The following is a 226,980-nucleotide window of genomic DNA, read 5'->3' as shown; positions in this document are numbered from 1 at the left end:
GCCTGCAACTCCTGCGCGCTCATGCGCCGCGCGGCAAGGCGGCTGCACATCGCCTCGAGCTCGGCCATCACCTCGAACATCTCGATCAGTCTGTGCAGGCTGATCTTCGCGACCACGGCGCCGTGCCGCGGCCGCATCTCCACCATGCCCGCCGCGGCCAGTTGCAGCAACGCTTCCCGCACGGGCGTTCTGGACACCTCGAAGCGCGCGATCAATTCCGCCTCATCCAGCCGTGCGCCCGGCGGAAGATCGCCGGTCGCAATGGCTTCCTCGATGGATTCCCGCAGCCGGTCTGCGAGCGTGAGCTTGTTTGTCATGTTTGGACTCCACACGGAATCGAGTTGACCACAACGAGCATGCTGCCACTGTACGCGTAAACGATAGTTGAGAACGGTGTCGGGCGAATTATAAATATCTACGAACGTTATAAATATAAATATAGACCCTTACAAAATATTGACAGGCCTTTTGGGCATATCGGCGGTTTTCGCCCGATGACGGTCCGTCCGTTCCATACGCACACTCCTTTTCCCTGACCGTGTTCGGAGGCCTGACCATGAAGGTGCAGTCGCTAGCTGTATCGCTGGGAGTCGGTGTCGGAATCGCGTTGCTAGGTGGATGCGGGCACGACAACGTGTCGCCGTCGTCGCCGCCCGTCACGGCGAAGGGCGCTGGCTTTATCCAGAGCTTCCAGATCCTGTCGAGCGCACCGGCGTTCGGCGGCGCGACGCCGGCCGGCGCGGCGGGTCCCTACCAGGTGATCACCGCGGTCGTGCACGGCGAACTCGATCCGAACAATCCGCTCAATGCGGGCATCGTGAACATCAAGAACGCGCCGGTCGGCAGCGACGGTTACGTCGCCTATACGACCGACGTGGTGATCCTGCGCCCGCAAAGCGCGGCGGCCGCCAAGCGCGTGCTGTTCTATGACGTCGTGAATCGCGGCAGCAAGATCGGCGCGGCGTCGTTCGTGGGCGGCGGCGCGCTCGATACCGGCGTGGCGCCCTCGTCCAGCTTCCCGTCGCTGCTGCGTAACGGCTATACGATCCTGTGGAGCGGCTGGCAAGGCGACGTTCCGGTCACCGGCAACAGCAGCACCGCCGGCGCGGGCCTGCTCGGCGCCAGCTTCCCCGTGGCGACCAACAAGGACGGCACGCCGATGACCGGCTTGAGCCGCGAGGAATTCATTCCGGACTATGCGGGCGGCCCGCCTACCACCATTCCGCTGACTTACCCGCCGGCCAATCTGTCCGACAAGAGCTCGGTCACCTTCACCGCGCGCCAGTCGTGGCTCACGGCATACGGCAGCATTCCGGGCGGCCTCGAAACCTATACCGCGCCTTCCCAGCCGGTGACGACATGGAGCTACGTCAGTACGCCGAACAATGTCTACGAAGGCAACTATTCCGTCACCTTTACGCCGCCCGCGACCGTGCCGGGCCCGAACGGCACGCAGGTTGCGCCTGACGCCGGGACCATTTACAGCTTCGTCTATCAGGCCGCCGCGCCGACCGTCGACGGCATCGGCTTCGCCGCCTTGCGCGATCTGGTGTCGTTCCTGCGCTACGACGCGGCCGACGCGCAAGGCGTCGCCAATCCGCTCAACGATCTGAAGAACGCGGGATGCGTCGCGTCGACATGCTCGACCAGCACGAACTTCGATATCGCGATCGGCGAAGGTATTTCGCAGTCGGGCCGCTTCATGAAGGACTTTCTGTACGAGGGCTTCAACGCCGACAAGAACGGCAAGATCGTGTTCGACGGCATGTTCCCGATCATCTCGGCCGCTCGCCGCACGTGGACCAATGCCGCGTTCGCGCAGCCCGGCCGCTGGTCGAAGCAGCATGAAGATCACTTCATGCCGGGCTTCCAGTTCCCGTTCACTTACGCGACGACGACCGACCCCGTGAGCGGCGCCACTGACGGCATCCTCAAGCAGTGCACGGCCACCAACACCTGTCCGAAGATCATGCAGCTCGACGGCGCGTTTGAATGGTGGGGCGGCGCGGCGTCGCTGGTCGTGACCGACGGACGCGGCAACGACATCCAGTTGCCGGCGAACGTGCGCTACTACCTGGTGGCGGGCACGCAGCACGGCGGCGGCAATGGCGTAACGACCGGCAACATGACAGTTCCGGCCGCGGGCAGCCAATGCCAGTTGCCGGGCTCGCCGGTCGAAGAAACGCCGGTCGAACGCGCGCTGATTCCGGCGCTCGTCAACTGGGTCGGCAAGGGCACGCCGCCGCCCGCCTCGCAATATCCGACGGTCGCCGCGGGCACGCTGGTCGCGCCGACTCAGACCGCGCTGGGCTTCCCGTCGCTCACCAACGTAATGGTGCCAAGCGGTGCGGCCGCGACGCCCACGTCTGTGCAATTGACCTTCAATGGCGAGTACAACCAGCTGTTCGTGACCGACTATAGCAATGCGGTTCCCGTGGTGAACACGGCACAGGCGTACACGATTCTCGTGCCGAAAGTGGATGCCAACGGCAACGAAACGTCCGGCGTGCTGGTGCCCGACGTCGCCGCCCCGCTCGCCACCTATACCGGTTGGAATTATCGCGGCGCGGGGCACGCGATCGGCGACGGCTGCATTTCGAACGGCGCTGCGATTCCGTTCGCGGTGAGCGCCGCCGCGCAGGCCGGCGGCACCGATACGCGCACCACGCTTGCCACGCTTTATGGCGGCAGCCGGTCAAAGTATCAGACCGCGGTCGCGGCTGCGGCGAACGCGTTGGTCAGCCAGGGCTATCTGTTGCAGGACGACGCCACCAACGTCTTCATTGCAAACGCGAGCGCCGTGTCCGCGACTTTGCTGCCGCAACCTTGAGACGCAACGCACCGGGGGCGACGACATGATGCACAGAGCAGGATGCACCGCCGCCGCGTTCGCCGCCGCGCTGCTTGCCGCATGTGGAGGGGGCGGCGGAGGCGGTGGCAGCGGCGGCAGCGCACCGCCCGCTCCGTCTTCGAATGCCTCGGTCTATCAGAACAGCACGACGCTCGGCAGTGTCGGGGCGGTTTCGTTGTCGCTCATCGCGGCGACCACGACCGCCAATGCAATGCTCGTGAGCCCTGTCGCCGCGCCGCTGCTGACGGCGGGGAACAATACGCTCGTGTCGACGCATCTGGCCACCAACGTGACGGGCGCCGGCACGGCATGCGTTTCGGCGCCCACGAACAGCATCGGCACGGTGACCGGGGTCAACGCGGGCGTCAATATCAAGAGCGTGGCCGCGCTGCTGGACAATGGCTGGACTGTGTCGGCCACGCCGTCCGCGAACTGGACGACGCTCGGCGCGAGCAGCGCCGTGTTCGACGGCTGGGAAAACTGCGGGGCCAAGGCCGAGGGCGCGCCGTCGCCGTCGTCCACGTTGACGGTCAACGCGGACGGCAGTTTCTCCGACAACGTGTTCGACGGCAATCCGTCCACTACCGTCACGACAGTCAACCAGAGCTTCACCGCGGCGCAGGCTGCCTCGTTATTGTCCGATGCCGGCTACCTCGACAGCAGCCAGCCCGCCAATCCACAGACCATCCGGTTGAAGATTTACCACAACGCCGCACAGCAGACCGTGCTGGTCGAACAGGGCATTCCGGTGAGCGGCCCGACAAGTCAGAATCCTGGGTTTGTCGCGATCTATTTCCCGCGTTAATTGGGTGCTTGCTGGCGCGACATGCCCGTACGACTTCGGCCCCGCGATCGTCGGCGTGAATTACAGCAACGTGCAATACCGCTCGGGCGCCGACTCGCTGTTCAAGGGACACGCTACGTTCAACATCGCGGGCGTGTTCGGACAATGGACCATCCGTCCGTGCAACTGTTCGCGGGCTACAGCTACACGCGCGGCGGCGAAGTGGATGACGTGGATGAACGCGCGCAATATCACAACGTGACACTCGGCGCGCAGTATGCGTTGTCCAAACGTTCGACGTTGTATCTGATGGGCGGCTATCAGCACGCGTCGGGCGACACGCTGAATGCGCTCGGCAATCCGGTCGCGGCGACTGCATCGGTCAGCGACAAGGGCAATGGCCACTCGTCGGCGACACAGTCGCAGGCGATTGTCAGCATCGGCGTGCGGCACAAGTTCTGATGCTTCCGTGCGACGCTGGAATGCGTCGCCGTGGTTCAGGAGCGACGGCGGCCAGCCGCCGATTGATCTAGCGGTGCGATTGCGGCGCCGCGTCGAGCATCTCCAGATGACGCGCTTCCGTTTCGTCGTCCGCGGGAAACATGCATTCCAGGCGCAGTTCCTGCGCCGCGATCGTTTGCGGCGTGCCCACGCTCGCGACCATCGAAAAATACTTCATGACGTGGCCGTTCCTGACGAAGCCAATGGGGATCACCGGCATGGCCGCCGCCGATGCATCCGCAACCGACGGATGGCCCGGCTCGAAGCCCGTTTGCATATTCGGGTAGGCACGCAACGCATCGAGCAACTCGCGCGTTCTGTCATCGATTACGCGCCCCACCGACTCGCGGTAGACGCGCTGGATAAGACTGTCCGCCACGGTCTGCCAGTCGGCCACGAACGGGCGCATGCCATCCGGATCGAACACCAGATGCAGCATGTTGCGCGGCCCCTTGCGCGCCGCCATGTCGATGAAGCAATTGAAGAAGCGCGGCGCGGCGTCGTTGGTCATCAGCACATTCCAGTAGCGGTCCATCACGAGCGCCGGAAACGGCTCATGCTGACGCAGCATGCGTCCTAGTGCATTCGTGACACTTTGCATCTCTTGCGCATTCCACGCGGCGTCGGCATACATCGGCGCGTAGCCCGCGGCCAGCAGCAGCGTGTTGCGTTCGCGCAGCGGGATATCGAGTGCCTGCGCGATATCCATCAGCATCTGACGGCTCGGCACGCTGCGCCCGCTTTCGATAAAGCTGATATGACGCTGCGAGACGCCGGCATTGAACGAGAGGTCCAATTGACTGATGCCGCGTACGTCTCGCCAATGACGCAGCAAGACGCCGAGATCGTTCGGTGGGGCTTTCTTGACTGGGTTCGCAGGATTCATCGCGCTCTTGTCCGCAAGTCGCTACAGATAAAAGGTTCGGTGAACGGCGAGCGCCGTTCAACCGAACCTCGCCGGTCAGCATACTCGCTTGTGCTGACCGAGCCCATCCCTCACGAAACTCAAGCCGTCCAGGCGTGAACCTGGAACTGTTCTTCCAGCGGCGGCTGCGTGATGCTGCCCACGTAGTTCGTGATCGTCGAAGCCGCCGCCACCGCGAGCACTTCGAGTACCTGATCGCGACGGAAACCGGCTTCGAGAAATGCGCCCACCTCACGCTCGTCGAGATGTCCGCGCTTCTGGATCGCGGTCTTCGTCAACGTGGAGAGCGCGGCGTGTTTGCGGTCCGCAGGCGTGCGGCCTGCGCGAATCGCATCCACATCGGCGGGCGTGAGTCCTTCGTTCAGCGCCAATGCGGTGTGAAACGCGACCGCCCACGTACATGCATTGGTGACGGCGTTCGTCAACAGCAGCGTCTGGATCTGCGCTTCCGTGAATGTGCCCGAGTGGACCTTCTGGAACAGTTGAATGAAGGCGCTGATCAGCACGGGCGATTCGGCCATGGTCCCCGCGATGTTGGGGATGAAGCCGAAAGTTTGCTGGATCTGCCGCAAGACCGGTTTGGATTGTTCCGGCGCGGAGTCGATGGTGTAGACCTGAAACGTCGACATGTTGTGTCCTCGATAGTGAACGCGGTTCGGAGTGAATTGCGCGACAACCGAAGATTAGGCGTGAGCGTGAGGCTCGCCAATTACCTCGCATGTAATAGGAACGGCGCGCAGCGAGAGCACACGCGCCAATAAAAAGGCCGGGTGCGATAGTCGCAACCCGGCCCGCGTCATCACCGAGGCTTCAAATCAGAACCGATGAATAATCCCCACCCCCACCGCCACCTGACTGCCTGACGAAGACGGCGTGGAGTTGTATCCATCGCCGAGCGTCGCCGTGGCGTCGATGATCTGCCCCGCGCCATTGGTGCCCAGCGTCTTGCCCTTCGCCTTCTGATACGCCTCAAGTGCATACAAGCCCGTGCGCTTGGACAACGAGTAGTACTGGGACAGGTTGAACTGGTGATACTGCGCGTTGTCGTCGATGCCGTTCGCGCGCGTCGCACGCGTGTAGCTGTAGCCCGCGCCGAAATCCCAGGCAACCGCCGGCTTCCAGTGCAGGACCAGACCGCCGGTGTTCCAGATCTCCGTGTCGTGGAACTTGGAGCCCGTGCCTGGAATGTACTGGACGTTCGAATACGTGGCCGTGACATCCCACGCGCTATTGAACGTGTAACCACCGCCAACCGCAAAACGCTGCTGTGCCTGCGCGGTCTGATAGCCGTTCGTCAACGCGGACACGCCAATCTGCGAGCCGCCGTTGGTGGTGGTCGAATCCGCGCCCCACGCACCGCCGCCCGACGTCGAATTGTTGATCCGCGAGAAGCCGACCGCGAGGCCCACCGGTCCCATTGCATACTGCACTGCCGTCGACCACGTCGAGCCACGGTTCGTGCTGCCCGCGACACCGCCCAGCGAATACGAGCCGCTCGCCGTCAAACCATAGAACTTCGGCGACGTGTACTCCAGCGTGTTGTTCGCACGGTAAATCGTGTCGAGGCCGTCGATATCGCCCGGGTGCGCGCCGTAGTATCCGGTGATCCAGGTGGTCGGGCTGTAAGGAGAGAGCAACTGGTAGTACGACGCGTATTGGCGACCCGCCGTGAATGTACCGTACACCGGGTTGGTCAAGCCGACCCACGCCTGGCGGCCGAACATCGCATTGGTGTATTGCTGGCCGCCCGTCGCCGAATTGAAACCGGATTCGAGCTGGAAGATCGCCTTCGTGCCGCCGCCCAGGTCCTCGCCGCCCTTCAGGCCGAAGCGGCTGCCGGCCCATACGCCAGGCGTCATCTTGACGGCCGATTTGCCGCCACTGGTGGAGCCGAGGGTCGACTGATTGTTGGTATACGACAGGCCGTTATCGACAATACCGTACAAGGTCACGCTGCTTTGAGCAAAAGCCGGCATGGCGGCTGCGATCGCCGCGCCGAACAGCACGGCGTCGACACGTCTGATACTTTTTTTCATGCTCCAGATCTCCAATTGCTACATCTCTTGTTGAAATACTTTTTTGCTAGTACCTGGGCGACGGGCATTCACGCGGCAGCACTATTGCCCCTCGTTTTGCAGCCGCCGTTTCACCGTCAGGGCCAACGGCACGGTGAAGAAGATGTGCGACATGAATCCGCCGATGATCACAGCGGGGTCGTAATAGTTCGGGTGGTTGTCGGAGGCGATCATGATCGCCACATGCATGGCGATCCACGCCAGCACCGCGTAGAACAACGCCACCAGCGTCGCTTCATATCCGCGTCGGGAGAAGTACGGCCAGATCGCTGCAAACAGCACGCCCCAGGCGCTCGCGAACACGAAGTGGATCGCCGTGCCCACCACATACGCCCAGATCCCGAGCGACGCCTGCACCTCTTTGCCGAACACGAGGCCGGTCGCGTTACGGGGAATGCCCGCGAGCGGCATCATGTGTTGCGCGGCCACCCACACGAGCGCCTCATAAATCCAGATGACCACCGCGCCGATCAATCCGCCGGTCACGCCGGCGCGAATCATCGCCGCGCGGTTCGGCCATGCTGGTTGCGATGCAGCCGAACCGCCCGCGAGTTCCGTTCCGCTCACGCTGAAATTGCCGCCCATGTCTCTCTCCTTGTAACGCGTCTCACATCAGTGATGTCATACGGGCAGCAGCGCGCGAGGTCTCGCGCGACGCTGCCGCTCTTTCTCGTATCGAATTGAAAACCGCTGCAGAGACGGCGCAGGTCACGTGCGCTTACTCGGCTTCGGACTCGGGCAACTCGACATGTTTCATCGCGGCAAGACGCTGTGGTTCATGCACACACGGGACCTCCCGATGCCACCCATGATCCTTGCCATATCGTCGTCTTCCGTTGCTTGCTGCTGCGCGAGAGCCGCTTGCCGATCGGATACGCGGTCGTTTCCGGCGAGGCGGCCTTCGCAGCCTTCTTGGGATACGAAGATAAGAATCGCGCAGGCTCTCAGAAAGTGCGGGTAAACCTCATGCGAGCCGGGAAATACAGTTCAAAGCGGCTTGGGTTACCGCTTTAGGGCATTCGCAGGACTGCTGCAACCCGCGCGGCGTATGGCTTTGTCGGGATCCCGAGCAGGCACATTGGGCTTTAGCGGACACTCTCGCTCAACCGTGCGCGATAAACAAAACAGATGACCCTGAAACGAAGACGCAAGCCTCTCGAGAAGCGTGGTGTACCGCTGCGCGCATGGCTATACTGACGGCGTCCAACGAGTCGATATCCATGAACGAGACCACCCAACAGGCGATTGTCCAGACCTTACGCGAGAAGATTCTGGCGGGCGAACTGTCGCCCGGCCAGCGGCTCGTGGAAGCGCAGCTCGCGCAATGGCTCGGCGTTTCGCGCACGCCGCTGCGCTATGCGCTGAGCGTGTTGTCCTCGGAGGGTCTGCTGGACCGTTCCGGCGGGCGCGGTTATGTCGTGCGCCGCTTCAGCGTCAGAGACGTGCTCAACGGCATCGACGTGCGCGGCGTGCTCGAAGGACTGGCCGCGCGTTCAGTCGCGGAGAGCGGCGTGGGCCCGGCGCTGGCTGCATCGCTCGACGAGTGCCTGCGCGAAGGCGACGAGATCTTCAGCAAGGGCCATCTGAACCAGGGCGACGACGTGCGCTACGCCGCCATGAACGGGCGCTTTCATGCGCTCATCATCGAGGCTGCGCAAAACACGGCCGTGAGCGCGGCGTTGAGCCTGAACGACAAGATCCCGTTCGTCTCGCCCGCCACGGTCGCCTTCGACGAATCCGCCAGGGAGCGCCAGTTCTTGATGCTCATGTACGCGCATCGCCAGCATCATGCGATTGCGGATGCACTGAACAAGGGCGAAGGCGCGCGTGTGGAAGCGTTGATGAAGGAACACACGCACATCTCGAAGGAAAGCCTGAACCTGTCGCTGCCCACGCTGCATCTGATCGCGGGCGCGGCATGACGAGTGCCGCTACTTCCTCCGTCAGCAACGCGGCGTCGACGAGGACGGCGTCATCCGCAAGTGGCAAAGAATTGCTCAACCTCGCGCAGTTGCGCGCGTTTCGACTCGTCGCCGACATGGGCAGCGCGACGCGCGCCGCCGCCGCGCTGTTTCGCGCGCAGTCGGCCGTCACGCGTTCCGTACAGGAACTGGAGGCCGCACTCGGCGAGCCGCTGTTCGATCGCGGCCCTTCCGGCATGCTGCCGACCGCTGTGGGACGTGCCGTGTTGCAGCGCTGCGAACGGATTTTCGCGGAACTGGAAGAGCTCGCGCAATGGTGCGGCGCGCGGCAGGCGCGTCGCCGGCCCGCGGCGGAAGGCGCACTGCCGGCGTATCTGCTCAACACGCGGCGATTGCAACTGTTCGTGGCGCTCGCGCGGCATCGGCACATGCCGAGTGCCGCGAAGACCTTCGGCATCAGTCAGCCCGCCGTGAGCACCGCGATTCGCGTGCTGGAAAGCGGTTCGGGCCTGAGTCTTTTTCATCGAAGCCCGCGCGGCATTCTGCTCACCACCGAAGGCGAAACGTTCCTGCTGCACGTGCGCCGCGCATTGAACGAACTACGGCACGTACCCGACGACATCGCCGCATTGCACGGCAAGATTCAGGGCTCGGTGACGGTCGGCGCGCTACCGCTCGGCCGCACGCTGCTCCTGCCCAAAGCGATCGCGCGCATGACCTCGCAAAATCCGGGCGTACGGGTCGTCACCGACGAAAGCAATTACGAGGCGCTCGTCGCGGGTCTGCGTGCCGGCGACATCGATTTCATTCTCGGCGCGCTGCGCGACAACGACGCCAGCAGCGGCCTGAAGAACGAGCGCTTGATGTCGGAAGACATGGTGGTGCTGGTGCGCCGCGATCATCCGCTTGCGCAGGCGCGCAACCTGACCATCATGGACTTGCGCGACGCGCAGTGGATCGTGCCGCGCAGCCACGCGCCGGCGCGCGCGCTGTTCGAAGCGCAATTCAGGCGCATGAAAGTGAAACCGCCCATGCCCACAGTCGAAACCGCGGACCTCGCGGTGATTCGCGGCCTGCTGTTCGGCACGGACATGGCGGCCGCGCTATCGGCGCAGCAGTTGCATCACGAGGTGCAGTCCGGGCAGCTGGTGGTGCTCGACGTGCAGTTGCACAACACCCGCCGCGAGATCGGCCTGACGGTGCGCGCAACGGGCACGCCCTCGCCTGCCGCGCGCGCGTTGATCGACGCGATTCGCCTCTCGGTAGTCGATGTGACGCGTACGATCAACATCGCCGCGAACTAGTCGCGGTGGACGCGTGTGGCCGGAGAAACGCTATTCCGGCAGTCCGTCGAAGAAGGCACGCCAGTCAAATGGCGTGGCTAACGAGCCGTAGTCGATGCCGCCTTCCTGCATCGCATCCACGATGTTGTCCTGCAAACGCGCACACGCGTCGCTCATGAACGGCACGATGCCGGCCTCTTCCAGCGTCTGCGAGACTTCGCGCATTTCCGCCGCGCGCCGCCGCCCATGCTCCGCGACGCGGCTGATCAGGTAGCCAGGCACGTCCGCGTCATCGCGCATCTTCGTGAACGTTTCGGCCAGCGAGGCCAGTACGATCGACTCGGCGTCGTAGTGCCGTGCGGCGCGCAGACACTCCACCGTCAATGCTTCGATGCCTTTGATCATGACGCTGCGGCACATCTTCGCGGCCGACGCCACGCCGATCTTCTCCGACACGGCACGCGCGTTGAGGCCCAGCGGCGTGAGCAGAGCCGCGACGCGCGCGGCCTCGGCGCCGCCCAGCAGCATCGGCACCGCGAGACCATAAGGCGGCACGGGCGCCATGACGGCGGACTCCACGTACCGCGCACCGGCGTCTTCGATGCAAGCCTGCGCGTGCTGCTTGGTGTGCGGCGAAACCGAGTTGATGTCGAGGTAGATTTGATCCGGCGCGATGCAGCTTGCGACCGCTTGCGCCACTTCGAGGTCGGCTTGCGCGGTCACCGCGGAGACGATGATCTGCGCATGCTCGATGGCACTTGCCAGCGTATCGCCGACACGAACGCGCGCGGCCTGCGCCTTCTCACGCAGCGCGTCGCGCCGCAGGTCGAACATCGATACCTGTACGCCTTTCGCGGCCAGCGCCGAACCGAGTATTCCGCCGGCCTCACCGAAGCCGACGAATGCAATGCGAGAAAGATCGTTCATGAGCGCGCTTCCTGCGCCGATACATCGCGCGAACTCATTGCAATGCACCCGACCTTCGCGCGATATGCATTGTGTTTGCGCGCAGCGATTGCGCTTCCTGCCCGCCGCAAGAAACCGGTGCGTTGCGTGCTCATCACCAGCATTGCCTTGTCCGCCATTTCCACCTCGCCAATGTTCGCCATGTGAAAATGATCATTGTAGGATCCGATAGCGCGATGGGAAGGATCTAAAAGTGCGCACATTGCCATCCAATCTGTTTATCGACGCCGCGAAGCCGCGTTGGGCCTCCGATTTCCTCATCAACCTGCGAAGAACCGTGCGAGTTTCAACGTCGTAACAGCGGCGCTCCCGCTTGCGACATGGACTTATGAAATCAACGCGATATATAAAGCGTGGCCGTGACACAGTCGGCGCCAATTGCCCGACAATAGGGGCCGCGACGGTCTGGCCGAGGCCGTCGCCCATCACATCGCCCAGAGACCACGCAATGAATAAACGCCACTTCCTGACCAGCGCCGCGCTACTGAGCGCGGCGGCTGCGCCTGCATTCGGGAGCCAGCGCGTCCGGAAAGAAGCCTGTGCGGCATCGCCCGTCGTTCTGACGATCACCGGCGCGATCAAGCGGCACAATCGCGGCGCGCTCGATCCCGCATTCGACCAGTTGCTCGCCAAGCATCAGGTGAAGTTCTCCGAAGCGTATGGCGTCGATTTCGCTACGCTCGCCGGCATGCCGGCCGTGACGATCAAGCCCACCACCGAATACGATTCCCGTCAGCACACCTTGAGCGGCCCGCTGCTCACCCAGGTACTCGAACACGTCGGCGCACCCAGCGCGGGCAGCACGCAAATCGTCATGCATGCGGTGGACGGCTACGCGGTCGCGACGACGCTCGACAAAGTGCGCGCCTACAAATTCATCGTGGCGACACAAATGGACGGCAAGCCACTGCCGCTCGGTGGCGTCGGTCCGCTGTGGGCCATCTACGACGCGGATAACATCCCCGAGTTGTCGAGCAAGCCGCTCAAGGACCGCTTCGAGCTGTCACCTTGGGGCCTGTATCACCTGCAGGTGACTGAGGCTTGAGGGTTAAGGGCACGTCGACGCAATCGCCCCACAAGCGCACCACGCGAGTCAACTGAGCGTGCGCCCCGCCGCGCCAAACCGTTCGACGCACGCCTGCCGCACCCGCTCGACCGGCATCGACCAATCCTCATCCGGCGCGCGGCGGAACAGGCGCAGCGTGTGCGGATACCACGGCGAATCGCTGCGATCGTGCAGCCAGCGCCAATCGATATCTATTTCCGGCAGCATCACCCAGCACGGCTTACCGAGCGATGCGGTCAGATGCGCGATGGACGTGTCCACGCAAATCACCAGATCGAGTTGCGCGATGATCGCGGCGCTGTCCGCGAAATCCGTCACGCGCGAGCCGAGGTCGAGCAGCGGTTGATCGGCTGGCGGATGGCGCGCCTCGTCCTCGCCGCGCCCTTTTTGCAGACTCACGAAGCTCAGTCCGGGCACGCTCCAGAGCGGCGCCAACATGGCGAGCGAAGGTATCGACCGGTTCGCGTCGTTATGATGATTCGCGTTGCCCTTCCACACGAGGCCAATCTTGCGACCCGGCGGCAGCGCGTCCAACACCGGACGCCACCGCTCGACCAACTCCGGCTCGGTCGCTAGACGCACGGCGCGCGGAATCGTGTCCATGCTAGTGCGCAGATGCAGCGGCGCGCTCAGCAGGCTCGTCCAGCAGTCGTAGTCAGACGACTGGGCGCGCGCGGTGTCGTGATCGAGCACGGCGTCGACACCGTCGACGCATGCCATCAGCCGGTGCAGCGACGGTGCGCAAGCAAAAGCGATATGCGAGGCGCCCTGCGCTTTCAGCAAGGCGAAATAGCGGCTGAACTGGATCATGTCGCCGAGGCCGTCTTCCTGCCACACCAGCAGGGACTTGTCGGCGAGCGTGTCGCCTTGCCACTGCGGGCAACCCAACATCGACGTGGTCTTGTGATGGACGAAACCGGGCTGCTCGTAGCGGTACTCGTACAGACGCCAGCCCTCTTCGAAGCGTCCCATGCCGAGCAGCAGCACAGCCAGGCCGAATTTCGCGTCGCCGTAATCGGCACGTAAAACGAGCGCCCGGCGATACGCGGTTTCTGCCTCGGGCAGTTGCATGAGTTGCGCCCGCGCCGCGCCGAGGTTGTAATGCGCCTCCGCCATCTCGGGACACACTCTCAATGCCTGCTCGAAAGCGTCGACGGCCGCCGGTAGACGGTCGAGCCGGCGGAGCACGCACCCCAGGTTGTTGTGCGCATGCACGAGATCGGGCCGCAGGCGAATCGCTTCACGGTAAGCCGATTCGGCCTCGAACAAATGCTCGAGTTTGCACAGCGCCACGCCGAGGTTGTAGTGCGCTTCGGCGTAGTCAGGGCGTCGCGCGATGGCTTCGCGATAAGTCGCTTCTGCTTCGGTTAAACGTTCGAGATCGGCGAGCACGGTGCCGAGATTCAGGAGAGCTTCCGCGTAATCCGGGCGAATGGCGAGGGCAAGGCGAAAAGCCAGTTCGGCTTCGGTGAGACGGAACATCGCCTTCAGCACGCCACCGAGATTGTTGAGCGCCTCCGGATACTGCGGCCGGATGGTCAGCGCCTCGCGGTAGGCGGCGTCCGCTTCGGCGAGACGGCCGAGCTCCATCAGCACGTTGCCCAGATTGTTATGGGCCTCCGCATGAGCCGGCAGTCCAGGCAGCGCCTGGCGGAACGCCGCTTCCGCTTCTGGCAGGCGGCGCAGTTCGTGCAGCACGATGCCGCGGTTATAGTGGGCTTCGGCGTAGTCGGGGCGAATCGCCAGCGCCTCGCGATACGACGCCTCCGCCTCCTCCTTGTAGCCGAGCCCGTAGAGCACGGCGCCGAGATGATTGCGGGCGTCGGCGTGGCCAGGCCGCAGCACGACCAGTTGCCGGTAGATTGCCTTGGCCGCCGACAGACGGCCGAGCGACTTGAGCAGCATGCCGAGACTGCCGTACACCTCGGCATAGGCGGGTTTGATTTGCAGGCAGCGGCGCCAATGGCTTTCCGCATCAGCGGGCCGCTGCAAAGCAAACGAGCAGGCCCCGGCGATATTCAACGCGTCGGCGAGGGCGTCATCCGGCATCGCATCGCCGTCGACGAGCGGCGTCACCATCGACAAAGCCTCGGTGAATTGTCCGGCCGAGAACAACGAGACGGCCTGCTGGTTGATATCGTCGATCGAGGATGCGAGCTGCGTGTGGTTCATGAGTCGTGGTAACTGGGGTCGGCGATGATCCGGCCGGGTCGATCGCATGTGCCGCGCCTAACCGGCGCTTCAGCAGCCGGATCTGGCGTGCCGAAGCCTCGGTGCGGCCGGGAAAGCGGAACATGTACCACGCAGCTTACGTGAATCGGCGCCCCTGTAACGCGGCGAAATGAGCGGATTTCGGCCTTCTAATCTCACGCTATAACCGGCATTACGCGAGAAAAGACGGCGCGGCAATGTTAGAATCGCCCGCGTCCCTTACGCCCACCATCATGATTCCACGCTCTCGCAACCGCATGACCGCATGGCTTGGCCTGTTCGCCATGTGGCTCGTCGTGTTCGCGCCGGTCGTGAGTCAGATGCTGGTGTCGAACAGCGCGCACGAGCCCTTCGCCGCGCTCTGTTCGGCGCTGCAGCCGCGCGATTTCAGCGTGGCAGGCGTGGTAAGCACGGCGAGCGTGACGACCCAGGCCGCCCCCGCGCCGGTCCATCTGAGCCATGACGACGCGTTCGGCGCGTGCGGCTACTGTCATCTGCTCCAGCACCACGTCGCCATGCCGACGGTCGCCGCGGCCGAGCCGCCCGCCGCCCTCGCGCTTGCCGGCACCGCGCCGCCCACGCTGTCCACCCGCTTCACGCCGCTCGGCGCCTTTCCGTCCGGCCGTCCTAGAGCTCCGCCCGTCGTTTCCTGATCGCTATCGGTCCTGATCGCGCATTCGTCGCACCCGTCGAGGGGGCGCGCGATCGCCTGTTCATGCATCAAGGAAACGTTCATGCTCAACTTCGCCCTGCGAAGGCTGCCCTTTTGCGCCCGCCGTGGCGCGCACGGCTTCTCGCGTCAACCGCTATCCCGGCCGTTTTTGTCCGGCTATCTGCCAGCCATTGTTCCGGCGTTCGTGCCGGCTTTCGTCGCCTCGCACGCTCATGCGCAGAGCGCGAGCGCCGAGGCCGCGCTGCCCGCCATCAGCGTCAGCGCGAATGCGAGCGCCGCACCCCGCGCCGTCGACCCCAACCTGCCGGCTTCAGTCGAGACCGTCGCCCGCGAGCAGTTCGACAACTGGAACGTCGTCAACACCGAAGACGTCCTGAAGTACATGCCGAACCTCGCCGTGCGCAAGCGCTTTATCGGCGATCTGAATTCGATCATCGCCGTGCGCGGCACCAGCAATACGCAAAGCGCGCGAGGTCTCGTCTACGCGGACGGTCTGCTGCTCAGCAATTTGCTCGGCAACAGCTACTCGTTTCCGCCGCGCTGGTCGATGGTGTTTCCCGACGAGATCCAACAAGTGGATGTGATCTATGGGCCATTTTCCGCGCTCTATCCGGGCAATTCGCTCGGCGCGACCGTGCTCATCAGCACACGCATGCCGAAACAGTTCGAAGCGACCGCCGACGTCAAGGGCTTCACCCAGCACTTCAGCCTGTTCGGCGTGAATCAGAATTTCAACGGCAGCGAAGCCAGCGCGACGCTCGGTGACCGCATCGGCAAATTTTCGTTTCTGCTCGGCGTGAATCATCTGGAAAACACCAGCCAGCCGCTGCAATTCGCCACGCTCGCCAAGTCCAGCACACCCGCCAAAGCCGGCGATACGCCGGTCACCGGCGCCCACTTCTACAACAACCAGACCAACACCCCGACGGCGGTACTCGGCGTGAACGGCGAAGGCATCGAACACACGGTGCAGGACCAGTTCAAGCTGAAGATGCAGTACGACTTTACGCCGACGCTGCAGGCCGGCTTCACGCTCGGCTACTGGCATCAGACTTACAACAGCCAGACCTCGAGCTTTCTGCGCGATGCAAACGGCAATCCAGTCTATAGCGGCAAGGTGGCGATCGACGGTTACGAATACACCATTCCCGCCGCCGCATTCGCGCCGAGCCTGGGCCATAGCGAGAACTGGCTCTATGGCCTGTCGCTAAAAACGCGCAATGCCACCGGCTGGAATGGCGAAGCGATCGCTTCGTACTACGACGTCGGCAATAGCGTGGCGCGCACCGCGAATTCCGGCGCGCCGGGCAACGGTCCAGGCACGGTGATCTTCGGCGACGGCGCCGGCTGGAAAACGCTCGATCTGCGCAGCACCTATACGCCCGCGACGCAACAGGCGGGGCTCGCGAATCATGCGCTCAGCTTCGGCTATCACTACGACAACTACTTCCTCGACAACGAGAGTTACAACACGCTGAACTGGCGCGACGGCGCGGCGACGTCGTTCGCCAATGCGTTTGCCGGCAAGACGCAGACCCAGGCGCTCTACGCGCAGGACGCGTGGCGCTTTCTGCCGCGCTGGAAGCTCGTCTACGGCGTGCGCTACGAAGACTGGCAGGCGTATGGCGGCTCGCAGTCGCTGGGCGGTACGACCCTGCCGTACAGCGACGCGAGCCAGCAGCACTTCTCGCCGAAAGCCTCCTTGTCGTTCGACGTCACCGACGATCTGATCGTGCGCGCGTCCATCGGCCGCGCCTATCGCTTTCCGACGGTCAGCGAGTTGTTTCAAGGGCAGATCAACGGCTCCACGATCGTCAACAACAATCCGAACCTGAAGCCCGAAGACGATCTCTCGAAGGAACTGACCGCCGAATGGGCGCACTGGAACGGCGTGTTCCGCTTCTCGCTGTTTCAGGACGACGTGAAGAACACGATCTTCAGCCAGACCGATACGACCGTGATTCCCAACGTGACGAACTTCCAGAACATCGGCAAGGTCCGCTCGCGCGGCGTGGAAACGAGCTACTCGGGAGAGAACGTGCTGCTGCGCGGCCTGGACCTGCTGGCGAGCGTGGCCTACACGCAGTCGAAGATCATCGCCAACGCGCAGAACCCGGCCACGGTCGGCAAATACTTCTACCGGATTCCACTGTGGCGCGCGGATCTCGCCGCGACGTATCACTTCGACGAACGCGCGGCCCTCACGCTTGCCGCGCGCTATTCGGGCCGTCAGTACAACACGCTCACCAACACCGACACGAATCCGGACGTGTTCGGCGGCACGAGTTCGTACACGGTGGCCGACGCGAAATTCACCTACAAGCCGACCAGGCTGAGTGAAGTCGGCATCGGCGTCGACAACCTGTTCGATGCCCGCTACTTCGTCTACCACCCATATCCCGGCCGCACGTTCTACGTGGAAGCGAAACTGCGCATGTAAGAGCGCTGAACGTGCCGCAGTCGAGTGCACAGCCACGCTGCTCGAACCGATCGATTCATTTTTTGCTTCAGGAGGATTTCATGTCCACCACCGCTCCCACCGACGCTCGGAGAATCACACCAGCGACCACCGCGGTCCATCCGGGCTACCGGACGCTTTGGCGCTGGCATTTTTATGCGGGCCTCTTCGTGATGCCGTTTCTGGTCGTGCTGGCGATCACCGGCACGCTGTATTGCTTCCAGCCGCAAATCGAGCCGCTGCTTTATCCGCAGCGCCTGATCGTCGCACCGCAAGCCGTACCGAGGCTGCCCGAAGACGCGCTGCTGGCGAGAGCGCGTGCGGCCATGCCGCCGGATGCTGTCGCAGTGACCGCGGTCGTCGCGAGCGCGCCGGAGCGCAGCGCCGAATTCATCTTCCGTCTCGCGGACGGCGATAAGCAGAGCGTCTATGTGAATCCCTACACCGGCGCGGTGCTGGGCACGCTGAGCGTCGAGCGGCGCTTCATGCAGGTGGACCGGATGCTTCATCGCAAACTGCTGCTCGGCAAACCCGGCGAGTTGCTGATGGAACTCGCCGCGTGCTGGACGCTCGTGATGATCGGCACCGGCGTCGCGTTGTGGTGGCCGCGCGAGAAAACCACCGCACGTGCGGCGCTGTTGCCGCGCTTCACGCTGAAGGGGCGCGCGCTGTGGAAGAACGTCCACGCCGTGATGGGCATCTGGCTCGCGCTCGGTGCGCTCGCGTTCGTATTGACGGGACTGCCGTGGACGGGTTCATGGGGCAAGCAGTTCAAGGCGCTCGCGACCGCCGCGAATCTCGGCGCGCCGCCGGGTTCGTGGGGCGGTTTGCCGTTGCAATCCGCCATGCCTGGAAAGAGCGGCATGCAGCCCTCCGCGGCGGACACGCGCGCAGCGGATGCGGCGCAAGATGAGCACGCCGAACACAACGGCCACGGCATCCATGCCGCTAACACGGACTCGATGCCCGGCATGGTCATGGACGACCTGCCTCTGCCGCTCACGCCCTGGGCCGTCGGCAACACACGCGTGCCAAACTCCGACGCCAACACCAACTCCGGCTCCGATGAGGCAACCGCGATACACCCGCTGCCGCTCGGCCGTGTCGTCGCACTGGCGGCCTCGCTCGGCGTGACGGACGGCTACAACATCGTGCTGCCTGCTTCCTCGACCGGCGTCTACACCGTCTCGTACTTCCCGGACGATCCCAAAGGCGAACGCACGCTGTACATCGACCAATACAGCGGCGCAATCCTGAAGGACATCCGCTATGCCGATTACGGCGCGGTGTCGAAGGCCGTGTCGTACGGCACGTCGCTGCATATGGGCCGCTATTTCGGCGTCGCCAACCAGATTCTCTGCGCCGCGATTTCGTTAGGGCTGGCGGCGATGGCCGTCACCGGCTGTGTGATGTGGTGGAAGCGGCGGCCGCAACGCACGCTCGGCGCACCGTCGCGCGAACGTGCCGCGCCGCCGATGCGCGGCTGGAAAACCGGCCTCGTGCTGCTCGGCATCGTGTTCCCGTTGATGGGCGCCACGCTGCTCGCGGTGTGGCTCGCCGACCGCGCGATTTTCGGCCGTGGTTCGCGCCGCGCCGGTGTCGTCCAGACGGAGGCTGCGCAACAGTGAGCCGGCCCGTGTTTCCGCGGAAACGGACCTTGGCTTGCACAAACACGTTGCAGTCTATGAACGTTTACGCTACATTTTGCTCGATTATGATCGTTTCATAGACCGAGCAAGGTGAAGACATGCAACGAACGCGACAGGAAGCCATCGACGGGCTGCTGCCCGAGCAGCGCGAACAGCTCATTCTGGAGCGGCTGCGGGCGCACGGGCGCGTGCTGGCGTCGGCACTCGCGGCGGAACTCCAGACTTCGGAGCACACGGTGCGACGCCATCTGCGTGATCTCGCCGATCAGGGCCATTGCAAACGCGTCTATGGCGGCGCCCTGCTGATCTCGCCGGCCGACAAACCCGCGTCGGTGCGCATGGGCGAAGCTGTGGATCGCAAGGCCTGCCTCGCCGCCGCCGCGGTGTCGATCGTCCGCTCGAAGCAGATCATCCTGCTGGATGCGGGTTCGACGAACGTCGCGATTGCCGACGCGCTGCCCGACAATGCGGACCTGACCGTCGTGACGAATTCACCCGAGGCCGCCGCCCGTCTGCTGAACCGGCCGGGATTCGAGGTAATTCTCGTCGGCGGACGGATCGCGCGCGGCGCGGCGGGCTCGCTCGGCGCAACTGCCTTGCTGCAGATCCAGCAGATCCGCGCCGATCTCTGCTTCCTCGGCGCCTGCGCGCTCGATGCGGACGAAGGTGTCGCCGCCTTCGACGCCGAAGATGCCGAACTCAAACGGGCGATGCTAAAGGCAAGCGGCCAGATCGCCATCGCCATGACTTCGGAAAAGCTGATGACGGCGGCGCCGTTCTCGGTGGCGCCCGCTTCCGCCGTCGACTACCTGTTCGTCGAAGCCGACGTGAGCGCCGCACGCCTCGCCAGCCTCGAAGCCGTCTGCGACAACGTGATGGTGGCCCGCTCATGACATCGTCCGCTGCTGCCCCTATCAAGCCCGTCAAGGAACGCATCGCGACCTTGGGCGTGTTTCTCGCCAACGGGTTCGGCATCGGCGCGTGGGCCGTCGAAGTCCCGCGCATCAAGGAAAGCCTGGCGCTGGGCGACGCCTCGCTCGGGATCGCGCTGTTCGCCTTCGCGCTCGGCGCCATTGTCGCGATGCCGCTGGCGGGACAACTGGCGCCGCGCTTCGGCAGTGGCCGCGCCACCGCGCTGCTCGGCGCGGCATTCGTCATCGCGCTGCCGCTACCCGCCCTGGCACCGGGCATGGCGGCGCTGTGCGTCGTGCTGTTTCTGCTCGGCGCGGCGAACGGCGCGCTCGACGTCTCCATGAACGGCCACGCCAGCACGATCGAAACGCAGTGGCACGCGCCGATCATGTCGTCGTTTCATGCGGCCTGGAGCGCGGGCGGCCTGCTCGGCGCCGCCACGGGCGCAATGCTGCAAAAAGGCGGTGCCGGCGTGATCGGCGGCCTGTTGATACCGGACCTGTTCATCGCTGTCCTGGTCGTCGCTGCCGCGGTGCTCGCGTTGCGTGATCTCGGTCCGAGAGCCGCTGCCGCGTCGAGCGGCCTGGCGTGGCCTTCGTCAGCCGTGATGAAGCTCGCGATGCTCGCGTTCCTTTGCATGCTGGTGGAAGGCGCGGTCGCCGACTGGAGCGCCGTGTATCTGCGCTCGGCATTGAACCGCGAGGCCAGCGTCGCCGCGATCGGCTACTCCGCGTTCGCCTTCTCGATGGCGGCGTGCCGCATCGTCGGCGATGTGTCCGTGCGCCGTTTCGGCTCGAGCAAGGTCGTTGCGCTGGGCGGTCTGATCGCGGTGGCCGGCCTTGCGCTCGTGCTGAGCTGGCCGACGGTCTTCACCGCTTGCGTGGGCTTCGCGATGGTCGGTGTCGGCCTCGCGAATATCGTTCCGGTGATTTTCAGCGCGGCGGGCCGCTCGACGCTCACGCCGGCGACCGGCGTGTCGATGGCCGCCACCTTCGGTTATGCGGGCTTCCTGGTCGGGCCGCCGTTGATCGGCCTCGGCGCGGGCCTGCTCGGCCTGCGCCTTGCGTTGTGCGTGCTCGTCATGGCGACGTTGGTCGTCTGCCTGGTCGGCGGCAAGGCGGTGCGCAGCGCACGGCTTGCTTAGAACACGCCTAGAACAGGCCCGGAATCACGCGGTAACGCACGCGGGCCTTGTAGGTACGATAGCCTTCGTCCGCCGAGAGAAGCTGCTCCTCGCGCACGATGCGCCCGACCTGCAACGCGAACTGACAACCGTACACCAGCAGGTTTTGCAGACCGAAGTTCACCAGCAGAAAACCGATGTCGGTGATGAAGTAACCGAGGTACATCGGATGCCGAACGAAGCGATAGGCGCCACGCGATACGACGCCGCGATTGGCCGGCAAGATGCCGAACGAGCGGCGCAGCGAGGCCTTGGCGAACATCTGCCAGCAAATCCCCAAAAGTTGCAGCGCCGCGCCGATGGTCTCCGGCACGAGCTGCGCGCCGGGCGCGAGACGCACGGCGAGAAAGTAGTACGTACCGCCCATCGAGCAAATGAAGGCGAACGGCCGCCAGTCGCGTTTCATCGGCACCCGCGTGAAGAGCGACAAGCCCACCGTGAAGCAAGCGGCGACCACCAGCAATAACAGCGTGATCCGCGACGGCGCCGCGCGCCATTGCGTGATCGCAGCGTAGGCAAACAGACTCAGCATGAGCGCGGCGCCCGCGCGCGCAACCACCTCCACCAGCGCGTGGCGCAGGCCGACCGCGCTGCCCGAATCGGCGGACATGGTGCTCGATGCCGAAGCGCCTTGCGCGCTGACGGCGAGTGGCAGGTCTTGCAAAGGTGTCGTCGGGGTCATGGCGCGCTCACTTGGAAATACGAAGGATTTGCGAAGCCAGTTGCGAAAAGCACGGCTTCAGATCGGCTGGCGTCGCGGCGTAGCAGTACACGCCGACGGGCTGTTTTGAGTTGTAGCAACGCGAGGGCGAATCGGCGGTGTTCGCCATGCACTTGAGCACGTCCTGGCCGATTTCGTTGTCCGGACCGGCGGGCTGCACCAGTTCGGGTCCGTAACCGAGCGTGAACACGTAGGTGCCTTCGGCGCGCGCCGCCGCGGCCATCGCTTCGAGCAGATTGCGCGACGCGCGGTTGACGTTCACATACGTGATGTCGCCGTTCGGCACGGCACGCGGCGCGGCCACGGGCCAGATCGGGAAGACCTGTTCGTTCTTGTCGTGCGCGTTGTACCAGTTCGGCATGGCCGTCACGAGCTTGGTCACGTTGCTCTGGTAGCACGGCGAACCGAGCTGCTGGCTGAGCGAATTCATGTTGTACAGCCCGGACATCGTGCCCGCGCTGTCCGGGCTCGCGATCGTGCCGGCGGTATTGTTGCAACCGCTCTGATTGGTCGTGAAGAAAGAGGAGAAACTGTTCGGCGCGCCGTCCGAGAAGAACACGATCACCCGCAAGCTGGACGGCTGCGTGATCACCGTATTCAACTGGTTGCGCGCGTTCCAGATCGCTTCGGCCGAATTGGTGCTGCCATTGAACGAGTATTTTTTGATGTCGGCGGTCATCGTCGCGCGATCGAAACCGCGCGTATTGCCTTTGAACGGCACGTCGACCACGGTGCCGTAAGCGAAGTGCATCAGCGCCACACGGTCGTTGGTCACATCGAAATTATTGAGGAAGGCCACCGCATTCGAGCGCACCGCGGCCGGCACGCCGGAAGTGTTCAGCGAGCCCGTGGTATCGATCACGAACGCCATATCCAACGTCTTGCGAATCGCCTGCGAGGACGAACTCACGTTCAGCACCTTGAATCCAAGTACCTTCGTGAAACTGACCGGCACGCTCGCCTGCGCGGTCATGCCGATCGTCACCGTGCCGCCGGTGTTGAACACGATCGAGGGTGTGCCCGCCGTCACGCTGGAGCCGAGAAAACCCGCGGGATAGTTCGCCGCGAAAAAGGCCGTCGCCGCCTGCTGTGCGTTATTGGTCTGCTCCGTCTGGTTGCTGCCGCGCGTGACCGCCTCGCCGGCCGCGATCACCGCGCCGTCGGTGGCGGCATCCAGACGTGCCTTGATCATGTAGCCGAAACCGGAATCCACCGCGAGACCGAGGATGCCTAGCAACGCGATCAGCGACACCGCCACGATGATGCTGACCGATCCCCTCTGCCGTCTTCTGAACGCCGCTGTTGTTTTCATTACTACCCCCGGTCCTGCGTTTTTTTTATTTGGCTCGGCTGTTCGCCCGGTCAGAACACCGTCATTGCGTAGAGATTCGGCGAGAGCGCAGGTGTCGTGAAGCCGCCGCCGAGATCCAGCGAACCGATCAGTGGCGTCTGCAGATAGAACGCCTCGACCACGTAAGCGATCTGGCCGTCGGAGAGCTTGCCTTGCAGCAGGTTTACCACCGGCGACGTCTTCCCCGCGGCTGGAATGCCACTGCAACTGCCGGTGCCGTCCGTCGCCCAGCGCGTGCCGGCGTTGCCGCAATTCCATAACTGGCTCGCCGGATAGTAATTGCCGCCGTTCCAGCGATACTGCGCGACCACCACGCCCGTGCAATTGTTGCCGCTGCTGTCGCAGTTGTTGTTACCCATGATCTCGGTGATGTAGATCATGCCGTTGGCGTTCATGTTCAGCGGCGGTGTGGTCGATGTGAGCGAGGACATGATGGTCTGCATCGGAAACGTGAGCGACGCGCGCGAAGACAGGCTCGCGCCTTCGCGGCTCACGTTGATCAGAATCATCTGTGCCTGGACGTTGCGCGCAATGTCATACACCGGCAGCGCGAGCGCCACCAGCATCGGCAGCAACAACGCCATTTCCACGCTGACGATGCCTTTGGACGCGCGGCGGCTCCGCAAGGAACGTGTACGCATGTCAGAAGCCCTCGTTGCGCATCGTCGCCGCGACGCTGAAGCTGAAATTGCCGCTGGCGAAGAACGGCTTGACCAGCGGCGTGAGAAGCGGCCAGATGCAGTTGATCTGCAACACCACGATATCGCCGGGATTACCGAACATGCCGGTGCTGTAACTCGTCTGCGTGTTGTAGGTCTGGCTCGCGCCATTGATGGTGATCACGTAACTCGGCGAGACGAGTGAATAGAGACCCATCGAGCTGTCCTTGATCTCCTGCACGACGGCCAGGTAACGCTGCTGGTTGGTCGCGTTCGGGTCGAGGTTGGTTTGCCCCGTTACCGAATAACGCGCGCCTTCCCTCACCGCGTATTGCATGGTCAGATTGACCCACAGCGCGACGCCGAGATCCATGGCGATGCACAGCAGCAGAAACAGCAGCGGCGCGACCAGCGCGAACTCGATCGTGGCGGCGCCGCGCTGCTTGCGCGCAGGTCCGCGCCTGCCCGCGCGCGCCACTGCGCTAAAGGTGGACTTCTGGCGAGCGGCTTTCATTTCGTCTCCTTGTCCAGCAGCGGCACCGGCTTGCCGCCGAGCCCCGTGCCGCGCTCGGCGTGCAGGCGCAGCGGCCAGCAGAATGCTTCCAGCAGCGAACGCGGTTGCGCGCCGTCGTCGAGACCGGTAGCCGGCCACTCCTCTCGGGCCGGCACCCACTGCGTGTCGAACAGGTGATCCCACAGCGGCAGCAGTTGCGTGAAGTTATGGTCGAAATGCTCAGTGCGGTTCGAATGATGCAGGCGGTGATATTGCGGATTGTTAACCCACGTGATGTAGCGGCCGAGGTCCACGCGCAGATTCAGATGCGCGAAATAATTGCCGAACATGAATACGATCGAAGTCAAACCGACAATCCACGGTTCGACCTTGAACAGCACGCCGACGAGCGGATAGAGCAGACAGCCCTTGATGAGCGATTCGATCCAGTGGTGCCGCCACGTGACCGTGACATTGAACTCGACCGCGCTATGGTGCAGCGAATGCAGCTTCCACAGCATGGGCCACGTGTGCTGCAGGCGGTGAAACGCGTATTCGAGCACGTCGATGGTCAACAGCACGATCACGAACGAGGCCAACGCGCCGAACCCGTGCGAGTTCAAGACCACCATGCCGCCGCCGAGCGCATTCACGATCGCAATGCTCGCCGCCGCAGTCAACGGCCTCATCGCTTCCGCCATCGCCAGATACACGCCCGCGTAGGCCACGTTGAAACGCTGCCCGGCGCGCGATTGCAGCATCACGGCAGGCCAGCGCCGTTCCAGCGCCGCGCCCGCGGCCATCACCACCAGCCCGAGCGCGTACGCGCGCAGCCAGATGCTTGCGTGATTCATCAGATCAGGAAACGGGCTGGATGCAAACATGTGATTCTCCAGTGAATGCCTGGCGTTCAACCACCCGAGATGCCGTTGATGGCCGGGAACAGCTGACGCATGACCTGGATCGCTGACGGACCGACCAGCACAGCCAGCAGCGTTGGGAAAATAAAAAACATCAGCGGAAACAGGAGTTTCAAAGCGATCTTCGCAGCCTGCTCTTCCGCGCGCAAGCGCCGTTTGGTGCGCAAGTTGTCGGTATAAACACGGAGCGAGTCGCCCACGCTGGTGCCGAAGCGGTCAGCCTGAATCAGCATCGCGGCGAGCGTGTCGATATCTTCCACGCCGGTGCGCAGCGACAGGTTGCGCAAGGCCTTGTCGCGGCCCGAGCCGGCACGCAGCTCCAGCAGCACCATGTCGAATTCATCTTTCAGCGTGTGGCTCTTCACGCCGATTTCCTGGGTGACGCGCATCATCGCCGCGTCGAGGCCGAGGCCCGCTTCCACGCACACGGTCATCAGATCGAGCGCGTCGGGCAAATCTTCGAACAGCTTGCGCTGCCGGCTTTCGACGAGGCGCGTCATCACGAGGTTCGGCAGGTAGAAGCCGAGCGCCGACGCGGCCAGCACCGTCAGCAGCAGATAGATGCGCTGACCAGCTTCGAAGGCGTTGCCGAAACAGATCAGCGCGATGGCCGGCAGCGCGAGCGCCAGCACGGTCTTGGCGGCGAAATAGATCGCCGGCGCAGACGGTGTGCGGATGCCCGCATTCGCGAAGCGCAGACGCAGCGCCGATTTGTCCCAGTCCTCTTTCGGCAGCGACAGTTTGGCGACCCGCTCGGACATCTTCGTGACCGTCTCGACCCAGTTCTTCTGTGCGCCGGCGTCCCTTTCGCTGGCGACGTCGGGCTGCCCGAGTTCCTCGATGCGCCGTTGCACAGGATCGGGGCGCAGCAGTGACATCGCCTTCAGCGCCGCGCCGAACACGATCAGGAACATCACCCCCAGCAGCACGATCTGTTCTATTTTCATGATCTGCGGGCAGGGCCCGCGCTCCTCGTGTCGAAAGCAGTGGTCTAGATATGGATGCGCACGACTTTGCGCATCCACAGGATGCCGAACAGCATCATCGTTATCGCCACGCCGGCGAGTTGCACGCCGGCCGGGTCCGTCCAGAACACACTGATGTAGCCCGGATTGAGCACCGTCAGCAGCCCAAGAATGGCGAACGGCAACACGCCGAGCACCCAGGCCGACAGGCGTCCTTCCGCCGACAACACGCGCACCTTGCCGAGCAGCTTGAGCCGCTCGCGAATGATGCCGGCGATGGAACCCAGAATCTCCGCCAGATTGCCGCCCGCCTCACGCTGGATCAGCACGGCGATCACGAAGTAGCGCAGGTCCTCGACCGGTACGCGGCTCACCATGTTCAGGAGCGCGTCGTTCATCGAAACGCCGTAGTTGATCTCGTCGAACACCAGCGCGAATTCGCCGCCGAGCGGTTCGGGCAACTCCTCGCCGACCATGCCGAGCGCGGCGGGAAAGGAATGCCCGGCGCGCAGTGCGCGAGCGATCAGATCGGCCGCATCGGGCAACTGGCGCTCGAGTTGCAGCACGCGTTTGGTGCGGTTGCGGCGCAGAATCGTGACGGGCAGCAGGCAGGCCACGACGGCGAGCACGCTCATGACCGGCGCTGGCACGTGCAACACGAAGCCGGCAAAAGCGCCCGCGAGTCCGCACAGCAACGTGTAAGTGATGAAGCGCGCCACCGACCACTTCAGCCCCGACTGCTGCAACTGCCGGTCGAGCGCATGCACCCGCGGCATGCGCAGTAGCAGGTTCGTGACGAACGGCGACTCGCTCAGCATGCGCTGCTTGAGAATCGAGAGCTGTTGGCTGCTCACGTTGCCACCCGCGGAGAGCGCGCGAATGCGCTCGTCCATGCGTTTGACGTCCTTGCCGTGATGGCTGCTCCAGAACAGATAGACGGCCTCGATGGCGAGCACGACCGCGAGAAACGCGAGCACCGCAAAACCGATAAACGACGTGTTCATGTCCCTCTCCTCAAACCCGTGGCGCGTTCATACTTCGAAACGCCGTGCCGGATCGAACATCTGGTCCGGCAGCACGATGCCGAAGCCCGCCAGCCGCTCGCAGAATTTCGGCCGCACGCCGCTCGCGCAAAAATAGCCTTTGATCATGCCGTTTTCGTCGACGCCGGTGCGCTTGAACGTGAAGATCTCCTGCATGTTGATGATGTCGCCTTCCATGCCGGTGATTTCCTGAATGCTCATCAGCTTGCGGCGCCCGTCGGTCAGACGCGAGGCCTGCACCACCACCGTGATCGCCGAAGCGATCTGCTGACGGATCGCCTTGATCGGCATCGGCAGACCCGCCATGCCGACCATGTTCTCGAGACGCGTGAGCGCGTCGCGCGGCGTGTTCGCGTGCAGCGTCGCCATCGATCCTTCGTGGCCGGTGTTCATGGCGTGCAGCATGTCGAGCGCTTCGGCGCCGCGCACTTCGCCGAGCACGATACGGTCGGGGCGCATCCGCAGCGCGTTGCGCACCAGCGAGCGCTGCGAGATTTCGCCCTTGCCTTCGATATTCGGCGGCCGCGTTTCGAGCCGCAGCACGTGCTGCTGGCGCATCTGCAATTCGGCTGCGTCTTCGATCGTCACGACCCGCTCGTCCTCGGGAATGAAGCCGGAGAGCAGATTGAGCAGCGTGGTTTTGCCGCTGCCCGTGCCGCCGGAAATCAGCACGTTCAGCTTCGACTTGATCAGCGCTTCGAGCAGTTGCGCCATCGCGGGCGTGAAGCTCTGGTTGTTCACCATGTCGGTGACCGTGAGCGGATTCACCGCGAAGCGGCGAATCGACACCAGCGGGCCGTCGATCGCGGACGGCGGAATGATCGCGTTGACACGCGAGCCGTCGGGCAGGCGCGCGTCGACCATCGGCGTGGATTCGTCGATCCGGCGACCCACGCGCGAAACGATGCGCTCGATGATCTTCATCAGATGCGCGTCGTCGTAGAAGGTCACGTCCGTATGTTCGAGGCGGCCGCGCCGTTCCACATACACGTGCTGCGACGTGTTGACCAGAATGTCGGAGATGGTCGGGTCGTTGAGCAGCGGTTCGAGCGGGCCGAGGCCGACCATTTCGTCGTGCACGTCCTGGGCAAGACGGCGGCGCTCGAGTTCGTTCATCGGGATCTTGTCTTCGTCGACGATCCGCTCCACCAGTTGCGCCAGTTCGCGCTTGATCTGCTCGGGCGACAAGCGTTGCAGCTTGTCGAGCTCCACCCGGTCGATAATCGCCTGATGAATGTTCATCTTGAGCTGCTGATACGCGCGCCGCGCCGCGAGGCTGTCGGCGGCCGCGCCGGCGGCCGCCGTCGCGGGACTGGCGCTGTCGAACGACAACGTGCCGCTCTGGATCATCAACTGTTCGCGCAATGACATGGTGCTCTCCGCATTCTTTTCGATGGCAACCGGGCTTGAACGGATTCAGGCGGCTCAGTGTCCGGGCTTCAACTGCGGCGGCGAATTCGGCCGGCTGGCGAACAGACGCCCGAGCACGCTCTTGCGCTCCGCAACCGGCAACGGCCACAGCAACGCGGCCAGTTGCGAGATGCCCTGGGCGAGCGCGCCGCCCTTCGCGCCGGTGACGAGCGGCACGCCGTGATTCAACGCCTCGGTGGCCTGCTTCTCATCGCGCGGCAAGTGATGCGCGACTTTCGCGCCGAACGTTTCTTCGAGCGTCGCAAGGTTGATGCGCGCATTCTTGTCGTACTGGTTGACGATCACTTTCACCTTGCTCGCCGGATAGCCGAGCTCCTTGAAAATGTCGAGTATGCGGCGGCCCGCATGCAGGTACAGAATGTTCTGCCGCACCACCATGCAGATCGAGTCGCTGTGATCGAGCGCGTGGATCGCGAGCGGATTGATGTTCTGGCCGACGTCGATCAGCACCGCGTCGTATTGCTCGCGCACTAACGTAAGAATGCGTTCGAGATGCGCGGCGCGCAATTCGCCCGATTTGACCGGATCGCCCGCGCCGGCCAGCACGTCGAGATTCGCGTGCACGTGCATCACGCAAGATTCAAAGAAAGCGGCGTCGAGCCGGTCGATCTGCGAGCACAGGTCCGCGAGCGTGGCAGGCGGCGCTTTGTCGGCGACCAGCAGGCTCGCGTCGGCGAATTGCTGGTTCAGGTCGATCAACAGCACGCGCTTGTCGCGCAAGGCGGCCAGCGCGTAAGCGAGATTCACGGCGATCAGGGTGGTGCCGCTGCCGCCCTTGCAGGACGTGAACGACACCACGCGGCCGTCGCGGCGCACGCCGGCGTGTTTCTTCGCCGAGACGTGGGCGAGCGCGTCGGCGATCTCGCGGTCGTCGAGCGGCCAGGACAGCACGTGCCGCACGCCGACGCGCATCGCCGCCATCAGCAGCGTGGTCGACGGCGCCGGGGTCACCAGCATGCAATGCAGATGCGGGAGGTGGGACAGCACCTCCTCGACGCCGCTCAGATCACGCGGCGTCAGGTCGGCGTCGTCGACGATCAGCAGATCGGCGCTCTTGATCGCCGCGGCGTGCACGCGCAACTGCTTCGCTGTACCGTGCAGCGTACGCAGACGAAACGCGATGCTGCTTGCCTCGAGACGCGCCGCGATCTGCGGCGCGCGCTCGGCGCTGGACGAAATCAGAAGGGTGTCGATCATGGTAAGTCTCCGCTGGCGCTAAACCGAGCCGCCTGGTTGTGTCGCTTCAATACCCGTTCGATGAGCCGACGCCGATCGTAAAGGCATTGGTCGGCGGGGGCGGCGCGGTAAACGATTTGGCGTAGCTCTTCTGCGCCGCGGCCGCTGCCGTGCCGTCGATACCCGCAACCGGATCGTTATTGGCCGAGGCATTGGGATTGAGCGTCTGCATTTCCTTGATCTGGTTGACCGAGTCGCCGAACGTCGCGTCCCAGTGCGGCGTCGAGCTCAGGCAGCCGGCGAGCGCGGCGCTCAAGCCGGCGCACAGCGCCGTGCGGATCAGTGTCTTGGTGTTTGTCATGTCGATCTCCGGTAGGCCGCGCGTTACTGCGAGGCGTGTGAGTCGCTGGTTTCCGGCGCGGCCGGGATCACAGCCACCGACGCAGCCGCGCTCGGTGCGGGTGCGGGAACCGGCACGGGTGCCGGCGCCGGTGCCGGTGCCGCTGCGGGTGCCGAAGCCCCCGCAGCCGGCGCGGCGCGCTTCTCGCCTTCCATGTGGCCGGTCAGGTACACGTTCGCTTCGCTGGCGTCGCCGAAGTGGTCGGTCGGCAGCGGATAGTGCTCCGGCAGCGGTTTGGCGAGACGCGGCGTCACGACGAACACCAGTTCGGTCTTGTCCTGCTCGTAGCTGGTGCTGCGGAACAGCGCGCCGAGCACGGGCAATTCCGCGGCGCCGGGCAAGCCCTTGATTGTGCCGGTCACGTTGCTCTTCAGCAGGCCGCCGATCGCGAAGCTCTGGCCGTCGAACACCTGCAGCGTGGTGGAGGCGCGCCGCGTCGTGATCAGCGGCAGGATCGAGGTCGTGTTCGAGTTGCCGGCGCTGACCACCACGCCGGTGGACGACAGTTCGGACACTTCCGGCGCCACTTTCAGGTTGATGCGGCCGCCTTCGAGCACGGTCGGCGTGAAGGTCAGGCCGACACCGTACTGTTCTTCCTGCAGCACGATGGTCGTGCCGCCCGCGCCGTTGCTTTGCGGCACCGGAATATAGACTTTGCCGCCCGCGAGGAAACTCGCTTCCTGGCCGCTGATCGCGATCAGGTTCGGCTCGGCGAGGATCTTCACGAGCTGATCGGTTTTCTGCGCGTCGATGGCCATCTTGAGCGGCGAGTTGTTCGCTTTCGATGCGGTCAGCGCGCTGAGTCCGCCCGACAGGTAATTGGCCAGCAAGCCGAAGCTCCAGCTGCCGATGCCGCCGTTGATGTTGGCCGCCATACCGAGCTGGTCGATCAGCGTCTTCGAGACTTCGGCGACCTTCACTTCGAGCATGACCTGCTGCGGCGCAGCCACATGCATCATGTTGATGATGCGTTCGCCGCCCGCGCTGCCGAGCGACGGCGCCGGCATGCCCATCGCGCGCGGCGCGGCGCCGACCGGCAAGGGGCCGTTGCCCATCGGCGCGGCGCCTTGCAAGGCGGTGGTGGGACGGGACACGAAGGCGCGCGCCAGTTCGAGCACGCGTTCGGCCTTGACCGCATCGGTGACCGTGCCGGTCAGCACGAGCGTATCGGCGGCGGCCTTCACCTGAATGCCGGTTTCCTCGGGCATCAGCGCGGCGAGAGTTTGTTGCAACCCGCCCGGGTCCGCGCCGACGCTCACGTCGATGATCGTGCAGGAGCCGCTGCGGCCTTGCACGATCATGTTGGTGGTGCCGACGTCGGAGCCGAGCAGATAAAGTGTTTGCGGGGAAACGAGCATGGCCTGCACGACCGACGGATTGCCGACGGTCCGGCTCTTCACCGGTTCGCGCACATCGACCATCGCGGATTTGCCGACCGGGATCGTCACCGAGCTATGTTCTGCGACCGGGCCGCTGCAATTCGGTCCGCGGCTGCCTTGCTGCGCGCCGCCTGACGAAGCGCCCGCGCCCATGCCGCTCGCGGCGATGGTCAGACGCACCGAACCATTCGACGCCAACGTGAGCGGCACGTCCGGCAGGCCCGGCACGCCCGCGGCGGCGTTCTGGCCGGCCGCTTGCGCCACCGGCAGCATCGTCAGGTACATGCCCAGCAGCAAACAGGTGCAGGCTTCGGCGATCCGCGTGCGGCCGCGCGGCGAGCGCGGATTCGCTTCGCGCTCGCCGCGCGGGTGCTGCGGCGCGCTAGCGCGCTGAGTCGTTATGGCGTTCATGTCCTACCCCCGTTATTTGCCGCATTTTTTTGCGTGCTGGTCTGGATGTCAGTCACGCGTCGGTCGCGGCTTGCAGGCTCGAGCCTGTCAAAAGCATTCTTGTCTTGCGTCGGCGCCGTCGAGCACTCGCACGCAGTTGGCCGGCGCATGCGCCGCCACCTTGCGCACGATGCGCACCGGCTTCGGCTCAGGTGCGGGCACCACGGCGACCGGCGTTTGCAGCAGGCTGGCCTTGGTGGCGCCGGCGGTGTCGATCGCTTTCGGATCGATCTGGTTGCGCAACACCAGCGACAGCGTGCCGATGCTGCGTGCAAGGTCGATCTTCTCGGCCTGTTCCGGCGATACTTCGAGCGTCACCGCGTCGACCACCTTCGGCTTGGTTTCGTCGCGACCCACTTCCTGCGCGACGGCCAGCACGAGAATCTTTTCGAGCACGATCTTCGAGATGTTCTGGTCACGCGTTGCACCAGGGTCGCGGCCATCCTTCTGCGTGTTGACGATGATGTCGACGTAATTGCCCGGCAGCGCGAAGCCCGCGACGCCGATCACGTCGTTCACCCGCACCGTGATGGCGCGCTTGCCTTCGCCGATCACCGCCGAGAGGCCGCCGAGCGTGCCGACCGGCGTGAGCTTCGCCTCGAGAATCGGTTCGCCGTGCAGCAGGCTTTCCTTCAGCACGCGGCCGTCGAGTTTCTGGATGTCGGTGAAGGAACCGGGCGGCACGCTATTGGACGGCCAGTCGGTGAGCTTGAGGAAGTCCGGGCCGATCCGCTGACCGAGATTGATATCGGATGCCGCCACCACGACCTTGGTCGTGGCATTCGACGACTGCGAGACCATCCAGCGCGAGGCGAACACCACCGCGGTGAGGCCCGCCAGCGTCGCGATCAGCAGCATCGTTACAGCGCGCGCGTTTTTCATTTTCAACCCCCGATTTTGTCCTGCCCCGGCACCCGTCACACGCTGGCGAACAACACGCATGCGCTGCCTATTGCTATCGCGACGCCGTAGGGCATGGTCCCCGTCGCACTGCTTTCAGCCACACTGCCCGACCTTCGCAGCGCGCCGTTTCCCGGCGTCGCGCAGCTGATCACCAACGCCGCCACCCCGCTTAGTCCGGCGCGCATCTGGCGACGCCGAAGCCATATTGCGAGCGACCCGATCCCACCGATCACGCAGGTCGCCAAACCTATTTCGAGTGCGCCGTAAGCGCCGCAGAAAGCGCCGATCGCCGCCATCAGCTTCACGTCGCCCGCGCCCAGCAGCCGCATCGCGTAGCCCGGCAGGAAAATCGCGCCGCCGGCCAGCAGGCCGCCCAACCACATCGTCATTCCGTCGACACCGCCGTGCGTGAACCACTGCACCGGTATCGCCACGATCAATCCTGTCGCCACCAACCAGTTAGGAATCCGGCGCGTTTGCATGTCCCACAGTGCGGCGACGAGTACCAGTGTCATCACGCACGGTCCAACCGGAAAGGGAACCCCGTTCATTGCCTGCTCCGTTTCAAGGATCGAATTGCCCTTCTGGAGTCGTTTCTTTTGAGCGCTGGGCCGTCGCTACCCTGTCTCGAAGGACCGTCGAGGCAGGGCGGGCGATCGGCTTTGCGCTTCTTGCCTCGCAGTACGTCAGGTAGCTTTGGAGGCTCCGCTCAACTTGGTCGAAATAGTGCTGAACACAGCTTTCAGGTTGGTGCCCAGCGTCGTCACCGTCACAATGATCGCCACTGCGATCAGGCCGGCCAGCAGGCCGTATTCGATTGCTGCCACACCATCTTCTTCGCGCAGAAATTGTTGGATCGTGTTCTTCATGCTAACCCCCGTAGAGTGAAAGTTGACTTCGGTTTTTTGCCGTCTTAAGCCGCCTGAAAAACAGGCGTATCGAGCGGCGTTCAAGCCCGTCACGAGGACGGAAAAAAGGGGCGAGGCCAACGCTTTGCTTCGTCACGATCACAAGTGGCCGATACCCCGTATCGATCACCGTGTCGTTGTTTATCGACATCTGTTTTCGTTGACCCCGCCGCACCCCGTAAAACGCGTGGACTTCCCCGAACGCGGTTCACGAAGACTGTTGTTGCTGCCGGAATCTTTTTGCTGCGTCCCGGTTGCAACGTGTTTTTTCGTTTTGTGACTCTCTATTTGCAACGGGTATGCCAGCAGGCCTCAAACCCTTGCTGGGCAAGGATTGGCGATTCGGCGGGGAGTGCTGGAGCAAGTTCGCAACACGCGATGACTCGAATTTGAGACGCAGGAAAGGGCCTGGGCGGAGCCCGCCTGCCATGCTTCGCGCACTATTTCCGGCGTGTGGAAAACCCGTAGGACCATTGGCTGGCAATGGTTCGACAAATGCTTCGGTCAAATATGCTGCCATTGAGCGGACAAAAGTACGTTTTACTGGGCGCGTCCGGAATGTTGCAAGCGTGAGACGGACAGCCTGAGAGCGGTGCGCTGGCACGGCAGCGAAAAGCGATGTCCGCACACTTCGCTATGTGGGGTAGCGCGCATTGCGCGATTGACGGTCGATCGCCTCATTGTTCTCGCGCGCGATGAAACGCTTGGGACCGACGCCGCGGCGAAAAATTTTTGGGTTTGCGCAAGGAAAGCATCGGTTGCCCTCGGATGATGCGCGGCACCTTGCTAGTGGCGCTTATCAGCGCGATTTGGGTCGCATTCGGCATCGCGGTTTGGCAAGCGCATCGATAAAACCATCGTTCGTGGCGCGCGCCATGGCCACCTGGACAGCGAAGAAGGGCGACGCGTCCGGTTTCGTTCAGCCCTGCGAGCCGGCCGAGTCAATGGACGCGCCCACAACGGTTGGTCGTCGAGGACATCGGCTATGAACTGCGGGCGCCTTCACGCGCCACTTGTAACCGAGCGTAAAAGAGACTGCTCGCGCCACCCGACTAATGCGACGATGTCGCCGCTCCGCCCGCACCCCACCAAGGCCCCGTTCGTCCTGAAGCTCGATCCGGACGATGGAAACGGCATGCTCGTCCCAACACCTCGTTACAAATCGACACTGAAAGCGCCCAATCGGCGGTCAACACTGAGTGACGCGTTGCGACTGCGCGCGAAATCCGGCCAGCGAGGACACGTTCGAGGTCGAAACCATAGGGGCTTCGCGCAGCAACCGTTCAGAAGTCTTTCGTCGTTTCACGTCAACCTCATTGCGGTGAAAACATGCAGCAGACTTTCATACCCGTGCGACGCTTCAAAAAGAACACGGCCGGTCGCGACTTCGTCGTAGGCGATCTGCATGGCTGTTTTAGCCGGCTTCGAAGAGAACTGGAACTGCGCCGGTACGACCCGTCTCGCGACAGGCTTTTCGCCGTCGGCGACCTGGTCGATCGGGGCATCGAATCGCCGGCCGTGCTCGAATTCGTGAATCGATATCGGATTCAATCGGTGCGCGGCAATCATGAGGACACGATCGTGCGGTGGCACCATCACGGCGGCAAGAACGCGTCGATTCGCTCCAACGGCGGAGAGTGGCTGTTCGACATGGCTTACGACAAAGCGGCGCTGGACGACATCGTGACGTATATGGCGGCCCTTCCCTACGCGATCGAAATCGAAACGGACGACGGCCTTGTGGGAATCGTGCACGCCAACGTGCCCATGCAATCGTGGCCGAAGATGGTTCAGGCGCTCGAACAGGAGGACCGCAACGGACCGGTGCGCCGAAAGGCCATCTGGGATCGCTCGCGCTGGATTCCGGGCAAGGCGGCAGGTTTTGTTTCGATGCGGCGGGCCTTCGCGCAACTGTGCCAACGGTTTGCTTCGGGATGGCGCGACCCGGGCGGCCGCATCGACGGCGTGGCCGCGGTCATCGTCGGACACACGCCGGTGCGCGAGCCGAGGGTTCGCGGCAACGTCATCAACGTCGATACGGGACTGGTGTATGGCGGAGCGCTGACGCTACTGCGTCTGGACGAGATACCCATGCTGCTCAATCGCACCGCTCGTGAACAACCCGCGTTCGGCCGGTCGAAAGGATATCCGGCGGGTTCGGGCGTGTGATCGGGCGGGCGATTGCGCGCTCGCCGACCGCCATTCCATCCGCCCACGCCAACCGTCTCGCCGGCATCACAGCCTGTACACCCGCTCCGCGTTGTCATGAAACAGCGCAGCCCTTTCCTGCGCAGAGAAGTCCCGGGTAATCTCCTTGAACGCGTTGAACACGTCGTCGTAACTGCTGAACAGTTTGTCGACCGGAAAGTTGCTCGCGAACATGCAGCGTTCCACGCCGAATGCTTCGATCGCATGCAGGACGAACGGACGGATGCTGTCCACTGTCCACTTCCAGTCGCCCATGCCCAGACCGGAGATCTTGCAGAAAACGTTGTCCGCTGAAGCAAGCAAGGTCATGCTCTTTTTCCACGCCTCGATCTCTTCGGGAGCGCGATCGACTGGCATGCCGGTGTGGTTGAGCACCATGGGCGTATCGGGGAAGTCGCGCGCTAGTGCGAGCGCCTCTTCCATCTGCGTGTAATAGAGTTGTAGATCGAACGACAAACCGTACTCCTTGAGCAGCGCATAACCGCGCCGCCATTGCGGATCGCTCATCAGATGCGGGCTGTCGATAAACGTCTTCACCAGATCGCGGTGAAAATTCAGGCATTGGCGAATGCCTCGCACGTTCTTGTACTGACAGTGCTCTTCGATCACGGCCTGTGCGTTCGGCGATGACAGATCGGCAAAACCGACAATGCCATGCGGATAGCCGTGGTTGTCCGCGACACTCTGAAGCCATCGTGTTTCGGCCACCGGATCGTTGTGGTCGTATTCGACCTGAAGATGAACCGTCTTCACCACGTTCTGATTCTTGATGTCGGCAAGAAAATCGTCGATCAGATAGTCCTTGCGAATGGCCGAATAGTCTCCGAACACGCGTTTGAGCATCGGCCCTTGCAACCACGGATAGTTGCCGGTCTTCAGATCGTACAGGTGATGATGCGGGTCGATGATAGGCAGATTGTCCACAGTGCCTCCTTATAGGGTTATACGACGCGCCGCTCGGCTCGCGACAAAACGTAATGCAACGAAACGAGCGGCCGCGCAATCAGCTCAACATCGACTCCTCAGTACTTGCCCGCTGAAGGCGGATAGACACGCTTGACGGTGGCCTGCGCGTCCGGCTGATCGATCGTCTCCTTCGTCACGAGCGGCTCCTTGAGCGCGAGTTCCTGGGTGGTCGGCTTGTGGTTCAGCGCATTGAACACCTGCGTGGTCGCGTCGATCCCTTGCCCCACCGCCTCTTGCAGGAAGATGCCCTGGATCGTGCCGTCGCGCAGCAGCTTGATCGTCGTCGGGCTGCCATCGGCGGTGACGACCGCCACCTTGCCGACAGCACCACGCGTTTGCAGCGCCTTGGCGGCGCCGGTCGCGGCTTCGTCGTACATGCCGTAAATCGCCTTGACGTCCGGATGAGCGGTCAACACGTCGTTGGCCTGCTGCACCGCTTCATTGACCGTGAGCCCGTGCGTTTCGAGCACCTGCACGAGATCGCAGCCATCGGCCTTGAACGACTCCTGCGCGCCCTTCATATACTTCTGCGCATTCTCGCGATCCTGCGGCAGCGACAGCATCGCCACCTTGTTGCTGCCGCGTTCTTTTGCGAGCTTGCAGACATACGTGCCCTGAGCCTTGCCCGTATCGTAGTTATTCGCGGTCACGGCCGACGTATAGTCCGTCTGTCCCGCTTGCGGCCCGATACCCGTAAAAGCCACCGGCACGGACTTCGACTTCAGAAGACGCAATACGGGCGGCGTGCTGGTGGAACTGACCGGCCCGATCACAATCGCGTTGACGCCGCGCGTCATGGCCGTGCGCACGTTGTCCATCTGCTTGGCCGGCGAGTTCTCCGAGGTGAACTCGACATAGTCCATGCCGAGTTCCTGCGCCCGTTGCTTGACGCCATACGCGACCCACTGCCAGTACGAAATATCCAGCGACGGCGCGATATACGCGACCGTCTGCTTGTCCGCCGCCACCGCCACCTGCGAGGCGAACGCCGCGGCGAGCGCGACTATAGATGCCGCCACCGATGCCGCCGCGACCCGTGCGACCGGCCGGCCCGAGAATCCGCCGGCTGATTTGAACGTGCGCTTGTTCATGATGTGTCTCCTTCCTGATAGTTTTAGCGAACCCGTGCTCAACGCCGGGCTTTGGTAATGCGGTCCACGAGAACCGCGATGAGAATGACGACACCGGTCACGGTGCCTTGCCAGAAACTGTTCACGCCGATCAGATTGGCGCCGTTCTGAATGATCGTGATCATCAGCGCACCGAGCAGCGCGCCGATCGCCGAACCGGTCCCGCCGAACAGGCTCGCGCCGCCGATCACCACGGCCGCGATGGCCTGCAGCATCAGGCTCGATCCTGCGGTGGCTTCCGCATTGCTGATGTACGAGACGCTGACGATGCTTGCAAACGAAGCCAGCAAGCCCGAAAGCAGATACGCGCCGAGCCGCACGCGATTGACAGGAATCCCGATCACACGCGCCGACGAACTGCTGCTGCCGATCGCATACAGCCAGCGGCCCGCCACCACCTTGCGCAAGCAGAATTCGATTGCGACGAGCAGCAGCACGCACCACAGCGCATAGTTCGGCAGGCCGGGAATCAGCGTCCCCGAATCGAGCAGCCAGTAGTCGGAGTTGGAGATCGGCAGCGAATGGCCGTCTGTCACGATGAACGAGAGGCTGCCCGCAATCGCATACGTGCTCAGCGTCACGACGAACGGCGCGAGTCCGACGAACGTCACGAGCGCACCGTTTAGCGCGCCGATTACGATGCCGACCGAGAGTCCCGCGACACTGCTCGCGACCGCGCCGTAGCCGTGCGCCATCGCAAGGCCGGTGACCATGCCGGTCAGCGAGAACACCGAACCGACGGACAGATCGATGCCGCCGGTGATGATCACGAGCAACACGCCGAACGCCATGATGACGAGCGGCGCAGCCGCCTGCGTCACGTTGGAAATATTGCCGCCCGACAGCGCGGCCGGCACGATCATGCCGACCGCGAGTTCGATCACGATGATCGCAATGGCAATCGCGATTTCGGTGCGGTAGGCGGATAGCAGGCGGCGCCCCGCGCCACTGCGTTTGGGCTGCCCCTCCACGATCGGATGAGTGGCTGATTTCATGACTGTCTCCAGATTGATGATGTTTTGTGCGAAGCGGCGTTAGCCTTCGCTAGGCGGCCATGCCCGTTGCGGCGGCGAGTTGCGTTTCGTTGACGTCGGCGTGGCGCAAGACTTCGGTGGGCTTGCCGTCCAGATCGAACGCGAGCACGGTGTCGCACAGTTCGACCAGCTCGATGTATTCGGTCGACCACCAGACGATCGTCGTGCCCTGCTGCGCCATCTTGCGAATCAACGCGTAGATTTCGCGCTTCGTGCGAATGTCCACGCCGCGGGTCGGCTCTTCGAGCACCAGCAGTCTTGGACGGAGTAATAGCCAGCGGGCGATCAGCAATTTCTGCTGCGTGCCGCCGCTCAGTGTGGCCGGCAGATCCCACAGCGAGCCCGCGCGAATCTTCAGTGCGTCGAGCAGCCGTGTGCTCTGCTCGATCTCCTCGCGCTTCACTACACTGCGCCGGTTGACGACACGCGCGGCCGCGACGAGGTTGTCGACGATAGGCAGCGTGGCGAGCACACCCTTGTTCGAGCGATCGCCCGAGACGAAGCCGACGCCATCGCGCGCACCGGCCGAAGGATGCCCATAGCTGACGCGAGCGCCGTCGCGTGTGATGGCCCACGAACCGGCGGGCGCGATGCCGGTCAGCGCATCGATCAGCGAAGACGGACCGACCGGCGCACCCGCTAGACCGATGATCGCGCCCGCCGGCACCTCGATCGCCACGCCGTCGCGTTCAATCCGCAATGCGCCGGCATGAATGCGCGCACCGTTACCGCCGGTGTCCTGCTCCGCCAACTCCGCCGACTCCGCGACGCTTGCCGCCGCCTCGTCGACCACGATGCTCTGCCCCATGCATTCGATGATCTCGCGATCCGTGATCGCATCGAGCGCGACGCGATCGACGGCCGTCTTGCCGTCGCGAATGATCGTGCAGACGTCGGCGATCTGGCGAATCTCACGCATGCGGTGCGAGACGAACAGCACCGCGAGCCCCGTATCGGCGATCAGTCGCCGTAACACCGCAAAGAGCCGAATCGTTTCCGCGGCGGTCAGATTGGCGGTCGGTTCGTCGAGCAACAACAGCTTGGCGCCCGAGCCGAGCGCGCGGGCGATCTCCACGAGTTGACGCTCGTGCAAGGTCAAATCGCCGACCAGCCGTCCCGACGATTCACGCGCGAATTGCGGATCGATCAGCGACAGCGCTTCGACGGCGATCTCCATCGACGCGCGTTCGCTATATTTCGCCGTACCGCGCCGCAGCCGCGGCATCGCGATGTTCTCGGCCACGGACAGATGCGGCAGCAGCGCCAGTTCCTGATTGACGACCGCGATAGTGCCGGCGGCAACGTGCCCGCCTACGGATGCGCCGATCGCTTGCCCGTCGAATTCGAGCGTGCCGCCGTCGCGTTCGAACTGACCGGAGATGATCTTGATCAGCGTCGATTTGCCCGCGCCGTTGCCACCCAGAAAAGCGTGCACTTCACCGGGTGCGATCGAAAGATCGAATCCCTTCAGCACGCTCGTCGGTCCAAAGCTCTTGACGATCGAACGCGCCGTCAGCAAGAAGCGGTGTTCAGTCATGTCCTGTCCCCTTCCGCGTTTTTCCGCACGCTGCGTATGTTCTGCGAGCGCGTGGTATGAAGCCCACCGGTACACCGCATCGGCGTAGACCGGCGAGTGCTTTCACTGGATAGGGGAACGAACGGGATGAAATGGCTGCGCATGAGCGTCGGCTAATCGCGCGCTCACCGGGAAAGTCGGATAATCCATTACTGTCTCCTGCACAGTTGTTGCACTGCGCAACCTATGTTTATGATTAGCCGCTCTGCGGCAGTGAAACTGCCGGATCAGTATCGAGAGGACTTCATGCATCCCTGGCTGCGCGGCTTGTCGACAGAATGGCAGTGCGAATGGCGTGCGAACAAGGCGGTTTCATTCAACTGCATCTGAAAAAAATTTCACTATGCGCATTCCACCGGTCAAAGCCATCGTTGCGTTCGAGAGCGTGGCCAGAACGAAAAGCGTCAACCGGGCCTCCGAAGAGCTCGGCTTGACCGCGTCGGCCGTCAGTCATCAGATCAGCAATCTCGAGTCGGTGATCGGCCAGCCGCTCTTTTATCGCTCGGGCCGTGGGCTCGTCCTCACGCCGACCGGCGAGCGTTATCTGTCCGATGTGACGGGATCGCTGGCGGATCTGAGCCGCGCCACTGAACGCGCGTCGAGTCGCACCGACGTCGATATCCTGCGGGTGCACTCCAGTCCCAGCTTCGGGCTCATGTGGCTGCTGCCGCGGCTCGCGTCGTTTCAGGAAGCCAATGGCGATATCCAGTTGAATCTCGCCTGCTCATATGAGGACGTCTCGTTTACCAGCGGTTATTACGACATCGACCTGCGCCACGGTTACGCGAATTGGCGCGACCTCGAAGTCAGAACGCTGCGCGGCGAATTCATCACACCGCTCGCGTCGCCGACCTATCTGGAGAACCATCCGGTAAAAACGCCTGAAGACCTGCTGCAACATCGCCTGATCTATTCGGAGACGCCGCTCGTGCAGTGGAAGCAGTGGTTCGGGCGCACCGGTGTGTCGGCCGCCCATAAGACCTTCGACTTCTCCTTCGACCGCTCGTACATGTCGTTGGAGACAGCAGCGCTCGGCCTCGGCATCGCGCTGGAAAGCGTGATGCTCGCCTCGGTTCGGATCAGGGAGGGCAAGCTCGTGCCGGTATTCGACGAGACGCACGCCGTGGAGGTCGGCGCGCATCATCTGGTCTATCCGCCGCAAAACGCCGAGCTTCCACGTGTCACGCGCTTTATCGCGTGGATCGAGCGCGAGGTCGGGCGCATGGAGCGCAAAGCCTGAGTCCGCGTCGATCTTTGCCAGGGTTTTCCAGCATCACATGCGCTGAGAGTGCGAATGCGGCGTCGCAACATACAACGCCCGCTTCGAAGCAGCACGTCACCTGAAAATTTCTCAAACATAGTTGAGCAGTACGTCGTTGATGCGACCGGCCGCGCAGTAGACACTTCGGCCATCACATCAACACTCAGGAGACAATCATGCTGTTGGAGAACAAAGTCGTCATCGTGACCGGCGCCGCCTCACCGCGCGGAATCGGCAAGGCAACCGCTAAAGCACTCGCCGCTCAGGGCGCACGCATCGTCATTCTCGATCTGCGCGAAGAAGACGCGCAGCGCGCCGCCGCCGATCTCGGCGACGCGCATCTGGGCCTCGCCTGCGACGTTACCGACAAAGACGCGTGCGTCTCGGCCGCCAAAGCCACGCTCGAGCGCTACGGCCGCATCGACGGCCTCATCAACAATGCCGGCATCACGCAACCGGTGCGCACGCTGGACATCACGTCCGAAAACTTCAACGCGATCGTCGACGTCAATCTGCGCGGCACGCTCTACATGTCGCAAGCCGTGCTGCCGGCGATGAAAGAGCAGAAGAGCGGCAGCATAGTCTGCATGTCGTCGGTCTCCGCGCAACGCGGCGGCGGCATTTTCGGCGGCCCGCACTACAGCGCGGCGAAAGCCGGCGTGCTCGGTCTTTCGCGTGCAATGGCCCGCGAGTTCGGCGGCGACAGCATTCGCGTGAACTCGATCACGCCCGGTCTGATCCAGACCGACATCACCGGCGACAAGCTCACTACGGACATGCGCGCCGACATCATCAAGGGCATTCCACTCGGCCGTCTCGGCGACGCGAGCGACGTGGCGAACGCGTGCCTGTTCCTCGTCAGCGACCTGTCGACCTATCTCACGGGCATCACGCTCGACGTGAACGGCGGCATGCTCATTCATTGACGCGTTGCCGCTTGCAGAGAGCGGCAACGTGCCCGGCACCCAGGCCATCCCGGGGCCATGGAAGGAGACACATATGAAAACGAAATACCCCGCGGCATCCCTTGCCGCCGACCTACCGAACCAGGCGGACTCGACGAGCTTCGAGTCGAAAACCTACGCGAAAGTCAGCCGCCGCCTGATCCCGTTCCTGATGCTGTGCTATCTCGGCGCCTATCTCGACCGTGTCAACGTCGGCTTCGCGAAGCTGCAGATGCTCAACGACCTGCGCTTCAGCGAAACCGTGTACGGCATGGGCGCAGGGATTTTCTTTCTCGGCTATTTCCTCTTCGAGGTGCCGAGCAACCTGGTGCTGCATCGTGTCGGCGCACGCAAGTGGCTCGCGCGGATCATGTTGACGTGGGCGGTGATCTCCGCGTGCTTCATCTTCGTGAAATCGCCTACAGCCTTCTACGTGCTGCGTTTTATGCTCGGCGTCGCCGAGGCCGGCTTCGCGCCCGGTGTGATTCTCTATCTGACCTACTGGTTTCCGGCCGCGCGCCGCGCCAAAGCGTTGTCGCTGTTCTTCATGGCGATACCGCTGGCCGGCATTGTCGGCGGCCCGCTGTCGGGCTGGATCATGCACTCGCTGCAAGGCGCGATGGACATGGCCGGCTGGAAGTGGCTGTTCCTACTGGAAGCACTGCCCTCGCTCGTGCTCGGCGTCGCGATCCTGCTCTATCTCGACGATGGCATCGCGAAAGCGAAGTGGCTGACGGATTCCGAAAAGACGCTGCTCGCCCGCAATGTGGCCGGCGACAACGCGCATAAGATCGCCCACGTCTCGGTCAAGTCGTTCATCGGCGACCGCCGCTTGTGGCTGATGGCTGCGATCTACTTCTGCGTGGTGCTCGGCCAGTACGGCCTGACGTTCTGGCTGCCGACCATCATCCGCAAATCGGGCGTCGCTGATCCGCTGTGGATCGGCGTGTTCACCGCGATTCCTTATCTGTGCGCCATCATCGCACTGCCGTTGGTCGGCATGAGCGCGGACCGTCATCGCGAACGCCGGCTGCATCTGGCGATTCCGATGCTGATCGCCGCGGCGGGCTTCATCCTGCTGCCCACAATCGGCAGTGTGCCGGCCTCTATCGTCTGTCTGAGCGTCGCTGCCGCCGGCATTCTCGCGTCCTCGTCGCAGTTCTGGTCGCTGCCGACCGCGTTGCTCGGCGGCATGTCGGCCGCAGCCGGGATCGCCGCGGTGAACTGCATCGCCAATCTCGCGGGCTTCTTCTCGCCGGCGATCGTGGGCTGGCTCAACGATCTGACTGGCAAGTCGACAGCTGGACTGATCTTTATCTCGGTGGCCGTCACGCTCGGCGCTTGCCTCGTGTTTCTGGTGCCCGCGAAGTCCGTGAACCGCTGAACCCTTCTTACTCTTTACGACTGATCACAGGAGACAACATGAACAGTCCAGAACGCGTGCCGACGGCAAGCCTTGCCGAACACGCATACCGTATCCGTAGAAACGCACTGTTGATGGGTGAAGTGCAGGGCCAGGGTTATATCGGCCAGGCGCTCGACATCGCCGATGTTCTCGCTGTCGCTTACTTCGGCGCCATGCGCTACCGGCCGGAAGATCCCGAATGGGAGGAGCGCGACCGCTTCCTGCTGTCGAACGGACACTACGCGATCGCACTGTATGCGGCGCTTTTCGAAGCCGGCATTCTGCCCGCGGAAGAACTCGAAACCTACGGCAGCGACGACAGCCGCTTGCCCATGTCGGGCATGGCGAGCTACACGCCCGGCATGGAGATGTCCGGCGGCTCGCTCGGCCAGGGCTTGACCATCGCGGTGGGCCGCTGCCTCGGCCTGAAGCGCAAAGGTTCGAAGTCGTTCGTGTACACGCTGTTCTCCGACGGTGAACTGGACGAAGGCGCGATCTGGGAAGGCCTGATGTCCGCGAGTCACTGGAAGCTCGACAACCTGATCGCCGTGGTCGACGTGAACAACCAGCAGGCCGACGGTCCGTCGACGCAGATCATGGCGTTCGAACCGCTCGTCGAGAAACTGGAGTCGTTCGGCTGGTTCACGCAGCGCGTGGACGGTAACGATATCGCCGCCGTGGCCGCCGCGTTCGACGCGGCCCGCCAGCATCCGGTTGCGCAACCACGCATCATCATCGCCGATACGCGCATGGGTTGCGGCGTGCCGTTCCTCGAACAACGCGAGAAAAACCACTTTATCCGCGTCGATGCCCATGAATGGCAATTGGCGCTCCAGGCACTCGAAGTAGGGAGACAAGCATGAGCAACGCAACCGCGAGCAAACCGCGCCTGAAGACCTCCGCGATGATCGCGTCGATCGCGAGCGAAGGACAGGTCACACGTTCCGCGCCCTTCGGCCACGCGCTGGTGGAACTGGCGCGGCAAAAGCAGAACGTGATCGGCATGACCGCCGACCTCGGCAAATATACGGACCTGCATATCTTCGCCAAGGAATTTCCGGAGCGCTTCTACCAGATGGGCATGGCCGAGCAATTACTGATGGGCGCGGCATCGGGATTCGCGCATGAAGGCGCGCAACCGTTCGTCACGACCTACGCGGTTTTCGCCACGCGCCGCGCGTACGACTTCATGCATCAAACGATCGCCGAAGACAATCTCGACGTGAAGATCATCTGCGCGCTGCCGGGCCTGACGACCGGCTACGGTCCCAGCCACCAGGCCGCGGAAGATCTCGCCCTGATGCGCGCGATGCCGAACATGACCGTGATCGATCCGTGCGACGCGCTCGACATCGAGCAGATGGTGCCCGCGATCGCCGCGCATCAGGGCCCTGTCTATGCGCGCCTGCTGCGCGGCAACGTGCCTGCAGTGCTCGACGAATACGACTACACGTTCGAACTCGGCAAAGCCAAGCTGTTGCGCGACGGCGCGGAAGTGCTGGTCATCTCGTCCGGCATCATGACGATGCGCGCGCTCGAAGTGGCGAAGGCATTGGAGAACGACCGGATCGGCGTAGCCGTGCTGCATGTGCCGACTATCAAGCCGCTCGACACCGAAACGATCGTGCGCGAAGCGAAGCGCTCGGGGCGGCTCGTGGTGGTCGCCGAAAATCATACGGTGATCGGTGGTCTGGGCGAAGCGGTCGCCGCGGAACTGATGCGCGCGGGCGTGGCGTGTCACTTCCGGCAAGTGGGTCTGCCCGATGCGTTCCTCGATGCCGGCGCGTTGCCGACATTGCACGACCGCTATGGCATTTCGACTGCCACGATGTCCGAGGCGATCAAGGGCTGGTTGAACTGAACGTGTGTTGATCGGCGACGCCGGCATGCAGCCGGCGTCGTCTTATCCGACCAACGCAGCCTTGCGGATCGACTCGCCTGCCCGCGCCACGCTGATGACAATCAACTCATTTCAGCCAGCACCCACCAAGTCGATCCGCAACGCTTCGCCACCCGCCGCGATCGCGAGCAGGATGTCGACGTTCGGGTGCGCACCCGGCCGATTGCGCGCATCGGCCGTATGCTCGGCGAACACCACGAGGCCGTGCTCGGCCGCTTTGGCGTCGAGCGTGCCGAACGCTTGCCGCAGATAGTTGTACACCGCAAGCGAGCCCTGCTTGCCCGGCTTGTTCTCGATGCTGGCCACCACGGCGCCCTTGCCGTCCAGCAGATCGATACGCGCGATACCGTCGATAGCCGGCATCTGCGCGAGGTTGTCCTTGAATACGTTGCCCGGTTGAATCATTGAAACCACTCCTTGTGTTCGGAAAATTGCGGCGCGGGCCGTATCTTATCCGATAGGGTGTGTCATAGCCGAGCGCACCGTCGTCATGGCGTCCAGCGATACACCACCATGCTCGAACCGTTGTAGTTGTCTTTCGTGATCACATACTCGCCCGCGGCTCTGAGATACGCACGCAGGCCGTACATCGAATCGACGTCGTTGCCGACATCCACGGTTGCCGGACTCGAATTGATCAGCGTGGTGACGAGCTGACCCGTAGTGAGATTGAAGACGTCGATATTCGGCACTGTGTGCACATACCCGACGAACAGATAATTGCCCGCCGCCGTGATCGACTTGGGATTGGCGCTGGTGAGAGTAATCACGGGGTCGGGCCGCGTGGTGTTGCCCGCGCTCCAGCCGTGATAGACCTCGATGCGCGACTGCATGGCCGTCCAGTCCCAGCTTCCCGCAATGCCCTGCGCGAGGATCATGGTGTCGCTCTCCGCGAGGTAGAGGATGCGCGTGAGCGGCCGGATGCTCTGCGGAATGGAGATCGTGACCGCCGGGCCCCAAGTCGGTTTGCCGTTGCCGTCGAAGCCGCTCAGCGGATAGTGGTAGATGTGATTCGTCCGGTCCAGACCGGCCCACACGTCGCCCCTGCTATCGATGCTGAAGCCGCCCGTGACCTGCAGATTCGTATTGAACGCCGTTCCCGGAATCGACGCGTCCGGTATCGCTATGTAGCCGCTCGCCGGATTGAAATGGAAAAAATAGAAGACGCCGGGGTTCTGTCCGGACGCCACCAGAATCCGGTTGCCGCCGACCGTGACGAGCTGGCCGAAGTGCTCGTCGCGCTGCGTGTCGTTCATGTTCAGGCGCGGATCGGACGGATACGTGAACGGGTCGACCGTGTTCGCGACGAAGGTGCCGCCCGCCGTGCCGGTGTAAATGTGCGTGCCGCTGTAGAAGTAGGCGCCGTCCGTCGACGGGTCCGGGGCCGCAACCGCTTCGAAATTGAGCGACTGCAGCTTCCATTCGAGGTTGCCGGCGCTGTCGTAGGCGTGAAGGTCGGTGGCGCCGTTGCGCCCGAGGTCCCAGCCGCCGCCCCACGGGTTGTTGAGCACGTACAGGTTGCCGGCGGCGTCCTTGCCGATGCCGACCACGCGTGTGAAGCGCTTGTCGCCCACCTGCCCTTTGATGCCGCTGGTGGTGTCGAGATACCCGCCCTGAATGCCGAACGTGCCGATGAGCGTCGGCGTGCCCGCGATCGTGTAGCGCTTGATGTTCATGTCCGGCCCCTGGTCGCCGACCATGAGTTGCGCGGACGCGGCATCGAAATACAGCGCCGAAGGCCGCGACGTCGCCGGCATCTGGATGGTGTTCAGCAGCGCGCCGGCCGGACTGAATTCGACGATCGTGGCCGCGCTCTGCTGCGCGACCCACAGATTGCCGGCGCTATCCAGCGCCAGCGCCCCGGGACCCGATACCTTGATGTCCTGCTGCCAGACGCCGTCGGTCGTGAAGACGCGCACGCGATTGCCGTAGAAGTCGCTCGCATACAGCAATGAGCCCACGGTCGCGAGACCGGTGATGACATCGGCATGCGGTATCGCGGTCCACACGCTGACGGGGATGATCAGGTCACGCGTCTGGGTGGCGCGGTTGTAGCGCCCCACCGAGCCGCTGCCGAACGACCTGTTGTATTGCAACGCTGCGAAGATCGACGTGGCATTGCCGGTAATGGCGCTGCCCTGAAAGTCGGCGTGCGTGCCGATCGAGCCGAGGCTCTGGCCGTTCTGATAGATCGCGACGCCGCCCTCGTTCTCGTCCCACAACGAAGCCGTGTAGATCACGCCTTCCGGCGCGACCCATAGCGAGCGCGCGGTGTTGCCCACGTGCGCGGCGAGTGTGCCGAACGTATTGCCCAGCCAGTCGGTGGTGTATTGCGCGTAACAGGTCTGCGCGAACAAGATCGCCGCGCACAGGAGCGCGGCACGGATATGGTGCTTGACCATGAGTAATGCTCTCCGAACAATCATTTCTCGACAATGTAACTCGCCAGATATGAAAAGTCGGTGATTCGTATGAAGATATGTTCAAGGCGCAGCAATTAAACCATGCAGCGTGCATGTAAATGGAAATGGGCCGCCCGCGAGCAAGCGGGACACCCCTCTTTTTCGCACTTTACCTACGCCTGGTCTCAGGCGCACAATCTCTGCGGATAGGACGGTCCGCCGTCGTCTCCGGTCCATGCAGACCGTTCGCGCCGATGCGGCATCCGGCAGCAAGCTCACCACGGCGCGCAGCACGCGCCCTCCATTCGGAACGCCCCATGAGCAATAAGTCGTCAAGCAGACGTGAAGACCTGGTGCCCGGCGGCAGCCGCCACCATCAGATTTTTCCAACGCTCGATGAACGTCAGTTTGCGGTGCTGGAACGATACGGCGAACGGCGCCGGCTGAAGGCAGGCGACATCCTGTTCACCGAAGGCGACCGGCACATTCCCATGTTCACCGTCGTCTCCGGCGCGATCGAGGCGACCCGAGGCGCCGGCGACAAGCGCCACGTTCTGGGCACGCACGGTCCCGGCTGCTTCACCGGCGAGGTAGGCACGCTCGCGGGCCGCGGCGCGGTCGCGACGGCCCACGCCATCAGCGATTGCGAAGTGATCGTGATCGACGAGGAATCGCTGCGGGCGCTCGTCGTCGCGGAAGCGGAGTTGAGCGAAACGATCATGCGCGCGTTCATCCTGCGGCGCGTCGCGTTCATTCAGGATCAGCACGGCGGTCTGCTGGTGATCGGCAGTTCGGCTTCGTGGAACACGCTCGTGCTGCGGCATTTCCTGAGCCGGAATGCGCAGCCTTTCGCCTACTTCGATATCGTCGAACACGAGGAAGCCAAGGGGTTGCTCGAGCGTTATGACGCAACCGAAGCCGATATTCCCGTGATCGTCACCCTGCAAGGCAATGTGCTCAAGCAGCCGACCAACCGGGCGGTGGCCGATGCGATCGGCCTGAGCCCCGACCGGCTGAACGGCGAACGGTTCGACGTGGTCGTGGTCGGCGCGGGACCGGGAGGTCTTGCGGCCGCGGTGTACGCGGCCTCCGAAGGACTGAGGGTCGCGGTGCTCGACACCAAGGCGCCCGGTGGCCAGGCCGGCACCAGCTCGAAGATTGAAAATTACTTTGGATTCCCGACCGGCATCTCGGGACAAGCGCTTGCCGGCCGGGGCCTGTCCCAATGCCGCAAATTCGGTGCGGAAGTCGGCGTGCCCATCGAAGTGCTCGGCATCGAATGTGAGAACGCGCCGCCCTTTCACCTGCGCCTCAATTACAACGAGCACGTGTATGCCAGCGCGGTGGTCATCGCGACCGGCGCGCGCTATCGAAAGCCACTCCTGCCGCGCCTCGAAGAGTTCGAGGGAAGCGGCATCTATTACAGCGCGACCTATATGGAAGCCGCGTTCTGCAACAACCAGGAACTGGTCATAGTCGGTGGCGGGAATTCGGCTGGGCAGGCCGCGGTGTTCCTGTCGGGATTCGCGCGTCACGTGCATATCGTGATTCGCGGCGACGGACTCAGCGCGAGCATGTCGAACTATCTGATCCGACGGATCGAAGCGGCGGCGAACATCAGCGTTCATATGCGCACGCAGATCGTCGAACTGAACGGCGAGGCCCAACTCGAATCGATCAAGTGGGACAGTCAAGGCCGCATCGAGGAGAAACCGATCCGCCATGTGTTCCTGTTTCTCGGCGCACAGCCGAGTACTGGTTGGCTAGGCGATTGCGTCGCGCTCGACAAACACGGCTTCGTCCTCACGGGTCCCGATGCGGTTCCGCAGTGGTCGTCGGACCGCCCGCCTCATTATCTGGAGACGAGCCGGCCCGGCATCTTTGCGGTAGGCGACGTGCGCAGCGGCTCGGTGAAGCGGGTTGCGGCCGCCGTCGGCGAGGGAGCGGCCGCGATCCAGTCGCTGCATCAATATCTGGCGCTGAACAGGTGAGACCGGGCGCTGCGTGCGCCTGGCGGCCAGCGACAAGCGCTACTACGCCTTGCGCAGATTCCTCAGCGTCAAGCGCGCGTCCAGGCCGCCGCCGGGACGGTTGTGCAGCGTGAGTGTCGCATCCATCGCCATCGCAAGTTGCCGCGCGATGGCGAGGCCCAATCCCGTGCCGCCCGTATCGCGATTGCGTGAGGCTTCGAGCCGGTAGAACGGTTCGAACACCGCCTCCAGCGACTCATCCGGTATGCCGGGGCCGCGGTCGAGCACGGCGATCGCTGTTTCTCCGCTGGGCAAAGTGGCCGCCGTGATCTCAGCCGCGCCGCTGAACTTCAGCGCGTTGTCCACCAGGTTGCCGAGTATGCGGCGCAATGCCTGCGGACGCGTCACCAGCGAATCGCCGAGCCGCCCTTCCAGGCTGACCGCCTGGCCGGCGTCCACATAGTCGCAGACGAGACTGTCGAGCAGCGCGTCGGGATCGACGCGGCAAGGCACTTCCGTCGCGCCGTGCAGCGTGCGCGCGTACGTCACGCCCTCCTTCACCAGGCTTTCCATTTCCTGCAGATCCTGGCGCAGCTTCGCGCCCTGCGCGTCGTCGTCCATCACGTCGACGCGCAGGCGCATGCGCGTGATCGGCGTTTGCAGATCGTGTGAAATCGCCGCCAGAATCTGCATGCGTTCGGTCATGTAGGTGGCAATGCGGTCCTGCATCGCGTTGAAGGCGCGCGCGGCGCGCGACACTTCCGACGGCCCGTCCTCCGGCAGGCGCGCCGCCTTCAGGTCGGGGCCGAGCGTATCCGCGGCGAGCGCCAGCTGATGCAACGGGCGCGTGGCGAGCCGCACCGCCAGCCAGCAGCACGCGACCAGCACCGCCAGTTGCAACGCGAGCACGAGCGGCAGCCAGCGCGACAGCGGCGCGCCCGACATGGGGCGCATATCGATCGTCAGCGGCGTGCCGTCGCTCAGTTGCAGGTGAACCTGCAGGCGCTCCTTGTCGCCGGGGACGGCATTCACCGTCAGCGGATAGTGCCTGCCGATGCCGTCCGCGATGGATTGCGCCACACGCTCGGACAGATGCGCATCGATCGGGCTGCCGGCAATGCCCGGCCCCAGAATGAACTCGTAGCTGCGCCGCGCGAGCCGGGGCAGCCACTGCGCGCGTTCGTTCGGCGGCAGATGATCGAGCAGCGCCACCGAGCTGCTCACTTCGCGCTCGATGTAGCCCATCATCACGTTGGTCATGGTCTGGTCGCGCTCGGTCAGTGTGAGCCAGAACGACAAGGTCTGCGCCAGCGCGAGGCCGACGAAAAGAATTAGTGCAAGCCGCGCGAACAGCGTGCGCGGCCAGTGCAGCCAGGACCAGCGGTTCATTGCGGATCCTCGATGGCAGTCACCGTAGCGGAAAAGACATACCCCTCGCTGCGCAGCGTCTTGATGTAGCGCGGCTCGCGCGCAACGTCGCGCAACCGTTGACGCAGACGGCTCACCATCAGATCGATCGAACGGTCGAACTGGTCGGCCTGACGGCCCTGCGTGAGGTTGAGGAGTTGATCGCGCGTCAGTACCCGCTGCGGATTGTCGAGAAACACGCGCAGCAAGCGATACTCGGCGCCGCTCAGTGCCACCATGGTGCCTTCGGCGTCGAGCAGATGCCGCGCGGTGGTGTCGAGTCGCCAGTCGCCGAAGGCCAGCATCGGCGCGGATTCCGTCACCTGCATGCCGGGCGGCAGCATGCGGGCGCGGCGCAGCACGGCGCGAATGCGCGCGAGCAATTCACGCACGGCGAAGGGCTTGGGCAGGTAGTCGTCGGCGCCCATCTCCAGGCCGACGATACGATCGGCTTCCTCGTTGCGCGCCGTCAGCATCAATACCGGCACCGAACGGAATTTGCCGGCACGCAGTTCGCGGCACAGCACCAGACCGTCCTCGCCGGGCATCATCAGATCCAGCACGATCAGATCGGGCGCGCCCTGCTCCAGCGCCGCGCGCATCTGGCGCCCATTCGCCGCGAGCGACACGCGCATGCCGTTCTTCTCGAGATAACCGGCCAGCAATTCGCGGATGCCGCGGTCGTCGTCGACAATCAGTACGTGATCGATAGTTTCCATCAATGCATCATCTCTTTTGGCGTTTCAACTGCACCCGGCTCGCATACATCAATGAACACTGCACCGGATGCGCCAGTTCGGCGGCAAGGCCGCCCGTCACGAAGACGACGATAGCCAGCAGGCGTTTCATGCGTCCTCCAGCACGGAGAGGCTCGCGCCGTCCGCGACTCCCGCTTCCAGACTATACGGATCGACGCCTTCCAGGCAACCGATGTTGACTCGCCACTGCTGCGGGTCTTTACGCGTCTGATGAAACGGATAGACACCGCAGTGTTTGCAAAAATAGTGCCGGGCCACCCGCGTGTTGAACTGATAGAGCGTCAGTGAATCTTCGCCGCTCAGGATCTTCAACTGGCTTGCCGGGAACAGCGGCGTCATCAATGCGCCCTTGCGGCGGCACAGGCTGCAGTTGCAGCGCCCGGCCGGGACGATCGGGGTATGCACTTCGAATTTGACGGCCCCGCAGTGGCAGGCCCCTTGCAGCAAGTCGGCGCTCATGGTGCTCTCCGTGATTGGCAATGCCTGCTTTATAGCCTGGCTCACACGGCGAATTGTGTCGCAGTGTATCTGGACCCCGTACAGATACACAACATTGCACCCAGGAGGTCTGGACGACACATGCCAGATACCTGCGGAGGCTTCAATACAGTCATTCGCGGCTGATACGCGAACTGCCGTTTTTAGCCTCATCCTGAAAGGACACTGACATGCTCCCCGCATCCAAGATCAAAACATTCGCCGTCGCAACCGTGATCGCCGCCGCAGCCGCGAGCGGTATTGCCGCCTTCGCGGGGTCGCCCGAACCGAGCGCGCCCGCCCTCGCAGCCAACGCCCCGGCCCCCGAATTCGCCGGCATTTCGCAATGGCTCAACAGCGATCCGCTGACGTTGCAGCAACTGCGCGGCAAGGTGGTGCTGGTCGATTTCTGGACCTACACCTGCGGCAACTGCATCAACACGCTGCCCTACGTGAAAAGCTGGAATCAGAAATACAAGGACCAGGGGCTGACGGTTATCGGCGTGCACACGCCCGAGTATCCGTTCGAGCGCGACACCGACAATGTGAAGACCGCCATCAAGCGCTTCGGCATCACTTATCCGGTCGCGCAGGACAATCGCTATGCGACCTGGAACGCGTACAACAATCAGTACTGGCCGGCTTTCTACCTGCTCGACAAGCAAGGCCGGATCGTCTACACGCATTTCGGCGAAGGCGACTATGCGAAGACGGAAGCGAAGATTCAAGCCCTGCTCGCGCAGCAAGGATGAACGCGGGTTCGTATCGGAATGTATCCGCGGTTTCCGGCGATACACAACATTGCAATTCGCCGCTTTCTCGACACATGCCCGATACACCCGCGCGGTTCAATACATCAACGCCGTGACTCTGAGAAGAAGCGCATCACAGCAAGTCCAGGTCGACCTCTGCTCGTGCTTTCTGATCCGCGGACGTCTCTTATCCAACCGTTCAAGGAGAACGATATGAAAGTTTCCATGATTGCTTTGACTCTTGCTGCGAGCGTGATCGGAAGTGTTGCTCACGCTGCGGTACCGACGCCCTCGACCGGCACTGTGGATTCTTCGCAGATCGCTCAGGCTGCGCAGCCGCAATGGTCCGCGAGCACGGCCAGCGTTGCCGGGAAAACGCGCGCACAGGTCCGTCAGGAACTCGTGCAAGCGGAGAAGGATGGTCAACTCGCCAACCTGAATCGTTCGCTTTATATGGGTAGCTGAGTGGCGGTTTGGCGTTGACGTCGCGAGGAGTGCTCCGGGCGCTCCGCGTGATGTCGGGTGCCCGGCGCTCGTGATGAAGCTGACGATCGACGCGGGTCAACTTTATTCCGGCGACGTATCAGGTTCTTCCGTGCCGACGCTTTCGTTCAAATTCATGCCTGCGAAGACGTCTTGAAGCGGCTTTGAACTGAACCGCGTTCGTCACGCGGCTTGAGTGGTTCGCGCGATGAGCGCTTGCACGGCGCGCAGATCTGCCGCCGAGGCCGGCGAAAACACGACCATGCTCAAGCCGTCTCCACCATCCACCGCGAAGGCCGAATACTCGAGCGTGATCGGCCCGGCCTGCGAGTGGCGCAGACGTTTTGTTCCAATCCAATGACTGCGCACGTCGTTCTCCGCCCACAGGCGGCGAAAGTCCGCGCTGCTCGCCTGCAATTCCGCCGCAAGCGCCGCGGCTTGCGCCGACCCGCCGATGCGCGCGATATCGATGCGAAAGACGGCGAGTGCGGCACGCGCGCTTTCCTCCCAATCCGGCTGGCTTTCTCGCACTGCCGGGTCTCCGAACAGACGCCTTAGCACGTTGCGTTCGCGCGCCGGTACAGCCGAGTAGTCGCCCAGCACCGCGACCGCGGCCGCGTTCCATGCCACGACATCCCACGTCGGCGTCTTCACGATGGCGGGACTGCCGGGCATGCCGTCCAGTACGCGCTGCAAGGCAGGCGTGACTTGCGGCGGCGCAAACGGGCTGAGCGGCGGCGGCCGTTGCTGGGCCAACAGGAACAGCATCTCGCGGCCCGCGGCGTCGAGTTCCAGTGCGCGGGCGAGCCGCTCCAGCACTTCGTTCGACGGCAGGCCGCCACGCCCCTGCTCCAGCCACGTGTACCACGCGACGCTGACGTTCGCCCGCGCCGCCACTTCTTCGCGCCGCAAACCCGGCGTACGACGGCGGCTCGGTGCGTCCGGCCCCGGTTGCAAACGCGAGCGGCGATCGCGCAGGAAGCCGCCCAATGAATTGCAGACGGCGCCGAGCGGATCAGGCAGAGTGTTGACGGGCATAGAGGATCTCGACAATTCGCGGGTTCGGCGGAATGCGTGGAATCGCGGCGGGGCCGCTGTCGATACTCTAGCGCGAATGGGTACCTGGATGCTGCGGGTCGTGCGTTAGCCTATTCTCGACCCGCAGCAATTCAGTACTCGACGAGAATAGTCACGCGACGATTCGCGGCGCGCGCCGCCGCGTCATCGCCGATGATCAAGGGGAAATTGTCGGCCCGCCCGATCGCGGCCATTCTGTGCGCTTCGATGCCTTTGTCCGCGAAGAAGCGAACCACCGCGCCGGCTCGTGCGGAAGACAGCTCCCAATTAGACTCGTATTTCGCCGTCGAGATCGGCGCGTTGTCCGTATGTCCTTCCACGAGAATGTTGTTCTTCGACTTGTCACGCAGCACGCCGGCAATCTGATTCAACACGCCAAATGATTCCGGCAATAAACGCGCGTCGCCCGAATTGAACAGAACCTTTGCGTTGATGGCGATTTCCACGCCGTGAGCCGCGTTCGTAATCGTAATCTGGCGATTGTCCTGAAGTGGCTCCAACAGAGAAAGAAGCCGCTTCTTCGAGGCATCCGGCGTAGCGGACGTCGCCTCTGTCACCGCATGGCGCTCCAGCGCGTTGATTTCGAGTTCCCTCGTCTTTGCCAACTGCAGCACATAGAGCGCGAGGAACAACACCATCAGCGTCGTGATGAGATCGGCGTAGGAGATCAGCCAGCGCCCCGACTGCTCCTCGCCTTCGTCGGCGGCGTCATAGCCGGTCTTATCCGCCGTGAGGCGCTTGTTACCCGAGGAGGTGTTCATACCCGAAAAGCCCGCGTCCGAAATTACGTGTGATGGGTTCCGGCTCGCTTGTCATATGCGCGAGCCGGACCCGGCTAGCCCAGCAACTCGGCCGATCTTTCCCGCACGTCACCCGCGAGCCGCGTCTCGATGGTGTGAGGCGACTCCTTGCGCGAGATCGCGAGCAAGCCGTCGAGATATAAACGCCGGAAGCGCAATTCACTATCCACCTGCGCCCTGATCTTTCCGTACAACGGCAGAAAGACCAGATTAGCGAGAGCGAGGCCATATAGCGTCGCGACGAAAGCCACCGCGATACCTTGCCCGAGTTGCGCGGGCTCGAGCATATGGCCGGTCACCTGAATCAGACCAAGCACGGCGCCCAGAATGCCGAACGTCGGCGCGTAACCGCCCGCCTGTTGCCAGATCCGCGCGGCCGCCATGTGATTGCGCTCGTATGCATCCAGTTCCCGTTGCAAGGCGTCTTCGAGCACAGCCGTCGAAACACCGTTTGCCAGCAGTTCCAAACCTCGTTTGGCAAACGGATTGATGCCGCCCGCCTCGATCGACTCGAACACCAGCATGCCGTTCAGCTTCGCCTGATCGCCCCATTCGAGCAGGACCGACAGGCTCTCGCGATCGACCTGCCGCGCCTTCACAAAAGCCAGGCGCAGTTGCTTGATGCCGTCGTAAAACCTCGCCCAGGTGTTCTGAATCATCACCGCACCGAAGGTGCCGCCCAGAACGATGACGAATGCCTCCAACTGAAACAGCGAAGTGAAGTGCCCGCCCTCGAGTGAAAAGCCCGCGACGATCGCGGTCACGCCGAACACCGCGCCAAATAGCGTCAAAAGATCCATACGTCCTCTCGAATGGCCGCCCGCGCCTTCGAAGCTCGAAGTCGACAGTGCGTGCCGTTTGCGTGTTGCGCGTCAGGCATCCAGATTGGACAGCGGCGCAGGCGCGGCCGCCGGAGCTTTGATCGCCCGCACGGTTTCGAGAAAGCGTTCTTCGATCTCGGCAATTTCGAGCGGATCGATCCTGATCTCACGACGCATGACCCACGAGACTTCTTTCTTTCTCGCCTCGGTCATCACCGAGAGCAGGCGCTCGGCGATCGGCTGGCCCGTCACGGCGGAAAGCAGTTTCGCGAGGTCGTATGTGTCGAATGCGCTCACCGCTTCGAACAAGGTTCGTTGGTCGACAAACTCCAGATCGTCGAGCGACTTCAGTTCGCTCAGATCACGAGTATTGCGGCGCGAGAAATAGCTGATGCCCTTTTCTTCGACATAGTTCAGCACCCTGGTCTTGCGAAAAGCGAAGATGTCTTCCGCGATTTCAGCGTGGGACAGCTTGTTGAGAATCACCTTCTTCTCGACGCCGATCAAGGCTTCCAGGTCGTCCAGTTCGATCAGTTCCAACTCGCTGCTGATGGAGAGATCGAGATCGTGGTCCGCCACCTGTTGCGCGCGCTCGGTGATTCGCAGCGGATCGAACGTGACCAGTTGCCGGCTCGTCGCGCCGTCCTGCGCGGAATAGCGCGCCGACGTGTTGGTCGAGCGATCGGAGCGGCCCGGTTCGAGCGAAACGAGATTGAGCTTCTCCATCCGTTTGAGCATGGCCATCACATGCGGACGCGAATGACCGGCAATCGCATGGCACTTCCTGATCACGTCGGGCAGTGGTACCGAGAATTCCTCGCCTTGCGCTCGGCGCATGCGGCCGTCCGGCCTGTCGGCGTTCTCGCCGCCCGCCATCAACGAAAGGACATGCGCGTACGACACGACGCCCGGCAGAAAATCAGCGTGCGTATTGGTGGCGAGAACGTCGTCCTTCTTTTTCACTCGCCGGATCAGCGTGCGTACGATATGGCGAAGCAACGGCGAGACGCGCTCGAGTTCGTCCTCCACCACGTTGGCCGCGATGACGGTCAATTGGCAGAAGCTCAGCGCTTTCGCGGTATGTGCCCGTGGTTCGGGCGGCAACAAAGCCGCCTCGCCGAAAAACTCGCCTTTGCCTAGTGTCGCGAGAATCACTTTCTTCTCGTCGCACTGGGTGGAGATTTCGACTTTGCCATCCGCAATGACGTAGACGACGGCGTCGCCCGCGAAGCCTTCGGAATAGATGACTTCGCCCGGAGCCGCTGTACGCGACCATGGCGATCGTTGGTGATTCAAGATGATTCCCCCGAAGAGCTATTTCCTCGTCCAGCGCCAGCCGTGCTGAAGGCTCGCGCGTGTCCGATGGTCCACATTATTGGACTGGATAACGACATGCAAAACGCAAAGCTTTAATAAACGTAATCCTCAGACTTAACAGCGCAAACGTTTGGGAGCCTTACTGGACAAGGCTTGGCGCGATGCAGCTTTTTTCGACGGATGACAGAAAGGTCCGCCGTCGACGCACCGGACGTTCATGAAAATGTAAGACTCAATTTTTTCGTCACACTCGCGAAAAAATTTGGAATAAGCGGAAACCCGAGGTGTTTGCCCCTACATGACAGCGACGAACGCTGCACGATAGTGACGAAAGAGGCATGTACGCGCTGCTCTCGTTGCAAGCAGGTCATGTCAGTGGACGAGTAAAGACGTAGCTTCACTTAATTCGCAAGGCATCTTCAATCTTTTACTAGTTAGGTATCCAAATGAAAAGTAAACTTTCCATCATTCTCTCGCTGATCGTTCTCGCTTCGGCAGGTTTCGCTACCCAAGCCTCGGCGAAGGAACATATGCACACGAACACGCAGCAGTGTGTCGGCCCCGCAGGTTTCTGCACCCCGTACTTCGGCAGCTAATTCAGCACGCTTTACAGGCAATCGTTACCACCCAACTCATCGCATTTACGAAGGAATTTTTATCATGAAAAAAGCTCTTGTTTGTTTCGCTCTCGCCGTCGGCACGTTGGCCGCTCCTGTTCTGAGCTTCGCACAATCAAATGCCCCCGTCACACGCGCCGAAGTGCGTGCCGATCTGGTGCGCCTCGAACAGGCGGGCTACAACCCTTCGCTCGGGGACGATGCTAATTACCCCGCCGCCATTCAAGCCGCCGAAGCGAAGGTCGCCGCGCAGAACGCTCCGCAAACGACGCAGTCGTCGTACGGCGGCGTGGCGCAGGACGGCAGCTCTTCGTCCGGCATGCACAAGCACGCGTCGACGGATTCCAGTTGCGTCGGCCCCGTCAGCTTCTGCAACGTCTTTTTCGGCAGCTGAATGACACGTATCGGGAATCCTGTTCCGCCTTCGATATCAACAGGATTCCTACTTTTCACAAGAAATTCGGAATATTTTTAAAGAAGATCTCTCACTTGTAAACCGGAGTTTGTCATGAAAGTTTTGCCTCTCGTCGCCACGGCCTTGTCGTTGTCCGCCGCCCTTTTCGCCTCGACTGGCGCGATGGCGCAAGATGCCAAACCGCAGAATGCGCCGGTCCACAACATCGTTCTCGTACACGGCGCATGGGTGGACGGCTCGGGTTGGAAACCGGTCTATGACAGACTGACCAAAGACGGTTATCACGTCACCATCGTGCAGGAACCGCTGACCTCGCTCGACGACGACGTCGCCGCGACCAAACGCGTGCTCGATCAGCAGAACGGTCCGACGATTCTCGTGGCTCACAGCTACGGCGGTTCGGTCATTACCGAAGCCGGCGTGAACCCGAACGTGGTGGGCCTGGTGTACGTGGCCGCGCACGCACCGGCAGTCGGCGAAGACGAAAGCGACCTTGGCAAGGGCATGCCGAGCTACACGTCGAAGCAGCCGGGCGCGATCATGAAGACTAGCGACGGATACACCTATCTGAATCCCGCGGACTTCCCCAAGGATTTCGCTGCCGATTTGCCGCTCAAGCAAGCGCAGTTCGAATCGCACGCGCAAATCCTGACAGCCGCAAAAGTGTTCTCGGCGCCGATGACAGTCGCCGCGTGGACGACCAAGCCGAGCTGGGGCATCGTAGCGGCCGACGACAAGATCATCAACCCCGATCTCGAACGCTGGTATTACGCACGCGCACATAGCCATACGACGGTGATCCCGGGCGCAAGCCACTCGGTCTACGAATCACGGCCGAAGGAAGTGACCGCTGTCATCGAGGACGCGGCGAAGCATGCGCAGTCTTGAACTGGCGTATCGACAATCCACAGCGATTCGAAGAGCCTCATTTCGCCAAGCAATCGCTCTCTGCCCGCCACGCTGCTCTAAGCGTGGCGATGCTCGTGCATCTGCAACAAGCCATCCTCTGAACTTTAGCGCCCACGGCTGCAACTTCGTCGCAGCCGGATGAGCCACGTCGTCTGCGACGGCAACAATTGCCTGGTCGGCTCGACAAAACCGCTCGACACGCGATCAAAACCGCCCTTCCGCCGCCTCAGCCGGCGCGCGACACGCACAACCGATAAGACGCGCCGAACGACGACTGTCCGAAACCGGGCAGCCGCGTGCCTGCGAATGACGCTCGCCATCTCATCCCGCGCCTCAAAACCAACGCGCCATCAACTTGTTATTGTTTTCCATGAATGTAATGATATAACATTCCGTCGACGTTTCAAAAGACTGCCGCAGTTGAAAGGAGATCCGCACCGCTATCCAGCGCCGCGCACGTTCAGCCCCAGGAAATCCGTCGACCAAGACAGAAAAAACGCATCGACCCAGTCGCCAACACACTCGAATACATAACGATGAAAAACCGCACGCGCGTCTCCTCTGCAGCCTTGATGCTGTTCGCAATCGCCGCCCACGCCTACGCCGCAATCGACGAAAGTTCAGTAACCGGCGCAGTGACAGATGCCACTGGCCGCCCCGTCAACAACGCCACAGTGATCGTGCAGAACGCGAGCGGCGCCGCTATCAGCGAGGCAAAAACGAACGCCGAAGGCCGCTTTGCCATCGCGCACGTGACACCGGGCACCTACGCGGTCGTCGTCACCGCAGCGGGCTTTGAGAGCGGCAACAGCATCACGACCACGAGCGCCGGCACGGAAAGCACCGTCAGTGTCAGTCTCGCGAAGAGCGGCACACTCGACGTTCAGGTGAACGCGAAACGACTGGACAGAGCACGCAATGGGTTGTTGCCGGAGACCGGTAGCAGCGTGTACCGCTTCAGCCAGGCCGATATCGATGCGCTACCCGCGGGCCAGGACACGCCACTGAATCAGGTGCTGCTGCAGGCGCCCGGCGTAGCCGGCGATTCGTACGGTCAATTGCATGTGCGCGGAGACCACGCCAATCTGCAGTACCGTATCAACGGCATCATGATTCCCGAGCCGATCAGCGGTTTTGGGCAGGCGCTCGACACGCGCATCATCGACCAGGTCAATCTGCTTACCGGCGCGTTGCCGGCACAGTACGGCTACCGCACGGCCGGTGTCGTGGACATCCGCACGAAGACGGGCGATGCGGGCAACGGCGGCACGATCGACGTGTTCGGCGGCAGCCACCAGACCCTCAAGACCAGCGCGGACGTGTTCGGCACGCAAGGTCCGTTCAGCTACTACTTCAGCGGCTCGCTCGGCGTCAACAACCTCGGCATCGAGAATCCCACTGCAAGCGCAAACGCCATTCACGACCACACCCGTCAGGGCGACGCGTTCGGTTATATGTCGTACATCATCAATCCACTCACGCGGGTGAGCCTGATGTTCGGCACCACGAGCAACCAGTTCGAAATCCCGAACACGCCCGGTCTGCCGACCAATTTCACGCTCAACGGCAACAGCACGTTCGATTCGAGTCAGTTGAACGAAACGCAATCGGAGTTGAACAATTTTGCCGTGGTGGCGCTTCAGGGTACCAATGGCGGCGCACTGGACTACCAGGTCGCGCTATTTACCCGCTATACGCGAACGCAATTCAATCCCGATCCGGTGGGCGACCTGCTGTTCAACGGCGTAGCATCCCAGGACTTTCACAGCAACTCGGCCAACGGCGCGCAAGTTGACACCACGTGGCGACTCAACGCCAAGCATACGATTCGCGCCGGCCTGTTCTTCCAGCAGGAGCACGCCGTATTCGACGACAGCGTCAACGTCTTCCCAACGGACGCCGACGGCAATCAGCTGTCCGACCAGCCATTCAATATCCACGACTCGAGCAGCAAAACCGGCTACCTGTACAGCGCTTATGTGCAGGACGAATGGAAAATCACCGACAAGCTCACACTCAACTACGGGCTACGTTACGACAAGATGGACGAATACGTCAGCGCGAGCCAGCTGAGTCCTCGCATTGGGCTTGTCTATGCGCTGACGCCGACCACCACCTTTCACGCCGGGTACGCGCGCTACTTCACGCCGCCCGCGTTCGAACTGGTGTCGGGCTCGACCATTAGCCGCTTCAACGGCACGACAAACCAGAGTCCGTCGAGCCTGAACGATCAGGTACAACCCGAACGCAGCCACTATTTCGATCTTGGCGTCACGCAGCGGCTCGGTTCGAACGTGACAGTCGGCATCGACGCTTACTACAAGAAATCCACCAACCTGCTCGACGAAGGACAGTTCGGCTCCGCCCTCATCTTCACGCCGTTCAACTATCAGTACGGACGCGTGTACGGACTCGAGTTCACCGCGAACTACAAGCAGGACAACGTGTCCGCCTATCTGAACCTAGCCTACAGCCGGGCGCAGGGCAAACAGATCGATTCCGCCCAATTCAATTTCGAAGCGGACGAACTCGCCTTCATCAACGACCATTGGGTGTATCTGGATCACGACCAGCGCGTGACCGCGTCATTCGGCGGAACGTACGACCTCGGCAGAACGACGTTCACCTTCGACGGCCTCGTGGGCAGCGGCTTGAGAAGCGGTTTTGCCAATACCGATCGCCTACCCGTCTATGCACAGATCAATCTCGGCGTGATCCAGCACTTCAACCAGCCTCTCGTCGGCAAGTTCGATGCACGCTTGCTGGTCGTCAATGCGTTCAATCGGGTCTATGAGTTACGCGACGGCTCGGGCATCGGGGTGGGCGCGCCGCAATACGGCCCGCATTTCGCCGTCTATGCCGGTATCACCAAGCACTTTTAAATCTGTCACACGGCAACGAGGTCGGTTATGCAGGATTGGACGAATATTCTGGCGGCGGTGCGTGTGGGCGGATGGGTTATCTATCCGCTCACGGTACTCGCTGTTTTGGCGGTTGCGATCGTCCTCGATCGCGCCTATGTGTTTTTGCGTTTTGGCCGCTTGCCGCCAGGCATTCAGGCCGCACACGATATTCACAAGGTTGGATCAACCGTTGAGGTGAACAACGGATTGAATCACGCCGCGAGTCAGAACGCATTCAGGCGGATGAACGCACCGTGGCTGCCCGACCCGTCCATTCCGCTGTGGCTGCGCGAAGCCAATGCGCAGTCGGTCGCTTCGCAAATCGAGCGCGATATGAGCAGGGGTTTCTGGGTGCTGGAGACGATCGTCACGGCCGCGCCGCTGCTGGGCCTGCTCGGCACCATCGTCGGCATGATGCATTCGTTTCAGTTGTTCGGCGGCACGGGGCTCGTCGATCCGGCCGGCGTCACCGGCGGGGTGGCACAGTCGTTGGTGGCGACTGCGATCGGTCTCGTCGTCGCGCTGTTCGCACTCTTCGCGTTCAACTACTTTTCACGGCGGCTTGAACGTCTGATGGATGAACTCGAATCGTTCGCGAATGCGCGGCTCGGTGAAATCCGCCTTGCCGCTGCCGCTGCCGGAGCGCACTCGTGAAGTTCAAACGCTCGCGCGCGACCAGGCGCGGCCGCATCGAAATCATTCCGATGATCGACGTGATGTTCTTTCTGCTGGCGACGTTCATGCTCGCTTCGCTCGCCATGCAGCGGCTCGATGCCGTCAAGCTGACCTTGCCCGCGGGCCGCGCGCAGCAGATGGACGCGCACGAACCGTTGACCATTTCGGTCGATCGCCGCAATGAGATCTTCGTGAACCATCTGCCCGTGCGTCCCGATCAGATCGAGCCGACGATAAAGCGCCTGTTGCAGCCCGACGCAAATGTCGTCATTGCCGCCGACGACGCAGCGGGCCACGGCACGGTCGTGCAAGCCATGCTCGCCGCACGCCGCGCCGGCGCGGCGCATTTTCTGATCGCCGTGCATCGTGAATAGCGCGATGCGTCTGACCACCACCGTCGATGGTTCGCCGAAGCTTAGGATCGGGCTGGCGATTTTTATCGCGCTCGTGCTCTGGCTCGTGTTTCTGTTCGCGCTCGGACATTGGCTCGACGCAACGACATCCGAGCCGGCACCAGACAAGCCGCTGGAGGTGCGCGTGGTGGAACTCGATCCACCGCCGGCAATACATACCGAGCCAACGCCTGTGGTCAAGCCACCGCGGCCGGTTGAGCCACGCCCGCACGTCGTGCCTAGACACACTGAAGCACCCGCTCCACGGATGCCGACGCCGGATAGGCACCCAGCCCAGATCGCTGCTCCCAATGAAACCAGCGCGCCCGCCGACTCGCCCGTGCATTCAACCAACTCGTCGGAGGAAAGACAAAGCACATCTCAGCCCGCCATGTCTGCCGGTGATGCAGCCGCGCGCGCCATCGCGCAACCGTTGCCTGAGTTGCCCGACGACCTACGCGAGCAGGCGTATCAAACCGTCGCGACCGCGCGCTTCGTAATTCACGCCGATGGCTCGGTCGATGTCGAACTGCTCAAGCCGACTCCCAATCCACGCCTCAACCAGCTTCTCCTCGAAGCCCTTCGCAAATGGCGCTTCTTTCCGGCGTTGCAGAGCGGCCGTCCGGTCGAAAGCCGGCAGGACGTCCGCGTGCATTTCAACGTGAACTAGCGCGCCGAGGCGTCGTGCCCACCGACGCGCCATCACCGCCGGCAACTACTGTGCACTAGCAGTCGTCGCGTTCGCAACGGACTCTCCCTTCATCTTCCGAACCGCATCGGCCGCCGAAGGCGCAAGGTTCTGCCCGGCCAGCGACGCGTCGAACGCTTCGCGGCGCGCCTGCTTCGCTTGCTCGTAGTCGGCGTCCAGTTCAGCGATACGGCGGTCGTACCAGCTCTTCACGCAAGCCTGATCGGTACAGTTGTGCTGGCGCCACAGCCATTGATGCGTGCGCGCGGCTTCAAGCGCGGCCGTGTCGAGCGTGGTGTCTTGCGCGCGCTGCCACGCCGCGGCGAGACGGTCGTCGAGTGCCGACAGTGCCGGATCTTTACAGACGATCTTTTCCGACGCGGACGACTTGCTCGTGCACTTGAAGCTTGCCGCGGACGCATCCATGGCAAGCGTGGCGCCTGCGACCAGTAAGCCGATCGACAGCAATGCGCACGGCGTCGTGAGGCGTTGAAGGGTGCGGGAGAAAACGGTGTTCAAGGTGGACATACCGGGCCTCTGTTCAGGGAATTAACCAGGCTCAGGCGCGGCGAGACTGTGTCGCGGCCTGCTGCCATGCAATCAAGGACTGCGATAGCGGTGACAGCAGGATAGCGCTCATGAAGTGGCCCGATGACGGGAGAACATGCCGTGATTCAAAAGTGCTTACACGATATTTCCACGCAGCACCGGCGGCATCGATGACGGTATCGATCAGGCAACGATTGCGAAAGTTATGCAATCCAATCTATTTTTCTTATCGGGTGGAATGACACACGCAACGGAGTCGCTCGACGCGCCACCTCGTCGAACCACCCGACACCCTGCCCTACCCCATTGTTTTTGCGGCGCTTTCTAATTAATGAAGCGCTCCAGATCGCGCCCGCAATTAGCGGCAACAACCAGAAAGATTCGGATAGCTTATTTCGATCGTCTTTCTGGCAGCCGCGCCACGCCTTCTTTCCCCTATCACGCCCGCCTATATTGAACCCGCGCACCGAGGTCGATTGCGGTGTGATTCAAGCGGTCCCCATTCCGACGGTCGCGGACAATGTCCGCCCCGCGTCAATCGACGACAACGACAGGAGACAAAGATGCCTGGTCTTTTCAAAACAGGATGTGCAACACGAGGCTGGCCGCTAGCAGTACGGACCTGGCTTCTTCAACAGACCGTCGGCGGCAGATCATTTGCCGCGCTAATGGGCGCCGCGCTGATTGCGATGCTCGGCATGCCGATCAACGCAAGCGCTGCCACCACTGGTTTAGCCAACCTCCCCGCCGTCATGCCGGCCATGAACTGCGCCGCCGTGATGAGCATGGACCTCAGCGGCGTCACCGATGGCACGGTCACCATTACGTCCGCGACGGTGCTCCCTGCAGGCACCGTCGTGGGGCAGAACACACTACCGGCAGCCGTGTGCGATGTGAAGGGGACGATCGGACCGGGCGCCTCGCTATTCGAGTTGCAATTGCCTACGCAAGGCTGGACGCAGCGCTACTTGCAGGCCGGTTGCGGCGGCCTGTGCGGCAACCTGTCCGTCAATGCGCCGATGGCCTCGACCTGCGTACCGGTGACCAACGGACAGATCGCGATGGCCGCGACCGACATGGGCCACGAAGGTGGTAACGACGGCTCGTGGGCACTCAATCCGCAAACCAGGATCGACTTCGCGTATCGCGCGGAGCATGCCACCGCACAGGTCTCCAAGGCGATCATCAACAAGTTCTACGCGCGGCCAGCGAAGTATTCGTACTTCGATGGTTGTTCCGATGGCGGACGTGAAGCGTTGATGGAAGCACAGCGTTTCCCGGATGACTTCGACGGCATCGCGGCGGGCGCGCCAGCAAACGACCTCATCGTTCAGAACACATTCCATCACGCGTGGCCCGCGGTAATCAATCTCGATCCGAAGACCGGCAAGTACGTTCTGCTCGCCAGCAAGCTGCCGCTGATTCACGCTGCCGTGCTGCAAGCGTGCGATAGCATCGACGGTGTGACTGACGGTGTGATCGACAATCCGCAAGTGTGCCACTTCAATCCGCAGTCCATGCTGTGCGCAAAAGGCCAGGCGGCATCCACCTGTCTGTCGCAAGCCGAAGTGAATGTCGTACGCGAGATTCATGACGGTGCCACCGATGCGAACGGCGTCCATCTCGAGCAACCGGTCTCGCGTGAGTGGGGCGGAGAGTTGAACTGGAGTCTGTTCGTGCCGGCCACCGACGCCGGGCCGAGCGGGAGCATCAACTTCGTTCTGCCGTTCCTGCAGTACCTCGACTATTTCAACGGTTCGAATCCTTCCGCCACCTTGAGCAACCTCAAGTTCACGATCGAAGGCTTCCTGAAGACCGTGCCGGTGTCGAGCTATCTCGCGGCAACCGATCCGGACCTGAGCCCGTTCGCCCGCCGTGGCGGCAAGCTGATCCTGTGGCACGGCCTCGAAGATCAGCACATCACGCCGCGCGGCACGATCGAGTACTACGAGCAGATGAAGTACTACATGGGTAGCGACAAGGTCGATCAATTCACGAGGCTCTATCTGTTCCCCGGCGTCGCGCACTGCGGTGGCGGCAACGGCCCGAACACGTTCGACATCGTGACGTCGGTGATGGCGTGGGCGGAGACCGGCACCAAGCCGGGCAAGATCGTCGCCTCGATCGTGGACGCGAACGGTCAAACGACGCGGACGCGTCCGGTGTTCCCGTATCCGGCCGTAGCTCACTACACGGGCTCGGGCAGCACGGACGACGCTGCCAACTTCGTGGCCTCCACGCCGTCATCGGATCCGCACGTCGATCTGCACTGGATCGGCGAGTGGCTCTACTCACCGGGTTATGAAGCCTGGTGTCAGACCCACGGTTCGGATCTGATCTGCAAAGGCGGCAATAACTGGAGCAGCTATCGTAAGGTTCCGACTCACTGGAACAACAACTGAGGCCATTCAGGCTTTAGCGAACTGAACTGAAAAGACTACGCTCCTGCTATCCGCACCTCTTGCGAGGCAATGCGGTTAGCAGGAGTTTCAGCAACAAAAAAAGCCCGCTTTCGCGGGCAACCCTTCTCGATACGACACACAACCCCTTCAACCCTTCGTCGCCCCAAACGTCAACCCGGCCACAAAATGTTTCTGCATCGCAAAGAACATCGCCACTGACGGCAATGCCGCGAGAATCGATCCCGCCGAAACAAGATTCCACGCCGTGGTCCACTGCCCTTTCAATGCGGCCACGCCCACGGTAATCGGCGCGGCGTCGTCGCCTTGGGTCAGACACAGCGCCCAGAAGTAGTCGTTCCAGACAAACGTGAACACGAGGATCGCCAATGCCGCGAGTGCCGGCCGGATCAACGGCAGCACGATCTTGAAGAACACTGTCCACTCATTCGCGCCTTCGATGCGTGCCGCCTCGACCAGTTCGAACGGCAACTGTTTGATGAAGTTACGCAGAAACAGCGCGCAAAATCCCGTCTGAAACGACACGTGAAACAGAATCAGCGCACTGACGGTATTGAAGAGACCAAGTTGCAACGACAAATCCCGCACCGGAATCATCAGCACCTGCACCGGCACGAAATTGCCCGCCACGAACGTCGCGAACAAAGTCGAATTGCCACGGAACCGGTAGATCGCCAACGCGAAACCGGCCATCGCCGCCAATGCAATCGAGCCCACCACGGCAGGCACCGTGATCAACACACTGTTCCAGAAGTAATGCAACATCGGCGACGTGGTCAGCGCCTCGCGATAGTTTTCGAACATCGCGAAGTGCTTCGGCCAGCCCCAATAGTTGCCCTCGCTCAACTCTTCTGTCGAACGCACGGACGTGACGAGCACCGCGATCATCGGCAGCAGCCAGATCAGCAGCGCGACCGGCAACGTCAGTTTGTACATGCGGCGAGTGGCCGGCTTCCATTTGTCGATGGGAATCGGAAACATGGTCGGCTCCTTATTGCTCGGCGCGCAGCATCCGCCGCAAGTGATAAACGATGTACACCAGCATGATGGCAAACAGCACGACCGCCACCGCCGCCGAATAGCCGATGCGGTAGTACTTGATCGCCTGGTCGTACATGTAATACGCGAGCACGGTCGAGCTTTCGAACGGACCGCCGCTCGTCATCACCGAGATCAGATCGAAGCTGCGCAGCGCGCCGATGATAGTCACCACGATCGCCATGAAGGTGGTCGGCCGCAGTTGCGGCAGGATCACGTGCCACAGCATCGACCAGCCGCGCGCGCCTTCCATGCGCGCGGCCTCGATCTGTTCGGCGTTCAGCGACGTGAGGCCGGTCAGATAAAGAATCATGCAGTAGGCGGTTTGCGGCCACAGCGCCGCGAACACGATGCCGAACGTCGCATAGCGCGGGTCGCCGAGCACCGGCACGCCGTGGCCGAGAATCATCGCGAGCAGGCCGAAGGTCGGGTCGTAGAACCACGAGAAGATCAAACCGACCACCACGCCCGACAACACGAACGGCGCGAAGAAAAGCGATTTGACGATACGGATGCCGGCCACCGCCTGATTCAGATACAACGCGACGGCGAGGCCCATCGGCGGAGCGAGCAGGAACAGCAGCAGCCAGATGACGTTGTTCTTGAGCGCCGTATAGAACGTCTGCGCATGGAACAACTCCACGTAGTTCGCGAGGCCGACGAACGACGGGTCGCTCATGCCATCCCAGTTGAAAAAGCTCAGGCGGATGGTCGACAGGATCGGCCACACCACGTAAATGGCCACCATCACGCAGGCCGGCGCCAGAAACAGAAAAGCGGCGCGCCGCTGCCGGCGCGCGGTGGGCGACGGACGGCGGCGCCGTGCGGTGGCCGGCTTGCGGCCACGCAAGGCGCCGCCCGGCGTGGGCAAACCCGGACCGCCGGGTTCAGCGGGACCGCCGACAGTGTGGCGGGTGACGGAATGCGACACGATCGTTCTCTCCAGATCAGATGCAACGGAAGGCGGCCTCGCGGCCGCCGCCGCTCACTTCTTGTAGATCCGCTTGCGCGTCTGCTCGAGTTGCGCGAGCACGTCGTCGAGCTTCGTGGGATCGGAGATGAACTGCTGCATCCCCTTCATGCCTTCGTCAGCCATTTCCTTGGTCATGTCGCGATCATAGAACTGCGCGATGCCGCCCTTGGTGTTCGCAAGAATCTGGAAGCCGATCTTGGAGATCGGATCTTCCGGTTCCGGCGACTTGCTGTTCGCCGACAACGAGCCGAGCCCGGTTGCCAGCTTTGCGCCGATTTCCGGTGTCTCGACGAACGCCAGGAACGTGTGCGCGTCCGCCTTGTTCTTCGCCTTCGACGGAATATGCAGCGACTCCACCGGACCGTCTTCGGCCGTCGGCGCCTTCGCGTCGATGATCGGGAACTGGAAGTAGCCCATTTCCGGCTTCACGTTCGGCGGGAAACCAGCGGTGATGAACGTGCCCATCAGCATCATCGCGGCCTTGCCCTGGAACAGGAACGGCTGCACCGAATCGAGATCGTAGGAGAGCGAGTTGTCGATGAAATAGCCCGCGTCGATCAATTGCTTCCACGTCGTGTAGACCTTCTTCACGCGTGGATCGGTGTACGCAATCTCGCCCGCCATCAGCTTCTGATGGAACGCATTGCCGTTCAAACGCAGGTCGAGATAATCGAACCAGCCCGCAAGCGTCCATGCGTCGCGGCCCGCCACGGCGATCGGCGTGATGCCGGCCGCCTTCAGCTTCTTGCAGTCTTCGAGAAACTGATCCCACGTTTTCGGCTCGCCGCTAATGCCCGCCTTCTGAAACAGATCCTTGCGATAGAACATGCCCCACGAGTAGTACACGGTCGGGGCGGCGTACTGCTTGCCCTTATACGACGACGCTTCCTTGGTCGACGCATACATCTCGTTCCAGCCGTTCTTCGCCCAGTCGCCGCTCAGGTCTTCGAACAGGCCGCGCTGCGCGTAATAGGCCATGCGTTCGCCGTCATGCCAGTTGACGATGTCGGGCGCGACCGTTGTCAGCCAGCCGGGCAGTTGCACCTTGTACGCTTCTTCGTCGACGAACGACACCTTTACGTCGATGCCGGGATGCGCCTTCTTGAAGTCGTCGACGACCGATTGCCACACCGCGCGCTGGCTCGCGCCCTTGAACGCGATATTGGCCGTGAGCGTACCCGCCTGGGCCGTGCTGACGGCCGACGTCCCCACAGCCGCGGCGGTCAGCGCAAGTGCCAACAGAATTTTGCGTGGTTTCAGTTTCATGTTGCCTGTCTCCTTTATTCCTTGATTTTGCGTCGTTGTCTTTACTGCATGGAATTTCGTTGGACACTGCGTCGGTGCATCAGACCACTATCGGGTTCGATAGACTGCCACGCCTTGCGGTTCGATTGCATGCGAACCGATCACGAAGGCATCGTCGGCTACATCGGCGAGCGTGTGCGTCGCGTCGCCGTAGTTGAACACGTAGGTCAGCGCGCCGCGGCGGCTCACTCGCACGCTATCGCCGAGCGGCATCGTTGCCACACCCGCTTCCTGCGCGATCCGCTCGAACAGGCGCAGGGTAAGTGCATCATCGAACAGACTCGCGAGGTAGTGGAACGCGCCGCTTCGAACATACGCGGGATGGCCGTCCGCGAATCGGGCGCGCACGTCAAGCGAATAAGCCGCATCGCTCTCAACGAAATCACGCCAGTGACGCGCGAAACCGTCCGCTTCACTCGAGGCCGGATTGCCCAGTAGCCGCACTGCTTCGGTCACATTCGGCCGCATCGATTCGACACGCCATACGCGCAATGGCAGCACCGACCCCAGCGCGCCAGGTGGCAGGCTCGCGGGAATCTGCAAATCCTGAGTCTTCGAACCCGTGCGCGGCCCGAGTACGACCTGCGCGCCCGAACTCGCCAGACGCTCTGCAAAATCAGCCGGCACGACCGGCAGCGGCGGCACGACGATCAGACAGTAACCATCCAGCGGCGCGTCGACCGGCACGATATCCACGTCGAGGCCGAGCGCGCGCAGCGCCGAGTAATACTCGAAGGCAAAGCGCGGATAGTGAAAGTCCGCTCCCTGCGGATGAATCTCGAACAGCCACTTCGCCTCGTAGTCGTAGACGAGCGCGACCTTCGAACGAATCGCGGCATTGGCGTCGGCATTCGCGGCGAGCACTGTGCGAATCTCGCCGGCAACTTGCGCCGCCTCGTTGCCACCCACGTCGAGCCGGTTATCGGGCCTGTTCAGTCCCGCATGCATCTGTTCCTGCGCGAACGGCGCCTGACGCCAGCGGAAGTACGACACACAGCCCGCGCCGTGCGCGAACGCTTCCCAACTCCACAGCCGTACCATGCCCGGCAGCGGCGCCGGATTCCACTGCGCCCAGTTCACCGGACCCGGCTGCTGCTCCATCACCCAGAACGGCAGCTTCGACATGCCACGATAGACATCGTGATTGAACGACGCGAAGTCGGGATGCCCGCTGCGCAACCAGCGCGCCTTTACCTCCGGCGCGAACCATTGTTCTTCGAGCGCGCCGAGCGGATAGCTGTCCCACGTCGCCACGTCGAGATCGGCGGCGACCTTGTAGTGATCGAACTCGGTGAAGAGTTGCATGAAGTTGTGCGCGACCGGCCGTCCCGGCGAATGCGCGCGGATGATCTCGACCTGCATGCGGTTATAGCGCGCCACCTCGTCGGACGCGAACCGCCGGTAATCGAGGCGATGCGAAGGATGCGCTTCCGTCACGGTCGCCACCGGCGCGTCGATCTCGTCGAAGCTGCGGTACTCCATGCTCCAGAACACCGTGCCCCATGCGCGGTTCAATGCGTCGATGGTGTGATAGCGCGCTTTGAGCCACTCGCGAAAGCGCCCCACCGCCGCCGGCGAATAACTGACCACCGTGTGATGGCAGCCGAACTCATTGTCGGTTTGCCAGTACGCGACAGCCGGATGCTTGCCGTAGCGCTCGGCCACCGCCGTGCAAATCCGCTGCGACGCGGCGAAATACGACGGCGAAGAAAAGTCGTAATGACGACGCGAACCGAACGCACGGGGACGGCCGTCCGCACCGACCGGCAGAATGTCGGGATGGCGGTCGATCAACCACTTGGGTGGCGTCGCTGTCGGCGTGCACATCACCACTTGCAGGCCGGCTGCACCCAGCACATCGATCGAGCGGTCGAGCCAGCCCCAATCGTATTCGCCCGGCGTCGGCTCGATCCGGCTCCAGGCAAATTCGGCGATTCGCACCTGTTCGATGCCGAGGGCTTTCATCCGGCGAGCGTCGTCTTCCCACATCGACTCCGGCCAGTGTTCCGGGTAATAACAGACTCCAAGGCGCATCCGAATGTCCTCTATGCGTAGTGTTCGACGGATTCGAGCGAAGCGGCGGCAAAGCCGTCTTCGGTAAACAAATGACAGGCGGGACGGGGCACGCGCAAGCTCGCGCGCTCGCCGGGCGCAAGGCGTGTATTGCCCGGCGCTTTGGCGATCAGCGCGGCGCCGCCAGGCTGATCGAGGTGGACATAACTGTGTTCGCCGAGTTGCTCGACGAGCGACACGGTGCGCGTCAGCACGGCGTCGTCAGGCGCGACGGACGATGCGTCGACAAACTCCAGGTGTTCAGGACGCACGCCGAGCGTGACCGCTTGCGAGGTTTGCAGCCCCGCGCCGTTCACCGGCACGCGCACGGTTTCTTCCGTGTGATCGAGCGTGACGGTTACGCCTTGCGCATCGACCGTGGCCACTCTTCCCGGCAGAAAATTCATCCGCGGCGAGCCGATGAAACCCGCGACGAAACGGCTCTTCGGACGGTGGTACAACTCGAGCGGCGCGCCGATCTGCGCGATGCTGCCGTAGCGCTCGGTGTCCTTACCGGCATGCAGCAGCACGATCTTGTCGGCGAGCGTCATCGCTTCGATCTGGTCGTGCGTCACGTAGACTACGCTGGCCTTGGCGAACTGCTTGTGCAGCCGCGCGATCTCGATACGCGTCTGGCCACGCAGCGTGGCATCGAGGTTGGAAAGCGGCTCGTCGAATAGAAACACGCCGGGCTCGCGCACGATCGCACGGCCAATCGCCACCCGCTGCCGCTGACCGCCCGACAACGCCTTGGGCTTGCGATCGAGCAACGCTTCGAGTTGCAGAATGCGCGCGGCTTCCCGCACCTTGCGGTCGATTTCATCCTTCGGGGTTTTAGCGAGCTTCAGGCCGAACGCCATGTTCTCGAACACGCTCATATGCGGAAACAGCGCGTAGCTCTGGAACACCATCGCCACGCCGCGTTGCGCGGCCGGCACGTCGTTCATGAGTTGGCCGCCGATCGAGAGGTCGCCGTCGCTGAGGTCTTCGAGACCGGCGATCATGCGCAGCAAGGTCGACTTGCCGCAGCCGGACGGACCGAGAAACACGCAGAACTCGTTTTCGCCGATTTCGAGATCCACGTCGCGGATCACCAGCGCGCCGTCGCCATACGCCTTCTGCACGCCTCTTAACGAAATGCTCGCCATCGCATCGACTCCGTGATTTAATCGGCTCGAAGTCGGAGATTAAGCGCTTAATCAGCAAGGCCGAAAAAAATCGATCGCTTGGGATCGTTGGGGCCTTGCCTGTCTCCGAGATCGTTTTGTCTGTGCGACAGATGGTGCCGCGCCTTCGCTCGTGATGCAAATGTCGGGCAGGCATCCCAAATACTGAAAACATCATGCCCACACTCAGCGAAGTCGCGCGTCATGCCGGCGTCACCCCGGCCACGGTGTCCAACGTGCTGCGCAATCGCGGCCGGGTCGGCGCGAGCACGCGACAGCGCGTGCTCGCGGCCGTCGAAGCACTCGGCTACCGGCCGCATCTGGCCGCTCGCGCCCTCGCCGAAGGTCGCGCGCCGACGCTCGCGCTGATGGTGTCGAGCATCGCCAATCCGTTCTATCCGGAGTTCGCGCTCGCCGTCGAACGCGCGGCGCGCACGAGCGGCCACTTCGTGATCATCTGCAATACGAACGAAGATCCGCTGACCGGCCGCGCGTATCTCGACCAGATCGCCGGCACGCTTTCCGAAGGCGTGCTCGTGACGAATGCGAACCTCGATTTCGCCGACCTTCATACGACTGAATCGCGCGGCACGCCGGTGGTGCTATGCATGTGGGAACGGCCTAACGAGCCGCCTGGACTGCCGTGCGTCGCTGTCGATTTCCGGCGCGCCGGCGAGCTGGCCGGCGCGCATTTGCTGGAGCTCGGCCATCGACGGATCGGCGCGATTGTCGGCAGCAAAGCCTCGGGCATTCATGCGGCGCGTTACGAAGGTTTCGTCGATGCGTTGCGCGCCGGGGGCGCGCCGAAAGGCCGCGTGAAACATGGCGCCGACACGATTCAGGGCGGCTACGAAGCGGCACGCGCATTGCTCGAAAGCGATCCGAAGCTCACCGCGATCTTCGCGACCAACGACCTGCCCGCGCTCGGCGCGATGCACGCCGCCGCCGACCTCGGCCTGAACGTGCCGGCGGATTTGTCCGTGATCGGCATCACGGATATCCAGCTCGCGCGCGAATCGCGCCCCGCGTTGACGACGGTCGCCGTCCCGACGGTCGAAGTCGCCGGGCTCGCGGTATCCCTGTTGCGTGAGTTGATCGAGACATCGTACGGTCAGGCGACTCGCGGCGCGGCAAGCGTGCCGATGCGGGTCGCCTCGCCGCCCGAACTGGTCGTACGCGCATCCACCGGCGTGCCGCGTCCGCGGTGATGCGGCCATAGCAGCGTCGCGCACATTACGCGGCGAATCCTTCATTCGCGCACGCGGTCTTGCGGGCAAGCACTCGCGCCTCAGACGCCGATAAAACCTCAATAATCCTTCAATTACCTTTCAATCGAGCCAGGACTTTCCCCAACTCCGAACGCTCGATCTCGCACCGCACAACTCTATCCAAGGCCCACCACATAAGGCGCGCAGCCTTCCGACGAGTTTCTGCACGTCATCTTCCATTCCGATCATTTCCTTGACGCGCGTCGACGCGCCTGCTGTACTAAATCAACCAAAGTGATTTAGGCGGCGCGAATCAACCCGAGTCCAAGTCGTTTCGAACCACCTTCATCCTGCATCAGGCCATAAACCAGGTTGTCAGCGCGCAGCGTTCGCGCAGGCAGCCGCCAGCAGTCCACAACGTCGTTGCCAAAAACCGGAGGAGCGTCCCATGAATCTGAATTCCCGCAGGCTTCCTGTCGCCAGGAAAATCGTGTCGATGTGCGTCGCGGCATCGGCGGTATGGTGTGCGAGCGCGAGCCAGGCGGCTGACCAGCCTGTCGTCGGCCTCATCACCAAGACCGACACCAACCCGTTCTTCGTGAAGATGAAACAGGGCGCCGAAGCGGCCGCCTCGAAAGACGGCGCGAAGCTGATCACCGCCGCCGGCAAGTTCGACGGCGATAACGCGAGCCAGGTCACCGCCATCGAAAACATGATGACGGCCGGCGCGAAAGCGATTCTGATCACGCCGAGCGACACCAAGGCGATCGTGCCGAGCATCAAGAAAGCGCGCGCCGCCGGCGTGATGGTGGTCGCGCTCGACACGCCGACCGATCCGCAAGACGCCACCGACGCCCTCTTCGCCACCGACAACTTCAAGGCCGGCGTGCTGATCGGCAAATACGCGAAAGCCGCGCTGAACGGCAAGCCCGCGAAGATCGCCACGCTCGATCTCGCGCCCGGCGTCTCGGTGGGCGTGCTGCGTCATAACGGCTTTCTTGAGGGCTTCGGCGTGAAGGAAGGCGATCCCTCGGTGGTCTGCAGCCAGGACACGCGCGGCGATCAGGCCAAGGGCCAGACGGCGATGGAAAACTGCCTGCAGAAGTCGCCCGACATCAACGTGGTCTACACGATCAACGAACCGGCGGCGGCGGGCGCTTACCGCGCGCTCAAGGCGGCGGGCAAGGATAAGAGCGTGATGATCGTCTCGATCGACGGTGGCTGTGAAGGCGTGCGCAACGTCAAGGCCGGCGCCATCGCCGCGACCTCGCAGCAATATCCGCTGAAGATGGCCTCGCTCGGCGTGACGGCCGGTGTCGAGTATGCGAAGACCGGCAAGAAGGTCTCCGGCTATCAGGACACCGGCGTGACGCTGATCACCGACAAGGCGATGTCCGGCATCGACAGCAAGGACACCAAGTTCGGCCTCGACAACTGCTGGGGCAACAAGTAACGCGCACTGAACAGCGGCCCGCTTCGCCGGGCCGCCATCGGATTTGCCGCGTGGCCAGCCCGCCACGCTCATGTATCGAGGTCATCCATCATGTCGACTCCTTCCGCGCCCGCCGGCCACTCGCGTTCGTTCGCCGAGCGCATGCCATCGCTTGCCGAAGTCGGGCCACTCATCGCACTGGTACTGGCTTGCGGCTTCTTCATTTCGCAGAGCGACCGCTTCCTGTCGTTCCAGAACCTCTCGCTGATCCTGCAGCAAACCATGGTGGTCGCGGTCATCGCCATCGGCCAGACACTGATCGTGCTGACCGGCGGCATCGATCTGTCGTGCGGCATGGTGATGGCGTTCGGCTCGATCATCATGACCAAATTCGCGGTCACGCTCGGCGTGCCACCGGCGCTCGCGATTCTCTGCGGGGTTGGTGCGAGCACGCTGTTCGGCGCGCTCAACGGCGTACTGATCACGCGTATCAAACTGCCGGCCTTCATCGTTACGTTGGGTACGTTGAATATCGCGTTCGCGCTTACGCAGATCTATTCGAACGCCGAGAGCGTGTCGAACCTGCCGGACGCGATCATGTTCTTCGGCAACACGTTCAAGCTCGGCCCCGCGGATGTCACGTACGGCACCGTGCTCACCTTGCTGATGTATCTCGCCACATGGTTCGTGTTGCGCGACACCGTGCCGGGCCGGCATCTGTACGCGCTCGGCAACAATCCCGAGGCCGCGCGCCTGATGGGCTTGTCGTCGCAGAAGATCCTGCTGACCGTGTATTCGCTGGCCGGCGCGATCTACGGCATCGCTGCGCTGTTGTCCGTGTCACGGACCGGCGTGGGCGATCCGCAGGCGGGGCAAACCGAGAATCTCGACAGTATCACCGCGGTCGTGCTCGGCGGCACGAGTCTGTTCGGCGGACGCGGCTCGATTGTCGGCACGTTGCTCGGCGCGTTGATCGTCGGCGTGTTCCGCAATGGTTTGACTCTGATCGGCGTCTCTTCGGTCTACCAGGTGTTGATCACCGGCATGCTGGTGATTCTCGCGGTGGCCGCGGACAAACTTTCCCATCGTCGCGGTTAAAAACGCAATCGCACTTCGTGCATGGGGCTGGAGTAAGCGCTGAAGCGCCAACTCCGGCCGACATAGGAGCCCGTCATGTCGACACCAATTTCCGCTTCTGCCGCGATGCCCGTTCTGCAGGCGCGCGGACTCATCAAACGCTATGGCAACGTGACCGCGCTCGACGGTTGCGATTTCGAAGTGATGCCCGGCGAAATCATGGCCGTGATCGGCGATAACGGCGCGGGAAAATCGTCGTTGATCAAGGCCCTTTCCGGCGCCACGGTGCCGGACGAAGGCGAGATTCTGCTCGACGGCAAGCCCGTCAAATTCCGCAGCCCGCTGGATGCCCGCGCGCAAGGCATCGAGACGGTGTATCAGGAACTCGCGGTGGCGCCGGCCATGAGCATCGCCGAAAACCTGTTCCTCGCCCGCGAACTGCTGAAACCGGGCTGGCGCGGCTCGATCTTCAAGATGATCGACAAGCGCCGCATGCTGGACGAAGCGACCGCGCATATGAAGGACCTGCAGATCGGCATCCGCTCGATGCGCCAGGCCGTCGAAACACTCTCGGGCGGCCAGCGCCAGGGCGTGGCCGTGGCGCGCAGCGCGGCGTTCGCGCGGCACGTGGTGATTCTCGACGAACCGACCGCCGCGCTCGGTGTGAAGGAAGGCAACATGGTGCTGGAGTTGATCCGGCGCGTGCGCGATCGCGGCTTGCCGGTGATCCTGATCAGCCACAACATGCCGCACGTGTTCGAGATCGCGGACCGCATCCATATCCAGCGGCTTGGCCGGCGCGCGGCGCTGGTGAACAGGAAAGACATACATATGTCGGAAGCCGTGGCGATCATGACGGGCGCAAAGGAAGCGGACGTCAAGGCGATTGCATGATGCGTGCATCCTGCTGAGCGGGCTCTCACCATGGAAACCACCGGCACCCGCTCGCCCCTCAAACGCACGGTCGGCTCGAATCAGGTCGGCATGCGGCAGTTCAACGAGCGCATCGTGTTGCAGGCGATCCGCTTGCATGGGCCGCTGCCGAAAGCCGACGTGGGCCGTCTCACGCGTCTTTCGATGCAGACGGTGTCGATGATCGTCGAGCGTCTCATCGAGGACGGTCTGCTCGAAAAGCAGGCTCGCGTGCGCGGCAGGATCGGCCAGCCATCCGTGCCGATCGCGTTGCGCGCGCAAGGCGCGTACACCATCGGCGTCAAGGTGGGACGTCGCAGTCTCGATGTGCTCGCGATGGATTTCGCCGGCCACGTGGTGCACCGCGATGTCTTCGACTACGCCTACCCCGATCCGCGCACGCTGTTTCCCGCGCTCGAAAGCAAGCTGGCGCGCGTGAATCAGACGCTCGGCGCGAAGGCCAGCCAGGTGGTCGGCGTGGGCGTCGCGGCGCCGTTGTGGCTCGGCGGCTGGCGTGATTTTCTCGGCGCGCCGCCCGATGCGCTCGAAGCGTGGCACGAGATCGATCTGCGCTCGCGCATCGCCACCATGACGGGCCTGCCCGTGGAGTTCGCCAAAGACACCACGGCCGCCTGCGCCGCCGAACTCGTCATGGGCCAGGGCCGCGGCATCCACAACTTTCTGTATCTGTTCGTCGGCACGTTTATCGGCGGCGGTCTCGTCATCGACGGCCGTTTGCACAGCGGCCCGCACGACAACGCGGGCGCGGTCGGTTCCATTCCGCTGCGCGAAGGCGGCGCGCGCAAACCCGCGCGGCAACTGTTGCACGCGGCCTCGGGTTTCGTGCTCGAAAAACTATTGACCGATGCGGGCGCGCCGGCCGCGGCCGCGCACGATCATCGCGCGTTGTCGCCGGAATTGTGGCGGCACACCGAGCAATGGCTCGATAGCGCGTGCCCCGCCATCGCCAACGCGCTAACCAATGCGGCGGCCCTGCTCGATCTCGACGCGATCGTGATCGACGGCGAACTCGACCGGCAACTGGTGCGCGAGATCATTCGACGCACCGAGCGCGTGCTCGACCGTTTCGAATGGGAAGGCATGGTGCGTCCGCAACTGCTGGAAGGCGCGATCGGCGCCGATGCGCGTGCGATGGGCGGCGCGATTCTGCCGCTCTACGCGCATTTCGCGCCGGTGCATGAACTCTTCCTGAAGCCGGCGGCGGAGACGGCTTACTAGGCGCTCCCGATGTGGCCATCGACACCGGCACGCCTCACTTCATGCTCATTGCTCGGCGACCTTCGTGATGGAAGCCGTTTTCGCAGGCGGATTGTCGAGCAACGGTTGCAAGACCGGCGCCAGCGACTTCAACAATTGCACCGACAGCGCGCTGGTGAACTCGTAATGCGCGGCATACGGTTCATGCACCCAGGCGGTCAAGGTGCCATAGAACCGGTCCCCCATCGCGAACACGAAGGTCGCGCTGCGGTTCACCTTGCGCGACTCGATCAGCCGCGCGCCTTTGGCGAACACATTGAAGCGCTGATCGCCGGTGCCGGTCTTGCCGTACACCTGGAGCGTCTGGCCGTCGGGGAACGTCATGCCTTGCGCGAGACGCCGCGCCGTACCGCCCGTCACCACATCGCGCAACAGCACTTTTACGACGCCGGCGATTTCCGGCGACAACTGCTGTTGCGGCGCCACCGCCGCGCGCTGGAAATGCGTTTCGTAAGGCGTGTCTTTCGCGAAGTCGAGTTGCGTGAGGCTTTCGGTCGGCACCTTGTTGCCGTTGTTGGCGATCACGCCGATCAGTTGCGCGAGCGCGGCCGGCCGGTCGCCCGATGCGCCGATTGCGGCCGCATACGAAGGCGTGAGCGTCGCGAACGGATAACCAAGCGCCTGCCATGACTTGCCGATGGCATCGTAGGCACGCAGTTCGACCATCCGTTTGATGCGGCGGTCCTGCGTCGCGTGATAGCGCGTCTTGAAGAGCCACGAATACGTCGACAGACGCACGTCGCGGCTCGCGCTCTGGATCTGTTCGAGCGTGGCGTCGGGATGCGCGCGCAGATAGTTGAGCGTCCACAGTTCCAGCGGATGCACGCTCGAGATATAGCCGCGATCGTTCAGATTGAAGCGGTCGATTGCGAATTTGGCATACAGGTTAGCCAGGTCTTCGTCGTCCAGCACGGAGGCGGCGGGTGTGTTTTTCAGCGCGGCGCGCATCCTGGCGTTGAACCACGCATTCGACTCGTCAGGCGCGACGCTGCGCAACACCGTCGCCACCTTCGGCGGCGATTTGCGCACGCCGAGCAGAAGCAGCGCCAAGGCCTGATCGGGTGTCTTGCCGTGATACTTCGTGTAGAAACGGTTCATGTACACGCGGCTTTCCTGATCCGCGAAACGCGTCAGATACATCTTGCGCATCTCTGGATCACCCAGCCATTGCGCCGACGGCCCGGTCGTCTGCACCATTTCGTAATGGACGATGTCGCGCATCAGCCGCACGAACACCAGATTCACCGAATGCTGGAACGCGCGGTGCACGGTCAGGATGCGGCCGTTGTCGTCGGATTCGAAATTGTTGAAGGTTTGCGCGCCGCCGCCCGTGTAGAACGTTTCACCGGGACTAGCCGAGTATTTGCGCTCCACGGCCGCGTCGAGCATGGCCTGCAGCGAACGGTCCGAAGTGTGCGCGAGATAGTTGAGCGCCCAGCGCGTGAGCTGGTCGTTCGGATCGTACTTGACGGCTTTCAGCTCCGCTGTGCTCAGCGGTGCATAACGCTTGTGCAGATCCGAGACGATCTGCAAATACGTCACCACAGTACGCAGTTTCGCCGTCGAACCGAGGTTCAGGCGTGCGCCGGAGTTGATGTCGAACGGCTGGTTGACGCTGTCGGTTTGCACCCGCACGAGGTTGGCGCCGTCGCGCCGCTCGAACAGCGTGAAGCTATAGGCGATTCTCGACGGATCGTCCGACGCGCGCAGCATTTCGAAGCCGACCAGACCCGCCGCTTTCGCGCCGTCGCGCGTGGCGGCGGCGGCAAGCCGCTCGCTCACGGCCTGCTGAACGGCGTTGTTGAGCGTGCCCTTCGCCTGCAGATCGAGGCGGTCGAGTTCGTAAAAACTCGGAATGCCGAGCGCGGCCAGCAGATGCGAACGCATGGACGTCACCGCCTTGCGCGACACGAAGGAATCCGTGCTGGCCGTTTTGACGGGCGCGCGGTGCAGATCGACCACCGCGGACAGCGCGGCGTCGCGCAACGGAATCGAAACGATGCCGCCGTTCGCCAGCAGCCGCAGATAACTGTCGGTCAGCCGTTCGAGTTCCTTATAGCCGTGATGCAGGAAATACGACGGCGCGCGTTGCGCGATCATCAACGAGAGCACCTGCCGGAACGCCACGCCCTGCTCCGGCAGATTCTGTTCGGTCGACGGCGCCGCCAGGATGCGGTTGACATCGTTGAAATCGCGGCCATACCAGGCGGCGAGACCGTCGCCGATCCCGTTGATTTCGCCGATGCCCGGCTGCGCGGCCAACGGCACCGAGTTGAGATAGCGGACGACGATCTGCCGGCGCGCCGGCATGGTTTGCGGGCCGTTCAGATAGGCGCGCACCGAAGCCGATGCGATTTGCCGCAATTTCTCCGGCGGCGTCGCCGTGCGGCCGCCCGCGGAGTGGCGGAATTTTTCGATCTGCGTGGCAAGCGTGCTGCCGCCGGGCTGCGACTGATGGTGATTGAACACGCGCACGCCCTGGTCGGCCAATGCACGGCTGAAGCGCCCCCAGTCGATTGCCGGATTGCGGTTCGGCTGGTTCGGATCGAGCAGATAGCGGTCTTCGATAAACAGCAGCGAATTCACGACCAGCGGCGGAATCGCGTCGAAGTCGTCGTACACGCGGCCGGGAAACTGCGCGGCGAAGAGCGGCGCGCCGGTGCCGTCGAAGAGTTGCAAGCCCGCCCGATCTTTTTCTTCGTACGGCAGAAAGAGGCCGTTATCCGCCAGCGACAGCATCCGGTCGGAATCGCGCGCCTGGGCGGTGATTTCAAACCCGCGTTGCAGCAAGCGCTGCTGGATCGACGGCAGCAGCGCGTAGCCTAGGCGGCTATCGTATGGGCCGTTGTCGGCTTGGGGAAAACGGATGGAATGACTGGCACCGTCGGCGACGGAAAAGCCCACGTCGCGAGTCAATTCGGAGAGGTAGTGCGCCTGCAATCGCGAGGTTTCGATCTCGTTCTGGCAAAAGCGTACCGCCAATGCCAGCGCAAGCAAGAATGCCGCCACCAGCGCCCATTTGAACCACTTGCGCACAGACGTCGTGCCCGTCGCGCGAAACGGTAATCGAACCAGCGGCCGATTCATGGTGCTCTCCCCGAGCGGACGCCGGTTTCTTCTGGCCCGGCGCACCTTCAAGGCAGTGTAGCGCGGAACGCGAACCCAGGATCGGTTCGGATTTACCCGAGAGTGTCGCGGCTACAACACCTCTTCGCAAGACATGGCGCGGCGCCAATTGCCATGAGATATTCAACGTCTTTCGCGTGATGAAAAACCGCCGCTTCAGGCGGTTTTTTGCTTTCGAGCCGCATGCGCCGGCAAGCGGGCTTGCGCCTGCTGCGCCGGCTGCGTGCGCAGCAATTCGATGAACTGTTCCGCCGGTGGCGACAGCACCCCGCCCTTGCGCGTCACGACGCCGAAAGTTTGCGAGGGCGACTTGAGCTTCACCGGCACGAGACGCAGCATCTTTTGCCTGACGAACAGCGCGGCGATCGCCGTCGGTAATAACGAAACCAGGTTGTGACTGCTTTGCAGGAGCGCGACCGTCACGAACGTCGAGGCCGTCGAAACCGGGTTATCCGGCATCTCCAGACCGGCCAGATCCATCTCACGCTCGAGCAGCGCGTGCAACGGCATATGCGACGGATACATCACCCAGCGGTGCCCGGCCAGATCGCGCAGTTTCACCTCTTTCTTCGGCAACGGCGGATGGCCGTAGCCCACCACCACCGAGAGCGGCTCGTCGCCTAGCGGCCGATAGTGATATTTCGACGGATCGGCCGCTACCGCAGCGCGGCCGATCACCAGATCGAGCCGGCCGTCGTCGAGTTGCTGGAGCATTCGCGCGCTCGTGTCTTCCACCACTTCGACGGAAAGATTCGGCTGGCCCGCATGCAGTTGATTCAGTGCCGGCACGACGCACTCCGGAATCGCCCCCATGATCGCGCCGATCGCGAGACGCCCGCCGCGCCCGGAACGTATCTCGGCGACGTCCTGGCAGAGCGCGGTGAGATCGGTCGCCACGAGGCGCGCGTAGCGGATCACGCAGTGGCCGAGCTGGTTCGGGATCATGCCGCTTTTGGAGCGCTCGAAGAGCGGCGCTTCGAGCATCGACTCCAGTTCCTGCAAGGCCTTGCTGGCGGCCGACTGTGTCATTGACATCGCACCGGCGGCTTTGTGCAGCGACTTCAGGTCGTCGAGCGCGATCAGCAATTGCAGTTGTTTCATGCGCAGTTTCGACAGCAGGACGTTGAGGGTGTCTTTCATGGCGGCGTATCGGGGCTAAAGCGGGGGGCTAGAGCGGGGCAAAAAGCGGAGGTGAGTCGCAAAAGCGATCACAAGATGGAAACAATTCAATATACCCGCCGTGTTCAGCGCCGTATAGTCGACCGCGTTGCATGGGATCCGAGTCAGCGCCAAAGCGCCAACTCGGGTCGACACGGAGACATTCCAAACTACGACAACACCTATCATCATGACCCAGTCATCCCATCCTGCTGCATTGCGCGGCGTGTTCCCCGTCGCGCCAACCATCTTCGACGACGCCGGCCGTCTCGACCTCGAAGGCCAGAAACGCTGCATCGACTTCATGATCGACGCGGGCTCGAACGGGCTGTGCATTCTGGCGAACTTCTCCGAACAGTTCGCGTTATCCGACGACGAGCGCAATACGCTGATGCACGTGGTGCTCGACCACGTCGCGGGCCGCGTGCCAGTGATCGTCACGACCACGCATTTCAGTTCGTACCAGTGCGCCGAGCGCAGCCGCAGTGCGCAGGCCGCGGGCGCCGCAATGGTCATGGTCATGCCGCCATATCACGGCGCGACGATCCGCATCGGCGAACGCGGCATCTACGAGTTCTACCGCACTGTGTCCGACGCGATCGGCATTCCGATCATGATTCAGGATGCGCCGGTCAGCGGCACGCCGTTGTCCGCGCCGTTTCTCGCCCGCATGGCGCGCGAGATCGACAACGTGTCGTACTTCAAGATCGAAGTGCCGCAGGCGGCGAACAAGCTGCGCGAGCTCATCGAATTGGGCGCCGATGCGATCGTCGGTCCGTGGGACGGCGAAGAGGCGATCACGCTGATGGCCGATCTGGATGCGGGCGCAACCGGTTCGATGACGGGCGGCGGCTACGCCGACGGCATCCGTCTGATCATCGACGCCTATGCGTCCGGCGACACCGAGGCGGCCGCCGCGCACTATCAGCAGTGGCTGCCGCTGATCAATTACGAAAACCGCCAGGGCGGTCTCGCATCGTGCAAGGCGCTGATGAAGGAAGGCGGTGTGATCCGTTCGGACGCGGTGCGCCATCCGTTGCCGCAAATGCATCCGGCCACGCGTGAAGGTCTGTTGAAGGTTGCGCGGCGGCTCGATCCGCTGGTGCTGCGCTGGGGCCGTTAAACGCCCATTCCGGTCCAGGGCGGATGCCGATCGGTCGACAACCGCCCCGGACCTCATCAGGAATGAGCCGTGCCCCCCGTACTTCGTCATACCGCCCGCGACGCGTTTGCCGCCCCGCATCGCGTGGCTCCGTTGCCGGTCTTTCACTTTCAGCAGACCAGCGCAACGGCCCCGCCCTCGCTGCACACCACCCCGTGTCCCGGACCATCCGGCAAGCACGCCCAACGCCGGACACTGCTCCACATACGTTGACATCTCATTAACGGATGCACGTCGAAGAAAAAAACCCGCATATAAGGCAGTGGAGAAATTGAGTACCATAGGCGCGCAAGCTCACCCTATCTCCTTCCATGACCGCCCATCCTCGAGAACTAACGCCGGACACGCTTGCCGAGCTGCTCGAACGTGTCGCCAAGGAAGACGCCGCGGCATTGCGCGAACTCTACGATCTCGCCGCCCCGAAACTGTTCGGCCTCGCCCTCCGTATATTGAACAAGCATGAGTGGGCCGAAGAGGTCTTGCAGGACAGCTTCGTCAATATCTGGCGCTTTGCCGGCGACTATCGCCGCGCGCTGTCCGCCCCGATGACGTGGATGTCGGCGATCGTCCGCAACCGTGCTCTCGATCACCTGCGGCGGGTCAACACCCAGGAAACGGAATGGAGCGATGCGTTGGACGATCTCGTGGCAACCGGCGATCCAGATCCCGAAGCGCTGACCGCGGTCAGCCTGCAGGCGCGTCTGCTCGCCGGTTGCATGCAACAGCTGGAACCGGCGCAGCGCCAGGCGGTGGCCCTCGCGTACCTACGCGATCAAAGCCATAGCGAGATCGCCGACGTGCTGGCGGTGCCGCTCGGCACCATCAAGTCATGGATCCGGCGCGGCCTCGCCAAGCTGAAGACCTGTCTGGGAGGCGAGTGATGAATCTCCATCGCTATCCTCAGCTGGTCGACCTGCTGGCCGCCGAATATGTGCTCGGCACGCTGCGCGGCGGCGCACGGCGCCGCTTCGAACGCTACGCGGACCACGACACGACGATCCGCCGTGCCGTCGACGAATGGCAGCGGCGCATCTCGCCGCTGGCCGAACTCGCCGAGCCGCGCATGCCACCGTCCGCCGTATGGGACGCCATCGAACGGCGTCTCGGCCTCGCGGCCACGCGCGAGGCCGCACGTCCCCGCACCGTGGTGGCAACACCGGCGCGGCCGTCGCGCAGCGTGTTCGAGAACCTGGCGTTCTGGCGCGGCTGGGCACTCGGCGTCACGGGCCTCGCCGCAGTTGCCGTGGTGGTCGCCGTGCGCTCGCTGTTGCCGTCCACCACGGCGCCTGTCACCGCGCCGACCGTGGCTCAGCAACCCGAAACGGCGGTATCGCATGTCGCCGTGCTGAACAACAAGGACGCGCATCCGGTCATGCTGGTCGCGTGGGACGAAGCCCATTCGACCATGACGGTGCATCCGCTCGGCAAGGTCGAGCTGCCCGCGGGCCGGGCGATGGAACTGTGGGGCATTCCGGCAAGCGGCCATCCGGTCTCGCTCGGCATGCTGCCGGACAGCGCGAACGGCAAGGTTACGGCCGGCCAGCAGAAGCCGGAGAATTATGCGGCGCTGGCCGTGTCGATCGAAGCGCCGGGCGGCTCGCCGGATCACAACGCGCCGAGCGGTCCGGTGGTGTTCACCGGCAAGCTGTTGCCGGTGTCCTAGGCGTTTCATGATCAGCCGAAGAAGACCGGCATTTGCTCGACGCGGGTGCCGGCCTTTGTTTCATCCGCCCTTCGACTCGGCAATCGCGCGACGGCTGGACGCGAGCGCGCGATTGCCGCTAACCTAGCCCTTATGCAAAGCTTTTACGAAGCCACTGTCACCCGTTCGTCCGCCTATGCGCCGCTGGCTGGCCGGCGTAGCGCCAATGTCTGCGTCATCGGCGGGGGCCTAGCGGGCTTGTCCACGGCGTTGGGACTCGCCGAGCGGGGCGTCGCCGATGTCGCCGTGCTCGAAGCCCGGCAAGTGGGTTTCGGCGCATCCGGGCGCAATGGCGGGTTTGTGTTCGGCGGCTACAGCCTCGATTGCGCCGACCTGCTCAAAACCCTCGGCGCCGTGCACGCCCGCGAACTCTATACGCTGACTACCGACGCAGTCGATCTGATGAGAAAGCGCATCGCGCGCTATCACATCGACTGCGACGCGACCGACGCCGGCGTGATCCTCGCCAACTGGTTCGACGAACCGGCGCGGCTCGAGTCGCAGCGGCGCCTGATGCGCGATTCGTTCGGCGTCGAGTGGGAACCGGTGGCGGCGGAGCAACTCGCTGCGCAACTGAAAACGCGCCGTTATCACGGTGGTCTGTTCGAGCGCAACGCGTTCCACTTTCATCCGTTGAAGTACGTCCTCGGCGTGGCTAACGCCGCTGCGCATGCCGGCGTGCAGATCCACGAAGACTCGCCGGTCGTGCGTCTGCAGCGCGACGGCGCCGGCTTCGTGGTGCACACGCAGCACGGCGCGCTCGACGCGCAACACGTCGTGATGGCGGGCGGCGGCTACGCGCGCCGTGTCTACCCGCTGGTCGAACGCGCGGTGCTGCCGATCGCCACCTACGTGATGGCGACCGAACCGCTCGGCTCACGTCTGCAAGACGCAATCGACACGCGTGCCGCCGTCTATGACACCCGCTTCGCCTTCGACTACTACCGGCCGCTGCCCGACACGCGCATTCTGTGGGGTGGCCGCATCTCGGTGCGCGACCGCGCGCCCGAGGTGATCGCGCGCCTGTTGCGGCGCGATCTGCTGAAGGTCTATCCGCAGTTGCATGACGTGGGTATCGAGTACGCGTGGGGTGGCCTGATGAGCTACGCGCGGCACAAGATGCCGCAGATCGGCCGCAGCGCGGATGGCGTCTGGTACGCGGTCGGCTTCGGGGGACACGGCATGGCGCCGACCACCTTGTCCGGCGAACTGCTGGCGGCGGCGATTGCCGGTGAGCGTCCGGTGCCCGAGGCATTTGCGTCGTTCGGCCTGACACCCGCTTACGGCGCGCTCGGCCTCGCGGCCGCACAACTGACCTACACCGCCATGCAGACACGCGACGCGCTCGCGGCACGCCGGCGGCCTGCCGTTTGACGTCGACCAATACGTTGCCGCTCATGCCCGAGACCCGCTCCAGAGGCCAATTTCGCCATGCTAGAATGCGCCGTCACTGCCGCTCGAATACACAATGAAAAAGGGAAGCAAGGCCGCCGAGCCTGATACCAACGGCATCCCGTCCGACAGTCCGCGTACCGACGCCCGGCGCAAGTACGATCCCGAACAGACGAAGCGCAACATCCTCGAGGTCGCGACCCAGGAGTTCTCCGCGATGGGACTGACGGGCGCACGCGTCGACGCGATCGCGGAGCGCACGAACACCACCAAGCGCATGCTGTACTACTACTTCGGCAGCAAGGAAGGGTTGTACCAGGCGGTGCTGGAAAAGGTGTATGGAGACATTCGCGCGCTCGAACAGGATCTGCACGTCAGCGAACTCGATCCGATCGAGGGGATGCGCGCACTCGTCGAGTTTACGTTTGACTATCACGACCGGCAGCGCGATTTCGTGCGGCTCGTGACGATCGAAAATATTCACGGCGCGAAGTACGTCGAGCAGGTCAAGACGTTCAAAGGCCGCAACGTCACCGTGATTCATACGATCGAGGATCTGCTGGCGCGCGGCATCGCGGCCGGGCAGTTCCGCAGCGACATCGATCCGATCGATCTGCATCTGCTGATCAGTTCGCTGTGCTTTCACCGCGTCGGCAATCGCCATACCTTCGGCACGGCGTTCGGGCGCGACCCGTCGCATCCGCGTTTGCGTGCGCGGCATCGCGCCATGATCGTCGATGCCGTGCTGCGGTTCGTGCGCAAGGACGATTGACGCCTGTAAGCCTCAAGTAAAAAACGGGACGTGGCCTGCGCCACGTCCCGTTTTTTTGTCTGGCGCGAGGCCGCTCAATCCACCAGCACGATCCGCTTGATATCGCCGACGATGAAGATGTACGACAGCGCGCCGACCAGCGCGATCGCGCCGATGAACACCAGCGCCCCGACAAACGAGCCGGTTGCCGCGACGATGAAACCCACCACCAGCGGCGTCACGATGCCGGCCAGGTTCGCCGCGAAGTTGAAGATGCCGCCGGTCACGCCGAGCAGGCCGTCCGGCGCGATGTCGGACACCAGCGTCCAGCCGAGTGCGGCCATGCCCTGCGCGAAAAACGCCACCGACAGAATCGCGATCACCAGCAGGTTGCTCTCGACATAGTTGGCGAGAATGATGGTCGACGCGAGCAGCAGGCCGGCAATGATCGGCAGCTTGCGCGCCACGTTCGGCGACTTGCCGCGGCGCAACAGCCAGTCGGAGAAGAAGCCGCCGAACATCACGCCGATCGACGCGGCAATGAACGGCATGATCGCGAAGAAGCCGATCTTTAGCCACGCCATATGGCGTTCGGTGGCGAGATACGTCGGAAACCAGGTGAGGAAGAACACCAGCGTCGAGTTGCCGGCGAACTGGCCGAGGCAAATGCCCGTCAGTTGACGATGCTTGAGCAAGCGTCCGATGGTGCGCCATTCGAAGCCGCTCTTCGCCGATACGAGCTTGCTGGCTGCCGCCTCAGCGTCCTTCTTCCGATGCGTGAGACCGCCGCCCGCTTCGATATAGTCGAGCTCCGCCTGATTCGCCGACGGATGATCGCGCGGCTCACGATAGAACATCCACCAGATCACGCCGAACACGAGGCCCACGCCGCCCACCACGTAGAACAGCGAACGCCAGCCGAACGCGCCCATCAGCATGAACAGGAACGGGCTGAAAAAAGCGAGGCCGATATATTCGCCGACCGTGTACGTGCCGGTCGCCATCGCGCGTTCGCTCTGCGGGAACCACGTGGCCACCACGCGGCTATTGGTCGGGAAGCACGGCGCCTCCGAGACGCCGAGGCCGAGGCGGAATGCGAACAACGCGCCGATGCCATGCACCAAGCCTTGCGCTAGCGTGCACAGGGACCAGAAGGTCATCGACAGGAAATACGTGACCTTGCTGCCGAAACGGTCGAGAAACAGGCCGCCCGGAATTTGCGCGGCCACATAGCTCCAGGAAAACACGGAAAACAGCAGCCCCATCAGCGCGGCGTTGATGCCGAGCTCCTTGGTCAACTGTGGCGCCGCGATGCCGAGCACCGTACGGTCGAGATAATTGATCATCGTCCCGACCGCGAGCAGCGCCAGAATCTGAAAGCGGGCTTTCGAGCGGCGCCCGGTGCTCACCGTGACGCCTTGCGGCGTGGCGGTGTCGATGGGACTGGATTGAATCGGTTGCTGCATATGGTGTGCGTCTCCTCGATCGGGTTGTTACCGGTTGGCGCGCTGCCGGTTAGCGTTGCAACAACGACTGAAAATGGGTGTAGACCCGTTCCGCGTCCGGTTCGAGACCGGTGAAAATGCGCATGGCGTCGACCGCCTGATACACCGCCATGCCGCCGCCGCTCAGCGTGCGGCAGCCGAGCGCTTCCGCCGCTTGCAAAAGCGCGGTGCGGATCGGGAAATAGACGATGTCCGAGACCCACAGATCGCGGTGCAGCAATTCGACTGGCAACGGCAAGCCGGGCAATTTCGCCATGCCGGTCGGCGTCGCGTGAATCAGGCCATTGGCGGTCGCGAGCGATTCAGCGAGCGAACTGCCGGCGCTGACGGTGGCGGCTGGAAAGCGCTTCTGCAATTCCTCGGCGAGCGACGCGGCGCGCGTGGCGTCCACATCGAATAGCGTGAGCGATTTCGCGCCCATATTGAGCGCCGCGTGCGCGACCGCCGCGCCGGCGCCGCCCGCGCCAAGCTGCACGACGCGCTCCAGCGACACGTCCGGCAAACCGCGCTGGAATGCACGCGCGAAACCTGACCAATCCGTGTTGTGACCGATGCGTTTGCCGTCCTTGAACAGCACCGTGTTGACCGCGCCGAGTGCGCGCGCGTCGTCGGACAGTTCGTCGAGCAGAGGAATGACGGCCTGCTTGCACGGGTACGTGATGTTCAGACCGTTGTAGCCCATGCGTTCGGCGGCCATCAGCAGATCGGGCAGCGAGGCGACGTCGAGTTTCAGCGCTTCCAGATCGATACGCCGGTACACATAGTGCAGACCGAGCTTGCTGCCCTCTTCCTCGTGCATCGCGGGCGTCAGCGATCCGCTGATGCCCGCGCCGATCAGGCCGACCAGATAGGAATGAGGTGTTGCCTGTGAGTTCGTTTGTACGTTCGCTTGTGAGTTCGCTTGTGAGTTCGCTTGTGAGTTCATTTCGCCGCCCTATCCTTAAGAATGGTCGCCATCCGCTCCAAAGCCAACACATAGCCCTGCGTGCCGCAACCGATGATGATCGCGTCCGCCACGGCCGACACGTACGAGTGATGCCGGAACGCCTCGCGGCGATGCACGTTTGAAATATGCACTTCGATGACCGGCTTTTCGATTGCCGAAAGCGCGTCGGCGATGGCCACCGACGTATGCGTGTAGGCCGCCGGATTGATCACGATGCCGTCGACCTTGGTACGCGCCGCGTGCAGCCAGTCGATCAGTTGATGTTCGGCATTCGACTGGCAGAAGTCGATCGCGAGATTCAGGCGCTCTCCCGCATCGCGGCAAAGCTTCGCGACGTCGTCGAGCGTTTCCGAGCCATAGATGGTCGGCTCGCGCGTGCCGAGCAGATTGAGGTTCGGTCCGTTGAGGACCAGTACTGACGCAAAACTCATGACAACCACTCCTGCTAAGTAAGGCAAGAAGCCAGCCACGGCAAGCGCCGTGGTTTTGCAACCTGAGCGAAGTGTGCGCGCATTGAGCGCCGCCGTCATTCGGGGTTTCTACGAATTTGTACCATCTAGTTAGTTTGTATAAACTGTCGATAACTTCGGTTACAGTGGGTGATTGCGGCCTGCCTCTTGCCGATGCGTGTAACGAACTGGTCCATTTTCCGCATTGCAGCATGCCAGCCAGCGGGATCTGCGAGCGGTCGCGCGCCCCGGCCGTTGCGCGCCCTATTCAACAGCCGTTTGATTGTTTTAGCAGGAGCCGTCCATGCAACGTTCGATTGCCACCGTGTCGATCAGCGGAACCCTCGTCGAGAAGCTGACCGCGATCCAGGCGGCGGGCTTCGAAGGCGTCGAGATCTTCGAGAACGATTTGCTGTATTTCGACGGCTCGCCCGCCGACGTGCGGCGCATCGCCGAAGATCTCGGGCTGAAGATCATGCTGTTTCAGCCATTCCGCGATTTCGACGGTGTCAGCCCGGAGCGCCTCGAGCGCAATCTCGACCGCGCGAAGCGTAAGTTCGACGTCATGCATGAACTGGGCACGGACCGCATTCTGGTGTGCAGCAACGTTTCGCCCGACACCATCGGCGACGATGCGCTGATGACCGACCAACTCGGCGCGCTAGCTCGCGCGGCGGAGGCGGCCGGCGTGATTGCGGGCTATGAAGCGCTTGCGTGGGGCAAGCACGTCAAGACCTACCGGCACGCGTGGAAGCTCGTGAACGCCGTGAATCATCCCAATCTCGGGCTCGTGCTCGACAGCTTCCACACGCTGTCGCTCGACGACACGGTGGATGCGATCGCCGACATTCCAGGCGACCGCATCGCCTTCGTGCAGATCGCTGATGCGCCGAAGCTCGCCATGGACGTGCTCGAATGGAGCCGCCACTACCGCTGCTTCCCGGGCCAAGGCGATTTCGATCTGGCCAATTTCACGGCGCAGGTCGTGAAAACGGGCTACAGCGGGCCGCTTTCGCTGGAAATTTTCAACGACGGCTTTCGCGCCGCCCCCACCACCATCACAGCCGCGGACGGTCATCGCTCGCTGCTGTTCCTCGAGGAACAGACTCGCGCGCTGCTCGACAGCACGCAGCAGCCGGTTGGTGACCTCTACCGCTCGCCGGCGGCGCCCGCGCACGTCGGCTATCAGTTTCTCGAGTTTGCGGTGGACCACACCACGCGCGCGCAACTCGTCGACTGGCTCGGCAAACTGCGCTTTCGCGAGGCGGGCCGGCATCGGTCGAAAGAAGTCACGCTGTATCAGCACGGCGCGGCTTCGATCGTGCTGAACGCGGAGCCGGATTCGTTCGCCAACGCGTTTTTCCAGCAGCATGGCTTGTCGCTGTGCGCGTCGGCGTTTCGCGTGGACGACGCCAATCAGGCGTTCGAGCGCGCCGCCGGCTTCGGCTACGCGCCGTTTTCCGGGCAAATCGGCCCGAACGAGCGTGTGCTGCCCGCCGTGCAGGCGCCGGACAGCAGCCTGAACTATTTCGTCGACGAAACGCCGGATCAGCCCACCTTGTTCGAGGCCGATTTCGTCCTCACCGACATCAACGGCCCGACCGAAGTGGGGCCGCTCAGCCGCATCGACCATGTGTGCCTGTCGGTGCCGGCGAATTCGCTGGACACGTGGGTGCTGTTTCTGCGGACCGCTTTGGGGTTCCAGGCCGAGCCCGGCGTACTGGTGCCCGATCCATACGGCCTCGTGCGCAGCCGCGCGCTGCGCAGCCACGACGGCTCGGTGCGCATCGTGCTGAATGCCTCCGTGGACCATCACACGGCGGTGGCCGAGGCGCTGCATACCTATCACGGCTCAGGTCTGAACCACGTCGCCTTCAGCACCAGCGACATTTTCAGCGCGATTCCCGAGTTCGTCGCCGACGGCTTGCCGGTGCTGCGCATCCCGCGCAATTACTACGAGGATCTGGCCGCGCGCTACGCGCTGCCGGACGACACGCTCGACGCATTGCGTGCCAATAACATCCTCTACGACCGCGACGAGCGCGGCGGCGAGTTTTTCCACGCTTACACGGAGCAGCTCGACCAGCGCTTCTTCATGGAGATCGTCGAGCGGCGCGGCGGTTACGACGGCTATGGCGCGGCCAATGCTGCCGTGCGGCTCGCCGCGCAGGCTCAGCGGCGCAAATAGGCGTCCAACGCGTCACGCTGGCGAATTCGGGTCCGGCGATTCCGGCCAGGCGGGCACGGCGTGTGCGGCATCGGCGGGGGTAGCCGCGCCGCACCGATATAATGTCGCCTGATTCGCGGTCGATGCCGCGCGGCTGTGGCACGTGCGGGCGTCGCACGTATCGTCAGCCGAATGTAACGCCAGGAGAGATATGAAGAAGTTTGCCGTAGTCCTGTCAGTTCCCCTGCTCCTCAGCGCTTGCGCGTACTTCCAGAAGAATCCGGATGCCGGCGAGCCCGTCACGGACACCAACACGCAGCGCTCCGTCAACGACGTGGTCGCGTGCCTCACGCAACTGGCCACCAGCCACGACGCCGCGTTCAAATCCACGGCGATCCCGCAAGGCCAGATGCTCGACTTCGGCGACTCGAATATCGTCAAGGTGCGTAGCGACAACGGCGCGACGACTTACCGTTTCTATGCGGGCAAGCGCCACGTGAACAACCTGTGGATCGAGTCGGCGGGCAAAACCTGCGCCCCGTAAGGGTTTGCGGGCGTAAGTGTGACAATCGGTAACATGGTCAGGTGCAATCATCGTGTCACGGTGTTACAGGACAATGGTGTCTTAAGAATCGTTTAAGACTTCGTCCGCATCATCCACCCGACACTATTCCGCACAAGGTGCGACCATGAACCAGCCCGATCACAACACGAACGACGCACCGGCGCCGGCCAAGCGGCCTACCATCCTGCGCCGCCTGCTGAGCCACCACGAGCTGGCGACGTTGCTGCTGTTGCTGCACGCGCCGATCGACGCGTCCGCGAAACCCGAGATTCCGCAGCTTCACGAAGCCGGCCTGATCGAAACGATTTCCGGCGACGCCGGCGCTTCGCATATCCGTTTGACGCCTGAAGGCAACGCCGTGCTGCGCGGCCTCGGTGTGAAGTAACGCGCGCTGTTCAATTGCGTTCGAAGGCGCGCACGTACAGGTCTCGGGCCCTTTTTAACAGCCGAGCGCCGGCCGGATCCTTTGACGAACGCCACGCCGCATCACACGGCTCACGCCTGCCACACGCCGTACCCCGCTTCACGTAGTCCGATCGCCAATTCCACTTCCATGTCCTGTGCGCCGCGGTAAGGCATGGGATTGAATACCTCATACAGTTCGGGCACGAGGCGCAAGCCATAATCGCGCACATAGCGATTGGCCTGAATGCCGGCCTTATGCCGGTCGAAGCGCAGATCCGGGTCCAGTCCCGTCATTCCCACATACACGCAAGGCTTGTCGAACCGGTAGTCCGGATTCGCACGGCGAAAACGCGCCTCGTTCCAGACCTTGTCGTCCAGCGCGACGACGTAGACGTAGTAATGATGCTTGCGACGAGCCATGTGCAGCGGTTCAACTCCGCGAAGTACCGTGCAGCAGCATGCGGTATTCGGTCGGCGTCACGCCGACGGTCGCCTTGAATTGCCGTGTGAACGCGCTGTGGTCGGTGTAGCCGCACAGCGCGGCGACGTCGGTGACCTTGTCGTGCGAAACCAGCAGCGCGGTGGCGGCGTCCAGCCGGGTTTTCAGTAGCACCTGACGCGGTGTCAGATGAAACACTTTGTGAAAGTAGCGCTCCAGTTGCGCGACGGACATATCCGCCATGGCCGCAAGCTGCTTCAGATTCAACGGCTGAACGTAATTTTCCTGGATGGACTGAACGACCGCGGCGAGACGGCTGTAGGCCGGGTGACTGCTTTCGTCCGCTTTCAGATCGCGGGAAATGCCGGCGAGGCCGACCACCTTGCCGGCGGGATCGCGCAGCGGCTGCTTGCAGGTCAGACACCAGCCCGGCTGGCGGCCGGGATACAGATGCAGTTCCAACTGATCGATCATCTGATTGCCGACGTTGATGATCGCCTTGTCCTGCGCCGTGTAGATGCGCCCGAAGCGGCGCGGGAACACGTCCTCGGCGGTCCGGCCGAGCAGCGCGGACTTTTCTTTGAAGCCGCAACGCGACGCTAGCGTGCGATTGACCAGCGCGTAACGCGCCTCGGCGTCCTTGACGAAGAACACGACGTCCGGCATCGCGTCGAACACCGGCTCGAGCAGCCTGAAGTGCGACAGCATGCCGGACAGCGTTGCATCGTCCGGTTCGAGCGGATGAGCCAGCGTGTTCATCGTGCGGGTTCCGTTGGTCCGTGCGTTGATGGGGGCGGTCGGGCGAGCGTTCGGTATTTTCGGCGTTGGGTTGTTACGGTTGCTCTGTTGCCGGGTGACGGTTGCCGCCTGACGAGCGACGCTCGGGGCTTGCAGCCTCGTGCCAGCGGCCTGGTCCGTGCGGTCGATTATAGGGCCGCGCCGCCGCCGACAATATCCGCTGGCTTGTCGGCGAACGGGTCATTCAAGCTGGGGCGGCTCCGACCGCCGCCATCAACGTGCCGATTTGCGCTGGACTGAAGGGCGGGCGCGGCGCGCCGCACTGCCAGCCGAAGTACAGGTTCGCCGCCGTGCCGCAGATTCGTCCTTGGCAGGCGCCCATGCCGCAGCGGGTGTGGAGCTTGGCTTCGCGCCAGTCGGCGAAGGCACGCACCTCGCCGATGCTCACGTCCTCGCAGCGGCACAGCAGCGTGGCATCGGGCGGCGGTGTGCGCGCGGCGTCCCGCAGGGCGAAGGCGGTTTCGACGCGGCGGCCGAATCGGCGCCAGCGCGCGCGCTGCGCGTCGAGGGCGGCATGGTCCGCGGCGGCGCCACCGCTTGCCAGGAGGCCGGCAACCTCACCTTCCACGCCGGCCAGTTCAGCGCCGCCGATGCCGGTGCACTCGCCCGCCGCGAATACGCCCTCGACAGACGTCCGCTGCTCGTGGTCGACGACGATCTCGCCCGCTTCACTGATCGCGCAACCGAGCGCCTGAGCCAGCGTGCTGTTCGGCACGAGTCCGTAGCCGCAGGCGATGCGGTCGCAATCGAGCGTGACGCGTTTGCTGTCGCGGCCGCGCCGGATGGTGACACGCTCGACTCGGCCGTCGCCCTGCGCCTCTTCCACGATGCTGCCGGTCCAGTAATGCAGGCCCGCGAACCCGCGCGTCATGCCGACGGCTTGCCGCAACTTGGCCGGCGCGGCCAGTAGCGAGATGCCGAAACGCGCGACGTCAAATGCCGAAGCTTGCTCCACCACTGCCACCACCTGTGCGCCCGCCGCGCGCGCAGTGGCGAGCGCCGCGATCAGCAAAGGCCCGCTGCCGGCAATCACGATCCGCTCGCCACGCACCGGCACGCCGCCTTTGATGAGCGCCTGCAGCGCGCCCGCGCCGGTCACACCGGGCAAGGTCCAGCCGGCGAACGGCAGAAGCCGCTCACGTGCGCCGGTCGCAAGAATCAGGCGCTCATAGGTGACGCAGACGCCGCCGTGCTCCGCCGATTCGAGCAGCAAGCCGCGTAGACCCAGCGGCGCGATCACGCGAGTCGACGGCCAGTGCGTGATGGTGCTTTGCCCGCTGATCGCAGTGAGGAGGTTATGCAACGGCGCTTGCGGCGCGTGGCCCGGACCTTGACGCCAGATCTGGCCGCCCGCGCGTGGATTGTCGTCAAGGAGCGCCACAGATGCGCCCGCGCGCGCAGCGGCCGCCGCGGCGTTCAAACCAGCGGGACCGGCGCCGACTATGACAATGTCGAAGTGCTGTCTCATCGCGTGCCCGTCCCGTCCTGGGTATGAACGTTCTGGCCTTCGCGGCACAGCGTCTGACACGCCAGCGCATGCGCCCGGCCGTCGATCGTCACGCGACACTCCTGACACACGCCCATGCCGCACAGCGCGGCGCGAGGCTGGCCGCTCATCGATAGGCGCGTGCCGTGAACGCCAGCCAGGACGAGCGCCGCGGCCACGGTTGTGCCGGCTTCGACATCGATACGGTGGCCGTCGATCGTCAAGCTGACGCGTGTGGTGGCGCTCGCGCTACTCATGAATCACCTTCTCAACAAAACGAACTGGCAAATAAGGCTCGACAGGAATCGGCGCGAGGCTCCCTACAATCTGCGCGGCAAGCAGCTTCGCGGTGGCAAGCGATGTCGTCACGCCCAAACCCTCATGACCGGTGGCAAGCCACACGCCGGGAGCAAATTCGCCTGCCGGACCGATCAGCGGCAGGCCGTCCGGCGAGGCCGCGCGAAACCCGGTCCACGCGCGAATGCCGTTGAGCGTCGGCAGCACCGGCAGATAATGCGCGGCACGTTGGAGCATCTGCGCGAGCACAGGCATCTCGACGGCGGGATCCGTGGTGTCGAACTGGCGCGACGAGCCGATCAGCAACTGTCCCGTGGGCCGCGGTTGCGCGTTGAACGCCACCGAGGTGCCGACCGCGTGATGCGCGCTCTTGATGTACCCGAGCTCGAGCAGTTGATGCCGGATCAGTCCGGGATAGCGGTCCGTGATCAGCAGATGGCCTTTCTTCGGCTGCAAGGGCAGCGACGGCACCAATTGCTGCGCGCCCAAACCATTCGCCACAATGACTTGCGCCGCGCCAACACGCTCGCCGTCAGCAAGTGTCACACCGCTCGCTTCAACCGACGTCACCGTCGCGCCCAGTCGCACACGGATATTCGCGGCGCCCGGCGACCGCGTCAGCAGCCATTCAGCGACGGTCGGCGCATACACGATGCTGTCGTGCTCGATCCGCAAACCGCCCGCCATCGACGCCGCCAGCGCCGGCTCGCAAGCCCGCAACGCGGGCGCGTCGAGCAATTGCGCGGCGACGCCCTGAGCCTCGAACGCGGCATGCATTGAACGGGCGGCCTGCCACTCCTCATCGTCGGCGGCGACCCAGAGCGTGCCGCAGCGCGCGAACGCGTCGCGTAGACGCAGCTGCGGCGCGAGATCCAGCCACAAGTCTCGTGAATAGCGGCTCAGCACGAATTCCGCCGGCGAGTCGTTCATCACGACGATGTGACCCATGCCCGCCGCCGTCGCGCCGCCACCGATGCCCTGCGCGTCGAGCACCTCGACGCGCATGCCGAGCGCCGCCAGTTCCGCCGCGCACGCCGCGCCGACAATCCCCGCCCCGACGATCAGCGCGTCCGCCGTCATGCCGTGCGGATGCCCCAGGCGAAGGGATCGCGCTCGTCGAAGCACAGGCGCGCCTCTGCCGTGACGTACGCGTGACCGGTGATGGTGGGAATCACGTGAACGCCATCGCCGGCATGGCGATAGCTCGCCTCGAACATGCTGCCGATAATGCTCTCCTGCCGCCATACCGCGCCTTCAGCCAGTTTGCCGTCGGCCGCGAGGCAGGCCACCTTGGCGCTCGTGCCGGTGCCGCACGGCGAGCGGTCGTACGCACTGCCGGGACAAAGCACGAAGTTGCGGCTGTCGACGCCATCGCGCGAACCGGGTCCGAATAACTCGATGTGGTCGATCAACGCGCCATCCGCGCCGGTGATGCGCTGCGCGATCAGCGCGTCGCGAATCGCCCCGCTGAACGCCGTCAATTCGCCGATCCGCGACGCCTCCAGCGCGCGCCCATGGTCGGCGACGAGAAAGAACCAGTTGCCACCCCAGCCGATATCGCCGGTCAACACGCCGTGGCCCGGCACGTCCACCCGCACGGATTCGCGATAGCGATACGCCGGCACGTTGCGCACGGCGACACTGCCGTCGTCGTTGAGCGTCGCTTCGACAATGCCGACCGGCGTCTCGATCCGATGACGCCCCGGCCCGATCCGTCCCAGGTGCGCCAGCGAAACGACGAGGCCGATCGTGCCGTGCCCGCACATGCCGAGATAGCCGACGTTGTTGAAAAAGATCACGCCGGCCGCGCACGTCGGGTCGTCCGGCTCGCAGAGCAGCGCGCCCACCACCACGTCCGAGCCGCGCGGTTCGGTGACGACGCCCGCGCGCCAGTCGTCGAACTGGGTGCGGAACACGTCGAGCCGTTGCGCCAGTGTGCCGCCGCCGAGATCCGGGCCGCCCGACACCACGAGGCGGGTCGGTTCACCGCCGGTGTGCGAGTCGATGATGTCCAAGGTTTTCATGATGTTCATGGTAGAAACCGCGGCCGGTCGAGTCTTGGTGTGCTTGCGCGTGGATTGTGACGATTTCGGCATAGTTTCGCGATGCCGGGCGACCTCACGCCGCCGCCCAGACCGCGGCCCGTGTACCTGCGCTGGACGCACGACGGGCATGACCCCGAGCACATGCCGTCGTGCCGGTCACGCGCTCTAGACGCGCCTCGCCCGCCATCCTGAAACAGGCCATCCGCCTCGTTCCGGCGATACTACGGGCAAAGCGACTGTGCTGAAATCGTCATCCGTCGCGCGCGATTCACGCAAGACGGCGGGATTTTCCCTGCTTACACTGCGCTTGAACTCATCACACTCAGGAGAGCAGTCGTGGCGCATATCTGGGAAGGCGTATTGCCCGCAGTCACCACCAAATTCAACGCGGATTTCAGCATAGACCGTGCGTGGACCGGCAAGAATATCGAGGCGCAGATCGACGCGGGTGTGGACGGCATCATCGTGTGCGGATCGCTGGGCGAAGCGTCGACGCTCTCGCTGGATGAAAAGCTGCAAGTGCTCGACATCGCTGTCGAAGCCTCGCGCGGCCGCGTTCCGGTCCTGTTGACGATCGCCGAGAACAGCACGCTCGACGCCTGCCGTCAGGCCGAAGCGGGCAGCCGTCATGGCGCGGCCGGTTACATGGTCCTGCCGGGGCTGCGTTACCTGTCGGACCGCCGCGAGACGCTGCACCATTTCCGCAGCGTCGCCGACGCGAGCGCGCTGCCGCTGATGATCTACAACAATCCGCTCGCCTACGGCGTCGACATGACGCCCGACATGTTCGCGGAAATCGCCGACGAGAAGAAGATCGTCGCGATCAAGGAATCATGCGGCGATGTACGGCGCGTGACCGACCTGATCAACGCCGTCGGCGACCGTTTCGCGATTCTCTGCGGCGTCGACAATCTCGCGATGGAGGCGATTCTGATGGGCGCGCATGGCTGGGTGGCCGGTCTCGTGTGCGCGTTTCCGCGTGAGACGGTGGTGATCTACACGTTGCTGAAGGCGGGACGCCTCGAGGAAGCGCGGGCGATCTACCGCTGGTTTGCGCCGCTGCTCGCGCTCGACGTATCGGCGAAGCTGGTGCAGAACATCAAGCTCGCCGAAGCGATCGTCGGACTGGGCACGGAGCCGGTGCGCCCGCCCCGTCTGCCGCTGGCCGGCGACGAACGCAAGGCGGTCGAAGCATTGATTCGCAAGGCGCTCGAAACACGCCCCGCGCTGCCGCAGATTTGATCTGCCGCGGCTGGTTGACTTCAGGCCGCTTTCTTCTCGACATCGATATCCGCATCGATATCGGCGGCTGCGCCCTGACGCAAATGCAGCAGCCGGTAGCCACTTTTATACACCGGCTGCAGTCGGAATTCGTTTTGCGGCTCGATTTCGAGCAGAAGGCGCAGCCGCGAAACGTGACTGTCGATCGTGCGGGTGAATTCGCGGAACTCGCGGCCCCACACCATCGCAAAGATGTGATCGCGCGACAGCACGCGTCCGATGTTGGAGAAGAACAGCGACGCCAGACGGTACTGCGTGCCGGACAACTGGACCGGCTCGCCGCGCAGCATGACGAGTTGGCGGTGCGTGTCGAAGTGGTACGGACCGACGTCGAAGCTCGCGGAGCTGAAGCGGTCCGGATACGCCCGCCGCAGCAGCGCCGCGACCCGCTCGCGGAACTCGGCCGCGCGCAGCGGCAGCGCGACATAGTCGTCCGCGCCGGCGACGAACGCGCGCACGATGTTTTCCTCCGCCGTGTCCACCGATGCGAACATGACCGGCAGACGGTCGCCACCCACCGCGCGCGCCGCGCGCAAAACATCGGCGCCGGACAGACGCAGGCCGTGCCAGTCGAGCACCAGCAGATCCACGGTGGAACGCGCGAGCGTTCTCGACATGCTCAGGCCGTCGTCAAAGGTCGTGCAGGAATGGCCGGTGGCCGTCAGGACCTTTTCGATCGACTGACGCATGACCAGGTCGCGTTGAAGAATGGCAATACGCATGGGATGACTCGTAACTGATAGCTCGGACGCGATTCTCAGAGGCGGGCCCGATCCATCCCATAGGAGCAATCCTAATTTACATATGAATCAATCCGCTCGGACAAAGCCGCTCCGCATTCCTACATTCGCCAGGGAAAAGTCCCGAAAACACTGTCGTCGCGCTCGCTTCCGAAAAGGCACATTCCCGGGAACTTTTCTCAATCTAATTAAGCACTTCCCGAAGCATTCCGCTTTCATCCTGTAAAATCCCCGCCTGGCCTCAATCGTCATCGCGCTTGCCCTACCCGGGCCGGCGCGCCGGTGTCCCGTGCTCTACCCAGCGCTTGCCGCACTTCTCGCCCGACGACCGCCGTATTTCCACGCGCTACGTGTGGCTCCCAATTCAAGACAAGACACAAGCAATGCAAGCGACAAATCTGGGTGGAGCGCAGGCTGTCACCCCACGCCCTCTTGGGCGCAGCGATTACAAGACGCTCGGCCTCGCCGCCCTCGGCGGGGCGCTGGAGTTCTACGACTTCATCATCTTCGTATTTTTCGCGCCGGCGATCGGCCAGCTATTCTTCCCGGCGGCAATGCCGGACTGGCTGCGCCAGGTGCAAACCTTCGGCATCTTCGCCGCGGGCTATCTGGCGCGGCCGCTCGGCGGCATCATCATGGCGCATTTCGGCGACCTGTTCGGCCGCAAGCGCATGTTCACGCTGAGCGTGCTGCTCATGTCGGTGCCGACGCTGATGATGGGCCTGCTGCCCACCTACGCCAGCATCGGCGTGCTGGCGCCGGTCCTGCTGCTGCTGTTTCGCGTGATGCAAGGCGCGGCGGTCGGCGGCGAAGTGCCGGGCGCCTGGGTATTCGTCTCGGAGCACGTGCCGCAGCGGCACATCGGCTATGCGTGCGGCACGCTGACGGCCGGCCTCACGGCGGGCATCCTGCTCGGCTCGCTGATCGCCTCGGCGGTGAACCGCAACTTCGCGACGGCGGAAATCTCCGCGTACGCGTGGCGCATTCCGTTCCTGGTGGGCGGCGTGTTCGGCATGTTCTCGGTCTACCTGCGCCGCTGGCTGCATGAGACGCCGGTGTTCGCCGAACTCAAGCAGCGCAAGGCAATCGCCGCCGAAGTGCCGCTCAAGGCCGTGCTGCGCGACCACGGTCGCGCCGTGATCGTCTCGATGCTGCTCACGTGGATGCTCTCGGCCGCGATCGTCGTGGTGATTCTGATGACGCCGACGCTGCTGCAAAAGCAGTTCCATATCGCGCCGGCCACCGCGCTGCTGGCGAACTGCGTGGCGACGCTGTGCCTGACGATCGGTTGCGTGATGGCGGGCTCGATTGCCGGGCGCATCGGCGCGGGGCGCACGATTTTCATCGGCGGCCTGGCGCTGGCGGTGACGTACTACGTGATGTTTCAGCAACTCGCCGCCGACACCTCGGCGCTGGTGCCGCTGTACGCGCTGGCGGGCCTGTTCGTCGGCGTGATTGGCGCGATTCCGTTCGTGATGGTCAAGGCGTTCCCGCCAGTGGTGCGCTTCTCGGGCATCTCGTTCTCGTACAACGTGGCGTACGCCGTGTTCGGCGGCCTTACACCGATCGCCGTGTCGCTGATGATGAAGTCGAACCCGATGGCCGCGCCGATGTACGTCGGCGCGATCTGCATTCTCGGCGCACTGACCACGCTGTTCATCAAGGACGCGCCGCAGAAGCGCTGATCGGCTGCTTGTGCTTTGCAACGACGGCGCACCGCAGACGGTGCGCCGTTTTTGTTTGCATCATCGGGCTCGACGCCCTGCGCTTGCGCGTGACATCCACACTTCACGCCGCCCCGAAACATGGTGCGTTGCATCGGGCCTACGATGTATCGCATGAACTCCTCAAATTCCCCCCACTCGTCGGCACTCGGCCGTGTTCTCGCGACGGTCAGTGTCGGCTTCGTCGTCACGCAACTCGACGTGACCATCGTCAACATCGCGTTGCCGAAAATCGGCGCGGATCTGCATGCTAATGTCGCGGGCCTGCAATGGGTCGTCGACGCCTACACGCTCGCGTTCGCCGTGCTGATGCTGTCCGCCGGCGCGCTCGGCGACCGCTTCGGCGCGCGACGCCTGTACGCGGCCGGCATCGTGCTGTTCGCGCTTGCGTCGCTCGCCTGCGGCCTCGCGCTCGACGCAACCATGCTGGTCGCCGCGCGCGCAGTGCAAGGCATCGGCGCCGCCGCCATGCTGCCGAACTCGCTGGCGCTGCTCAATCAGTCGTACGGACACGATCCCAAACTGCGGGCTCGCGCAGTCGGTCTGTGGACCGCGGCGGGCGCGATTGCGATCGCGGCGGGTCCGGTGGCCGGCGGCCTGCTGATCGCGGCGTTCGGCTGGCGCAGCATCTTTCTCGTCAATCTGCCGATTTGCGCCGCCGGCTTTCTGGCCACCCTGCTTTGGGTGCCACGGCCCGAGGCCACGACGCGTCAAGGCCCGCAAGCGGCGGCGGCCGCTCGTTCCGACACGAAGCCGCGCGGCATCGATCTGAGTGGCCAGTGTCTGGCCATCGTCGCGCTGACCGCGTTCGTCGCCGCTGTGATCGAATGGCGGCCGCTAGGGCTCGGTCACCCGTTCGTGGCCGGTGGCTTCGTGCTGGCGCTCATCGCAGCGGGCGCCTTTATCGTGGTGGAATCGCGCGTCGCGGCGCCGATGCTGCCGCTCTCGCTCTTCAGCAAGCGCTCGTTCAGCGTGGCGGTGCTGTTCGGCATCTGCGTGAATCTGACCTACTACGGCATGGTGTTCGTGCTGAGCCTGTATTTGCAACGCGTGCGCGGCTATACGCCGTTGCAGGCGGGCCTTGCCTTCCTGCCGCTGACGGGCGGCTTTCTGCTGTCGAACGTGGCGAGCGGCTGGGTGGTCGGCCGCTTCGGCGTGCGCGTGCCGATGATCGCGGGCGCGATCACGGCCGGGCTCGGCTATGGCCTGCTGCATTTCGTCGACGCCGGCACGCCGCTCATCGGTCTGCTGCTGCCGTTCCTGCTGATTCCGTCCGGCATGGGCCTCGCGGTCCCGGCGATGACCACGGCCGTGCTCGCCTCGACGGATGCGGCACGTGCCGGTACGGCGTCCGCCGTGTTGAATACCGCCCGGCAGGCAGGGGGCGCGGTCGGCGTGGCGGCCTTCGGCGCGTTGGCGAGCGGCGCGGCCGCCACGCAGATCGTCTCGGGCATGCGGGCATCGACTGCCGTCTCGGTCGGCTTGCTGGCGATCGGCGGCGTGCTGAGCTGCTTCGTGCATCCGCAACCGCAGTCGTCGGACTCCGCGCGTCGCCCTGCATGTCGCGAACGGGCCGGCGAATCGCGCTGAGTGTGGCGCCTCCCGATATCGCGCGCACAAAAAATCGACCCCCGCGATGCTTGCGCATGGCGGGGGTGGTTACGGGCAGTTTGTCTGTAGCGCGCTACAACCCTGTACTGCCTGGCCTATAGCGACGCTTCCTGGATCGTGCCGGTGTCGATTGCGCGCTCGATCAGCCCTTCGTCTCGCGCTTTGGCGATGGCGTCGGCGATCAGCTTTTCCGGCTCCTCGATCTCGGCCTTGATCGTGCTGATGAATCCGGACGCATCCAGAACCACCAGTGTCTTCGCCGAATCAGCCAGGCTGATAATCACCCGATGCGGCGTGGGCCCTTCACCAAGACTCGCGCACAACTGCGTAACTTTGCCGCCAATGGTTTGCTCAAAACTTTGAATCATTATTTGCTCCCTTAGTTACAGCCAGAATCGAAAGCGACCCGCACAGACTACCTCAACTGCCGTGTCAAAGCCCGAGTCCGCCACGCGGCGCTCGCGCACCGTCGATGCTGAGACGCCCCGCGCCCGTCACGAACAGCAGCAGGAAACCGCCGGCAATGCCGATGTTCTTCCAGAAATGGATGACCATGTCGCGTTGCAAGGCGGCGTCGGTGACATTCCAGAAATCGTGGCCCAGCACCGCCGCCGCCACCGTGTACACCGCCAGGATCAGCGCGAGCGGGCGCACCTTGAAGCCGACGATCAGCAGCAGACCGCCGAGCGCCTCGACCGCCGTAGCAATCGGCGCGGCGACCTGCACGAACGGCACGCCCTTCGAATGCAGGTAGCCGACAAAGCCCGCATAGCCCAGCAGCTTCATCACACCGCCCCACAGGAACAGCACGGCAAGGGCGATACGAGCGATGAGGATAACGCCGGAATCGACGGGACGCGACATGAGGGGCTCCTGTAAATGAATAAGCAGCAGACCCCGCCGACAGCCCGCAGTTCCCGACTTTGCACCTGACAATAGGCGGTTTGGCCGCCTTTTCCTAGCTCGGACCAGAATGAGCGGCGCGGGACGCGCCGCATGTCGGGAAGGAAAAAGGTGTCCGAGCGATCCGCTCGTTAGCGTCCGCGGTGCATGCCGACGGCGGAATCGCCGCCGTGTTTATGCTTGAGGATACGTTGCGACTTCGATCAGATTGCCGTCCGGATCGCGGCAATACACTGAGGTCATCTTGCCGCGCGCGCCGTCGCGCTCCACCGGTCCGGCCTCGATTTCGACGCCTTGGGCGAGCCAATGCGCCTTGACCTCGGCCGGGCTCGTGGTCGTGACGAAACACAGATCGGCGCTGCCGGGCACCGGCTCACGGCCGGTGAACCACGCGACGGTATCGGCGGTCGCGGGACGCAGATTGATCTTCTGATTGCCGTAAAACATCGCCACCCGCGTGCCCGTGCGCGACTCGAACTCGGCGCGCCGCATGCCGAGCATACGTGCGTACCACGCCGCGCTGACTTCCACGTCGACGACGTTCAGAACGAGATGATCGAGACTGTCTATCGAGAAGCTCATGGTTTGCGTCACCGTGATGTCAGGCGATGCGCCGTGGCGGATCAGGCTGATCAGCCGACGGCGGTCAGACGAAAAGTTAGCACGTGCGCGAGATTCGCGTGCGCGGGCCGGCACGTTGCGCGCACGGCATTGCGCCGCGATGGCGCTGACGAAAGTTACGACTGAGGCGCGTCCGGCGCGAGCAGAACGCCCTTCGTGAAGACGAAGCAACCATAGCCGCGCTCTTCACCGGTCGCGATCACGCAATACGCTTTGCGCGCCCGCTCATAAAACGCAAACCGCTCGATCGACGCGAACGGCACATCGCGCCCTTCCGCTGCGTTGATCTCGACCTGTGCCTCGCGCTGCACGGCCGGAATCGTGTGCGGCTCGCCCACCACTTCCATGCGCGACGCGGGATGCTCGATGAAGGTATCCAGCGGCATCACCGACAGCACCGCGCGAATCGCGCGCGGCGCACTCACGCCGTCGAGGCGCAGCACTTTGCCGAGGACACTCTCACGCGCAACCGAGTCGCCGGGAAAATTGGCGTCGCAGATGACGAGTTCGTCACCATGGCCCATCGCGCGCAATGCATGCAGTATGTCGGCGTTCAGCAGCGGGTCCAGATTCTTCAGCACGGTGTCTCCTTGTGGTCCGATTGGCGGTTGGCCGCCGAGGTTTGGACGTTGGTTATCGGGTCGCGCGAAGCGAGCAGTTCACGCCCGCGTTCGTGTCGGGCCGAAGCAGCAGCTGCCCGGCTCGACCAAAGCGTGTCCGCGCGTCGAATCGCATTCCAGCGGACGATTGTAGCAAGCAACGTCGCGGCCATTCGTCGAGGGTGGCGCGTGGCGGCTGCACGTTGCGTTGCCGGAGCGAGTCGTCGGCCGGACGTTTCGCATCGCCGGTAGAGACTCGGCTGCGCCGCACTGCCAGCGCAGCCAGCCGACCACCGCCAGCAGCACGAGACCCGCGCCGCCCAACACCGGCTCCCGCCAGCCCAGCAGCGCGATGAACATGAAGGCACGCGCACCGGCGAGCAGCGCGAAGCCGGCGATTGCGCTGGAAAGCGAGTCGACGGCGCCCGACAGGCGCGCCAACGCGACGGCCGTTTGGGGTGCCGTGGCAGCGGCGGGCTCGTGCATGATTGTCTCCGTAAAAAAGCGGTGCTCAGGCGCCGTCCGGCACGTGGTCGAGGAAGCCGGTGACGGCCCGCAAGCGTCCATGCGGATCGACCACGCCGAAGTCGGACCCCTTCACGATCGCGTCGCCCGCGGGCGTGGTCAGTTCCCATGCGAAACGCAGCCGGTCGGCAAAGCCGTCGACCTGGCCCGTACGGCGAAACGTGTGATGCGGGAAGCGCTCGTGCACCGCGCGGATCATCGCGTCGATGCCGTCGTGGCCCGCGCCTGCCAGCAGCGGGTCGCGATAGTCGGCGTCGGCGCCCCATGTCGCGGCGATCAACTCGCGACGGCGCGCGCCGTCGGTTTCGTTCCAGGCGTCGAAATAACGGTCGATCAGATCGGTATGCGCGTTCATCTTGAGACTCCTTCGTTGGCATGACTGAGCACTACGCTCGGCAGACAGGTTGTATGCGGCGGGCTCGGAGTGAAGATTGACGGCTTGGGCGCGGTGCGTCGATTACGCGGGAGGTAAGCATTCGCGCGCGTTTCGTTGTCCGTCGAATTGGCCATCCGGCCGAGTCGTCAGCCGCGGCGGCAGCCGCTAACCTCGTGTGGCGAATGGGGCCGCGCGGCGCGGCGCGCGGCAGACGACGTACTCGACCGACACGGACACGGGGGCGCTTTTCAATATGGTTTTCACACTTGCAAAACCGTATCCACACGGATACAATTCTCAACAGATCGGTTCACCACCTGTGTACACGGTCAACCGCACCGAGGAATTCGACACCTGGCTTGCACGGCTCGCGGATTTACGAGCGAGGGCAAAGATACTCGTGCGGATCCGGCGTGCGGAACGCGGGCATTTCGGCGACGTGAAATTGCTGGAAGACGGTGTATCCGAGATGTGCATCGACTGCGGACCGGGGTATCGGGTCTACTTCGCGCGTGAAGGGCGCATGGTGTATCTGCTGCTCTGCGGTGGTGACAAGTCCACCCAGCCGGCCGATATCAAGCATGCCAAAACAATGTGGGCAGCAATCAGAGAGGAACTGTCATGAGCAAGATCAAAACCGCGCGGTTCGACGCGTCGGACTACCTCGATAGCGAGGAAGCGATTGCTGAGTATCTCAACGCAGCGCTTGAAGACGGCGACGCCGACGTCCTGCTCGCCGCTATCGCCGACATCGCCAAAGCGCGCGGTATCGCCAGAGTCGCGGCCGACGCCGGACTCGGGCGCGAAAGCCTCTACAAAACGCTCGCGCCCGGTTCGAAACCGCGCATGGACACGGTGTTCAAATTGCTGCGCGCGCTCGGCGTCAAACTCAACGCGGTGCCGGAAGGTGCGGCGGCGGCCTGAATCGCGTTTGCCGTTCTGCCGGTGCCGCAGTTCACCAGTACGTTGGATTGCTTTGCTATCAGACGCGTTTCCGGGGTTTCGTAGGCGTGGCCGGGTGTATTCCGGGGTATTCCATTACCTCCCAGGTAATGGATCGCTGGCGCGGTTTGGCTATCATCGGTGGCATGAACACACTCTCTCTTGCGCAAACCGTCCCGTCGCATGCGCCGGCGGCCAGCCGCACAGTCGGCGATCTGCTGCGTGAATGGCGTCAGCGGCGAAGAATGAGCCAGTTGCTGCTTGCGGCTGAAGCCGATATTTCGACCCGGCATTTGAGCTTCGTCGAATCGGGCCGCGCGGTGCCGAGCCGGGAAATGGTCATGCATCTTGCCGAACGGCTCGACGTGCCGCTGCGAGCACGCAACGCGCTGCTGGTGGCGGCCGGTTACGCGCCGCTGTTCCGGGAGCGTCCACTATCGGATCCGCAATTGGCCGCCGCGCGCGAGGCCGTCGACCTGGTGCTGAAGGGACACGAGCCCTACCCGGCGCTCGCCATCGACCGGCACTGGACCATCATTGCCGCGAACAACGCGCTCGCGCCTCTGCTGACCGGCGCCAGTCCGGAACTGCTGAAGCCGCCGGTCAATGCGCTGCGCCTGAGCTTGCATCCGGAGGGCATCGCGGCGTCGATCGTCAATTGGCATGCCTGGCGCGAGCACATACTGGCTCGGCTGCAGCGGCAAATCGACGTGAGCGGCGACGACACGCTGAGCGCGCTGCGCGAGGAACTGGCCACCTATCCTGCGCCGCCGGACGCGGAAGCGGCCGAGCACGACAACGCCGCCGTCAATCAGATCGCGGTGCCGCTGCGGCTGCGCACGCCGATCGGCGTGCTGTCGTTTTTCAGCACGACCACGGTGTTCGGCACACCGGTCGACGTGACACTCTCGGAGCTCGCCATTGAGGCTTTCTTTCCGGCCGATCAGCAAACCGCGGCGGCACTGCGCGAATTCGGCGAGAGCCAACGCGCCGAGGCAGCACGCCAACCGTAGCCCGACAGTAGAAGACGGGGCACACTCCTGCATCGAACCTTTGTCCTTTCACTCGCTGATTTACGCGGAGAGATGCACTTGAACGACAACGCCGTACTCGTACGCCAACTCGGTCCGAATGACCGCGACGACTACTTCCAGCTTCGCCTGCGTGGGTTGATGGCGCATCCGGATTCGTTCGGCCAGAGTTACGAGGAAGCGCTCGCCAAAGGTGCGTCACAACACGAGGCAATGCTGAAGGACTCGCGTGCGGCTGAAGGCGATTTTTTGCTCGGCGCTTACGCATCGGCTGGAACACCGTTGATCGGCGTGGTCGGCCTGATCCGCAATCCTAGCGACAAGCAGCGGCACAAGGCCGCGGTGATCGGCATGTATGTCGCCCCGGAAGCCGCAGGCCGCGGCGTTGGGCGCGCGTTGCTCAAGGAGTTGCTGGCGCGGGCCTCGCGCGTGCAAGGTCTACGGCAAATCCAGTTGCTGGTCGGCAGCCGCAACGAAGCTGCGAGAAAACTGTACGAGTCGTTTGGCTTTCGCAAATATGGCTGCGAGGTCGGCGCGCTGAATGTCGGCGGTGTGTTTCATGATGCGGATCTGATGGCGCTGTTTATCTAGTCGATACTGGGCGCGGCGTGTATCGCCCCTCGTCACTCCCATTCATCCGCCCTGCCGCAGCACGCGATCCGTGCTATCTTTTTTGACCATCTTTTCGTCCCACCCGCCCCGAAAGTGGCTATCCAGCCGTCCTCGGGCTGCCTTCGACCCGTCGCTTGTCAGTCAACTCACACATGTCCGACCTCTCCACTTCGCTCCCGCGTGTGCCACGCCGTTTCGATATCAATCCGAAACCGCTCGGCGCCGCCCTCGTTCTGATCGCGCTCGGCGCCGTTTATCTGGCGCAGACGGTTAGCGGCCGCCAGGCGGCGCTCTATCTTGTCGGCGCCCTGCTCGGCATGTCGCTTTACCATGCGGCATTCGGCTTTACGTCGGCGTGGCGGGTTTTTATCGCCGACGGCCGCGGCGCCGGCCTGCGCGCCCAAATGCTGATGCTCGCGCTCGGCGTATTGCTGTTTTTCCCCGCGCTACAGGCCGGCACGCTGTTCGGCCATCCGGTCGTCGGGCTCGTCGCGCCGGCGGGCACGTCCGTGCTGGTCGGGGCGTTCATGTTCGGTATCGGCATGCAATTGGGCGGTGGCTGCGCGTCCGGCACGTTGTACACCGTGGGTGGCGGCAGCACCCGCATGATCGTTACGCTGGCGGCATTCGTTATCGGCTCGGTTGTCGCGACCGCGCATATGCCGTTCTGGACCGCCTTGCCGTCGCTCAAGCCGCTCTCATTGGTGAGCGCGCTCGGCGCGGGCTGGGCCATCGCGCTGAACCTGGTCATGTTCGCGGCCATCGCAGCACTTACCGTTCTGATCGAACGGCGCCGTCATGGCCAACTGATCAATGAGCCGCCGCGCCAGCCGCATACGTCGCCGTGGCTGCACGGTCCGTGGCCGCTGTTCGTCGGCGCGATTGCGCTGGTGCTGCTCAACTTCGCGACGCTGGCGCTCTCCGGGCGACCGTGGGGCGTGACGTCGGCGTTCGCGCTCTGGGGCGCCAAGTTCTTTGCCGTGCTCGGCATCGACGTGGCCAACTGGCCGTATTGGGCCGCTCACGCCAACGCGGGCTCCCTCGCCGCTCCTGTTACACACGACGTCACCTCGGTGATGGATATCGGCATCGTGCTCGGCGCGATGGCGGCCGCGGCGCTGGCCGGACGTTACGCACCGGTGTGGAAAGTGCCGGCGCGCTCACTGATTGCGGCGGTCGTCGGCGGCCTGATGCTGGGCTACGGAGCCCGTCTGGCCTACGGTTGTAACATCGGCGCCTACTTCAGCGGCATCGTGTCAGGCAGCTTGCACGGCTGGCTGTGGCTGGTCGCCGCCTTTGCCGGGAATGTGCTGGGCACACGCCTGCGGCCGGCGTTCGGTCTCGAAGTCGAACGCGTGCGCGCTAACGGCTGCTAGAAGTTACGCAAGAAGTTACAAATGCGGCTCCGTTTGTAACTGGGGTCGCTCCAACCTGTTACATCTCTGTTTTGTCCCCATAGCAGCGCTTTAGAGCGGTATTTATTACTCTATATTGAGCTCGCTTTCTATTTCCTTTCTGCGCTCACCTGGAATTACCGACCGACTTGCGGGCAGCGCCGTTTGCTCATACGAATGAACGAAACGCCCGTCATACAAGGGTTTTCATGGATCAGACAAAAATCCACGATGGCGGAAAATTCGCTCGGCATCGGCTATTACAGGACCGTGAAAGAGTTACCGAAATTTGATGTATCTTTTTGAGATATTTTTTTGAGAAGGGATTGATTTCTTGTTTTACCCTTCATACAATTCGTCCCAAGCTGTTACGAAATGTAACGCGATGTATCAAAAGGTCGCTGTCTGTATCAGGCGGTGACAGTAGCCGGAGGACAACGTTTCCGGCGAGGCACAAAAGACATAACGGCAAAAAATGCCGACATAGTAATTCGGGGCTTCGGAAAACACAGAAATGGACCGTAGCAGCGAGACGCTGGATTCAATCCGCGAGATCAACTTGTCATACATCATGCTCGCGCAACGTATGTTGCGTGAGGACAAACCGGTCGGCATGTTCCGGCTGGGATTGTCGTCGGAGCTGGCTGATTTGCTTGCCGGGCTGTCGCTCGCGCAGATCGTCAAGCTGGCCGCTTCCGATCAGCTTTTGTGCTTCTTCCGCTTCAACGACCACTCGATGTTGTCGGCGTTGACGCAAACGACGAAGCACGCCGCCGTTGCACCGACTCACGCGGCGATCCTGCTTGCAGGCCAGCCGGCTGAACAGTTCGCTTAATCGAGGTGACTGCGATGCTCAAGCGTAGCCTGACGGAAGACGCACAGGAAGTATTCCGCGCCATTGCGCTGATCGAACTGGGCGCACGCATGCAAGTGCTCGAGAGTGAATTGACGCTCTCGCGCGATCGCATGATCCGCCTGTATCGTGAGGTCAAGGGCGTATCGCCGCCCAAGGGCATGCTGCCGTTCTCGGCGGACTGGTATATGACGTGGCTGGCGAACATCCACGCGTCGTTGTTCTACAACACCTACCTGTTCCTGAAGAACGAAGCGCGCTGCTCGCATCTGGATGCGCTGACCAAAGGGTATCGGCTGTATCTGGAACATTGCCAGCACAGCGAAACCGAACCCGTGCTGGACTTGACGCGTGCGTGGACGCTGGTGCGTTTCTTCGACGCCGACATTCTGCAATTGACCAAATGCTGCCGCTGCACCGGCAAGTTCGTGGCGCACAAGCACGATCTGCAACATAACGTGGTGTGTGGCGCATGCCAGCCGCCGTCGCGTGCCGGCAAGACGAAGAAAGCCGCGGCGGCTCGCCAGGAAGCGCTCGAAGCAGCGCAGATCGCGCAAGCAGCGTGATCACCTCGAAGAGGGCAGGTCCAGCCCGATTCGAACCGAAGCCTTGATTAGAAAGTCCGCCTCCGCGCGGACTTTTTTTTCGTCCCCTCTCCGCGGCGGCGGTCGGCAGCGGGCAACCAGCGGCCGGCGGCCGCACAAGGCACGCGCCGAAAGGCCGGATCAGCCGGCCAATCCCACCGTCTGCACCACCAGCCACAAATTCGCCGCACTGATCACCACGAACAGCGTCCACGCGACGAACCGCGTCAGCAGCGTGTTGGCGAATTCGCCCATCAACGAACGGTCGCTGGTCATGCGGATCAGCGGATAAAGCGCGAATGGCAATTGCAGGCTCAGCACGACCTGGCTGGCGACCAGCAGTTTGCCGACCGCGCCATTGCCCATCATCTGCACGCCGATCAGGGCGGGGATCAAGGCGAGTGCCCGCGTGATGAAGCGCCGTTGCCAGCACGGAATCTTCAGCTTCAGGAAGCCTTCCATGATGACCTGCCCCGCCACGGTGCCGGTGAAAGTCGAGCTTTGTCCCGAAGCGAGCAGGGTCACGGCGAACAACACCGCCGCGAAACCGGTGCCGACGATGGGCGCGAGCAGCTTGTAGGCGTCTTCGATTTCGGTGACCTGATTGTGGCCGGTGGCATGGAACGCCGCGGCGGCAAGAATCAGGATCGCCATGTTGATCAGCAGCGCGAGCACCAGCGCGGCGATCGTGTCGATGCGCGACATGCTGATCGCCGAGCGGATGCTGGCGGGGTCGCGCTTCACCGCGCGTGTCTGCACAATCGACGAATGCAGATAGAGGTTATGCGGCATGACGGTCGCACCGAGAATGCCGATTGCCAGATACATGGGTTCGCGCGAACTCAAAGCCTGCCACGACGGAATCAGCCCCTGCGCGACCGACGGCCAATGCGGCTGCACCAGCGCCAGCTCGATGATGTATCCCACGCCGATGGTCGCGATCAGCCCGAGCATGATTGCTTCGAGGTCGCGAAAGTTCTTGCCCTTCAGGCCGAGCACGATCAGCGTATCGAACGCGGTCAGCAGGACGCCGGTGGTCAGCGAGCATTTGAATAGCAGATGGAAGGCGAGCGCGCCGCCCAGTACTTCGGCCAGGTCGCAGGCCACGATGGACAGCTCCGCGAGCAGCCATTGAAAGCGCGCCACAGCCGGCGAATAACGCGCGCTCGACAACGCCGCGAGATCACGTCCGGTCGCGATGCCAAGGCGCATGCTCAGGCATTGCAGCGCCATCGCCGCGAGACTCGACAGCATGACGACGAACAGCAGGCTGTAGCCATAGCGCGATCCGGCCTCGATGTCGGTGGCCCAGTTGCCCGGATCCATGTAGCCGATCGAGATCAGCAGGCCGGGCCCTGCGAACTGCAGGATTTTCTTCCAGAAAGGCGCGCCTTGCGAGACGGCTACCGAGCCTTGCACTTCGGATGGGCAAAACGGCGCCGTTGCGGTGGTCGGTAATTTGAACTGCAATCCGGGAATCTCTTGAAGGGGATCAAACGCGGCGCCTCGTACAGGCCGCCGCGAACCGCCTCAAGTGTACAAAGAAACTTCCGGCAACGCGCCGGTGAGCGCGTACCGGCCGACGTCGCGCACCCGATAGTCGAGCGGATCATGCAGTGTATGCACGCGGGCGTTGCGCCAGAAACGGTCGAGGGCGAGCGGCGCGTGCGTGGCGCGGGCGCCACAGGCATCGAACAGTTTTTCGCTGACGTCGAGCGCGGCGCGATGCGCGACGATCTTCGCCTCCGACGTGGCGAGCGCGACCTGCGCGCGTATTTCAGCGCTAAGCGATGGGCCTTGCTGCCAGGCATCCTCGAGCAACCAGGCCGCACGCGTGGCCAACGCTTCGGCGCTCACTGCCTGCAGGCGCATCTCGCCGAAACGCTGGATCAGGTAGGGATCGTCGGTGGCCTTGTCGACGCCGGAATAGATCCAGGCCTTGCCGTGTTGCGTGACGTAAGCACGCGCTTCGTCGAGCGCGCCTTGCGCGATGCCCACGAACAGATTCGTCAGCACCTGCTGCGAGATCAGCGTGCGCAAACTCGCGTGCGGTGTGTCGGGCCGCACCATCACTTCATCGGGTTCGAGCTTGGCCCGCACGAAGGACACGCTGCCGCTGTCGGTCTGCCGCTGGCCGATCGGATTCCAGTCCTCGTGAACGGTGATACCTTCGCGCGTGGTCGGCACCACGCCGAAGACCGGTTTGCCGGTGAGCGGATCGTGTGCGGAAACCGTCATCATTTGCGAGCCGCGTGTGCCGGAGCAAAAGCCCTTCTGGCCGTCGAGCAGGTAGCCGCCGTCATCCGTTGCACTTGCAACGAGTCGCGTGTCGAGCGGATTGACAGCGTTGCCCCACCACCATCGGTCTTTCACAGTGCCGCCGAGATAGCGGGCACGTTGTTCTGGATTGCCCCATACATTGACGCTGACCACCTGCAAGCAGGTGAAGCCCAACAGATGCGCGAGCGCGCTGTCCACTTGCGCAATCTTGCGGATCGTCTCGTAGATGTCAGGCCAACGCGCGCCAAGGCCGCCGAATTCGCGCGGCACCGCGAGCGTGAGCAGCCCCGCGTCGGCGATCCATTGTTTCTCCTGCGCGGCATGGCCGCCATCGATATCGCGCTGCGCGGCACTGGCGTGCAATGCGTCGAGCAAACCCGTGAGATCGCGCACCGCCGGCGCAGCGAATGCCTGAGGCGTTTGCAACGCATCGGCATGACGAGGATCGTTCATGCAATTTCCACGTGAAGAGATTTTGGGCGAGCGGCGGCAAGCGGCACGCCTACCGCGGCGCTCAATGCCCTAGCTAGCATGATAGGCCTTGATGTAGGCGCCGCAAACTTGCGCGGTTATTCTTCATGCAAATAGCGGCCGCGCGGTAAATACGATCACGTCCGCTGCGCAAGCCGCCGCGCGAACCGATCGCCGACGAACTGCACGGCCGTGACGATCGCGATCAGCAGCACGATCACCGTCACCATCACAGTCGTATCGAAACGCTGATAGCCGTAGCGGATTGCCAGATCGCCAAGGCCGCCGGCGCCGACCGCGCCCGCCATCGCCGACGAACCGATCATCGCCACCACGGTAATCGTGAAGCCGCCGAGAATGCCCGGTAGCGCCTCGGGCAAGAGCACATGCCAGATGATATGCCGGCGTTGCGCGCCCATGGCCTGCGCGGCTTCGATCAAACCGCGGTCCACTTCGCGCAGGCTCACTTCAGCCACGCGCGCGAAAAACGGAATCGCCGCGATACTGAGCGGCACGATCGCGGCCCATACGCCGATCGTCGTGCCGATCAGCAAACGCGTGAGCGGCAGCAACGCAACCAGCAGAATGATGAAGGGCGTCGAGCGGAACGCGTTGACGAGCGCACCGAGCGTGCTGTTCACCGCCCGCTTCTCGAAGATGCCGCCGCGCGTCGTCGTGACCAGCACCAGCGCCAGAGGAATGCCGACCAGCGCCGCGACGAATGCGGACACGCTAACCATGACGATGGTGTCGCGAATCGCGTCGGCGAGTTCGGAAAGCCACAACTCAGACATAGCCCAATACCTCGACATGGTTGGCGTAACGGCGCGCGCCTTCGAGCAGCGTCGCGATCTGTTTCTGCACGGTGGTGCCCGCATTCGCACGCACTTGCGCCGACACGACAAGGCGCCCTTGCGCATGCCCCTGAATCCGGTCGATGCCGCCATGCACGAAACTCACGTTTCCGCCTTCGACACTCAACGCCGCGGCAAGGCCGCCGAGATCGGGCTCACGCGCATCGACACCGGTGAAACGCACGTCCAGCAGAATCTGCGCATCCACTTGCGCGATGTCGTGCAGCGGCTTGACCCGCTCCGCAAGGTCCGTCGGCAAGTCATGCACCAAGGTCCGCAACAACGCGCGCGTCGCATCATGTTGCGGGTCGCCGAACACGCGCCACACGGGGCCGGTCTCCACCACCTCGCCGCGCTCGATCACCGCAACCGTATCGCAGACCTCGCGAATCACCTGCATCTCGTGCGTGATCAATACGATAGTCAGGTTCAGGCGTTGATTGATATCGCGCAGCAGCGTAAGAATGGCTTGCGTCGTTTCCGGATCCAGTGCTGAGGTGGCCTCGTCGCAAAGCAGAATGTCCGGGTCGGTGACCAACGCGCGCGCAATGCCGACGCGCTGCTTCTGGCCGCCGGACAAACTCGCCGGATACGCGTCGCGTTTGGCGGACAGGCCCACCAGTTCCAGCAGCGCATCCACCTTTTTATCGATCGCCGCTTTCGGCACACCGGCGATTTTCAGTGGCAACGCAATGTTCTCGCGCACCGTCTTCGCCGAAAGCAGATTGAAGTGCTGAAACACCATGCCGATGCGCCGGCGCAACGCCACAAGTCCGCGCTCGTCGAGTTCGCCGACGCTCACGCCGTTCACGCGCACCGCGCCTGAACTCGGCTTCTCCAGGCCGTTGACGAGCCGCAACAATGTCGACTTGCCCGCACCACTGCGGCCAATGATGCCGAACACTTCGCCTCGCGCCACATTCAACGTGACGTTGGCGAGCGCCGCAGTCGACACGCCGCGCGCGTTGGCGAACACTTTGCCGACATCGTCGAATATCACGGCGGCTTGCGTCGCTGTCTGATCCGAACCGGAATGCACAGCGAGAGACGGCGCGTCTTCGATGAATTGCGGCACGTCGAAAAGATTGGCCATGGTTTCGCTCCCCTCTTACGCTTCCGCGGTGGCCGGCGCGGCGGCTTGCACCCGGCGACGATGCTGCGCACCCGCATGTACGTCGGGCAGCCGGGCACGCCCGCCGCCGAACAGTTTCTCGCGTAGCGTCGGCGCAGGATCGTAATCCTCCTTGTACACGCCGCGATTCTGCAATTCCGGCACCACCAGATCGACAAAGTCTTCGAACGATTCAGGCATCACGGTGCGGGTCAGATTGAAGCCGTCGACGCCCGCTTCCTCGATCCACGACACCAGTTCATCCGCGATCTGCTGCGGCGAGCCGACCACCGGCTTCGCGCGCCCGCCGAGCGTCATCTGTTCGAGCACTTTGCGTTTGGTCCACACGCCGCTCACGCTCTTCTTCGAAATCGCCTCGACGGCCGATTGCATCGACTCGGTCTTCACGTAGGAGATCGGTTCGTCCAACTCGTATTGCGAGAAGTCAATGCCGGTCGAACTGGAGAAATGCGCGATGCCGCCTTCGGCGCTCGCATACCGGCGGTATTCCTCGAATTTTTCCTGCGCGGCCCGTTCTGTTTCACCGACTACAACGGTGATGCCCGCGAAGATCTTGATGTCGTCCGGTGCGCGGCCGAAACTCACCGCACGTGCGCGGATGTCATCGACAATCGAGCGCGTCAACTGCTTGTTCTGACCGCCGACGAACACGCATTCCGCGTGACACGCCGCGAAATCGACGCCACGGCTCGACGAGCCCGCCTGATACAACACCGGCGTGCGTTGCGGCGACGGCTCGCTGAGATGAATCGCGTCGATCGAATAGTACGGACCGTCGTGCTTCACGCGATGCACCTTGTCCGGATGCGAGAAGATGCGCGCCGCGCGGTCGCGCACCACGGCGGCGTCTTCCCAGCTCTGTTCCCACAGCTTGTAGACCACGTCCATGTAATCGTCGGCGCGGTCGTAGCGGTCGTCGTGGCTGATCTGCTGCGCGAGGCCCATGCCGCGCGCCGCGCTGTCCAGATAGCCCGTCACGATATTCCAGCCCACTCGGCCTTTGGTCAGATGGTCGAGCGTCGACATGCGACGCGCGAACAGATACGGCGGCTCGTATGTCAGATTCGACGTGACGCCGAAACCGATGTGTTTCGTCACGTGCGCCATCGCGGGTACGATCAGCGACGGATCGTTGATCGGAATCTGCACTGATTCGCGCAGCGGCGTTTCCGGGCCGCCCTGATAAACGTCGTACACGCCGACGATATCCGCGAGAAAGATGCCGTCGAACTTGCCACGCTCAAGCGTTTGCGCAAGGCTAGTCCAATAGTCGAGGTCCGTGTAATGCGCCGAACGGTCGCGCGGATGTGTCCACAACCCGTGATTGATGTGGCCGACCGCATTCATGTTGAAGGCGTTCAGCAGGATCTTTTTCTTGGCCATCGTGCGGCTCCTTTGGCTTTCCGGTTTCGACTAACCGCGCGGGTTACCAGGCAACGGCGTAGAGATTGCCGAACGCCTTGTCGAGTGCGGCGCGCACTGCCGGTGAATGCTGATAGATCGAGATGAACTTGCGGATACGCGGATCGTTCGCGCTTTCCGGACGCACGACCCACTGGATCGCGTAGTTCTTGTTTTCCAGGCCGTCGAACAGCAGCGCGCTATTCGGATCGGTGGTGCCGGCGAGCTTGATGAAACTCGGGTAGCCCTGTGCGAGATCGACGTCGTCGAGCGAACGCGCCAGTTGCGATGCTTCGAGCTGCACGATCTTCAGGTGCTTCGGGTTGTCGACGATGTCGAGCGTGGTGGCGCGATAGTCGATGCCCGGTTTCAGCTTGATGAGACCGGCGCGCTGCAGCAATAACAGGCCACGTCCGCCGTTGACCGGATCGTTGGCGATCGCGACGGTGGCGCCGTCTTTCAATTCGTCGAAGCGTTTGATCTTCTTCGAATACAGGCCGATCTTCATGATCGTGCCCGGTGCGATCGCGACGAAGTTATAACCGCCTTGCTTCTTTGCATTCTCGAGAAACGGGATGTGCTGGAAGTAGTTGACGTCGATGTCCTTGTTCGCGAGCGCCGCGTTCGGCGTGTTCCAGTCGGTGAATTCGATGATCTTCACGTCGAGGCCCTGTTCTTTCGCTTCGCGCGCGGCGATTTTGAGCGCTTCGATTTGCGGACTGGTCGCGGTGCCGATTTTCAGCGTGGGCGAGTCGGCCGCTGAAGCAGGCACGGCCTGCAACGCGAGTGCGAGACCGAACGCACTGATGAGCGAGACAGCCGGCGTGTGGAAAAAGCGCTGCACGGTGGATAGAAAAATGCGCATGGTGAACTCGTGAGTTTCGGGCGTGGTTCGATTCGAGGCGAGCCGATCCAGCGGCATGCGCCGAAGCGTCTACAAAGGGAGTTCCTTCGAGGCGCAATCAGGCTTGCCGGATAGGTCGGGCAACGGAAAATCCACTACGTGCGGCTTAAACCGCGCGTGGCAGCGACAGGACGCGCAATCGGGTCAGCGCGGACAGCGGAAGGTCGGACAGGTCATCGCCTCTCTCCAGATGAGGTGCGACTCATCATAGTGGGCGGCAAAGCGGCGGTCTACGAAGGGATTTTCGGAAGGAAAGCGGGAAAAATGATTTGGGCGTGACCGTGCGTCGTGGCCAGATGCCGAAGTTATAACAACGGCAGCACGTCTGCGCTTGACAACCATGCGCTGGTTTGAACCAGACCGGCGCGTATGAGCCGATCCAGCAATTCGTTGACCGACCACGGTGGTCGGCGCTTACGCGCCCGCAAGTCTCTGAACGCAGCCAACGCGCGCTTCTCATTCAAATCGATCAGATCGAGGATGAAGATATCAGGATGCTTCACTTCAATACGCAGGCTGGACTCCAACTGTTCCGCCGCGAAATCCTTCAGGTTGAAGGTGACAATCGCATCGGTGCGCGCCGCCACCGCGGTCATGACAACATGCCGGTCCTTCTCGTCGACGCCGAAAATTTCGCCGCTCTCGGGAAGCACCTGCGTGACCAGCGCGTCGGGAAACGTGCGGTCCATTGCATTGCGAATCGCGGCGATCTTCGGCGCGGCGTCGTTAGCCGCGCTTTTGTCCGCGAAACGGGCAGCGAGACTGCGCGTCCATTCTTCGTGAATGCGCGCCGACCACTTCGGTGCATAAAACTCGTGATCGGCGAAAGTCAGCAATACGTCGCGCACCACCATCGGAAATAGCGAACACGCATCCAGCACGACGGTAAAGCGATCGACCGACAGCATTACAGATCGTACCCGCCTATTGATTCGCTGTCGGTCACGATCTCGTCCAATGCGCTCTTGCGTGTTGCACGCATGGTTTCCTTGTAGCGCATCACGTCGTCCATCAGCATGCGGCGATGCCGCCCGACCTTGCGGAAAGGCAGTTCGCCGGCTTCAAGGCGAGCAATCAGAAACGGCCGCGAGACGCCGAGCAAATCCGCCGCCTGCTTGGTGGTCAATTCGGTGTCTGCGGGATAAAGAACGAATACCTGCTCACTGGCCATCATAGCCAGCACACGCGAGAGCACCCGCAGCGTGGCGGGTGGAACCTCAACGCGGGCGAAGTCGCCGTCTGCGCCCTCCTCGACCAACGCGACGCTATGCGCGCGCGAGTGATCGAGCGCAGCGCCCATCAGGCGGCTCGCAGCGGACAGCACGGTTGCGTCGTCGTCCGACAAGATGATGCGATCGGGTGTAGCGGTGGTCATGTTCGACTCCAGATTACCTGCGAGTATAAGCCAACTCGCGAGACAAACGCAATAAACGCAACGTGTGAAATATTCGCAACGCGTTCAGCACGCCGCCTTCCCGCTTTTTCAAGCGATTCGGTCAACAAAAAACGCCGGGCCGCGCTTTCGCGCGACCCGGCGTCTACCGCTCGACTCTGACTTGAAAACTTACTGCTTCGCTACCTGCTGGGCAGAAGCGGAAGCGAGCACAGGACCAGACGCAGCCACCGGCGCAACCGCACCCACCGCCGTATCCGACGCCGTCACGTCACCCCAACCGCCGCCCAGCGCGCGAATCAGATTGACCGTCGCCACCGCTTGTGTACCAGACAGATGGCTCGCCTGCAGTTGCGAAGTCAGCACCTGCCGTTCACCATCGATCACATCCAGATAGCTCACCGCGCCCTCCGTGTACTGCGTACGCGACAAATGCGCCGCCCGTTGCGAGGCCTGAACCGCATCGTTCTGCTCGCGCATCTGATCGTCGAGCAGACGCAAATCGGCCAGGTTGTCCTCCACCTCACGGAATGCCACCAGCACCTGCTGACGATACTGCGCCACGTCCTCGTCATACTTCGAACGGGCCTGCGCGAGGTTCGCCTTGCGGCGGCCGCCGTCGAACAAAGGCAGCGTCAACGCCGTGCCGGCAAACGGCCCGAGAATGAACGCGCGGCTCGACCACTTGAACAGATCGCCGAGCGTCGCCGATTCAAAGCCTGCCGCGCCGGTGATATCGAGTTTCGGGAAGAACGCCGACTTCGCGAGACCGACACGCGCATTCGCCCCCTGCATCGCCCGCTCCGCCGCAGAAATGTCCGGCCGGCGTTCAAGCAACGCTGAAGGCAAGCCCGGCGGCACACGCACCGTCACCGGCGCGAGCGGCGCTTCCGCGAACGAAAAGTCCGCCGGCGGCTTGCCGAGCAGAATCGCGAGGCTATGTTCCGACGCCGCCCGCTGACGCGCCACACCCACGGCGTCCGCACGCGCACTGGCGAGTTCATTACGGGCCCGCGATACATCCAGCTCGCCGATATCGCCTTCCTTGAAACGCCGCTGGACCAGCTTCAGCGTGTCCTCGCGCAATGCTACGGTACGGCGGTACAGGTCCTGATCCGTATCGAGCTCACGCAACTGGAAGTAGTTCTGCGCGACGTCCGCCTGCAGCGACAGTTGCACCGAACGGAACAGCGCTTCGCTTTGCTGTTCGTCCGCACGCGACGCGTTCACGTTCGAGCCGACCCGCCCGAACAGATCCGCTTCGTACGATACCGTGGTTTGCGCGCGCCAGATCGTGCCGGTGGTGCCACCCGCGCTATCCGGCTGGAATTGCGACGCTGCCGAAGCGCGCTCGCGCGTCGGGCCAAAGCCTGCGTCGATCTTTGGGAACCAGTCAGACTTCGCCGCCTGCGTCACCGCACGCGCCTGCTGCACGCGCGCCGCGGCCGCCTTCAGGTCCTGATTCGCGGCAGCTGCCTGCTCCTCGAGCGCGTTGAGTTGCGGGTCGCCGAAAATCGCCCACCATTCGCCACGATGCGCGTCGTCGGCGGGCTGGGCCTGCTTCCACGTGCCGTTGTCCGGCACCGATGCTCCCGGCGCAGCCGACGGCGCTGAAGCAGCCGACGTTGCCGACGCCGCAGGCGTTTCCTTGAACGCAACCGGCGTATCCACCTCCGGTCGCTTATACGTAGGTTCCAGGGAGCAGGCGGCGAGCAACGCGACCAGCAAACCGCTGGCGGCCGCCCGGCCCCACCCGCTCAAAGATTCAAAGCGTTTCATTATTGTTTTCTCCTCAGGCGTCCGTCACCGGCGAGCCATAGTGCGGCGAATCTTTCTGCGCGACGTGAATCGTTCCACCCGCCAGTGTACGCAGCACCACATAGAACACAGGGGTCAGCATCAGACCGAACAGCGTGACGCCGAGCATGCCGAAGAACACCGCGATCCCCATCGCATGACGCATCTCCGAGCCAGCTCCGCTCGACAACACCAGCGGCACCACGCCCATGATGAAAGCGATCGACGTCATCAGAATCGGCCGCAAACGCAAGCGGCTCGCCTCGATTGCCGCCGACAGCGGCGTATGCCCGTCATGCTCCAGTTCGCGAGCGAACTCGACGATCAGAATCGCGTTCTTCGCCGACAAGCCCACCAGCACCATCAAACCGATCTGCGTGAAGATGTTGTTATCACCCCCCGTGAGCCACACCCCGGTCAGCGCGGACAGCACGCTCATCGGCACGATCAGGATCACCGCGAGCGGCAGCGTCAGACTTTCATACAGTGCGGCGAGCACGAGGAACACGAGCAGCACGCTGATCGGGAACACCCACAAGCCCGCATTGCCGGCCAGAATCTGCTGATACGTCAGGTCGGTCCACTCGAGCTTCACACCGCGCGGCAAGACTTCCGCCGCCACGCGTTCGGCCGCGGCTTGCGCCTGCCCCGACGAGAAGCCCGGCGCCGGTCCACCGTTGATGTCGGCAGCCGTATAGCCGTTGTAGCGCACCACCATTTCCGGACCGAACGTCGGCGTCACCGTCACCAGCGACGACAGCGGCACCATATCGCCCGCGGCATTGCGTGTCTTCAGTTGCAGGATGTCGTCGGCGCGTTGACGGAACGGCGCGTCCGCCTGCACCCGCACCTGATACACGCGGCCGAAGCGGTTGAAGTCGTTCACATACAGCGAGCCGAGATAAATCTGCATCGTGTTGAACACGTCCGTGACCGGTACGCCGAGTTGCTTGGCCTTCACGCGATCCAGGTCGACGTTCAATTGCGGCACGTTGATCTGATAGCTCGAGAAGGTCGGGCCGAGTTCAGGCGTCTGCGCCGCCTTCTTCACGAACGCCTCCGCTGCCTTGTTCAACTCCGCGTAACCGAGCGCGCCGTGATCCTCCAGCTGCATCTTGAAGCCGCCGAGCGTGCCGAGACCGAGCACGGGTGGCGGTGGGAACACCGCGACGAACGAATCCTTGATCGCACCGTATTGCTGGTTCAGCGCACCGGCAATCGCACCGGCCGAGAGTTTCTTGTTGCCACGATCCTTGAAGGGCTTGAGCGTGACGAACACGATGCCCGCGCTCGAGCTATTCGTGAAGCCATTCACCGACAGACCCGGGAACGCCACCGCGCTCTCCACGCCCGGCTGCTTCAGCGCAATCGAGCTCATGTCGCGAATCACTTTCTCCGTGCGATCCAGCGACGCACCGTTCGGCAATTGCGCGAAGGCAATCAGATACTCCTTGTCCTGCGCCGGCACGAAGCCGCCCGGCACGACGCGCGAGATCAGCACGGTCGCGCCCAGCAGAATCGCGTACACCGCGAGCATCGCGCCCTTACGGCGCAGCACGCCGGTCACGCCGCGGCCATACTCCGTCGAACCGCGATGAAAGACCTTGTTGAAACGCTTGAAGAAACCGCCCAGCAGGCGATTCATCACACGCGTCAGGAAGTCTTCCTTGGCGCCGTGGCTGCGCAACAGCATCGCGGACAACGCCGGCGACAAGGTCAGCGAATTGAACGCCGAGATCACCGTCGAAATCGCGATGGTCATCGCAAACTGCTTGTAGAACTGGCCCGTCAAACCGGTCATGAACGCGAGCGGCACGAAAACGGCGACGAGTGTCAGCGCGATGGCGATAATCGGTCCGCTCACTTCCTGCATCGCCTTATAGGTCGCGTCGCGCGCACTCAGCCCGTTTTCGATATTCCGCTCGACGTTCTCCACCACCACGATCGCATCGTCCACCACGATCCCGATGGCGAGCACCATGCCGAACAAGGACAACGCGTTGATCGAAAACCCGAACGCGAGCAGCAACGAGAACGTCCCGACGATCGACACCGGCACCGCGATCAACGGAATGATCGAAGCACGCCACGTCTGCAGGAACACGATCACGACGATCACCACCAGCGCAATCGCTTCGAGCAGCGTATGCACGACCGCCTCGATACTCGAACGCACGAACTGCGTCGGGTCGTAGACGATTTTGTATTCGACGCCCGCCGGCATGTCTTCCGCGAGTTCCTTCATCGCGGAGCGCACCTGGTCGGAAATCGCGAGCGAGTTCGCGCCCGGCGCCTGGTTGATGGCGAGCGCCACAGCCGGCTTGTTATCGAGCAGCGAACGCAGGCCGTATTCCGACGCCGCGAGTTCGATCCGCGCAATATCTTTCAGATAGGTCACGCCGCCGTCCGGCGTGGTCTTGACGATGATGTCGCCGAATTCACCCTCGGTCCTCAGACGGCCACGCGCATTCACCGACAACTGCAATTGCGTGCCCGGCACCGAAGGCGATGCGCCGATCACACCGGCCGCCACCTGAATGTTCTGCTCACGGATCGCGTTGACCACTTCGGTCGCCGTCAAACCGCGTTGCGCCACTTTCTGCGGATCGAGCCAGACGCGCATCGCGTAGTCGCCCGAACCCCACAACTGCACTTCGCCCACGCCCTGAATCCGTGCAAGGCGGTCCTTGACGTTCAGCAGCGCGTAGTTGCGCAGATACGTCATGTCGTAGCGATTGTTCGGCGAGATCAGGTGGACCACCATAGTCAGCGTGGGCGAACTCTTGATCGTCGTGACGCCGAGCCGCTGCACGTCTTCCGGCAGACGCGGCAGCGCCTGGTTGACGCGGTTCTGCACGAGCTGCGTCGCGAGGTCCGGATTGGTGCCGAGCTTGAAGGTCACCGTGAGCGTGAGATTGCCGTCGCTATTCGCCTGCGACTGCATGTACAGCATGTTCTCGACGCCGTTGATCTGCTCTTCGAGCGGCGCCGCGACCGCTTCGGCGATCACTTTCGGGTTGGCGCCCGGATATTGCGCGTGTACCACCACCGAAGGCGGGACCACTTCCGGGTACTCCGAAATCGGCAGCTTGAAGAGCGCAATGATGCCGCCCAGCAGGATCAATACCGACAACACGCCGGCAAAGATCGGCCGATCGATGAAGAATTTGGATATGTTCATGGGAAGCTCTTAACGTTGGAGCATGCGCCGCGCAGTCAGGCCGCGGCGCGCGAGGCTCACGAATTCTTGTCCGCTTTGGTGCGCGTCTGCGATTGGGCCTGCGATTGGGCCTGCGATTGCGGCTGCGTCTGCGGTTGCGTCTGCTTCTGTGCGAGCGGTGCGCTGTTCGGATCGTCATCCGTCGTCATCGGCACCATGTGTGCGCGCACCGAATCGCCCGGACGCACACGCTGGATGCCGTTCACGACGATCCGGTCAGTCGCTTTCAGGCCGCCCTTCACCACGCGCAGATTGCCCTGCATGCCGCCCACGTCGATCGAGCGATACACGACGTGATTGCCCTGATCGACCACCAGCACGAACTTCTTGTCCTGATCGGTGCCCACCGCTGCGTCGTCGATCAACAGCGCCGGATGCGGTTCGCTGCCGCCCACTTTCACGCGCGCATACAAGCCAGGAATCAGCGCGCCGTCCTGGTTATCGAAACGCGCACGCACGCGGATCGTGCCCGACGACGTGTCGAGGCGGTTGTCCACCGACTCGATCACGCCGCTGCGCGAGTAGCCGCTTTCGTCCGCGAGACCGAGTTCCACCGGCACCTTGCTGCCGTCTTTCGCGCGGCTCAGGTATTGCAGGTAGGTTTGTTCGTCCGCGTCGAACGATGCGTAGATCGGCGACACCGACACCAGCGTGGTCAGCGGCGCCGCGGTCGCGCCCGCCGAGATCACGTTGCCCACCGTGATTTCCGCGCGCGACACGCGCCCCGAAACCGGCGCGACAATCTTCGTGTAGCCGAGATTGATGCGGGCGGTTTCCAGCGCGGCTTGCGCGGCCTTCAGGTTGGCACTCGCTTCACGCGCGGCGTTCTGCTTCTCGTCGTAGTCACGCTTGGCGATGGCGTTATCGGTGATAAGACGCTGTGCGCGCTCCCAATCGCTTTGCGTGTAGCCCGTGCGCGCCTGCGCGGCGGCGAGCTGCGCTTCGGCGCGATCCACTTCGGCCGCATACGGACGTGGGTCGATCACGAACAGCGTGTCGCCTTTTTTCACGAGCGCACCGTCCTTGAAGTTGACGGACACGATCGTGCCCGGCACCTGCGAACGCACGTCCACTTTCTCGACGGCTTCGAGACGGCCCGAGTAGCTCTGCCAGTCGGTGATCGTTTTTTGCACCACCGTGGCCACATCGACTTCCGGCACGATGGTCGGCGCGGCGGGCGAGCTCGCGTCCACGCGAATCGCGCCGAACGTGCCCAGCCCGGCCACGACGATGACGGCAAGTGCGGCAATCGCCACACGGCGACGGGAAAGAGGAAGGATAGTCATGTGAAGCTCCCGAGATCGTTGATTAAAGTTCTGCTTATTTCTGTTTCAGCGATGGGCGCGTGCATCGAAGCGCCACTGAAAAAATCGCACCGCTTCCTGCAAGGCGGGCGGATGATCGGCCAGCGCGGCATGCGACACGCTCGGATAGCGGACCACCTGGGTCAGCACACCCGCGTCGATCAGACTGCTGGCGTATTTCTCCGCTTCCACATGCAGCACGTCGTTTTGCGCCGTCGCGATCAGCGTGGCCGGCAGGCCCGCGAGCCGCGACGATTCGAGCGGCGCGGCATACGGATGCATGCGCTGCGACGCTTGCGGCAGATACGCGCGATAACACGCCGCGCACTCTTTCGCCGTGATGTCCGAGCCGAGGCGCTTTTCGTCGCCCAGACGCGTGAGGCTCGGATCGAGCATCGGCCCGAACAGCGCCTGCGCGGAAATGCGCACGTCACCGCGATCCCGCGCGATGAAAGCGAGGCAATTGGCCAATTGCCCGCCCGCATCGTGGCCGGCTACGCCGACCTTCTTGCTGTTGCCGCCGAACGCACGCGCCCGCGTTTGCACCCACAGCGCCGCGCGGTGCGCGTCTTCAGGCGCGGCGGGAAACGGAAACTGCGGCGCCAGCGAGTAATCGACCGATACGACCAGGGCCGGTAAGTGTTCTGCGAAATACCGCGAGGCGAAGTCCGCCTGGTCGATCGATCCCTTCGTAAATCCACCACCGTGGAAATAAAGCAGTACCGGCAGTGCGGTTTTCTTTTCCTGCCGGTACAGACGCAACGTGATGTCCTGCGCGTGCCCTTCGATCTGCACGTCAGTGACTTCGAGTGCCGTGCTGTCGGCCTCTGCCGGGCTGCTGCCGGCGGGCACAAAGGAGTACGGCGGTTTAAATGCTTGCATGTCGAGCCGCGCAATGCGCATAGAACTTCAATGGTGCGAATTGTGGGTTCGGCAGACTCGTAAATAAATGCCTATAATCCGGCAACACAATTCGGCGCCCCTGAACAATCGAATGCGATTGTCTGCGGATTCGCGGTGGAGTCCATTCCTGCTCAGTGCGCCAGCCCCTATTGGAGGTCTGCAATGGACCGGCTTCAGGCCATGCAAGTGTTCACGCGTGTCGTCGACACCAACAGCTTTACCCGCGCAGCGGAAACGCTCGACCTGCCGCGCGCATCGGTTACCACGATTATTCAGAACCTCGAAGCGTTCCTCGGCACGCGTCTGATGCATCGGACCACGCGCCGTTTGTCGCTCACGCCGGACGGCGCGGCGTACTACGAACGCTGCGTGCGCATTCTCGCGGACGTCGAAGAGACCGAGGCCAGTTTTCAAAGCGGCAATAAAAAGCCGCACGGCAAGCTGCGCATCGACATGCCGGGGTCGATCGGCCGCTTGCTGGTGATTCCTTCGCTGTGTGAATTCCACACGCGCTATCCGGACATCGACCTGCAACTCGGCCTGACGGACCGGCCGGTTGACCTGCTGCAGGAAGGCGTGGATTGCGTGGTGCGGGTCGGCGCGCTACAGGATTCTTCACTGGTGGCGCGTCGGATCGGTTTGTTCGAGGGCGTGACCTGCGCGGCCCCCGATTACATCGAGCGCGCGGGCATGCCGACTTCGCTCGACGACCTGGAGAATCACAAAGCAGTCAATTACTTTTCGAGCCGCACGGGGCGCACGATCGATTGGGCCTTCATGGTTGATGGCAAAGAAGTCGAAGTGAAAATGAAGAGCATCGTCTCGGTGAACGACGCGGACGCTTACGTGACTTGCGGGTTGGAAGGCTTCGGCCTGATTCAGCCTGCGCTCTTCATGGTGCTGCCGCATCTGCGTTCGGGCCAACTGGTGGAAGTACTGCCGGAGCTGAAACCTTTGCCGATGCCAATTTCCGCAGTCTATCCGCACAGCCGGCATCTGTCGCCTAAAGTCCGCGTTTTCGTAGACTGGATCGCGGAGCTGTTCGACCGTTGTCCGTTATTGAGTGGACGTGGCAGTCTCGACGCAACGTGTACGAAACGCACTTTCGAAGAACGCGAGTCTGCTCCGATGCTCGACACGCCGGTGATAACGGAATGGGTCGCTTGATACCCGCGAGTTGAAGGACAGAATCTGGAACAGTGAATTCCAACCGCGGCTCTAATGCCGCGGTTTTCATTTGCGACAACGCCCGCAAGGCGTTTCACGAAGCGTTAACGCGATTGTTCCGAAATCGCGACAATTCATTTCGCGAAAGCGCGATTTATCCACACTGCCTCGAAGTCTACATTTCACCCTGTCGCAGCGCCGCTCGTGCTGCAAACGAATCGACAGGAGTGAATCATGAAACGCAATCTCTTAGCAGGTCTGGCTCTTTCGCTGCTCGTGAGCGCACCGGTGTTTGCACAAAGCAGCAGCGGCGGCATTGGCCGCGCCGGCACTTATGAAACGCTGCCGACTCCGACCACCAGCGCGAAGACGCGTGAAGAAGTGAAGGCGGAACTCGTCGCGGCCTATCGCGACGGCTCGCTGCCCGCACTGAATCGCACGACGTATCCGAACAAAGGCCTGATCGGTCAAACCCAGGCTGAACGCATCGCGCTGCAGGAAGGCACGGGCGGCGACGTCACGCGCGTGGCCAACGGACAGTAAAGCCAGCTTGCCGCAATGATTCGGTTTCCAAAAGAAATAGTCGTTGCGGCGCCATTCATGCACTCTTCAAAAAGGAGCTCATCATGACACCCTCGGAACTCGACCATTGGGATACCGACACCCCTGTGTGGACGCCGTACCGCGCGCCGCAACACTAAGTGTCGAAAGTAGCAGCAAGTGCCCGCGGACCCGGTCCGCGGGCACAGTCGCATTTGCAAAGACCTAGCGCCTCGGCACGCCGTCGCGCCACTCGCCCCAGTGTGTCGAGATATCCTGCACGAGCGGATTGCCCGAGAGGAACAGGTTCTGGATGGCGATCGTAAAGCCGCCTTGCGCGGCGTAGTTCAGCAAGTTGTCCGCACTCGTCTGCCCGTCGTAGGGCCGGTCGAAATCGGAGCCCGCCCGCAACACGGCAACGCGATTCAAATCGACTTTATGGACTGAAGCCGCGCGCTTGAGCGCCTCGTAAGTGGCGTTGTCCTCCTGCTGCGTCGTGCAGTAGACGCCCTTTCCATCGGTCAGAATCTTGGTCCAGTCGCGGGCTCTCTGCCCGAGGAGCGTGCCTGACCACCACGTATCACCGGCCAGCGTATCGCATTGAATGACAGTCGGCGGCCGATTGGCTGGTGCGTACGAGTACTTCGCCCGTGCAGCCTGAGCCTGCGGGTTATCGGAAAGCGTCACGTTGCGAGACAAGGCGAACGCCGTATGCGCGAGCCGGGGGTTCAACTGGAACACTTCGGTGCGGTAGTCGAGCGGCGGCTTGGCCGAAGGACTCGTGGTGTTGATGCCAAGGTAGCCGGTATCCCAGCCGGGCGGAATCTCGCGCCCGTCGATCTCCCATTGAATCCCGAAGTCGACCAGATAATTCGCCCACGCGGCGGAGCCCACCGTGCCCTGCTGCGGATCGATCCCGGCAATGCCGGCGACCATGAAGTACGTATGCCGCAAATCGAAACGCGGCGAGAACGTCAGCGCCATGATCGACGCAGCGGCGTTGCTATGCCCCATGCCGGTGGTCATCACGCACACGTCCTGCTTGTTGCAATGGACGGTCGGGTAGTCGGGCGACAAGCCGTCCACCGCAATCTCGCGCCAGGGTCCGAGGTTATCTAGCCATACCTGCCCCTCCGGCCCGAACATCGAAATGATCATCACCTTGACGGGCTGCCCGCGCGAGCCGCCGTCGCCGTGCGAGAAACCGTCGTTGTCGTCCGCACTGGCCGGTCCGGACGAAAAGGCCGCGCAAGCCGCGAGGGTAATGGCGCAGACGGCGCCGAGTGAGCGAGTCAGCATCGTGATCTTCCTTTTTTTGCTTGTGATGCAGGTTGGGAGAAAGTGCTGCTTTCAAGCCGGAAGAAGTATAGGTGCGAAGAAATTATTTTCCACTACACGATGCGGTATCGATCGACGTCTCTGAACGCAGTAGGGCAAAACCATGCGAATCGGTTCAGTACGCTTTCTTCGGCGTTTTCTTATAATCGATAGTCCCCAGCGCACCGCCTTTGTGCACTTCACAACAGGAGCACCACGATGGACTATGTGAAACTCGGCCGCACCGGCCTTGATGTATCGCGTCTTTGTCTCGGTTGCATGAGCTACGGCGTGCCGTCTCGCGGCACGCATCCCTGGTCGCTCGACGATGAGGCCGCGCGCCCCTTCATCAAACAGGCGCTCGATCACGGCATCAATTTCTTCGACACCGCCAACGTCTATTCCGACGGTACGAGCGAGGAAATCGTCGGCCGGGCGCTCAAGGACTTTGCGAAGCGCGACGAGATCGTGCTGGCCACCAAGGTGAATAGCCGCATGCATCCGGGCCCGAACGGCGCCGGCCTGTCGCGCAAGGCGATCATGTCCGAGATCGACCACAGCCTCAGACGCCTCGGCACGGACTACGTGGACCTGTACCAGATCCATCGCTGGGACTACGGCACGCCGATCGAAGAAACCATGGAAGCGCTGCACGATGTCGTGAAGGCCGGCAAGGCGCGCTACATCGGTGCATCGTCCATGTATGCCTGGCAGTTCGCCAAGGCGTTGCACGTGGCTGAGAAGAACGGCTGGACGCGCTTCGTGACGATGCAGAACTACGTGAATCTGCTATATCGCGAAGAAGAGCGCGAAATGCTGCCGCTGTGCGAAAGCGAAGGTATCGGCGTGATTCCGTGGAGCCCGCTCGCGCGCGGCCGCCTGACGCGCGATTGGAACACCGAAAGCGCACGCTCCGAGACCGATGAATTCGGCCGCACGCTCTATGCGCAGACGGAAGACGCGGATCGGCGGATCGTCGAACGGGTCAGCCAGATCGCCAGGGAGCGCGGCGTGCCGCATGCCCAAGTGGCGCTGGCGTGGGTGTTGCAGAAGAAGCCGATCACCGCGCCGATCGTCGGAGCGACCAAGCTGCATCATCTCGACGACGCGGTGGCCGCGCTCTCCTTGAACCTGAGCGCGGACGAAATCCGCCAGCTTGAAGAACTGTACGTGCCGCACGCGGTGGCCGGGTTCCAGTAAGCGACGCACGTGCCGCTCAAATGCGCGGCACCTCGGGTTCGAAAAACACCCAGCGGACTTGCGGGAACGTGGCCTGCAAGTCCGCTTCGATCACGTTGATCGCATCGACCATCGCGCGGCCGCTCGCGTAGTCGATCATTTCCGCCTGCACGGCCACGACCACATGACGGCCCCATTGCAGCGTAATCATATTGACGATGCTGCGAATCTCGGTGCGCCCGCGCAGATGCGCCTCGATGGCGCGCCGCACTTCGGGGCTCGCCGACTCTCCGACGATCATCGACTTCACTTCACGCGCCACCAGCCACGCAATCAGCATCAGCAGCAACCCGACACCGATGGAGCCCAACGCGTCGTAGACAGGATTGCCGGTCACCATGGTGAGCAGCACGGCCACGAAGGCCATCGCCAGGCCCGCCAGCGCGGCGATATCCTCGCCCGCTACCACCAGCAGTTCGGATTCGCGCGTCTCCCGAAACCAGTGCCACATGCTTTTGTCGGGATGCGTCTTGCGGATTTCCTTGACGGCGCCCCACAAGGAGAGCGCCTCGAGCACCACCGACACGCCGAGCACCACCAGCGCCACATAGGCATACTGCAACGGCTCGTGCACGAACAGACGATGCACGCCCTCATACACCGAGAACGCGCCGCCGACAAAGAACAGCAGAAGCGCGACCAGCAGCGAATAGAAGTTGATCTCGCGCCCGCCGCCCATGGGATGCAGCGGGCTCGCCGGCTTGCGCGCTTGACGCAGACCGAAGAGCAGCAGCAGTTGATTGCCGCAGTCGGCGGTCGAGTGGATAGCCTCGGCGAACATCGAGCCGGAACCGGTGAACGCGGCAGCCGCGAACTTGCAGATGGCGATGCCGAGGTTGGCGGCGAGCGCATAGAAAATGGCTTTCGGCGATTCTTCTTTCATCGTCGTGGAAGGCGTCCGTGAGTTTGCAAAGAGCTTTCGGTGAGCAACAGCCCGTATTATGGCCATGCCGGGCGGCATGCGTCCAACCGGGTGTTGTTTGCACCGCGCTCCGCTTGCGCTCTACCTCGCTCGCCTTCCCTCGCCCTGCGCCGTGTTATGCCCTTTCGAGCGCCGCCATTTCACGCACGATCACCAGCAGCATCGACAGACTCGCGCCGCCGGTGGCCCGCAGATCGGCCAGGAGGCGCGCGTAGCGCTCCAGTTGCGCGGTGCGCTTCTCACGCCATGCCTCGACCAGCGCCTCGGGTGTGGATGCTTCGTCAGCGTTGGCCAATGCGCTCGTCGTCAACGCGCGTTTGAGACGCGCGATGTCGGCCAGTGCCGTCGCTCGCGCCAGCATGTCCCAGTGCGTGGGCGCCGGCAACGCGGCCGCGCGTTCACTGATCCAGCCGGAATTCAGCAGCGTGCCGAGAGCGAAATAGACCCCGGCCACCAGTTCGAGACTGCGCCCGGAGGTCGACGCCACTTCGGCGATATCGAGTAACGCAGCCGAAATCTCGCCGCTCGCGATCCGCACCGCCAATTCGCTATCCACGCCAGCGTCCGCGAACACGCGCTGCCGCTCGGAGAGCGCTTCGAGATCGGCGCTCGGCAAGAGTGCAGGCCATTGCGGCGCAAGGCGTTGCGCCGCGTCGCGGCAACGCGCGAGCAGGCCGGCCACGTCGCGGTCGCTGACCGCGCCCGATTGCAGTTGCCGCAGGAACCACAGCGCGGAACGCTCGACGAGCCGCGCGACTTCGACGAACATGCGCGCCTGGATGTCGTCGGCGACGCGGTTGTCGAGCGCGTCGATACTGCGCCAGACGTCGTCGAGATCGAACACGTCGCGCGCCATGATGCAGGCCCGCACGATGTCGCCGGGCTGCGCGTCGGTTTCCTCCATCAGCCGGTGCACGAACTCGCAACCCACCCGATTCACCAACGCGTTGGTCAGATGCGTCGCGAGAATTTCGCGGCGCAGCGGGTGGCGCTGCATCGGCTCGCTGAAGCGCTGCCGCAACGGCTTCGGAAAGTATTCGACCAGCATGTCGCTGACGAGCGGGTCTTCCGGTATCGACGATTCGAGCAGCGCGTCGTACAGCCACATCTTGCTGTAGGCGAGCAGCACGGCGCGCTCCGGCGTGGTGAGCCCCTGTTTGGCGGCTTGCCGTTCGGCTACTTCTTCGTCGGTCGGCAGAAACTCGATCACGCGATTCAGACGCCCCGCACGTTCGAGGTAGCGCATCAGGCGCGCTTCCGCATCGAGCAGTTCGACGCCGTAGCGGCCCGCAATCGACAGCGCCTGCGTCTGGTAGTAGTTGTCCTGCAACACGAGCAAACCGACTTCGTCGGTCATTTCGGCGAGCAGTGCGTTGCGTTGCTTCTCCGTCATTTCGCCGTCGGAGACGACTAGCCCCAACAGAATCTTGATGTTGACCTCGTGGTCCGAGCAGTCCACACCCGCGGAGTTGTCGATCGCGTCGGTATTGATCCGGCCGCCGCGCTGCGCGAACTCGATGCGCCCGAGCTGCGTGAGGCCGAGATTGCCGCCTTCGGCCACGACCTTGCAATGCAGATCGGCGCCGTTGACACGGATCGCGTCGTTGGCGCGGTCGCCGACTTGCAGATGCGTTTCGCGGCTCGCCTTCACATAGGTGCCGATGCCGCCGTTGTACAGCAGATCGACCGGCGCCTGCAGTATCGCGCGCATCAATTCAGCGGGCGCGAGCGCCGGCGCGCTGATGCCGAGCACCGACTGCACCGCAGGCGACAGCGGAATCGTCTTGGCGCTGCGCGGAAACACGCCGCCGCCCGCCGAGATCAGCGAAGGGTCGTAGTCGGCCCAACTCGAACGATCGAGAACGAACAGGCGCCCGCGCTCGGCAAGACTGGCCGCCGGATCGGGATTCGGATCGAGAAAGATATGCCGATGGTCGAACGCGGCCACCAGCTTGATATGCGGCGACAGCAGCATGCCATTGCCGAACACGTCGCCGGACATATCGCCCACGCCGACCACCGTGAAGTCCATGGTCTGCGTATCCACGCCCATTTCGCGGAAGTGCCGCTTGACCGACTCCCACGCGCCGCGCGCGGTGATGGCCATTTTCTTGTGGTCATAGCCGACCGAGCCGCCCGATGCAAAAGCGTCGTCGAGCCAGAAACCGTATTCCTGCGAGATCGCGTTCGCGTAGTCGGAGAACGTGGCCGTGCCTTTGTCGGCGGCGACCACCAGATAGGGATCGTCGGGATCGTGGCGCACCACGTCGGGCGGCGGCACCACTCTGGTGACGGCGAGATTGTCGGTCAGGTCGAGCAGGCCGCGCAGGAAAGTCTGATAGCAGGCAATGCCTTCACGCATCCATGCGTCGCGTTCGGTTTGCGGCGGCGGATTCTTCACCACGAAGCCGCCCTTCGAACCGACCGGCACGATCACCACGTTCTTCACCATCTGCGCCTTCATCAGGCCGAGCACTTCCGTGCGGAAGTCCTCGCGCCGGTCCGACCAGCGCAGGCCGCCGCGCGCCACGCGTCCGCCGCGCAAATGCACGCCTTCCACGCGCGGCGAGTACACCCAGATTTCGAACATCGGTTTCGGCTCGGGCAAGCCGGGCACCTGCGCGGGATCGAACTTGAAGGACAGATACGGCTTTGGATGTCCGTCGGCGTCGAAGCGATAGTAGTTCGTCCGCTTGGTGGCTTTGATGACGCCGAGAAATTGCCGCAGTATGCGGTCTTCGTCGAGATTCGGCACCTGGTCGAGCGCGCTGTCGATCGAGCGCAGCCAGCCGTCGACGCGCGCCTCGCGCGTCTCGCCCAATACCGGATCGAAGCGCGCGATGAACAGTTCCACCAGCATGCGCGCTATCGCCGGATTGCCGGTCACCGCGCGTTCGATGTACGCGTCGCTGAAGGTCGAGCCCACCTGCCGCAAATACTTCGCGTACGCGCGCAGGATTGTCACCTCGCGCGCATTCAATTGCGCGCGCAACACGAGTCGATTGAAATCGTCGCTTTCAATCGCGCCGGTCCACACCTGCTCGAACGCTTCTTCGAAGAGATCCTTCACGCGCTCGATGTCGAATTCCGCGTCGTCCGCGAGTTCGAGGCCGAAGTCGTGAATCCACGCGGGCGTCGCGCCCAGCGCCTCGATAAGATAGGGCCGCTCTTCATCGACACGCACGCCGAGATGTTCGAGCATCGGCAAACTGCGCGACAAGGCGATCGGCAAACCCGCGCGATACACCTTGAAGCGAAACGCGCGCGGGCCCGATTCGATCGGGCGGTACAGGTTCATGGCGAGCCGCTCGCTGCCTTGCACGCGTTCGATCAGTTCGATATCGCGCACCGCCGTGCGGGCGGGATAATCGTCGCGATAGCCGGCGGGAAACGAATCGCCGTAGTGTTGCAGCAGACGGTTGCCCTGCTCTTCGCCGAAGGCGTCGAGCAACGCATCGGCGAGATCGTCCTGCCAGCGGCGTGAGACCTGCACGAGCCGCGCTTCCAGTTCGCGCGTATCGACGTTGGGCATGCCGCCCGGCTTCGCGTGCACGACGAAGTGAATGCGCGCCAGCGTGGACTCCGACAGCAGCGGCGTGAACTCGACACTCTCGCCGTTGAACGCGTCGGCCAGCAGATTGGCGATGCGCTGGCGCAGATCGGTGTTGTACTTGTCGCGCGGCACGAACACGAGGCACGAGACGAAACGATCGAAGCGGTCGCGCCGTACGAACAGCCGGGTGCGCTGATGCTCCTGCAAACGCAGCACGCCTAGCGCGATATCGTAGAGCTGATTCTCTTCGGCCTGAAAGAGTTCGTCGCGTGGATAGGTTTCCAGTACCGTGACCAGCGATTTCGCGAGATGACCTTTCGGCAGGAATCCGGCTCGTCTCACGATATTCGCGCATTTGCGCCGCACGATAGGAATCTCCGCGGCGGACACGAAATATGCCGTGGATGTATAGAGACCGATGAAACGCCGCTCGCCGGTCACCTTGCCGTCAGGGCCGGTCATCTTGATGCCGACATAGTCCAGATAGCCCGGCCGGTGCACGGTAGCCCGCGAATTGGCCTTGGTCAGAAAGATCGGCGACGAACCGGAAATGATCTCGGCCGCGGCCGGCGGCAAGGGTGTGATCTCGGCGGCGCCGGCGGCCCGCAATGCATCGCGCAGAATGCCCAGACCCGAACCCGGCACCGCGCGCAGGCCGTAGCCGATCTCGTGCTGCACCAGTTCGTAATCGCGCTGGCCGAGAAAGGTGAAATGATCGGCCACCATCCATTCGAGGAACGCGCGTGCTTCCAGACCTTCTGGTCCGCCCTCGCCGGCTTTCATGCCTTTGATCGTGACGCGCGCAAGTTCGACGATCTTCGGCCAGTCTTCGACGGCCGCCCGCACGTCGCGCAACACCTTGGCGATTTCGTCACGCAGCGCGTCGAGTTTTGCGGCATCGCCGCAACGGTCCACCTCGAAGTGGATGAACGAGGTCAACTGCGAGCGCGTATCGGTCGCTTCTTCGGCACCCTGGATCAGCCGCGCGATACTGCCGTCGGGCGCACGCCAGATGCGAAACACCGGATGCACGACGGAATGCAGCGCGAGGCCCTGCCGGTTGACCGCCATCGAGACGGAATCGACCAGAAACGGCATGTCGTCATTGACGATCTCGATCACCGTGTGATCGGAGTGCCAGCCGTGCTGTTCGAGAATCGGGTTATAGACGCGCAGCCGTTCGGCGCCGGGCACGAAGCGCTGCGCCGTTTGCCAGTGCGCGAGCGCCGCGCCGTAGAGATCGGCAATCGAGCGGCTTTGCAGATCGTCGGCGTCGACGAAATCGTAGTAGTGCCGCAGAAAGGTCTCGACGACCTTGAAGGTTGGCTCGGGCAGGCGCCCTCGCGCAAATTCGACGACATCGTTCAGCAAGTGCGTGACGGCTTCTTCGTTCTTTGCTTGCATGATCAACTCCCCCGGCTGGGCGGCAATGGCGGGTATCGCTTGATACTCGCTTGATTCGCATGCATCGTCTGAAGGGGAATTATGCACCTGCCGACCGGTATGCGACGGCTGACCGCACTTAGGTTATACCCGCTGCCGCTGAATGCGCCGCCACGGCGCGTCCGGCCGTTTAAAGCACGGCTCCCGGAACCGCGTGCTCCTGCGCGAGCCACGCGCGAACCTGCTCGCTGGTCCACGCCGGGTCGTCGTGCGGCAGGTCGTGGCCGGCCCACGGATGCTCGCAATGCAGGGCGCCCCACGCCGCCGCGAGCTTCGCCGAGCACACGGGGTCGACGAGTTTGTCGGCCCGCGAAGAAAGAATCAGCAACGGGCACTCCGGTCGCGCCGCGTCCGCGGTGAAGCGTGCCGCGGCCCAGAGTTGCCGTAGTGCATTGCCACGGCTCACGGGCGCGCTGCGGCGAATCCGGCTCCAGGTGTCGAGATCGTCGCCCAGCGTTTCCACGTTGTTACACGTCAGCCGATGAATGCCGTGTTCCGCGCGCGGCGCGTCGCGCCAGTGCGCGGCCACGCCGAGCAGGTCCGGCCATGCCGAAGGGCGCAAGCGCTCCTGCATCTGGCTGAACGGCCGCATGCTCGTGTTGATCAGCACCAGCCGTTCGATCTCGTAGGGATGCCGCTGCGCCCAGTCCGTCGCCACCATGCCGCCGAGCGACATCGCCAGCACGCAGTACGGCCCGGGCATGCCGCTTTGCAGAGCAGCATTTCGCACGAAGCCGACCATGTCGGCGACCGTCGACGGCGCGCGCAAGTGCGTGAATTCGCCGTTGCCCGGCAGATCGAGCAGCAGCAGACGGCCGGGCGCGCCCATGTGAAGGGCCGATTCATTGACCGCGCCATGCAGCAAGCCGGGCAAGCGGCCCCAGTGGCGGATTTCACGCGTGAGTCCGCGTAGCAGGATCCACGTACTCATACGCTTTCCGGTTTATACCAATGGTCGATCGCGCTTTGCAGCAATTGCTCGCGACGATTGCCTTGCGGCAGCCAGCGTTGCGACGAGAAGGCCGCACGCGCCAGAAAGTCGAGCAGGTTCGCATGACGCCGCAGCACCCGCGCCGTGCGATGCGCCTTCACCGGATTGAACATGCCCTGACGCGAAAACAACTGGCGCGGATTCTTCTTGATCCACAGCCAGGAGCCGAGTTCGAGGGTCATCGGCAGAAAGACGTTGGGCGCGGGCGTGCGGTCGTAAGCGAAGTCCCACAGATCGCCGTGCAACAGATATTGATGGCTCTGTGGTTCGAATGCGTAGCCATGGTGGGGATGCGCGCGTTCGAACATGGTCTTCAGCACGTACATTTCCGGCAAATGCGGCATCACTTTGCGGGTGCGTGCGTACGGAAACCAGATACTGTCGCTCCAGCCGTAGCCCGAATGGCAATCGAGTGCGATGCTCAATGGCCGCGTGGCCATTTCGGTTTCGACCACCCGCAGGAGCGCGGAGGCCTCAGGTTCCATCGGCGCGCCCTCGCGGCCGCGATACCACGGCAGCCACGCGCCCACGCGCTGGCCGCCGGCGAGCAGCGGCACGCGTTCGTCGGCGTTCTGCGGCGCGTTGCGCATCAGGTCCACGCCGTTCGGGTTGGCGCGCGTGGCCGCCCACATTCCGCCCGGATTGACGATCGGCATAAAGATCAGACGAATCGACTGCAATTGGCGCACCAGCAGTTCGTCCCATTCGAGCCGCGCAAGCAGCGCGCGCATATAGTCGAGCACAAGTTGCGAGCCGATCCGCTCGAGCCCGTGAATGCCGGCAAAAAAGCCGATTGCCGGCGCTTGTGGATCGGTCGAACCGATGCTCGCGGTCTGAACGGCGAATGGCCGGCCGCGCACCGTCGTCTCGCAGACGGTGCGGATCGCGAAGCTCGCGCTGCCCTGCTCGAGGATCGTCCTGAGATCTTCGTACTCCGCAAAACTGTCGGGAAGGAAGCTCAGAGGCTGCATGACGATGTCGCGAGCAATTGCAAGGTTAATGGGGACGGCACGCCGATTCACGCAATATAGCCTGGCCGGGCGCCAACATGCTGAAGTGGCGCGGGCCGATGCGAATCATGTCACACCCATGTCATTTTCCATTCGAACGGATGACTCCAATTTGTCTTTCCGCCGACGCAAAAAAAGACACGAGAAGATATAGTCGTCTAGACGTTGCGATGCCTTCACTCAACCGTCACAGACGCTTTCTAGAATGAGCCCCACACATGCCGGCAGCGGCCGGATGCATCAAGGGGTATTCATGGAAGCAATTCGGGAAGCAATTCGTATCGAACGGTTGAGCAAGACGTTCAGCAACGGCCGCAAGGCGCTGGACGAAATCGATCTGCGCGTCGAACCGGGCGAAATGGTTGCGTTGATCGGCGCCTCCGGCTCGGGCAAGTCGACGCTGCTGCGCCATATCGCGGGCTTCACGGCGTCCGACGCGCAGCCGTCGCAGATCGCGATTCTGGGCCGGCCGATTCAGCAGAACGGCCGCATCGTGCGGGAAGTGCGCAGCATTCGCCGCGACATCGGCTTCGTATTTCAGCAGTTCAATCTGGTGAACCGCCTCTCCGTCGAAACCAATGTGCTGATCGGCGCGCTCGCGCGGCTGCCTTGGTGGCGCCGTCTCAGCGGCCGTTTTCCGCGCGCCGAGCGGGCGTTGTCGATGGCCGCGTTGAACGAAGTCGGCATCGGCGAACATGCGCGCGAACGCGCCGCCAATCTCTCCGGCGGGCAGCAGCAACGCGCGGCGCTCGCCCGTGCGCTGGTGCAGCGCGCGCGCATCGTGCTCGCCGACGAACCGATCGCCTCGCTCGACCCCGAGTCGTCACGCCGCGTGATGGAGATGCTGCGCACGCTGAACATCGAGCATCAACTCACGGTGCTGGTGTCGCTGCATCAGGTCGATATCGCGATGCAGTACTGCCCGCGCACGATCGCGCTGCGCCGCGGCAAGGTGGTCTACGACGGCCCCTCCGCCGCGCTCACACCGGCCCTGCTCAAGAAACTCTACGGCGACGATGCCCGCGAATTACTCGATGAATCCGCTCAAAGCGCGGACGATATCGACGCAAAAAATGCCGCCGGCGGCACTCCGCTTCAGAACGCCGCATCTGCTTCGACGCGCTACGCGTTCGCTCTCAATCCGGCGCACTCGAACTGAGCGCGCCCATTCAGTCTGTCAACTCAACCGGATCTCAAACGATGAAATTCCTGCGTTCATTGATCACGCTGGCCGTCGGCGCGGCCGCTTTTGCTGCTGTCTCCACCGCGCAAGCCGAAGACCTCAACCTCGGCATCATCTCGACCGATTCCTCCTCCGTGCTGAAACAGCGCTGGGAGCCGCTGATTCAGGACATGAACAAGCAGACCGGCCTGAACGTCAAGGCGTTCTTCGCGACGGACTACGCCGGCATCATCGAAGGCATGCGCTTTAACAAGGTCCAGGTCGGCTATTTCGGCAATGCGTCGGCGATCGAGGCGGTGGACCGCGCGCAAGGCGAAGTGTTCGCGAAGATCCAGTATGCGAACGGCGATGCCGGTTACTACTCGGTGCTGATCACGAACGTGAACAGCCGCTTCAAGACGCTCGACGACGTGTTCAAGAATACGAAGGACGTCACGCTCGGTTTCGGCGATCCGAACTCCACCTCGGGCACGCTGATTCCCGGCTACTACCTGTTCGCCAAGCACAACACGCCGGTCAACACTTCGTTCAAGACCATGCTGCCGTCGAGCCACGAAGCGAATCTGCTGGCAGTGGTGAACAACAAGATCGACATCGCGACCAACAATACCGAGATGCTCGACACGCTGAAGAAAGAACACCCGGACAAGTTCGCGCAAGTGCGTGTGCTGTGGAAGTCGCCGCTGATTCCGTCGGATCCGCTGGTGTGGCGCAAGGATCTGCCGCAAGCCACCAAGGACAAGCTGCGCAACTTCTTCCTGAACTACGCGAAGACCGATCCGCACGAAAAAGCGGTGATGGCGGCCATTACCGGTTACAGCGGCTTCGCGGCATCGTCGGATGCGCAGTTGCTGCCGATCCGTCAGGTCGCCTTGTACCAGCAGAAGCAGAAGATCGAGAGCGACGCGCATCTCTCCGATGACGATCGCAAAACCCAATTGGCCGCACTCGACGCGAAGCTGAGCGCGCTGAACACCGCGCAATCGAAGCAATGAACACAGTCGATCTGATCACGTCGCCGGCGCGTGCGAGCGAAGCGCTCGACGCCCAGGCGGCGCGTCATCGCGCGCCTGCTGCCGGCAAGCGTAGCTGGCTGTCGCTGCTCGGCTGGATCGCGCTGCTTGCGGTGTTGGGCGGCGCATGGCACAGCGCCGACATGCGTCCGCTGGATCTGCTCAGCGACTCCGGCAACATGGGCCAGTTCGCCAAGGACTTCTTTCCGCCCGACTTCACCGAATGGCGCAGCTATCTGCACGAGATGGTCGTGACGCTCTCGGTGGCGGTATGGGGCACCGCTCTTTCGCTCGTGTGCGCGGTGCCGTGCGGACTGATGTCGGCTCACAACATGGCGCCGATGTGGATCGTGCAGCCCATGCGCCGCATGATGGACGCGTGCCGCGCGATCAATGAAATGGTCTTCGCCATGCTGTTCATCGTCGCGGTCGGCCTCGGTCCTTTTGCGGGCGTGCTGGCGCTGTGGGTGCACACCACCGGCGTGCTCGCCAAGCTGTTCGCCGAAGCGGTCGAGGCCATCGATCCGCGTCCGGCCGAAGGTGTGCGCGCCACCGGCGCAACCAGTCTCGACGAAATCATCTACGGCGTGCTGCCGCAAGTGCTGCCGTTGTGGATTTCGTACGCGTTGTATCGCTTCGAATCCAACGTGCGCTCGGCGATGGTGGTCGGCATGGTCGGCGCGGGCGGTATCGGCGTGGTGTTGTACGAAGCGATCCGCTCGTTCAACTATGCGCAGACGGCCGCGGTGATGATCATGGTGATCGTGGTCGTGACGGTGATCGATCTCGCGTCCGCGTGGCTGCGTGAGCGCGTGACCTGAAGTTGGCGGCCTGATTGCCCGGCGGGAAGTTTGGCGAAGCGCGGCTTCGTCTGCTTTCCGCCGCGCGCCGTTGCGCTGGCGGTTCGATTCGCATTCGCCGGTTTTCGCCCGCCTTCAGCGTCTTTTTGACGCCACAAATCGCCTCAATTTTCCAAATAAAACCCCTTCATTCGAGTCGTCCACTCCTCTATTCCGGCGTTCTGCTGGAATAATCACGGGCTCATGGCCCGGACCTGGGCCTTCGCTTCTCCTCTCCCCTGGTCTTCGATGGACACCTTTGTCGTTTTGCTGGTGCTGCTCTCCGCGCTGCTTCACGCTACGTGGAACGCGTTTCTCCATCTTTCCGAAGATCGCGTCTGGCTGCTCGGCATGATGGCGATTCCGTATCTCCTCGTGAGCGCGGTCGGCGTGGTCGTGCTGCCCATGCCGGCGCCGGCGGCGTGGCCGTACATCGTCGCATCGGTGCTGCTGGAATTCGGTTATCTGCTGGCGCTGATCCGCGCCTACAAGAGCGGCGACTTTGGGCAGATCTATCCGATTGCGCGCGGCCTTTCGCCGATGCTCGTGTTCGCCGGCGCATTGGTGTTCGCGCACGAAGCGCTCAAGCCGCTCGCGGCGATCGGTGTGGCGCTGGTGTCGATCGGCATCGTCTCGCTGGCGTTTCGCCGCGGCATGCGCTTTTCGGGCGAGAGCGTGCCTTTCGCACTTCTCACCGGCTTCTTCATCTCGGCGTATTCGGTTGTCGACGGAATCGGCGCGCGCCTGGCGGGCAATGGCCTGAGCTACGTCATGTGGGTCTATCTGATCTGGAACATCCCGCAGTTTCTGCTCGCCTGGCGTTGGCGCAGCGGCGCCAAAGGGCTGTTCATCGGCCGCGCGGTGGTGCTCAAGGGCATGGCGGCCGGCGTGCTCGCGTTGAGCGCCTACTGCCTGATCATCGAGGCCTACCGCTATCTGCCGATTGCGATGGTCTCCGCGCTGCGCGAAATGAGCTCGATCTTCGCGGTGGTGATCGGCTGGCTGTTCATGGGGGAGAAGCTGACCAGACGGCGGATCGTTGCGTGCGCGCTGGTGACGCTGGGGGCGGTTTTGATACGGGTTTGAGTCAGCCCCCTCACGCGAACTCCGGCAACGTCGCATCGATCGCATCGGCGAGCGTGTTGAAAGCCGGCGCGATCTCCTCATCCGGCACGCACGCGTAGCCGATCAGCAAACCGGAGGGCGCCAGGCCCGGTTGCGCGTAATACCCCGACAACGGCCGCACAACAATATTGCGCTCCAGCGCGGCGGCCGCCACCCGCCGGTCATCGCTGCCATCGGGCAACTGCATCACGAGATGCAAACCGGCGTCGCCGCCCACCGCCGGCAATGCGTCGCCGTAACGATGTGCCGCGGCGTCGAGCAGCGTCTGGCGGCGCTGCCCGTAGAGCGTGCGCATCTTGCGGATATGCGATGTGAAATGCCCTTCGGCGATGAACTCCGCGAGCATCGCCTGCTGCAGCAACTGCCCCTCGCGATATAGCTCGGCGCTCGCGGTGGCAAAGCTCTCCGCCAGCGCTTCCGGCACGACGAGGTAGCCGATGCGCAAACCCGGAAACAGCGTCTTGCCGAAGCTGCCCACGTAAATCACCTGCCCCGACGTATCCAGACCTTGCAGCGATGCCAGCGGCCGGCTGCCGTAGCGGTATTCGCTGTCGTAGTCGTCCTCGATGATCCAGCACTGGTTCTGCCGCGCGTATTCGAGCAACATGCGGCGCCGCGCGAGACTCATCACCATGCCGAGCGGATATTGGTGCGAAGGCGTGACGAGCATCAGCTTCGGCGGCTGCGCGAGGTCGTCGGCGGATGGATTGATGCCCTCCTCGTCGACGGCGATTGGCCGCGATTCCAGGCCGGACACGTGCAGCACGCTGCGCACGCCCCAATAACAGGGGTCTTCGGTCCAGATCACGTCGCCCGGATCGGACAGCAGGCGCACGGCAAGGTCGACCGACTGGTGAATCCCGGTCGTGATGATGATCTGCTCCGGCGTGCAGCGCACCGAGCGCGAGGTGCGCAGATAGTCGGCCAGCGCGTGCCGCAGCGAGGCCAGGCCGCCGCCCGGCGCATACGTCAGCAGGTCCGGGCGCAGCCGGCGCCAATATTTGTTGTGCAGGCGGCTCCAGACGCGCGCCGGAAACTTCGTGACGTCCGGCACGCCGGGCATGAACGCGCCCCACTGCCGCTTGGACACGCCCGCACCCGCGATCAGCCGCGCGCCGCGCGTGGAAAGCGCGCGCCGCGCCTGCAGCGGCGCCGGCTCGGGCCGCGCGGCGGGCGCTTCGGCATCGGGCACGCCGACAATCTCGTCCGGCGCACTGTCGGCGACGAACGTGCCGCGCCCGGTCGCCGAACTCACGTAGCCTTCCAGCACGAGTTGCTCATACACCTGCGTAACCGTATTGCGCCCAATGCCTAACTCCCGCGCCAGCAAACGCGACGACGGCACCTTGCTGCCCGGCGGCAATTCGCGCGACAGGATCGCCTGCTGCAACAGCCGGTGCAGTTGGCGATAGATCGGCTGCCCGTTGCCGCGATCGAGGCGCTGGGCCAGCCAGTCGGACAAAACGCTCGCGCGCATGATTGGCTCCTACATTTTTATTGAAATGGCTCTGAAGTTAAGAGCCAAATCTCATTATAGTCGCTGCATGTGCTGCGCTGAGCGCGCGGCGTCCGCAAAAAACCGAGGAGCGAAGGAGATGACCATGAAGAACGCAGAACTGAAAAGCCGCAAAGACGCCGCCACGCCGCGCGGTGTCGGGGTGATGTGCGATTTCTACGCCGAGCGCGCTGAAAACGCCGAGCTGTGGGATGTCGAAGGCCGCCGTTTCATCGACTTCGCCGCCGGTATCGCCGTGTGCAATACGGGCCACCGCCATCCGAAGATCCTCGCCGCGATCCGCGACCAGCTCGATCACTTCACCCACACGGCGTATCAGATCGTGCCGTACGCGTCGTATGTCGAACTGGCTGAGAAGCTCAACGAGCGCGCGCCGGGCGACCATCCGAAGAAAACCGCGTTCTTCACGACCGGCGCCGAAGCCGTCGAAAACGCGATCAAGATCGCCCGCGCCGCGACGGGCCGTCCGGGCGTGATCGCCTTTACCGGCGGCTTCCACGGCCGCACGCTGATGGGCATGGCGCTCACCGGCAAAGTTGCGCCGTACAAGATCGGCTTTGGCCCCTTCCCGTCGGACGTGTTCCACGCGCCGTTCCCGAATCCGCTGCACGGCGTGACCACGGCCGACTCGCTGAAGGCCATCGAATTCCTCTTCAAGGCCGATATCGATCCGAAGCGCGTGGCCGCGATCATCTTCGAACCGGTTCAGGGCGAAGGCGGCTTCTATCCGGCGCCGGCCGAATTCGTGCGCGCCTTGCGCAAGCTTTGCAACGAGCACGGCATTCTGCTGATCGCCGACGAAGTCCAGACGGGTTTTGCGCGTACCGGCAAGCTGTTCGCCATGCATCACTACGACGTGGTGCCCGATCTGATGACGGTCGCCAAGAGCCTCGCCGGCGGCATGCCGCTGTCGGGCGTGATCGGGCGTGCGGAAGTGATGGACGCCGCGGCGCCCGGCGGGCTCGGCGGCACGTATGCGGGCAATCCTTTGGCGGTTGCCGCCGCGCATGCGGTGCTCGATATCATCGACGAAGAGAAGCTCTGCGAGCGCGCCACGGTGCTGGGTGACCGCGTCAAGGCCAAGCTGATCGCGCTGCAAAGCGACGTGCCGCAAATCGCCGACGTGCGCGGCCCCGGCGGCATGGTCGCGGTCGAGTTCTGCAAGGCAGGCGGCACGGAGCCGGATGCGGAGTTCACCAAGCGCGTGCAGACGCGCGCGCTCGAACGCGGCTTGCTGCTGCTGGTGTGCGGCGTCTATTCGAACGTGGTGCGTTTCCTGTTCCCGCTCACGATTCAGGACGCGGTCTTCGACGAAGCCATGGCGATTCTCGAAGACGTGATCAAGGACAGCGTCACCGTTGCGGCCTAAGGATACATACATGACCACGTTGAGCTTGAAAGACCCATCGCTTCTGAAGACCCACACGTACATCGCGGGCGAATGGCAAGGCGCCGACGACGGCACCACCTTCGAAGTGAAGAACCCCGCCACGGGCGAAACGATCGCGACGGTGCCGCGCATGGGCACGGCGGAAACCCGCCGCGCCATCGACACGGCCAATGCGGCCTGGCCAGCCTGGCGCGCTACGACCGCGAAGCAGCGCGCCGTGATCCTGCGCAAATGGCATGACCTGATGATGGAGAACGCCGACGATCTGGCGAAGATCCTCACCACGGAACAGGGCAAGCCGCTCGCCGAAGCCAAGGGCGAAATCCAGTACGCGGCTTCCTTCCTCGAATGGTTCGCGGAAGAAGGCAAGCGTGTAAACGGCGACACCATTCCGACACCGGCCAACGACAAACGCATCGTCGTGACGAAAGAGCCGATCGGCGTCTGCGCGGCCATCACGCCGTGGAACTTCCCGGCCGCGATGATCACCCGCAAAGTCGGTCCGGCGCTCGCAGCGGGCTGCCCGATCATCGTCAAACCGGCTGAAGCCACGCCGCTCTCGGCGCTCGCACTGGCTGTGCTGGCCGAACGCGCGGGTGTGCCGCGCGGCGTGTTCAACGTCGTGACCGGCGAGCCGAAAGCCATCGGCGCGGAAATGACGGGCAATCCGATCGTGCGCAAGCTGTCGTTCACCGGCTCGACGCCGGTCGGCCGTTTGCTCATGGCGCAGTGCGCGCCGACGGTCAAGAAGGTGTCGCTCGAACTCGGCGGTAATGCGCCGTTCATCGTATTCGACGACGCGGATCTGGACGCCGCGGTGGCCGGCGCGATTGCTTCGAAGTATCGCAATAGCGGCCAGACCTGCGTGTGCACGAACCGTTTCTACGTGCATGACAAGGTCTACGACGCGTTCGCCGAGAAACTGCGCGTCGCCGTCGAACAGCTCAAAGTTGGCCGCGGCACCGAAGACGGCGTCACGCAAGGTCCGCTGATCAACGAAGCGGCCGTGCTCAAGGTCGAATCGCATATCGAAGACGCGCTCGCCAAAGGCGCGCGCATCGTCACCGGCGGCAAGCGTCATGCGCTCGGCCACGGCTTCTTCGAACCGACCGTGCTCGCCGATGTCACGCCGGCCATGAAGGTGGCGCGCGATGAAACCTTCGGGCCGCTCGCGCCGCTGTTCCGCTTCTCGTCGGATGAGGAAGTGATCCGTCTTGCCAACGACACCGAGTTCGGCCTCGCGTCGTACTTCTATAGCCGCGATATCGGCCGCGTCTGGCGTGTTGCCGAAGCGCTCGAGTACGGCATGGTCGGCATCAACACGGGCCTCATCTCCAACGAAGTCGCGCCGTTCGGCGGCGTCAAGCAATCGGGCCTGGGCCGCGAAGGCTCGCATTACGGCATCGACGATTACGTGGTCATCAAATACATGTGCGTCGGCGGAATCTGAACGCAAAGCTTGAAGTAAGAAACGGCCACGTCGGCATGTCCGGCGTGGCCGTTTTTTCGTTGGCTCGGCGGAAACAGACGCGCTGCGTGGTGACAACGCTTGCACTTCCGCCGGGAACCACGACGGATTCCTATTCTGCCGCGTCCTGTCGTTAAACTGCTGGCACAATTGCGGCAGTTGACCGCAGCGCACGCAGCCGAATAACGACCGTTAAATGAAACGCTTCGAAATGCTGGCCAACACCATGGCCGATGAAATTCGCTCGGGCAGCCGTCCGGTCGGCACCCGCATGCCATCTTTGCGGCACCTCACCACACAGCACGGCGTCAGCCAGTCCACCGTGTTTCGCGCCTACTACCTTCTCGAAGAGTGGGGTTTGATTCGAGCACGTGAACGCTCTGGCTACTATGTGGCGCCGGGCGCCGCGCTCAAGCAGCAACCGGCGGCCCGGCCTCAAGTCGCGCTGGAATCCGCCAAGGTCGAGATCAGCGATCTTGTCTTCTCGGTGCTCGAAGCCGCGAAGCATCCCAACGTGGTTCCGTTCGGTTCGGCCTTTCCGTCGCCGCAGTTGTTTCCCCTTCAGCGTCTTGCCAGATCGCTCGGGCATTCGAGCCGTCTGATCAGTCCGTGGAGCACCGTCGTCGATCTTCCGCCGGGCAATGAACCATTGCGTCGCCAGATATCGCTGCGTTACATGGGCATGGGCGTCGCTCAACCGATGGAGCAGCTTGTCGTCACCAATGGCGCGCTGGAAGCCCTGAACCTGTGTTTGATGGCCGTGACGCGTCCCGGCGACGTGGTCGCGATCGAATCGCCCGGTTTTTACGCGGCACTGCAGGCCATCGAGCGGCTTGATCTGCGAGCCGTGGAGATTCCAGTCGATCCCGTTTCGGGCATCGATTTGCAAGCGCTCTCGGATGCGCTCGACAAGCACCCGATCCGCGCATGCTGGTTCATGACCAACTATCAGAATCCGACCGGCGCGGCGATGCCGCAGGACAAAAAGAAAGCGCTGGTCGAACTGCTCGCCCGGCATGACGTGCCGCTCATCGAAGATGACGTGTACGGCGAGCTGCATCATGCGGCGACCTACCCGCTGCCCGCCATCGCCTTCGACACAAAAGGGCTGGTGATGCACTGCAGTTCATTTTCAAAGACGCTCGCACCGGGATACCGCATTGGCTGGGTCGCGGCGGGACGTTTTGCCGAGAAGGTGCAGCGCCTGAAGTTGATGACCACGTTGTCGGCGAGCATTCCCGCCCAGGCAGCCATAGCGGACTATCTTCAGCACGGCGGGTACGACAAGCATCTGCGGAAACTGCGCGGCGCGTTCCGCAATCAGCTCGCCTCGATGGACGCCGCGCTGCGCAACTGCATGCCGGCCGATTCGCATTGGACACTGCCGTCCGGCGGCTATTTTCTGTGGCTCCGGCTGCCGTTGCATGTCGACGCGATGCAGTTGCACCGCCTTGCGATAGAGAACGGCATCAGCATTGCGCCCGGTCCTATTTTCTCCGCGCGGCACGAATTCCGGAACCATATCCGGTTGAACTTCGGTCATCCGTGGAGCGACAGCACGGAAAGCGCTGTCCTAACGCTGGGTTCGCTGCTCGATCAGGCGAGCCGATAAACCACGTTCACCACGCTCTTCCCGCGAATGCACCGCAAGCCTCAATGCGCCACGTTGACCGCAAGCTTCGCGAGTGCAAACAGCGTCGCGCCGAATCCCGCGGCGAGGACTACCGCGACTAGCGGCAACAGGGGCAGCTTGACGCCCGCCATATCGGCCTGATGCGAGGCGCCACGGCGGATGCCGAAAAAACTCCACAGCACGATTCGCGTCATCTTCAAGAGGTTCATGGCATCACCTTCAAGGCAGGGTTGTTGTATCTCACGCGATAGTCTGAGCCCGTCAGGTCACGCATAACAGTAGCAGTTGCGATCAATTCTAGCGCAGCAGTCTTGCGCGACCGACCGTCCGCCGGGGCGCCGGTTCACTCACCATCTGCTAGCGTGTTTTCAGCGGCATCTGCTGCTTTTCAGCGTCCACCATTGCCTCTATCGTTCGCCAGAAGCCCTCGGGGCAAGCGCGGCACAGCAGGTGCCGCCGATGCGACCACGGCTCCTTCCACGAAACCGACGCTCAGCCAGACTGCGCCATCCAGGGCGGTAGTCGCACCGGACCATGTACCAATACACCGAGTTTGACAAATCATTCGTGCGCAGCCGCGCTGCGCAGTTTCGCGACCAGATCGAACGCTGGCAGTCCGGCAAGCTGAGTGAGGACGACTTTCGTCCGCTGCGTCTTCAGAACGGCTGGTATGTGCAACGGCATGCGCCGATGCTGCGCGTGGCGATCCCATACGGAGAGTTGTCGAGCAGGCAGTTGCGCATGCTCGCCCGGATTGCGCGCGAATACGATGAACCGGAGGCCGAGGTCTACCGGCTCGCCAGCGAAGCGCAGCGTAAGCTCGGCACCGTCCGCTTGCCCACGAACTATGCGCATTTCACGACGCGCACCAACGTGCAGTTCAACTGGATACCGCTCTCGAAGGCCGCGGACGTGATGGACTTGCTCGCCAGCGTCGACATGCATGGCATTCAGACGAGCGGCAACTGCATTCGCAACATTTCCTGCGACGAACGCGCGGGTGTCGCGCCTGATGAAATTGCCGACCCGCGTCCGTTCGCCGAAATCATGCGGCAGTGGACGACCCTGCATCCCGAGTTTGCCTTCCTGCCGCGCAAGTTCAAGATCGCGGTCACCGGTGCGAGCGAAGACCGCGCCGCGACGGACTGGCATGACGTCGGCCTTCGTCTGCTGCGTAACGAGGCGGGCGAACTGGGATTTCGCGTCACGGTGGGCGGCGGGATGGGCCGCACTCCTGTTATCGGCACCGTGCTGCGTGAGTTTTTGCCGTGGCAGCACATCATGAATTACATCGAGGCGGTGGTGCGCGTCTACAACCAGTACGGCCGCCGCGACAATAAGTACAAGGCACGCATCAAGATCCTGGTGAAGGCAGAAGGTCAGCGTTACATCGACGGCGTCGAGGAAGAGTTCCGCCAGATCGTCGAGCTCGACGGCGGCCCTCACACTATTCCGCTGGCCGAACTCGAGCGCGTCAGCGCGTGCTTCGCTCTACCCCAACTGCCTTCCGTGGATGCGCCGGTCGACCTCGAAGCGATTGCAACGTCAAACGACGTGGCTCTCGAGACGCCGCAATTCGAACGCTGGCTCGAGCGCAATGTCGCGCCGCACAGGAACCAGCGCTTGCGGATTGTCACGCTGTCGTTCAAACGCCTTCTGCAAGCGCCCGGCGACGCATCGGCGCAACAGCTCGACCGCGTAGCCGACCTGGCCGAGCGGTTCTCGGCGGGCGAAGCGCGTGTCACGCACACGCAGAATGTCGTGCTGCCGTGGGTGCATGTCAACGACCTTCTGCCGCTTTGGGAAGCCGCGCGCGAGGCAGGACTCGCGAGCGCCAACGTGAATTTGCTGACGGACATGATCGCTTGCCCGGGTGGCGATTTCTGTGCGCTCGCCAATGCCCGCTCCATTCCGGTTGCTGAGGCCATTACCGAGCGCTATCAGGATCTGGACGAACTCAACGATATCGGCGAAATCGATCTGCATATCAGCGGCTGCATCAATTCGTGCGGCCATCACCATAGCGGGCACATTGGCATCCTCGGTGTCGACAAGGATGGCAAAGAGTGGTACCAGGTGACGTTGGGCGGCTCGGACGGTTCGAGCGCCAGTGGCCGCGCGCAAGCGGGCAAGGTCATCGGCCCGTCGTTTTCCGCCGTCGAGGTGCCCGAGGTCATCGACGCGCTGCTGTCCGCTTACCTCGACATGCGAGCGACGGTTGGCGAGAGGCGCGAGTCGTTCATCGAGACGGTTCGACGGGCAGGCATCGAACCGTTCAGGACAGCCGCGGATCGCGTGCGCACGCTCATGGAGAAAACGGCATGAACGGCATGACACGTATCAGGCTGCTCACCTTGCCCGAGCATGCATCGGACCCGTCCCGGCAGGTTGTCTCTCTGGCAAACGACGATGACCCGATCGAGCAAAAAGACGCAATCGCGACTGCTGCGCGCGTGGAGTTGCACTTCCCTAGTTTCACCGACGGCCGGGCATACAGCCAGGCGTATCTCCTGCGCCGCCGCTTGGGTTTCAAAGGCGATCTGCGAGCAACAGGCGACGTGCTCGTCGATCAGTTGATTCAGATGGAGCGAACCGGCTTCTCAAGTGCGGTACTCAAAGACGGCATCGATCCAGAGGACGCGCAGCGCCAACTCGACCGCTTCCCGGCGTTTTATCAGGGCGATGTTATTCACGATGCGCCCTTTGTGCGACCAGGTGCCGGGAACAAGGATGAGTGACGGTGCAAGAGACATGCGGGTGGTATCTACAAGCACCGCAATATCTGGGGACTACTGCGTAAAGCAAGTCGTGTCGCGAGATGGTGAATCGCCGCCAGATGCCTTTTCGGGAGCTTGTCCGTCCCGACTCGCTCTCGCACGCCTCGGTCAAAAGTGGACCGTATTGGCGATGATCGCATTGCGTGAGAAGCCTCTGCGCTTTGCCGAGATCAGACGTCGATTAGACGGTGTCTCCGACAAAATGCTTTCTCAGACGCTGAGATCGATGGAAAGAGATGGGCTTGTCGAGCGATACGTCGACGACCAGCATCCGGCGCGTATCGAGTATCGCTTAAGTCCGCTCGCTCGCACCGTGCTGCCGATCGTCACCGAGTTGAAGCGATGGGCCGAATGTTCCATCGACTCCATCGAGGCCAGTAATCACGCGTATGACCGTAAGATCGGACGGTCCACGTGTGAGGCCGTTTCATAGGCGCTGGAAATATCACGGTTGGCACGCCAACCAATCCAGCGCCCTGCTACAGCAACTACACACTACGCGATCGATTAACGACCGTAATTCACAACCGGAGCCGAGTACGAACTGTTCGTCGTGTCCGAACGGCCGCCTGCCTGCGACGAACCATTGGTGGCCGAACCGTAACCGCTCGTCTGAGCAGCGCTGTTTTGTGCGGCGACACGTGCTTCAGCAGCCTGAATGTTCGCCGGATAATCTTCGTCGTTTGCGGTGCCCGGGTTGTAGCCCGCCTTCTCCAGCTGGATCAGTTCCGCACGCACCTGAGCACGCGTAACCGGCTGATTCGATTGAGCAAAAGCGGCGAGCGGAGCGGAAATGAGAGCGGCGATAACAACAGCTTCGATCAGGGATTTCATGATACCTACCTCCAGAGATTGTTTTTTGCCATGCTGCGAACCTGTGTCCGCAGCGTATGGATACAGTCTAGGAGTCAATGTATATAGGGTAAACCCCAAATCACCTAATTCACTGTTGCGGTAATCGCGCTAATTGGGGTGCGGCAGTGAGGTTTCGGGCCTGTGACGGCGCCAGTTCGCCAGCATTTCGGCCGCCTGTCGCCTGCCGGTCGCTTCTCGGACTCGCGCCGAAACGCGCGCGATACGTCCGCGAAAAATGCGAGGGCGACTCGAACCCGCACGCCACGCAAATCGACGTAATCGACATGTCGGTCTGTTGCAGCAACTCGCGCGCACGCGTGAGGCGCAACTGCAGATAGAAATGCGTCGGCGTGTCCTTCAGCGAGGCACAGAACAGCCGCTCCAGTTGCCGCCGCGTCACGCCGATTTCCTGCGCGAGTTGGTCCGGCGCGAGCGGCTCCTCCATATGCTGTTCCATCACGCCGATCACCTGAATCAGCTTGCGGTTGTGCACGCCATAACGCGCCGCGATCTCCATGCGCTGATGGTCCGAGCGCTGCCGGATACGGCTCACCACGAATTGCTCCGAGACGGCCGAGGCCAGCGCGGCGCCATGCTCGCGGCCGATCAGGTCGAGCATCATGTCGATCGATGCCGTGCCGCCCGCACACGTAATGCGGCGCGCGCCGATCTCGAACAGTTCCTGGCTCGCATCGAGCGACGGATAGCGCTCGCGGAACGCCGACAGTGCTTCCCAATGCACGGTCACACTGTCCGCGCCGCCGAGCAGCCCGGCTTCCGCGAGCACGAAACTGCCGGTGTCGATCCCACCGAGCGTCGCACCCGCGCGCTCGAGGCGCTTCAGACAATCACCCAACGCGCGCGTGTAGCAGGCGAGCGGCTCGAAGCCCGCGACGACGAAGAGCGTCCGCGCCGCGTCGATGTCGCCGATGGCGGCATCCGCGTTGATCGAAATGCCGTTGCTGGCGGCCACCGGCGCGCCGTCGAGACTCAGAATGCGCCAGCGGTACAGATCGCCGCGAAAACGGTTCGCCACGCGCAACGGCTCCACCGCCGACATGAAACCGATCGCCGAAAAGCCCGGCAGCAACAGGAACGACATATCTTCGGGCATCGTGCTCAGACTCGATCATGAGATAAAAAACGCGGGCGCGGGCGGGTTCCCGGCGAGCGTAGCAAGCAGCAGCCGGGCCGGCAAGGCACGCCAAAATTCGCGCTTGACTCGATGTTGCATCGCAAGGCGGGCGACGCAGGTTTTCCCTCATTGTCGCGTGGAAGCAAGAACGGGTCGCTGGCGGTCGCTTTGGCTGGAATATGGGGCATTAACGTTACGTCATTCGTGCAGTTCAGGCATCACACAGGCCGTATCGCATGTCCGGGGGCCGCTTCGCCTGGTTTCGTTTGCTCAGGCGAAGCGGCCCGGTTCGAAACACGCTATCACCCGTGTCAGAAGAGGGAACGTCATGAAGTTACGCATCAAAGCCCTGCTCGCCCATCTTGCATGCGTCGCGGCCGCCGCCGTTACCGCGCTACCGGCGTTCGCTCAGGATCCCGCTGCCTGCCGCGCGGTGCATTTCGCCGACATTGGCTGGACCGATATCACCTCGACCACCGCGCTCGCGTCGACCGTGTTCGAAGGACTCGGCTATCAGCCGGTGACGACGGTCGCCTCCGTGCCCATCTCGTTCGCCGGCCTGAAGAGCAAACAGCTCGACGTGTCGCTCGGCTACTGGTGGCCGGTGCAGGAAAAGGCGATCGCGCCGTTCGTCGATTCGAAATCGATCCAGGTGCTGCAGCCACCTAACCTCACCGGCGCCAAGGCCACGTTCGCCGTGCCGAGCTATGAATACGACGCGGGCCTGAAGACTTTCGCCGACATCGCCAAACACCGCGATCAGCTCGACGGCAAGATCTACGGCATCGAACCCGGCAGCAGCGCGAACGCGGCGATCCTGAAGATGATCGCCAACAATCAGTTCGGCCTCGGCGGCTTCAAGCTGATCGAATCGAGTGAAGCGGGCATGCTGGTGTCGGTCGATCGCGCGATCCGCGAGAAGAAATGGGTGGTCTTTCTCGGCTGGGAACCTCATCCGATGAACATCCAGATCGACATGAAATATCTCACCGGCAGCGACGGCGTATTCGGCCCGAACGACGGCGAAGCACGCGTTTATACGCTGACGTCCCCCGACTTTCTGACGCGCTGCCCGAACGCGGGCAAGCTCGTGAGCAATCTGCGCTTTTCGACGCAGCTCGAAAACGTGGTGATGCAATCGGTCATGAACAAGGAAAAGCCCGCCGATGCCGCCAAGGCGTATCTGAAGAAAAACCCGCAAGTACTCGATGCCTGGCTTGCCGGCGTGAAGACCTACGACGGCAAGGAAGGCTTGCCCGCGGTCAAGGCCTATCTGGGTCTTTGATCCCGAGCGGTGCGCATTTCAATCCACAGGAACAAGTTCGCATGAATCATGAAGTCATCGTGACCTGCGCGGTCACCGGCGCAGGCGATACCGTCGGCAAGCATCCGGCCATTCCCGTCACGCCGAAGCAGATTGCCGAGGCCGCCATCGAAGCCGCGAAGGCCGGCGCCACCGTTGCGCATTGCCATGTGCGCGATCCGAAAACCGGACGCGGCAGCCGCGATCCGCACCTGTATCGCGAGGTGGTCGACCGGATTCGCTCGTCGGGCACGGACGTGATCATCAATCTGACGGCCGGCATGGGCGGCGATCTGGAGATCGGTCCCGGCGAAGACCCGATGCGCTTCGGCGCGAACACGGATCTGGTCGGGGGTCTCACGCGCCTTGCGCATGTCGAGGAATTGCTGCCGGAAATCTGCACGCTCGATTGCGGCACGCTCAATTTCGGCGACGGCGACTACATCTATGTATCGACGCCCGCGCAATTGCGGGCCGGCGCACGGCGCATCCAGGAACTCGGCGTCAAGCCTGAACTGGAGATCTTCGATACCGGCCATTTGTGGTTCGCCAAACAATTGCTCAAGGAAGGTCTGCTCGACGCGCCGCCGCTGTTTCAGATTTGCCTCGGCATTCCCTGGGGCGCACCCGCCGATACCACGACCATGAAAGCGATGGCCGACAACCTGCCGCCCGGCGCGCAGTGGGCCGGCTTCGGCATCGGCCGCATGCAGATGCCGATGGTCGCGCAGGCGATGCTGCTCGGCGGCCACGTGCGCGTCGGCCTCGAAGACAACATCTGGCTCGACAAAGGTGTGCCCGCAACGAACGGCACGCTGGTGCAACGCGCGGTGGAAATCATCGAACGGCTCGGCGCACGCGCGCTGACGCCCGCCGAAGGACGCCGCAAGCTCGGTCTGCCCGCGCGTGGCGAGCGTCAATTGGAGCGGCGCGCGGTGGGACAGTACGCTTAGTCGATTGCGAGAGTCGCGCCGCGCGTTCGATGCAACGCGCTTCTTTCTGAACCAGACAACACACAGGCAAAAAGGAAACGTCAGCAATGGCAGTGATCGTCGATATCAAAACATTCGCGGCAATCGGCGTGGGCGTGATCGGCAGCGGCTGGGTGGCGCGCGCGCTCGCGCACGGGCTCGATGTCATCGCGTGGGACCCCGCGCCGGGCGCCGAGCAGCAGTTGCGCGAGAACGTCGCGAACGCATGGCCGGCGCTGCTGCGCGTGGGGCTTGCCGAGGGTGCGTCGCCCGGGCGATTGCGCTTCGTCGATACGATCGAGGCCTGCGTCGGGCAGGCGGATTTCATTCAGGAAAGCGCGCCCGAGCGCGAGGAGTTAAAGCTCGCCTTGCACGAGCAGATCAGCCGCGCGGCGAAACCGGATGCGATCATCGCTTCGTCGACGTCGGGTCTGTTACCGAGCGATTTTTACGCGCGCGCGGTGAATCCGCAGCGTTGCATCGTCGGGCATCCGTTCAATCCGGTGTATCTGCTGCCGCTCGTCGAAGTGCTGGGCGGCGAAAGCACCGCGCCGGAAACCATCGACGCCGCGCTGCGGGTGTATCGTGCGCTGTCGATGCGGCCGCTGCGCGTTCGCAAGGAAGTGCCGGGCTTTATCGCCGACCGCCTGTTGGAAGCGCTGTGGCGCGAGGCATTGCATCTGGTCAACGAGGGCGTCGCGACCACCGGCGAAATCGACGACGCGATCCGCTTCGGCGCGGGCATCCGCTGGTCGTTCATGGGCACGTTCCTGACGTACACGCTGGCGGGCGGCGATGCGGGCATGCGCCACTTCATGCAGCAATTCGGACCCGCGCTGGAGCTGCCCTGGACTAAACTGGTAGCGCCGAAGCTAACGGACGAACTGATCGACCGGGTCGTGGACGGCACGGCCGAGCAGGTCGGGCCGCGGTCGATCAAACAGCTCGAACGTTACCGCGACGATTGCATTACGAGCGTGCTGGCGGCGATTGCGGAGGCGAAGGCGCGGCATGGAATGCTGCCGGCTGACTGAGGGGGACCGCGCGTACTCAAGGGCGCGGAAGCCGCAGCTGGCGCGCCACCCGCGTCACGCGTCGGCGACGCATGACCCCGCCCCCAGCCGCCGCCTTTGAAACGAACTACGGAGACGATTCTGCCGATGCCGCAACCCGCTGCCCTGCCTGGCTATCGCGACACGGTGCGCGCCGAATGGGTCGATTACAACGGCCATTTGCGCGACGCGTTCTACATGCTGATCTTCAGCTTCGCGACTGACGTCCTGATCGACCTGATCGGTTTGCCGGACGCAGTGCGCAAAGAACGCCAGCGTTCGATCTACACGCTCGAAGCGCATATCAACTATCTGCACGAGATCAAGGAAGGCGCGCAGGTGCGCGTCGACATGCGCTTGCTCGGGCACGATGCGAAACGGCTGCATCTGTACCTCGAGATGTTTGCCGGCGATGGCGACGAACCTGTAGCAGCAGGCGAGCAGATGTTGCTGCACGTGGATACCAGCGGCCCGCGCGCCGCCGCGTTCGATCCGGACGTCGCGGCGCACGTGCGGGCATTGGCCGACGCGCATGCCGCACTGCCGCCCGCCGCCTTCGCCGGCCGCGTGATAGGCTTGCCCGCGAGGACAAAGCCCAGTGGGAGCGGACATGCTTGAGCCAGAGATTGCCGCGTTCATCGAAAGAACCGCCGCGATTTATCCGGGGCATTCGACTTCGTTGACGCCGGCTGAACAGCGCAAGATTTACGACCGCTACGCTGCGGCACTCACTCCTGCGTTGCCGGATGAAGTCGTGACGCAGGACGCCGAATTCCAGACCGGCGCGGGCCATTCGATCGCGCTGCGGCTGTACCGCAACCGTGCAAGGCATCAGGAGGCGTCGCGTGGCGCCGTGCTGTATTTTCACGGCGGCGGCTTCGTGCTCGGCTCGCTGGACAGTCATCAGATCGTGACCGCGCGCCTTGCCGCGGACACCGGTCTCGATGTGATTGCAGTCGACTACCGGCTAGCCCCCGAACACCCCGCGCCGGCCGCGCACGACGATTGCATGGAGGTTACGCTCGCCGCTTTGGCAGGGCGCTTGCCGTTCGATCTGCATGCCGGCGCGCCGCTGCAACTGGCAGGCGACAGCGCCGGCGCCACGCTCGCAGCCAGCGCGGCGATGCGGCTGCGCGACGAGGCCATTCAAGGCGTAAGCGGCCTCGCTCTCGTCTATCCGATGCTCGGCACCGAACCGCAATTGCCCGCACGCGAAACCGAAGCGCAGGCGCCGATGCTCAAGCTGGCCGACGTTCATGCGTTCCGCGATCACTATTGGGGCACCCATCCGCCCTACCCCGCGTGGACGATCCCACTCGATGCGGCGCGCTACGACCGCCTGCCGCCGACGCTGGCGATCGGCGTCGAACATGATCCGTTGAGGGACGACGCGCGCGTGTTTGTCGAGCGTATCAACGCGGCCGGTGGCGAGGCGCAACTCTGGATTGGCGCCGGACTTGTGCACGGGTGCTGGCGCGCCATCGAATCGAGCCCCGGCGTCCAGAGGTTCCACGAAGAGGTATGCCGTTTTCTGTCCGCCCATGCGACGCCGGCGCCGTCCGCGGCCGGTCGTTAGCACGGAGTCAGGCCGCCGGATATTCGGTCGCAACGGCCACCGCTTTTCAACTTATGGACTATCAGTGTGGACGCCGGCGTGGCGAGCGTGCGGGCGTCTTGCGCAGTGCGCGATCGGCGGGCGTGTCCGGTGCCGGCAACCGCACGGTGAAGGTCGTGTGAATGCCTCGTATCGAACTGCACTCGATACTCCCGCCCAGCAGCTCCGTCGCGCGACGGCAGAACGCGAGTCCCATGCCAGCGCCACTGCCATGCCGCTTAGTGGTGAAGAAGGCGTCGAAGATATACGGCAGGACATCAGGCGCGATGCCCGGTCCGGTGTCGCGGAATCGCAGCGCGCAGAAGTCCTGATCCTGAACGGCGCTGATCGTGATCTCGCCATCGCCGCCCACGCGAATGGCATGCAACGCGTTTTTCAGCAGGTTGAACAGCACGTAAACCACGACCGTATCCGAGCCCGAAAAAGACATGGCGGGATCGATGGGCATCACCGTGACACGCTCACGCTCGCCGCCGCTGAACGGATACCGCTCCAGCGCCGACATCACGCACTGGTGCACGGAATGCCGGCTGAAGCCGCCGCGGTCCAGTCGATCGAGCGTGAAAGACGCGAGCGCCATTTCGACCATCGCGCTGGTGCCGGAGACTTCGCGCCGGATCGCCGTCGCAAGCTGGCCGATGCGCTCGGATTGTCCGGACTCGTCGTGATCGTCATACAGCCCATGCGTAACGGCCGTCCGGTAGCCCTTGAACACATGGCCCCATACGCTGGCGATTTCGTCGGCGTGCATGCCGATGGTCGCGAGCGGCGTCGAGATCTCGTGCGCGATGGTCGCCGCCACGGCATACGGGTGAATCAGGTGATACCGGACGATGGTGATCGCCAGCAGCCCAAGGCTCAGGCCGATGAATAGGACGCCCGGCGGATAGAACCCGAAGCCGTAGTTGACCGCGTAATCCATCGCGGCAAACGAGTACAGGCAAAGGCTCGCCAGGCATAGATCGAGACGCCGGCGCGCGTCGCCCTCCGCCTTCTGGCGCGCGGCGAGCAGAAGCTGCGCGCTGCGCCCGGCCAGCAAGACGGTCTGTAGGACATGCACGGGATGCAGCGGCCCCGCGACCGGATAGTAGCCGAAGAAGAAGTGCTGATAGCCGGCCACCACTTCGTTACCGGGCAGCAGTATCGCGAGAACGAAACACAGACCGTACGACGCGAGCAATATCGGCCGCTCACGGCGCTGCGCCGCCACCTCCGTCACGAAGTGGTAGAACGTTGTCGGCAGAAAGAGAATGAAGAGGTAGCCGAATCTGACCAGCAGGTCCGCGGTCTGCGGGTTTTCAGTCTGAAACAGCAGCGTCCATGCGCCTTGCCAGGCGAAGGTCGCGACGCACATCAGGATGAACGGCGTGAATAGACGCGTCGCGCCCTGCGTAATCAGAACGTACAGTGCGAACACCACGAACATCGCGGACACGAAGGCAGGCGGAATGGCGTACATGTGGCTCAACGTGTCGGCAAACTTTAGCGGGTCCGCTCATTCCGCCATTGCGCGAAGGTCACGAGGTCGAGGCCCACGTCGGCCCTGTCGATCGGGGTCCAGCAATAGAAAACGTCATCCCAGCCCGGAATGGTCCGCGGCGTCAGCGTCCTGACGGTCATGCCGGAGCGATACGCCAGGTTCGGCCAGAAGATCGGCATCACCTCGCGCACCGCCATTTGCTTCAGGAGTTCGGCCGGGCCGTCCTCGTCCGCGACGATTTCGCCTTGGGAAATCCAGTCGTTCTCAGCCCACGCGACGAAAACACTTGGGTTGCCGGCGCGATCGAACATCAGAATGGCGTCCTGTTCCGGGCGCCAGTAGTACTCGACGATACCGTTCGCGGCCACCACCTCGTCGATGACCTTGCGCGTTCGCGAATCGCAATACGTCATGCCGTTCTCGCCCAAGGCCAGCCAGCCGCCTTCCGAACAATGCCGGATTTTGGCGTCCTTCAGGAAATGGGCCAGCCGGTTAGCGGAGTCGGTATCCGTTTTTCTCAGGTATAAATCGACGATTCCCGCGTTAAAGGCTTTGACCGCGACGGTTTCGTCCGCGACTCCGGTCAGCAGCACTTTCGCGCAGCGTAGATTGGAGATGGACGAGAGGAATTCCACGCCGTTCATGCCGGGCATGTCGAAATCCACGACCACCGCTGCTACTTCCGCGAAACGGGAGCGGCGGGCCAGGATGTCCCGTTCCGCGGCGGTTTCCATGTAGCGCTCAAAACCCGTCTCGCTCACGCATGCCGACGCCGGCGCGAACTCCAGCGAATTTTCGCGAGCATGCTGACGGATGAAGGCAAGCGCGGTTTGCGGCCGTGTAAAAAACAGATTGGTGGCGGTGTCCGGAAAGAAACGCCGCAGCGCGTCGAGGTAGCTGTCGTTGTCATCCACGAAAACAACCGTCGACGGATAGATAACAGGTGGTCGGATAAAATTGTTCATATTTTCACGTGGTTCGTCACGCCCCCGCTGGAGGACAACCGCGGCAGGCCGCCCGCCGTAGGGTCACAGCAACCCGCACGGCAGCGCCCTATTTGCCGCCTCCGGTTCCCGCATGTTCGCATATGGAACATTCCGGCGCGCCTCGGACCTGCTTATAGGCAGGATTCTCTCACGCCGGTCGCCAAGGCGGTTTTCCGCTGAACAATATAGTACAGGGCCTTGACACCGATCGTGCGAAGTCGCCAAGGCGATCAACGGCAGCGCTTATGCATTCTGGGAATCCGCGATAAAGAGCCGCCCTTTACGGCCGCGACGCAACCTCGTCCAGATGCTCCAGCAGATCGGCGGGATCGTCGTAGACCCGCAGTGCGCCCGCCCGTTCGAGTTCCTCCGTGCCGTACCCGCCCGACAGCAAGCCCACACCCAGCGCACGACAGCGCCGCGCCGCGAGCATGTCCCAGATGCTGTCGCCGACCACGACCGTGTTTTCGACCGGCACGCCGAGCCGTCCGGCCGCGGCGATGAACAGATCCGGATCCGGCTTTGCGTATTTGACGTCGTCGCGCGTCACGACCACCGCCTTCGCGGGATCGACACCCAGCGCCTCCAGATTGAGCGCCGCCGTCTCCATGCGGCCGCTCGTCGCCACGGCCCACGGCGTTCCGGCTTGCGTCAACGCGTCGAGCAAGGCCCGCGCGCCCGGCAGCGGACATACCTGCGCGCGCAATCGCTGATAGGCCGCGGCGTGAGCATGACGAAGACGCTCCACCCGCTCGGCGCTGATTTCCCCGTGCGTTTCCCGCAGAAGCTGATTGGTGAAGAGCCCGCCGCTCATGCCGATCTTGCGGTGAATTCGCCAGACCGACAAGGGAATGCCTTCGCTGTCGAGCGCTTCTTTCCAGGCCAGCACGTGCTGGTAGACGCTGTCGACCAGCGTTCCGTCGAGATCGAAAAGGAAAGAGGTCTGGATCCGCATGGTGTGCTCCTGTTGATGACTCCGTTCGCCAATATGCCATGTCCCGGGGTTCGCCGGTCGCGCGAATACGGCCTCGATTCCCCTTGACCCTCACGTAGCGTAAGGTTCTAACCTCCAACGTGCACACTGACCGGAGGCTCGAATGCTGTTGAAAGCGGGAGAACTTGCGAAGCGCAGCGGACTGACCGTCCGCACGCTTCACCACTACGACGCAATCGGACTGCTCACGCCTTCGGCACGTGCTGAGAACGGCTACCGGCTCTACGACCGCGACGACGTCGCCCGGCTTCATCAGATCCAGGCGCTGCGCCGTTTCGGACTCGCGCTCGCAAGGCGCCGAACCCGGAATGGACCGGACTCATCGGCCAGGTCCGCACCTTGATGGACAGCGGCGCGCCACCCGAGGGCGACGAAGCGCGCGCCTTGTCGATGCGCTGGATGACGATGCTCGTGCGCGACACGAATGGCGACCCGCGCCTGCTCGCCAAGCTGAATCTGATGCACGACAACGAACCGTCGATGCAAACGCACATCGGTATTTCGACGCAGTTGCGCGACTATGTGTTGCGCGCCTTTAGCGAAACCAAGCTGCTGATCTACGAGAAGTATCTGTCGCCCGAGGAGATTCGCTTCATGCGCGCCAATTACGGCACGCGCGCGATGGAATGGCCGCAACTGATGGCCGACGTGCGCGATGCGATCGACGCGGGCGTCGGACCGCAGACATCGCGAGCGCGCGAGCTTGCGCTTCGCTGGCTCGAACTTTTCAGAAGCTACGCGGGCGACGATCCACGTACGCAGGCCAAGTTCCGCCATGCGCTGCAAACGGAGCCGGAGTTGATGGCCGGCACATGAGCGGATGAAACGCTGCTCGCTTTCATCCGCGAGGCGATGGTGAATGTTGCGCAGCCGCTTTGATGTGACGCGCGGCTTCCCGTCGATTTCGGCCGGCCGGGAGTTCAGTGGTCTGAACTGGGTCGATTCTCGCGCTGTGCTGTTCATGCTAGCCTCGTGACTTCCAATAACAGGACGTCGCATGAACACACCTCGATTGCGCCTTCATGGCCTGACCCGGCGACGCACGATCGCGATGCTTGCCGCGTTATTGACCATTTCGACCAGCCTGAATCACTCTGCCCTCGCGCAGACTGAGAACACGACTAGCGTCGAGTATTCCGGCTCAGTCGGCGAAGCGAAGGTCGGCATGACGCTCGTGCTGCATGGGAAGGTGGTCGGCAAAGGGCATTACTTCTACTACCGCTACCTCAAGGACATTGCGCTGACCGGCCAACAATCCGGCAGCGATCTGAAGTTGCAGGAAGCGAACGGCACGTTCAACCTGCACTTCGTGGGCAATGGATCGAACGGCGCCCAGCCACTCGATTTTTCCAATAGCGTGGGCCTTGCCGGCAGTTGGACTGGCGGCGGAAAGACCTTGCCGGTCAAATTCACTCTCGAAGGAATGTCATTCGCGGATGCGAATGCCGGACACCGCTACGGGATGATCACCGACGAAACGGACGACGCATTCGAAGCACGCGCTCAGGGCTTCTATTTCGCCGCTTTGAAAGGCGACCCGAAGCAGGCGGCGCGTTTCGTGCACTTTCCGCTGCGTGTGAACTGGAGCGCGACACATCACGAGATGATAGGTTCGGCGACTCAGCTTGCCGCCAACTGGAATCGCATCTTCACGCCCAAGTATCTTGCGGCGCTACGTGACGCCGTTCCGCACGATATGCCGGTGATCAAGAGCCAGTACGCGATGCTCGGCGCCGGGCTCGCCTTCTTTACGGATAAGGGTGTCGAGGTTTTGAATGCGCAGCGGTAGGCGTTGCGTGGGGTAGAGAATCTTGCAGCGCGGGCCGCTCTCACCGTCTTTACGCGCGGCGAGCGCAGTCGGACTTGGTGGTTGCGATCGACATCGGCGCGCAATGGCGACAGGGTGCCATCGCCGACCTGACCGTGATGCGTAATCGACGCGCCGCCATTTTCGGCGGCGCGTCCATCGCTTTCAGCGCTTATTGGACTGCTTTTTAGCGCGCTAATCGAGCCGCTTATTGGCCCGTGTAACCGAGCGGAACAGTCGCATTGGCCTTGGCAACCGTGGCGTTGTTCGACACGATGTACTGCGGCACTTCGGTGAGGGTCAGCGCGACCTGGCCGTTGGTGTAGGCAACCGTGCTGACATTGCCGTAACCATCGATCTTCGTCACATTGCCCGACGTGCCAGCGTTGTCGACCTGCAGCGAATAGCTGGTCGAATAGCTCTGGCTATACGTGCCGTTGCTCGTCGGCCACTGCGCGTTGTTGTGCGTCCACGCCGCGGTCACGACCTTGCCATTGCCCAGTTGCTGGAACCCGTACGCAAAGACTCCGGCAGGCGCACTCTTGATGCGGCCCAGCGTATTCGTGCCGTCGAGAACACGTGTCATCGTTGCGAAGGCCATCGCTTCAGGCTTCGGCGAAAGGTTCGTCGCACCGAACGCGCCTTGTGCGTTGTTCAGGTCGAAGAACGAGCCGTATCCCACTTCGCCCGGATAGTCGGGACCGTAGAACAGCGTCGTGACCTGTGCACCGCCGCCCAGCACGATGATGTGCGCCCGCACGCCGACCGCCGCATGCGCGAACAACTGGTTCTGCGACGGCACATTCGGACCGTAGTTGAGACCCGGATCGTAGCTCACGCCGGCTTCCGTGAAGAAGAGCTTCATATTCGGCTTGCCTGCCTGCATGACCGAACGCAGTTGCGTCATCTGGTTGTCGAGCGCGTTGGCCTGGTTCGCCGGATTCGGATCGGAGTCCTGCAATTCAGGCGGATGGGCCGGGTACGTACCCGCATTCCAGTAGCCATGCGTTGAGACTGCATCGATGTAATTCCACAGACCGAGTGCGCCGAACTTCTGCAGATAACCCGTTGTACAGGTGTCGCAGTTCGCGGCGAACGGATTGCCGGTGCCCATCACGACTGCATTCGGATCGGTCGAGTGTATGCCCTGGTAAGCAGCCTTGTACATGGCGACGAAGTTCGCGTCGCTATCCGCCCAGCCGAGGCTCGGTTCCCAGGTTACCTGATAGTAGTTCTTTTGCTGATTCGGGTAATTGGCAGCGCGGATCAGGCTCGTATCGGTGCCGACCTTGCTCATGAAGGTCTGGAACTCAGGCATGTTCGACGGCGCATAGTAGCTGTCGTTGAACTGACCGGTCTTCGAATCCCACGCCGGCAGTCCATCGAGACGCACGATACGCATCTGATCAGGATTGGCCTTGTAGAACGGATCGAGGTCGTTCACGTTCGGCGTATACGTATTGGGACCGTTGGGTTCCATGGCCGATACCTGACGGTCGTCGATCGTCCACGAGATGCCCAGAGCGTGCAGCGCGGCGATGTTGCCGTTGAAGCCCTGCATGCCGAAGCGGTGCTGATCCTGATGCGCATACGTCACGGTGCCCAGTGCCGAACTGAGGTTCGGCAACACGCCGAACGTCGCGATACCGACCGGCCGCGTGCCGCTTCTCGGCAACGTGCCGCCGTTCGAACGCAAGGTGGCGGTGAGTGCGCCATAGCCGGACCACGTCGACGTACACGGAATCGTGCTGGTCTGTACGCCTGCCTTGACTGCAAAACTGCCTTGCGTCTTGATCGCACCGTTGGAATCCGCTACGGACCAGACGACGGTATCCGCGCTCGGTGCGTTCGTCGTAATCGCCAGCTTGAACGGGGCGTTGTTCTGGAACACGCGCAGGCCGTCGGTGGTGGGCGTGTCGGCGCTGATCACGCCGTTCGCGGTTCCGCCGGCCGTTTGCGTCGGCGCGCTGCACGACATGGCCGAGCCGCCCGGCGTCGGGGACGGCGTCGCGCTCGGAGTCGGACTCGGCGCGGGAGTCGGCGTCGGAGTCGGCGTGGGGGTCGGTGTTGGCGTGGGCGTCGGGGCCGGGGCCGGAGTCGGCGTGGGGGTCGGCGTGGGAGTCGGCGTGGGGGTCGGGCTCGGGGTCGGGGTCGGGGCCGGAGTCGGCGTTGCGGCAACCGCTTTAACCCAGCAAGACTTGCCATAGCCGAACGCGGGGTCCGACTGCGACACTGCGCCGACGTAGCAGCCGACACCGTTGCTGAACGTGCGCGGCGCGCTCAACATCACCGAGGGCGAGGTGGGCGGAACCGCACCGAACACCACCGAACCCGTTCCGAGGAATGAGCACTTGCCATTTTCCTGCGCGCACAACTTGTATTGCTGCCCTGAGACCGTGATGGTGCTTGCCTGAGCCTGCGCGCTTTCCGCGGCAAACGATGCCAACACTGTTGCCGATGCAACGCCCAATAGTTTCAAGTATCTCGTCATTGTCCGTATGTTTCGCTAAAAGCAGGTTGTCCCCGAGAATTCAGCAAGATCGATCAGTCGTCCCGCCTTGACGTTATTGAGTCCAGAGAGAGGTGAACCTGAGAACGCGCTGACCGCGCTCATTGCTGATGAAGCTGAAGCTTTGATGTGCTGCTATCCGGTAGCGGACGCACTTGCCATCCGCTCGCATGCCGACTTTCGCCGAGCAGCGGCGCGACGTGCACCAACCCCACCCCGTGCGCACCGATAGCGTGAAAAACTCTGTCGACGCCGGGATGAAGAATCCCGCCGATCGAATAACCGGGAAAACATCACAAGGGGTTAATGCATGTCGCTGACGCGACTCGAACATCTGGCGAGGCTCGCACTGACAGGTCAGTGCACCTCAATTTGATAAACAAATTTCGCGCCAATATGCGCGACTTAAAAAGTTAGGATAACGAAAAATTAATGCAATTTTTTTTCGTTCACCGTTGACAGTCCGTTATTGACGTGAACCCGGCGACTCGACAGTGATCGAGGTGCGCCCTCGCCTCGCGAGTCGGGTTCGGAACCCAAAAAACCGATCGACCCGCGAATTTTCTTCGCGCGATCCAGCGCCACCGAAAGTGTTGGTGCGTCAAAATCGGAGCGATCCACGCCTCCGCCAACGCCGCTTCGCGCTAAGAAAAGCGGCCTATCGCAGTGCAGCAACCGGTGATGTAACTGTTACAGAAGGGGCAGTGATCGACCAATCCGTCCGGTATTAGTTACAGAAGTTTTTGGCAGACGAATTATAAACGTTTCATCCGCGTAACGTGCCCGATTCAAGGTCGATAAGTGATAATTACAAAAAATTTCAATAGGATCCGTCCGAAGCTTTTCCAAACGAGGGTGAACGGAAAAGCTCTGCCTCATGGGGCGCGTGAAAACGTAAATGTTTGATTTGTCAGCTCATTGTCGGCATTTTTGTTCGTCGTTTTTGTTCGCGTGCAATTCTTATATTGGTAATACAAATACGCTGAAGCCGTTGCCAACTGCTTAGTCCGAACCAACCGGCCAATTCGAACGAAATGCAGAAATAGGTTCGCATCCTTTTTTATTGGAAAATCAGTCCGTCCCAGGACACAATGGAACTGAAAAATCGATGCGCCGATATCCCCGCATTTAGTTTGGATGACGAACCAACAGCGACCAGCAAAGTCGACGCGGCATCTGCACCGGCAACACATCCGCCGCTAGCTCTTTTCGGCGGTCTTCTCGAACTACTAGCTGTTGGATACGCTGATCTCCGGCGAGGGCATGCTGACGACGGAAGCGCACGGCTATCTAGAACGCCTCGACATCGCGCACAAGGTGTCGGTTCGCGACGGCGCGTTCACCACTTCCGATCTGTCGACCGGCCTGCGCAAATGGCTCACGCTGGTGCAGGCGTATCTGGATACGCCGCCCGGTGATGTTGCTCGACGAATGGGCCGCCAATCAGGACCCGAGCTTCCGTTGGATTTTCTATGGCGAGATTCTGCCGGACCTGAAGCGTCAGGGCAGAACGCTGATCGCGACTCGCCCGACGATCGCTATTTCAGCGCGGCCGACCGTTATATCCGGCTGGAAGACGGCCGCATCGTAGAAGAAGTGCGGCCCGTGCGTGTCAGCTCACGCCCTATCGCGCCGCCGTCACAAACAACACCGGATCGTTGCGATACAGATCCGGGAACATCCGTTTCAAGTCCGTCACTTTCGGCAGATCGTTGATCGCGATGTATGGGTAGTCCGGATGCAGCGCGAGGAAGTTCTGGTGATAACTTTCCGCCGGATAAAACCCCTTGAAGTCCTCCACGCGAGTCACGACTTTCGCCGAGAACACATGAGCATTGTCGAGCTGCGCGATATACGACTGCGCGATACCGCGCTGCGCTGCATTCACCGGAAAAATTGCCGAACGATATTGCGTGCCGTGGTCGGGGCCCTGATAGTCCAACTCGGTAGGATTGTGCGCGACCGAGAAGAATATCTGCAGTAGACGTCCATACGTGATCTGCGCCGGATCGTAAGTGATCTGCACCGACTCCGCGTGTCCCGTATCGCCGTCGCTGACGGTTTCGTATTGCGCCGTCGATGCCGCGCCACCGCTGTAACCCGACGCGACCTGCTTCACGCCGCGCACGTGTTCGAACACGCCCTGCACGCCCCAGAAACAGCCGCCCGCGAACACCGCCGTTTCACTATGCGTCGTACCGGCTTTCTCGTCCTGTACGGGCGCGGGAATCTTCGTGGCGGCTTCGGCCGCATGCGCGACATGCTGCGCGGCCACCACGCCCAGAGCAACGACGACGAGGCCCATGATTCGAGTGACGGAAAAACGCTTCCGCAGCGACGCTGTGCTGGTAGATATCGTGCGCATGGTCAGTCCTTTTGGTCAGTTGAGAGTTGTTGAGGCGGCTCGCTCGCGCCGCCTTAGCCGAACGTGAAGGCAAACGCCTGCACGCCCGGGTCCAGAAACTCGATCGAGAAAGTGTGATCCCCGACTTCGCCGGTTTGCCGCACCAGTTGATAGAGACGCTGTCCGGTCACGGTGCCGCTGCCATCGGCGGCGACGTCGGTGCCGTGCGACGCGCCGGGCGCGGCGCCGTCGACGCTCACGCGAAACCGCACCGGCTTGCCATCCTTGCCCGGACCGAGCACCAGATGCAGGTCGCGTGCATGAAAGCGATACACGATGCGTCCCGACGGGGCCGCGAGCGTGGCGTGCTCCGCGCCCACGTTCCATGAACCGGCGAGGCCCCAGTCGTTGACGCCAGGTTGCGACGGCGCTGCATACGTGTGCGTCTTGTCAGCCACTTCCCCGCCCGGCGACGCGAAATTCTCTGCCCGCTGATAACCGACGTAGGTTTCCGGCGATTGCATGTCGGCGTTGTCGGCCGCGGCCTGCACGCCTTGCGCGCCGCCGTTTGCAATACCGATAGCGACCTTCGACGCGTTCGCATGGCCCGCTTCGGTCAGCAGTTGCTGGATCACCTTCTCGGATTCCGCGTAATCGCCTTCGCCGAAATGGTGATAACGGATCTGCCCTTTCGCATCGACGAAATAGTGCGCGGGCCAGTACTGGTTGTTCAACGCGCGCCAGATCGCATAGTTGTTGTCGATCGCGACGGGATAGTCGACGCCGAGGTCGTGCGTGGCTTTCTTCACGTTGTCGATATTGCGTTCGAAGGCGAATTCCGGCGCATGCACGCCGATCACGACGAGCCCCTGATCCTTGTACTTCTGCGCCCATGCTTTGACATACGGCAGCGAGCGCAGGCAGTTGATGCACGAGTAAGTCCAGAAATCGACCAGCACGACCTTGCCACGCAAGTCCTGCGTCGTAAGCGGCGGCGAATTCAGCCATTGGACCGCGCCGTTCAACGGGGGCAGCACGCCTTCGACGGGCAGCGGCGCCGCCTCGGCGGCGGTGCGCATCATCGCGCCGCCCTGCGCGGCATTGGCCACGGTGGAATCCGCATCGGCGTTAGCGGCCGGTTGCGGTGCAGGGTTGGCGGTCGCCATCGCGCCGCCGGACGCGTCGGCCGGATTACCCGCGGCCGGCGCTTTGCCCGGCGCCGCGTTCGGCGACAGCTTATCCACGAGTTTCTGTTCGAGCCCGCAAGTTGCGACCGTGGAGACACGAGCGAGTATGCCGGTGTCGAAACCGAGCGCGATCGCCGCGACGCCACACAACATCAACGCGCCGATGCCGCGGCGGATCCATTCCCCCGCGCCCAGCGAACGCTTCATCGCCGTAAACACCTTGCCGCCGATCAGCAGGGCCACCGCCAGCGAAGTCGCCGCACCAGCCGCGTAGGCCGCCAGCAGCAACGTCGTGCCGACGCTCGCGCCGCGCAATGCCGCGCCTGTCAACACGAGACCGAGAATCGGACCGGCGCACGGCGCCCACAGCAAACCGGTGGCAATGCCGAGCAGAAACGACGAACCCGCGCGGACCTGCTGACCGTCGGCCTGCGCGAAATTCGACAGGCGATTGCCGGCGCTCACAAGCGGCCGCATCAGATGATCGGCGAAGCGCGGGAACAGCAGCGTCAGCCCGAAGATCGCGAGCAGTGCGATGGCCAGCCAGCGGCCGTACTGGTTGGCTTGCGTGACCCAGCCGCCGCCCACCGCGGCAAGCGTCGCGACGAGGGCGAAGGTCAGCGCCATGCCCGCCAGCAAGGGCAAGCCGCTGCGCACGAAAGGTTGATCGGCGCGCGCGAAAACGAAGGGCAGCACCGGCAGGATGCACGGGCTGAGAATCGTAAGGGCGCCGCCGAGATAGGCGAGAACGATGAGTAACATGTCAGTTCCGAACGTTCGTTTAGGTCGGTTAAAGTGGGCACGCCGGCTCACGCGGCAGCCGGTGTGCAGTTCATCCAAAGCCTGATACTGCGGAAAGTGCCCACATCCTAGAGCGCCGCCGGTGTCGAAGTCCTCACGAAAAGTTAAATTAAATGTGATAACTCGCCGCCGGGAAATTTTGCACAATGGCGCAAGGGCCGTTTTTCCCGGCGGCCATGCCCGGCCCCTCTCCTCAACCACGCCCTGAACCGCGGCTGAAGCCCACCATGGACAATTTGAAGCGCATCCTGATCGTCGAAGACGACGTCGACATCGCCAACGTGCTGAGCCTGCATTTGCGCGACGAGCGCTATGAAGTCGTGCACAGCGCCGACGGCAATGAAGGGCTGCGCCTGCTGGAACAAGGCGGCTGGGATGCGCTGATCCTCGATCTGATGCTGCCCGGCGTCGACGGACTGGAAATCTGCCGGCGCGCCCGCGCGATGACGCGCTATACGCCGATCATCATCACCAGCGCCCGTTCGAGCGAAGTACACCGGATTCTCGGCCTCGAACTCGGCGCGGACGACTATCTCGCCAAACCGTTCTCCGTTCTCGAACTGGTGGCGCGCGTGAAGGCGCTGCTGCGCCGCGTCGACGCGCTGGCGAAAGACTCGAAAATCGAAGCCGGCAGTCTGCGCATCGCCGGGTTGTCGATCGATCCGCTCACGCGCGAGGCCGCCGTCGACGGCAAGCCGATCGAACTCACGCCGCGCGAATTCGACCTGCTGTACTACTTCGCGCAGCATCCCGGCAAAGTGTTCTCGCGCATGGACCTGCTCAATGCGGTGTGGGGCTATCAGCACGAGGGCTACGAGCACACCGTCAACACCCATATCAACCGGCTGCGCGCGAAGATCGAGGCCGATCCGGCCCAACCCGAGCGCATCCTGACCGTCTGGGGACGCGGCTACAAGCTCGCTGTGCCCGGCGAGCCACCGGCGCCCGCCGGCGCACCGAAGGACCCATCGTGAATCTGACGCTGACCCAGCGGCTCTCGCTCGTTTTCTCCGTACTGCTGCTGGCATGCTGCGGCGCGTCGGCCCTCCTGCAAATCCGCTCGAGCGATCTGCACGAGAAGGAAGTGATACAGAGCCTGTCGCGCAATCTCGCCGACCATATCGCTCATGGCAATTCGCTGATGGACGCCAACGGCTTGCGGCCCGACGCGGTCCGGCAATTGTTCGGCCAGTTGATGAGGGTGAATCCGAGCGTCGAGGTCTATCTGCTCGACAATCAAGGGCGCATCAAAGGCGACGATGCGCCCGCGGGACACGTCAAGCGCGAGCAGGTGAATCTTGCGCCGATCCGGCAGTTCATCGCGGGAGACGCGTTGCCGATTCTCGGCGACGACCCGCGCAGCGTCGACGGTAAAAAGGTGTTCAGCGCAGCACCGCTGCAATTGAGCGGACAGGCGCCGTCCGGCTATATTTACGTGGTCCTGCTCGGCGAGGAACACGATGCGCTCGCCGCGCGCGTGGCGGCCAGTTCCGTGCTGCGCACGACGTTGTGGTCGATGGCGCTAGTCGCCCTGTTGGGATTGCTCGCCGGTTTGACCGCGTTTGGCCTGATCACGCGGCCGCTGCGCCGCCTGACCGACGCCATGCGCCGATTCGATGCGGAGGGCGAACCCGACACCCAGCCGAGCGTGCCGCGTTCATCGCCGGCCGGTCGGCGCGACGAAATCGCCGTGCTCGAAGCGACGTTCGCGCAGATGGCGCACCGCATCGGCGAACAATGGCGTGCGCTGACGCGGCAGGACCAGCAGCGCCGCGAACTGATCGCCAATATTTCGCACGACCTGCGCACACCGTTGACCTCGCTGCACGGCTACCTCGAAACGCTGTCGTTGAAGTCCGACACGCTCGGCGAGACGGAGCGCAAACGCTATCTGGCGATCGCGCTCGCGCAAAGCGTCAAGGTCGGCCGGCTCGCGCAGGCCTTGTTCGAACTGGCGAGGCTCGAACACGGCAACGTGCAACCCGCGCTTGAACAGTTCTCGCTGGTCGATCTGCTACAGGACGTCTTTCAGAAATTCGAATTGCCGGCCGAAGCGCGGCACATTCAGTTGCGAGCGAATATTCCGCCACGCTTGCCCAACGTCTGCGCCGATCTCGGCATGATCGAGCGCGTGCTGACGAATCTGCTCGACAACGCGATTCGACATACACCCGCTGAAGGATCGGTCGAAGTCGATCTCGCGCATAAGGAAGGCAAGGTGTCGGTCACGGTCAGCGACACGGGCCCCGGCATTCCGCCCGAGCAGCGCGAAGGTCTGTTCGAGCGTCCATTCAGTTCGGGCGGCGCGCATCGGGGCGGTGGACTGGGGTTGCTGATCGTCCAGCGTATGCTGCAATTGCACCATAGCCAGATACGCCTGCTCGACACGGCAGGAACGGGCACGACCTTCTGCTTCGAGTTGCCGACGGCCGCTACCCGGTCGAGTGCCGCCGGTGTCCTGATGTAACTTACTTAACGAAGAGCGCCTTGCTTCGCTGCGGATTCAGGCTCAGACCAGCAAGTCTTCATAGAACGCCCCGAATGGCCGGGTCGGATGGGCAAGCTGGATTTCCAGAATCCACAGGCCGGCGTCCGGACAATCGGCGAAATCGCCCAGGTTGCCGGCCTTGTAGATCGCGTGCGGAAAGTCGCTGACGCGATGGCCCTTGATATCCAGGTTCAGACGCCAACCGAGCGCGGCCGCGCGCTGCTCCGCAAAGTCGTATAGCGCTTTTCCGCCAGCGCGGGTCGTGCGCCAATAATGTTCCACCTCGTCGAATACCGTTTTCGCGGCATCCGCGCAGGCCTTCATCCCAGCGTCGTTGCCGACCACGAAGGTGGCGCCCGCGTCGCCTTCGTGCCCATCCCAAACCACACCGAGGTCGACGAAGAAAATATCGTCTTCCTTGAGCCGCGGGTCGCCTTCCGATGGCTGCTTGAACACCTTCAGGGTGTTTTCGCCAAAGCGCACCAGAATCGGATGCCAGATACGGTCCATGCCCATTTCGTTGAGCACGTTATGGCATTCCGCCTTTGCCTCTGTCTCCAGCATGCCAGGCCGTACCCGTTGCGCCAGCCGGTTCACGGCTTCCCACGTCTTGCCCTGCGCGTATTTCATCGACTCGAGCACGTATCTGCTTCCGACCGCCTGCTTTGCCGCAGCTTCCATCCCATCCCTCCGGCTATGTCCGCTTGAATACAGCGAGCGGAACAGCAGGTGTCCACGGCGCACGTCACCTTACTGTGTGTCATAAAGACGACAACTACCTACGAATTCGTTTACGAGAAGTTAACAGGTCGATATATTCCGCAAGACATAACGGGACAAGACGGCTCGCTTCTTTCAAAGACACTCGCGCGCCGGACCGATTCGCCGATGCTCCGACGCGTCCGTCACCAGGCGGCGCCGATCGCGCACAACGTGGTCGTCGTCTCGCCCCCGTTCAATCGCACTCTTCAGACATCGATCTTTCCCTGCGCGACCTCGTGCGGCTTTGCCGTGGGCGCTCGATTCATGTCTGGTGCCGTTTGCCAACCCGGTTCGCGCCGCGCGCAACAACCTGCGCCGCGCAGCCACCCTATAAGAAGAAGGAAAAGATGAAAAAGACCCTGCTCGCAACCGCCGTCCTCGGAAGCATGACGCTCAACGCACATGCACAAAGCAGCGTCACGCTTTACGGCCTGATCGATGCCGGTATCAGCTACGTGAACAACGCCCGCGCCGGCACGGGCCACGACCACCTCGTCAAATACGACGACGGCGTTGCGTCGGGCAGCCGCTGGGGCCTGCGCGGCACGGAAGACCTGGGCGGTGGCCTGAAGGCGCTGTTCGTATTGGAAGGCGGCTTTAACAGCGGCAACGGCACGCTCGGCCAAGGCGGCGCACTGTTCGGCCGTCAGGCTTATGTCGGGCTGTCGCAGAACAACGTCGGCGCGCTGACGTTCGGCCGCCAGTATTCGTTTTCGACGGACTACCTGGGCGGCACGTATTCGACCGGCAGCCAAACCGTTGCAGGCAACTACGCTTATCACATCAACGACGTCGACCAGTTGACGTCCAGCCGTATCAACAACGCGGTCAAGTTCAGCAGCGCGAACTTCTCCGGCTTCACGTTCGGCGCGTTGTATGGCTTCTCGAACCAGGCAGGCGCTTTTGCCGGCGCACCGGCAAGCGGCACGGCCGCGGCACCGGTCGCGGGTTCGTCGCGCGCGTATAGCTTCGGGGCGAACTACGCGAACGGCCCGATCAGCGTCGGCGCCGCGTACACGGACATCCGCTTCCCGAGCCAGGCCGTCCCGACCTTCTCGACCACCCTTGCAAACGTGACGACAGGCAACGTGCGCGACCTGCGTACGTACGGTGTCGGCGGCCGTTACACGATCGGCGCGGCCACGCTGTGGGCGCTCTACACCAATACGCGTTTCGAAACGCTGACGGGCGCGGCGACCACGTTCACGGCTTACGATGCAGGCGCGAAATACGCGTTCACCGCGGCCTTGACGGTCGGCGCGGGCTATACGTACATGCATTTGAGCAACGCGAACACGGGCCACTGGAATCAGGGTGACCTGAGCGTCGACTACGCGCTGAGCAAACGTACTGACGTGTATGCGCTGGGTATCTACCAGATCGCTTCGGGCCACAACACGGCAACGGGCGATGTGCAGGCGCAGATCGGCTCGAGCACGAGCTTCTTCGGTCCGTCGGGTCCGGGCGCGGACAACCAGTTGGCATTCCGCGTCGGCATTCGCCATCGTTTCTGATGCATACGCTCCTCGCCATGGCGAGTTGCGTTGTTAGTTGAACGGTATCTCGCCGCGCAACAACCGACGAGCTTCAGTGTCCGCACTTCTCTTTGTGCTGCACACTGAAGCTCGTCGGCACATCCGGGGTCGTGAATGACACGCGATGAACGTCGAGAATCAGGCGTCAATCATCGCCTTCCGAAGCCGCCGACGTTCCAGCCAGTTACGTAGCTGGCCCGCCACGAATGCGCCGATCAGCAACGACAGATACAGCATCAGGATGTTGTGGCGCCATGCATCGAGCGCGAGTTGATGCCCGACCAGCTTCGGGTCTGCGTGCAATGGTCCGACACGAAGTGCCATGACCGCCAGCTTCATTCGAACAAAACCCACAGCGGACAGCGTAGGCAACAGAACGAGCAGTGCAATCAGAAAGGGCTTCGCGCGCCGCGCCCCTTCACGATGACGCATACGCAGCCACAGTCCCAGACAACCATGCACCCAGCCCGGCGCAAGCAGCGCAAGCTGCAAACCTTGCGTGCCGCTGGTGATGAGCGATATCACGATGCGCTCGTAGTTCGGTTCGAAACCGTACAGCGACGAGGCAAGGCGGGTGGACACCACATGGCGGATCAGCAGTAGAGGCAGACTCAGTCCCGCCCAAAGCCGAACCCATTCAGTGAGCGGCAGCTTCCAGTGACGGCGGCCATAGATCGTTCGCAGCGCCAGCGAAAAATGCAATAACGACGCGCCATAAAGGAGCACCGTTCCCGGCGCACTGCGCCACACCCGCAGCGCCAGCACAAGACCGCGCCCCGCAAGATCGAGCGACCAGATTCCGAGTGCGTGATTGATCAGGTGCAGGGAAAGATAGACCAGCAGAACCACGCCGGACACGAGCTGACAGCGGCGCAGAAGAGTATGGACGGTCGATTCCCTCACAACGCGCGCAGACAAACTCAGCGGCCGCCGAAAAGGCATCAGCGGCGCGCGCCCGGCGGCTCGCAGCATATCGCCCGCAAGCAGAGGCTTCCAGGTCGCAATGCGCGTTCGATTCATTTCGGCCCCCACGCACGAGGCCGTTCCTGCCGGTTGCCACCCATTTTGTGATTCACCGGCGCCTGGCGAATAGCGTCCGCAAATTTCTGTAGCGCCGACAGCGAACCGCACACGCTGTGGTATTCCTCCCGGCCGATCCGGGCGTCGAGAATAACCGCCATTCCCGATTGACGGGCCATGTCGATGATGTCCATTTTGATCACCCCCAATTCGTGTCTTCACGCACTGCAAGACGCGGAATCCGAGGTGGTTATTCCCACGCTTTTCTCAACGCGCTGCCGGGAATAAGAAATCCACTCCGCTGGTTTACCGGTTCAGAGCGTGCTGATGCCGACTCGCGTCGAGTTCGAACATTGCGCTCGCATATCGAGGAGTCTTGACATGAAACTGATCTCTCTGAACCGTCTCATGGTCCGCGCCGTAGCCGGCGCACTCGTCGCAAGCGCCGCCCTTCTGGCGACGGCGAGCGGTGCCTATGCGCAAACATCGGCCACGCCCGGCGCGCATCAAGTCACGCGCGCAGAAGTGCGCCATGAACTCGAGGAGTTGGAAGCCGCCGGCTACGATCCGTCTCGCGGCGACGAAAGCGACTATCCCGCCGATATTCAGGAAGCGGAAAGAAAAGTAGCCGCCATGCACGCAGCCCAGCAGAGCGCGCTCAGCGACAACCAGCCGGCAATGCAAAACATGCCCATGCATTGATGGCGGTCCGGTGTGTGTGAACCTGTGGACAGTGGGTTCTCCTTTTGAGCGTCGGTCTTCCTCCGATCGACGCTCCTTTTTTCCCGGCATCGAACTCACCGCGCGCGGGCGTTCGCGTCTAGCGGCTGGAAGCGAAACTGCGGCTGGAGATCGAGATGGAATTGCCGTCGGGGTCCTTGGCATTGGCAAATGTGTAGCCGTCCGCCCGATGCGTTGCGCCGAATTGCAGGCCGTTCTTTGCGCATTGCTCCTTGAACGCCTCAACGTCCCGAATATCGAAAACGAGCTTGACGGTCACTTGTCCGGACTTCACTGCCTTCCCCGCCTGATGAACCATGATGATGGCGCCGCCGTGCGGCGACACCAATTCGATGATGCGGTCATCTGGGTCGACTTTGCGGGCGAATCCGAAGTGTCGTTCATAGAACGCACAGGTCTTAGGGACGTCTTTCACATACAGCAAGATCCGGTTCAAAGTGGGCTGCATTGAATTCCCGATTGTTTTTATAACGATGACGCGCAGCAGCCTTGATCGTCACAGGCTCAATGCGATCGTCAAACCGTTGAAAATCGCATGCGTTGCAAATGTGGCGCGAAAGGCGGGCCCCGACCGTCTGGCTTCGATGATAAAGATCGAAGTCAGAATTGCCGCGGTGGCCAGCATTCTAATCGCGCGCCAATCGGTATGCCCGTGTCCGAGGCCGAACACCACGGTGGATACGACGCCGGCAACTCCCCACGAACGACGCAACGGCCCTCGCAAGAACTTGATGATCAGCCACTGAAAGAGAAAAGTCTCATACAGCGGCGCAAATAAAGCGACCCATAGAATTTTGAGCCACAGTGGGCGTCCGGCAAACGGGTCGAGACCCGGCGTCGGATAACCGAATACTCCGCCCAAGCAAATGGAGATCGCATATTGCGCCAGCAGGATGGACGCTACTCCGGCAAAAATGAGGATCGGCGTAGGTACAGTGGTGAGAGCGGCGAGTGATCTGCTTCGAAGCGTCGATGTCGATTCCAGAATTGCCTCCGGTTTGCGGTTATTCGAGTTGTTATCAATCGTTGATTATCGACGAGAAACCGGCTGGTCGCACCACCACGTCATCGCTCCCCACGCAACGCCGCCCAACGGGAATACAACGAATGCCCACAATACTTCTCTGACGCTGATCGTCGAGCGAACATACCACCGGATGCCAAGAGAAATCAGTGCGCTGGAAACGCCGTACATCAATACGCCCCGGGTCACGATAAATCGAAGCATGGTCCATCCTTATGAGTTATTTGGGCAGATGTTCACCCGCGAGTGTTAACTCATCCGGACTTTGCGGCAAGACCCCACTGCCGTCAAAAACCGAGGCAGCCTTGCTGCCTCAGTCGTCATCACATCTGATTCAGCATTACACTGTTCAATGTGCGCTGCACGATCGGCGCGAGCGACGCGCCCAGCCGCTCGCCCTGAGGTTCGTCGATCAGGCTCGTCAGAAGTTTGGAAAAACGCGGCTCTTCAACCCCCGACACGATGTACTGCCAGCGATACGCATCCAGCATCCCGGCCTTCACGCGCGCCTGTTCGTGATCCGTGAACGTGCGCCCGGCATTGGCGAGAAAGTACTCCGCGTCGGCCTTGGCCTGCAATTGCAGCAAACCGTCCACCGCGCCGATCAATTCGATCAGGTCGCCAATCGCCGCATCCCGCGCCGTGGCATCGAGCTTCGCATCGTCGCGCACCCATTCGAGTTCGTCGATGATCGCGTGCTGCGACTCTTCTTTCCAGTGAAACAGGAACACGTCCTTGAACAGAGGCGACAGACTGTCATCGACTTCCATGCTCTGACGGTAATGCACCTGCGTCACGATTTCGATGCAGCAGGTCAGCGCGAGAATGGCCCATGTCGATTTGCCGAGGACGAAGTTCGCGACGTCGTCGGTCGGCGGCAAGAAGCGGTAACCCGTCGGCATGTCCTCACCGGCCAGTATCTCGATGCGGCGGAACAGTTCCTGATGCTTCAGTTCTTCTTCGGTGAAACGCATCACGGCTTCGAGCGCGATCTGGTCACCCAGCGCGTGATCGCGGCCTACTTCGAGCATCTTCGCGCCGACAAAACGCTCGACTAGCCGGAACATGTTCGCGTAGGTGCGTCCCTGCACCTGCGACATCAGCCGGCGTTCGTCCGCGTTCAGGAACGGCAGCCGGTCGACTTCCGTGAGACCGTCGGGCAGGAACTTGTGCGAGAGATCGAAGCGGCGTCCGCGAATCACGTCGCGGTCGATATCCCAGCGGATACGCCGGGACACTTCAATACATTTCGCATAACGCTGGGACGGCAACTCAGCCTGGATGGCATTCATGGCACTACTCCTCGATGGAAAAGGGATTCGAGCGGCGCAGCGAGACTTCGCATGGGTCACCGTCTGAATCGAATTTTCCGTGTGGGGGTCGTAGCGCGCATGAGGCAGCGGTCCCGGCAAACAGCCCGGATGGCGCGAATTAGTGCGGTGCCAGGGGGACCTGTGTCCCGGATGCCCGGGCGAGCACGATACCGTCAGGCCGCCGGCGAATCGAAACCCGCCTTGCGAGCGAGCACGATGGCCTGCGAACGGTTCTCCACTTCGAGCTTCGCAAAGATGCTCGTGATGTGATTGCGCACGGTCTTTTCGCTGAGCGCGAGTCGCGCGGCAATCTGGGCGTTATCGCGTCCGCCCGCAATCAGTTCGACAATGTCGCGCTCACGCGGCGTCAGCGTGGCGAACACGGGGTCGATGGCGATGTCGGCGGAAAGGAAGTTTCTGATTTCTTCGCGCCAGCGCAGCCACGCGGGTTCCGTATCGAGCAACAGATGATTTTCGCTTTCGAGCGGCACGAATCGCGCATCTGGAATCTGTCCCGCAAGCAGGCGGCTTTCTTCAAAGGGCACGCGGGCATCGCCACTCGCGTGCAGCACAAGCGTCGGGCACGTGACCTGTTCGAGCAGATCGACGACATCGATCTCGTTGAAGACCCGCATGATTCGCGCGGCGTTGCGCGGCGTGGTGGTCATGCGTTCGAGTTCGTTGAACCAGCGATGCTGCTCGGGCGTGCCGCCAGGGATGAACTGCGTCGTGAAGAATTGCCGGAAAGCCGGATTCTGCTGCCCCCAGCCGAGTTCGGCGAGTTTGACAAGCGTTTCGGCCTCGTCGCGCATCGCGTCGCCGCCGTGCCGCTTGAGCTTGCCGCGCGCATAGCCGCCGTAGAGGATCAATTGCTTCACGCGCTCCGGATGCGCGACCGCGTAAGCGACGGAAATCGACGCGCCCTGCGATATGCCCAGCAACGTGAAGCGCTCGACGCCGCTCGCGTCGATCACCGCCTCGAGATCATGCAACCAGGCTTCGAATGAAATCTCCGCTACGTCGCGATCAGACAAGCCGCAGCCGCGCTGGTCGTAGCGCACGAGCGTGTGATTGCGGCTCAGTTCCTCGACAAGATGGCTCCACACGGGACTCTTCAGATCGAGTTCGAGATGGCTCAGCCAGTTCGCCGCCTTGATGATCACGGGACCGGTGCCCGAAACCGCATAGGCGATGCGCACGCCGTCGCTGCTGGTACAGAAACGTATCTGCTGCCGGAGACTGGACGGAATTGCGGACATGACTCGCGGAATGTAGTTGCGGGCTTGAGAGGCCGTGATTTGTCGGAGGAAAGAACTTCCCGCTAGCCGCGCGGGATGCCGGTATGAGCAGCTTTCAACATAGAAAGCCGTCACGATGTAATCAAACGCTGCAAACGTTCGAGCGCGAACGCGGGACATGCCGTGGCACACGAGCATTCTTCAAACATCGCCTTCGTGATCGCCTCGCCGAGCTTCGTCTTTTCCGAACCTTCGCTTCGTAATTAGCCGGTTTATCCGATCCTGAACGCACCGCAGACTGGAGCTCATCTTCACTACGGACATCGTCCACGCAAGGAAAAAATCATGCGAACCTATCCGCGTAACAGCCCGCAAGCCGCAGCACGCATCGTCGCGCTGGCCCTCACTTCGGACGGTCACGTGTGCAGTTCGGAAGAGCGCGTGCTGCAGCGCTTGAATATCGCCGGCGAACTCGGTCTCGCGCCCGCGCAGTTCGAGCAGATCGTGCAAACGCTGTGCGAGGACCATTCGGTCGCGCATCTGTCGTTCGCGCCGCCGGTGGGCCGTCTCGATCCGGCCATGCTCACGACCTTGATCGACGAAATCGACGATCCTGCGTTGCGCCGCAAGATCATTCGCCTGTGTGTTGCCGTTACGGTCGCGGACGATTATCTGGCGGACGGCGAAATCGCCCTGCTCGCGGCCATCCTGAACGCGTGGGGACCCAATCTGACGCCGGCCGCCAACCGTCACGGGCTTCCGTCGCGCGTCATGCGCAGTTATCAACGCGCGCCGGCCACCACCTGAGAAGCGAGGCCGTGATGTTGCCCGCGACGCGAGCGGATGGCGTGAATCTCCTCGATCACGCCATCCGCGCGGCCAAGCCAGCGCAGGCCCCGCAGCAGCGACAGGTCCTCCGCGCCGAGTTCCGCGAGCGGAAACACGCCGAGGCCACGCGCGGCGAACACCGCCATCAGCGCGCTGTCCTCGAATTCGCCGACGATGCGCGGCCGGATGCCCTGCGTGTCGAACCAGCGGTCGAGCCGCGCGCGCAAGGCGGCGTGGCGGGTCGGCAAAAGTACGGGCACGTCCGCGAGGCACTGCGGAAAGCCCGCGCGCGCGGACTTGCGGACGATTTCCGTCGGGCCATACCAGTCGACCGGCGAACCGGCGAGGCGCTGGCTCAGCACGCGCAGGTCGGCATTGTGCGGCGCCGGCTGGCAAGCGAGCACCAGATCGAGCCGATGCAGCGCGAGTTCCGACATCAATTCGGCGTGCTCGCCCTCGTGACACAAGAGCCGCAGCGACGGCGTACCGAGCACCGGCGCCAGCATCGCGTGCGCCGCGAGCTTTGAAATGCCGTCGGACAGACCGACGGCGAGCCGCACCACGCCTTCCCCTCCGGCCTCGCGCATCTCGTCGAGGAGCGCCTCGCCGAGCTGAAAAATCTGTTCCGCGCGATTGAACGCCGTCTCGCCGGCTTCCGTCATCGTGACGCCGCGCCCCGCCGGTTTCAGCAATTGACGCCCGATCGATTTTTCGAGCTCCCGAACCTGCGCGCTGATGGTCTGCACCGCCATGTCGAGCCGTTCGGCCGCGCGCGCGAAGCCGCCCTCTTTCACGACGATCCAGAAATAGTACAGATGACGGTAGTTGAGCATGGCGTAACACTTCGAAAAAAACGATACGTCGCTCAGAGTATCACTGATTTATCCGAAGCCAGAAGATGGCGATCATGACGCTAATCCGACGTCACCCGCATTCATTCGCCAACGGACACCATGGACACTCTGCTCACACTCGTTGCCGACCCCGCCGCATGGGCCGCGCTCCTCACGCTGGTCGTGATGGAAATCGTGCTCGGCATCGACAACCTGATCTTCATCTCGATCCTGAGCAACAAGCTGCCGGAAGCGCAACGTGCTCACACGCAGCGCATCGGCATCATGCTCGCGCTCGTGATGCGGCTCGGCCTGCTCGGCACGGTCGCGTGGATCGCGCAGTTGACCGCGCCGGCCATTACGCTCTTCGGCCACGCGTTTTCGTGGCGCGATCTGATCCTGCTCGGCGGTGGCCTGTTCCTCGTCTGGAAGGCGACGCGTGAAATTCACCATCACGTGGTCCATGCCGAAGAGGAACGCAGCAAGACGGGCAGCACCGTCCAGTTGACCGTGGCGGCCGCGATCGGCCAGATCCTGGTGCTCGATATGGTGTTCTCGGTCGACAGCATCATCACCGCGGTCGGCATGACCGAACACATGCCGATCATGTTCGTCGCGGTGATCAGCGCGGTCCTGGCAATGCTGTTCGCCGCACGCCCGCTGTCACGCTTTATCGATCGCAACCCGACCATCGTCACGCTCGCGCTCAGCTTCCTGCTCGTGATCGGCATGACGCTGATTGCGGAAGGTTTCGGCTCACACGTGCCGAAGGCCTACATCTACGTGGCGATGGCGTTCTCCGGTTTCGTCGAGGCGATGAACATGCTGGTGCGCCGCGCGAAATCGAAGCGCACTCAGCACCGGGCAACGGTCGATACCGTGTGATGGTTTGTTTCCGGATCGGGCGGCTCGCCCGGTCCAGCATTCGATGTCTTTCTACTCTTGAGGAGCGACACTATGAAATGCCCCGTTTGCAAGACCACCGACCTGCTGATGACCGAGCGTCGCTCGATCGAAGTCGATTACTGCCCGGACTGCCGGGGTGTGTGGCTCGATCGAGGGGAACTCGACAAGCTGATTGCGCAGGACGCGGCAAGTGCCGACGCACCGCCCGCGCCGCGTGGTGCAAGCCGCGACGGCTACCGGGAGCGCGAGCATTCGTACGATAACCACCAGCGTGGATACGACGACCGTCGAACGGACTATCGGACGCAGAAGAAAAAACGCTCGATTTTCGACGTGTTCGATTTCGACTGAGCGTCGTCAGCCATGAGGGAAGAAGCGCCGGGAACATTCCGGCGCATATCGCACTAGCGTGCTTTGCCGCGAGCGCTCTTGCCGGCGTTGCCGCCGCGAGGCGCGTCTTTACCGGTGGGCGCGGCGCCACCATTCATCTGCTCCATCCACGACAAGGCGTCGACGTAGGACAGAAACTGCTTGAGGTAGCCCGGTGAAACTTCGCGCATGAGTGAGAGCGCCCGGTGCACGAGGCTGCTCGAGTTGAGCGGGCCGGCGTTTCCTGGCACGTGTTCCAGCGACTGCCGCATCTGCTTCTCGGTACGGACTTTCGACCAGACTTCCCTGAAATAATCCAGCGCGGGCAGTTCGGGATACGAAGCGGAGTGCGGCAATCCGCTCGCCGCAGGCACATGATCCTGACTCGCGATGTAATCGACGAGGCCTTTCAGCGTTGCATCCGCGGATTCGCCCGCGCCGTGAGCAACTGCGTCGTTAGCCGAAGAGGCCGCGCGTTCGATTTGCGCGGCATACGCGTCCAGCAGACCCGACAGCCGCTCGTCCAGAATCCGTCGTGTTTCGCCGCCGTGGGCGGCCGCGCGCCGCTCGAACGCATCGATGAAATGGAAGCGCACAGGATCCAGGCGATCCGCGCCGCGCTCGCGCCACGCGTCGAGCGTCGCACGGGCTCCGCTTGCCGGATCGCTGTCGCCGCCGTTAATCACGTGGCTTCACCGTTGCAGTCGACGGCCTCGGCACCGGCGCGATTTCCACACGACGGTTTTTGGCGCGTCCCTGTTCGTCCGTATTCGAGCTCACTGGTTGCCCGGAGCCGAACGCCGCCGCGAACAACGACGACGCGGGCACGCCGTCGTCGATCAGCGCGCGCGTCACCGTCAGCGCGCGCTGCGCCGACAGTTCCCAATTGTCGGCGAAACGGCGATTGCCTTCGCGCAACCGCTGGTCGTCGGTAAAGCCGCTCACCATCAGGATTTCGTCATTGGCGCCGAGATACGCGGACAGCGGCCCGGCCAGACTCTTCAGCAGATCCCGGCCTTGCGGCTGCAACTGATCCGAGTTCAGCGCAAACAGCACATTGCCGCTGATGCCGATGCGCCCGTTCACCAGCGTCACGCGCCCGGCGGCGAGCGGACCCGCGAGCGCCTGCTCGAGCGTCTTGCGGCGCTGCGTTTCCAGTTGACGCTGCTTGACCTCCTGCTCCAGCTTGCTCGAAAGCTCCAGTTGCACGCCGATCACGCCCACGAGGATGAGCACGAAGGCGCCCAGCAGCACCGACATCAGGTCGCCGAAAACCGGCCAGATCGGCGCGACAAGCTCCACGCCGCCGTCGATGTCCTCGCTCATGCCGCTTCAGCTCCCGCCGATGCGCGCCGGCCGGCGAGCCGCTGCAGGTCTTCGACGATCTGCTTCTGCGACATCACGCTCAGGTCGATGACTTCCCGCGCTTGCGCCACGTAGTACGCAAGCTGTTCGTCGCTGCGCGCAAGGGATTTGTCGAGCGCGCTTTCGATACGTTGCAGGTGCGTCACCAGCTTGTCGTTCGACTCGCCGAACACTTGCACGGCGGCGCCGAACGCTTCGCCGAGACTTGCCACTTCGACGGCGCTGCCGGTGACTTGCGCGGCAACGGAGCCCAGCTTGCCGGTTTCGAGTTCGATCTTGTCGGTGAAGCGCGTGCCCACGCGCTCCAGCAAATCCGCCGACGTGGCGACGAGCGCGTCGACCGCCGTGCGCTGCTCGGTGGACGCGTGATTGACGGCGTCGAGCAGGGTTTCCAGCGTTTCCAGCAAGCGAGCGCGCTCCTGCAGCATCGCGGTGTCGCGGACCATGCTGTCGGAGAGCTTCTGGCGCAGTTCGGCGACGACTTCGGCCGCGGCCTTCGGCGCTTCCGAGGCGGCTTGCACGAGTTGGCCGATCTCGGCGATCGTGTTGCTGGCGTGGGCCTGCGTCTGGGCCGAGATGTCGCGCGCGGTTTGCGCCAGCGTCTCGCAGATTTCCTGCTGACGGCTCGCGGTGCGTGCGCCCGCTTGTTCCCATTCCTGGCTCAGCGTCGTGGCCATCGCGCCGAGCGCTTCGGTCCAGGCTGCCAGACGTTGCTGATCCCGCGAGGCCAATTCGGCCTGGAGGTTCGCAGCAGCCTTCGGCGCTTCCGCCGCGGCCTGCACGAGCCGGTCGATTTCAGCAATCGTGTTGCTGGCGTGGGCTTGCGTTTGAGCCGATATGTCGCGAGCGGTTTGCGCCAGCGTCTCGCAGATTTCCTGCTGACGGGTCGCAGTGCGCGCGCCCGACTGCTCCCATTCCTTGCTCAAGGTCGCGGCCATCGCGCCGAGCGTCTCGGTCCAGGCTGCCAACCGTTGCTGATCCCGCGAGGCCAATTCGGCCTGCAGATTCGCCGCGGCTTTCGGTGCTTCCGCCGCGGCCTCGACCAGCCGGTCGATTTCGGCAATCGTCTTGCTGGCGTGCGCCTGCGTTTGAGCCGAAATATCACGCGCCGTTTGCGCCAGCGTCTCGCAGATTTCCTGCTGACGGGTCGCAGTGCGCGCGCCCGACTGCTCCCATTCCTTGCTCAAGGTCGCGGCCATCGCGCCGAGCGTCTCGGTCCACACCGCGAGCCGCTGTTCATCCTTCGAAGCCAGCTCGGCCTGCAAGTCCGCGTGCGATTGCCCCACGCCACGCAGCAGGGACGCCGCGTGCTGCTCGAAAGTCGCAGCGGCCGCCGCCAATGCCTGCTGGTTGCTCGCCGCAAGCTTCTCGCCGGCGCTCTCCTGACGCGACAGCGCCTCGTTCCACGCCTGCGAGACATTTCCCGCTGTGCTTTCCAGCCGCGCGGACACGCCATCCAGCAGACCGGCCGAGCGTTGCTCGAAAGTGTCGGTGAAACGATCCAGCGAGTCGCGCAGATGCTGCGCCAGTTCCTCGCTCGAACGTTGATGTCCCGCCAATGCCTTGTTCCAGATATCCGCGACGGTCGTCGTGCTCGTCTCGAAGCCGTTCGTCAGGCCGTCCAGTTGCCGCTGCACAGCGTGCGTGACGGTGTCGTGCAAGGCCGTCGTCTCGCGCGCGAGGCCGGCCATCGTGGCTTCCATGACCGGCTGCAGCGCCGCGCCGGCGGCGCGCGTGCTGTCCGCCACGCTCTCCTTCAACGACTGTTCGACCGAACTGGCGAGGCGCGTATAAGCGGCCTCGGCCCTGCCGTGGAAGGCCTCCTGGCTGGCGATCTGCCGCTCGTTCAACGCGAGGCTTTGTTGCTCGATGGCCGACATCATCGTCTGCAGCCGGTCGACCAGCGTGGGCATCACTTCAGTCTGTCGCTGCAAAAGCCTGAACGCCTCTTCGCGCTGATGACTCTGCGAGTAGATGCGCAGCGTCGTCGCGATCTTCACGTCAAGCATCTGCGCTGCCTGCAGGCGCTCGCGACGGCACAACGCGGACAGCAGCCCCAGCATCGCGGAGGTGGCCACGCCCGCAATCGAGGTGCCGAACGCAAAGCCCAAGCCCTTGACCGGCGCGGCGAGCGAAGCGCGGATCGCTTGCAGGTCGGTCGCGCTTTCCAGCGCCATGCCGGTGCCGCGCAAGGTCACCACCATGCCGAGCAGCGTGCCGAGCATGCCGAGCAGCACCAGCAAGCCGACCAGGTAAGGCGTCAGCGCCGGACCCGGCAACGCCACCCGCTCGCCCTCGATACGCAGGCGCGCCGCGTTGCGCAAGCTCGGATGCACCGGCTCGAGCCATGCGCCGAGATTCGGCGGCGGCCCGGACAGCCCGGCGACCGCGTGCGCGAGCGTGGCGGTGGCCTGGTTGTAGCGGTGCAATTCGAGCGCGCCCGCCAGGTAGCACACGCCAATCAGTAAGGTGACGGCCAGCGCCAGCGGGTTCGAACCGAGGTAGCCGGCGGCGATCCAGCACACCGCGGCCAGACCGGCCAAAAACACAACGAGATCAATACGATATCTGGACATAGTGTCCCAGTTAGCTGGCGCGAAGGGCGGCGAGCAACCCTTCGACCGGTTGTAAACGAACATCCAGTTCGGCAAGCAACACGCTTTGCATGTCCTTGCGGAACACATTCAGCCATGCGCCGGGCGTGGGCGCCGCTGGGTTGCTTGCGGCGCTGCTTGCCGCATTGCTTCTGGCGTCGTCCGCGGATTCGGCGGATTCGGCGGACTCGCCGGCCTCGGCGGCCTCGCCGGCCTCGGCGGCGGCCAGCGTCGCCTGCTCGGCCGCGCGCAAGCGCTCGAAGTGCCCGGCCAGCAGCACGGGCACGGCAGCCAGCAGATTGCGCTCGCGCTCGCTCAGCGCGCGCTCCATCACCGCATCCACCACGGCAAGCCGCGCCATGGCGGGCGTTCTGGCGGCCAGCATGCCCCGCAGGCGGCCGCGCAGATTGCCGATCGCCATTTCCATCGACTGCTGGATGGAGAGGTAGCGTTGACGGAAAACCGCGTAATCGGCCACCGGCTCCGCGGGCGTATTCTGCGACGCCGCCTGTGCGGACGCATGCGCGGGACCACGCCGCCTGTCGGCTGCGAACACGCTATCGCCCGTGATGTTCTTCGCGAGCGAACTGCGCGCGCGCACGTACTCCGACTCTTCGGCGCTGCCGAAGCTTCGCGCGCCGGCGGCGACGGCCGGCGGATTGCCGCTTAGTGCCGAGGACAGCGCAATGGCGTCGGTCCAGCCGAGCCATTGGCTGAGCCGGTCCGAGAGCGATTGCCTGGATTCGGGGACATCGACATCCGCGAGGCGTGCCAGTAAGCGAATGAGCGCCGGGCCGCTGAGGGCGGTGCGCTGGGGGGCTTGCAACATACCACCGGAGACAAAAAAGTCGCCAGTTTACACGCTGTCGGCGCCTGGGCGGCCGCAAGTCGATTCGCGGACCGCGCGCGAGGCGCATTTTACTTGAGCGGAGCCGTGCTCGGCGGGGCGTTCCGGCTTGATGATTCGCCTGCTGCTTTGGCCTTCTTGGACCTTCCGCTTCGACCTTCCGCTCCGACTCGCCGCGCCGCCCGATTGCGCGCTCACTGAAGCGACACGCCCTCGCTCATCAGAAGGTTTTCGCGCATCCACTGCTCCATGCTGCAAACCGCCATGCCGCGCTGCGCGTTGAACGTGCGATCCATGTCCCATGACACGCCCTCACCTTCCGCAAACACCACGCGGTACTTCCTGATCGAGCTGTCGCGCTCCTCGGCCAGTTCGCTTTGCAATTGCGGCACGCTCCATTCGACGCGGCGAACCTTGCGCCCGAGCATCGCGTCGACGGCATCCGCCAATTGACGATATGTCACCGTATCTCCAGCGACGAACACGACCTCGTTCGCGATGCGCGGCTCGGCGAACATGATCTCCACGGTCAGTCTGCCGATGTCATCGGCCGTGGTGACCGTCACCGCGTTGTCCCAACTGCCGAGCGCGTGAACCGTGTTCTGCTCCAGATCCACCACGCCGAAGGACGGCTCGAACAGAAAACTCGTGAACATGCCGGTCGACACGATCACCCATTCGGTGCGGCCTTGCGCGCGCAGCAGGTCGCGCACGTCGAGTTGTTCATCGAACAGGTCCTGCGCGCTGCCCCGGCCGATCACGTCGTAGTCCACGCCGAACTGCCACGGGAAATAACGCGCGACATCAGCTGCGAGCACGGCACGGGCAATCTTCAACTGCACGCCTTTGCCGCCGACAAACCCGGTGCAGGACACGACCGTGTCGAAGCGCCGAAACAGCGCCGCAAGCGAGGCCTCGGACTGCGCGGCCAGATCGCCCGGCACGAGCTCAATGGCGAGCGCGCGCAATTCGGCGATTTCCTTCTGCCTGGCGGCATCGCTGGATTGCAGGGTGGATGGCCGCAGGAGAACCGCGAGCGAGACGCCCGGCGTCAACGCGCTGCGCCGCGCGAGACTGCGCAATACGGCCATGCCGAGTTCACCGGCGCCGAGCACGAGAATGGATTGAGTGTGCGACATGTGTGAGACCTTTTCGAAGTTCGGGAATGGATCGAGTGGCGTTCGCTCGTGCGATCCGCCGTCACCGGTAGCACGCCGGTGCGTTGCAGCTTCACGCAGAAGTCAGCCGGACGAATTGGAGTCTAGGTGCGCAAGCCGCCGCCATTGTTCGCCCTCACGGAATTGAGAAAGCGCCCGCCTCGAACCAGCCGGCTCAAGTCGGATAAGCGAACGACTCCATGTAAGATGAACGCCCGCTGCAACGCGCCTGTGGACGGCGCTGTGCGAACCTGGACAGGTGCCCCGCTCATGGACAAACTTCAAGCGATGACGACCTTCATGCGCATCGTCGAGGCTCAGAGTTTCAGCAAGGCCGCGGAGACGCTTTCGCTGCCTCGTTCGTCGGTGACCACGATGATCAAGAATCTGGAGCACGAGCTGGGCGCCGCCCTGCTCCGGCGCAGTACCCGCACGCTCAGCCTGACCGATGCGGGCGAGCGGTACTACACGTCCTGCCGGGCGATTCTCGCGGAGATCGCGCGCGTGGAAAGCGAGTTGTCCGCCGATGCGGCGACTCCGCGTGGACGTGTCCGCGCGGACATGCCGGGCGTGATCGGGCGCGCGATGGTGTTGCCGCGGCTGCGCGAATTCGAGCAGCGCTTTCCCGGCATCGAACTCGTGCTCGGCCTGAGCGATCGGCCCGCGGACCTGATCTACGACGGCATCGATTGCGTGATCCGCACCGGCGCACTGGCGGATTCGAGTCTGATTGCGCGGCGGCTCGGCGAACTGAGCTGGATCACGTGCGCATCGCCGCGATATTTGAAAGAATATGGCGAGCCCGACAGCGTGAGCGCGCTCAACGATCACCGTGCGATCAATTACATCTCGAACTCGACAGGGAGGCCGCTCGACTGGCGCTTCCACGTACAAGGCGAAGATCTCGCGATGACCATGCCGAGCCGCTTCTCGGTCAACGAGACAGAGGCCTATCTGCAATGCGGCCTGGAAGGATTGGGACTGATCCAGCTCTCGGAATTCGTCGCACTGCCGTATCTGAAATCAGGACGTCTGAAAGAAGTACTCGCCAGTGCGCGATCGTCGGCTGTGCCTGTTTCGATCGTCTATCCGCACGGCCGAAACGCAAGCGGCGCGACCCGAACGTTCGTCGACTGGATCGCGGAACTCTTCGAACAAAGCGACTTCAAGCGAGGCCTATAAGTAGAATGAAATTCGATACTGTTGTGCTCGGGGCAGGCATTGTCGGCGTATGCGTCGCCGTGCATTTGCAGAAACGCGGCCGCCAGGTCGCGCTGGTCGATCGCAAGCTGCCCGGCAACGAGACCTCGTTCGGCAATGCCGGACTGATTCAGCGTGAAGGCGTCTATCCCTACGCGTTTCCTCGGGGACTCGACACGTTGCTGCGCTATGCGCGCAACCAGTCGGCGGACGTTCGCTATCATGCCGACGCCATCCTCAAGACAGCGCCGTTTCTGTGGCAGTACTGGCGCAACTCACATCCGGCGCGGCACGCCGCCATTGCGAAGTCGTACGCGACGCTGATCGAGCATTGCGTGAGCGAGCACCGGGCGCTCGCCGTCGATGCCGGCGCAAGCGCGCTTTTACGCCCGATCGGCTGGATGAAAGTGTTTCGCACCGCAGCGGCTCGCGACGCGGAATTGCGGCTCGCCGAACAGTGGCATCGCGAATACGAGGTCGAGTTCGAAGCGCTCGACGCCGCCCGTCTGCAACAGGTGGAGCCCGATCTCGACAAGACGCTACTGGGCGGCCTGCGTTATCCGGCATCCGATTCCGTGAGCGACCCGAACGCGCTCGTCACCGCTTACGCCAGATACTTCGAAGCACTCGGCGGACGGTTTTTTATCGGCGATGCGGACACGCTTCGCGATGGCTGGCAGGTCGATACGGAAGCGGGAACGATCTCGGCTTCATCCGCGGTCGTGGCGTTGGGGCCGTGGTCGGATCGCGCGACTACGCGCTTGGGTTACCGCTTGCCCCTCGCCGTCAAACGCGGATATCACATGCACTACGAGCCGCAGGGGACAGCGCGTCTGAATCATCCGGTGCTCGACGCGGAAGGCGGCTACGTGCTGGCGCCGATGGCGCGCGGCATCCGCTTGACCACCGGTGCGGAAATCGCGGACCTCGATGCGCCCAAGACGCCGGCGCAACTTGCGGCGGTCGAGCCGGTTGCCCGCACGCTGTTTCCCTTGGGCAAGCGTCTCGACGACGAACCCTGGATGGGCCGACGTCCTTGTACATCGGACATGATGCCGATCATCGGCCCCGCGAAAAAACACGCGGGCTTGTGGTTCGCGTTCGGCCATGCACATCACGGGCTGACCTTGGGTCCGATAACCGGACGTCTGATCGCCGAGATGATGACCGGCGAGGAAACGTTGGTGGACCCGCGGCCGTTCAGCGTGGAACGGTTCTAACGGCGCGGGTCGCGCTCCGAGCCACAATAAAAAAACGCCGCGGACAAACAAGCTCCGCGGCGTTCCTTTATCTCGACATCGATTGCTTAGGCCGCGGCCACCACTCTACGCGGCGACAGAACCGACACGGCAAAGCTCACGACAATATTGACCGCCAGCGCGATCAGGCCGATATACACCGGATAGACCGCATCGCCGAGATGCAGGGCGAACACCGGCTTGAGGCCTTGCGAAATCGCCAGCCCGGTTCCGAGCACGATCCCGGCCAGCCAGCCGAGGAACAGGCCCGGCGTGTTCAAACGACGCGTGTACAACGAGAACACGATCGCCGGGAAGATCTGCAGAATCCACACGCCGCCCAGCAGTTGCAGGTCGATCGCGTATTGCGTCGGCAGGAACACGATGAACAGCAGCGCGCCGAACTTCACGACGAGCGAGACGATCTTCGCCGTGGAAGCCTCGCCTTCAGGCGAGATATTCGGCGAAACGAGCGGACGCCACAGGTTGCGCGTGAACAGATTGGCCGCGCCAATCGACATGATCGCCGCCGGCACCAGCGCGCTGATCGCAATCGCCGCCGCCGCGAAGCCGACGAACCACGACGGGAACAGCGTGTTGAACAACGCCGGCACCATGTCCGAAGCCGACTTCACATGCACGCCGGCCGCAATCGCCATATAGCCGAGCAACGCGATCAGACCCAGCAGCAGCGTGTACGCCGGCAGGAAGATCGCATTCTTGCGCACCGTATTCGCCGACGAAGACGACAGCACCGCCGTCATCGTATGCGGATACATGAACGCCGCCAGCGCCGAGCCCAAAGCCAGCGACGCATACGCGGTGAATTGCGTCGGCTTCAGAATGATGCCGGTCGCGCCGCCCTTGGCCTTGAAATACGTATCGGCCGCGTCGAACACATGCGCGTAGCCGCCGAGCTTGGCCGGAATCAGCCACACCGCCGCGATCACGACGATGTAGATCATGATGTCCTTGACGAACGCGATCATCGCTGGCGCGCGCAGGCCGCTCGCATACGTGTACAGCGCGAGAATCACGAAGGCGACGATCAGCGGCATTTCGCCGGTCACGCCGAGCCCCTTGATCACGACCTGCATGCCCACCAGCTGCAGCGCGATATACGGCATGGTCGCGACAATGCCGGTGATCGCGACGGCTGCCGGGAACCACTTGCCGCCGTATTCGCCCTGCACGTAGTCCGCTGCCGTGATGTGGTTTTTCGCCTGAGCGACCTTCCACAGTTTCGGCATCACCGCGAACACGAACGGATAGACGATGATCGTGTACGGCAACGCAAAGAAGCCATACGCACCCACCGAATAGACCAGCGCGGGCACCGCGATCACCGTATAAGCGGTATAGAAGTCGCCGCCCACGAGGAACCACGAAATGACCGTGCCGAACTGGCGGCCGCCGAGACCCCACTCGTGCAATTGCGTCAGGTCGCCCCGTTTCCAGCGCGCGGCAAAGAAGCCGATCACGGTAACGAGAACGAAGAATGCGATAAAGACGGTCATCGCAACCGGATTCACAGGATTCGTATCGCTCATTTGACACCTCGGTACACGACGTAAATCAGTAACGAGGTCAACGGCACCCACAAGAACTGATACCAGTAGAAGAACGGAAAGCCGGCGAACGACGGACGCGTGTCGTTATAGAACGGCAGCCACAGCAATGCGATGTACGGGATCAGCAGGATCAGCCATAGCCATGAACGGCCGGCAGGGTGGGAGGTCTCCACAATCATCTCCTAAGTCTATTATCGACACCGCGCGCCAGGGCTTGTGGCCCGGCACGCGGAAACCGGTTTCGTGATATTAGTCGGCGAAACCGGAGTGCGCTCCTCGCGCCGCGCAAACGCCCTCAAGGCGCACTACGCCGCGGGGATGTAGTATTCGCCTTCGTGAGCGTCCTCACAAGCGCGCAACTACGTAAGCCGGCTACGTAATACTACGTAGCCGGTCGGCCGTCTTTTCAACGATGAAACTCAAAGCCAAGATTGTCCTGCTGGCGATCGTGCCCTTTCTGGCCGCCATCGCGAGCATCGAAATCGGTGTGCGCCAGGAAGCCACGGCGCTCGCCGAGACGCAGCACGCGACCACGCAGGCCGCGTACATGGCCAGCAAGGAGATCGAGCTCAAGCATTACGTCGAACTCGCCACTACCGCGATCGCGCCGCTCTATAACGCTGGCCAGGACAATGCGCGCGACGACTCGATGCTGCGCATGCGCGCGCTCGATGTGCTGGAAAAAATGGACTTCGGCAAGGACGGCTATTTCTTCGTCTACGACATGCACGGCCGTTCGTTGATGCATCCGCGCGAGCCCGACCTTGTGGGGCGCGACCTGTGGGAAATGCGCGACCGCGAAGGCACGCTGACGATCCAGCAACTGCTCGCCGCGGCCTCGCGCGGCGGCGGCTATGTGCGCTACCTGTGGCATCGTCCGTCGACGGGCAAGGTGGCCTCGAAACTCGGCTACGTGGTGCCGCTGGAGCGATGGGGCTGGATGATCGGCACCGGCATCTATCTCGACGACGTGGACAGCACGCTCGCGCATATCGACGAAGGCGCGGCCGCCAACATCGATCGTACGATGAAATGGATCGACGCGATCGCCGTGGCCGGACTCGCTGTGATCGCGCTATGCGCGCTCGTGCTCAACGTCACCGAATATCGGAGCGCGGACGCCAAGCTGAAGCGACTTGCGCAGCAGGTGGTGGAGTCGCAGGAAAACGAACGGGCGCGCCTGTCGCGTGAATTGCACGACGGCATCAGCCAGATGATGGTCTCCGTGAAACTGCTGCTCGAATCCGCTCTGGCGCGCTTCGAGCGCAGCGAAGTGCGCGTGCCCGCGGCAGAGGCCGCGCTCACCACCAGCCTCACGCGGCTTGGCGATACCTTGCGCGAAGTGCGGCGCATTTCCCATGCGCTGCGTCCGTCGATGCTGGACGATCTCGGTGTGGCGGCTGCGCTGGAGCAACTCTCGCGCGAACTCAGCGAGCAGTCGGGCATCGAGATCGGCTTCACGCAGATTGCCCACACTCACGCGGCGGCATTGCCCGACGCGGTCAACACCGTGCTGTTCCGGATCGCGCAGGAAGCGCTGACGAATATCGTGCGCCACGCGCAGGCGTCGAGCGCCGCGCTCGCGCTGGAAGTATCGAACGACGCCGTCACACTGAACATCGCGGACAACGGACGCGGCTTCGACGTGGCGCATGCGTTCGTCGGCCGGCGCTCGGGCGTGGGTCTGCGCAATATGCGCGAACGGCTCGAAGCGCTGGGCGGCACGCTGTCGCTCAGTTCACAGGCCGGCCACACTCTCGTCACCGCACGCGTGCCGCTCGGATCGACCGAGCCGACATTGCCGGCCTTGCAGGAAACCTGACCATGAACGACGCCTCACCCGCTATCGCCCGTCTGATTCTCGTCGACGATCATCCGCTCGTGCGCGACGGTTTGCGCGCGCGGCTCGAAGCGGTGCGCAACCTCGAAGTGGTCGGCGAAGCGGGCAATGCGCAGGAAGCGCTCGCCCTCGCCGCGAGTGAGGACCCCCACCTCGTACTGATGGATGTCGGCATGAACGGGATGAACGGCATCGCACTGGCCGGCATGTTTCATGAACGCTTCCCGGCGATTCGCGTGCTCATGCTGTCGATGCACGACAATCTCGAGTATGTGACCCAGGCGGTGCGCGCGGGCGCGAGCGGCTACGTGCTCAAAGATTCGCCCGCCACCGAAATCATCCAGGCGATCGGCGCGGTGCTCGAAGGCAAACAGTTTTTCAGCGCGGGACTGGGCGCGCGTCTGATTCAGGCTTCGGCAACGCAGTCGCCCGTCGAGCGGCTCACGCCGCGTGAACGCGACATTCTCGACGCGCTCGCGGAGGGCCTGTCCAGCAAGCAGATCGCTCAGCGCAACGATCTCTCCGTGCGTACGGTGGAAACGCATCGGCTGAATCTGAAACGCAAGCTCGATATTGAAGGTCAGGCCGAGTTGATCAAGTTCGCAGTCGAGAATCGTCGCACGAGCCGGTAAAAACCTGACTGACGAGACTGCGCGATCGCAGCATAATTAGCACAGCATCCACTCGAACCACTGCCGTCGTTCCGTCTGATCTTCTCAACGCCCGACACCTGGAGCTGATGAGGATGAAACGCTCGATCCCATTGCGGCTAGCGAGTCTGCTGATCTGTTTCGCCGCCACTCACGCGCATGCCGAACCGGCGCGCGTCAATCGCGGCCACGATCCGTTCTTTCAGATCTCCAAAGCGATCGGCGACTGTCCGGTGCCTTTGGGCCCGCTCGAAACCGAGCAGGAATGGCTCGACGACAGCCATTACCGGATCGAGCGCGGCAATAGTTGCTGGGTGGAAGGCCGCTGCCGTTTGTCGAACGCCTATCTGTACGACGTGGAAATCGCCGACGCCGTGCAGCGACGCCTCACCAACATCAACTTCGCCACGCACTGGCGCGAACAGTCGACGCTCTGGCTGACGCTGCAACGCCGCTTCATCTACGTCGAAGGTTGCGTCGCGCCAGGTTTCGACAAGCAGGCCTTCCTCACCGAACTCGCGAAAACCGCGGACGTCGAGCGTGTGATCGACGACACGACCACCAATCCGCATGCCGCACAAATCCCCTACAAAACGCTTTCGAATCCGGACAAGCCGGTACTCGATCCAGGCAACTAGCCGTACACGCCGACGAGCGAAAGCAGCGCGCGCGTGATATCCGGTATCACGCTGCAACGCCTATATCGGCGATCGAACATAGCAACGCAGAAATCGAACTTTGGGCGTTTCGACGTCATTGCTACCATCGGCGACCCGACATATCCGGTCACGACAACAATGACGACACAACGATCGCAGCGCCCTTCTCTTCGCCTTGGCATGATCGGCGCCGCCGTTGCCAGCCTCGTCGCACTCGCGTCGTGCGGCGACGACAATTTGCCCGGCCCGACGCCCGCACCCGTAGTCGCGCAGAAACGCCCGAACATTCTGTACATCATGGCCGACGACCTCGGCTATTCCGACATCCACGCGTTCGGCGGCGAGATCAACACGCCCAACCTCGACGCGCTCGTGCAATCGGGCCGCATCCTGACGAATCACCACACGGGCACCGTCTGCGCGATCACGCGTTCCATGCTGATTTCCGGCACCGACCACCATCTGGTCGGCGAAGGCACCATGGGTGTGCCGACCGATGAGCGCAAAGGCCTGCCGGGTTACGAGGGCTATCTGAACGACCGCGCGCTCTCCGTTGCGCAGCTGCTGAAGGACGGCGGTTATCACACGTATATGGCCGGCAAATGGCATATTGGCTCGGGCATTGTCGGCAGCACGACGGGCGGTGGGCAGACGCCCGACCAATGGGGTTTCGAACACAGCTATGCATTGCTCGGCGGCGCCGCGACCAATCACTTCGCGCACGAACCGGCGAACTCGCAGAACTACACCGAAGACGGCAAATACGTGCAGCCCGGTCAGCCGGGACAACCGGGCGGCGCGGGCGGCAGCCCCGCGGTGTTCTATTCGACCGACTTCTACACGCGGCGCCTGATCTCGTACATCGACTCGAACAAAGGCGATGGCAAGCCGTTCTTCGCCTATGCGGCCTACACGTCGCCGCATTGGCCGCTGCAAGTACCCGAGCCTTATCTGCATAACTACGCCGGCAAATACGACGCCGGTTACGACGCGATCCGCAACGCGCGCATTGCGCGGCAAAAGGCGCTCGGCATCATCCCGAACGACTTCGTGCCGTACGGCGGCGCGTCGGAAACGCTCGTCGCGGCCGCGGCCACCGCGAACAACGGCACGGTGAACGCGAAGTACGTGAGCGCCGTGCATAGCGCGGCGCAAGGCTATACCGACTATGGTCCGGGCACGGTGAACAAGACGTGGGCGAGCCTCTCGCCCGCTGAGAAAAAGGCCCAGGCGCGCTATATGGAAATCTACGCGGGCATGGTCGAAAACCTCGACCACAACATCGGCCTGCTGATCCAGCATCTGAAGGATATCGGCGAGTACGACAACACGTTCATCATGTTCCAGTCGGATAACGGCGCGGAAGGCTGGCCGATCGACTCCGGCGCCGACCCGACCGCGACCGATACCGCCAACGCCGCCGACCCGGTTTATTCGGCACTCGGCACCGACAACGGCAAGCAGAACGCGCAACGTCTGCAGTACGGCTTGCGCTGGGCCGAAGTGAGCGCCACGCCGTTCCGTCTGACCAAGGGCTACTCGGGCGAAGGTGGCGTATCCACGCCGTTGATCGTCCATCTGCCAGGTCAGACCACGCAGAAGCCGACGCTGCGTGACTTCACGCACGTGACCGACAACACCGCAACGTTCCTCGCCGTCGCGCAGATTCCTCCGCCCACGCAGGCCGCGCCGGCGCTCATCAATACGCTGACCGGCGTCGATCAGAACAAGGGCAAGGTGGTCTATAACAATCGCTACGTGTATCCGGTGACCGGACAGTCGCTGCTGCCATTGCTGAACGATCAGGCCACGAGCGCCGTGCACACCGCATCGTTCGGCGACGAAGCCTACGGCCGCGGCTATCTGCGCAGCGCCGACGGCCGCTGGAAAGCGCTGTGGACGGAACCGCCGCTCGGTCCCGTGGACGGTCATTGGCAACTGTTCGACATGAGCGCCGACCGTGGCGAAACGCAGGACGTCTCGACGCAGAATCCCTCGGTGATCGACGGTCTCGTGCAGCAGTGGAACAGCTATATGAGCAGCGTCGGCGGCGTCGAACCGTTGCGTCCGCGCGGTTACTACTGAGCACGCAATGACAGTCAGATTCAAGCTCAAAAGCAACGCGGCGCTGTACGGCGTCTACGCGGCGATCGCCACGGTCGCCTTCGCCGCTGCATTTACCGCCGCGACGGCCGCTTCGGCGGTCTTTAGCGGCGGCAAACAAGGGGCGTTCGACGAACTCAATGCATCGCGTCCGTTGGCCGCGCTCGGCTCCGAGCGGCAATGCGAGCGTTACGCCGGCCTGCCCGCGCGCTGGCGGGACGATCCGAAAGCCGGCATGGTGCATCTGCATGGCGGTGATTTCGTGTTCGGCAGCAAGCTCGGTTATGAAGACGAGCGTCCGGCCGGCGACGGCAAGACGCGCGTCGCGGGCTTCTGGATCGATCAGACCGATGTGACGAATGCGCAGTTCGCGGCATTCGTGAAGGCCACGGGCTACGTCAGCGATTCGGAGCGCCAAGGCGGCGCCGTGGTATTTCATACGCCGACACGCGACGAGATGAATACACGCGATCTCGCGTGGTGGACGTGGGTGAAAGGCGCCGCGTGGAATCATCCCACCGGACCCGGCAGCACGCTCGAAGGCCGCATGAACCAGCCGGTGACGATGGTCACGCAAGGCGATGCGCTCGCCTACGCGCGCTGGCTGGGCCGCGATCTGCCCACCGAAGCCGAATGGGAATACGCGGGCAAGGCGGGCCGCGAAGGCGCGGAGCTCGACACTGCGCCGCGCGATGATCACGGCAAACCGGGCGCGAATTACTGGCAAGGTGTGTTTCCCGTGCTCAACACGAATGAGGACGGTCACGTCGGCCTCGCGCCCGTTGGCTGCTATGCCGCCAACGATTTCAAGCTCTACGACATGATCGGCAATGCGTGGGAATGGACCAAGGATGCTTATAGCGGTCCGCACCAGTCCCACACCAATGGCGATACCGCGGCGGTCGCGCCGCTCAGCCGCAAACACGACACGCCGATGGTCATCAAAGGCGGCTCGTTCCTATGCTCGCGCGACTATTGCGTGCGCTATCGGGCGGCGTCGCGCGAACAGCAGGAAGCGGATTTGCCGGCGTCGCATATTGGTTTTCGCACGGTGTTGAGGGACGCGTCATGAAGTCACGGTTATTCGCAACGGCCGTGCTGCTGGTCGCCGCTTCGATGGTTCAGCACGTGCAAGCTGCCGCGTCGCAAGTCATCAAGGTAGGTGTGAGTGCGGGCGCGGATGCCGAGATCATGGACGAGGTGCGCCGCGTCGCCGCCAGTCGCGGACTCACGCTCGACGTGGTCGTATTCGATCAGCCCGAGCGTATCGACGCCGCGCTTGCCGCGAAGCAGATCGACGCGGCGAGTTTCGAAGACGAGCCACGCTTCGACGCACAGCGCAAACAGCACGGCTTTGCGCTCGCGAGCGTCGCCACCACCGTGACGTTTCCCATCGCCTTGTACTCGCGCAAACTGACGAACCTCGGCCAACTGCAACGCGGCGCGACGATCGCCATTCCGGACGACCGGGAGCGCACGGCGCGTGCCTTGATCCTGCTGCAGAACTTCACGTTGCTGACGTTCAAGGACACGGCTGGCCTGCACGCGACGCTCGCCGACATCACGAGCAACCGGCTGAATCTGCGGATCCGTCAGGTGCCGCGCGCACGTCTATTCGACACATTGAACAGCGTGGCCTTCGCCGTGATCGATAGCGACGACGCGGCGCGCGCGGGTCTTTACCCGGCGCGCGACAGCCTCGGTCTCGAAGATGCCCGCTCGCCTTACGCCAACGTGTTGACGGTGCGCGATTCCGACCGCGCTCGGCCTTGGGTTGCGCAACTGGTGGCCGCTTACCATTCGAACGACGTCGCGCATTTCATTCTGACGCGCTATCAGGACTCGGTGCGCCGGCCGTGGTGAACGCTTTCTCGTTCGCGTGCGCGGCGTGCGGCAAGTGCTGCAATAGTCCGCCGGCCATGTCGTTACCCGAGCTGTTCCGGCATCGCGACCGGTTCATCGGCTGCCTTGCGATCGGCCGCGTGCCGCGCAGGCGCATCGGTGAGCGGGTGCGCGTCGGCGGGCACGAAGCCGTGCTCGACGAGGCGGATATCGCCGCCTTCGAATCGATCGCGGACACGCTGCTCCATCGCGCGGGCGACACCTTCAGCATCATGACGCAGGGCTACGATTACCCTTCTCTGGCGCGCTGTCCCGCGCTCGCCGATGATGGACGCTGTGCGATCCATCTGAACGGCAAGCCGGTCACGTGTGAAGTCGTGCCGCTCGATCCTCTCGTGCCGGATACGCTGCAACATCTCGTGCTGGCCGGCCGCAATCAGGGCGCCTCGTACCTGGGCGCCGACTGCATTCAGGAAGGTGAACGCGCGGACGCCGCACTAATGACCGCGGACGGCGAGATAAAAGACGCGAATGCGAGGGACGCTTTGGCGCGTCGCCGCCGCGCGCTCGAAACAGAGCGTGAGGTGTGGGGCCGTGCAGTATTCGAATCGCTGCGTAAAGATCTTTTCGACTCGCCCGCCGCGTTGGCGCGTATTCCGCCGCGCGGCTTTCTGACGATCTCGATCGTGCCGGCGCTGTTGGCCGTGGCCAGTACTTCCGCGCGCTGTCGCCAGTTGTGTCTCGACTATATCGACAGCCAACTCGCGTTGATCGACCGCAGTATTGAGCAAGCGCTTTTGCGCCGCCGCCTGGACGATCGTCCGGTAACTCAGGAATTGCGCGGATTCGCTCATGCGTATCAACGCGCACAAACGCTTCTTGGCACACCACTCCCTGCCATGGAAGTGGAAAGCGGCACTCCCTCTTCTCTATCACCTATCGAAGCCTATCTCTCTGGCGCAGATCGGTAATCAAAAGAATCGTCAGAGTTGCGTATCCAGCAGCGGCACGAACTTTTCGATCAGCTTTTCCGTAAAGGGCCGGTGCATCCATGCTTCGAGCGTGACCTGCTGCGACTTCTTTAGATCCTCCGCAAAAACGGCGGTTTGCTGCTTCGCGAAGTCGCGGTCGTAGATGTTCAGATTCGCTTCGTCGTTGAGCTTGAACGAACGATTGTCGAAATTGGTCGAGCCGACCGAAACCAGGTATTCGTCCACCACCAGCAATTTGCAGTGAAACATGGTCGGCTGATACTCGTACATTTCCACGCCCGCTTTGAGCAGATCGCCCCAGCACGCGCGCGACGCTTCGCGCACGGTATGCGTGTCGATCCGTTTGCCGGGCATGATGATCTGCACTTTCACGCCGCGTTTCGCCGCCTCGACAATCGCGTTGATGGTCAGCTTGTCGGGAACGAAATAGGCGCTCGCCAGATGAATGGAATGCGTCGCTGCCGTGATCGCCATCAGATACATTAACTGCATGTCGTCGCTGCCGCCCGAGGGCGAGCTGCTGAACATATGCGCGAGGCCGTCGCCCATTGACTCGACATCGGGAAAATAGCCGGGACCGTGCAGCACATTGCCGGTTGCCTTGACCCAGTTGTCCATGAATACGGCCTGCATATGGCCGACCACCGGACCCGCCACGCGGAAATGCGTATCGCGCCAATGCTTTTCATTCTGTGCGTGGCCGGTCCACTCCGGCGCAATACCCACACCACCCGTAAAGCCGATATGCCCGTCGATCACCAGCAGTTTGCGGTGCGTGCGATCGTTCATGCGGCCAAGGCCGGTCCAATGGGGCTTGTGATACTGAATCACTTCCGCGCCGGCATCGCGAAGCAGATCCAGATAGCGCTTATCCATTTTCGACGAGCCGACCCAGTCGAGCAGCACATGCACCGCGATGCCTTCGCGCGCTTTATCCGCGAGTGCCTGCGCAATCTGCTCGCCAATCTCGCCGGACCAGTAGATGAAAGTTTCAAACGTGATCGTTTGCCGCGCGGAACGGATGCCTTCCAGCATCGAAGGAAAAATGTGGTCGCCGTTCAGCAGCATCTCGAAGCGATTGCCCGAGATGACGGGCGGCCCGAGCAGCAAACCCATCGAGCGAAGGAATTGCGGATCGTCGCTCGCATAAAGGCGTTCGATCTTGTGTTCGATCTTCTTCTCGCCGCTCGATAAATTGGCAATCACCAAGATGATGACGAGCGTGACGAAGGCGGTAATGGAAATCGTCAGCATGCGTGGCCTCGATGCTAATCGGCGGGACGCGTCGGATGCGCGTCCTGCGGTTTGACGAAGACTCCGGGCCTCAGCCCCGGCTGTTACGACGAACGCAGGACGCATTGCGCGTGCCCGTTGCAGGCCCGCACCTTGCTACTCGACCTCATTACCTGACCAGCGAGAACGCTTCCCGGATGGCTATTTCACCCGCGCCATAGACACCGACCACCGTATAGTCCGACGCTACGCATTCGAATGTGGACTGCTGAAACGTGATGAGAAAATGGCGCTGCGCGGGTCCCGTCGATGCGACCGCCGCAAGCTCGGCGGCAAGCGACGAATTCATGACTTCATGTACCGAGTAGCTATTGAGACCCTGCGAGGCGAGCGGATGGATCTCAAGATCGCCGTCGCCGGGCGGACCCAGGCGATGAAATACCGTGTCCGGAAATAGCACGGCGCAAAATGGGTCGTCGTCGGGATCGAATGGTCCGAACCGTTCAAAGTCGGATTCCGCAATCGGATAAGAGAGAATGACCCGGCGGTCACTCGCGACGATGAAGGGTTCGCCGGCATCTTCTGCCGGATGAGGAACGGAGTCCAGCAGGACGACCTGGTCTTCCTGCTGGGGTGTTTCAAGCGTACTGGTCATCTACTTCACGACTCGGTTACGCTCATGCACCGGCTGACGCCGGCGCGGCTTGCGGTGTGGCCGCGACAGTCGCCGCGACGGCTTTTTTGGCTGCGGTCTTGCGCACAGGTGCTTTCCTGGCTGCTTTAGTCGCGGCGCTCTTCTTCGCGGCCGGCTTTGCGGGGCCTTTCTTTGCCGCTACTTTCCTGGTGGCCGCCGTGGCTTTCTTTGCAACTGTCTTTTTGGCCGCGCCGGCTTTCTTTGCCACGACTTTTCGGGCTGCGGCTTTCTTGCTCACTACGCCGCTAGTTGCCGCCGACTTCACTTTGCCGGCCTTCTTTGCGGCTTTGTGACCAGCATCCGCCACGCTTGCCGAAGCGCTATCGATCAGGAATCTGGTGCGGTCCTTTACCGTGGCGAGCCATGCCGGCGCCGGGCCGCGGCCGCTCCAGGTCGCGCCGGTTTTCGGATTGATGTACTTGGGCGGTTGCGCGCCTTTCGGCTGACCTTTGCTGCCTTTCGCATGGGTGACAGCCGCCTTGGCCGCCGACTTCAGTTCGCTCGCGCCTTCGACCAGGAACTGTGTGCGGTCTTTCACGCCGGCAATCCAACCCGGCGCGCGGCCATGACCCGTCCAGGTCGCACCGGTTTTATGGTCCCGGTACTTTGCTATTGCCTTACCGGAGCTGCCGGCTTTCACCTTGCCATTGCCATTCAGGCCTCTCGCGGCGCGCCGGGCTTTTGCCTGGGCTTCGATATCCGCGGTAGTCAGGCCATGTTTGAGCATCAGGTCACGAATCTGGTCGACCGCGACTTGCGCTTTCCTGGCAATAAGGACGTCAGCTTGCGCCTGAAGCTTTTTAAGCTTTGCTTGGATTTGCTCTAACGTGGGCATTTGATTGCTCCTTATGTGGTAATCGATCGAACTATGCCACGAATGACGCGAGAAAGGCAGATCGGCGTGGCTATAAAAACACGAGTCGGAGTCGATCATGCATCCGGTGGAGTACGAACTTTTTGGGTTCTTTACTCCGTTGCCGCACTTTTTCTGTCTTTTCCTTTGCCACTCCCCCTTCTCTTCTATTGTCTTTCCAATTGTTGGGCCGGCGATCACATCGGCGTAAACACGACGGCCTGACGGTCGGCGATATACCGCACACTGCGCATGAACCGGTACTGCTGGTCATCCGCGGTAATGCGGTTGAGGCCCATCCGGGTCAACGACAGCATCTCGTCAGCCTGACAGGCGGCCACCACACCGTGCTCGGTCAATTCCTCCAATGCGCCGGACGGGTCGCCGACATAAACACTGCGCACATGCGTGCCGACTCGCATCAGGACCACGCTTTCGCCTTCGTCGAGCGCCAGTTCGAGATAGCCGGCAAGCGCTCGTAAGGACTCCGGCGTCGACGCCCGGGACTGATAGATCGCAGCATTCGATGGTGTCATTTTCGTTTCCCCGTCACACGCATCAAGAAAAGGCAGCCGCTGTGCATCGCGGCATTAGTCGCTTCTACTATAGGCAAGCATTCGAAGATTCAAAGGACGGCAGTACATTTTTTATTGCTTTCGTACGTTTGCGCCGGTCATTTTTTATAAAAACACTTTTTGCCTGCCAGGAAATCCAGGTTTCCCGAGATGCAATGCGCTAGCCCGAACCTCCGTAACCCCGCGTTACCAATCTCGCAGCGCTGTTTCACCTGTGTCCGGACCACCCTCCTACACTCCGAACCGTAACTCGACGCAAAGCTCCGGAAAGCTCTCAAGGGCGAACCTGAGGCAATCGGAAGCATCGCACTTCGATATGCAAGGAGAAGGCAAATGAACAAGAAGATCATCGGCGCGGCATTGGGTCTGGCAGTACTGGCGGCATCGTCGGCGGCCTCGGCGCACGTGGATGTGGCCGTCGGAGTCGGCATTCCAGTCGGCGTGGTTGCAGCGCCGCCGCCTGTTTATGTCGCGCGCGGTCCGGCGGTGGTCCCGGTTGCCTATGGCGGTGACGGCGACTGGCGCGCACGCGAGTGGCGCGAGCGCCGTGAATGGCGGGAACGCGAATGGCGCCGTGAGCATTGGCGCGAACACGAATGGCGTGAACGGCACTGAGGCGGCTATTGAAATGACGCCGAATAGCGCCACGTTAGAACACCTCAATTGAACGGGTACTTTTCAGATGAAAGCGGGTTACATCAAAACCGCCCTCGCGGCGGTCGCACTCACTTCAGCAACGGTCGGCACGGCGAACGCGGCCGGCTGCATGAAGGGAGCGGTCGTAGGCGGAGTGGCGGGTCACTATGCCGGACACCACGCGGTGGTCGGCGCGGTCGGCGGCTGTCTGGTGGGGCGGCATATGGCCAAAAAACATGCGGAAGAACAGGCCGCGCAACGTCAGCAAGCCAGAGTGGAATAACCGGGGTTCGGGGCGCTGGCGCCCCGTTCAGGCGATTCGCAATCCGTGCGTCGGCAGAATCTCCTGCGTGGTCACGAAGCGGTGCTGCTTGACCGCGTCGTGAAATAGCCGGTAATCGCTTTTCTCAAAGGCGTCCGTCCATACCGGCTTGTCTCCGGTGTCGTCGTCGAACTTCAAACCGGTGGCCAGGAACTTCCAGGAGCCGGGACCTTTAGGCACGTATTCCGGAATCGACTCTTTCAAACCCGGAATACCGCCGGCCTTCACGACGCGGCAAATGTGCCGCAAGCGATCGTTGTCGTCCTCGAGCCGGTTCGTATTGAGCAGGTTCGTGAGCACGTCTCTCACATCGTCCGGCATGCCGGGCAGGTTCTCGAAATCTTGCCGCCCCGCCAGATAGGCGCGCACCGCGCGGCATGCCATCTCGGCCGCTTGCACGAATTCCGGCAGATTGTGTCGGTGGACGAACTCGTTTCTACCGTCGATGTAATGCCATTTTGCCCACGGCTGGTCAGGATAGTGCAAGGCAGCGCCATGACCGACCGGCAACGCAACGGTCAGCACGTCCTCTTCGATGTGTTCGATCAGGTGCTCGCTGGCGAGCCTGAGTTTGGCGAACCAGCCTTTGCGCGTACAGTCCTGGGCCTCCAGCAGATGAACCCGATTCCATGGACTTTCGATGCCGGCGAAGCCCTGATGCGCCCATGTATCGACATAGGTGTGAAGCGTCACGCCCAGCCGATGCAATCCTGTCTCGGTGTCCCGGCGCAGGATCGCGCGCCGCACCACCTCGCGCGCGACGGCGCTATCCGGGCGGCACACGGCCTTTTCGTGCAACGTCGAACCAACGGCGGCCGGCAGAAAATGAAAGGGCGTCCACACCAGCCGGTTTTTGTCGTCCTCCGTGGTGGCGTAGTCGAATAGCTTGTGCGCGGTGGCAAAGCGTTCGAACGTCTCGCCGCCCTTGAAGCGCAAGATGCCCGCGGTCGTCGCATCGTCCACGTATTGGCAGGCATGCGCCACGGTGATCGCGTCGCCGGCCGGCATGCCGGCCACGCGGGCGGCAATATAGACGACACCATAATGAAAGTCGATATTCATGGCAGGCGCTCCTGACGCGCGACGAATGACGACGGGGGATTCTGGACTGCGCGGCGAGGTGGATGCCGCGTCGGCGCGTGAGTAGATAGTAGACGACCGAACGCGCCGGGACTTTAAAAAACCGCTCGCCGCCCTGCTTCATGCGGAGTCCGGCCCATACACGCCGCTCCACTAAATAGACTTGTGACAATCGGGCGCTGCATTTACCCGTTTTTGTTATTTGCACTGTCCGGCGGCTCAGCTATGCTGTGCCATTGGAAACTATTCGTAATGCGAAAGGGCATAGCCGGGCCGCACCACTCTCCAGTCCAAACCTTCGGGCAGTACACGCTAACTCAAAGGATAAATCCTGTGAAACTCGACAATTGGAAAGAAGGCGCAAGTCCGGAACGGCGCAAGCTGCTACGCAGCAAGCTTCACGTCCTGCTGGCCACGATCGGCACGCTGGCGTCCGTGGTCGGGATCTGCGTGGCCATTAACGGCGGACTGGAATTCAATCGCACCAAAGTTTTCATCGGAGTCGGCATTACTGTCGTCTCCACCATCATTTATATCTCGATGCTGTTCGCGCCATCCGAGTGAATCCGGCCTTCTCCCGTTTCGCGAAGGCGCCGCCATCGAGTCGGCGGTTACGACAGGTGGGTAATTTTCAGGCGGCTATTCCAACGCGAGTTCAGGTATTCGAGTGCGAGCCGCCGGTGGCAGTGGTGTGGTAAATGTTCACTGCAAAGCAGGCAGGCCGAGCGGAATAGATCGACGTCCAGATTGCTTTCCACCCGACGCTTTGCGATCAACTCGACGTAAGCCGCCGAGAAATCGTCCCACGTCAGTTCTTTGGCCTTGTAGCGCTTGAACAAATCGGGCTCCGGAGCCAGGTCGGGCATTTCCTCGTAAGCGGCGCCGCACAACTTGTCGAGAAAGAAAGGCAGATCCTGTTTTTTCGCGAAGCCGGCAAGTTGCGACGTATTGCTCAGGCGGATGTCGAGCACCGTCCGCACCTGTGCGTTTTTCAGCAAGTCAAAAAATTCCTGAGCCGTCTTGCCGGTAAATCCGATGGTGGCCACCTGCACGGCATTGGTTTCACGTTTCATCTCGGGAGTACCTCGCAGCGGGCAGACGCAGTGCCCGGAAAACGAAAAGCCCCGCTGCGATATCCGGAGCGGGGCTCAGTCTCAATTCACGTCGCGCTGGTTTACTTGACGATACCGACCAGTTCGACTTCGAAGGTCAGGTCGCTGTTCGGCGGAATCACGCCGACGCCGCGATCGCCGTAAGCGGTCGCTGCCGGGCAGGTCAGTTTGGCCTTGCCGCCCACCTTCATCTTCTGCACGCCTTGCGTCCAGCACGGAATCACGCGATTCAGCGGGAACGTGGCCGGCCCGCCGTGTTTCGCCGAGCTATCGAACTCGGTACCGTTGGCGAGCGTGCCGCGGTAGTTGACCTTCACGACATCTTCTGCGGCCGGTTGGGCGCCAGTGCCTTGCGTCAGGTGTTCAACCACGACGCCGGAAGGCAGTTTTTCGGTGGTGGGCGCGGCGGCCATTGCCGTCGAAGACAGAAGAGCTGCTGCGACCAGTGCAACGATAGATTTCAAAGCGAGTCTCCAGATGGGTAGTGCGCGTCATTGTAACGGATCGCATGTGACGCACCAGCACTGCTGGCTTGCATGGACGAAGCTGTACTGCGGACGCCAGCTAATACGGCCCGTTCATAAGCGAGGCGGCCCGTTTCACGCCCGTTTCACGTTAGTGAGCGCGGGCATGATCGCACTGCTCCGGGCGATGCCCGCGTCGCACCGCAACACTTTGAGCGTGGTGCAGCCTGTTGCTTCGAATTGACTTACGGCTAGCGTTTTTAGTCAGTCCAGACTTTGTACCGCGTAGGCTCCCGTCGTCGCCTCGCCGCGCGCGTTGAAGTCCGCGAGCACCGTCTCGCGTTCGCGGACATCGGCCAGCACGGCCGGATCGAGTAGCGCGGTAATCACTTGTTCGCGCTCGCGGCTCGCTTCCGCCACCACGTCGCCAGACGGGCTCCAGATTGCGCTCGCACCGCACGTGGCCCAACCGCCGGTCGTGCCGATGTGATTCGACAACAACGCGTACACGGTGTTGTCGAATGCCCGCGCGGGGAACCAGATGCGCGACTGGTGGTAGCCGGTCTTCACGCTGAAGAGCGCGCTCACCAGATACGCGTGCGCGCCGTTGACCGCCGCAAGACGCGCGTGCTCCGGAAAGCCGGAGTCGTAGCACACGCCGAGCGCGAGACGCCATCCGTCGATTTCAAGCATGCGGCCTTGCGTGCCCGGCCGATAGATCTTTGTCTCGCTGCTGTACAGGTATTGCTTGTGATACGGATCGAGTTGCTCGCCGGAACGGCTGAACACCAGCGAAGAAATATGCAAGCCGCCCTCGCCGCGCGTCGCCGCGCCGACGATCACGGCAATCTCGCGCTGCCGGCAAATGTTCCGAATCGGTTCGAGGCGTGCGTCGTTTGCGTCGAACGCGTATTTCGCGGGGTCGCCGGCGATCAGGCCGGGTTCGTAGCCGCTCAGGAATTTCTCGGGAAAAACCACCAGTTTTGCACCGGCGTTTGCGGCCAGAGCGGTCAATTCGACCGTTCTGGCGATGTTGGCCGTGACGTCACCGGACACCGGTTGAGCTTGCGCAGCCGCGATTCGCAATGAAGTTTGCGGCAGCAATGCCTGTGTGTGATTCAACGCGCACTCCGTGATGAATGAACCGTTGCGATGCGCCCGCCTACGTTCAACCCCGGATATAGGCGGGCAAAGCCTCGGCATTTAAACACGAGCAGCACGCCGCGTGTAAGTGCGAAGATGCGTGGTGAACCACCTGTGCGGTTTGGCGGTCCACATAGAAGATCCCCTCCTTCGAGTTGTTCGCCGACACGCGAATCCGATGCTAACGAGCGCTTTTCGATGACCGAGCCGGCTGATTCCGACGAGACCACGGCCCCGGCGCCGTCTGCTCTTCCGGAGCGGCGCCGCGCGCCCCGGCCGCGCCGGATTCCGCGCAGCCGCGAGCAACAGGCGCGGCTCGACGCGCGTGAGCCGGCGTTCGAGCCGCTGCCTTTTTCCATCGACGAAACCGCTGCACAACGCCCCTTTGCCGTAAAACTCGCCGAGTGGTTCGACGCGCGCCGTTGGCAGCCATTCGAGTTTCAACGCGAGGTCTGGCAGGAAATCGGCCGTGGCGCGAGCGGTTTGCTGCACGCCACGACCGGCGCAGGTAAAACATGGGCGGTATGGTTCGGCGCACTGGCCGCTTTTGCCGCCCTGCCAACCACGCGCAAACGCACGCCCCGCACACAGCCGGAGCCGCTCACCGTGCTGTGGATCACACCGATGCGCGCGCTCGCTGCGGACACCGCGCGCGCGTTGCAAAGTTCGGCCGCGGAACTCGCCGTGCCGTGGAGCGTCGGGTTACGCACAGGCGATACGTCGTCGGCCGAGCGCGCGCGGCAGAACCGGCGCATGCCGTCGGCGCTGGTCACGACGCCTGAAAGTCTCTCGCTCATTCTCACTCGCCCGGATGCACGCGACGTGCTCGCGCACGTGCGATTGGTGATCGTCGACGAATGGCACGAGTTGCTCGGCAATAAGCGTGGCACGCAGACGCAACTCGCGCTCGCGCGTCTCGCGCATTGGCGGCCTGAATTGCAGGTATGGGGCTTGTCGGCGACGCTCGGCAATCTGTCCTTCGCCGCCGATGTCTTGCTCGCGCCCGTGAAGACGCCACGCGTGAGCGTGCATGGCGCGCTGCCGAAAGCACTGATCGTCGATACGGTGATTCCCGAGACCATCGAGCGGTTTCCGTGGGGCGGCCATGTGGGCGTGCGCCAGGTCGGCGCAGTGGCCGAAGCGATCGGCGAGGCTCAAACGTCGCTCGTGTTTACCAATACGCGCTCGCAATGCGAGGTCTGGTATCAGGCGCTGCTCGAAGCGCGGCCCGAATGGGCCGGCCTGATCGCGCTGCATCACGGCTCGCTCGATCAGGAAGTGCGCGAATGGGTCGAGCGTGGCCTCAAGAGTGGCTTGTTGAAAGTGGTTGTGTGCACATCGAGCCTCGATCTGGGCGTCGATTTTCTGCCGGTGGAGCGCGTGTTCCAGATCGGCTCGCCCAAAGGCGTCGCGCGTTTGATGCAGCGCGCAGGGCGTTCGGGTCACGCGCCGGGGCGGCCGTCGCGTGTCACGATCGTGCCGACGCATGCGCTCGAACTGGTCGAGGCCGCCGCCGCGCGCGAGGCTGTCGAGAAGCGTCAGATAGAAGGACGCGAGACGCCCGAGAAACCGTTCGACGTGCTGGTGCAGCATCTCGTCACCGTGGCGATCGGCGGCGGTTTCGACGCGCGCGAACTGTACGGCGAGATTCGCCGTACCTACGCCTACCGGCAACTGACGCAGGCGGAGTTCGACTGGGCGCTCGGCTTCGTCGAAGGAGGAGGCACGGCATTGCGCGCCTATCCTGACTACCATCGCGTGGTACGCGAAAGCGACGGCCTGTACCGCGTGCCGCGAGAAGATCTGGTGCGAAGGCATCGCAACAACATCGGCACGATCGTCGCGAATGGCACCTTGAATGTCGCTTATCTCTCGGGCGGACGGCTCGGCGCGATCGAGGAATCGTTTATTTCGCGGCTGAAACCGGGCGATATTTTTACCTTCGGCGGCCGTGCACTCGAATTGATCCGCGTGCAGGATATGACCGCGTGGGTTCGGCGCGCGACATCATCGCGTGGAGCCATGCCGCAATGGGCGGGCAGCCGCATGCCGCTGTCCTCCGAACTCGCCGACGCCACGCTGACGATGCTCGCACGCGCGGCCGATGGCATCTACGACGAACCCGAAATGCGCGCCGTGCGGCCGCTGCTCGAATTGCAGCAGAAGTGGTCGGCCTTGCCCGAGCCGGGCGTGCTGGTGGTGGAGTTAGTGAAATCGCGCGAGGGACACCATTTCTTTTGCTATCCGTTTGCCGGGCGCACGGCGCATATCGGTTTGGGCGCATTGCTCGCATGGCGCGTCGCACGCGAAAAACCCGGCACGTTTTCTATTTCGATGAACGACTACGGCTTTGAATTGCTGTCCGCGCAGCCATTCGATTGGGCTGTGCAACTCGAAAGCGGTTTGCTCTCGCCCAAAGAACTGGATCACGACATTCTCGCCAGTCTCAATTCTTCGGAACTCTCGATGCGGCGCTTTCGCGAGATTGCGCGCGTGTCGGGGCTGGTGTTCCAGGGGCATCCAGGGCAGCAGAAAAGCGCGCGGCAATTGCAGGCGTCGAGTGGCCTCTTCTACGAAATCTTTCGCAATCACGATCGCGGCAACCTGTTGCTCAACCAGGCCGACGACGAAGTGCAGCTGCAGGAACTCGACGCCCGCCGCATTCGCATTGCGCTCGAACGCATGAACGCGAGCCGTGTGGTCGTCACGCGACCGAAAAAGCCGACGCCGTTTGCGTTTCCGCTGATCGTCGGACGCCTGCGGGAAAAGGTCAGCACGGAGAAACTCGCGGATCGCGTCGAGCGGATGCTCGCCGAACTCGAGAAGGCGGCCCGCAAATGAAGCCGGCATCCTTGCCGGTGGAGATCGCCGGGCATGCCCTTGTGCTGTCGAGCTTGCGCGCAATGTTCGATCCGGCGCTGCGCTGTCTGTTCGTCGCCGATGCGCATTTCGGCAAGGACGCGGTGTTTCGCGCACGCGGCATTCCGGTGCCGATCGGTTCGACCGCCGACAACCTGATGCGCCTGGATATTCTGATCGCCGAGTTCGAACCGGCCATGCTGGTGTTTCTCGGCGACCTGCTGCATGCGCGCGAGTCGCATGCCAGCGAGACGCTCGACGCATTGCATGTCTGGCGCGCGCGGCATGCGGGGCTGCGGGTTGTGTTGGTCGAGGGCAATCACGACCGGCATGCGGGCGCGCTGCCGGCGACGCTCGACGTCGAGTATGTGCAGGAGCCTTGGCGTGTGGGGCCGTGGGCGTTGTGTCATCACCCGCAGCGGGTGGAAGGTGCGTATGCGCTCGCGGGGCATATGCACCCGGTGTATCGGATTGCGACGCGCAACGATTCGGTACGGGTTCCGTGTTTCCGGTTTGGGACGGCGTGTGGGGTGTTGCCTGCGTTCGGGAGTTTTACTGGAGGCGCGCGTGAGGATGGTCGCGTGGCCGGGGAGAAGGTTTTCCTGGTGGTGCAGGAGAAGGTGATTGAAGTGGTGTGATGCGGGACTTCGTTCTGATCTCTTGAGCAACTGGTTCGTGGAGGTTGAGGGTGGGAGCGAGTGGACGGGGGTCGTTCGCTCGCTCCGTTTGGCATCGGTAGGGAGGCCGGTCTCCCGGCCTCCGTGCGATGAAGGAGCGTCGCTCCGTTAGTGGTTGCCGCCGCCGTGGCCGCCTCCGCCGCCGCCTCCGCCGTAGCCGCCACCGTGGCCGCCAAAGCCGCCACCGAAGCCGCCGCGGCCTGAGCCAAAGCCGCCGCCGAAGCCGCCGCCGTGGCCTTGGCCTCCGTTGCCGGAGCCTGGGCCGTTACCGCCGCGGCCGTGGCCGCCGTTGCCGGGGCCGCCTGCGCCAGGACCGCCATTGCCCGGGCCGCCTGCGCCGGGACCGCCATTGCCGGGGCCGCCTGCGCCGGGACCGCCATTGCCGGGGCCACCTGCGCCGGGACCGCCATTGCCGGGGCCACCTGCGCCGGGACCACTTCCGCCCTTGCCGCCGTTGCCGGGACCGCCGTTACCCGGCCCGCCTGCACCAGGACCGCCATTGCCGGGGCCACCTGCGCCAGGACCGCTTCCGCCCTTACCGCCATTGCCCGGGCCACCATTACCCGGGCCGCCTGCGCCAGGACCGCCATTGCCCGGGCCACCTGCGCCGGGGCCGCCTCCGCCCTTGCCGCCGTTGCCGGAGCCGCCGTTACCCGGGCCGCCCGCGCCAGGACCGCCATTGCCCGGGCCACCTGCGCCAGGGCCGCCATTGCCAGCGCCGCCTCCGCCAGGACCGCCTCCGCCCTTGCCGCCGTTACCCGGGCCGCCCGCGCCAGGACCGCCATTGCCCGAACCACCTGCGCCCGGACCACCATTGCCAGCGCCGCCTCCGCCAGGACCGCCTCCGCCCTTGCCGCCGTTGCCGGAGCCGCCGTTACCCGGGCCGCCCGCGCCAGGACCGCCGTTGCCCGAACCACCTGCGCCCGGGCCACCATTGCCAGCGCCGCCTCCGCCAGGACCGCTTCCGCCCTTGCCGCCGTTGCCGGAACCGCCGTTACCCGGGCCGCCTGCGCCAGGACCGCCGTTGCCGGAGCCGCCCGCGCCAGGACCGCCATTGCCGGAGCCGCCATTGCCCGGGCCGCCTGCGCCAGGACCGCCATTGCCCGAGCCGCCATTGCCCGGGCCGCCTGCGCCAGGACCGCTTCCGCCTTTGCCGCCGTCTCCGTGACCACCACTGCCGGGACCGCCCGCGCCAGGACCGTTTCCGCCATTGCCGCCGTCGCCGTGGCCGCCTTCTCCATGGCCACCATTGCCCGAGCTGCCTGTGCCGGGACCATTTCCGCCCTTGCCGCCGTCGCCCTTGCCGCCGTCACCATGACCACTGTCGCCGTGACCGCTAGCGCCATGGCCGCCATCGCCGTGAGCGCCGTCGCCGTGACCACCGTCACCGTGACCGCTAGCGCCGTGACCACCGTCACCGTGGCCGCCGTCGCCATGACCGCCGTCGCCGTGGCCGCCGTCGCCATGGCCGCCATCGCCATGGCCACCATCGCCATGACCGCTACCCCCATGACCGCCATCACCATGGCCACCATCGCCATGACCGCCATCACCATGGCCACCATCACCATGGCCGCCATCGCCATGACCGCCGTCACCATGACCGCTACCACCATGACCACCATCGCCATGACCGCCGTCACCATGGCCACCATCGCCATGACCGCCGTCGCCATGGCCGCCATCGCCATGACCGCCGTCACCATGACCGCCATCACCATGACCGCTACCACCATGACCACCATCGCCATGACCGCCGTCACCATGACCGCCATCACCATGACCACCATCGCCATGACCACCATCGCCATGACCGCCATCACCATGGCCGCCATCGCCATGACCGCCGTCACCATGACCGCTACCACCATGACCACCATCGCCATGACCGCCATCACCATGACCACCATCGCCGTGGCCGCCATCACCATGGCCACCATCACCATGACCACCATCGCCATGACCGCCGTCACCATGATGACCACCATCGCCATGACCGCCGTCACCATGATGGCCGCCATCGCCATGATGACCACCATCGCCATCGCCATCGCCATGACCGTGATGACCGCCGTGACCATGATGGCCACCATGGCCATGACCATGACCGCCGCCGTCGCCGCCGTCGCCACCGTCACCTCCATCGCCGCCGGTGCCACCGCCATCACCGCCATTACCCCCTGTGCCGGTTCCGCCGCCGCCACTACCCGTACTTCCGGAACCCAACCCCGACGAGCCGGAGTTAGTCCCACCATTCGCGCCGCTATTGCCCGCGCCCGTCGCCCCCACCGACGAAGGCCCGTTGCCGCCGCTGCCCGTAGCCGATACCGACCCACCCGCAGCCGCGGCGATTCCACTTCCACCAGGCATCACGAGGCTGCCGATTTCCCGCTTGCACCCAAGCGAGTCCAGACAATCGGCCGGCAACGCTTGCGCCAACATCATCTTGTTCGAACTGACCGACGGCGCGGCCGACGCAGCCGGATTCGTTTGCGCACCCGCCATCGCCGCATACAGACTCACAGCAACTGCGAATACCGCCCGGCGCGTCCCCAGCGCCAGCGCGTCCCCGTTTTGCTTTTTCATTTCATTCTCCTAACTATATGCTTTGAGTGACCGGCCCTGGTAACAGGTGAATCTCTGTTCACTGTCAAAAATGAAACCTCAACGCCCAGTCGTCTTTGCCTCGCGTTACGCTAAAATCCACATGACGCTCGGCCTCTCTCGCGCGGAAAACCCCGGTCCGATTCAACGTGATTCGAGAGAAGACAACTGGCTGTGCGCGAGCCTGTTTTTTAAAACCGCACAGCTGGGCCTGATGGACGTTGAAGTTATGCGGAGTGCCATTTAGTGACCGTGCGCTACCCCACGCAATGCGATATCGCCGCGTTTTTTACGATTAATTGCGCAGCGGAACTGTCAAAGATCGTCAGTTACCGGTCTTATAAAGAGTGGAAGATTCGAGTCCTTAGATACGCACTCCAAACTATTATTTTTTTACGTTTTCCTTAATCCGCTTGATCAGATGAATCAAGCCAATACGTTCGAATACTTCATATACGTGTGCATGCGAACACAAAAAGGAAACTGCCCATGCGCGAGTGAGGGCAATCACACAGACGGCACAACTCGGACTATTTACTCTGCGCCATAATCACCTCCGTACTTCGCAAGGCGCAAAGACGTCGAGCGAACAAAGCATTTCATCATCGGATCGACTACCCTTCCTCGCTATATAAAACTTGCGGCACGCACCGCATTCCAGCTGCCGCGCGAATCCACCACCAATTCCTTTTTGAATTCGTTCGCGATGTATGCGCCATCGCACGGAGCGAGCACGAATCCTGAATCGGGCGACAATACGAGCATCGCAATTTCATCGACAACAGGAAAACAGATGCTTCTGTCCGAACAATGGGTACTGGTCACGGGCGGCGCTCGCGGACTCGGTGCGGCGATCACGCGCGCGCTGGTGCGCGAAGGCGCGAGCGTGGTCATGAACTACCGTAACAGCGAAACAGCGGCTCTCGCACTGAAAGAGGAATTGGGCGATCGTGTGCTGCCGCTTCGGGCGGACGTCACGGACGCGGCCGCCGTCACGCGCCTGTTTGAAAAAGCACAGGTGCAAACCGGGCAATCCATCGTGTCGGTAGTGAACAACGCGTTGGCCGACTTCCAGTTCGACGGCGACGCTCGCCCGAAAATCGACTCCATCGACTGGGCGCGTTTCCAGCAGCAACTCGACGGCTCGCTCAAAGGCGCGCTCAATACGATTCAGGCGGCGGTCGCCGGCATGCGTTCGCGAGGGTTCGGCCGCATCGTCAACGTGGGCACCAATCTGTTTCAAAACCCCGTGGTTCCCTATCACGACTACACCGCGGCCAAAGCGGCGCTGTTGTCGCTTACGCGTACCGCCGCACACGATCTCGGTCCGGACGGCATCACGGTGAACATGGTGTCGGGCGGACTGCTGCGCACCACCGACGCAAGCGCGGCCACGCCGGAATTCGTCTTCGACCTGATCGCGAGCTCCACGCCGGTGCGCCGCGTCACGACACCGGAAGAGTTCGCGGATGCCGTTCTGTTCTTCCTGTCGCCGTGGTCACGCGCGGTGACCGGCCAGAACCTGATCGTCGACGGCGGCCTCGTGAAGGGCTGAGCGGTTCGCTCACGATTCGTGCGCCTCCCATTCGCGCGAGCCAAACCAGGAAGTGTCGCTGCGCACCCACCACGCCGCGGCACAACCAACACTTCCCGTCAGCATCTTTTTCCGAAGCATTTCCACCATCCGCGGCGCCGGGACGGGCCAGCGCCACCGCCAAGGCCCGCGGACGCTTGCCGCGCGAGCTCCTGCGCACAATCGGTAAAGAACGCGGGTTTACCTTTGTTTGACTTCAGGAGGCAGACTCGTTTACTGGACGCAAAACAAGCTTTCAGAACACTTCCGATTTGCTTTGGTCAGCTGAATAGTGTTCTGCAAATCTCCACCACTATCAGGAGTTTGAGCCATGGTTAATGTGTCCAGCAGCGCCGTCGACGAATTGAAAACCGCCATGCGGGGCCAGGTTCTGCTGCCCGGCGACGCGAGCTTCGATGAAGCCCGCAGCATCTGGAACGCGATGATCGACCGGCGTCCGGCGATCATCCTGCGTTGCGCAGGCGTAGCCGACGTGCGCCGCGGCGTGGCGTTCGCGCGCGACAACGGCCTGCCGCTCGCAATTCGCGGCGGCGGCCACAATATCGGCGGCAGCGCATTGTGCAACGACGGCGTCGTGCTCGACCTGTCGCAGATGAAATCGGTGCGCATCGATCCCGCGGCCCGTCGCGCGTATGTCGAACCGGGCGCGACGCTGCGCGATTTCGATCATGAAGCGCAGGCCTTCGGACTCGCCACGCCGCTCGGCATCAACTCCACCACCGGCGTCGCGGGCCTGACGCTCGGCGGCGGCTTCGGCTGGCTGAGCCGCAGATACGGCATGACCGTGGACAATCTGGTGTCAGCCGACGTCGTCACCGCCGACGGCGAACTGGTCCACGCGAGCGCCGATTCGCACGAAGATCTGTTCTGGGCCATTCGCGGCGGCGGCGGCAATTTCGGCGTCATCACGCGATTCGAGTTCGCCCTGCATCCGGTCGGACCGCTGGTGTACGGCGGCCTCGTGGTCCTGCCGATCGACCAGGCGAGGGACGCCCTGCTCAAATACCGCGCCGCTAACGCCGGCATGCCGCAGGAACTGAGCGTGTGGGCCGTGCTGCGACTCGCGCCGCCGCTGCCGTTTCTGCCACCCGAAGTACACGGCAAGCCGGTGATCGTCTTCGCGATGTGCTATACCGGCGACGTCGAAAGCGGTCCGGCCGCGGTGGAATTCGTGCGCGCCTTTGGAACGCCGCTCGGCGAACATCTCGGCCCAATGCCGTTTGTCATGTGGCAACAGGCGTTCGACCCGCTGCTCACGCCGGGCGCGCGCAACTACTGGAAATCGCACAATCTCGACGAAATTCCGGACGGCCTCATCGACGCGCTGCTCGCCGCGATCGACAACCTGCCGTCGCCGCAATGCGAGATTTTCTTCGGACAGATCGGCGAGCAGACCCAGCGCGTTCCAGTCGAAGCCACCGCCTATTCGAGCCGCGACACGCTGTACGCGATGAACGTGCACGGCCGTTGGGACGATGCGAGCGAAGACGAGCGCTGCGTCGGCTGGGCCCGCGCATTTTTCGATGCAGCGGCGCCGTTCGCGCTCGGCAGCGTCTACGTCAACTTCATGACGGAGGAGGAAGGTGGACGCGTCGCCGATGCGTACGGGCCGAATTACGAACGCCTCGTCGGCGTAAAAAACCGCTACGATCCACGCAACCTGTTCCGTCACAACCAGAACATCCGGCCGTCGGCGTAGTCATAGACAGGCGGGGAACGGGCGCCGGGATCTCGCGCCATGTCCCCGCTAACGCGTGCCAGGGCTGCCGTGAACACGCGCGCGGCGGGGCCGGGCACGCAAAGTGCTGGTTAGCAATTGACGTACGGCGTGCCGGCGTCACGGCCCTACCGCCTCAATGGAAACGAAAAACGCCACTTCATAACGTCAATAACGCAAAAGGAAAACAATCATGCGCAGACGACAATTCATCATGACCACCAGCGCCGCGCTCGCCACCGCAGGTTTCGGCCTCGCGGGCTGCACGACGACGTCGCCGTCCTCGAGCGCATCGCCTTCGGCCAACGCCGGCAAGCGTGACAGCATCAACGCGGGAGTCGATTCCACGCTGTCGCGTCTCTACGAGAACGTCGCCGGCTCGCGTGAACTGGTGGCCAAAGCACGCGGCATTCTGGTGTTCCCGAACGTCATCTCGGCGGGCTTCTGGGTCGGCGGCCAGTACGGCGAAGGCGCGCTGCGCGTGGCCGGCCGCACGACCGGTTACTACAGCACCGTCGCGGGCTCGTTCGGTTTGCAGATCGGCGCGCAGTCGAAGGCCCTCATATTCCTGTTCATGACGCAAGATGCACTCGACAAATTCACCAGCAGCCAAGGCTGGGCTGCCGGCGCGGATGCCACCGTCGCCTTGCTGAAGATCGGCGCGAACGGCGCGGTCGACACGTCGACCGCCACGAGTCCGGTCGAAGCCTTTGTGCTGACGAACGGCGGCCTGATGGCCGGCATATCGCTCGAGGGCACCAAGGTCTCGCGTCTGATGATTTGAGTATTCGAGTCTGAACGCACACGCGCATTGCCACGCAGCCGCCTCGTCGGTTGCGTGGCATCTCCGGCTAGCATGGCCCGGCGCGGAAGCTGCCACTGCGTTGCCCGCCTCCCGGTCACCCTGACCGCAGTGCTGTAAAATCCACGCTTTTTGCAATCTTGCCCGGCCACCGCTGCGCCCCAGGCCGGGACACTCATCTGTCCGCATCCGCGCGTCTCGCATGCATACGCGCCGTTTGCCCGGACTTCCCACCTCGCAGAAGATGAACACCGCTCGTCCCACTCACGGCTGGCTCGCCACGCTGCCCGGCATCAAAAGCAATGTCCTCGCAGGACTGACTTCTTCGTTCGCGCTGGTGCCGGAATGCATCGCCTTCGCGCTGGTTGCCCATCTCAATCCGTTGATGGGCCTGTACGGCGCTTTCTTCATCTGCGCCATCACGGCGTTGTTCGGCGGACGGCCCGGCATGATTTCCGGGGCCGCCGGTTCGATGGCGGTGGTCATCGTGGCGCTCGTCGTGCAACACGGTGCGCAATATCTGCTCGCGACAGTGATCCTCAGCGGCATGCTGATGGTGCTATTCGGCGCGCTGCGACTCGGCAAACTGATCCGCATGGTCCCGCATCCGGTGATGCTCGGCTTCGTCAACGGGCTGGCGATCATCATCGCGATGGCGCAGCTCGCGCACTTCAAGCAGACCACGCCGCAAGGCGAACAATGGCTGCACGGCAGCGCGCTGCTGATGATGTGCGGACTGGTGGCGCTGACCATGGCGATCGTCTATCTGCTGCCGCGGCTCACGCGCGCGGCGCCGCCCGCGCTGGTGGCGATTGTCGGCGTGGGTCTCTTCACCCAGTTGCTGTATGTGCCGACGCGCACGCTAGGCGACATGGCGCACATTGCGGGCGGCCTGCCGAGTCTGCATATGCCGAGCGTCCCGCTGAATCTGGACACGCTGCATGTGGTGCTGCCTTACGCGGTGCTGATGGCGATCGTCGGTCTGCTGGAAACGCTGCTCACCTTCAATCTGACTGACGAGATCACCGAAACGCGCGGCCAGCCGAACCGCGAATGCCTCGCGCTCGGCGCGGCGAATATCGCCTCGGGTTTGTTCGGCGGCATGGGCGGCTGCGCCATGATCGGCCAGACCATGATCAATCTGAATTCAGGCGGCCGTTCGCGCCTGTCGGGTATCGTCAGCGGCGTGATGATCCTGATGTACATCCTGTTCCTGTCCCCGCTGATCGAGCGCATTCCGCTGGCGGCACTGGTCGGCGTGATGTTCGTGGTCGCGCAGCAAACTTTCGCATGGGGCTCGCTGCGGGTGCTGGGCAAGGTGCCGCGCAACGACGCGCTGGTGATCGTGGCGGTCACCATCATCACCGTGTTCTCCGATCTGGCGATCGCCGTGCTGTGCGGCATCGTGATCGCCGCGCTCAATTTCGCGTGGCAGCACGCTCGTGAAATTCACGCGCATGTCGAAGATCGCGCCGGCGACAAAATCTACGCGCCGCGCGGCACGCTGTTCTTCGCATCGACCACGCGTTTTCACGAGCTTTTCGACCCGGTAAAAGATCCCGAGCGCGTCACGGTCGACTGCCGCGATCTGCTGTTGGCCGATCATTCCGCGCTTGCGGCATTGCAAGGCTTGGTCGAACGTTATCGAAAAGCCGGCAAGGAACTACGTATGAAGAACTTGTCCGAGCGCAACCAGCGTTTGCTGAGCCGCGCCGGAATTGCATTTGCATGACGAATGGCAGCACGGACACCTGAAAGTTGCGCGCGCAACCTGACGAATTTCCAACGCCAATTTGCACCTGGTGCAAACACTGATCGAAGGTAATATTTCCCGAGACCTTTGGTTTTTCGTACTACAGTAGACATTCCGCGTGCAGTCTTCGGAGGCCACCGTGACAAGACGCGTATCGCTCGACGATGAAACCGAGTTTGCGATCTGGAAACGCAGAAGCGCAGCGGATGCCACGCAATCGCGCCGCGTTCTAATAGGACATCGTGACAAGGCGATCGGCGAATCGCTGGTGCTGCTGCTTTCGCTGAAGGGCTACGACGCGATCTACGCCGCCGATCTGATCAAGATGCAAAGCTTCCTGAAGTGGTGGAAGCCGCACGCGGTTTTACTCGACACACGCCTCGACTCCGTTTCCAGCTATGAATTCATGCGCACGGCGCGCGCGGAACGATCCAATGCCGACGTCCTGATGCTGGCCATGAGCAACGTCTGGCCGCTCGACCCGATCGGCCTGCTGAAAGACGCCGGCTTCGACGGCCATTGCCGGCGCCCCTGTTCGCTCTGGCGCGTGGCGGATATTCTCGAAAACCACTTCGCCCAGGCGTGAGCGGCCGGTCAGCGGCCTTCCGGCAGTGTGAACACGGCAATCGCCGCGCTGAGCTGCCCGGTCTGCGCTTTCAGCACATCCGCTGACGCGCTCGCTTCTTCCACCAACGCTGCGTTCTGCTGGGTCGTCTGATCCATGCTCGCCACCGCGATGTTGACCTGCTCGATGCCCGAGCTTTGCTCCACCGAAGCCG

At 63.0% G+C, this 226,980-nt stretch carries 209 protein-coding genes and 2 pseudogenes (2 of these 211 cut by a window edge); 101 read left to right on the top strand and 110 right to left on the bottom strand.

Features of this window, described 5'->3' with window-relative positions; translation table 11 throughout:
- On the bottom strand, nt 1-317 hold the 5' end (the start) of the coding sequence (locus tag ACQKRQ_RS04340) for a GntR family transcriptional regulator (RefSeq protein WP_132377597.1). 349 nt of this gene lie to the left of the window's left edge; only the first 317 of its 666 coding nucleotides appear in the window; its start codon is at nt 315-317; the stop codon falls past the left edge of the window.
- Nucleotides 318-556: 239 nt separating this feature from the next.
- Between ACQKRQ_RS04340 and ACQKRQ_RS04335 the strand changes: the two genes are divergently transcribed.
- The 3 genes and pseudogenes from ACQKRQ_RS04335 to ACQKRQ_RS04325 form a co-directional block, all read left to right on the top strand.
- On the top strand, nt 557-2,830 hold the full coding sequence (locus tag ACQKRQ_RS04335) for an alpha/beta hydrolase domain-containing protein (RefSeq protein ID WP_427475276.1): 2,274 nt from the start codon (nt 557-559) through the stop codon (nt 2,828-2,830).
- Between the two features lie 25 nt (nt 2,831-2,855).
- Entirely contained in the window at nt 2,856-3,656 is an 801-nt protein-coding gene (locus ACQKRQ_RS04330; protein ID WP_427475274.1) for a hypothetical protein, read from the top strand.
- Between the two features lie 4 nt (nt 3,657-3,660).
- Nucleotides 3,661-4,097, top strand: a pseudogene (locus tag ACQKRQ_RS04325) (porin); the annotation flags it as partial.
- A 67-nt stretch (nt 4,098-4,164) separates the two neighbouring features.
- Here ACQKRQ_RS04325 and ACQKRQ_RS04320 read toward each other — a convergent pair.
- The 4 genes from ACQKRQ_RS04320 to ACQKRQ_RS04305 all read right to left on the bottom strand — a co-directional run bounded on the left by ACQKRQ_RS04320 (nt 4,165) and on the right by ACQKRQ_RS04305 (nt 7,721).
- Nucleotides 4,165-5,022, bottom strand: a complete 858-nt coding sequence (locus ACQKRQ_RS04320) for a helix-turn-helix domain-containing protein (protein ID WP_427475272.1) — start codon at nt 5,020-5,022, stop codon at nt 4,165-4,167.
- A 119-nt stretch (nt 5,023-5,141) separates the two neighbouring features.
- Complete coding sequence (locus tag ACQKRQ_RS04315; RefSeq protein WP_427475270.1) at nt 5,142-5,690, bottom strand: carboxymuconolactone decarboxylase family protein; 549 nt, start codon at nt 5,688-5,690, stop codon at nt 5,142-5,144.
- A gap of 186 nt (nt 5,691-5,876) precedes the next feature.
- The gene (locus ACQKRQ_RS04310) at nt 5,877-7,097 is read right to left on the bottom strand and encodes a porin (RefSeq protein ID WP_132377602.1); all 1,221 of its coding nucleotides are present in this window, start codon (nt 7,095-7,097) and stop codon (nt 5,877-5,879) included.
- A gap of 81 nt (nt 7,098-7,178) precedes the next feature.
- Nucleotides 7,179-7,721, bottom strand: coding sequence for a hypothetical protein (locus tag ACQKRQ_RS04305; protein WP_427475268.1), 543 nt, complete (start codon nt 7,719-7,721; stop codon nt 7,179-7,181).
- A gap of 635 nt (nt 7,722-8,356) precedes the next feature.
- On the opposite strand from ACQKRQ_RS04305, the gene ACQKRQ_RS04300 reads away from it, so the two are divergent.
- Together ACQKRQ_RS04300 and ACQKRQ_RS04295 are read left to right on the top strand one after the other, a co-directional pair.
- Nucleotides 8,357-9,058 carry a GntR family transcriptional regulator gene (locus tag ACQKRQ_RS04300; protein ID WP_427475266.1) on the top strand — a complete coding sequence of 234 codons (702 nt, stop codon included), beginning with the start codon at nt 8,357-8,359 and terminating at the stop codon, nt 9,056-9,058.
- Nucleotides 9,055-10,362, top strand: a complete 1,308-nt coding sequence (locus ACQKRQ_RS04295; RefSeq protein WP_427475264.1) for a LysR substrate-binding domain-containing protein — start codon at nt 9,055-9,057, stop codon at nt 10,360-10,362. Before ACQKRQ_RS04300 ends, ACQKRQ_RS04295 begins: the two co-directional genes overlap by 4 nt.
- A 30-nt stretch (nt 10,363-10,392) precedes the next feature.
- On the opposite strand, the gene ACQKRQ_RS04290 is transcribed toward ACQKRQ_RS04295, so the two are convergent.
- On the bottom strand, nt 10,393-11,268 hold the full coding sequence (locus ACQKRQ_RS04290; RefSeq protein ID WP_427475262.1) for a DUF1932 domain-containing protein: 876 nt from the start codon (nt 11,266-11,268) through the stop codon (nt 10,393-10,395).
- A gap of 487 nt (nt 11,269-11,755) precedes the next feature.
- On the opposite strand from ACQKRQ_RS04290, the gene ACQKRQ_RS04285 reads away from it, so the two are divergent.
- Nucleotides 11,756-12,352, top strand: a complete 597-nt coding sequence (locus ACQKRQ_RS04285; protein ID WP_427475260.1) for a molybdopterin-dependent oxidoreductase — start codon at nt 11,756-11,758, stop codon at nt 12,350-12,352.
- 48 nt (nt 12,353-12,400) lie between these two features.
- Here ACQKRQ_RS04285 and ACQKRQ_RS04280 read toward each other — a convergent pair whose 3' ends face one another.
- Nucleotides 12,401-14,545 carry a tetratricopeptide repeat protein gene (locus ACQKRQ_RS04280; RefSeq protein WP_427475258.1) on the bottom strand — a complete coding sequence of 715 codons (2,145 nt, stop codon included), beginning with the start codon at nt 14,543-14,545 and terminating at the stop codon, nt 12,401-12,403.
- 272 nt (nt 14,546-14,817) lie between these two features.
- On the opposite strand from ACQKRQ_RS04280, the gene ACQKRQ_RS04275 reads away from it, so the two are divergent.
- From ACQKRQ_RS04275 to ACQKRQ_RS04255, 5 genes are all read left to right on the top strand, one after another.
- A complete protein-coding gene (locus ACQKRQ_RS04275; protein ID WP_408182790.1) occupies nt 14,818-15,237 on the top strand; it encodes a DUF2946 domain-containing protein in 420 nt (139 codons plus the stop codon).
- Between the two features lie 81 nt (nt 15,238-15,318).
- Entirely contained in the window at nt 15,319-17,697 is a 2,379-nt protein-coding gene (locus tag ACQKRQ_RS04270) for a TonB-dependent receptor (protein WP_427475256.1), read from the top strand.
- 80 nt (nt 17,698-17,777) lie between these two features.
- Nucleotides 17,778-19,343, top strand: a complete 1,566-nt coding sequence (locus tag ACQKRQ_RS04265; RefSeq protein WP_427475254.1) for a PepSY-associated TM helix domain-containing protein — start codon at nt 17,778-17,780, stop codon at nt 19,341-19,343.
- A 119-nt stretch (nt 19,344-19,462) separates the two neighbouring features.
- Nucleotides 19,463-20,257, top strand: a complete 795-nt coding sequence (locus tag ACQKRQ_RS04260; RefSeq protein ID WP_132377612.1) for a DeoR/GlpR family DNA-binding transcription regulator — start codon at nt 19,463-19,465, stop codon at nt 20,255-20,257.
- Nucleotides 20,254-21,420, top strand: coding sequence for an MFS transporter (locus ACQKRQ_RS04255; protein WP_408182794.1), 1,167 nt, complete (start codon nt 20,254-20,256; stop codon nt 21,418-21,420). The genes ACQKRQ_RS04260 and ACQKRQ_RS04255 overlap by 4 nt, the downstream gene beginning before the upstream one ends.
- A gap of 7 nt (nt 21,421-21,427) precedes the next feature.
- On the opposite strand, the gene ACQKRQ_RS04250 is transcribed toward ACQKRQ_RS04255, so the two are convergent.
- From ACQKRQ_RS04250 to ACQKRQ_RS04185, 14 genes are all read right to left on the bottom strand, one after another.
- Complete coding sequence (locus ACQKRQ_RS04250; RefSeq protein ID WP_427475252.1) at nt 21,428-22,141, bottom strand: methyltransferase family protein; 714 nt, start codon at nt 22,139-22,141, stop codon at nt 21,428-21,430.
- A 7-nt stretch (nt 22,142-22,148) separates the two neighbouring features.
- The gene (locus tag ACQKRQ_RS04245) at nt 22,149-23,492 is read right to left on the bottom strand and encodes a VWA domain-containing protein (protein ID WP_427475250.1); all 1,344 of its coding nucleotides are present in this window, start codon (nt 23,490-23,492) and stop codon (nt 22,149-22,151) included.
- Between the two features lie 50 nt (nt 23,493-23,542).
- A complete protein-coding gene (locus ACQKRQ_RS04240; protein WP_132377616.1) occupies nt 23,543-24,172 on the bottom strand; it encodes a TadE/TadG family type IV pilus assembly protein in 630 nt (209 codons plus the stop codon).
- 1 nt (nt 24,173) lies between these two features.
- Nucleotides 24,174-24,704, bottom strand: coding sequence for a TadE/TadG family type IV pilus assembly protein (locus ACQKRQ_RS04235; RefSeq protein ID WP_427475248.1), 531 nt, complete (start codon nt 24,702-24,704; stop codon nt 24,174-24,176).
- Nucleotides 24,701-25,567, bottom strand: a complete 867-nt coding sequence (locus ACQKRQ_RS04230; RefSeq protein WP_427475246.1) for a sterol desaturase family protein — start codon at nt 25,565-25,567, stop codon at nt 24,701-24,703. Before ACQKRQ_RS04230 ends, ACQKRQ_RS04235 begins: the two co-directional genes overlap by 4 nt.
- A 26-nt stretch (nt 25,568-25,593) precedes the next feature.
- Nucleotides 25,594-26,550, bottom strand: a complete 957-nt coding sequence (locus tag ACQKRQ_RS04225; RefSeq protein ID WP_408320090.1) for a type II secretion system F family protein — start codon at nt 26,548-26,550, stop codon at nt 25,594-25,596.
- Nucleotides 26,551-26,594: 44 nt separating this feature from the next.
- On the bottom strand, nt 26,595-27,572 hold the full coding sequence (locus tag ACQKRQ_RS04220; protein ID WP_427475244.1) for a type II secretion system F family protein: 978 nt from the start codon (nt 27,570-27,572) through the stop codon (nt 26,595-26,597).
- A gap of 27 nt (nt 27,573-27,599) precedes the next feature.
- Nucleotides 27,600-28,982 (bottom strand): CpaF family protein, encoded by a 1,383-nt coding sequence (locus ACQKRQ_RS04215; RefSeq protein ID WP_132377621.1) that lies wholly within the window; start codon nt 28,980-28,982, stop codon nt 27,600-27,602.
- A gap of 54 nt (nt 28,983-29,036) precedes the next feature.
- A complete protein-coding gene (locus tag ACQKRQ_RS04210; protein ID WP_427475242.1) occupies nt 29,037-30,239 on the bottom strand; it encodes an AAA family ATPase in 1,203 nt (400 codons plus the stop codon).
- A 46-nt stretch (nt 30,240-30,285) separates the two neighbouring features.
- Nucleotides 30,286-30,579: a hypothetical protein gene (locus ACQKRQ_RS04205; protein ID WP_132377623.1), complete on the bottom strand. Its 294-nt coding sequence runs from the start codon at nt 30,577-30,579 to the stop codon at nt 30,286-30,288.
- A 23-nt stretch (nt 30,580-30,602) separates the two neighbouring features.
- Nucleotides 30,603-32,408: a type II and III secretion system protein family protein gene (locus tag ACQKRQ_RS04200; RefSeq protein ID WP_427475240.1), complete on the bottom strand. Its 1,806-nt coding sequence runs from the start codon at nt 32,406-32,408 to the stop codon at nt 30,603-30,605.
- A gap of 87 nt (nt 32,409-32,495) precedes the next feature.
- Nucleotides 32,496-33,329: a Flp pilus assembly protein CpaB gene (cpaB, locus tag ACQKRQ_RS04195; protein WP_132377625.1), complete on the bottom strand. Its 834-nt coding sequence runs from the start codon at nt 33,327-33,329 to the stop codon at nt 32,496-32,498.
- Between the two features lie 35 nt (nt 33,330-33,364).
- Nucleotides 33,365-33,901 (bottom strand): A24 family peptidase, encoded by a 537-nt coding sequence (locus ACQKRQ_RS04190; protein ID WP_427475238.1) that lies wholly within the window; start codon nt 33,899-33,901, stop codon nt 33,365-33,367.
- A gap of 135 nt (nt 33,902-34,036) precedes the next feature.
- Nucleotides 34,037-34,219 (bottom strand): Flp family type IVb pilin, encoded by a 183-nt coding sequence (locus tag ACQKRQ_RS04185; protein WP_427475236.1) that lies wholly within the window; start codon nt 34,217-34,219, stop codon nt 34,037-34,039.
- Between the two features lie 1,368 nt (nt 34,220-35,587).
- On the opposite strand from ACQKRQ_RS04185, the gene ACQKRQ_RS04180 reads away from it, so the two are divergent.
- On the top strand, nt 35,588-36,427 hold the full coding sequence (locus ACQKRQ_RS04180; RefSeq protein ID WP_408317792.1) for a metallophosphoesterase: 840 nt from the start codon (nt 35,588-35,590) through the stop codon (nt 36,425-36,427).
- A 66-nt stretch (nt 36,428-36,493) separates the two neighbouring features.
- Here the strand turns inward: ACQKRQ_RS04180 and ACQKRQ_RS04175 are convergent, their stop codons facing one another.
- From ACQKRQ_RS04175 to ACQKRQ_RS04160, 4 genes are all read right to left on the bottom strand, one after another.
- The gene (locus ACQKRQ_RS04175; RefSeq protein ID WP_427476074.1) at nt 36,494-37,381 is read right to left on the bottom strand and encodes an amidohydrolase family protein; all 888 of its coding nucleotides are present in this window, start codon (nt 37,379-37,381) and stop codon (nt 36,494-36,496) included.
- A gap of 107 nt (nt 37,382-37,488) precedes the next feature.
- Entirely contained in the window at nt 37,489-38,523 is a 1,035-nt protein-coding gene (locus ACQKRQ_RS04170) for a substrate-binding domain-containing protein (RefSeq protein WP_427475234.1), read from the bottom strand.
- A gap of 38 nt (nt 38,524-38,561) precedes the next feature.
- A complete protein-coding gene (locus ACQKRQ_RS04165; RefSeq protein WP_427475232.1) occupies nt 38,562-39,557 on the bottom strand; it encodes an ABC transporter permease in 996 nt (331 codons plus the stop codon).
- A 49-nt stretch (nt 39,558-39,606) separates the two neighbouring features.
- Nucleotides 39,607-41,133 (bottom strand): ATP-binding cassette domain-containing protein, encoded by a 1,527-nt coding sequence (locus ACQKRQ_RS04160; protein WP_408428929.1) that lies wholly within the window; start codon nt 41,131-41,133, stop codon nt 39,607-39,609.
- Between the two features lie 382 nt (nt 41,134-41,515).
- On the opposite strand from ACQKRQ_RS04160, the gene ACQKRQ_RS04155 reads away from it, so the two are divergent.
- The 5 genes from ACQKRQ_RS04155 to ACQKRQ_RS04135 all read left to right on the top strand — a co-directional run bounded on the left by ACQKRQ_RS04155 (nt 41,516) and on the right by ACQKRQ_RS04135 (nt 46,643).
- Entirely contained in the window at nt 41,516-42,412 is an 897-nt protein-coding gene (locus tag ACQKRQ_RS04155; RefSeq protein WP_132377634.1) for a LysR substrate-binding domain-containing protein, read from the top strand.
- A 197-nt stretch (nt 42,413-42,609) separates the two neighbouring features.
- Nucleotides 42,610-43,359, top strand: coding sequence for an SDR family NAD(P)-dependent oxidoreductase (locus ACQKRQ_RS04150; protein ID WP_427475230.1), 750 nt, complete (start codon nt 42,610-42,612; stop codon nt 43,357-43,359).
- A gap of 73 nt (nt 43,360-43,432) precedes the next feature.
- Nucleotides 43,433-44,761, top strand: coding sequence for an MFS transporter (locus tag ACQKRQ_RS04145; protein WP_427475228.1), 1,329 nt, complete (start codon nt 43,433-43,435; stop codon nt 44,759-44,761).
- A 38-nt stretch (nt 44,762-44,799) separates the two neighbouring features.
- Complete coding sequence (locus ACQKRQ_RS04140; RefSeq protein WP_132377637.1) at nt 44,800-45,645, top strand: transketolase; 846 nt, start codon at nt 44,800-44,802, stop codon at nt 45,643-45,645.
- Nucleotides 45,642-46,643: a transketolase family protein gene (locus ACQKRQ_RS04135; protein ID WP_132377638.1), complete on the top strand. Its 1,002-nt coding sequence runs from the start codon at nt 45,642-45,644 to the stop codon at nt 46,641-46,643. The genes ACQKRQ_RS04140 and ACQKRQ_RS04135 overlap by 4 nt, the downstream gene beginning before the upstream one ends.
- Nucleotides 46,644-46,754: 111 nt before the next feature.
- On the opposite strand, the gene ACQKRQ_RS04130 is transcribed toward ACQKRQ_RS04135, so the two are convergent.
- Nucleotides 46,755-47,087, bottom strand: a complete 333-nt coding sequence (locus ACQKRQ_RS04130) for a DUF2322 family protein (protein WP_427475226.1) — start codon at nt 47,085-47,087, stop codon at nt 46,755-46,757.
- 83 nt (nt 47,088-47,170) lie between these two features.
- Nucleotides 47,171-49,084 carry an SMP-30/gluconolactonase/LRE family protein gene (locus tag ACQKRQ_RS04125; RefSeq protein WP_427475224.1) on the bottom strand — a complete coding sequence of 638 codons (1,914 nt, stop codon included), beginning with the start codon at nt 49,082-49,084 and terminating at the stop codon, nt 47,171-47,173.
- Nucleotides 49,085-49,401: 317 nt separating this feature from the next.
- Here ACQKRQ_RS04125 and ACQKRQ_RS04120 point away from each other — a divergent pair, with 317 nt between their 5' ends.
- Complete coding sequence (locus ACQKRQ_RS04120) at nt 49,402-51,075, top strand: FAD-dependent oxidoreductase (RefSeq protein WP_427475222.1); 1,674 nt, start codon at nt 49,402-49,404, stop codon at nt 51,073-51,075.
- A 42-nt stretch (nt 51,076-51,117) separates the two neighbouring features.
- Here the strand turns inward: ACQKRQ_RS04120 and ACQKRQ_RS04115 are convergent, their stop codons facing one another.
- From ACQKRQ_RS04115 to ACQKRQ_RS04100, 4 genes are read right to left on the bottom strand one after another with little or no spacing between them, the layout of a single operon-like run.
- A complete protein-coding gene (locus ACQKRQ_RS04115; protein ID WP_427475220.1) occupies nt 51,118-52,443 on the bottom strand; it encodes a sensor histidine kinase in 1,326 nt (441 codons plus the stop codon).
- Nucleotides 52,440-53,180: a response regulator gene (locus ACQKRQ_RS04110; RefSeq protein ID WP_427475218.1), complete on the bottom strand. Its 741-nt coding sequence runs from the start codon at nt 53,178-53,180 to the stop codon at nt 52,440-52,442. The genes ACQKRQ_RS04115 and ACQKRQ_RS04110 overlap by 4 nt, the downstream gene beginning before the upstream one ends.
- 7 nt (nt 53,181-53,187) lie before the next feature.
- Nucleotides 53,188-53,310 carry a hypothetical protein gene (locus ACQKRQ_RS04105; RefSeq protein WP_279388619.1) on the bottom strand — a complete coding sequence of 41 codons (123 nt, stop codon included), beginning with the start codon at nt 53,308-53,310 and terminating at the stop codon, nt 53,188-53,190.
- Nucleotides 53,307-53,678, bottom strand: coding sequence for a GFA family protein (locus ACQKRQ_RS04100; protein WP_427475216.1), 372 nt, complete (start codon nt 53,676-53,678; stop codon nt 53,307-53,309). Before ACQKRQ_RS04100 ends, ACQKRQ_RS04105 begins: the two co-directional genes overlap by 4 nt.
- A 209-nt stretch (nt 53,679-53,887) precedes the next feature.
- Between ACQKRQ_RS04100 and ACQKRQ_RS04095 the strand changes: the two genes are divergently transcribed.
- Both ACQKRQ_RS04095 and ACQKRQ_RS04090 read left to right on the top strand, forming a co-directional pair.
- Nucleotides 53,888-54,448: a thioredoxin family protein gene (locus tag ACQKRQ_RS04095; RefSeq protein WP_408174871.1), complete on the top strand. Its 561-nt coding sequence runs from the start codon at nt 53,888-53,890 to the stop codon at nt 54,446-54,448.
- A 213-nt stretch (nt 54,449-54,661) separates the two neighbouring features.
- A complete protein-coding gene (locus ACQKRQ_RS04090; protein WP_132377646.1) occupies nt 54,662-54,913 on the top strand; it encodes a DUF4148 domain-containing protein in 252 nt (83 codons plus the stop codon).
- A gap of 201 nt (nt 54,914-55,114) precedes the next feature.
- Here the strand turns inward: ACQKRQ_RS04090 and ACQKRQ_RS04085 are convergent, their stop codons facing one another.
- From ACQKRQ_RS04085 to ACQKRQ_RS04070, 4 genes are all read right to left on the bottom strand, one after another.
- Nucleotides 55,115-55,969, bottom strand: coding sequence for a helix-turn-helix transcriptional regulator (locus tag ACQKRQ_RS04085; RefSeq protein ID WP_427475214.1), 855 nt, complete (start codon nt 55,967-55,969; stop codon nt 55,115-55,117).
- A 131-nt stretch (nt 55,970-56,100) separates the two neighbouring features.
- Nucleotides 56,101-56,769, bottom strand: a complete 669-nt coding sequence (locus ACQKRQ_RS04080) for an OmpA family protein (RefSeq protein WP_427475212.1) — start codon at nt 56,767-56,769, stop codon at nt 56,101-56,103.
- A gap of 74 nt (nt 56,770-56,843) precedes the next feature.
- Nucleotides 56,844-57,608, bottom strand: coding sequence for a flagellar motor protein (locus ACQKRQ_RS04075; RefSeq protein ID WP_408249522.1), 765 nt, complete (start codon nt 57,606-57,608; stop codon nt 56,844-56,846).
- 72 nt (nt 57,609-57,680) lie between these two features.
- Entirely contained in the window at nt 57,681-58,925 is a 1,245-nt protein-coding gene (locus ACQKRQ_RS04070) for a Crp/Fnr family transcriptional regulator (protein WP_427475210.1), read from the bottom strand.
- 467 nt (nt 58,926-59,392) lie between these two features.
- Here ACQKRQ_RS04070 and ACQKRQ_RS04065 point away from each other — a divergent pair, with 467 nt between their 5' ends.
- The 7 genes from ACQKRQ_RS04065 to ACQKRQ_RS04035 all read left to right on the top strand — a co-directional run bounded on the left by ACQKRQ_RS04065 (nt 59,393) and on the right by ACQKRQ_RS04035 (nt 65,527).
- Nucleotides 59,393-59,542, top strand: a complete 150-nt coding sequence (locus ACQKRQ_RS04065; RefSeq protein WP_165923924.1) for a hypothetical protein — start codon at nt 59,393-59,395, stop codon at nt 59,540-59,542.
- 64 nt (nt 59,543-59,606) lie between these two features.
- Nucleotides 59,607-59,957, top strand: a complete 351-nt coding sequence (locus tag ACQKRQ_RS04060) for a DUF4148 domain-containing protein (protein ID WP_132377651.1) — start codon at nt 59,607-59,609, stop codon at nt 59,955-59,957.
- A 114-nt stretch (nt 59,958-60,071) separates the two neighbouring features.
- Nucleotides 60,072-60,866, top strand: coding sequence for an alpha/beta hydrolase (locus tag ACQKRQ_RS04055; protein WP_427475208.1), 795 nt, complete (start codon nt 60,072-60,074; stop codon nt 60,864-60,866).
- 557 nt (nt 60,867-61,423) lie between these two features.
- A complete protein-coding gene (locus tag ACQKRQ_RS04050) occupies nt 61,424-63,769 on the top strand; it encodes a TonB-dependent receptor (protein ID WP_427475206.1) in 2,346 nt (781 codons plus the stop codon).
- Between the two features lie 27 nt (nt 63,770-63,796).
- Nucleotides 63,797-64,444, top strand: coding sequence for a MotA/TolQ/ExbB proton channel family protein (locus ACQKRQ_RS04045; RefSeq protein WP_427475204.1), 648 nt, complete (start codon nt 63,797-63,799; stop codon nt 64,442-64,444).
- Nucleotides 64,441-64,839: an ExbD/TolR family protein gene (locus ACQKRQ_RS04040; RefSeq protein WP_427475202.1), complete on the top strand. Its 399-nt coding sequence runs from the start codon at nt 64,441-64,443 to the stop codon at nt 64,837-64,839. The genes ACQKRQ_RS04045 and ACQKRQ_RS04040 overlap by 4 nt, the downstream gene beginning before the upstream one ends.
- A gap of 4 nt (nt 64,840-64,843) precedes the next feature.
- The gene (locus ACQKRQ_RS04035; RefSeq protein WP_427475200.1) at nt 64,844-65,527 is read left to right on the top strand and encodes a TonB family protein; all 684 of its coding nucleotides are present in this window, start codon (nt 64,844-64,846) and stop codon (nt 65,525-65,527) included.
- Between the two features lie 45 nt (nt 65,528-65,572).
- On the opposite strand, the gene ACQKRQ_RS04030 is transcribed toward ACQKRQ_RS04035, so the two are convergent.
- Nucleotides 65,573-66,073, bottom strand: a complete 501-nt coding sequence (locus ACQKRQ_RS04030) for a lysozyme inhibitor LprI family protein (protein ID WP_427475198.1) — start codon at nt 66,071-66,073, stop codon at nt 65,573-65,575.
- Between the two features lie 584 nt (nt 66,074-66,657).
- On the opposite strand from ACQKRQ_RS04030, the gene ACQKRQ_RS04025 reads away from it, so the two are divergent.
- Entirely contained in the window at nt 66,658-68,496 is a 1,839-nt protein-coding gene (locus ACQKRQ_RS04025) for a tannase/feruloyl esterase family alpha/beta hydrolase (protein ID WP_427475196.1), read from the top strand.
- A 147-nt stretch (nt 68,497-68,643) separates the two neighbouring features.
- Here the strand turns inward: ACQKRQ_RS04025 and ACQKRQ_RS04020 are convergent, their stop codons facing one another.
- The 5 genes from ACQKRQ_RS04020 to ACQKRQ_RS04000 all read right to left on the bottom strand — a co-directional run bounded on the left by ACQKRQ_RS04020 (nt 68,644) and on the right by ACQKRQ_RS04000 (nt 75,030).
- Nucleotides 68,644-69,495 (bottom strand): carbohydrate ABC transporter permease, encoded by an 852-nt coding sequence (locus ACQKRQ_RS04020; RefSeq protein ID WP_132377659.1) that lies wholly within the window; start codon nt 69,493-69,495, stop codon nt 68,644-68,646.
- Nucleotides 69,496-69,505: 10 nt separating this feature from the next.
- Nucleotides 69,506-70,483: a carbohydrate ABC transporter permease gene (locus tag ACQKRQ_RS04015; RefSeq protein ID WP_132377660.1), complete on the bottom strand. Its 978-nt coding sequence runs from the start codon at nt 70,481-70,483 to the stop codon at nt 69,506-69,508.
- Between the two features lie 54 nt (nt 70,484-70,537).
- Nucleotides 70,538-71,791 (bottom strand): ABC transporter substrate-binding protein, encoded by a 1,254-nt coding sequence (locus tag ACQKRQ_RS04010; protein ID WP_427475193.1) that lies wholly within the window; start codon nt 71,789-71,791, stop codon nt 70,538-70,540.
- A gap of 87 nt (nt 71,792-71,878) precedes the next feature.
- The gene (locus ACQKRQ_RS04005; RefSeq protein ID WP_427475191.1) at nt 71,879-73,864 is read right to left on the bottom strand and encodes a beta-galactosidase; all 1,986 of its coding nucleotides are present in this window, start codon (nt 73,862-73,864) and stop codon (nt 71,879-71,881) included.
- A gap of 11 nt (nt 73,865-73,875) precedes the next feature.
- Nucleotides 73,876-75,030 carry an ABC transporter ATP-binding protein gene (locus ACQKRQ_RS04000; RefSeq protein ID WP_427475189.1) on the bottom strand — a complete coding sequence of 385 codons (1,155 nt, stop codon included), beginning with the start codon at nt 75,028-75,030 and terminating at the stop codon, nt 73,876-73,878.
- Between the two features lie 194 nt (nt 75,031-75,224).
- Between ACQKRQ_RS04000 and ACQKRQ_RS03995 the strand changes: the two genes are divergently transcribed.
- From ACQKRQ_RS03995 to ACQKRQ_RS03975, 5 genes are all read left to right on the top strand, one after another.
- Nucleotides 75,225-76,256, top strand: a complete 1,032-nt coding sequence (locus tag ACQKRQ_RS03995; RefSeq protein ID WP_427475187.1) for a LacI family DNA-binding transcriptional regulator — start codon at nt 75,225-75,227, stop codon at nt 76,254-76,256.
- 448 nt (nt 76,257-76,704) lie between these two features.
- Nucleotides 76,705-77,709 (top strand): sugar ABC transporter substrate-binding protein, encoded by a 1,005-nt coding sequence (locus ACQKRQ_RS03990; RefSeq protein WP_106301095.1) that lies wholly within the window; start codon nt 76,705-76,707, stop codon nt 77,707-77,709.
- Nucleotides 77,710-77,799: 90 nt separating this feature from the next.
- Nucleotides 77,800-78,786 (top strand): ABC transporter permease, encoded by a 987-nt coding sequence (locus ACQKRQ_RS03985; RefSeq protein ID WP_132377664.1) that lies wholly within the window; start codon nt 77,800-77,802, stop codon nt 78,784-78,786.
- Nucleotides 78,787-78,861: 75 nt separating this feature from the next.
- Nucleotides 78,862-79,659, top strand: coding sequence for an ATP-binding cassette domain-containing protein (locus tag ACQKRQ_RS03980; RefSeq protein ID WP_132377665.1), 798 nt, complete (start codon nt 78,862-78,864; stop codon nt 79,657-79,659).
- Nucleotides 79,660-79,689: 30 nt separating this feature from the next.
- Nucleotides 79,690-80,916: an ROK family transcriptional regulator gene (locus ACQKRQ_RS03975; RefSeq protein ID WP_132377666.1), complete on the top strand. Its 1,227-nt coding sequence runs from the start codon at nt 79,690-79,692 to the stop codon at nt 80,914-80,916.
- A 45-nt stretch (nt 80,917-80,961) separates the two neighbouring features.
- On the opposite strand, the gene ACQKRQ_RS03970 is transcribed toward ACQKRQ_RS03975, so the two are convergent.
- Together ACQKRQ_RS03970 and ACQKRQ_RS03965 are read right to left on the bottom strand one after the other, a co-directional pair.
- Nucleotides 80,962-84,042 carry a transglycosylase domain-containing protein gene (locus tag ACQKRQ_RS03970; RefSeq protein WP_427475183.1) on the bottom strand — a complete coding sequence of 1,027 codons (3,081 nt, stop codon included), beginning with the start codon at nt 84,040-84,042 and terminating at the stop codon, nt 80,962-80,964.
- Between the two features lie 195 nt (nt 84,043-84,237).
- Nucleotides 84,238-85,221, bottom strand: a complete 984-nt coding sequence (locus tag ACQKRQ_RS03965) for a LysR family transcriptional regulator (protein ID WP_427475181.1) — start codon at nt 85,219-85,221, stop codon at nt 84,238-84,240.
- 208 nt (nt 85,222-85,429) lie between these two features.
- Between ACQKRQ_RS03965 and ACQKRQ_RS03960 the strand changes: the two genes are divergently transcribed.
- The 5 genes from ACQKRQ_RS03960 to ACQKRQ_RS03940 all read left to right on the top strand — a co-directional run bounded on the left by ACQKRQ_RS03960 (nt 85,430) and on the right by ACQKRQ_RS03940 (nt 90,267).
- Nucleotides 85,430-86,362, top strand: coding sequence for a dihydrodipicolinate synthase family protein (locus tag ACQKRQ_RS03960; RefSeq protein ID WP_427475179.1), 933 nt, complete (start codon nt 85,430-85,432; stop codon nt 86,360-86,362).
- Between the two features lie 350 nt (nt 86,363-86,712).
- Nucleotides 86,713-87,282 carry an RNA polymerase sigma factor gene (locus ACQKRQ_RS03955; protein WP_132377670.1) on the top strand — a complete coding sequence of 190 codons (570 nt, stop codon included), beginning with the start codon at nt 86,713-86,715 and terminating at the stop codon, nt 87,280-87,282.
- On the top strand, nt 87,282-88,064 hold the full coding sequence (locus ACQKRQ_RS03950) for an anti-sigma factor (RefSeq protein ID WP_427475177.1): 783 nt from the start codon (nt 87,282-87,284) through the stop codon (nt 88,062-88,064). The genes ACQKRQ_RS03955 and ACQKRQ_RS03950 overlap by 1 nt, the downstream gene beginning before the upstream one ends.
- 132 nt (nt 88,065-88,196) lie before the next feature.
- Nucleotides 88,197-89,477 carry an NAD(P)/FAD-dependent oxidoreductase gene (locus ACQKRQ_RS03945; protein ID WP_427475175.1) on the top strand — a complete coding sequence of 427 codons (1,281 nt, stop codon included), beginning with the start codon at nt 88,197-88,199 and terminating at the stop codon, nt 89,475-89,477.
- A gap of 94 nt (nt 89,478-89,571) precedes the next feature.
- Nucleotides 89,572-90,267, top strand: a complete 696-nt coding sequence (locus tag ACQKRQ_RS03940; protein WP_310818013.1) for a TetR/AcrR family transcriptional regulator — start codon at nt 89,572-89,574, stop codon at nt 90,265-90,267.
- 74 nt (nt 90,268-90,341) lie between these two features.
- Here ACQKRQ_RS03940 and ACQKRQ_RS03935 read toward each other — a convergent pair whose 3' ends face one another.
- The 3 genes from ACQKRQ_RS03935 to aroQ are packed head-to-tail and all read right to left on the bottom strand — an operon-like array spanning nt 90,342 to nt 93,128.
- A complete protein-coding gene (locus ACQKRQ_RS03935; protein WP_132377674.1) occupies nt 90,342-91,712 on the bottom strand; it encodes an MFS transporter in 1,371 nt (456 codons plus the stop codon).
- Between the two features lie 49 nt (nt 91,713-91,761).
- The gene (locus ACQKRQ_RS03930) at nt 91,762-92,676 is read right to left on the bottom strand and encodes a shikimate dehydrogenase (RefSeq protein ID WP_427475172.1); all 915 of its coding nucleotides are present in this window, start codon (nt 92,674-92,676) and stop codon (nt 91,762-91,764) included.
- Nucleotides 92,673-93,128 carry a type II 3-dehydroquinate dehydratase gene (gene aroQ, locus ACQKRQ_RS03925; RefSeq protein ID WP_342960393.1) on the bottom strand — a complete coding sequence of 152 codons (456 nt, stop codon included), beginning with the start codon at nt 93,126-93,128 and terminating at the stop codon, nt 92,673-92,675. The genes ACQKRQ_RS03930 and aroQ overlap by 4 nt, the downstream gene beginning before the upstream one ends.
- Nucleotides 93,129-93,450: 322 nt before the next feature.
- On the opposite strand from aroQ, the gene ACQKRQ_RS03920 reads away from it, so the two are divergent.
- The 3 genes from ACQKRQ_RS03920 to ACQKRQ_RS03910 all read left to right on the top strand — a co-directional run bounded on the left by ACQKRQ_RS03920 (nt 93,451) and on the right by ACQKRQ_RS03910 (nt 96,263).
- On the top strand, nt 93,451-95,334 hold the full coding sequence (locus ACQKRQ_RS03920) for a bifunctional sugar phosphate isomerase/epimerase/4-hydroxyphenylpyruvate dioxygenase family protein (protein ID WP_427475170.1): 1,884 nt from the start codon (nt 93,451-93,453) through the stop codon (nt 95,332-95,334).
- Between the two features lie 190 nt (nt 95,335-95,524).
- Nucleotides 95,525-95,857, top strand: coding sequence for a hypothetical protein (locus tag ACQKRQ_RS03915; RefSeq protein ID WP_132377677.1), 333 nt, complete (start codon nt 95,525-95,527; stop codon nt 95,855-95,857).
- Nucleotides 95,858-96,002: 145 nt separating this feature from the next.
- Nucleotides 96,003-96,263, top strand: coding sequence for a hypothetical protein (locus ACQKRQ_RS03910; protein WP_132377678.1), 261 nt, complete (start codon nt 96,003-96,005; stop codon nt 96,261-96,263).
- Between the two features lie 110 nt (nt 96,264-96,373).
- On the opposite strand, the gene ACQKRQ_RS03905 is transcribed toward ACQKRQ_RS03910, so the two are convergent.
- The 6 genes from ACQKRQ_RS03905 to ACQKRQ_RS03880 form a co-directional block, all read right to left on the bottom strand.
- Nucleotides 96,374-96,703 carry a hypothetical protein gene (locus tag ACQKRQ_RS03905; RefSeq protein WP_007177862.1) on the bottom strand — a complete coding sequence of 110 codons (330 nt, stop codon included), beginning with the start codon at nt 96,701-96,703 and terminating at the stop codon, nt 96,374-96,376.
- Between the two features lie 10 nt (nt 96,704-96,713).
- Nucleotides 96,714-97,481: an AraC family transcriptional regulator gene (locus ACQKRQ_RS03900; RefSeq protein ID WP_132377679.1), complete on the bottom strand. Its 768-nt coding sequence runs from the start codon at nt 97,479-97,481 to the stop codon at nt 96,714-96,716.
- 223 nt (nt 97,482-97,704) lie between these two features.
- Nucleotides 97,705-98,988 (bottom strand): FAD-dependent oxidoreductase, encoded by a 1,284-nt coding sequence (locus ACQKRQ_RS03895; RefSeq protein WP_427475167.1) that lies wholly within the window; start codon nt 98,986-98,988, stop codon nt 97,705-97,707.
- A complete protein-coding gene (locus ACQKRQ_RS03890; RefSeq protein WP_427475165.1) occupies nt 98,985-99,263 on the bottom strand; it encodes a (2Fe-2S)-binding protein in 279 nt (92 codons plus the stop codon). Before ACQKRQ_RS03890 ends, ACQKRQ_RS03895 begins: the two co-directional genes overlap by 4 nt.
- On the bottom strand, nt 99,256-100,383 hold the full coding sequence (locus ACQKRQ_RS03885) for an NAD(P)/FAD-dependent oxidoreductase (protein WP_427475163.1): 1,128 nt from the start codon (nt 100,381-100,383) through the stop codon (nt 99,256-99,258). The genes ACQKRQ_RS03890 and ACQKRQ_RS03885 overlap by 8 nt, the downstream gene beginning before the upstream one ends.
- The gene (locus tag ACQKRQ_RS03880; protein ID WP_427475162.1) at nt 100,380-101,336 is read right to left on the bottom strand and encodes a 4-hydroxyproline epimerase; all 957 of its coding nucleotides are present in this window, start codon (nt 101,334-101,336) and stop codon (nt 100,380-100,382) included. Before ACQKRQ_RS03880 ends, ACQKRQ_RS03885 begins: the two co-directional genes overlap by 4 nt.
- 348 nt (nt 101,337-101,684) lie before the next feature.
- Here ACQKRQ_RS03880 and ACQKRQ_RS03875 point away from each other — a divergent pair, with 348 nt between their 5' ends.
- The gene (locus ACQKRQ_RS03875; RefSeq protein WP_427475160.1) at nt 101,685-102,590 is read left to right on the top strand and encodes a dihydrodipicolinate synthase family protein; all 906 of its coding nucleotides are present in this window, start codon (nt 101,685-101,687) and stop codon (nt 102,588-102,590) included.
- A gap of 20 nt (nt 102,591-102,610) precedes the next feature.
- On the opposite strand, the gene ACQKRQ_RS03870 is transcribed toward ACQKRQ_RS03875, so the two are convergent.
- Nucleotides 102,611-103,351: a response regulator transcription factor gene (locus tag ACQKRQ_RS03870; RefSeq protein ID WP_132377685.1), complete on the bottom strand. Its 741-nt coding sequence runs from the start codon at nt 103,349-103,351 to the stop codon at nt 102,611-102,613.
- 401 nt (nt 103,352-103,752) lie between these two features.
- Between ACQKRQ_RS03870 and ACQKRQ_RS03865 the strand changes: the two genes are divergently transcribed.
- On the top strand, nt 103,753-105,054 hold the full coding sequence (locus ACQKRQ_RS03865) for an MFS transporter (protein ID WP_427475158.1): 1,302 nt from the start codon (nt 103,753-103,755) through the stop codon (nt 105,052-105,054).
- A 144-nt stretch (nt 105,055-105,198) separates the two neighbouring features.
- Nucleotides 105,199-106,683 carry an MFS transporter gene (locus ACQKRQ_RS03860; RefSeq protein ID WP_427475156.1) on the top strand — a complete coding sequence of 495 codons (1,485 nt, stop codon included), beginning with the start codon at nt 105,199-105,201 and terminating at the stop codon, nt 106,681-106,683.
- A 116-nt stretch (nt 106,684-106,799) separates the two neighbouring features.
- On the opposite strand, the gene ACQKRQ_RS03855 is transcribed toward ACQKRQ_RS03860, so the two are convergent.
- The 6 genes from ACQKRQ_RS03855 to ACQKRQ_RS03830 form a co-directional block, all read right to left on the bottom strand.
- Nucleotides 106,800-107,072, bottom strand: a complete 273-nt coding sequence (locus ACQKRQ_RS03855; RefSeq protein WP_132377688.1) for a hypothetical protein — start codon at nt 107,070-107,072, stop codon at nt 106,800-106,802.
- A gap of 64 nt (nt 107,073-107,136) precedes the next feature.
- Nucleotides 107,137-107,568: a DoxX family protein gene (locus tag ACQKRQ_RS03850; RefSeq protein ID WP_132377689.1), complete on the bottom strand. Its 432-nt coding sequence runs from the start codon at nt 107,566-107,568 to the stop codon at nt 107,137-107,139.
- A gap of 213 nt (nt 107,569-107,781) precedes the next feature.
- Nucleotides 107,782-108,189 (bottom strand): VOC family protein, encoded by a 408-nt coding sequence (locus ACQKRQ_RS03845; protein ID WP_427475153.1) that lies wholly within the window; start codon nt 108,187-108,189, stop codon nt 107,782-107,784.
- A 155-nt stretch (nt 108,190-108,344) separates the two neighbouring features.
- Nucleotides 108,345-108,809 carry an RbsD/FucU family protein gene (locus ACQKRQ_RS03840; RefSeq protein ID WP_408174925.1) on the bottom strand — a complete coding sequence of 155 codons (465 nt, stop codon included), beginning with the start codon at nt 108,807-108,809 and terminating at the stop codon, nt 108,345-108,347.
- Nucleotides 108,810-108,887: 78 nt separating this feature from the next.
- Nucleotides 108,888-109,313 carry a hypothetical protein gene (locus tag ACQKRQ_RS03835; protein WP_427475151.1) on the bottom strand — a complete coding sequence of 142 codons (426 nt, stop codon included), beginning with the start codon at nt 109,311-109,313 and terminating at the stop codon, nt 108,888-108,890.
- A 25-nt stretch (nt 109,314-109,338) separates the two neighbouring features.
- Nucleotides 109,339-109,707: a nuclear transport factor 2 family protein gene (locus ACQKRQ_RS03830; RefSeq protein WP_427475149.1), complete on the bottom strand. Its 369-nt coding sequence runs from the start codon at nt 109,705-109,707 to the stop codon at nt 109,339-109,341.
- 274 nt (nt 109,708-109,981) lie between these two features.
- Here ACQKRQ_RS03830 and ACQKRQ_RS03825 point away from each other — a divergent pair, with 274 nt between their 5' ends.
- The 7 genes from ACQKRQ_RS03825 (at nt 109,982) to flhC (ending at nt 115,126) form a co-directional block, all read left to right on the top strand.
- Nucleotides 109,982-110,353, top strand: a complete 372-nt coding sequence (locus ACQKRQ_RS03825; protein ID WP_408312278.1) for a type II toxin-antitoxin system RelE/ParE family toxin — start codon at nt 109,982-109,984, stop codon at nt 110,351-110,353.
- Nucleotides 110,350-110,652 carry an addiction module antidote protein gene (locus ACQKRQ_RS03820; protein WP_132377695.1) on the top strand — a complete coding sequence of 101 codons (303 nt, stop codon included), beginning with the start codon at nt 110,350-110,352 and terminating at the stop codon, nt 110,650-110,652. Before ACQKRQ_RS03825 ends, ACQKRQ_RS03820 begins: the two co-directional genes overlap by 4 nt.
- Nucleotides 110,653-110,780: 128 nt before the next feature.
- Nucleotides 110,781-111,683, top strand: coding sequence for a helix-turn-helix domain-containing protein (locus tag ACQKRQ_RS03815; protein ID WP_408312275.1), 903 nt, complete (start codon nt 110,781-110,783; stop codon nt 111,681-111,683).
- A 72-nt stretch (nt 111,684-111,755) separates the two neighbouring features.
- Nucleotides 111,756-112,292, top strand: coding sequence for a GNAT family N-acetyltransferase (locus ACQKRQ_RS03810; protein WP_427475146.1), 537 nt, complete (start codon nt 111,756-111,758; stop codon nt 112,290-112,292).
- 173 nt (nt 112,293-112,465) lie between these two features.
- Complete coding sequence (locus ACQKRQ_RS03805) at nt 112,466-113,689, top strand: YeeE/YedE family protein (protein ID WP_342960395.1); 1,224 nt, start codon at nt 112,466-112,468, stop codon at nt 113,687-113,689.
- Nucleotides 113,690-114,221: 532 nt separating this feature from the next.
- Nucleotides 114,222-114,542, top strand: a complete 321-nt coding sequence (gene flhD, locus ACQKRQ_RS03800) for a flagellar transcriptional regulator FlhD (protein ID WP_028194930.1) — start codon at nt 114,222-114,224, stop codon at nt 114,540-114,542.
- A gap of 14 nt (nt 114,543-114,556) precedes the next feature.
- The gene (gene flhC, locus ACQKRQ_RS03795) at nt 114,557-115,126 is read left to right on the top strand and encodes a flagellar transcriptional regulator FlhC (protein WP_007177883.1); all 570 of its coding nucleotides are present in this window, start codon (nt 114,557-114,559) and stop codon (nt 115,124-115,126) included.
- A gap of 159 nt (nt 115,127-115,285) precedes the next feature.
- On the opposite strand, the gene ACQKRQ_RS03790 is transcribed toward flhC, so the two are convergent.
- The 12 genes from ACQKRQ_RS03790 to ACQKRQ_RS03735 form a co-directional block, all read right to left on the bottom strand.
- Nucleotides 115,286-116,614 (bottom strand): Nramp family divalent metal transporter, encoded by a 1,329-nt coding sequence (locus ACQKRQ_RS03790; RefSeq protein ID WP_408249425.1) that lies wholly within the window; start codon nt 116,612-116,614, stop codon nt 115,286-115,288.
- Nucleotides 116,615-116,674: 60 nt separating this feature from the next.
- Complete coding sequence (locus tag ACQKRQ_RS03785; RefSeq protein WP_427475142.1) at nt 116,675-117,877, bottom strand: acyl-CoA dehydrogenase family protein; 1,203 nt, start codon at nt 117,875-117,877, stop codon at nt 116,675-116,677.
- A 155-nt stretch (nt 117,878-118,032) separates the two neighbouring features.
- Nucleotides 118,033-118,689 (bottom strand): methionine ABC transporter permease, encoded by a 657-nt coding sequence (locus tag ACQKRQ_RS03780; protein WP_427475140.1) that lies wholly within the window; start codon nt 118,687-118,689, stop codon nt 118,033-118,035.
- Nucleotides 118,682-119,842, bottom strand: a complete 1,161-nt coding sequence (locus ACQKRQ_RS03775; RefSeq protein ID WP_427475138.1) for a methionine ABC transporter ATP-binding protein — start codon at nt 119,840-119,842, stop codon at nt 118,682-118,684. Before ACQKRQ_RS03775 ends, ACQKRQ_RS03780 begins: the two co-directional genes overlap by 8 nt.
- A gap of 15 nt (nt 119,843-119,857) precedes the next feature.
- Nucleotides 119,858-121,264 carry an LLM class flavin-dependent oxidoreductase gene (locus tag ACQKRQ_RS03770; RefSeq protein ID WP_427475136.1) on the bottom strand — a complete coding sequence of 469 codons (1,407 nt, stop codon included), beginning with the start codon at nt 121,262-121,264 and terminating at the stop codon, nt 119,858-119,860.
- Between the two features lie 43 nt (nt 121,265-121,307).
- Complete coding sequence (locus tag ACQKRQ_RS03765; protein ID WP_427475134.1) at nt 121,308-122,147, bottom strand: MetQ/NlpA family ABC transporter substrate-binding protein; 840 nt, start codon at nt 122,145-122,147, stop codon at nt 121,308-121,310.
- Nucleotides 122,148-122,491: 344 nt separating this feature from the next.
- Nucleotides 122,492-123,094, bottom strand: a complete 603-nt coding sequence (locus tag ACQKRQ_RS03760) for a PIN domain-containing protein (RefSeq protein ID WP_427475132.1) — start codon at nt 123,092-123,094, stop codon at nt 122,492-122,494.
- Nucleotides 123,094-123,561, bottom strand: coding sequence for a helix-turn-helix domain-containing protein (locus ACQKRQ_RS03755; RefSeq protein ID WP_427475130.1), 468 nt, complete (start codon nt 123,559-123,561; stop codon nt 123,094-123,096). The genes ACQKRQ_RS03760 and ACQKRQ_RS03755 overlap by 1 nt, the downstream gene beginning before the upstream one ends.
- A gap of 189 nt (nt 123,562-123,750) precedes the next feature.
- On the bottom strand, nt 123,751-125,358 hold the full coding sequence (locus ACQKRQ_RS03750) for an efflux transporter outer membrane subunit (RefSeq protein WP_427475129.1): 1,608 nt from the start codon (nt 125,356-125,358) through the stop codon (nt 123,751-123,753).
- A gap of 13 nt (nt 125,359-125,371) precedes the next feature.
- Nucleotides 125,372-128,557, bottom strand: coding sequence for an efflux RND transporter permease subunit (locus ACQKRQ_RS03745; protein ID WP_132377703.1), 3,186 nt, complete (start codon nt 128,555-128,557; stop codon nt 125,372-125,374).
- 56 nt (nt 128,558-128,613) lie between these two features.
- A complete protein-coding gene (locus ACQKRQ_RS03740; RefSeq protein WP_427475126.1) occupies nt 128,614-129,882 on the bottom strand; it encodes an efflux RND transporter periplasmic adaptor subunit in 1,269 nt (422 codons plus the stop codon).
- Between the two features lie 45 nt (nt 129,883-129,927).
- The gene (locus tag ACQKRQ_RS03735; protein WP_408281156.1) at nt 129,928-130,782 is read right to left on the bottom strand and encodes an alpha/beta hydrolase; all 855 of its coding nucleotides are present in this window, start codon (nt 130,780-130,782) and stop codon (nt 129,928-129,930) included.
- Nucleotides 130,783-130,965: 183 nt separating this feature from the next.
- On the opposite strand from ACQKRQ_RS03735, the gene ACQKRQ_RS03730 reads away from it, so the two are divergent.
- Both ACQKRQ_RS03730 and ACQKRQ_RS03725 read left to right on the top strand, forming a co-directional pair.
- Nucleotides 130,966-131,970, top strand: a complete 1,005-nt coding sequence (locus tag ACQKRQ_RS03730) for a LysR family transcriptional regulator (protein WP_132377706.1) — start codon at nt 130,966-130,968, stop codon at nt 131,968-131,970.
- 234 nt (nt 131,971-132,204) lie between these two features.
- Nucleotides 132,205-132,513 (top strand): DUF4148 domain-containing protein, encoded by a 309-nt coding sequence (locus tag ACQKRQ_RS03725; RefSeq protein ID WP_427475124.1) that lies wholly within the window; start codon nt 132,205-132,207, stop codon nt 132,511-132,513.
- 222 nt (nt 132,514-132,735) lie between these two features.
- Here the strand turns inward: ACQKRQ_RS03725 and ACQKRQ_RS03720 are convergent, their stop codons facing one another.
- Nucleotides 132,736-133,809: a purine-nucleoside phosphorylase gene (locus tag ACQKRQ_RS03720; RefSeq protein WP_132377708.1), complete on the bottom strand. Its 1,074-nt coding sequence runs from the start codon at nt 133,807-133,809 to the stop codon at nt 132,736-132,738.
- Between the two features lie 237 nt (nt 133,810-134,046).
- Here ACQKRQ_RS03720 and ACQKRQ_RS03715 point away from each other — a divergent pair, with 237 nt between their 5' ends.
- Nucleotides 134,047-135,027: an aldo/keto reductase gene (locus ACQKRQ_RS03715; RefSeq protein WP_132377709.1), complete on the top strand. Its 981-nt coding sequence runs from the start codon at nt 134,047-134,049 to the stop codon at nt 135,025-135,027.
- Between the two features lie 16 nt (nt 135,028-135,043).
- Here ACQKRQ_RS03715 and ACQKRQ_RS03710 read toward each other — a convergent pair whose 3' ends face one another.
- From ACQKRQ_RS03710 to ACQKRQ_RS03695, 4 genes are all read right to left on the bottom strand, one after another.
- Nucleotides 135,044-135,949, bottom strand: coding sequence for a cation diffusion facilitator family transporter (locus tag ACQKRQ_RS03710; protein ID WP_427475121.1), 906 nt, complete (start codon nt 135,947-135,949; stop codon nt 135,044-135,046).
- Nucleotides 135,950-136,103: 154 nt separating this feature from the next.
- On the bottom strand, nt 136,104-140,945 hold the full coding sequence (locus ACQKRQ_RS03705) for an NAD-glutamate dehydrogenase (protein WP_427475119.1): 4,842 nt from the start codon (nt 140,943-140,945) through the stop codon (nt 136,104-136,106).
- Nucleotides 140,946-141,114: 169 nt separating this feature from the next.
- Complete coding sequence (locus ACQKRQ_RS03700; protein ID WP_408312239.1) at nt 141,115-141,915, bottom strand: alpha/beta fold hydrolase; 801 nt, start codon at nt 141,913-141,915, stop codon at nt 141,115-141,117.
- Nucleotides 141,912-142,946 carry a M14 family zinc carboxypeptidase gene (locus ACQKRQ_RS03695; protein WP_132377713.1) on the bottom strand — a complete coding sequence of 345 codons (1,035 nt, stop codon included), beginning with the start codon at nt 142,944-142,946 and terminating at the stop codon, nt 141,912-141,914. Before ACQKRQ_RS03695 ends, ACQKRQ_RS03700 begins: the two co-directional genes overlap by 4 nt.
- A gap of 292 nt (nt 142,947-143,238) precedes the next feature.
- On the opposite strand from ACQKRQ_RS03695, the gene phnC reads away from it, so the two are divergent.
- The 4 genes from phnC (at nt 143,239) to ACQKRQ_RS03675 (ending at nt 147,106) form a co-directional block, all read left to right on the top strand.
- On the top strand, nt 143,239-144,144 hold the full coding sequence (gene phnC / locus ACQKRQ_RS03690; protein ID WP_132377714.1) for a phosphonate ABC transporter ATP-binding protein: 906 nt from the start codon (nt 143,239-143,241) through the stop codon (nt 144,142-144,144).
- A gap of 41 nt (nt 144,145-144,185) precedes the next feature.
- Nucleotides 144,186-145,163 (top strand): phosphonate ABC transporter substrate-binding protein, encoded by a 978-nt coding sequence (gene phnD, locus ACQKRQ_RS03685; protein WP_342960398.1) that lies wholly within the window; start codon nt 144,186-144,188, stop codon nt 145,161-145,163.
- The gene (gene phnE / locus ACQKRQ_RS03680) at nt 145,160-146,002 is read left to right on the top strand and encodes a phosphonate ABC transporter, permease protein PhnE (RefSeq protein WP_427475116.1); all 843 of its coding nucleotides are present in this window, start codon (nt 145,160-145,162) and stop codon (nt 146,000-146,002) included. The genes phnD and phnE overlap by 4 nt, the downstream gene beginning before the upstream one ends.
- A gap of 267 nt (nt 146,003-146,269) precedes the next feature.
- Nucleotides 146,270-147,106, top strand: a complete 837-nt coding sequence (locus tag ACQKRQ_RS03675) for an EamA family transporter (RefSeq protein ID WP_427475114.1) — start codon at nt 146,270-146,272, stop codon at nt 147,104-147,106.
- A gap of 10 nt (nt 147,107-147,116) precedes the next feature.
- On the opposite strand, the gene ACQKRQ_RS03670 is transcribed toward ACQKRQ_RS03675, so the two are convergent.
- Entirely contained in the window at nt 147,117-148,622 is a 1,506-nt protein-coding gene (locus ACQKRQ_RS03670; RefSeq protein ID WP_427475113.1) for a PLP-dependent aminotransferase family protein, read from the bottom strand.
- A gap of 124 nt (nt 148,623-148,746) precedes the next feature.
- Here ACQKRQ_RS03670 and ACQKRQ_RS03665 point away from each other — a divergent pair, with 124 nt between their 5' ends.
- The 3 genes from ACQKRQ_RS03665 (at nt 148,747) to ACQKRQ_RS03655 (ending at nt 153,131) form a co-directional block, all read left to right on the top strand.
- On the top strand, nt 148,747-150,030 hold the full coding sequence (locus ACQKRQ_RS03665; RefSeq protein WP_408174958.1) for a 4-aminobutyrate--2-oxoglutarate transaminase: 1,284 nt from the start codon (nt 148,747-148,749) through the stop codon (nt 150,028-150,030).
- Nucleotides 150,031-150,040: 10 nt separating this feature from the next.
- Nucleotides 150,041-151,501, top strand: a complete 1,461-nt coding sequence (gene gabD, locus ACQKRQ_RS03660) for an NADP-dependent succinate-semialdehyde dehydrogenase (RefSeq protein ID WP_427475110.1) — start codon at nt 150,041-150,043, stop codon at nt 151,499-151,501.
- A gap of 214 nt (nt 151,502-151,715) precedes the next feature.
- Entirely contained in the window at nt 151,716-153,131 is a 1,416-nt protein-coding gene (locus ACQKRQ_RS03655; RefSeq protein ID WP_427475109.1) for a PLP-dependent aminotransferase family protein, read from the top strand.
- Nucleotides 153,132-153,172: 41 nt separating this feature from the next.
- On the opposite strand, the gene ACQKRQ_RS03650 is transcribed toward ACQKRQ_RS03655, so the two are convergent.
- Nucleotides 153,173-153,361, bottom strand: coding sequence for a DUF2970 domain-containing protein (locus tag ACQKRQ_RS03650; protein WP_408174962.1), 189 nt, complete (start codon nt 153,359-153,361; stop codon nt 153,173-153,175).
- A gap of 325 nt (nt 153,362-153,686) precedes the next feature.
- Here ACQKRQ_RS03650 and ACQKRQ_RS03645 point away from each other — a divergent pair, with 325 nt between their 5' ends.
- From ACQKRQ_RS03645 to ACQKRQ_RS03635, 3 genes are read left to right on the top strand one after another with little or no spacing between them, the layout of a single operon-like run.
- Nucleotides 153,687-155,477 (top strand): nitrite/sulfite reductase, encoded by a 1,791-nt coding sequence (locus ACQKRQ_RS03645; protein ID WP_132377722.1) that lies wholly within the window; start codon nt 153,687-153,689, stop codon nt 155,475-155,477.
- A complete protein-coding gene (locus ACQKRQ_RS03640; RefSeq protein WP_132377723.1) occupies nt 155,474-155,890 on the top strand; it encodes a DUF934 domain-containing protein in 417 nt (138 codons plus the stop codon). The genes ACQKRQ_RS03645 and ACQKRQ_RS03640 overlap by 4 nt, the downstream gene beginning before the upstream one ends.
- Entirely contained in the window at nt 155,835-156,362 is a 528-nt protein-coding gene (locus ACQKRQ_RS03635) for a winged helix-turn-helix transcriptional regulator (RefSeq protein WP_427475106.1), read from the top strand. The genes ACQKRQ_RS03640 and ACQKRQ_RS03635 overlap by 56 nt, the downstream gene beginning before the upstream one ends.
- A 74-nt stretch (nt 156,363-156,436) precedes the next feature.
- On the opposite strand, the gene ACQKRQ_RS03630 is transcribed toward ACQKRQ_RS03635, so the two are convergent.
- Together ACQKRQ_RS03630 and ACQKRQ_RS03625 are read right to left on the bottom strand one after the other, a co-directional pair.
- On the bottom strand, nt 156,437-156,763 hold the full coding sequence (locus ACQKRQ_RS03630; RefSeq protein WP_427475104.1) for a DUF4148 domain-containing protein: 327 nt from the start codon (nt 156,761-156,763) through the stop codon (nt 156,437-156,439).
- 109 nt (nt 156,764-156,872) lie between these two features.
- Nucleotides 156,873-157,898: a GlxA family transcriptional regulator gene (locus tag ACQKRQ_RS03625; protein WP_408429060.1), complete on the bottom strand. Its 1,026-nt coding sequence runs from the start codon at nt 157,896-157,898 to the stop codon at nt 156,873-156,875.
- Nucleotides 157,899-158,247: 349 nt separating this feature from the next.
- Here ACQKRQ_RS03625 and ACQKRQ_RS03620 point away from each other — a divergent pair, with 349 nt between their 5' ends.
- The 5 genes from ACQKRQ_RS03620 to ACQKRQ_RS03600 all read left to right on the top strand — a co-directional run bounded on the left by ACQKRQ_RS03620 (nt 158,248) and on the right by ACQKRQ_RS03600 (nt 162,821).
- Complete coding sequence (locus ACQKRQ_RS03620; RefSeq protein ID WP_408174969.1) at nt 158,248-159,204, top strand: choline ABC transporter substrate-binding protein; 957 nt, start codon at nt 158,248-158,250, stop codon at nt 159,202-159,204.
- A 41-nt stretch (nt 159,205-159,245) separates the two neighbouring features.
- A complete protein-coding gene (locus tag ACQKRQ_RS03615) occupies nt 159,246-160,175 on the top strand; it encodes a 3-keto-5-aminohexanoate cleavage protein (protein WP_427475102.1) in 930 nt (309 codons plus the stop codon).
- An 86-nt stretch (nt 160,176-160,261) separates the two neighbouring features.
- On the top strand, nt 160,262-161,227 hold the full coding sequence (locus tag ACQKRQ_RS03610) for an L-carnitine dehydrogenase (RefSeq protein ID WP_132377729.1): 966 nt from the start codon (nt 160,262-160,264) through the stop codon (nt 161,225-161,227).
- A gap of 126 nt (nt 161,228-161,353) precedes the next feature.
- Nucleotides 161,354-161,863: a thioesterase family protein gene (locus ACQKRQ_RS03605; protein WP_427476072.1), complete on the top strand. Its 510-nt coding sequence runs from the start codon at nt 161,354-161,356 to the stop codon at nt 161,861-161,863.
- Nucleotides 161,856-162,821: an alpha/beta hydrolase gene (locus tag ACQKRQ_RS03600; protein ID WP_427475100.1), complete on the top strand. Its 966-nt coding sequence runs from the start codon at nt 161,856-161,858 to the stop codon at nt 162,819-162,821. Before ACQKRQ_RS03605 ends, ACQKRQ_RS03600 begins: the two co-directional genes overlap by 8 nt.
- A 61-nt stretch (nt 162,822-162,882) precedes the next feature.
- Here ACQKRQ_RS03600 and ACQKRQ_RS03595 read toward each other — a convergent pair whose 3' ends face one another.
- The 3 genes from ACQKRQ_RS03595 to ACQKRQ_RS03585 all read right to left on the bottom strand — a co-directional run bounded on the left by ACQKRQ_RS03595 (nt 162,883) and on the right by ACQKRQ_RS03585 (nt 166,281).
- Nucleotides 162,883-164,319 (bottom strand): ATP-binding protein, encoded by a 1,437-nt coding sequence (locus ACQKRQ_RS03595; RefSeq protein ID WP_427475098.1) that lies wholly within the window; start codon nt 164,317-164,319, stop codon nt 162,883-162,885.
- Between the two features lie 23 nt (nt 164,320-164,342).
- Nucleotides 164,343-165,305, bottom strand: coding sequence for a response regulator (locus tag ACQKRQ_RS03590; protein WP_132377737.1), 963 nt, complete (start codon nt 165,303-165,305; stop codon nt 164,343-164,345).
- A 301-nt stretch (nt 165,306-165,606) separates the two neighbouring features.
- A complete protein-coding gene (locus ACQKRQ_RS03585; RefSeq protein ID WP_132377739.1) occupies nt 165,607-166,281 on the bottom strand; it encodes an HAD family hydrolase in 675 nt (224 codons plus the stop codon).
- A gap of 142 nt (nt 166,282-166,423) precedes the next feature.
- Between ACQKRQ_RS03585 and ACQKRQ_RS03580 the strand changes: the two are divergent.
- The 3 genes and pseudogenes from ACQKRQ_RS03580 to ACQKRQ_RS03570 all read left to right on the top strand — a co-directional run bounded on the left by ACQKRQ_RS03580 (nt 166,424) and on the right by ACQKRQ_RS03570 (nt 168,318).
- Nucleotides 166,424-167,199 (top strand): annotated as a pseudogene (locus ACQKRQ_RS03580) (MerR family transcriptional regulator).
- Between the two features lie 118 nt (nt 167,200-167,317).
- Nucleotides 167,318-168,109 carry a hypothetical protein gene (locus ACQKRQ_RS03575; RefSeq protein WP_427475095.1) on the top strand — a complete coding sequence of 264 codons (792 nt, stop codon included), beginning with the start codon at nt 167,318-167,320 and terminating at the stop codon, nt 168,107-168,109.
- Nucleotides 168,110-168,183: 74 nt separating this feature from the next.
- Complete coding sequence (locus tag ACQKRQ_RS03570; RefSeq protein ID WP_427475093.1) at nt 168,184-168,318, top strand: hypothetical protein; 135 nt, start codon at nt 168,184-168,186, stop codon at nt 168,316-168,318.
- 17 nt (nt 168,319-168,335) lie between these two features.
- On the opposite strand, the gene ACQKRQ_RS03565 is transcribed toward ACQKRQ_RS03570, so the two are convergent.
- Complete coding sequence (locus tag ACQKRQ_RS03565; protein ID WP_427475091.1) at nt 168,336-170,618, bottom strand: hypothetical protein; 2,283 nt, start codon at nt 170,616-170,618, stop codon at nt 168,336-168,338.
- A gap of 1,254 nt (nt 170,619-171,872) precedes the next feature.
- On the opposite strand from ACQKRQ_RS03565, the gene ACQKRQ_RS03560 reads away from it, so the two are divergent.
- Nucleotides 171,873-172,352 carry a hypothetical protein gene (locus tag ACQKRQ_RS03560; RefSeq protein WP_427475089.1) on the top strand — a complete coding sequence of 160 codons (480 nt, stop codon included), beginning with the start codon at nt 171,873-171,875 and terminating at the stop codon, nt 172,350-172,352.
- Here ACQKRQ_RS03560 and msrA read toward each other — a convergent pair.
- Both msrA and ACQKRQ_RS03550 read right to left on the bottom strand, forming a co-directional pair.
- The gene (gene msrA / locus ACQKRQ_RS03555) at nt 172,261-173,001 is read right to left on the bottom strand and encodes a peptide-methionine (S)-S-oxide reductase MsrA (protein WP_427475087.1); all 741 of its coding nucleotides are present in this window, start codon (nt 172,999-173,001) and stop codon (nt 172,261-172,263) included. The two genes, ACQKRQ_RS03560 and msrA, sit on opposite strands and share 92 nt — an antisense overlap.
- 53 nt (nt 173,002-173,054) lie before the next feature.
- Nucleotides 173,055-174,929 (bottom strand): cytochrome c biogenesis protein DipZ, encoded by a 1,875-nt coding sequence (locus ACQKRQ_RS03550; RefSeq protein WP_427475085.1) that lies wholly within the window; start codon nt 174,927-174,929, stop codon nt 173,055-173,057.
- A gap of 266 nt (nt 174,930-175,195) precedes the next feature.
- On the opposite strand from ACQKRQ_RS03550, the gene ACQKRQ_RS03545 reads away from it, so the two are divergent.
- Both ACQKRQ_RS03545 and ACQKRQ_RS03540 read left to right on the top strand, forming a co-directional pair.
- On the top strand, nt 175,196-175,942 hold the full coding sequence (locus tag ACQKRQ_RS03545) for a response regulator transcription factor (RefSeq protein WP_132377749.1): 747 nt from the start codon (nt 175,196-175,198) through the stop codon (nt 175,940-175,942).
- Nucleotides 175,939-177,435, top strand: coding sequence for a HAMP domain-containing sensor histidine kinase (locus ACQKRQ_RS03540; protein WP_427475082.1), 1,497 nt, complete (start codon nt 175,939-175,941; stop codon nt 177,433-177,435). The genes ACQKRQ_RS03545 and ACQKRQ_RS03540 overlap by 4 nt, the downstream gene beginning before the upstream one ends.
- Nucleotides 177,436-177,477: 42 nt before the next feature.
- On the opposite strand, the gene ACQKRQ_RS03535 is transcribed toward ACQKRQ_RS03540, so the two are convergent.
- Entirely contained in the window at nt 177,478-178,137 is a 660-nt protein-coding gene (locus ACQKRQ_RS03535) for a M24 family metallopeptidase (protein WP_427475080.1), read from the bottom strand.
- Nucleotides 178,138-178,565: 428 nt separating this feature from the next.
- Between ACQKRQ_RS03535 and ACQKRQ_RS03530 the strand changes: the two genes are divergently transcribed.
- Nucleotides 178,566-179,732, top strand: a complete 1,167-nt coding sequence (locus tag ACQKRQ_RS03530) for a porin (RefSeq protein ID WP_427475078.1) — start codon at nt 178,566-178,568, stop codon at nt 179,730-179,732.
- A gap of 159 nt (nt 179,733-179,891) precedes the next feature.
- Here the strand turns inward: ACQKRQ_RS03530 and ACQKRQ_RS03525 are convergent, their stop codons facing one another.
- Entirely contained in the window at nt 179,892-180,695 is an 804-nt protein-coding gene (locus ACQKRQ_RS03525) for a hypothetical protein (protein ID WP_427476070.1), read from the bottom strand.
- Nucleotides 180,696-180,769: 74 nt separating this feature from the next.
- Nucleotides 180,770-180,967, bottom strand: coding sequence for a hypothetical protein (locus tag ACQKRQ_RS03520; RefSeq protein ID WP_427475076.1), 198 nt, complete (start codon nt 180,965-180,967; stop codon nt 180,770-180,772).
- A 187-nt stretch (nt 180,968-181,154) separates the two neighbouring features.
- Between ACQKRQ_RS03520 and ACQKRQ_RS03515 the strand changes: the two genes are divergently transcribed.
- Nucleotides 181,155-181,475 (top strand): DUF4148 domain-containing protein, encoded by a 321-nt coding sequence (locus tag ACQKRQ_RS03515; protein WP_427475074.1) that lies wholly within the window; start codon nt 181,155-181,157, stop codon nt 181,473-181,475.
- Nucleotides 181,476-181,593: 118 nt separating this feature from the next.
- Here the strand turns inward: ACQKRQ_RS03515 and ACQKRQ_RS03510 are convergent, their stop codons facing one another.
- Nucleotides 181,594-181,962 (bottom strand): VOC family protein, encoded by a 369-nt coding sequence (locus tag ACQKRQ_RS03510; protein WP_427475072.1) that lies wholly within the window; start codon nt 181,960-181,962, stop codon nt 181,594-181,596.
- Between the two features lie 48 nt (nt 181,963-182,010).
- Entirely contained in the window at nt 182,011-182,376 is a 366-nt protein-coding gene (locus ACQKRQ_RS03505; RefSeq protein WP_427475070.1) for a CPBP family glutamic-type intramembrane protease, read from the bottom strand.
- 31 nt (nt 182,377-182,407) lie between these two features.
- Here ACQKRQ_RS03505 and ACQKRQ_RS03500 point away from each other — a divergent pair, with 31 nt between their 5' ends.
- Entirely contained in the window at nt 182,408-182,791 is a 384-nt protein-coding gene (locus ACQKRQ_RS03500; protein WP_427475068.1) for a hypothetical protein, read from the top strand.
- Nucleotides 182,792-182,861: 70 nt separating this feature from the next.
- On the opposite strand, the gene ACQKRQ_RS03495 is transcribed toward ACQKRQ_RS03500, so the two are convergent.
- The gene (locus ACQKRQ_RS03495; RefSeq protein ID WP_427475066.1) at nt 182,862-183,830 is read right to left on the bottom strand and encodes a hypothetical protein; all 969 of its coding nucleotides are present in this window, start codon (nt 183,828-183,830) and stop codon (nt 182,862-182,864) included.
- Nucleotides 183,831-184,024: 194 nt separating this feature from the next.
- On the bottom strand, nt 184,025-185,110 hold the full coding sequence (locus ACQKRQ_RS03490) for an alpha/beta fold hydrolase (protein ID WP_427475065.1): 1,086 nt from the start codon (nt 185,108-185,110) through the stop codon (nt 184,025-184,027).
- Nucleotides 185,111-185,434: 324 nt separating this feature from the next.
- Between ACQKRQ_RS03490 and ACQKRQ_RS03485 the strand changes: the two genes are divergently transcribed.
- Entirely contained in the window at nt 185,435-185,896 is a 462-nt protein-coding gene (locus tag ACQKRQ_RS03485) for a TerB family tellurite resistance protein (protein ID WP_408281079.1), read from the top strand.
- On the opposite strand, the gene ACQKRQ_RS03480 is transcribed toward ACQKRQ_RS03485, so the two are convergent.
- The gene (locus ACQKRQ_RS03480) at nt 185,872-186,750 is read right to left on the bottom strand and encodes a LysR family transcriptional regulator (RefSeq protein WP_427475063.1); all 879 of its coding nucleotides are present in this window, start codon (nt 186,748-186,750) and stop codon (nt 185,872-185,874) included. The two genes, ACQKRQ_RS03485 and ACQKRQ_RS03480, sit on opposite strands and share 25 nt — an antisense overlap.
- Nucleotides 186,751-186,870: 120 nt before the next feature.
- On the opposite strand from ACQKRQ_RS03480, the gene ACQKRQ_RS03475 reads away from it, so the two are divergent.
- Nucleotides 186,871-187,635: a TerC family protein gene (locus ACQKRQ_RS03475; protein ID WP_427475061.1), complete on the top strand. Its 765-nt coding sequence runs from the start codon at nt 186,871-186,873 to the stop codon at nt 187,633-187,635.
- Between the two features lie 72 nt (nt 187,636-187,707).
- Complete coding sequence (locus ACQKRQ_RS03470) at nt 187,708-188,007, top strand: zf-TFIIB domain-containing protein (RefSeq protein ID WP_408174994.1); 300 nt, start codon at nt 187,708-187,710, stop codon at nt 188,005-188,007.
- Nucleotides 188,008-188,060: 53 nt separating this feature from the next.
- Here the strand turns inward: ACQKRQ_RS03470 and ACQKRQ_RS03465 are convergent, their stop codons facing one another.
- From ACQKRQ_RS03465 to ACQKRQ_RS03445, 5 genes are all read right to left on the bottom strand, one after another.
- On the bottom strand, nt 188,061-188,711 hold the full coding sequence (locus ACQKRQ_RS03465; RefSeq protein ID WP_427475059.1) for a DUF2894 domain-containing protein: 651 nt from the start codon (nt 188,709-188,711) through the stop codon (nt 188,061-188,063).
- A complete protein-coding gene (locus ACQKRQ_RS03460) occupies nt 188,704-189,351 on the bottom strand; it encodes an OmpA family protein (RefSeq protein ID WP_427475057.1) in 648 nt (215 codons plus the stop codon). The genes ACQKRQ_RS03465 and ACQKRQ_RS03460 overlap by 8 nt, the downstream gene beginning before the upstream one ends.
- Entirely contained in the window at nt 189,348-191,966 is a 2,619-nt protein-coding gene (locus ACQKRQ_RS03455; RefSeq protein ID WP_427475055.1) for a DUF802 domain-containing protein, read from the bottom strand. Before ACQKRQ_RS03455 ends, ACQKRQ_RS03460 begins: the two co-directional genes overlap by 4 nt.
- A gap of 10 nt (nt 191,967-191,976) precedes the next feature.
- Nucleotides 191,977-192,813, bottom strand: coding sequence for a DUF3348 domain-containing protein (locus ACQKRQ_RS03450; RefSeq protein WP_427475053.1), 837 nt, complete (start codon nt 192,811-192,813; stop codon nt 191,977-191,979).
- 212 nt (nt 192,814-193,025) lie between these two features.
- Entirely contained in the window at nt 193,026-193,970 is a 945-nt protein-coding gene (locus ACQKRQ_RS03445; RefSeq protein WP_427475051.1) for an aromatic alcohol reductase, read from the bottom strand.
- A gap of 288 nt (nt 193,971-194,258) precedes the next feature.
- Between ACQKRQ_RS03445 and ACQKRQ_RS03440 the strand changes: the two genes are divergently transcribed.
- Nucleotides 194,259-195,170, top strand: coding sequence for a LysR family transcriptional regulator (locus ACQKRQ_RS03440; RefSeq protein ID WP_427475049.1), 912 nt, complete (start codon nt 194,259-194,261; stop codon nt 195,168-195,170).
- Nucleotides 195,171-195,175: 5 nt separating this feature from the next.
- A complete protein-coding gene (locus ACQKRQ_RS03435) occupies nt 195,176-196,408 on the top strand; it encodes an NAD(P)/FAD-dependent oxidoreductase (RefSeq protein ID WP_427475047.1) in 1,233 nt (410 codons plus the stop codon).
- An 86-nt stretch (nt 196,409-196,494) separates the two neighbouring features.
- Here ACQKRQ_RS03435 and mctP read toward each other — a convergent pair whose 3' ends face one another.
- Both mctP and ACQKRQ_RS03425 read right to left on the bottom strand, forming a co-directional pair.
- Complete coding sequence (gene mctP / locus ACQKRQ_RS03430; protein ID WP_132377787.1) at nt 196,495-197,976, bottom strand: monocarboxylate uptake permease MctP; 1,482 nt, start codon at nt 197,974-197,976, stop codon at nt 196,495-196,497.
- On the bottom strand, nt 197,973-198,170 hold the full coding sequence (locus ACQKRQ_RS03425; protein ID WP_132377789.1) for a DUF3311 domain-containing protein: 198 nt from the start codon (nt 198,168-198,170) through the stop codon (nt 197,973-197,975). Before ACQKRQ_RS03425 ends, mctP begins: the two co-directional genes overlap by 4 nt.
- Before the next feature lie 239 nt (nt 198,171-198,409).
- Between ACQKRQ_RS03425 and ACQKRQ_RS03420 the strand changes: the two genes are divergently transcribed.
- From ACQKRQ_RS03420 to ACQKRQ_RS03390, 7 genes are all read left to right on the top strand, one after another.
- Nucleotides 198,410-199,819: a cache domain-containing protein gene (locus tag ACQKRQ_RS03420; protein WP_427475045.1), complete on the top strand. Its 1,410-nt coding sequence runs from the start codon at nt 198,410-198,412 to the stop codon at nt 199,817-199,819.
- A gap of 2 nt (nt 199,820-199,821) precedes the next feature.
- Nucleotides 199,822-200,469, top strand: coding sequence for a response regulator (locus ACQKRQ_RS03415; protein WP_427475043.1), 648 nt, complete (start codon nt 199,822-199,824; stop codon nt 200,467-200,469).
- 113 nt (nt 200,470-200,582) lie between these two features.
- Entirely contained in the window at nt 200,583-201,125 is a 543-nt protein-coding gene (locus ACQKRQ_RS03410; protein WP_427475041.1) for a hypothetical protein, read from the top strand.
- A gap of 159 nt (nt 201,126-201,284) precedes the next feature.
- The gene (locus ACQKRQ_RS03405) at nt 201,285-203,231 is read left to right on the top strand and encodes an arylsulfatase (protein ID WP_427475039.1); all 1,947 of its coding nucleotides are present in this window, start codon (nt 201,285-201,287) and stop codon (nt 203,229-203,231) included.
- A 7-nt stretch (nt 203,232-203,238) separates the two neighbouring features.
- Nucleotides 203,239-204,321 (top strand): formylglycine-generating enzyme family protein, encoded by a 1,083-nt coding sequence (locus ACQKRQ_RS03400; protein WP_427475037.1) that lies wholly within the window; start codon nt 203,239-203,241, stop codon nt 204,319-204,321.
- Entirely contained in the window at nt 204,318-205,112 is a 795-nt protein-coding gene (locus ACQKRQ_RS03395; protein ID WP_427475034.1) for a MetQ/NlpA family lipoprotein, read from the top strand. The genes ACQKRQ_RS03400 and ACQKRQ_RS03395 overlap by 4 nt, the downstream gene beginning before the upstream one ends.
- Complete coding sequence (locus tag ACQKRQ_RS03390) at nt 205,106-206,062, top strand: hypothetical protein (RefSeq protein ID WP_427475032.1); 957 nt, start codon at nt 205,106-205,108, stop codon at nt 206,060-206,062. The genes ACQKRQ_RS03395 and ACQKRQ_RS03390 overlap by 7 nt, the downstream gene beginning before the upstream one ends.
- Before the next feature lie 12 nt (nt 206,063-206,074).
- Here ACQKRQ_RS03390 and cls read toward each other — a convergent pair whose 3' ends face one another.
- The 4 genes from cls to ACQKRQ_RS03370 all read right to left on the bottom strand — a co-directional run bounded on the left by cls (nt 206,075) and on the right by ACQKRQ_RS03370 (nt 209,399).
- Entirely contained in the window at nt 206,075-207,337 is a 1,263-nt protein-coding gene (cls, locus tag ACQKRQ_RS03385) for a cardiolipin synthase (protein WP_427475031.1), read from the bottom strand.
- Between the two features lie 148 nt (nt 207,338-207,485).
- Nucleotides 207,486-207,971, bottom strand: coding sequence for a hypothetical protein (locus ACQKRQ_RS03380; RefSeq protein ID WP_427475029.1), 486 nt, complete (start codon nt 207,969-207,971; stop codon nt 207,486-207,488).
- A gap of 22 nt (nt 207,972-207,993) precedes the next feature.
- On the bottom strand, nt 207,994-208,845 hold the full coding sequence (locus ACQKRQ_RS03375) for an H-NS family nucleoid-associated regulatory protein (protein ID WP_427476068.1): 852 nt from the start codon (nt 208,843-208,845) through the stop codon (nt 207,994-207,996).
- 215 nt (nt 208,846-209,060) lie between these two features.
- Nucleotides 209,061-209,399, bottom strand: a complete 339-nt coding sequence (locus ACQKRQ_RS03370) for a hypothetical protein (protein ID WP_132377807.1) — start codon at nt 209,397-209,399, stop codon at nt 209,061-209,063.
- 372 nt (nt 209,400-209,771) lie between these two features.
- On the opposite strand from ACQKRQ_RS03370, the gene ACQKRQ_RS03365 reads away from it, so the two are divergent.
- Both ACQKRQ_RS03365 and ACQKRQ_RS03360 read left to right on the top strand, forming a co-directional pair.
- Complete coding sequence (locus ACQKRQ_RS03365) at nt 209,772-210,053, top strand: hypothetical protein (RefSeq protein WP_427475027.1); 282 nt, start codon at nt 209,772-209,774, stop codon at nt 210,051-210,053.
- Nucleotides 210,054-210,120: 67 nt separating this feature from the next.
- Complete coding sequence (locus tag ACQKRQ_RS03360; protein WP_427475025.1) at nt 210,121-210,357, top strand: hypothetical protein; 237 nt, start codon at nt 210,121-210,123, stop codon at nt 210,355-210,357.
- Nucleotides 210,358-210,384: 27 nt separating this feature from the next.
- Here ACQKRQ_RS03360 and ACQKRQ_RS03355 read toward each other — a convergent pair whose 3' ends face one another.
- Nucleotides 210,385-211,458, bottom strand: a complete 1,074-nt coding sequence (locus ACQKRQ_RS03355) for a DUF6765 family protein (RefSeq protein WP_427475023.1) — start codon at nt 211,456-211,458, stop codon at nt 210,385-210,387.
- Between the two features lie 351 nt (nt 211,459-211,809).
- On the opposite strand from ACQKRQ_RS03355, the gene ACQKRQ_RS03350 reads away from it, so the two are divergent.
- Complete coding sequence (locus ACQKRQ_RS03350) at nt 211,810-212,040, top strand: DUF2964 family protein (protein WP_132377815.1); 231 nt, start codon at nt 211,810-211,812, stop codon at nt 212,038-212,040.
- A 47-nt stretch (nt 212,041-212,087) separates the two neighbouring features.
- Here ACQKRQ_RS03350 and ACQKRQ_RS03345 read toward each other — a convergent pair whose 3' ends face one another.
- The 3 genes from ACQKRQ_RS03345 to ACQKRQ_RS03335 form a co-directional block, all read right to left on the bottom strand.
- On the bottom strand, nt 212,088-212,549 hold the full coding sequence (locus ACQKRQ_RS03345) for a DUF488 family protein (protein WP_132377817.1): 462 nt from the start codon (nt 212,547-212,549) through the stop codon (nt 212,088-212,090).
- Between the two features lie 101 nt (nt 212,550-212,650).
- Nucleotides 212,651-213,052: an FKBP-type peptidyl-prolyl cis-trans isomerase gene (locus ACQKRQ_RS03340; protein WP_041759096.1), complete on the bottom strand. Its 402-nt coding sequence runs from the start codon at nt 213,050-213,052 to the stop codon at nt 212,651-212,653.
- A 264-nt stretch (nt 213,053-213,316) separates the two neighbouring features.
- Nucleotides 213,317-214,174: a carbon-nitrogen hydrolase family protein gene (locus tag ACQKRQ_RS03335; protein ID WP_427475020.1), complete on the bottom strand. Its 858-nt coding sequence runs from the start codon at nt 214,172-214,174 to the stop codon at nt 213,317-213,319.
- A gap of 219 nt (nt 214,175-214,393) precedes the next feature.
- On the opposite strand from ACQKRQ_RS03335, the gene ACQKRQ_RS03330 reads away from it, so the two are divergent.
- The 8 genes from ACQKRQ_RS03330 to ACQKRQ_RS03295 all read left to right on the top strand — a co-directional run bounded on the left by ACQKRQ_RS03330 (nt 214,394) and on the right by ACQKRQ_RS03295 (nt 226,787).
- Nucleotides 214,394-217,036 carry a ligase-associated DNA damage response DEXH box helicase gene (locus ACQKRQ_RS03330; RefSeq protein ID WP_427475018.1) on the top strand — a complete coding sequence of 881 codons (2,643 nt, stop codon included), beginning with the start codon at nt 214,394-214,396 and terminating at the stop codon, nt 217,034-217,036.
- Nucleotides 217,033-217,692: a ligase-associated DNA damage response endonuclease PdeM gene (pdeM, locus tag ACQKRQ_RS03325; protein ID WP_408281025.1), complete on the top strand. Its 660-nt coding sequence runs from the start codon at nt 217,033-217,035 to the stop codon at nt 217,690-217,692. Before ACQKRQ_RS03330 ends, pdeM begins: the two co-directional genes overlap by 4 nt.
- A gap of 270 nt (nt 217,693-217,962) precedes the next feature.
- The gene (locus ACQKRQ_RS03320) at nt 217,963-220,347 is read left to right on the top strand and encodes a hypothetical protein (RefSeq protein ID WP_427475016.1); all 2,385 of its coding nucleotides are present in this window, start codon (nt 217,963-217,965) and stop codon (nt 220,345-220,347) included.
- A 781-nt stretch (nt 220,348-221,128) separates the two neighbouring features.
- Nucleotides 221,129-221,890 (top strand): 3-oxoacyl-ACP reductase, encoded by a 762-nt coding sequence (locus ACQKRQ_RS03315; RefSeq protein ID WP_427475014.1) that lies wholly within the window; start codon nt 221,129-221,131, stop codon nt 221,888-221,890.
- Nucleotides 221,891-222,239: 349 nt separating this feature from the next.
- A complete protein-coding gene (locus ACQKRQ_RS03310) occupies nt 222,240-223,628 on the top strand; it encodes an FAD-binding oxidoreductase (protein ID WP_132377829.1) in 1,389 nt (462 codons plus the stop codon).
- A 211-nt stretch (nt 223,629-223,839) separates the two neighbouring features.
- Nucleotides 223,840-224,430, top strand: a complete 591-nt coding sequence (locus ACQKRQ_RS03305; protein WP_132377831.1) for a BPSL1445 family SYLF domain-containing lipoprotein — start codon at nt 223,840-223,842, stop codon at nt 224,428-224,430.
- A 262-nt stretch (nt 224,431-224,692) separates the two neighbouring features.
- On the top strand, nt 224,693-226,180 hold the full coding sequence (locus ACQKRQ_RS03300) for a SulP family inorganic anion transporter (protein WP_427475011.1): 1,488 nt from the start codon (nt 224,693-224,695) through the stop codon (nt 226,178-226,180).
- Between the two features lie 160 nt (nt 226,181-226,340).
- Nucleotides 226,341-226,787 (top strand): histidine kinase, encoded by a 447-nt coding sequence (locus ACQKRQ_RS03295; RefSeq protein WP_427475009.1) that lies wholly within the window; start codon nt 226,341-226,343, stop codon nt 226,785-226,787.
- 8 nt (nt 226,788-226,795) lie between these two features.
- On the opposite strand, the gene ACQKRQ_RS03290 is transcribed toward ACQKRQ_RS03295, so the two are convergent.
- Nucleotides 226,796-226,980 carry the 3' portion of a methyl-accepting chemotaxis protein gene (locus ACQKRQ_RS03290; RefSeq protein WP_132377835.1) on the bottom strand. It continues 1,375 nt past the right edge of the window, so 185 of the gene's 1,560 nt are visible here — the last part of the coding sequence; its start codon lies beyond the right edge, outside the window — the gene reads right to left on this strand; it ends in the stop codon at nt 226,796-226,798.

The sequence above is a fragment of the Paraburkholderia sp. NPDC080076 genome (assembly GCF_050281145.1).
GTDB lineage: Bacteria > Pseudomonadota > Gammaproteobacteria > Burkholderiales > Burkholderiaceae > Paraburkholderia.
Note: the sequence above shows the minus strand (reverse complement) of the source record. Positions and strands in the feature narration are given on the sequence as shown.

Excerpts from the sequence above, each read along its gene's own strand:
- ACQKRQ_RS04335 (WP_427475276.1), top strand. The coding sequence starts at position 557 with ATGAAGGTGCAGTCGCTAGCTGTATCGCTGGGAGTCGGTGTCGGAATC.
- ACQKRQ_RS04330 (WP_427475274.1), top strand. The coding sequence starts at position 2,856 with ATGATGCACAGAGCAGGATGCACCGCCGCCGCGTTCGCCGCCGCGCTG.
- ACQKRQ_RS04320 (WP_427475272.1), bottom strand. The coding sequence starts at position 5,022 with ATGAATCCTGCGAACCCAGTCAAGAAAGCCCCACCGAACGATCTCGGC.
- ACQKRQ_RS04315 (WP_427475270.1), bottom strand. The coding sequence starts at position 5,690 with ATGTCGACGTTTCAGGTCTACACCATCGACTCCGCGCCGGAACAATCC.
- ACQKRQ_RS04310 (WP_132377602.1), bottom strand. The coding sequence starts at position 7,097 with ATGAAAAAAAGTATCAGACGTGTCGACGCCGTGCTGTTCGGCGCGGCG.
- ACQKRQ_RS04305 (WP_427475268.1), bottom strand. The coding sequence starts at position 7,721 with ATGGGCGGCAATTTCAGCGTGAGCGGAACGGAACTCGCGGGCGGTTCG.
- ACQKRQ_RS04300 (WP_427475266.1), top strand. The coding sequence starts at position 8,357 with ATGAACGAGACCACCCAACAGGCGATTGTCCAGACCTTACGCGAGAAG.
- ACQKRQ_RS04295 (WP_427475264.1), top strand. The coding sequence starts at position 9,055 with ATGACGAGTGCCGCTACTTCCTCCGTCAGCAACGCGGCGTCGACGAGG.
- ACQKRQ_RS04290 (WP_427475262.1), bottom strand. The coding sequence starts at position 11,268 with ATGAACGATCTTTCTCGCATTGCATTCGTCGGCTTCGGTGAGGCCGGC.
- ACQKRQ_RS04285 (WP_427475260.1), top strand. The coding sequence starts at position 11,756 with ATGAATAAACGCCACTTCCTGACCAGCGCCGCGCTACTGAGCGCGGCG.
- ACQKRQ_RS04280 (WP_427475258.1), bottom strand. The coding sequence starts at position 14,545 with ATGAACCACACGCAGCTCGCATCCTCGATCGACGATATCAACCAGCAG.
- ACQKRQ_RS04275 (WP_408182790.1), top strand. The coding sequence starts at position 14,818 with ATGATTCCACGCTCTCGCAACCGCATGACCGCATGGCTTGGCCTGTTC.
- ACQKRQ_RS04270 (WP_427475256.1), top strand. The coding sequence starts at position 15,319 with ATGCTCAACTTCGCCCTGCGAAGGCTGCCCTTTTGCGCCCGCCGTGGC.
- ACQKRQ_RS04265 (WP_427475254.1), top strand. The coding sequence starts at position 17,778 with ATGTCCACCACCGCTCCCACCGACGCTCGGAGAATCACACCAGCGACC.
- ACQKRQ_RS04260 (WP_132377612.1), top strand. The coding sequence starts at position 19,463 with ATGCAACGAACGCGACAGGAAGCCATCGACGGGCTGCTGCCCGAGCAG.
- ACQKRQ_RS04255 (WP_408182794.1), top strand. The coding sequence starts at position 20,254 with ATGACATCGTCCGCTGCTGCCCCTATCAAGCCCGTCAAGGAACGCATC.
- ACQKRQ_RS04250 (WP_427475252.1), bottom strand. The coding sequence starts at position 22,141 with ATGACCCCGACGACACCTTTGCAAGACCTGCCACTCGCCGTCAGCGCG.
- ACQKRQ_RS04245 (WP_427475250.1), bottom strand. The coding sequence starts at position 23,492 with ATGAAAACAACAGCGGCGTTCAGAAGACGGCAGAGGGGATCGGTCAGC.
- ACQKRQ_RS04240 (WP_132377616.1), bottom strand. The coding sequence starts at position 24,172 with ATGCGTACACGTTCCTTGCGGAGCCGCCGCGCGTCCAAAGGCATCGTC.
- ACQKRQ_RS04235 (WP_427475248.1), bottom strand. The coding sequence starts at position 24,704 with ATGAAAGCCGCTCGCCAGAAGTCCACCTTTAGCGCAGTGGCGCGCGCG.
- ACQKRQ_RS04230 (WP_427475246.1), bottom strand. The coding sequence starts at position 25,567 with ATGTTTGCATCCAGCCCGTTTCCTGATCTGATGAATCACGCAAGCATC.
- ACQKRQ_RS04225 (WP_408320090.1), bottom strand. The coding sequence starts at position 26,550 with ATGAAAATAGAACAGATCGTGCTGCTGGGGGTGATGTTCCTGATCGTG.
- ACQKRQ_RS04220 (WP_427475244.1), bottom strand. The coding sequence starts at position 27,572 with ATGAACACGTCGTTTATCGGTTTTGCGGTGCTCGCGTTTCTCGCGGTC.
- ACQKRQ_RS04215 (WP_132377621.1), bottom strand. The coding sequence starts at position 28,982 with ATGTCATTGCGCGAACAGTTGATGATCCAGAGCGGCACGTTGTCGTTC.
- ACQKRQ_RS04210 (WP_427475242.1), bottom strand. The coding sequence starts at position 30,239 with ATGATCGACACCCTTCTGATTTCGTCCAGCGCCGAGCGCGCGCCGCAG.
- ACQKRQ_RS04205 (WP_132377623.1), bottom strand. The coding sequence starts at position 30,579 with ATGACAAACACCAAGACACTGATCCGCACGGCGCTGTGCGCCGGCTTG.
- ACQKRQ_RS04200 (WP_427475240.1), bottom strand. The coding sequence starts at position 32,408 with ATGAACGCCATAACGACTCAGCGCGCTAGCGCGCCGCAGCACCCGCGC.
- cpaB (WP_132377625.1), bottom strand. The coding sequence starts at position 33,329 with ATGAAAAACGCGCGCGCTGTAACGATGCTGCTGATCGCGACGCTGGCG.
- ACQKRQ_RS04190 (WP_427475238.1), bottom strand. The coding sequence starts at position 33,901 with ATGAACGGGGTTCCCTTTCCGGTTGGACCGTGCGTGATGACACTGGTA.
- ACQKRQ_RS04185 (WP_427475236.1), bottom strand. The coding sequence starts at position 34,219 with ATGAAGAACACGATCCAACAATTTCTGCGCGAAGAAGATGGTGTGGCA.
- ACQKRQ_RS04180 (WP_408317792.1), top strand. The coding sequence starts at position 35,588 with ATGCAGCAGACTTTCATACCCGTGCGACGCTTCAAAAAGAACACGGCC.
- ACQKRQ_RS04170 (WP_427475234.1), bottom strand. The coding sequence starts at position 38,523 with ATGAACAAGCGCACGTTCAAATCAGCCGGCGGATTCTCGGGCCGGCCG.
- ACQKRQ_RS04165 (WP_427475232.1), bottom strand. The coding sequence starts at position 39,557 with ATGAAATCAGCCACTCATCCGATCGTGGAGGGGCAGCCCAAACGCAGT.
- ACQKRQ_RS04160 (WP_408428929.1), bottom strand. The coding sequence starts at position 41,133 with ATGACTGAACACCGCTTCTTGCTGACGGCGCGTTCGATCGTCAAGAGC.
- ACQKRQ_RS04155 (WP_132377634.1), top strand. The coding sequence starts at position 41,516 with ATGCGCATTCCACCGGTCAAAGCCATCGTTGCGTTCGAGAGCGTGGCC.
- ACQKRQ_RS04150 (WP_427475230.1), top strand. The coding sequence starts at position 42,610 with ATGCTGTTGGAGAACAAAGTCGTCATCGTGACCGGCGCCGCCTCACCG.
- ACQKRQ_RS04145 (WP_427475228.1), top strand. The coding sequence starts at position 43,433 with ATGAAAACGAAATACCCCGCGGCATCCCTTGCCGCCGACCTACCGAAC.
- ACQKRQ_RS04140 (WP_132377637.1), top strand. The coding sequence starts at position 44,800 with ATGAACAGTCCAGAACGCGTGCCGACGGCAAGCCTTGCCGAACACGCA.
- ACQKRQ_RS04135 (WP_132377638.1), top strand. The coding sequence starts at position 45,642 with ATGAGCAACGCAACCGCGAGCAAACCGCGCCTGAAGACCTCCGCGATG.
- ACQKRQ_RS04130 (WP_427475226.1), bottom strand. The coding sequence starts at position 47,087 with ATGATTCAACCGGGCAACGTATTCAAGGACAACCTCGCGCAGATGCCG.
- ACQKRQ_RS04125 (WP_427475224.1), bottom strand. The coding sequence starts at position 49,084 with ATGGTCAAGCACCATATCCGTGCCGCGCTCCTGTGCGCGGCGATCTTG.
- ACQKRQ_RS04120 (WP_427475222.1), top strand. The coding sequence starts at position 49,402 with ATGAGCAATAAGTCGTCAAGCAGACGTGAAGACCTGGTGCCCGGCGGC.
- ACQKRQ_RS04115 (WP_427475220.1), bottom strand. The coding sequence starts at position 52,443 with ATGAACCGCTGGTCCTGGCTGCACTGGCCGCGCACGCTGTTCGCGCGG.
- ACQKRQ_RS04110 (WP_427475218.1), bottom strand. The coding sequence starts at position 53,180 with ATGGAAACTATCGATCACGTACTGATTGTCGACGACGACCGCGGCATC.
- ACQKRQ_RS04105 (WP_279388619.1), bottom strand. The coding sequence starts at position 53,310 with ATGAAACGCCTGCTGGCTATCGTCGTCTTCGTGACGGGCGGCCTTGCC.
- ACQKRQ_RS04100 (WP_427475216.1), bottom strand. The coding sequence starts at position 53,678 with ATGAGCGCCGACTTGCTGCAAGGGGCCTGCCACTGCGGGGCCGTCAAA.
- ACQKRQ_RS04095 (WP_408174871.1), top strand. The coding sequence starts at position 53,888 with ATGCTCCCCGCATCCAAGATCAAAACATTCGCCGTCGCAACCGTGATC.
- ACQKRQ_RS04090 (WP_132377646.1), top strand. The coding sequence starts at position 54,662 with ATGAAAGTTTCCATGATTGCTTTGACTCTTGCTGCGAGCGTGATCGGA.
- ACQKRQ_RS04085 (WP_427475214.1), bottom strand. The coding sequence starts at position 55,969 with ATGCCCGTCAACACTCTGCCTGATCCGCTCGGCGCCGTCTGCAATTCA.
- ACQKRQ_RS04080 (WP_427475212.1), bottom strand. The coding sequence starts at position 56,769 with ATGAACACCTCCTCGGGTAACAAGCGCCTCACGGCGGATAAGACCGGC.
- ACQKRQ_RS04075 (WP_408249522.1), bottom strand. The coding sequence starts at position 57,608 with ATGGATCTTTTGACGCTATTTGGCGCGGTGTTCGGCGTGACCGCGATC.
- ACQKRQ_RS04065 (WP_165923924.1), top strand. The coding sequence starts at position 59,393 with ATGAAAAGTAAACTTTCCATCATTCTCTCGCTGATCGTTCTCGCTTCG.
- ACQKRQ_RS04060 (WP_132377651.1), top strand. The coding sequence starts at position 59,607 with ATGAAAAAAGCTCTTGTTTGTTTCGCTCTCGCCGTCGGCACGTTGGCC.
- ACQKRQ_RS04055 (WP_427475208.1), top strand. The coding sequence starts at position 60,072 with ATGAAAGTTTTGCCTCTCGTCGCCACGGCCTTGTCGTTGTCCGCCGCC.
- ACQKRQ_RS04050 (WP_427475206.1), top strand. The coding sequence starts at position 61,424 with ATGAAAAACCGCACGCGCGTCTCCTCTGCAGCCTTGATGCTGTTCGCA.
- ACQKRQ_RS04045 (WP_427475204.1), top strand. The coding sequence starts at position 63,797 with ATGCAGGATTGGACGAATATTCTGGCGGCGGTGCGTGTGGGCGGATGG.
- ACQKRQ_RS04035 (WP_427475200.1), top strand. The coding sequence starts at position 64,844 with ATGCGTCTGACCACCACCGTCGATGGTTCGCCGAAGCTTAGGATCGGG.
- ACQKRQ_RS04030 (WP_427475198.1), bottom strand. The coding sequence starts at position 66,073 with ATGTCCACCTTGAACACCGTTTTCTCCCGCACCCTTCAACGCCTCACG.
- ACQKRQ_RS04025 (WP_427475196.1), top strand. The coding sequence starts at position 66,658 with ATGCCTGGTCTTTTCAAAACAGGATGTGCAACACGAGGCTGGCCGCTA.
- ACQKRQ_RS04020 (WP_132377659.1), bottom strand. The coding sequence starts at position 69,495 with ATGTTTCCGATTCCCATCGACAAATGGAAGCCGGCCACTCGCCGCATG.
- ACQKRQ_RS04010 (WP_427475193.1), bottom strand. The coding sequence starts at position 71,791 with ATGAAACTGAAACCACGCAAAATTCTGTTGGCACTTGCGCTGACCGCC.
- ACQKRQ_RS04005 (WP_427475191.1), bottom strand. The coding sequence starts at position 73,864 with ATGCGCCTTGGAGTCTGTTATTACCCGGAACACTGGCCGGAGTCGATG.
- ACQKRQ_RS04000 (WP_427475189.1), bottom strand. The coding sequence starts at position 75,030 with ATGGCGAGCATTTCGTTAAGAGGCGTGCAGAAGGCGTATGGCGACGGC.
- ACQKRQ_RS03995 (WP_427475187.1), top strand. The coding sequence starts at position 75,225 with ATGCCCACACTCAGCGAAGTCGCGCGTCATGCCGGCGTCACCCCGGCC.
- ACQKRQ_RS03990 (WP_106301095.1), top strand. The coding sequence starts at position 76,705 with ATGAATCTGAATTCCCGCAGGCTTCCTGTCGCCAGGAAAATCGTGTCG.
- ACQKRQ_RS03985 (WP_132377664.1), top strand. The coding sequence starts at position 77,800 with ATGTCGACTCCTTCCGCGCCCGCCGGCCACTCGCGTTCGTTCGCCGAG.
- ACQKRQ_RS03980 (WP_132377665.1), top strand. The coding sequence starts at position 78,862 with ATGTCGACACCAATTTCCGCTTCTGCCGCGATGCCCGTTCTGCAGGCG.
- ACQKRQ_RS03975 (WP_132377666.1), top strand. The coding sequence starts at position 79,690 with ATGGAAACCACCGGCACCCGCTCGCCCCTCAAACGCACGGTCGGCTCG.
- ACQKRQ_RS03970 (WP_427475183.1), bottom strand. The coding sequence starts at position 84,042 with ATGAATCGGCCGCTGGTTCGATTACCGTTTCGCGCGACGGGCACGACG.
- ACQKRQ_RS03965 (WP_427475181.1), bottom strand. The coding sequence starts at position 85,221 with ATGAAAGACACCCTCAACGTCCTGCTGTCGAAACTGCGCATGAAACAA.
- ACQKRQ_RS03960 (WP_427475179.1), top strand. The coding sequence starts at position 85,430 with ATGACCCAGTCATCCCATCCTGCTGCATTGCGCGGCGTGTTCCCCGTC.
- ACQKRQ_RS03955 (WP_132377670.1), top strand. The coding sequence starts at position 86,713 with ATGACCGCCCATCCTCGAGAACTAACGCCGGACACGCTTGCCGAGCTG.
- ACQKRQ_RS03950 (WP_427475177.1), top strand. The coding sequence starts at position 87,282 with ATGAATCTCCATCGCTATCCTCAGCTGGTCGACCTGCTGGCCGCCGAA.
- ACQKRQ_RS03945 (WP_427475175.1), top strand. The coding sequence starts at position 88,197 with ATGCAAAGCTTTTACGAAGCCACTGTCACCCGTTCGTCCGCCTATGCG.
- ACQKRQ_RS03940 (WP_310818013.1), top strand. The coding sequence starts at position 89,572 with ATGAAAAAGGGAAGCAAGGCCGCCGAGCCTGATACCAACGGCATCCCG.
- ACQKRQ_RS03935 (WP_132377674.1), bottom strand. The coding sequence starts at position 91,712 with ATGCAGCAACCGATTCAATCCAGTCCCATCGACACCGCCACGCCGCAA.
- ACQKRQ_RS03930 (WP_427475172.1), bottom strand. The coding sequence starts at position 92,676 with ATGAACTCACAAGCGAACTCACAAGCGAACTCACAAGCGAACGTACAA.
- aroQ (WP_342960393.1), bottom strand. The coding sequence starts at position 93,128 with ATGAGTTTTGCGTCAGTACTGGTCCTCAACGGACCGAACCTCAATCTG.
- ACQKRQ_RS03920 (WP_427475170.1), top strand. The coding sequence starts at position 93,451 with ATGCAACGTTCGATTGCCACCGTGTCGATCAGCGGAACCCTCGTCGAG.
- ACQKRQ_RS03915 (WP_132377677.1), top strand. The coding sequence starts at position 95,525 with ATGAAGAAGTTTGCCGTAGTCCTGTCAGTTCCCCTGCTCCTCAGCGCT.
- ACQKRQ_RS03910 (WP_132377678.1), top strand. The coding sequence starts at position 96,003 with ATGAACCAGCCCGATCACAACACGAACGACGCACCGGCGCCGGCCAAG.
- ACQKRQ_RS03905 (WP_007177862.1), bottom strand. The coding sequence starts at position 96,703 with ATGGCTCGTCGCAAGCATCATTACTACGTCTACGTCGTCGCGCTGGAC.
- ACQKRQ_RS03900 (WP_132377679.1), bottom strand. The coding sequence starts at position 97,481 with ATGAACACGCTGGCTCATCCGCTCGAACCGGACGATGCAACGCTGTCC.
- ACQKRQ_RS03895 (WP_427475167.1), bottom strand. The coding sequence starts at position 98,988 with ATGAGACAGCACTTCGACATTGTCATAGTCGGCGCCGGTCCCGCTGGT.
- ACQKRQ_RS03890 (WP_427475165.1), bottom strand. The coding sequence starts at position 99,263 with ATGAGTAGCGCGAGCGCCACCACACGCGTCAGCTTGACGATCGACGGC.
- ACQKRQ_RS03885 (WP_427475163.1), bottom strand. The coding sequence starts at position 100,383 with ATGACGGCGGACGCGCTGATCGTCGGGGCGGGGATTGTCGGCGCGGCG.
- ACQKRQ_RS03880 (WP_427475162.1), bottom strand. The coding sequence starts at position 101,336 with ATGAACATCATGAAAACCTTGGACATCATCGACTCGCACACCGGCGGT.
- ACQKRQ_RS03870 (WP_132377685.1), bottom strand. The coding sequence starts at position 103,351 with ATGCGTATTGCCATTCTTCAACGCGACCTGGTCATGCGTCAGTCGATC.
- ACQKRQ_RS03865 (WP_427475158.1), top strand. The coding sequence starts at position 103,753 with ATGCAAGCGACAAATCTGGGTGGAGCGCAGGCTGTCACCCCACGCCCT.
- ACQKRQ_RS03860 (WP_427475156.1), top strand. The coding sequence starts at position 105,199 with ATGTATCGCATGAACTCCTCAAATTCCCCCCACTCGTCGGCACTCGGC.
- ACQKRQ_RS03855 (WP_132377688.1), bottom strand. The coding sequence starts at position 107,072 with ATGATTCAAAGTTTTGAGCAAACCATTGGCGGCAAAGTTACGCAGTTG.
- ACQKRQ_RS03850 (WP_132377689.1), bottom strand. The coding sequence starts at position 107,568 with ATGTCGCGTCCCGTCGATTCCGGCGTTATCCTCATCGCTCGTATCGCC.
- ACQKRQ_RS03845 (WP_427475153.1), bottom strand. The coding sequence starts at position 108,189 with ATGAGCTTCTCGATAGACAGTCTCGATCATCTCGTTCTGAACGTCGTC.
- ACQKRQ_RS03835 (WP_427475151.1), bottom strand. The coding sequence starts at position 109,313 with ATGCACGAGCCCGCCGCTGCCACGGCACCCCAAACGGCCGTCGCGTTG.
- ACQKRQ_RS03830 (WP_427475149.1), bottom strand. The coding sequence starts at position 109,707 with ATGAACGCGCATACCGATCTGATCGACCGTTATTTCGACGCCTGGAAC.
- ACQKRQ_RS03825 (WP_408312278.1), top strand. The coding sequence starts at position 109,982 with ATGGTTTTCACACTTGCAAAACCGTATCCACACGGATACAATTCTCAA.
- ACQKRQ_RS03820 (WP_132377695.1), top strand. The coding sequence starts at position 110,350 with ATGAGCAAGATCAAAACCGCGCGGTTCGACGCGTCGGACTACCTCGAT.
- ACQKRQ_RS03815 (WP_408312275.1), top strand. The coding sequence starts at position 110,781 with ATGGATCGCTGGCGCGGTTTGGCTATCATCGGTGGCATGAACACACTC.
- ACQKRQ_RS03810 (WP_427475146.1), top strand. The coding sequence starts at position 111,756 with ATGCACTTGAACGACAACGCCGTACTCGTACGCCAACTCGGTCCGAAT.
- ACQKRQ_RS03805 (WP_342960395.1), top strand. The coding sequence starts at position 112,466 with ATGTCCGACCTCTCCACTTCGCTCCCGCGTGTGCCACGCCGTTTCGAT.
- flhD (WP_028194930.1), top strand. The coding sequence starts at position 114,222 with ATGGACCGTAGCAGCGAGACGCTGGATTCAATCCGCGAGATCAACTTG.
- flhC (WP_007177883.1), top strand. The coding sequence starts at position 114,557 with ATGCTCAAGCGTAGCCTGACGGAAGACGCACAGGAAGTATTCCGCGCC.
- ACQKRQ_RS03785 (WP_427475142.1), bottom strand. The coding sequence starts at position 117,877 with ATGAACGATCCTCGTCATGCCGATGCGTTGCAAACGCCTCAGGCATTC.
- ACQKRQ_RS03780 (WP_427475140.1), bottom strand. The coding sequence starts at position 118,689 with ATGTCTGAGTTGTGGCTTTCCGAACTCGCCGACGCGATTCGCGACACC.
- ACQKRQ_RS03775 (WP_427475138.1), bottom strand. The coding sequence starts at position 119,842 with ATGGCCAATCTTTTCGACGTGCCGCAATTCATCGAAGACGCGCCGTCT.
- ACQKRQ_RS03770 (WP_427475136.1), bottom strand. The coding sequence starts at position 121,264 with ATGGCCAAGAAAAAGATCCTGCTGAACGCCTTCAACATGAATGCGGTC.
- ACQKRQ_RS03765 (WP_427475134.1), bottom strand. The coding sequence starts at position 122,147 with ATGCGCATTTTTCTATCCACCGTGCAGCGCTTTTTCCACACGCCGGCT.
- ACQKRQ_RS03760 (WP_427475132.1), bottom strand. The coding sequence starts at position 123,094 with ATGCTGTCGGTCGATCGCTTTACCGTCGTGCTGGATGCGTGTTCGCTA.
- ACQKRQ_RS03755 (WP_427475130.1), bottom strand. The coding sequence starts at position 123,561 with ATGACCACCGCTACACCCGATCGCATCATCTTGTCGGACGACGACGCA.
- ACQKRQ_RS03750 (WP_427475129.1), bottom strand. The coding sequence starts at position 125,358 with ATGAAACGCTTTGAATCTTTGAGCGGGTGGGGCCGGGCGGCCGCCAGC.
- ACQKRQ_RS03745 (WP_132377703.1), bottom strand. The coding sequence starts at position 128,557 with ATGAACATATCCAAATTCTTCATCGATCGGCCGATCTTTGCCGGCGTG.
- ACQKRQ_RS03740 (WP_427475126.1), bottom strand. The coding sequence starts at position 129,882 with ATGACTATCCTTCCTCTTTCCCGTCGCCGTGTGGCGATTGCCGCACTT.
- ACQKRQ_RS03735 (WP_408281156.1), bottom strand. The coding sequence starts at position 130,782 with ATGCAAGCATTTAAACCGCCGTACTCCTTTGTGCCCGCCGGCAGCAGC.
- ACQKRQ_RS03730 (WP_132377706.1), top strand. The coding sequence starts at position 130,966 with ATGGACCGGCTTCAGGCCATGCAAGTGTTCACGCGTGTCGTCGACACC.
- ACQKRQ_RS03725 (WP_427475124.1), top strand. The coding sequence starts at position 132,205 with ATGAAACGCAATCTCTTAGCAGGTCTGGCTCTTTCGCTGCTCGTGAGC.
- ACQKRQ_RS03720 (WP_132377708.1), bottom strand. The coding sequence starts at position 133,809 with ATGCTGACTCGCTCACTCGGCGCCGTCTGCGCCATTACCCTCGCGGCT.
- ACQKRQ_RS03715 (WP_132377709.1), top strand. The coding sequence starts at position 134,047 with ATGGACTATGTGAAACTCGGCCGCACCGGCCTTGATGTATCGCGTCTT.
- ACQKRQ_RS03710 (WP_427475121.1), bottom strand. The coding sequence starts at position 135,949 with ATGAAAGAAGAATCGCCGAAAGCCATTTTCTATGCGCTCGCCGCCAAC.
- ACQKRQ_RS03705 (WP_427475119.1), bottom strand. The coding sequence starts at position 140,945 with ATGCAAGCAAAGAACGAAGAAGCCGTCACGCACTTGCTGAACGATGTC.
- ACQKRQ_RS03700 (WP_408312239.1), bottom strand. The coding sequence starts at position 141,915 with ATGAGTACGTGGATCCTGCTACGCGGACTCACGCGTGAAATCCGCCAC.
- ACQKRQ_RS03695 (WP_132377713.1), bottom strand. The coding sequence starts at position 142,946 with ATGCAGCCTCTGAGCTTCCTTCCCGACAGTTTTGCGGAGTACGAAGAT.
- phnC (WP_132377714.1), top strand. The coding sequence starts at position 143,239 with ATGGAAGCAATTCGGGAAGCAATTCGTATCGAACGGTTGAGCAAGACG.
- phnD (WP_342960398.1), top strand. The coding sequence starts at position 144,186 with ATGAAATTCCTGCGTTCATTGATCACGCTGGCCGTCGGCGCGGCCGCT.
- phnE (WP_427475116.1), top strand. The coding sequence starts at position 145,160 with ATGAACACAGTCGATCTGATCACGTCGCCGGCGCGTGCGAGCGAAGCG.
- ACQKRQ_RS03675 (WP_427475114.1), top strand. The coding sequence starts at position 146,270 with ATGGACACCTTTGTCGTTTTGCTGGTGCTGCTCTCCGCGCTGCTTCAC.
- ACQKRQ_RS03670 (WP_427475113.1), bottom strand. The coding sequence starts at position 148,622 with ATGCGCGCGAGCGTTTTGTCCGACTGGCTGGCCCAGCGCCTCGATCGC.
- ACQKRQ_RS03665 (WP_408174958.1), top strand. The coding sequence starts at position 148,747 with ATGAAGAACGCAGAACTGAAAAGCCGCAAAGACGCCGCCACGCCGCGC.
- gabD (WP_427475110.1), top strand. The coding sequence starts at position 150,041 with ATGACCACGTTGAGCTTGAAAGACCCATCGCTTCTGAAGACCCACACG.
- ACQKRQ_RS03655 (WP_427475109.1), top strand. The coding sequence starts at position 151,716 with ATGAAACGCTTCGAAATGCTGGCCAACACCATGGCCGATGAAATTCGC.
- ACQKRQ_RS03650 (WP_408174962.1), bottom strand. The coding sequence starts at position 153,361 with ATGAACCTCTTGAAGATGACGCGAATCGTGCTGTGGAGTTTTTTCGGC.
- ACQKRQ_RS03645 (WP_132377722.1), top strand. The coding sequence starts at position 153,687 with ATGTACCAATACACCGAGTTTGACAAATCATTCGTGCGCAGCCGCGCT.
- ACQKRQ_RS03640 (WP_132377723.1), top strand. The coding sequence starts at position 155,474 with ATGAACGGCATGACACGTATCAGGCTGCTCACCTTGCCCGAGCATGCA.
- ACQKRQ_RS03635 (WP_427475106.1), top strand. The coding sequence starts at position 155,835 with ATGTTATTCACGATGCGCCCTTTGTGCGACCAGGTGCCGGGAACAAGG.
- ACQKRQ_RS03630 (WP_427475104.1), bottom strand. The coding sequence starts at position 156,763 with ATGAAATCCCTGATCGAAGCTGTTGTTATCGCCGCTCTCATTTCCGCT.
- ACQKRQ_RS03625 (WP_408429060.1), bottom strand. The coding sequence starts at position 157,898 with ATGCCCGAAGATATGTCGTTCCTGTTGCTGCCGGGCTTTTCGGCGATC.
- ACQKRQ_RS03620 (WP_408174969.1), top strand. The coding sequence starts at position 158,248 with ATGAAGTTACGCATCAAAGCCCTGCTCGCCCATCTTGCATGCGTCGCG.
- ACQKRQ_RS03615 (WP_427475102.1), top strand. The coding sequence starts at position 159,246 with ATGAATCATGAAGTCATCGTGACCTGCGCGGTCACCGGCGCAGGCGAT.
- ACQKRQ_RS03610 (WP_132377729.1), top strand. The coding sequence starts at position 160,262 with ATGGCAGTGATCGTCGATATCAAAACATTCGCGGCAATCGGCGTGGGC.
- ACQKRQ_RS03605 (WP_427476072.1), top strand. The coding sequence starts at position 161,354 with ATGCCGCAACCCGCTGCCCTGCCTGGCTATCGCGACACGGTGCGCGCC.
- ACQKRQ_RS03600 (WP_427475100.1), top strand. The coding sequence starts at position 161,856 with ATGCTTGAGCCAGAGATTGCCGCGTTCATCGAAAGAACCGCCGCGATT.
- ACQKRQ_RS03595 (WP_427475098.1), bottom strand. The coding sequence starts at position 164,319 with ATGTACGCCATTCCGCCTGCCTTCGTGTCCGCGATGTTCGTGGTGTTC.
- ACQKRQ_RS03590 (WP_132377737.1), bottom strand. The coding sequence starts at position 165,305 with ATGAACAATTTTATCCGACCACCTGTTATCTATCCGTCGACGGTTGTT.
- ACQKRQ_RS03585 (WP_132377739.1), bottom strand. The coding sequence starts at position 166,281 with ATGCGGATCCAGACCTCTTTCCTTTTCGATCTCGACGGAACGCTGGTC.
- ACQKRQ_RS03575 (WP_427475095.1), top strand. The coding sequence starts at position 167,318 with ATGAACACACCTCGATTGCGCCTTCATGGCCTGACCCGGCGACGCACG.
- ACQKRQ_RS03565 (WP_427475091.1), bottom strand. The coding sequence starts at position 170,618 with ATGACGAGATACTTGAAACTATTGGGCGTTGCATCGGCAACAGTGTTG.
- msrA (WP_427475087.1), bottom strand. The coding sequence starts at position 173,001 with ATGCGCACGATATCTACCAGCACAGCGTCGCTGCGGAAGCGTTTTTCC.
- ACQKRQ_RS03550 (WP_427475085.1), bottom strand. The coding sequence starts at position 174,929 with ATGTTACTCATCGTTCTCGCCTATCTCGGCGGCGCCCTTACGATTCTC.
- ACQKRQ_RS03545 (WP_132377749.1), top strand. The coding sequence starts at position 175,196 with ATGGACAATTTGAAGCGCATCCTGATCGTCGAAGACGACGTCGACATC.
- ACQKRQ_RS03535 (WP_427475080.1), bottom strand. The coding sequence starts at position 178,137 with ATGGAAGCTGCGGCAAAGCAGGCGGTCGGAAGCAGATACGTGCTCGAG.
- ACQKRQ_RS03530 (WP_427475078.1), top strand. The coding sequence starts at position 178,566 with ATGAAAAAGACCCTGCTCGCAACCGCCGTCCTCGGAAGCATGACGCTC.
- ACQKRQ_RS03525 (WP_427476070.1), bottom strand. The coding sequence starts at position 180,695 with ATGCCTTTTCGGCGGCCGCTGAGTTTGTCTGCGCGCGTTGTGAGGGAA.
- ACQKRQ_RS03520 (WP_427475076.1), bottom strand. The coding sequence starts at position 180,967 with ATGGACATCATCGACATGGCCCGTCAATCGGGAATGGCGGTTATTCTC.
- ACQKRQ_RS03515 (WP_427475074.1), top strand. The coding sequence starts at position 181,155 with ATGAAACTGATCTCTCTGAACCGTCTCATGGTCCGCGCCGTAGCCGGC.
- ACQKRQ_RS03510 (WP_427475072.1), bottom strand. The coding sequence starts at position 181,962 with ATGCAGCCCACTTTGAACCGGATCTTGCTGTATGTGAAAGACGTCCCT.
- ACQKRQ_RS03500 (WP_427475068.1), top strand. The coding sequence starts at position 182,408 with ATGGACGCTACTCCGGCAAAAATGAGGATCGGCGTAGGTACAGTGGTG.
- ACQKRQ_RS03495 (WP_427475066.1), bottom strand. The coding sequence starts at position 183,830 with ATGAATGCCATCCAGGCTGAGTTGCCGTCCCAGCGTTATGCGAAATGT.
- ACQKRQ_RS03490 (WP_427475065.1), bottom strand. The coding sequence starts at position 185,110 with ATGTCCGCAATTCCGTCCAGTCTCCGGCAGCAGATACGTTTCTGTACC.
- ACQKRQ_RS03485 (WP_408281079.1), top strand. The coding sequence starts at position 185,435 with ATGCGAACCTATCCGCGTAACAGCCCGCAAGCCGCAGCACGCATCGTC.
- ACQKRQ_RS03480 (WP_427475063.1), bottom strand. The coding sequence starts at position 186,750 with ATGCTCAACTACCGTCATCTGTACTATTTCTGGATCGTCGTGAAAGAG.
- ACQKRQ_RS03475 (WP_427475061.1), top strand. The coding sequence starts at position 186,871 with ATGGACACTCTGCTCACACTCGTTGCCGACCCCGCCGCATGGGCCGCG.
- ACQKRQ_RS03470 (WP_408174994.1), top strand. The coding sequence starts at position 187,708 with ATGAAATGCCCCGTTTGCAAGACCACCGACCTGCTGATGACCGAGCGT.
- ACQKRQ_RS03460 (WP_427475057.1), bottom strand. The coding sequence starts at position 189,351 with ATGAGCGAGGACATCGACGGCGGCGTGGAGCTTGTCGCGCCGATCTGG.
- ACQKRQ_RS03455 (WP_427475055.1), bottom strand. The coding sequence starts at position 191,966 with ATGTCCAGATATCGTATTGATCTCGTTGTGTTTTTGGCCGGTCTGGCC.
- ACQKRQ_RS03450 (WP_427475053.1), bottom strand. The coding sequence starts at position 192,813 with ATGTTGCAAGCCCCCCAGCGCACCGCCCTCAGCGGCCCGGCGCTCATT.
- ACQKRQ_RS03445 (WP_427475051.1), bottom strand. The coding sequence starts at position 193,970 with ATGTCGCACACTCAATCCATTCTCGTGCTCGGCGCCGGTGAACTCGGC.
- ACQKRQ_RS03440 (WP_427475049.1), top strand. The coding sequence starts at position 194,259 with ATGGACAAACTTCAAGCGATGACGACCTTCATGCGCATCGTCGAGGCT.
- ACQKRQ_RS03435 (WP_427475047.1), top strand. The coding sequence starts at position 195,176 with ATGAAATTCGATACTGTTGTGCTCGGGGCAGGCATTGTCGGCGTATGC.
- mctP (WP_132377787.1), bottom strand. The coding sequence starts at position 197,976 with ATGAGCGATACGAATCCTGTGAATCCGGTTGCGATGACCGTCTTTATC.
- ACQKRQ_RS03420 (WP_427475045.1), top strand. The coding sequence starts at position 198,410 with ATGAAACTCAAAGCCAAGATTGTCCTGCTGGCGATCGTGCCCTTTCTG.
- ACQKRQ_RS03415 (WP_427475043.1), top strand. The coding sequence starts at position 199,822 with ATGAACGACGCCTCACCCGCTATCGCCCGTCTGATTCTCGTCGACGAT.
- ACQKRQ_RS03410 (WP_427475041.1), top strand. The coding sequence starts at position 200,583 with ATGAAACGCTCGATCCCATTGCGGCTAGCGAGTCTGCTGATCTGTTTC.
- ACQKRQ_RS03405 (WP_427475039.1), top strand. The coding sequence starts at position 201,285 with ATGACGACACAACGATCGCAGCGCCCTTCTCTTCGCCTTGGCATGATC.
- ACQKRQ_RS03400 (WP_427475037.1), top strand. The coding sequence starts at position 203,239 with ATGACAGTCAGATTCAAGCTCAAAAGCAACGCGGCGCTGTACGGCGTC.
- ACQKRQ_RS03395 (WP_427475034.1), top strand. The coding sequence starts at position 204,318 with ATGAAGTCACGGTTATTCGCAACGGCCGTGCTGCTGGTCGCCGCTTCG.
- cls (WP_427475031.1), bottom strand. The coding sequence starts at position 207,337 with ATGCTGACGATTTCCATTACCGCCTTCGTCACGCTCGTCATCATCTTG.
- ACQKRQ_RS03380 (WP_427475029.1), bottom strand. The coding sequence starts at position 207,971 with ATGACCAGTACGCTTGAAACACCCCAGCAGGAAGACCAGGTCGTCCTG.
- ACQKRQ_RS03375 (WP_427476068.1), bottom strand. The coding sequence starts at position 208,845 with ATGCCCACGTTAGAGCAAATCCAAGCAAAGCTTAAAAAGCTTCAGGCG.
- ACQKRQ_RS03370 (WP_132377807.1), bottom strand. The coding sequence starts at position 209,399 with ATGACACCATCGAATGCTGCGATCTATCAGTCCCGGGCGTCGACGCCG.
- ACQKRQ_RS03365 (WP_427475027.1), top strand. The coding sequence starts at position 209,772 with ATGAACAAGAAGATCATCGGCGCGGCATTGGGTCTGGCAGTACTGGCG.
- ACQKRQ_RS03360 (WP_427475025.1), top strand. The coding sequence starts at position 210,121 with ATGAAAGCGGGTTACATCAAAACCGCCCTCGCGGCGGTCGCACTCACT.
- ACQKRQ_RS03355 (WP_427475023.1), bottom strand. The coding sequence starts at position 211,458 with ATGAATATCGACTTTCATTATGGTGTCGTCTATATTGCCGCCCGCGTG.
- ACQKRQ_RS03345 (WP_132377817.1), bottom strand. The coding sequence starts at position 212,549 with ATGAAACGTGAAACCAATGCCGTGCAGGTGGCCACCATCGGATTTACC.
- ACQKRQ_RS03330 (WP_427475018.1), top strand. The coding sequence starts at position 214,394 with ATGACCGAGCCGGCTGATTCCGACGAGACCACGGCCCCGGCGCCGTCT.
- pdeM (WP_408281025.1), top strand. The coding sequence starts at position 217,033 with ATGAAGCCGGCATCCTTGCCGGTGGAGATCGCCGGGCATGCCCTTGTG.
- ACQKRQ_RS03315 (WP_427475014.1), top strand. The coding sequence starts at position 221,129 with ATGCTTCTGTCCGAACAATGGGTACTGGTCACGGGCGGCGCTCGCGGA.
- ACQKRQ_RS03310 (WP_132377829.1), top strand. The coding sequence starts at position 222,240 with ATGGTTAATGTGTCCAGCAGCGCCGTCGACGAATTGAAAACCGCCATG.
- ACQKRQ_RS03305 (WP_132377831.1), top strand. The coding sequence starts at position 223,840 with ATGCGCAGACGACAATTCATCATGACCACCAGCGCCGCGCTCGCCACC.
- ACQKRQ_RS03300 (WP_427475011.1), top strand. The coding sequence starts at position 224,693 with ATGAACACCGCTCGTCCCACTCACGGCTGGCTCGCCACGCTGCCCGGC.